The sequence below is a fragment of the Nonomuraea gerenzanensis genome, from assembly GCF_020215645.1.
Classification (GTDB): domain Bacteria; phylum Actinomycetota; class Actinomycetes; order Streptosporangiales; family Streptosporangiaceae; genus Nonomuraea; species Nonomuraea gerenzanensis.
In genome coordinates, this window is sequence record NZ_CP084058.1 from 4,982,049 (window position 1) to 5,208,311 (window position 226,263).

General features: G+C 73.0%; 204 protein-coding genes (1 of these 204 cut by a window edge). 115 read left to right on the forward strand and 89 right to left on the reverse strand.

Annotated elements, in window-relative coordinates:
- Positions 1–123: 123 nt before the first annotated feature.
- Positions 124–1,320, reverse strand: coding sequence for an NAD(P)/FAD-dependent oxidoreductase (locus LCN96_RS23410; protein ID WP_225275012.1), 1,197 nt, complete (start codon positions 1,318–1,320; stop codon positions 124–126).
- Between the two features lie 174 nt (positions 1,321–1,494).
- On the opposite strand from LCN96_RS23410, the gene LCN96_RS23415 reads away from it, so the two are divergent.
- Together LCN96_RS23415 and LCN96_RS23420 are read left to right on the forward strand one after the other, a co-directional pair.
- Positions 1,495–2,427: an RNA polymerase sigma-70 factor gene (locus LCN96_RS23415; RefSeq protein WP_225275013.1), complete on the forward strand. Its 933-nt coding sequence runs from the start codon at positions 1,495–1,497 to the stop codon at positions 2,425–2,427.
- A 73-nt stretch (positions 2,428–2,500) separates the two neighbouring features.
- Positions 2,501–3,724, forward strand: a complete 1,224-nt coding sequence (locus tag LCN96_RS23420; protein WP_225275014.1) for a cytochrome P450 — start codon at positions 2,501–2,503, stop codon at positions 3,722–3,724.
- 80 nt (positions 3,725–3,804) lie between these two features.
- Here LCN96_RS23420 and rpsR read toward each other — a convergent pair whose 3' ends face one another.
- Positions 3,805–4,032, reverse strand: a complete 228-nt coding sequence (gene rpsR, locus LCN96_RS23425) for a 30S ribosomal protein S18 (RefSeq protein ID WP_225275015.1) — start codon at positions 4,030–4,032, stop codon at positions 3,805–3,807.
- The gene (locus LCN96_RS23430) at positions 4,029–5,171 is read right to left on the reverse strand and encodes a CobW family GTP-binding protein (RefSeq protein ID WP_225275016.1); all 1,143 of its coding nucleotides are present in this window, start codon (positions 5,169–5,171) and stop codon (positions 4,029–4,031) included. Before LCN96_RS23430 ends, rpsR begins: the two co-directional genes overlap by 4 nt.
- Before the next feature lie 40 nt (positions 5,172–5,211).
- On the opposite strand from LCN96_RS23430, the gene rpmB reads away from it, so the two are divergent.
- The 9 genes from rpmB to LCN96_RS23475 all read left to right on the forward strand — a co-directional run bounded on the left by rpmB (position 5,212) and on the right by LCN96_RS23475 (position 12,983).
- The gene (rpmB, locus tag LCN96_RS23435) at positions 5,212–5,508 is read left to right on the forward strand and encodes a 50S ribosomal protein L28 (RefSeq protein WP_449867107.1); all 297 of its coding nucleotides are present in this window, start codon (positions 5,212–5,214) and stop codon (positions 5,506–5,508) included.
- Positions 5,508–5,807 (forward strand): 30S ribosomal protein S14, encoded by a 300-nt coding sequence (gene rpsN / locus LCN96_RS23440; protein WP_225275017.1) that lies wholly within the window; start codon positions 5,508–5,510, stop codon positions 5,805–5,807. The genes rpmB and rpsN overlap by 1 nt, the downstream gene beginning before the upstream one ends.
- Before the next feature lie 2 nt (positions 5,808–5,809).
- The gene (rpmF, locus tag LCN96_RS23445) at positions 5,810–5,977 is read left to right on the forward strand and encodes a 50S ribosomal protein L32 (protein ID WP_225275018.1); all 168 of its coding nucleotides are present in this window, start codon (positions 5,810–5,812) and stop codon (positions 5,975–5,977) included.
- 532 nt (positions 5,978–6,509) lie between these two features.
- Complete coding sequence (locus LCN96_RS23450; protein WP_225275019.1) at positions 6,510–7,229, forward strand: tryptophan 2,3-dioxygenase family protein; 720 nt, start codon at positions 6,510–6,512, stop codon at positions 7,227–7,229.
- On the forward strand, positions 7,226–8,356 hold the full coding sequence (locus tag LCN96_RS23455; RefSeq protein ID WP_225275020.1) for an aminotransferase class V-fold PLP-dependent enzyme: 1,131 nt from the start codon (positions 7,226–7,228) through the stop codon (positions 8,354–8,356). Before LCN96_RS23450 ends, LCN96_RS23455 begins: the two co-directional genes overlap by 4 nt.
- Positions 8,331–9,599, forward strand: coding sequence for a tryptophan 2,3-dioxygenase family protein (locus LCN96_RS23460; RefSeq protein WP_225275021.1), 1,269 nt, complete (start codon positions 8,331–8,333; stop codon positions 9,597–9,599). Before LCN96_RS23455 ends, LCN96_RS23460 begins: the two co-directional genes overlap by 26 nt.
- Positions 9,596–11,254, forward strand: coding sequence for an FAD-dependent monooxygenase (locus LCN96_RS23465; RefSeq protein WP_225275022.1), 1,659 nt, complete (start codon positions 9,596–9,598; stop codon positions 11,252–11,254). The genes LCN96_RS23460 and LCN96_RS23465 overlap by 4 nt, the downstream gene beginning before the upstream one ends.
- A gap of 26 nt (positions 11,255–11,280) precedes the next feature.
- Entirely contained in the window at positions 11,281–12,216 is a 936-nt protein-coding gene (locus LCN96_RS23470; protein ID WP_263657506.1) for an aminotransferase class IV, read from the forward strand.
- On the forward strand, positions 12,213–12,983 hold the full coding sequence (locus tag LCN96_RS23475) for a cyclase family protein (protein WP_225275023.1): 771 nt from the start codon (positions 12,213–12,215) through the stop codon (positions 12,981–12,983). The genes LCN96_RS23470 and LCN96_RS23475 overlap by 4 nt, the downstream gene beginning before the upstream one ends.
- Before the next feature lie 2 nt (positions 12,984–12,985).
- Here the strand turns inward: LCN96_RS23475 and LCN96_RS23480 are convergent, their stop codons facing one another.
- On the reverse strand, positions 12,986–13,447 hold the full coding sequence (locus LCN96_RS23480) for a MarR family winged helix-turn-helix transcriptional regulator (RefSeq protein WP_225275024.1): 462 nt from the start codon (positions 13,445–13,447) through the stop codon (positions 12,986–12,988).
- A 106-nt stretch (positions 13,448–13,553) separates the two neighbouring features.
- Here LCN96_RS23480 and LCN96_RS23485 point away from each other — a divergent pair, with 106 nt between their 5' ends.
- Genes LCN96_RS23485 through LCN96_RS23495 form a run of 3 tightly spaced genes read left to right on the forward strand, consistent with a single transcriptional unit; the run spans position 13,554 to position 17,047 of the window.
- Positions 13,554–14,408: an LLM class flavin-dependent oxidoreductase gene (locus LCN96_RS23485; RefSeq protein ID WP_225275025.1), complete on the forward strand. Its 855-nt coding sequence runs from the start codon at positions 13,554–13,556 to the stop codon at positions 14,406–14,408.
- A 25-nt stretch (positions 14,409–14,433) separates the two neighbouring features.
- A complete protein-coding gene (locus LCN96_RS23490) occupies positions 14,434–15,684 on the forward strand; it encodes an MFS transporter (RefSeq protein ID WP_225275026.1) in 1,251 nt (416 codons plus the stop codon).
- Between the two features lie 4 nt (positions 15,685–15,688).
- Complete coding sequence (locus LCN96_RS23495; protein WP_225275027.1) at positions 15,689–17,047, forward strand: ATP-grasp domain-containing protein; 1,359 nt, start codon at positions 15,689–15,691, stop codon at positions 17,045–17,047.
- 12 nt (positions 17,048–17,059) lie between these two features.
- On the opposite strand, the gene LCN96_RS23500 is transcribed toward LCN96_RS23495, so the two are convergent.
- The 3 genes from LCN96_RS23500 to LCN96_RS23510 all read right to left on the reverse strand — a co-directional run bounded on the left by LCN96_RS23500 (position 17,060) and on the right by LCN96_RS23510 (position 20,176).
- A complete protein-coding gene (locus LCN96_RS23500) occupies positions 17,060–17,449 on the reverse strand; it encodes an STAS domain-containing protein (protein ID WP_225275028.1) in 390 nt (129 codons plus the stop codon).
- A 170-nt stretch (positions 17,450–17,619) separates the two neighbouring features.
- Positions 17,620–18,288, reverse strand: a complete 669-nt coding sequence (locus LCN96_RS23505; protein ID WP_225275029.1) for a hypothetical protein — start codon at positions 18,286–18,288, stop codon at positions 17,620–17,622.
- Between the two features lie 112 nt (positions 18,289–18,400).
- Positions 18,401–20,176 carry a hypothetical protein gene (locus LCN96_RS23510; RefSeq protein WP_225275030.1) on the reverse strand — a complete coding sequence of 592 codons (1,776 nt, stop codon included), beginning with the start codon at positions 20,174–20,176 and terminating at the stop codon, positions 18,401–18,403.
- A gap of 324 nt (positions 20,177–20,500) precedes the next feature.
- Here LCN96_RS23510 and LCN96_RS23515 point away from each other — a divergent pair, with 324 nt between their 5' ends.
- Positions 20,501–21,709 carry a PP2C family protein-serine/threonine phosphatase gene (locus LCN96_RS23515; protein ID WP_225275031.1) on the forward strand — a complete coding sequence of 403 codons (1,209 nt, stop codon included), beginning with the start codon at positions 20,501–20,503 and terminating at the stop codon, positions 21,707–21,709.
- Positions 21,710–21,781: 72 nt separating this feature from the next.
- On the opposite strand, the gene LCN96_RS23520 is transcribed toward LCN96_RS23515, so the two are convergent.
- From LCN96_RS23520 to LCN96_RS23535, 4 genes are all read right to left on the reverse strand, one after another.
- The gene (locus LCN96_RS23520) at positions 21,782–23,746 is read right to left on the reverse strand and encodes a S9 family peptidase (protein ID WP_225275032.1); all 1,965 of its coding nucleotides are present in this window, start codon (positions 23,744–23,746) and stop codon (positions 21,782–21,784) included.
- Positions 23,743–25,530, reverse strand: a complete 1,788-nt coding sequence (locus LCN96_RS23525) for an N-acetylglutaminylglutamine amidotransferase (protein WP_225275033.1) — start codon at positions 25,528–25,530, stop codon at positions 23,743–23,745. Before LCN96_RS23525 ends, LCN96_RS23520 begins: the two co-directional genes overlap by 4 nt.
- A gap of 10 nt (positions 25,531–25,540) precedes the next feature.
- On the reverse strand, positions 25,541–26,689 hold the full coding sequence (locus tag LCN96_RS23530) for a carboxylate-amine ligase (RefSeq protein ID WP_225275034.1): 1,149 nt from the start codon (positions 26,687–26,689) through the stop codon (positions 25,541–25,543).
- A 149-nt stretch (positions 26,690–26,838) separates the two neighbouring features.
- Complete coding sequence (locus LCN96_RS23535) at positions 26,839–27,126, reverse strand: HesB/IscA family protein (RefSeq protein WP_225275035.1); 288 nt, start codon at positions 27,124–27,126, stop codon at positions 26,839–26,841.
- Positions 27,127–27,304: 178 nt separating this feature from the next.
- Between LCN96_RS23535 and LCN96_RS23540 the strand changes: the two genes are divergently transcribed.
- The 3 genes from LCN96_RS23540 (at position 27,305) to htpG (ending at position 31,036) form a co-directional block, all read left to right on the forward strand.
- Positions 27,305–28,555 (forward strand): cytochrome P450, encoded by a 1,251-nt coding sequence (locus tag LCN96_RS23540; protein ID WP_225275036.1) that lies wholly within the window; start codon positions 27,305–27,307, stop codon positions 28,553–28,555.
- 123 nt (positions 28,556–28,678) lie between these two features.
- Positions 28,679–29,053 carry an STAS domain-containing protein gene (locus LCN96_RS23545; RefSeq protein ID WP_225275037.1) on the forward strand — a complete coding sequence of 125 codons (375 nt, stop codon included), beginning with the start codon at positions 28,679–28,681 and terminating at the stop codon, positions 29,051–29,053.
- Positions 29,054–29,137: 84 nt separating this feature from the next.
- A complete protein-coding gene (gene htpG, locus LCN96_RS23550; protein WP_225275038.1) occupies positions 29,138–31,036 on the forward strand; it encodes a molecular chaperone HtpG in 1,899 nt (632 codons plus the stop codon).
- Between the two features lie 46 nt (positions 31,037–31,082).
- On the opposite strand, the gene LCN96_RS23555 is transcribed toward htpG, so the two are convergent.
- The 3 genes from LCN96_RS23555 to LCN96_RS23565 all read right to left on the reverse strand — a co-directional run bounded on the left by LCN96_RS23555 (position 31,083) and on the right by LCN96_RS23565 (position 34,678).
- Positions 31,083–31,544: a cold-shock protein gene (locus LCN96_RS23555; RefSeq protein WP_225275039.1), complete on the reverse strand. Its 462-nt coding sequence runs from the start codon at positions 31,542–31,544 to the stop codon at positions 31,083–31,085.
- A gap of 222 nt (positions 31,545–31,766) precedes the next feature.
- On the reverse strand, positions 31,767–33,206 hold the full coding sequence (locus LCN96_RS23560; RefSeq protein WP_225275040.1) for a serine/threonine-protein kinase: 1,440 nt from the start codon (positions 33,204–33,206) through the stop codon (positions 31,767–31,769).
- A 194-nt stretch (positions 33,207–33,400) separates the two neighbouring features.
- Positions 33,401–34,678, reverse strand: a complete 1,278-nt coding sequence (locus LCN96_RS23565; protein WP_225275041.1) for a hypothetical protein — start codon at positions 34,676–34,678, stop codon at positions 33,401–33,403.
- Positions 34,679–34,786: 108 nt separating this feature from the next.
- On the opposite strand from LCN96_RS23565, the gene LCN96_RS23570 reads away from it, so the two are divergent.
- The 7 genes from LCN96_RS23570 (at position 34,787) to LCN96_RS23600 (ending at position 42,689) form a co-directional block, all read left to right on the forward strand.
- Complete coding sequence (locus tag LCN96_RS23570; RefSeq protein WP_225275042.1) at positions 34,787–35,509, forward strand: TetR/AcrR family transcriptional regulator; 723 nt, start codon at positions 34,787–34,789, stop codon at positions 35,507–35,509.
- A 459-nt stretch (positions 35,510–35,968) separates the two neighbouring features.
- Positions 35,969–36,721, forward strand: a complete 753-nt coding sequence (locus LCN96_RS23575) for a GntR family transcriptional regulator (RefSeq protein WP_225275043.1) — start codon at positions 35,969–35,971, stop codon at positions 36,719–36,721.
- Positions 36,712–36,939 (forward strand): 4Fe-4S dicluster domain-containing protein, encoded by a 228-nt coding sequence (locus tag LCN96_RS23580; protein WP_225275044.1) that lies wholly within the window; start codon positions 36,712–36,714, stop codon positions 36,937–36,939. Before LCN96_RS23575 ends, LCN96_RS23580 begins: the two co-directional genes overlap by 10 nt.
- An 11-nt stretch (positions 36,940–36,950) precedes the next feature.
- Positions 36,951–38,336: an ABC transporter substrate-binding protein gene (locus tag LCN96_RS23585; RefSeq protein ID WP_225275045.1), complete on the forward strand. Its 1,386-nt coding sequence runs from the start codon at positions 36,951–36,953 to the stop codon at positions 38,334–38,336.
- The gene (locus LCN96_RS23590) at positions 38,333–39,139 is read left to right on the forward strand and encodes an ABC transporter permease (protein ID WP_225275046.1); all 807 of its coding nucleotides are present in this window, start codon (positions 38,333–38,335) and stop codon (positions 39,137–39,139) included. The genes LCN96_RS23585 and LCN96_RS23590 overlap by 4 nt, the downstream gene beginning before the upstream one ends.
- Positions 39,136–39,870: an ABC transporter ATP-binding protein gene (locus LCN96_RS23595; protein ID WP_225275047.1), complete on the forward strand. Its 735-nt coding sequence runs from the start codon at positions 39,136–39,138 to the stop codon at positions 39,868–39,870. Before LCN96_RS23590 ends, LCN96_RS23595 begins: the two co-directional genes overlap by 4 nt.
- Positions 39,870–42,689, forward strand: coding sequence for a fumarate reductase/succinate dehydrogenase flavoprotein subunit (locus LCN96_RS23600; protein WP_225275048.1), 2,820 nt, complete (start codon positions 39,870–39,872; stop codon positions 42,687–42,689). Before LCN96_RS23595 ends, LCN96_RS23600 begins: the two co-directional genes overlap by 1 nt.
- Before the next feature lie 157 nt (positions 42,690–42,846).
- Here the strand turns inward: LCN96_RS23600 and LCN96_RS23605 are convergent, their stop codons facing one another.
- The 5 genes from LCN96_RS23605 to LCN96_RS56625 all read right to left on the reverse strand — a co-directional run bounded on the left by LCN96_RS23605 (position 42,847) and on the right by LCN96_RS56625 (position 47,549).
- Positions 42,847–44,001: an LLM class flavin-dependent oxidoreductase gene (locus tag LCN96_RS23605; RefSeq protein WP_225275049.1), complete on the reverse strand. Its 1,155-nt coding sequence runs from the start codon at positions 43,999–44,001 to the stop codon at positions 42,847–42,849.
- 229 nt (positions 44,002–44,230) lie between these two features.
- Positions 44,231–44,713 carry a CoA-binding protein gene (locus LCN96_RS23610; protein WP_225275050.1) on the reverse strand — a complete coding sequence of 161 codons (483 nt, stop codon included), beginning with the start codon at positions 44,711–44,713 and terminating at the stop codon, positions 44,231–44,233.
- Positions 44,710–46,032, reverse strand: a complete 1,323-nt coding sequence (locus LCN96_RS23615; protein WP_225275051.1) for an O-acetylhomoserine aminocarboxypropyltransferase/cysteine synthase family protein — start codon at positions 46,030–46,032, stop codon at positions 44,710–44,712. The genes LCN96_RS23610 and LCN96_RS23615 overlap by 4 nt, the downstream gene beginning before the upstream one ends.
- Before the next feature lie 13 nt (positions 46,033–46,045).
- On the reverse strand, positions 46,046–47,251 hold the full coding sequence (gene metX, locus LCN96_RS23620) for a homoserine O-acetyltransferase MetX (protein ID WP_225275052.1): 1,206 nt from the start codon (positions 47,249–47,251) through the stop codon (positions 46,046–46,048).
- A 166-nt stretch (positions 47,252–47,417) separates the two neighbouring features.
- Positions 47,418–47,549: a hypothetical protein gene (locus tag LCN96_RS56625; RefSeq protein ID WP_263657507.1), complete on the reverse strand. Its 132-nt coding sequence runs from the start codon at positions 47,547–47,549 to the stop codon at positions 47,418–47,420.
- Between LCN96_RS56625 and LCN96_RS23625 the strand changes: the two genes are divergently transcribed.
- Both LCN96_RS23625 and LCN96_RS23630 read left to right on the forward strand, forming a co-directional pair.
- The gene (locus tag LCN96_RS23625; RefSeq protein ID WP_225275053.1) at positions 47,538–47,756 is read left to right on the forward strand and encodes a hypothetical protein; all 219 of its coding nucleotides are present in this window, start codon (positions 47,538–47,540) and stop codon (positions 47,754–47,756) included. The two genes, LCN96_RS56625 and LCN96_RS23625, sit on opposite strands and share 12 nt — an antisense overlap.
- Positions 47,757–47,917: 161 nt before the next feature.
- Positions 47,918–49,900 carry an endo-1,3-alpha-glucanase family glycosylhydrolase gene (locus tag LCN96_RS23630; protein WP_225275054.1) on the forward strand — a complete coding sequence of 661 codons (1,983 nt, stop codon included), beginning with the start codon at positions 47,918–47,920 and terminating at the stop codon, positions 49,898–49,900.
- Between the two features lie 286 nt (positions 49,901–50,186).
- Here LCN96_RS23630 and LCN96_RS23635 read toward each other — a convergent pair whose 3' ends face one another.
- The gene (locus LCN96_RS23635; protein WP_225275055.1) at positions 50,187–51,425 is read right to left on the reverse strand and encodes a hypothetical protein; all 1,239 of its coding nucleotides are present in this window, start codon (positions 51,423–51,425) and stop codon (positions 50,187–50,189) included.
- Complete coding sequence (locus LCN96_RS23640; RefSeq protein WP_225275056.1) at positions 51,422–52,522, reverse strand: HesA/MoeB/ThiF family protein; 1,101 nt, start codon at positions 52,520–52,522, stop codon at positions 51,422–51,424. Before LCN96_RS23640 ends, LCN96_RS23635 begins: the two co-directional genes overlap by 4 nt.
- Before the next feature lie 276 nt (positions 52,523–52,798).
- On the opposite strand from LCN96_RS23640, the gene LCN96_RS23645 reads away from it, so the two are divergent.
- Entirely contained in the window at positions 52,799–55,669 is a 2,871-nt protein-coding gene (locus tag LCN96_RS23645; protein ID WP_225275057.1) for an AfsR/SARP family transcriptional regulator, read from the forward strand.
- Positions 55,670–55,678: 9 nt separating this feature from the next.
- Here the strand turns inward: LCN96_RS23645 and LCN96_RS56630 are convergent, their stop codons facing one another.
- Positions 55,679–55,807 carry a hypothetical protein gene (locus LCN96_RS56630; RefSeq protein WP_263657508.1) on the reverse strand — a complete coding sequence of 43 codons (129 nt, stop codon included), beginning with the start codon at positions 55,805–55,807 and terminating at the stop codon, positions 55,679–55,681.
- Positions 55,808–55,841: 34 nt separating this feature from the next.
- Between LCN96_RS56630 and LCN96_RS23650 the strand changes: the two genes are divergently transcribed.
- Positions 55,842–57,926, forward strand: a complete 2,085-nt coding sequence (locus tag LCN96_RS23650) for a translocation/assembly module TamB domain-containing protein (protein WP_225275058.1) — start codon at positions 55,842–55,844, stop codon at positions 57,924–57,926.
- Between the two features lie 22 nt (positions 57,927–57,948).
- On the opposite strand, the gene LCN96_RS23655 is transcribed toward LCN96_RS23650, so the two are convergent.
- Entirely contained in the window at positions 57,949–59,328 is a 1,380-nt protein-coding gene (locus tag LCN96_RS23655; protein WP_225275059.1) for a C40 family peptidase, read from the reverse strand.
- A 155-nt stretch (positions 59,329–59,483) separates the two neighbouring features.
- Between LCN96_RS23655 and LCN96_RS23660 the strand changes: the two genes are divergently transcribed.
- From LCN96_RS23660 to LCN96_RS23670, 3 genes are all read left to right on the forward strand, one after another.
- Positions 59,484–63,143 (forward strand): WD40 repeat domain-containing serine/threonine-protein kinase, encoded by a 3,660-nt coding sequence (locus LCN96_RS23660; protein ID WP_225275060.1) that lies wholly within the window; start codon positions 59,484–59,486, stop codon positions 63,141–63,143.
- A gap of 96 nt (positions 63,144–63,239) precedes the next feature.
- Positions 63,240–63,872, forward strand: coding sequence for a TetR/AcrR family transcriptional regulator (locus tag LCN96_RS23665; RefSeq protein WP_225275061.1), 633 nt, complete (start codon positions 63,240–63,242; stop codon positions 63,870–63,872).
- Positions 63,873–63,874: 2 nt separating this feature from the next.
- Positions 63,875–64,312: an acyl-CoA thioesterase gene (locus tag LCN96_RS23670; protein ID WP_225275062.1), complete on the forward strand. Its 438-nt coding sequence runs from the start codon at positions 63,875–63,877 to the stop codon at positions 64,310–64,312.
- A gap of 19 nt (positions 64,313–64,331) precedes the next feature.
- On the opposite strand, the gene LCN96_RS23675 is transcribed toward LCN96_RS23670, so the two are convergent.
- A complete protein-coding gene (locus LCN96_RS23675; protein WP_225275063.1) occupies positions 64,332–64,721 on the reverse strand; it encodes a hypothetical protein in 390 nt (129 codons plus the stop codon).
- Between the two features lie 427 nt (positions 64,722–65,148).
- On the opposite strand from LCN96_RS23675, the gene LCN96_RS23680 reads away from it, so the two are divergent.
- Positions 65,149–66,012, forward strand: a complete 864-nt coding sequence (locus tag LCN96_RS23680; RefSeq protein WP_225275064.1) for a lytic polysaccharide monooxygenase auxiliary activity family 9 protein — start codon at positions 65,149–65,151, stop codon at positions 66,010–66,012.
- Between the two features lie 43 nt (positions 66,013–66,055).
- Here the strand turns inward: LCN96_RS23680 and LCN96_RS23685 are convergent, their stop codons facing one another.
- From LCN96_RS23685 to LCN96_RS23700, 4 genes are all read right to left on the reverse strand, one after another.
- The gene (locus tag LCN96_RS23685) at positions 66,056–68,122 is read right to left on the reverse strand and encodes a DUF4132 domain-containing protein (RefSeq protein WP_225275065.1); all 2,067 of its coding nucleotides are present in this window, start codon (positions 68,120–68,122) and stop codon (positions 66,056–66,058) included.
- A 1-nt stretch (position 68,123) separates the two neighbouring features.
- Positions 68,124–68,516: a hypothetical protein gene (locus tag LCN96_RS23690; protein WP_225275066.1), complete on the reverse strand. Its 393-nt coding sequence runs from the start codon at positions 68,514–68,516 to the stop codon at positions 68,124–68,126.
- Positions 68,517–68,588: 72 nt separating this feature from the next.
- Complete coding sequence (locus tag LCN96_RS23695) at positions 68,589–69,014, reverse strand: tautomerase family protein (RefSeq protein WP_225275067.1); 426 nt, start codon at positions 69,012–69,014, stop codon at positions 68,589–68,591.
- Between the two features lie 12 nt (positions 69,015–69,026).
- Positions 69,027–69,728, reverse strand: a complete 702-nt coding sequence (locus tag LCN96_RS23700) for an SDR family oxidoreductase (RefSeq protein ID WP_225275068.1) — start codon at positions 69,726–69,728, stop codon at positions 69,027–69,029.
- Positions 69,729–69,793: 65 nt separating this feature from the next.
- Here LCN96_RS23700 and LCN96_RS23705 point away from each other — a divergent pair, with 65 nt between their 5' ends.
- Positions 69,794–70,450 (forward strand): TetR/AcrR family transcriptional regulator, encoded by a 657-nt coding sequence (locus tag LCN96_RS23705; RefSeq protein ID WP_225275069.1) that lies wholly within the window; start codon positions 69,794–69,796, stop codon positions 70,448–70,450.
- 81 nt (positions 70,451–70,531) lie between these two features.
- Entirely contained in the window at positions 70,532–72,580 is a 2,049-nt protein-coding gene (locus LCN96_RS23710) for a SpoIIE family protein phosphatase (protein ID WP_225275070.1), read from the forward strand.
- Between the two features lie 9 nt (positions 72,581–72,589).
- On the opposite strand, the gene LCN96_RS23715 is transcribed toward LCN96_RS23710, so the two are convergent.
- From LCN96_RS23715 to LCN96_RS23735, 5 genes are all read right to left on the reverse strand, one after another.
- Complete coding sequence (locus LCN96_RS23715; RefSeq protein WP_225275071.1) at positions 72,590–73,078, reverse strand: fibronectin type III-like domain-contianing protein; 489 nt, start codon at positions 73,076–73,078, stop codon at positions 72,590–72,592.
- Between the two features lie 201 nt (positions 73,079–73,279).
- Positions 73,280–75,823 carry a glycoside hydrolase family 78 protein gene (locus LCN96_RS23720; protein WP_225275072.1) on the reverse strand — a complete coding sequence of 848 codons (2,544 nt, stop codon included), beginning with the start codon at positions 75,821–75,823 and terminating at the stop codon, positions 73,280–73,282.
- 8 nt (positions 75,824–75,831) lie between these two features.
- The gene (locus LCN96_RS23725) at positions 75,832–76,659 is read right to left on the reverse strand and encodes a carbohydrate ABC transporter permease (protein WP_225275073.1); all 828 of its coding nucleotides are present in this window, start codon (positions 76,657–76,659) and stop codon (positions 75,832–75,834) included.
- Positions 76,656–77,582, reverse strand: coding sequence for a carbohydrate ABC transporter permease (locus LCN96_RS23730; RefSeq protein WP_225275074.1), 927 nt, complete (start codon positions 77,580–77,582; stop codon positions 76,656–76,658). Before LCN96_RS23730 ends, LCN96_RS23725 begins: the two co-directional genes overlap by 4 nt.
- Positions 77,579–78,874 (reverse strand): ABC transporter substrate-binding protein, encoded by a 1,296-nt coding sequence (locus tag LCN96_RS23735; RefSeq protein ID WP_225275075.1) that lies wholly within the window; start codon positions 78,872–78,874, stop codon positions 77,579–77,581. The genes LCN96_RS23730 and LCN96_RS23735 overlap by 4 nt, the downstream gene beginning before the upstream one ends.
- A 251-nt stretch (positions 78,875–79,125) precedes the next feature.
- On the opposite strand from LCN96_RS23735, the gene LCN96_RS23740 reads away from it, so the two are divergent.
- Positions 79,126–80,160, forward strand: a complete 1,035-nt coding sequence (locus LCN96_RS23740; RefSeq protein ID WP_225275076.1) for a LacI family DNA-binding transcriptional regulator — start codon at positions 79,126–79,128, stop codon at positions 80,158–80,160.
- A 60-nt stretch (positions 80,161–80,220) separates the two neighbouring features.
- Here LCN96_RS23740 and LCN96_RS23745 read toward each other — a convergent pair whose 3' ends face one another.
- The 6 genes from LCN96_RS23745 to LCN96_RS23770 all read right to left on the reverse strand — a co-directional run bounded on the left by LCN96_RS23745 (position 80,221) and on the right by LCN96_RS23770 (position 86,117).
- Positions 80,221–81,423: a cytochrome P450 gene (locus LCN96_RS23745; RefSeq protein WP_225275077.1), complete on the reverse strand. Its 1,203-nt coding sequence runs from the start codon at positions 81,421–81,423 to the stop codon at positions 80,221–80,223.
- A gap of 142 nt (positions 81,424–81,565) precedes the next feature.
- Complete coding sequence (locus tag LCN96_RS23750) at positions 81,566–82,270, reverse strand: ABC transporter ATP-binding protein (protein WP_225275078.1); 705 nt, start codon at positions 82,268–82,270, stop codon at positions 81,566–81,568.
- Complete coding sequence (locus LCN96_RS23755; protein WP_225275079.1) at positions 82,270–83,043, reverse strand: ABC transporter ATP-binding protein; 774 nt, start codon at positions 83,041–83,043, stop codon at positions 82,270–82,272. Before LCN96_RS23755 ends, LCN96_RS23750 begins: the two co-directional genes overlap by 1 nt.
- A 40-nt stretch (positions 83,044–83,083) precedes the next feature.
- Positions 83,084–84,109: a branched-chain amino acid ABC transporter permease gene (locus LCN96_RS23760; RefSeq protein ID WP_225275080.1), complete on the reverse strand. Its 1,026-nt coding sequence runs from the start codon at positions 84,107–84,109 to the stop codon at positions 83,084–83,086.
- Positions 84,106–84,978: a branched-chain amino acid ABC transporter permease gene (locus LCN96_RS23765; protein WP_225275081.1), complete on the reverse strand. Its 873-nt coding sequence runs from the start codon at positions 84,976–84,978 to the stop codon at positions 84,106–84,108. The genes LCN96_RS23760 and LCN96_RS23765 overlap by 4 nt, the downstream gene beginning before the upstream one ends.
- Positions 84,978–86,117: an ABC transporter substrate-binding protein gene (locus tag LCN96_RS23770; RefSeq protein WP_225275082.1), complete on the reverse strand. Its 1,140-nt coding sequence runs from the start codon at positions 86,115–86,117 to the stop codon at positions 84,978–84,980. The genes LCN96_RS23765 and LCN96_RS23770 overlap by 1 nt, the downstream gene beginning before the upstream one ends.
- 231 nt (positions 86,118–86,348) lie before the next feature.
- Here LCN96_RS23770 and boxB point away from each other — a divergent pair, with 231 nt between their 5' ends.
- Positions 86,349–87,833 carry a benzoyl-CoA 2,3-epoxidase subunit BoxB gene (gene boxB, locus LCN96_RS23775; RefSeq protein WP_225275083.1) on the forward strand — a complete coding sequence of 495 codons (1,485 nt, stop codon included), beginning with the start codon at positions 86,349–86,351 and terminating at the stop codon, positions 87,831–87,833.
- Here boxB and LCN96_RS23780 read toward each other — a convergent pair.
- Positions 87,830–88,675, reverse strand: a complete 846-nt coding sequence (locus LCN96_RS23780) for a PaaX family transcriptional regulator (protein ID WP_225275084.1) — start codon at positions 88,673–88,675, stop codon at positions 87,830–87,832. The two genes, boxB and LCN96_RS23780, sit on opposite strands and share 4 nt — an antisense overlap.
- 149 nt (positions 88,676–88,824) lie before the next feature.
- On the opposite strand from LCN96_RS23780, the gene boxC reads away from it, so the two are divergent.
- Together boxC and LCN96_RS23790 are read left to right on the forward strand one after the other, a co-directional pair.
- On the forward strand, positions 88,825–90,495 hold the full coding sequence (boxC, locus tag LCN96_RS23785) for a 2,3-epoxybenzoyl-CoA dihydrolase (protein ID WP_225275085.1): 1,671 nt from the start codon (positions 88,825–88,827) through the stop codon (positions 90,493–90,495).
- Positions 90,492–91,352: an amidohydrolase family protein gene (locus tag LCN96_RS23790; protein ID WP_225275086.1), complete on the forward strand. Its 861-nt coding sequence runs from the start codon at positions 90,492–90,494 to the stop codon at positions 91,350–91,352. Before boxC ends, LCN96_RS23790 begins: the two co-directional genes overlap by 4 nt.
- Here the strand turns inward: LCN96_RS23790 and LCN96_RS23795 are convergent.
- The 3 genes from LCN96_RS23795 to LCN96_RS23810 all read right to left on the reverse strand — a co-directional run bounded on the left by LCN96_RS23795 (position 91,345) and on the right by LCN96_RS23810 (position 95,117).
- Positions 91,345–92,538, reverse strand: coding sequence for an MFS transporter (locus LCN96_RS23795; protein WP_225275087.1), 1,194 nt, complete (start codon positions 92,536–92,538; stop codon positions 91,345–91,347). The two genes, LCN96_RS23790 and LCN96_RS23795, sit on opposite strands and share 8 nt — an antisense overlap.
- A 99-nt stretch (positions 92,539–92,637) precedes the next feature.
- Positions 92,638–93,582, reverse strand: coding sequence for a PrsW family intramembrane metalloprotease (locus LCN96_RS23800; RefSeq protein ID WP_225276045.1), 945 nt, complete (start codon positions 93,580–93,582; stop codon positions 92,638–92,640).
- 89 nt (positions 93,583–93,671) lie between these two features.
- Positions 93,672–95,117 (reverse strand): CHASE3 domain-containing protein, encoded by a 1,446-nt coding sequence (locus LCN96_RS23810; protein WP_311132377.1) that lies wholly within the window; start codon positions 95,115–95,117, stop codon positions 93,672–93,674.
- Positions 95,118–95,161: 44 nt separating this feature from the next.
- On the opposite strand from LCN96_RS23810, the gene LCN96_RS23815 reads away from it, so the two are divergent.
- Entirely contained in the window at positions 95,162–95,827 is a 666-nt protein-coding gene (locus tag LCN96_RS23815) for a response regulator (protein WP_225275088.1), read from the forward strand.
- Here the strand turns inward: LCN96_RS23815 and LCN96_RS23820 are convergent.
- Together LCN96_RS23820 and LCN96_RS23825 are read right to left on the reverse strand one after the other, a co-directional pair.
- Complete coding sequence (locus tag LCN96_RS23820; protein WP_225275089.1) at positions 95,793–96,161, reverse strand: response regulator; 369 nt, start codon at positions 96,159–96,161, stop codon at positions 95,793–95,795. The genes LCN96_RS23815 and LCN96_RS23820 overlap by 35 nt on opposite strands.
- Before the next feature lie 72 nt (positions 96,162–96,233).
- Positions 96,234–96,881 carry a DUF1345 domain-containing protein gene (locus LCN96_RS23825; RefSeq protein ID WP_225275090.1) on the reverse strand — a complete coding sequence of 216 codons (648 nt, stop codon included), beginning with the start codon at positions 96,879–96,881 and terminating at the stop codon, positions 96,234–96,236.
- Between the two features lie 142 nt (positions 96,882–97,023).
- On the opposite strand from LCN96_RS23825, the gene LCN96_RS23830 reads away from it, so the two are divergent.
- From LCN96_RS23830 to LCN96_RS23840, 3 genes are all read left to right on the forward strand, one after another.
- The gene (locus LCN96_RS23830; protein WP_225275091.1) at positions 97,024–98,217 is read left to right on the forward strand and encodes a cytochrome P450; all 1,194 of its coding nucleotides are present in this window, start codon (positions 97,024–97,026) and stop codon (positions 98,215–98,217) included.
- Between the two features lie 34 nt (positions 98,218–98,251).
- The gene (locus LCN96_RS23835) at positions 98,252–98,875 is read left to right on the forward strand and encodes a TetR/AcrR family transcriptional regulator (RefSeq protein WP_225275092.1); all 624 of its coding nucleotides are present in this window, start codon (positions 98,252–98,254) and stop codon (positions 98,873–98,875) included.
- A 144-nt stretch (positions 98,876–99,019) separates the two neighbouring features.
- Positions 99,020–100,213 carry an extracellular catalytic domain type 1 short-chain-length polyhydroxyalkanoate depolymerase gene (locus tag LCN96_RS23840; protein ID WP_225275093.1) on the forward strand — a complete coding sequence of 398 codons (1,194 nt, stop codon included), beginning with the start codon at positions 99,020–99,022 and terminating at the stop codon, positions 100,211–100,213.
- Positions 100,214–100,250: 37 nt separating this feature from the next.
- Here the strand turns inward: LCN96_RS23840 and LCN96_RS23845 are convergent, their stop codons facing one another.
- Positions 100,251–100,913: an alpha/beta fold hydrolase gene (locus LCN96_RS23845; RefSeq protein WP_225275094.1), complete on the reverse strand. Its 663-nt coding sequence runs from the start codon at positions 100,911–100,913 to the stop codon at positions 100,251–100,253.
- An 81-nt stretch (positions 100,914–100,994) separates the two neighbouring features.
- On the opposite strand from LCN96_RS23845, the gene LCN96_RS23850 reads away from it, so the two are divergent.
- The 5 genes from LCN96_RS23850 to LCN96_RS23870 all read left to right on the forward strand — a co-directional run bounded on the left by LCN96_RS23850 (position 100,995) and on the right by LCN96_RS23870 (position 104,347).
- Positions 100,995–101,510 carry an RNA polymerase sigma factor gene (locus LCN96_RS23850; RefSeq protein WP_225275095.1) on the forward strand — a complete coding sequence of 172 codons (516 nt, stop codon included), beginning with the start codon at positions 100,995–100,997 and terminating at the stop codon, positions 101,508–101,510.
- Positions 101,507–102,682 carry a TolB family protein gene (locus tag LCN96_RS23855; protein WP_225275096.1) on the forward strand — a complete coding sequence of 392 codons (1,176 nt, stop codon included), beginning with the start codon at positions 101,507–101,509 and terminating at the stop codon, positions 102,680–102,682. Before LCN96_RS23850 ends, LCN96_RS23855 begins: the two co-directional genes overlap by 4 nt.
- A gap of 145 nt (positions 102,683–102,827) precedes the next feature.
- Positions 102,828–103,442 carry a VOC family protein gene (locus tag LCN96_RS23860; protein ID WP_225275097.1) on the forward strand — a complete coding sequence of 205 codons (615 nt, stop codon included), beginning with the start codon at positions 102,828–102,830 and terminating at the stop codon, positions 103,440–103,442.
- A 25-nt stretch (positions 103,443–103,467) separates the two neighbouring features.
- Positions 103,468–103,932: a helix-turn-helix transcriptional regulator gene (locus LCN96_RS23865; protein WP_225275098.1), complete on the forward strand. Its 465-nt coding sequence runs from the start codon at positions 103,468–103,470 to the stop codon at positions 103,930–103,932.
- Between the two features lie 4 nt (positions 103,933–103,936).
- Positions 103,937–104,347: a VOC family protein gene (locus LCN96_RS23870; protein ID WP_225275099.1), complete on the forward strand. Its 411-nt coding sequence runs from the start codon at positions 103,937–103,939 to the stop codon at positions 104,345–104,347.
- A 59-nt stretch (positions 104,348–104,406) separates the two neighbouring features.
- On the opposite strand, the gene LCN96_RS23875 is transcribed toward LCN96_RS23870, so the two are convergent.
- On the reverse strand, positions 104,407–104,760 hold the full coding sequence (locus tag LCN96_RS23875) for a winged helix-turn-helix transcriptional regulator (protein WP_318528359.1): 354 nt from the start codon (positions 104,758–104,760) through the stop codon (positions 104,407–104,409).
- Positions 104,761–104,871: 111 nt separating this feature from the next.
- Here LCN96_RS23875 and LCN96_RS23880 point away from each other — a divergent pair, with 111 nt between their 5' ends.
- A complete protein-coding gene (locus LCN96_RS23880; protein ID WP_225275100.1) occupies positions 104,872–105,756 on the forward strand; it encodes an NAD(P)-dependent oxidoreductase in 885 nt (294 codons plus the stop codon).
- A 180-nt stretch (positions 105,757–105,936) separates the two neighbouring features.
- Here the strand turns inward: LCN96_RS23880 and LCN96_RS23885 are convergent, their stop codons facing one another.
- Positions 105,937–106,776, reverse strand: coding sequence for an oxidoreductase (locus LCN96_RS23885; protein ID WP_225275101.1), 840 nt, complete (start codon positions 106,774–106,776; stop codon positions 105,937–105,939).
- A gap of 102 nt (positions 106,777–106,878) precedes the next feature.
- Here LCN96_RS23885 and LCN96_RS23890 point away from each other — a divergent pair, with 102 nt between their 5' ends.
- Positions 106,879–107,460 (forward strand): TetR family transcriptional regulator, encoded by a 582-nt coding sequence (locus LCN96_RS23890; protein WP_225275102.1) that lies wholly within the window; start codon positions 106,879–106,881, stop codon positions 107,458–107,460.
- Between the two features lie 139 nt (positions 107,461–107,599).
- The gene (locus LCN96_RS23895; protein ID WP_225275103.1) at positions 107,600–108,004 is read left to right on the forward strand and encodes a YybH family protein; all 405 of its coding nucleotides are present in this window, start codon (positions 107,600–107,602) and stop codon (positions 108,002–108,004) included.
- A gap of 117 nt (positions 108,005–108,121) precedes the next feature.
- Here the strand turns inward: LCN96_RS23895 and LCN96_RS23900 are convergent, their stop codons facing one another.
- Positions 108,122–109,588 (reverse strand): MFS transporter, encoded by a 1,467-nt coding sequence (locus LCN96_RS23900; protein ID WP_225275104.1) that lies wholly within the window; start codon positions 109,586–109,588, stop codon positions 108,122–108,124.
- Between the two features lie 65 nt (positions 109,589–109,653).
- Between LCN96_RS23900 and LCN96_RS23905 the strand changes: the two genes are divergently transcribed.
- Entirely contained in the window at positions 109,654–110,664 is a 1,011-nt protein-coding gene (locus LCN96_RS23905) for a helix-turn-helix transcriptional regulator (RefSeq protein WP_263657509.1), read from the forward strand.
- Positions 110,665–110,775: 111 nt separating this feature from the next.
- Positions 110,776–111,636: a helix-turn-helix transcriptional regulator gene (locus tag LCN96_RS23910; protein WP_225275105.1), complete on the forward strand. Its 861-nt coding sequence runs from the start codon at positions 110,776–110,778 to the stop codon at positions 111,634–111,636.
- On the opposite strand, the gene LCN96_RS23915 is transcribed toward LCN96_RS23910, so the two are convergent.
- Both LCN96_RS23915 and LCN96_RS23920 read right to left on the reverse strand, forming a co-directional pair.
- Positions 111,605–112,258, reverse strand: a complete 654-nt coding sequence (locus tag LCN96_RS23915) for a class I SAM-dependent methyltransferase (RefSeq protein WP_225275106.1) — start codon at positions 112,256–112,258, stop codon at positions 111,605–111,607. The genes LCN96_RS23910 and LCN96_RS23915 overlap by 32 nt on opposite strands.
- A gap of 132 nt (positions 112,259–112,390) precedes the next feature.
- Positions 112,391–113,305, reverse strand: a complete 915-nt coding sequence (locus LCN96_RS23920; protein WP_225275107.1) for an NmrA family NAD(P)-binding protein — start codon at positions 113,303–113,305, stop codon at positions 112,391–112,393.
- A gap of 61 nt (positions 113,306–113,366) precedes the next feature.
- Between LCN96_RS23920 and LCN96_RS23925 the strand changes: the two genes are divergently transcribed.
- A complete protein-coding gene (locus LCN96_RS23925; protein ID WP_225275108.1) occupies positions 113,367–113,738 on the forward strand; it encodes a MerR family transcriptional regulator in 372 nt (123 codons plus the stop codon).
- A 35-nt stretch (positions 113,739–113,773) separates the two neighbouring features.
- Here LCN96_RS23925 and LCN96_RS23930 read toward each other — a convergent pair whose 3' ends face one another.
- A complete protein-coding gene (locus LCN96_RS23930) occupies positions 113,774–114,604 on the reverse strand; it encodes a maleylpyruvate isomerase family mycothiol-dependent enzyme (protein WP_225275109.1) in 831 nt (276 codons plus the stop codon).
- Between the two features lie 147 nt (positions 114,605–114,751).
- Between LCN96_RS23930 and LCN96_RS23935 the strand changes: the two genes are divergently transcribed.
- Complete coding sequence (locus tag LCN96_RS23935) at positions 114,752–115,516, forward strand: sulfite exporter TauE/SafE family protein (RefSeq protein WP_397351937.1); 765 nt, start codon at positions 114,752–114,754, stop codon at positions 115,514–115,516.
- On the opposite strand, the gene LCN96_RS23940 is transcribed toward LCN96_RS23935, so the two are convergent.
- From LCN96_RS23940 to LCN96_RS23950, 3 genes are read right to left on the reverse strand one after another with little or no spacing between them, the layout of a single operon-like run.
- Positions 115,513–115,725 carry a hypothetical protein gene (locus LCN96_RS23940; protein ID WP_225275110.1) on the reverse strand — a complete coding sequence of 71 codons (213 nt, stop codon included), beginning with the start codon at positions 115,723–115,725 and terminating at the stop codon, positions 115,513–115,515. The two genes, LCN96_RS23935 and LCN96_RS23940, sit on opposite strands and share 4 nt — an antisense overlap.
- Before the next feature lie 29 nt (positions 115,726–115,754).
- Entirely contained in the window at positions 115,755–116,369 is a 615-nt protein-coding gene (locus LCN96_RS23945) for a LysE family translocator (RefSeq protein WP_225275111.1), read from the reverse strand.
- A gap of 43 nt (positions 116,370–116,412) precedes the next feature.
- Positions 116,413–117,381, reverse strand: coding sequence for a helix-turn-helix transcriptional regulator (locus LCN96_RS23950; RefSeq protein ID WP_225275112.1), 969 nt, complete (start codon positions 117,379–117,381; stop codon positions 116,413–116,415).
- A gap of 44 nt (positions 117,382–117,425) precedes the next feature.
- Between LCN96_RS23950 and LCN96_RS23955 the strand changes: the two genes are divergently transcribed.
- Positions 117,426–118,178, forward strand: coding sequence for a DeoR/GlpR family DNA-binding transcription regulator (locus LCN96_RS23955; protein ID WP_225275113.1), 753 nt, complete (start codon positions 117,426–117,428; stop codon positions 118,176–118,178).
- The gene (locus tag LCN96_RS23960) at positions 118,175–119,317 is read left to right on the forward strand and encodes an MFS transporter (RefSeq protein ID WP_225275114.1); all 1,143 of its coding nucleotides are present in this window, start codon (positions 118,175–118,177) and stop codon (positions 119,315–119,317) included. The genes LCN96_RS23955 and LCN96_RS23960 overlap by 4 nt, the downstream gene beginning before the upstream one ends.
- Positions 119,318–119,322: 5 nt before the next feature.
- Here LCN96_RS23960 and LCN96_RS23965 read toward each other — a convergent pair whose 3' ends face one another.
- From LCN96_RS23965 to LCN96_RS23980, 4 genes are all read right to left on the reverse strand, one after another.
- Positions 119,323–119,682 (reverse strand): hypothetical protein, encoded by a 360-nt coding sequence (locus LCN96_RS23965; RefSeq protein WP_225275115.1) that lies wholly within the window; start codon positions 119,680–119,682, stop codon positions 119,323–119,325.
- Entirely contained in the window at positions 119,679–120,119 is a 441-nt protein-coding gene (locus LCN96_RS23970) for an SRPBCC domain-containing protein (protein ID WP_225275116.1), read from the reverse strand. Before LCN96_RS23970 ends, LCN96_RS23965 begins: the two co-directional genes overlap by 4 nt.
- The gene (locus LCN96_RS23975) at positions 120,116–120,460 is read right to left on the reverse strand and encodes an ArsR/SmtB family transcription factor (RefSeq protein WP_225275117.1); all 345 of its coding nucleotides are present in this window, start codon (positions 120,458–120,460) and stop codon (positions 120,116–120,118) included. The genes LCN96_RS23970 and LCN96_RS23975 overlap by 4 nt, the downstream gene beginning before the upstream one ends.
- A gap of 124 nt (positions 120,461–120,584) precedes the next feature.
- On the reverse strand, positions 120,585–121,463 hold the full coding sequence (locus tag LCN96_RS23980) for an SCO6745 family protein (protein ID WP_225275118.1): 879 nt from the start codon (positions 121,461–121,463) through the stop codon (positions 120,585–120,587).
- 34 nt (positions 121,464–121,497) lie between these two features.
- On the opposite strand from LCN96_RS23980, the gene LCN96_RS23985 reads away from it, so the two are divergent.
- Positions 121,498–122,067 (forward strand): CGNR zinc finger domain-containing protein, encoded by a 570-nt coding sequence (locus tag LCN96_RS23985; protein ID WP_225275119.1) that lies wholly within the window; start codon positions 121,498–121,500, stop codon positions 122,065–122,067.
- A gap of 79 nt (positions 122,068–122,146) precedes the next feature.
- Here LCN96_RS23985 and LCN96_RS23990 read toward each other — a convergent pair whose 3' ends face one another.
- From LCN96_RS23990 to LCN96_RS24000, 3 genes are all read right to left on the reverse strand, one after another.
- The gene (locus LCN96_RS23990) at positions 122,147–123,106 is read right to left on the reverse strand and encodes a hypothetical protein (protein WP_225275120.1); all 960 of its coding nucleotides are present in this window, start codon (positions 123,104–123,106) and stop codon (positions 122,147–122,149) included.
- Between the two features lie 13 nt (positions 123,107–123,119).
- On the reverse strand, positions 123,120–124,280 hold the full coding sequence (locus LCN96_RS23995) for an ROK family transcriptional regulator (protein WP_225275121.1): 1,161 nt from the start codon (positions 124,278–124,280) through the stop codon (positions 123,120–123,122).
- A gap of 100 nt (positions 124,281–124,380) precedes the next feature.
- Positions 124,381–125,571 (reverse strand): aminotransferase class I/II-fold pyridoxal phosphate-dependent enzyme, encoded by a 1,191-nt coding sequence (locus LCN96_RS24000; protein WP_225275122.1) that lies wholly within the window; start codon positions 125,569–125,571, stop codon positions 124,381–124,383.
- A 167-nt stretch (positions 125,572–125,738) separates the two neighbouring features.
- Between LCN96_RS24000 and LCN96_RS24005 the strand changes: the two genes are divergently transcribed.
- From LCN96_RS24005 to LCN96_RS24015, 3 genes are all read left to right on the forward strand, one after another.
- Complete coding sequence (locus tag LCN96_RS24005) at positions 125,739–125,987, forward strand: acyl carrier protein (RefSeq protein ID WP_225275123.1); 249 nt, start codon at positions 125,739–125,741, stop codon at positions 125,985–125,987.
- A 19-nt stretch (positions 125,988–126,006) separates the two neighbouring features.
- On the forward strand, positions 126,007–127,152 hold the full coding sequence (locus tag LCN96_RS24010) for a hypothetical protein (RefSeq protein ID WP_225275124.1): 1,146 nt from the start codon (positions 126,007–126,009) through the stop codon (positions 127,150–127,152).
- 82 nt (positions 127,153–127,234) lie between these two features.
- Complete coding sequence (locus LCN96_RS24015; protein WP_225275125.1) at positions 127,235–128,290, forward strand: NAD-dependent epimerase/dehydratase family protein; 1,056 nt, start codon at positions 127,235–127,237, stop codon at positions 128,288–128,290.
- Here LCN96_RS24015 and LCN96_RS24020 read toward each other — a convergent pair.
- From LCN96_RS24020 to LCN96_RS24030, 3 genes are all read right to left on the reverse strand, one after another.
- Positions 128,241–129,065: a phosphatase PAP2 family protein gene (locus LCN96_RS24020; protein WP_225275126.1), complete on the reverse strand. Its 825-nt coding sequence runs from the start codon at positions 129,063–129,065 to the stop codon at positions 128,241–128,243. The two genes, LCN96_RS24015 and LCN96_RS24020, sit on opposite strands and share 50 nt — an antisense overlap.
- A 160-nt stretch (positions 129,066–129,225) precedes the next feature.
- Positions 129,226–131,205 carry an MMPL family transporter gene (locus LCN96_RS24025; RefSeq protein WP_225275127.1) on the reverse strand — a complete coding sequence of 660 codons (1,980 nt, stop codon included), beginning with the start codon at positions 131,203–131,205 and terminating at the stop codon, positions 129,226–129,228.
- 221 nt (positions 131,206–131,426) lie between these two features.
- Positions 131,427–132,428, reverse strand: a complete 1,002-nt coding sequence (locus LCN96_RS24030) for an endonuclease/exonuclease/phosphatase family protein (RefSeq protein WP_225275128.1) — start codon at positions 132,426–132,428, stop codon at positions 131,427–131,429.
- Between the two features lie 98 nt (positions 132,429–132,526).
- On the opposite strand from LCN96_RS24030, the gene LCN96_RS24035 reads away from it, so the two are divergent.
- Positions 132,527–133,885 (forward strand): FG-GAP repeat domain-containing protein, encoded by a 1,359-nt coding sequence (locus LCN96_RS24035; protein ID WP_225275129.1) that lies wholly within the window; start codon positions 132,527–132,529, stop codon positions 133,883–133,885.
- A 223-nt stretch (positions 133,886–134,108) separates the two neighbouring features.
- On the opposite strand, the gene LCN96_RS24040 is transcribed toward LCN96_RS24035, so the two are convergent.
- Positions 134,109–135,005: a hypothetical protein gene (locus LCN96_RS24040; protein WP_225275130.1), complete on the reverse strand. Its 897-nt coding sequence runs from the start codon at positions 135,003–135,005 to the stop codon at positions 134,109–134,111.
- Between the two features lie 116 nt (positions 135,006–135,121).
- On the opposite strand from LCN96_RS24040, the gene LCN96_RS24045 reads away from it, so the two are divergent.
- Complete coding sequence (locus LCN96_RS24045) at positions 135,122–137,458, forward strand: WD40 repeat domain-containing protein (protein ID WP_225275131.1); 2,337 nt, start codon at positions 135,122–135,124, stop codon at positions 137,456–137,458.
- Between the two features lie 18 nt (positions 137,459–137,476).
- On the opposite strand, the gene LCN96_RS24050 is transcribed toward LCN96_RS24045, so the two are convergent.
- The 3 genes from LCN96_RS24050 to LCN96_RS24060 all read right to left on the reverse strand — a co-directional run bounded on the left by LCN96_RS24050 (position 137,477) and on the right by LCN96_RS24060 (position 141,667).
- A complete protein-coding gene (locus LCN96_RS24050; protein ID WP_225275132.1) occupies positions 137,477–138,598 on the reverse strand; it encodes a cobalamin-independent methionine synthase II family protein in 1,122 nt (373 codons plus the stop codon).
- 70 nt (positions 138,599–138,668) lie between these two features.
- Entirely contained in the window at positions 138,669–140,975 is a 2,307-nt protein-coding gene (locus tag LCN96_RS24055) for an ABC transporter permease (RefSeq protein ID WP_225275133.1), read from the reverse strand.
- Complete coding sequence (locus LCN96_RS24060) at positions 140,972–141,667, reverse strand: ABC transporter ATP-binding protein (RefSeq protein ID WP_225275134.1); 696 nt, start codon at positions 141,665–141,667, stop codon at positions 140,972–140,974. The genes LCN96_RS24055 and LCN96_RS24060 overlap by 4 nt, the downstream gene beginning before the upstream one ends.
- Before the next feature lie 128 nt (positions 141,668–141,795).
- On the opposite strand from LCN96_RS24060, the gene LCN96_RS24065 reads away from it, so the two are divergent.
- The 16 genes from LCN96_RS24065 (at position 141,796) to LCN96_RS24135 (ending at position 159,506) form a co-directional block, all read left to right on the forward strand.
- Positions 141,796–142,620: a sensor histidine kinase gene (locus tag LCN96_RS24065; RefSeq protein WP_225275135.1), complete on the forward strand. Its 825-nt coding sequence runs from the start codon at positions 141,796–141,798 to the stop codon at positions 142,618–142,620.
- Between the two features lie 44 nt (positions 142,621–142,664).
- Complete coding sequence (locus tag LCN96_RS24070; RefSeq protein ID WP_225276048.1) at positions 142,665–143,354, forward strand: response regulator; 690 nt, start codon at positions 142,665–142,667, stop codon at positions 143,352–143,354.
- Between the two features lie 80 nt (positions 143,355–143,434).
- Positions 143,435–146,719, forward strand: a complete 3,285-nt coding sequence (locus tag LCN96_RS24075) for a WD40 repeat domain-containing protein (RefSeq protein ID WP_225275136.1) — start codon at positions 143,435–143,437, stop codon at positions 146,717–146,719.
- Positions 146,720–146,741: 22 nt separating this feature from the next.
- Positions 146,742–147,110 (forward strand): AAA family ATPase, encoded by a 369-nt coding sequence (locus LCN96_RS57435; protein ID WP_397351938.1) that lies wholly within the window; start codon positions 146,742–146,744, stop codon positions 147,108–147,110.
- A gap of 6 nt (positions 147,111–147,116) precedes the next feature.
- A complete protein-coding gene (locus LCN96_RS24080) occupies positions 147,117–147,530 on the forward strand; it encodes a TOBE domain-containing protein (protein WP_225275137.1) in 414 nt (137 codons plus the stop codon).
- An 8-nt stretch (positions 147,531–147,538) separates the two neighbouring features.
- The gene (gene modA, locus LCN96_RS24085) at positions 147,539–148,330 is read left to right on the forward strand and encodes a molybdate ABC transporter substrate-binding protein (RefSeq protein ID WP_225275138.1); all 792 of its coding nucleotides are present in this window, start codon (positions 147,539–147,541) and stop codon (positions 148,328–148,330) included.
- 5 nt (positions 148,331–148,335) lie between these two features.
- Entirely contained in the window at positions 148,336–149,160 is an 825-nt protein-coding gene (locus LCN96_RS24090) for an ABC transporter permease (RefSeq protein ID WP_225275139.1), read from the forward strand.
- Positions 149,161–149,188: 28 nt separating this feature from the next.
- The gene (locus LCN96_RS24095; protein WP_225275140.1) at positions 149,189–150,223 is read left to right on the forward strand and encodes an ABC transporter ATP-binding protein; all 1,035 of its coding nucleotides are present in this window, start codon (positions 149,189–149,191) and stop codon (positions 150,221–150,223) included.
- Positions 150,220–150,486 carry a hypothetical protein gene (locus LCN96_RS24100; RefSeq protein WP_225275141.1) on the forward strand — a complete coding sequence of 89 codons (267 nt, stop codon included), beginning with the start codon at positions 150,220–150,222 and terminating at the stop codon, positions 150,484–150,486. The genes LCN96_RS24095 and LCN96_RS24100 overlap by 4 nt, the downstream gene beginning before the upstream one ends.
- A 97-nt stretch (positions 150,487–150,583) precedes the next feature.
- Positions 150,584–150,949, forward strand: coding sequence for a CU044_2847 family protein (locus LCN96_RS24105; RefSeq protein WP_225275142.1), 366 nt, complete (start codon positions 150,584–150,586; stop codon positions 150,947–150,949).
- Complete coding sequence (locus LCN96_RS24110) at positions 150,934–151,893, forward strand: AAA family ATPase (RefSeq protein WP_225275143.1); 960 nt, start codon at positions 150,934–150,936, stop codon at positions 151,891–151,893. The genes LCN96_RS24105 and LCN96_RS24110 overlap by 16 nt, the downstream gene beginning before the upstream one ends.
- Positions 151,875–153,776 (forward strand): hypothetical protein, encoded by a 1,902-nt coding sequence (locus tag LCN96_RS24115; protein WP_225275144.1) that lies wholly within the window; start codon positions 151,875–151,877, stop codon positions 153,774–153,776. Before LCN96_RS24110 ends, LCN96_RS24115 begins: the two co-directional genes overlap by 19 nt.
- On the forward strand, positions 153,766–154,989 hold the full coding sequence (locus tag LCN96_RS24120; protein WP_225275145.1) for a CHAT domain-containing protein: 1,224 nt from the start codon (positions 153,766–153,768) through the stop codon (positions 154,987–154,989). The genes LCN96_RS24115 and LCN96_RS24120 overlap by 11 nt, the downstream gene beginning before the upstream one ends.
- Positions 154,986–157,484 carry a glycogen debranching protein GlgX gene (glgX, locus tag LCN96_RS24125; RefSeq protein ID WP_225275146.1) on the forward strand — a complete coding sequence of 833 codons (2,499 nt, stop codon included), beginning with the start codon at positions 154,986–154,988 and terminating at the stop codon, positions 157,482–157,484. Before LCN96_RS24120 ends, glgX begins: the two co-directional genes overlap by 4 nt.
- Positions 157,485–157,643: 159 nt before the next feature.
- A complete protein-coding gene (locus tag LCN96_RS24130) occupies positions 157,644–158,903 on the forward strand; it encodes an MFS transporter (RefSeq protein ID WP_225275147.1) in 1,260 nt (419 codons plus the stop codon).
- Between the two features lie 3 nt (positions 158,904–158,906).
- Entirely contained in the window at positions 158,907–159,506 is a 600-nt protein-coding gene (locus LCN96_RS24135) for a VOC family protein (protein WP_225275148.1), read from the forward strand.
- Between the two features lie 66 nt (positions 159,507–159,572).
- Here LCN96_RS24135 and LCN96_RS24140 read toward each other — a convergent pair whose 3' ends face one another.
- The 7 genes from LCN96_RS24140 to LCN96_RS24170 all read right to left on the reverse strand — a co-directional run bounded on the left by LCN96_RS24140 (position 159,573) and on the right by LCN96_RS24170 (position 165,270).
- The gene (locus tag LCN96_RS24140) at positions 159,573–160,766 is read right to left on the reverse strand and encodes a flavin-dependent oxidoreductase (RefSeq protein ID WP_225275149.1); all 1,194 of its coding nucleotides are present in this window, start codon (positions 160,764–160,766) and stop codon (positions 159,573–159,575) included.
- Positions 160,767–160,887: 121 nt separating this feature from the next.
- Positions 160,888–162,252, reverse strand: a complete 1,365-nt coding sequence (locus LCN96_RS24145) for a TrpB-like pyridoxal phosphate-dependent enzyme (RefSeq protein ID WP_225275150.1) — start codon at positions 162,250–162,252, stop codon at positions 160,888–160,890.
- A gap of 8 nt (positions 162,253–162,260) precedes the next feature.
- Positions 162,261–162,932: a transglutaminase-like domain-containing protein gene (locus LCN96_RS24150; protein ID WP_225275151.1), complete on the reverse strand. Its 672-nt coding sequence runs from the start codon at positions 162,930–162,932 to the stop codon at positions 162,261–162,263.
- Positions 162,929–164,110, reverse strand: a complete 1,182-nt coding sequence (locus LCN96_RS24155; protein WP_225275152.1) for an acyl-CoA dehydrogenase family protein — start codon at positions 164,108–164,110, stop codon at positions 162,929–162,931. Before LCN96_RS24155 ends, LCN96_RS24150 begins: the two co-directional genes overlap by 4 nt.
- Before the next feature lie 15 nt (positions 164,111–164,125).
- Positions 164,126–164,500, reverse strand: a complete 375-nt coding sequence (locus LCN96_RS24160) for an ectoine synthase (protein ID WP_225275153.1) — start codon at positions 164,498–164,500, stop codon at positions 164,126–164,128.
- On the reverse strand, positions 164,497–164,766 hold the full coding sequence (locus tag LCN96_RS24165) for an acyl carrier protein (protein WP_225275154.1): 270 nt from the start codon (positions 164,764–164,766) through the stop codon (positions 164,497–164,499). Before LCN96_RS24165 ends, LCN96_RS24160 begins: the two co-directional genes overlap by 4 nt.
- Positions 164,767–164,856: 90 nt before the next feature.
- The gene (locus tag LCN96_RS24170) at positions 164,857–165,270 is read right to left on the reverse strand and encodes a hypothetical protein (protein WP_225275155.1); all 414 of its coding nucleotides are present in this window, start codon (positions 165,268–165,270) and stop codon (positions 164,857–164,859) included.
- Between the two features lie 238 nt (positions 165,271–165,508).
- On the opposite strand from LCN96_RS24170, the gene LCN96_RS24175 reads away from it, so the two are divergent.
- From LCN96_RS24175 to LCN96_RS24185, 3 genes are all read left to right on the forward strand, one after another.
- Complete coding sequence (locus LCN96_RS24175; protein ID WP_225275156.1) at positions 165,509–166,414, forward strand: DMT family transporter; 906 nt, start codon at positions 165,509–165,511, stop codon at positions 166,412–166,414.
- Positions 166,415–166,497: 83 nt separating this feature from the next.
- On the forward strand, positions 166,498–167,964 hold the full coding sequence (locus LCN96_RS24180) for an AMP-binding protein (RefSeq protein WP_225275157.1): 1,467 nt from the start codon (positions 166,498–166,500) through the stop codon (positions 167,962–167,964).
- 58 nt (positions 167,965–168,022) lie between these two features.
- The gene (locus LCN96_RS24185) at positions 168,023–169,336 is read left to right on the forward strand and encodes a cation:proton antiporter (protein ID WP_225275158.1); all 1,314 of its coding nucleotides are present in this window, start codon (positions 168,023–168,025) and stop codon (positions 169,334–169,336) included.
- Positions 169,337–169,896: 560 nt separating this feature from the next.
- Here the strand turns inward: LCN96_RS24185 and LCN96_RS24190 are convergent.
- Positions 169,897–170,202, reverse strand: a complete 306-nt coding sequence (locus LCN96_RS24190; protein ID WP_225275159.1) for a DUF4527 domain-containing protein — start codon at positions 170,200–170,202, stop codon at positions 169,897–169,899.
- Positions 170,203–170,426: 224 nt separating this feature from the next.
- On the opposite strand from LCN96_RS24190, the gene LCN96_RS24195 reads away from it, so the two are divergent.
- From LCN96_RS24195 to LCN96_RS24210, 4 genes are all read left to right on the forward strand, one after another.
- On the forward strand, positions 170,427–171,197 hold the full coding sequence (locus tag LCN96_RS24195; RefSeq protein WP_225275160.1) for an alpha/beta fold hydrolase: 771 nt from the start codon (positions 170,427–170,429) through the stop codon (positions 171,195–171,197).
- Positions 171,198–171,307: 110 nt separating this feature from the next.
- Positions 171,308–172,075: a thioesterase domain-containing protein gene (locus tag LCN96_RS24200; RefSeq protein ID WP_225275161.1), complete on the forward strand. Its 768-nt coding sequence runs from the start codon at positions 171,308–171,310 to the stop codon at positions 172,073–172,075.
- A gap of 72 nt (positions 172,076–172,147) precedes the next feature.
- Positions 172,148–173,203 (forward strand): glucose-1-phosphate thymidylyltransferase, encoded by a 1,056-nt coding sequence (locus tag LCN96_RS24205; protein WP_225275162.1) that lies wholly within the window; start codon positions 172,148–172,150, stop codon positions 173,201–173,203.
- Between the two features lie 25 nt (positions 173,204–173,228).
- A complete protein-coding gene (locus LCN96_RS24210) occupies positions 173,229–174,776 on the forward strand; it encodes an MFS transporter (protein ID WP_225275163.1) in 1,548 nt (515 codons plus the stop codon).
- A gap of 63 nt (positions 174,777–174,839) precedes the next feature.
- Here the strand turns inward: LCN96_RS24210 and LCN96_RS24215 are convergent, their stop codons facing one another.
- On the reverse strand, positions 174,840–176,042 hold the full coding sequence (locus LCN96_RS24215; protein WP_225275164.1) for an acyl-CoA dehydrogenase family protein: 1,203 nt from the start codon (positions 176,040–176,042) through the stop codon (positions 174,840–174,842).
- A gap of 167 nt (positions 176,043–176,209) precedes the next feature.
- Between LCN96_RS24215 and LCN96_RS24220 the strand changes: the two genes are divergently transcribed.
- The 3 genes from LCN96_RS24220 to LCN96_RS24230 all read left to right on the forward strand — a co-directional run bounded on the left by LCN96_RS24220 (position 176,210) and on the right by LCN96_RS24230 (position 179,226).
- Positions 176,210–177,391, forward strand: a complete 1,182-nt coding sequence (locus tag LCN96_RS24220; protein ID WP_225275165.1) for an acyl-CoA dehydrogenase family protein — start codon at positions 176,210–176,212, stop codon at positions 177,389–177,391.
- Positions 177,392–177,455: 64 nt separating this feature from the next.
- Positions 177,456–177,860, forward strand: a complete 405-nt coding sequence (locus LCN96_RS24225) for an SgcJ/EcaC family oxidoreductase (RefSeq protein WP_225275166.1) — start codon at positions 177,456–177,458, stop codon at positions 177,858–177,860.
- A 1-nt stretch (position 177,861) separates the two neighbouring features.
- A complete protein-coding gene (locus tag LCN96_RS24230) occupies positions 177,862–179,226 on the forward strand; it encodes an FAD-dependent oxidoreductase (RefSeq protein ID WP_225276049.1) in 1,365 nt (454 codons plus the stop codon).
- Between the two features lie 58 nt (positions 179,227–179,284).
- On the opposite strand, the gene LCN96_RS24235 is transcribed toward LCN96_RS24230, so the two are convergent.
- Positions 179,285–180,433, reverse strand: coding sequence for an epoxide hydrolase family protein (locus LCN96_RS24235; RefSeq protein ID WP_225275167.1), 1,149 nt, complete (start codon positions 180,431–180,433; stop codon positions 179,285–179,287).
- 14 nt (positions 180,434–180,447) lie between these two features.
- A complete protein-coding gene (locus LCN96_RS24240; RefSeq protein WP_225275168.1) occupies positions 180,448–181,977 on the reverse strand; it encodes a 4-hydroxyphenylacetate 3-hydroxylase family protein in 1,530 nt (509 codons plus the stop codon).
- Positions 181,978–182,209: 232 nt separating this feature from the next.
- Here LCN96_RS24240 and LCN96_RS24245 point away from each other — a divergent pair, with 232 nt between their 5' ends.
- Together LCN96_RS24245 and LCN96_RS24250 are read left to right on the forward strand one after the other, a co-directional pair.
- Positions 182,210–183,202, forward strand: coding sequence for an acetylserotonin O-methyltransferase (locus LCN96_RS24245; RefSeq protein WP_225275169.1), 993 nt, complete (start codon positions 182,210–182,212; stop codon positions 183,200–183,202).
- Complete coding sequence (locus tag LCN96_RS24250; protein ID WP_225275170.1) at positions 183,199–184,578, forward strand: cytochrome P450; 1,380 nt, start codon at positions 183,199–183,201, stop codon at positions 184,576–184,578. Before LCN96_RS24245 ends, LCN96_RS24250 begins: the two co-directional genes overlap by 4 nt.
- Before the next feature lie 146 nt (positions 184,579–184,724).
- On the opposite strand, the gene LCN96_RS24255 is transcribed toward LCN96_RS24250, so the two are convergent.
- Positions 184,725–185,597, reverse strand: coding sequence for an arylamine N-acetyltransferase family protein (locus tag LCN96_RS24255; RefSeq protein WP_225275171.1), 873 nt, complete (start codon positions 185,595–185,597; stop codon positions 184,725–184,727).
- 163 nt (positions 185,598–185,760) lie between these two features.
- On the opposite strand from LCN96_RS24255, the gene LCN96_RS24260 reads away from it, so the two are divergent.
- The 3 genes from LCN96_RS24260 to LCN96_RS24270 are packed head-to-tail and all read left to right on the forward strand — an operon-like array spanning position 185,761 to position 188,817.
- A complete protein-coding gene (locus tag LCN96_RS24260) occupies positions 185,761–186,435 on the forward strand; it encodes an FkbM family methyltransferase (protein WP_225275172.1) in 675 nt (224 codons plus the stop codon).
- Complete coding sequence (locus LCN96_RS24265) at positions 186,435–187,184, forward strand: enoyl-CoA hydratase/isomerase family protein (RefSeq protein WP_225275173.1); 750 nt, start codon at positions 186,435–186,437, stop codon at positions 187,182–187,184. The genes LCN96_RS24260 and LCN96_RS24265 overlap by 1 nt, the downstream gene beginning before the upstream one ends.
- A gap of 7 nt (positions 187,185–187,191) precedes the next feature.
- Positions 187,192–188,817, forward strand: a complete 1,626-nt coding sequence (locus tag LCN96_RS24270) for a CoA-transferase (RefSeq protein WP_225275174.1) — start codon at positions 187,192–187,194, stop codon at positions 188,815–188,817.
- On the opposite strand, the gene LCN96_RS24275 is transcribed toward LCN96_RS24270, so the two are convergent.
- Together LCN96_RS24275 and LCN96_RS24280 are read right to left on the reverse strand one after the other, a co-directional pair.
- On the reverse strand, positions 188,765–190,006 hold the full coding sequence (locus tag LCN96_RS24275; protein WP_225276050.1) for an aminotransferase class V-fold PLP-dependent enzyme: 1,242 nt from the start codon (positions 190,004–190,006) through the stop codon (positions 188,765–188,767). The genes LCN96_RS24270 and LCN96_RS24275 overlap by 53 nt on opposite strands.
- On the reverse strand, positions 190,006–190,791 hold the full coding sequence (locus tag LCN96_RS24280; RefSeq protein WP_225275175.1) for a tryptophan 2,3-dioxygenase: 786 nt from the start codon (positions 190,789–190,791) through the stop codon (positions 190,006–190,008). Before LCN96_RS24280 ends, LCN96_RS24275 begins: the two co-directional genes overlap by 1 nt.
- A gap of 182 nt (positions 190,792–190,973) precedes the next feature.
- Between LCN96_RS24280 and LCN96_RS24285 the strand changes: the two genes are divergently transcribed.
- Positions 190,974–192,260 (forward strand): acyltransferase family protein, encoded by a 1,287-nt coding sequence (locus LCN96_RS24285; protein ID WP_225275176.1) that lies wholly within the window; start codon positions 190,974–190,976, stop codon positions 192,258–192,260.
- A gap of 62 nt (positions 192,261–192,322) precedes the next feature.
- On the opposite strand, the gene LCN96_RS24290 is transcribed toward LCN96_RS24285, so the two are convergent.
- The 4 genes from LCN96_RS24290 to LCN96_RS24305 all read right to left on the reverse strand — a co-directional run bounded on the left by LCN96_RS24290 (position 192,323) and on the right by LCN96_RS24305 (position 196,120).
- The gene (locus LCN96_RS24290; protein ID WP_225275177.1) at positions 192,323–192,799 is read right to left on the reverse strand and encodes a DUF1579 family protein; all 477 of its coding nucleotides are present in this window, start codon (positions 192,797–192,799) and stop codon (positions 192,323–192,325) included.
- 76 nt (positions 192,800–192,875) lie between these two features.
- The gene (locus tag LCN96_RS24295) at positions 192,876–193,283 is read right to left on the reverse strand and encodes a DoxX family protein (RefSeq protein ID WP_225275178.1); all 408 of its coding nucleotides are present in this window, start codon (positions 193,281–193,283) and stop codon (positions 192,876–192,878) included.
- A 17-nt stretch (positions 193,284–193,300) separates the two neighbouring features.
- Positions 193,301–194,776, reverse strand: a complete 1,476-nt coding sequence (locus LCN96_RS24300) for a multicopper oxidase family protein (protein ID WP_225275179.1) — start codon at positions 194,774–194,776, stop codon at positions 193,301–193,303.
- Between the two features lie 66 nt (positions 194,777–194,842).
- Complete coding sequence (locus LCN96_RS24305; protein ID WP_225275180.1) at positions 194,843–196,120, reverse strand: extracellular solute-binding protein; 1,278 nt, start codon at positions 196,118–196,120, stop codon at positions 194,843–194,845.
- 146 nt (positions 196,121–196,266) lie between these two features.
- Here LCN96_RS24305 and LCN96_RS24310 point away from each other — a divergent pair, with 146 nt between their 5' ends.
- Genes LCN96_RS24310 through LCN96_RS24355 form a run of 10 tightly spaced genes read left to right on the forward strand, consistent with a single transcriptional unit; the run spans position 196,267 to position 207,490 of the window.
- Entirely contained in the window at positions 196,267–197,484 is a 1,218-nt protein-coding gene (locus tag LCN96_RS24310) for an NAD(P)/FAD-dependent oxidoreductase (protein ID WP_225275181.1), read from the forward strand.
- 11 nt (positions 197,485–197,495) lie between these two features.
- Entirely contained in the window at positions 197,496–199,268 is a 1,773-nt protein-coding gene (locus tag LCN96_RS24315; protein WP_225275182.1) for a non-ribosomal peptide synthetase, read from the forward strand.
- Position 199,269: 1 nt separating this feature from the next.
- Complete coding sequence (locus LCN96_RS24320) at positions 199,270–199,482, forward strand: MbtH family protein (RefSeq protein WP_225275183.1); 213 nt, start codon at positions 199,270–199,272, stop codon at positions 199,480–199,482.
- Positions 199,483–199,485: 3 nt separating this feature from the next.
- A complete protein-coding gene (hppD, locus tag LCN96_RS24325; protein ID WP_225275184.1) occupies positions 199,486–200,553 on the forward strand; it encodes a 4-hydroxyphenylpyruvate dioxygenase in 1,068 nt (355 codons plus the stop codon).
- Positions 200,550–201,917 (forward strand): condensation domain-containing protein, encoded by a 1,368-nt coding sequence (locus LCN96_RS24330; protein WP_225275185.1) that lies wholly within the window; start codon positions 200,550–200,552, stop codon positions 201,915–201,917. The genes hppD and LCN96_RS24330 overlap by 4 nt, the downstream gene beginning before the upstream one ends.
- A 5-nt stretch (positions 201,918–201,922) precedes the next feature.
- A complete protein-coding gene (locus tag LCN96_RS24335) occupies positions 201,923–203,275 on the forward strand; it encodes a nucleotide disphospho-sugar-binding domain-containing protein (protein ID WP_225275186.1) in 1,353 nt (450 codons plus the stop codon).
- A gap of 33 nt (positions 203,276–203,308) precedes the next feature.
- Positions 203,309–204,292: a dTDP-glucose 4,6-dehydratase gene (gene rfbB / locus LCN96_RS24340; protein WP_225275187.1), complete on the forward strand. Its 984-nt coding sequence runs from the start codon at positions 203,309–203,311 to the stop codon at positions 204,290–204,292.
- Between the two features lie 18 nt (positions 204,293–204,310).
- The gene (locus LCN96_RS24345) at positions 204,311–205,582 is read left to right on the forward strand and encodes a class I SAM-dependent methyltransferase (RefSeq protein ID WP_225275188.1); all 1,272 of its coding nucleotides are present in this window, start codon (positions 204,311–204,313) and stop codon (positions 205,580–205,582) included.
- Positions 205,583–205,595: 13 nt separating this feature from the next.
- Positions 205,596–206,336 carry a class I SAM-dependent methyltransferase gene (locus tag LCN96_RS24350; RefSeq protein WP_225275189.1) on the forward strand — a complete coding sequence of 247 codons (741 nt, stop codon included), beginning with the start codon at positions 205,596–205,598 and terminating at the stop codon, positions 206,334–206,336.
- A complete protein-coding gene (locus LCN96_RS24355; protein ID WP_225275190.1) occupies positions 206,336–207,490 on the forward strand; it encodes an aminotransferase class I/II-fold pyridoxal phosphate-dependent enzyme in 1,155 nt (384 codons plus the stop codon). The genes LCN96_RS24350 and LCN96_RS24355 overlap by 1 nt, the downstream gene beginning before the upstream one ends.
- 3 nt (positions 207,491–207,493) lie before the next feature.
- On the opposite strand, the gene LCN96_RS24360 is transcribed toward LCN96_RS24355, so the two are convergent.
- Together LCN96_RS24360 and LCN96_RS24365 are read right to left on the reverse strand one after the other, a co-directional pair.
- Positions 207,494–210,601, reverse strand: coding sequence for an AfsR/SARP family transcriptional regulator (locus LCN96_RS24360; protein ID WP_225275191.1), 3,108 nt, complete (start codon positions 210,599–210,601; stop codon positions 207,494–207,496).
- A 267-nt stretch (positions 210,602–210,868) separates the two neighbouring features.
- Positions 210,869–211,075 carry a hypothetical protein gene (locus LCN96_RS24365; protein ID WP_225275192.1) on the reverse strand — a complete coding sequence of 69 codons (207 nt, stop codon included), beginning with the start codon at positions 211,073–211,075 and terminating at the stop codon, positions 210,869–210,871.
- Between the two features lie 298 nt (positions 211,076–211,373).
- Between LCN96_RS24365 and LCN96_RS24370 the strand changes: the two genes are divergently transcribed.
- From LCN96_RS24370 to LCN96_RS24415, 10 genes are all read left to right on the forward strand, one after another.
- The gene (locus LCN96_RS24370; protein ID WP_225275193.1) at positions 211,374–211,718 is read left to right on the forward strand and encodes a hydroxyisourate hydrolase; all 345 of its coding nucleotides are present in this window, start codon (positions 211,374–211,376) and stop codon (positions 211,716–211,718) included.
- A gap of 5 nt (positions 211,719–211,723) precedes the next feature.
- Entirely contained in the window at positions 211,724–213,484 is a 1,761-nt protein-coding gene (locus LCN96_RS24375; protein ID WP_225275194.1) for a 2-isopropylmalate synthase, read from the forward strand.
- A gap of 16 nt (positions 213,485–213,500) precedes the next feature.
- On the forward strand, positions 213,501–216,269 hold the full coding sequence (locus LCN96_RS24380; RefSeq protein ID WP_225275195.1) for a helix-turn-helix transcriptional regulator: 2,769 nt from the start codon (positions 213,501–213,503) through the stop codon (positions 216,267–216,269).
- A 56-nt stretch (positions 216,270–216,325) separates the two neighbouring features.
- Positions 216,326–216,532, forward strand: coding sequence for a hypothetical protein (locus LCN96_RS24385; protein ID WP_225275196.1), 207 nt, complete (start codon positions 216,326–216,328; stop codon positions 216,530–216,532).
- Entirely contained in the window at positions 216,526–216,987 is a 462-nt protein-coding gene (locus LCN96_RS24390) for a hypothetical protein (RefSeq protein ID WP_225275197.1), read from the forward strand. The genes LCN96_RS24385 and LCN96_RS24390 overlap by 7 nt, the downstream gene beginning before the upstream one ends.
- Positions 216,988–217,011: 24 nt before the next feature.
- The gene (locus LCN96_RS24395; RefSeq protein WP_225275198.1) at positions 217,012–217,977 is read left to right on the forward strand and encodes a DUF1702 family protein; all 966 of its coding nucleotides are present in this window, start codon (positions 217,012–217,014) and stop codon (positions 217,975–217,977) included.
- Positions 217,978–218,130: 153 nt separating this feature from the next.
- Positions 218,131–219,114, forward strand: a complete 984-nt coding sequence (locus tag LCN96_RS24400; protein WP_225275199.1) for a DUF1702 family protein — start codon at positions 218,131–218,133, stop codon at positions 219,112–219,114.
- Positions 219,111–221,066 (forward strand): CRTAC1 family protein, encoded by a 1,956-nt coding sequence (locus tag LCN96_RS24405; RefSeq protein ID WP_225275200.1) that lies wholly within the window; start codon positions 219,111–219,113, stop codon positions 221,064–221,066. Before LCN96_RS24400 ends, LCN96_RS24405 begins: the two co-directional genes overlap by 4 nt.
- 4 nt (positions 221,067–221,070) lie before the next feature.
- Complete coding sequence (locus LCN96_RS24410; RefSeq protein ID WP_225275201.1) at positions 221,071–222,045, forward strand: enediyne biosynthesis protein; 975 nt, start codon at positions 221,071–221,073, stop codon at positions 222,043–222,045.
- Positions 222,042–226,263, forward strand: partial view of a type I polyketide synthase gene (locus tag LCN96_RS24415; RefSeq protein WP_225275202.1) — the 5' portion only. 1,499 nt of this gene lie beyond the right edge of the window; 4,222 of the gene's 5,721 nt are visible here — the first part of the coding sequence; it begins with the start codon at positions 222,042–222,044; its stop codon lies beyond the right edge, outside the window. Before LCN96_RS24410 ends, LCN96_RS24415 begins: the two co-directional genes overlap by 4 nt.

Genomic DNA, 226,263 nt, shown 5'->3' on the forward strand with positions numbered 1-226,263 from the left:
CGCCCGCCCCGCACCTCGTTCCTCGCCGTCGCGCGGTGCGGACGGGCGGCGGCGCCCCCTGGCCGGTGGCGCAGGGGTGACCCCACCTGAGGCCGCTGCACGCGTGCGCCCGCGCAGCCGCCGCTACACGCGCGCCCGCTCAGCGGTCGCCTGCGGTGCGACGGCCACGCGGCGCCTGCGCGTGGGCAGGCCGTAGGTGGGGTGCGAGGTGGCCCACAGCGCCGTCCGCAGGATGCTCGCCTTGATCGCCACGGCACCCCGGCCGCCCCGGTACGCCGGCTTCGCCCGCCCTTCGCCGTCGACGAGCTGCCAGATCCCGTCCCGCCGCCCCAGGCTGATGTGGTTGTAGGTGTAGGCCAGCTTGGTCCGCGCGACCGGCCGGCCGGTCAGGCGGGCCACGATCGCCTCGATGGCCTGCCGCCCCGTGTAACCGGCCGACGCGCAGGACATCGGCAGCGGCCGGCCGCTGTCGCCGATGGCGTGGACGCTGTCGCCGACGGCGTAGACGTCCGGGTGCGAGACCGAGCGCATGGTGCGGTCGACGACGATCTGGCCGTTCCCGGTGACCTCCAGCCCGCCGGCGGCGGCGACGGGGCTGATCCCGAACCCGGCCGTCCACACGGTCGCGTCGGAGGCCAGGGCGGTGCCGTCGGCGCACAGCACCCGCGCCGCCTCGACGGCTTCGACGCTGGTGTGCTCCAGCACGGTGACGCCCAGCCGGTCGCAGGCCCGGCGCAGGTGTCCGCGCGCGCCGGGGGAGAGCCGGGCGCCCAGCTCGCCGCGGGCGATCAGCGCCACCGACAGGCCGGGGCGGGACTCGGCGAGCTCGGTGGCGGTCTCGATCCCGGTCAGGCCGTCGCCGACGATCACCACGTTCCCCCGCTCGCCCCGCCCGGTCAGGCTGTCCAGGCTGTCCAGGCGCTCGCGCAGGCGCAGCGCCGAGGGCCGGGCGGCGACGTCGAAGGCGTGCTCGGCCGCGCCGGGGACGCGCGTGACGTCGCCGCGGCTGCCGAGCGCGTAGACGAGCGTGTCGTAGCCGAGCTCGCCGTCGGTGAGCGCGACGGCCCGGCGCCCGGGGTCGACGGCGGTGACGCGGGCCACGCGCAGCCGGATCCCCGTGCCCGAGAAGACGTCGGCGAGCGCCGGCGCCGCGAGGTTCCGGCCGGCCGCGAGCTGGTGCAGCCGCATGCGCTGGACGAAGTCCGGCACGGCGTTGACCACGGTGATCCTGGTGTCCTCCGGGGACAGCCGGCGGGCCAGGTTGCCCGCCACGTAGGCCCCGGCGTAGCCGGCGCCGAGAACGACGATGTGGTGTTTCATGTGGTGCTCCCGTGGGTTCGTTGGCTCGGCGTCCTGACGACCATGAGGCGTCGGCGTCCCGGCCTTTGTGACAGCGCGGTCGTGTGCCGTACGCCACAGAGCCCGGAGTGTCACACGGCGGCGGGCGCCGGCGACTTGTGCATGGAGCCGCGGAGCGACAGGCAGGAGCCAGGCATGAACGAGCGCACGGACGCGACCACCGGCACCGGCGGTCCATCGGAGCGCACCACCGAGGCGACGGACAGCTTCCTCGCGCACCGCAACCTGCTGTTCACCGTCGCCTACGAGATGCTCGGCTCGGCGGCGGACGCCGAGGACGTCCTGCAGGAGACCTGGCTGGGGTGGGTCAAGGTCGATCTGGCGCAGGTGTCCGACCGCCGCGCCTACCTGGTGCGGATCGCCACCCGCCGCGCGCTGGACCGGCTGCGCGTCATGAAGCGCCGCAAGGAGGCGTACGTCGGCCCCTGGTTGCCCGAGCCGCTGCTCACCGCGCCGGACGTGGCCGAGGACGCCGAGCTGGCCGAGAGCGTGTCGATGGCGCTGATGATCGTCCTGGAGACCCTGTCGCCGACCGAGCGGGCCGTCTTCGTGCTGCGCGAGGTGTTCGACGTCGGGTACGAGGAGATCGCCGCCGCGGTCGGCAAGAGCCAGGCGACCGTCCGACAGATCGCCCACCGGGCCCGCCGGCACGTCGATGCCCGGCGCCCGCGCGAGTCGGTCTCCCCGGGCCAGGCCAGGGCGGCCCTGGAGTCGTTCCAGCGCGCGCTGGACACCAGGGACCTGCAGGGCCTGCTGGACGTGCTCGCCCCCGAGGTGGTGCTGGTGAGCGACGGCGGCGGCGTCAAGCAGGCCGCGCCGCGGCCGGTCACCGGCGCGGGCAAGGTGGCCCGCATGATCGTGGACGGCCTCGGCAAGGCCGGGGTCGCGCTCACCAGCGAGCCCACGGTCGTCAACGGCAACCCGGCGCTCCTGCTCCGCGTGGACGGCGAGCTCGACGGCGTCATCGCGGCCCGGGTGGAGGGCGACCGCATCACCGGCCTCTACTACGTCCGCAACCCGGGGAAGCTGACCCGCATCGCCTCCGAGACCCCGCTCACGCTGCAGTAGGGCGCCGACCGCGCCGGCCATCGGGCTCCTGCAAGCACCGAACTCCGACATATCCCCTACTGGAGGTCATCTCATGTCGAACAGCGTCACCGGCGAGCTCGCCGACCTGCGGCTGCCGGTCGAGCGGGGCTGCCCGTTCGCTTCACCGGCCGCCTACGAGCGACTGCGCGAGCAGGCGCCGATCAGCGAGATCCGCCTGGCCAGCGGCGGCCGGGCGTGGTGGGTGGCCGGTCATGAGCAGGCCCGCGCCGTCCTCGCCGACCCCCGCTTCTCCTCCGACAAGCGCAAGGACGGCTTCCCGCTCTACAGCCTCGACGCGGCGACCCTCCAGCAGCTTCGCAGCCAGCCGCCGCTGATGCTCGGCATGGACGGCGCCGAACACTCCGCGGCCCGCCGCCCGGTGATCAGCGAGTTCACCGTGAAGCGGCTGGCGGCGCTGCGCCCGCGCGTCCAGGAGATCGTCGACCGGTTCGTCGGCGCCATGCTCGCCGCCGACCGGCGGCCGGTCGACCTGGTGCAGGCGCTGTCCCTGCCGGTGCCCTCCCTGGTGATCTGCGAGCTGCTCGGCGTCCCGTACGCCGACCACGACTTCTTCCAGAGCCGCACCACCAGGATGGTCAGCAGGACCTCGATGGAGGACCGCCGGCGGGCCTTCGGCGAGCTGTACGCCTACATCGACGACCTGGTGACCCGCAAGGAGTCCGCACCGGGCGACGACCTGTTCGGCCGGCAGATCGACCGGCAGCGGCAGGAGGGCGCCGTGGACCACGAGGGCCTGGTGAGCCTGGCCTTCCTGCTGCTGACCGCCGGGCACGAGACCACGGCGAACATGATCTCGCTCGGCGTGGTCGGGCTGCTCACCCATCCGGAGCAGCTGACCCTGGTCAAGGCCGACCCCGGCAGGACGCCCATGGCCGTGGAGGAGCTGCTGCGCTACTTCTCCATCGCCGACGGGGTCACCTCCCGGCTGGCCACCGAGGACGTGGAGCTCGGCGGGGTGCGCATCAGGGCCGGCGAGGGCGTGGTCGTCTCCGGCCTGTCGGCCAACTGGGATCCGGCGGTGTTCGCGAACCCGGGCGAGCTGGACGTCGAGCGCGGCGCCCGCCACCACCTCGCCTTCGGCTTCGGCCCGCACCAGTGCCTCGGCCAGAACCTGGCCAGGATGGAGCTGCGGATCGTCTTCGACACGCTGTTCCGCCGCATCCCGGGCCTGCGGCTCGCCGTGCCGCTGGAGGAGCTGCCGTTCAAGAGCGACGCGGTCATCTACGGGGTGCACGAGCTCCCCGTCACCTGGTGAGCGGGGCCGGTGGCGTGCGGGCCGCGCTGCCGCGAGTGGGCGTGCCGGTGGCGAACGGGCCGCGCTGGTCGGCGGCGCGGTCACGCGCTCGGCCGGGAGGCGTAGGGGAGCAGGGCCATCTCGCGGGCCGTCTTGACGGCCTTGGCGATCCGGCGCTGCTGCTGCACCGTGACGCCGGTGACGCGGCGGCTGCGGATCTTGCCCCGGTCGGAGATGAACTTGCGCAGCAGCGCGATGTCCTTGTAGTCGATGCGGTCGGCGCCCTGCAGCGGGTTGGCCTTCTTGCGCGGCACGCGGCGGTGCTTCACACGTTCTCCTTGACGTTGAGAAGGGGGGCGAACGGGTCGTCGTAGCCGGCCCAGACGTCCGGCCCGGCCGCTTCCTCCTCCGCGGTGAGCAGGCAGGAGTCCAGCAGGGCGTGGAAGCGGGCCGGGTCGAGGTCGGGGCCGGTGAAGACCAGGTGCTGCACGCGGTCGCCGTACGGCCCGGCCCAGTCGAGGGAGGCGGTCAGGCGGCGGGCCGGGGAGACCAGGTCCCAGGCGGCCTCCGGCAGGGCGGCCAGCCACGGCCCGGCGTCCTCGGCCGAGACGAGCCCGGCGACGGCGTCCCAGGCCAGCAGCTGCCCCGGGCGGGTGGCCAGCCAGAACCGGCCGCGCGAGCGGACGGACTCGGTGACCAGCTCGTCCACGGCCTCGAACAGGCGGGCCGGGTGGAGAGGGCGGCGGCTGCGCCAGACGGTGGTGACGATCTCGTCGGTGCGCGCGTCGCAGGGGAGCTGCGCGGTGGCCGGGTCCACGCGGGCGGCCAGCTCCGCCGTGCACACGGCGGCGCCGGTGACCGGGGGGAGTGAGCCGGTGGTGTGCAGCGGGGTGACGGGCGCCAGGTGGGCCAGGACGCGGCGCGACAGCTCCCGATCGTCCTCGTCGCCGCCGTGCAGGACCAGGCCGGTCGGGTATTCGAGCTGCCGGGCCAGCACGTCGGCCAGGTAGCGCTGGTCGCCGCCGGCGGCCGGTTTGCCGATCTCGGCGAGGCGCTCGCCGCGGGTCAGGTCGTCCGGCATGGCCGCGGCGTCCACGGCGGTGAGGACGGCGGTGAGCCGCAACGTCTGCCGCGCCTCCGCGCAGTCGACGGCCTCGGCCACCGATCGCGGCTCGACCGAGTCCCACAGGTCCACGATCAGCAGCGGCGCGCCGGGCGCCAGCCTGACGAGCTGGGGGAGCAGGTCCTCGCGGACGGCGCAGGTGACGCAGCCGTGGGTCAGGCGCACGTCGGCCGTGTCCAGCACGCCGCGGCTGTCGCGCACGCCGCGCCGCACGCGGCCCCGTGTGGCCTCACCGAGGTCGTGGTGGACGGCGAGCGAGCCCGGATGCCTTGCCAGCAACCGGTCGACGGTGGCGGTGCGGGCCGTGGCGTGCAGGCCCGCGACGAGGACGACGGGGGTGGCCAACGAACCTCCAAGTGCAGAAGTGATAATCGTTATCGTTATCATGGCACAGCTCCGCACCTGCGTGTGCGGGCAGTCCGGCCAGCCCTACCGAAAGGACCTGATGTCCGCCCACTGCCAGCTCACCGGCGTCCAGCCGGTCTTCGGCAACCACGTCTCCCACTCCCACCGCCGCACCCGGCGCCGGTGGAGCCCCAACATCCAGCAGCGCCGCTACTGGGTGCCGAGCGAGGGCCGCTTCGTCAAGCTCACGCTCAGCGCCCGCGCGATCAAGACCATCGACAAGATCGGCATCGAGCGGGCCGTCGCACGCATCCGGGCCAGAGGGGAGCGGATCTGATGGCCAAGAAGAGCAAGATCGCTGCCAACGAGCGCCGCAAGGCGGTCGTCGCCCGTTACGCGGAACGGCGGGCCGAGCTGAAGGAGATCGTCCGCACGGGCACGGCGCAGCAGCGCGCGGACGCGGTCCGCGAGCTGGCCCGGCAGCCCCGCGACGCCAGCGCCACCCGCGTGCGCAACCGCGACTCCGTGGACGGCCGCCCGCGCGGGCACCTGACCAGGTTCGGGCTCTCGCGGGTACGGTTCCGCGAGATGGCGCACCGGGGCGAGCTGCCCGGCATCACGAAGGCGAGCTGGTGATCGTGGCCGTACCCAAGAGGAGGACCTCGCGCGGCAACACCCGGCACCGCCGCAGCCAGTGGAAGGCCGCCGCTGCCCACCTGGTGCCGATCACGGTCGACGGGCGGGAGTTGCTCGTCCCCCGCCGTCTCGTGCGGGCCTACCGGCGCGGGCTGATCGTCGCCGGCTGATCATCCAGCAGTGGGGCGGTCGTCGCGGGCCGGCGACCGCCCCTATTGGTCCCCCAGGTGGTGGCCCACCCGGCAAGGCCACTTTCCCCGGCCATTCAGCGCCGATCGAGCCCTTCATGAATCCTGATCGCCCATTCAGTGGAAAGCCGCAGGACGTGCGTTTTTCCGGCCGTGTGACAATGGTCCACTGAGCCGCTGCGGGCGATCATTTCACGGCGGACCGCCACTTGCGGAACTTTCGTCGCACAGGTTTCCAGCGCACTGCCCTGATCTGCGCTTTCCTTTCGTGAACCGTCCCGTTAATGACGTATTCCGCAAAAAAGGGCTTGTGCGGATTCGGATTGCCAAGCATTCTTGTGGCCGAGCAAGGCCGCCGGATCAAGATTTCCTGGGGCGGCGCACTGGGGGTTATAGAACCGACCTTTATGCGGCGCGAGCGCCTGCGTATAGCGATCTTCTCTGCGTTTCCAAGATTTGGCTCCGTGGTGGGCCGAATTTCGGCTGCGCACCATTCCTGGACGAAAGAAGGCCAATGCGGGACTACTCCAAGCAGGTGCTTTCCGGCGAGGGTGACAACGACTACGCGCGCTACATGTGCACCGATGCCCTGCTCTCGCTGCAACGCCACCCCGACGAGGTGGTGCACCGTGACGAACTGCTCTTCCAGATCGTGCACCAATCGACCGAGCTGTGGCTCAAGCTGGCCTGCGCCGAGTTGCGCGAGGCGAGCGAGCTGATCCGCCAGGGCGAGCCGGCGGCCGCCGCCCGGCTGCTGGACCGCTCGTCGTTGTCCATCGAGCTGGTCACCGGCCAGCTGGAGATGATGCGCCACCTGTCCCCGTGGAGCTTCCAGACGATCCGCACCGTGCTCGGCCACGGGTCGGGCGCCGACTCGCCGGGCTGGCGGGGCGTGCAGCGCTGCGGCAGGGAGCTCGGCCGCGCGTTCGCCGCCCTGGCCGAGGAGCGCGGCATCGACGTGGCCGAGCTCTACCGCAGCGCCCCGGACAGCGCCGAGCTGCGCCTGGCCGAGGCCATGATCGAGTGGGACGAGCGGGTCTCGCTGTGGCGGGTGCGGCACTACAAGGTGGCCACCCGCATCATCGGCCACGAGGTCGTCGGCACTCAGGGCACACCGGTGGACGTGCTGGCCAAGCTGATCGCCTACCGCTTCTTCCCCGAGCTGTGGCAGGTCCGTACGGAGCTGACCCGCACCGGCCCGATGGGCGACTACCACCTGGGCGAGTCCGCATGACCCCGGAAGCGTTCCGCGCCCTGTTCCCCGGCCAGCGGCGGCTGCGCCATCTGGCGAGCTGCAGCCTCGGCGCCCGCTCCACCGCCGTGGACGAGGCCATGGCGCGGATGAGCGCCGACATGGCCGAGCACGGCGCGCCGTGGGAGCTGTTCGAGCAGCAGGTGCACGAGGCCCGCGTACGGTTCGCGGCGCTGGTCGGCGCCCGCCCCGACCAGGTCGCGGTCATGCCGAACGCCTCCGTCGGCGCCTACCAGGCGGCCTCCACCATGGACTGGCGGGACCGGCCCCGGCTGATCACCACCGACCGGGAGTTCCCCTCGGTCGCGCACGTGTGGCTGGCCCAGCGCCCCAACGGCGCCGAGGTGGTCTACGCCCGTGACGCGGACGACTACGCCACCCTGATCGACGAGCGCACCCGGCTGGTGTCCGCGCCGCTGGTCGGCTACCAGGACGCGGTGCGGCTGCCGGTCGCCGAGCTGGCCCGCACGGCGCACGACGCGGGCGCGGAGCTGTTCGTGGACGCCTACCAGGCCGTCGGCGTGCAGCCGGTGGACGTGGCGGAGCTGGGCTGCGACTACCTCGTGGCGGGCACGTCGAAGTACCTGCTCGGGCTGCCGGGCCTGGCCTTCCTGTACGCCCGCCACCCCGACCGCACCGACCGCGACCCGCAGCTCACCGGCTGGTTCGGCCGGGTGAACCCGTTCGCCTTCGACCCCAGGACGCTCGACTTCCCCGCAGCGGCCACCCGCTTCCAGACCGGCACGCCCGCGTTCCCTGTCGCCTACGCCGCCAACGCGGGCCTGCGCCTGATCGGCGCCCTCGACCTGGCCCGGGTGCGCGCGCACATCGGCGGGCTGACCGCGCTCGCCGAGGCGAGCCTGATCGAGCAGGGGGAGCGGGTCCGCCACGTGCCCCCCGAGCGGCGCGGCGCCCACGTCGGGCTGCTCACCGGCAGCCCCGCCGGCCTCACCCGCCGCCTGGCCGAACGCGGCCTCGTGGTCAGCCCGCGCGGCGACGTCGTACGGATCTCCTTCCACTACTACAGCGACGCAGAAGACGTGGCCGCCCTGTGCGCGGCCCTCCATGAGCTGGGAGTTGCGAGTGCCCTTCATCAGAGAACGGCCTGAGACCACCGCGGACGCGATCAGCGGCTGGATCGGCGACCCGGACCCCACGTCCTTCCCGTTCGAGCAGGTGCTGAGCGTGTACCACAGCGGCGGCAAGCACTTCGTCCCCGACGAGCTGCTGCGGCGGCTCGCGGACGTGCGCGCGCTGCTGCCCGGCCTGACCCGGCCGTGGCCACACGTCGAGACGCTCGCGTTCTTCCTCGACACGGCGCTGGACAAGGCCGACGGCCGCTACGACTACCGCAGCTACCTGGCGCTGCCGCTGCTGCGGCTGCCCAGCGTGCAGGACCCGGTGGAGCAGGACCTGTTCGCCCGCTCCCGCTGCGACCGGCTGACGGTGCAGCTCGTCACCGACGCGCTCGCGTTCGAGCTGGCCGCGCTCGACGGCGGCACGGACTGGCTGCCGCGCATGCGGCCAGACCCCGACCTGGTGGTCAAGCGCTGCAAGCACGGGCTGCGCGCGATCAGGCCCGCCCTGGAGCGCATGGCGCTGGACGCGGGCCTGGCCGCCGCCACGCCGGTGCAGCAGGCCCGGCAGGTGTGCGAGGCGGTACGCGCGGACATGGCGCTGGACGAGCGGCGGGTGCTGCGGCTGACCATGCTGCCGGTGGACACCATCCACGACGAGCACCTGTTCCTGCGGGTGCTGCAGACGTTCGAGACCACGTTCGCGCTGCTGGCGGTGCAGCTGCGCGGCGCGATGGAGGCGCTGTCGGCGCGGGCGGTGGAGCGGGCGCTGCACTTCCTGGCCGGGTCGGAGGCGGCGCTGCGCGAGTCGGGGCCGCTGTTCTCGATGCTGGCGACCATGCAGGTGGAATCGTTCCGCGCCTTCCGCCAGTTCACCGAGGGCGCCAGCGCCATCCAGTCCCGCAACTACAAGATCGTCGAGTCGCTGTGCCGGGAGCCGGACACCGAGCGCGTCGACTCGCCCGCCTACCAGTCGGTGCCCGAGGTGCGCGACCAGGTGCTGGCCGGGCAGCGCACGCTCGACGACGCCTACCGGGAGGCGACCGGTTCAGGCGACCTCGGCGAGAACGAGGTCGCGCGGCTGGCCGACGGCATGCGCTCCTTCGCCCGCGCGCTGCTGCGCTGGCGCAACACGCACTACCGGCTGGCGGTCCGGATGCTCGGCGAGAAGCCCGGCACCGGCTACACCGCCGGGACGCCGTACCTGAACGCCGTACGGGACATCGAGGTCTTCCGTTCCGTGGACACCGTCGAAGAGATCGTGGAGTGCCGATGACCGAGCCACTGACCGGGCCACTGACCGGGCCACTGACCACCGTCGAAGCGCCGGTCGGCATCGTCGGCGCCGGCCCGATCGGGCTGATCGCCGCGTTGCGGCTGGCGAGCTTCGGCGTGCCCTGCGTCCTGCTGGAGGCGCACCCCGAGCTGATCAAGCAGGGCTCCAAGGCGTGCCTCATCCAGGGCGACGTGCTGGAGATCCTGGACAAGGTGGGCTGCGCCCAGCCCGTCCACGACGAGGGCGTCACCTGGACGATGGCCCGCACGTACGCCCGCAACCGGGAGATCAGGGCCGACCTGTACCCGCGCGGGCTGGCCTTCGGCCCGTTCTGCAACATCTCGCAGCACCGCATCGAGCAGGTGCTGACCGCGGCCGTGGAGGGCTCGCCGCTGTGCGACCTGCGCTGGGGCCACGAGGTCACCGGCCTCGCCCAGGACGCAGAAGGCGTGACCGTCCGCGCCGAGACCGCCTCCGGGCCGGCCGAGCTGCGCTTCTCCTACCTCGTCGCGGCCGACGGCGTCCGCAGCCGGCTGCGTGAGCTGCTCGGCGTGGAGTGGACCGGCTACACCCACCGCGACCGGTTCCTCATCACCGACCTGCGGGCCGAGCTGCCGCTGGCCAAGGAGCGGCACTTCCACTACGACCCCTCCTTCAACCCGGGCCGCCAGCTCGTCATGCACCCGCAGCCCGACGACATCTGGCGGGTGGACTGGCAGCTGCCGCCGGACGCCGACATCGACGCCGAACGGGCCGACGGGCGCTTCGACGAGCGGGTCAGGAAGGTCATCGGCGACGTCCCCTACGAGGTGGACTGGGTCAGCACGTACCGCTTCCACCAGCGCGTGGTGGCGCGGATGCGGGTCGGGCGGGTGCTGCTGGCCGGCGACGCCGCCCACGCCCTGCCCCCGTACGGCTCGCGCGGCATGAACAGCGGCATCCAGGACGCCGACAACCTGGCGTGGAAGCTGGCGTACGTGCTGGCGGGGCGGGCCGGCGCGGAGTTGCTGGAGACCTACCACACCGAGCGGTACGCCGCCGCCAAGGAGAACCTGGCCGTCACCGAGGCCACGATCCGCTTCATGGTGCCGCCCAACCGGCTGCGCCGCTGGACCAGGGCCACGCTGCTGCGCCTGTCGCGCTGGCTCGGGCTGGCCCGGCGGCACGTCAACAGCGGCAGGATGGCGCAGCCGTACACCTACGACGACTCGCCCATCGTGCAGACGGGGCACCCGATGCTCGGCAGCTTCGCCCGCGACGGGCACCTCCGGATGAACGGCGGGCGCACCCGGCTGCGCAGGCTGCTCGGTGCCGAGTTCGTGCTGCTCGTGTTCGCCGCGACCGCCGAGCGGGCCAAGGAGCTGATCGACGCGGCCAGGTCGCGGCCCTGGGTGGTGCCGGCCCGGGTCGTGGCCGTGCTGCCGCTCGACGGCTCCGCGCGCCCGCTGCCCGCCGGCGTGGAGGTGGCCCGCGCCGAGGACGCCGAGGTGGCGCAGGCGTACGGGAGCGTCCAGGGCACCTGGTGGCTCGTCCGCCCGGACGGCCACCTGGCCGCCAGGGGCGCGCGCGGCGAGGAGGTGGCGCCCGCCCTGGGCGCCGCCATCGGCTCGCCCGCCACCCAGACCAGCCCCGTCCAGGAAGGCGTCCGGCTGTGACCCCCCGAACCCCGTCAGGAGCCCCGATGAATTTCCCGCCCGCGTACGCCTGGCAGAACGGCCGCCTCCTCCCGTGGGACCAGTGCGTGGTGCACGCCCGCAGCCAGGGAGCCTTCTGGGGCGCCAACGTCTTCGAGGGCGTGCGCGCCTACGCCTGCGACGACGGCGGGCTGCACGCCTTCCGCCTGGACGACCACCTGGCCCGGCTGCGGCGCTCGATGAAGAGCCTGCACATGCGGATCGCCCACAGCGACGCCGAGCTGGCCGAGGCCTGCTCGGCGGTGCTCGCCGCCAACGCCTTCGGCTGCGACGCGCACCTGTGCGTCGTCGCCTACTTCGACGAGGGCCCGAACTTCGACCCCCTCGCCTACACCGAGAGCACCGGCGCGCACGTCACCGCGATCCGCGCGCCGCGCTCGCCCGGCTTCGAGCACGGCGTGGCCGCCTCGATCTCCTCCTGGCGGCGCATCAGCGACGACTCCATGCCGCCGCGCATCAAGACCGGCGCCAACTACCACAACAGCCGGCTCGCCCAGCACGAGGCGGTGCGTTCGGGGTTCGGCACGACGCTGCTGCTCAACCAGCGCGGCACCGTCTCGGAGGCGCCGGGCTCGTGCGTGGTGATGGTCCGCGACGGCGAGCTGGTCACCCCGCCCGGCACCAGCGGCGTGCTGGAGGGCATCACCGTGGCCACCGTCGCCGAGCTGGCCGGGCGGCACCTCGGGCTGACGCTGCGCCGCCGCGAGATCGACCGCACCGAGCTGTACGCCGCCGACGAGCTGTTCCTCTGCGGCACGCTGGCCGAGCTGCTGCCGGTCACCAGCGTCGACCGGGTGCCGGTGGGCGCGGGGACGCCGGGGCCGCTCACCCGCACGCTGCAGCGGCACTTCGACGACCTGGTCAGGGGCAGGGGCGGGCGCCCTGAGTGGCGTACGGCGGCGCGGAAGGAGGTGGCGGTGTGAGCGGCCTGCTGACGGACCTGGCGGCGGCGCTGGCCTCGGGCGCGGTCGAGGTGATCGACCTGACCGCGCCGCTGTCGGAGACCACGCCGATCATCCAGCTCCCGCCCGAGCGCGGCCAGCCGTGGCCGTTCGACCGCGAGGCGATCAGCACCTACGACGCGGCCGGGCCCACGGTGTACTGGAACAACATCAAGCTGTCCGAGCACACCGGCACGCACTTCGACGCGCCCGTGCACTGGCTGTCGGGCAAGGACCTGCACGACGTCTCCCAGGTGCCCGCGGGCCGGCTGGTCGGCCCCGCCGCGGTGCTCGACGTGCGCGACCGGGTCGCGGCCGACCCGGACTTCCTGCTGGAGCGCGGGCACGTCGAAGCCTGGCAGGCCGAGCACGGGCCGCTGCCGGACGGCGGCTGGCTGCTGTACCGCACCGGCTGGGCCGAGCGCGCGCACGACCCCGCGGCCTTCCTCAACGACAGGCACACGCCGGGCATCTCCATCGACTGCGCCCGCTGGCTGGCCGAGGAGAGCCCGGTGGTGGGCGTGGGCGTGGAGACCGTGGGCACCGACGCGGGCCTGGCGGGGGAGTTCGAGCAGCCGTACCCCTGCCACTGGCACCTGCACGGGGCCGGCAAGTACGGGCTGACCCAGCTGCGCAACCTGGCGGCGCTGCCGCCGACGGGCAGCGTGCTGATCGCCGGGCCGCTGCCGATCGTGGGCGGCTCCGGCAGCCCCACCAGGGTCCTGGCCCTGGTGGAGCGCGCGGGGTGAGGTCAGAGCCGGTTCAGCCGCTCGACGACGGTCCAGGAGATGTCGCCGAAGGCCTTGAGCTCCTCCGGTGTCAGCAGGTCGATGAAGTGCCTGCGGACCGAGGCGACGTGGCCGGGGGCGGCCTCCTGGATCGTGCGCAGCCCCTCGTCGGTCAGCACGATCACCGCGCCGCGCCCGTCGGAGGGGTGCTCCTGGCGGGTGACCAGGCCGCGCTGCTGCATGCGCGTCAGGTGGTGCGACAGGCGGCTCTTGGACCACCTCATGTGCTCGGCCAGCTCCGTCAGCCGCATGCTCGCGCCGGGCGCCTCCGAGAGGTTGGACAGCACGTCGTAGTCGGCCTCCGACAGGCCGGACTCCCGTGCCAGATCTCTGGCGACCTGGCGGTTGAGCAGCAGGAACATGCGCCGGTAGCCGAGCCAGGCGCGAGCCTCGGTCGGGTCGAGCCAGCGTGCGTCGTCCGTCATGCCACCAGTGTAGTTGACACGTCATCAACCTTCTTCCTAAGGTTGTTGTCATGTCAACATCAGTGCGGCGACGCACTCGGACCCCTGGAACCCGGGAAGTGAGCGCATGGAGATCGGCCTGAACATCTCGACCTCGGCCGCGCCGGGCACCGACCCCGTCGCCGACGCCCGCAAGGCGGAGGAGCTGGGCTTCGACTTCGTCTCGGCCTCCGACCATCCGTGCACCACCCACCCGAGCTACGAGACCTGGACGATGTTGTCCTGGATCGCCGCGGCCACCAGCCGGATCAGGATCGCCACGCGCGTGCTCGGCGTGCCGTACCGCAACGTCGCCATGGTCGCCAAGATGAGCGAGACCTTCGACCGCCTGTCGGGCGGGCGGCTCATCCTCGGGCTCGGCGGCGGTTACTCCGACGAGGAGTTCCGCGCGTTCGGCATGCGGGTGCCCAGCGCCAGGGAGAAGGTGGACGGCCTGGCCGAGGCCATCCAGATCACCCGGGGCCTGTGGTCGGAGCCGTCGTTCACGTTCAAGGGCCTGCACCACCACACCGAGGAGGCCCACATCGAGCCCAAGCCCGCCCGGCGCATCCCCATCTGGCTGGGCACGTTCGGCCCGCGCGCGCTGGCCGTCACCGGCCGCCTGGCGGACGGCTGGATCCCCTCCTACAGCTTCGCCGGCCCCGACGAGGTCAAGGTCATGCGCGAGCGCGTGCTGACCGCCGCCCGCGAGGCGGGCCGCGCGCCCGAGGAGATCACCTGCGCCTACAACGTCGCCATCCGCGTGGACGAGCGGGCCAGGCCCGACGCCGGCACCCTCGCCGGTTCGCCCGCCCTGCTCATCGACGCGCTGAAGGGCTTCGGCGACCTCGGCTTCTCCTCCGTCAACCTCATGCCGGTCGGGGACGGGCTCGACGAGCAGGTCGAACGCCTGGCCCGCGAGGTCGTGCCCGCCCTGCGCTGAGCAGCCGTTCCCATCGGGGGTCACCGTGATCACAGCCATCAGGCAGCAGTTACCGCGCCATCCGGCGGCACGCGCCCTGGCCGTGGCGTCGTTCGTGGACTGGATGGGCACCGGGGTGTGGCTCACCACGTCCGTGCTCTTCCTGGTCGAGACCGTCGGCCTCGGCCCGGCCGACATCGGCGTCGGGCTGGGCATCGCCGGCGTGCTCGGCATGCTGGCGGTGATCCCGGTCGCCGACCTGACCCGGCGCTGGCCGGCCGGGCGGGTGGCGGTGCTGCTCCAGGTCGCGCGGGGGCTGGCGTTCCTGTCCTATCTGGCCGTCGTGGACGCGGGGACGTTCTTCGTCGCCGCCGCGCTGGTCGGCGTCACCGACCGGCCGGCCATCACGGTGAACCAGATCGTCGTGGCCCGGGTGATCCCCCAGGAGGAGCGCAACGGCACCATGGCGGCCGCCCACGTGGCGCAGAACCTCGGCATCACGATCGGCGCGCTGCTCGGCACCGTGGCGCTGCTGCGTACCGACCGGGCCGTGTTCGTGGCCGTGGTCGTGGTCAACGCGGTCACGTACCTGCTGGCCGCCTGGCTGCTGGCCAGGACGGTCTGGCGGCGCGACGCCGAGATCGCCGCGCCCGAGCCGGCCCGCGCCGGGACCGTCAGGACCCTGCTGGCGGCGTTGCGGGACTGGCGCTTCACGCTGCTCGCCGCCGGGAACGGGCTGCTGGCGCTGCACGTGCCGCTGCTCACCGTGGCGATCCCGCTGTGGCTGGCCCAGGCCACCGACGTGCCGCCCGCGGCCATGGGAGCGCTGCTGATCGTCAACACCGCGCTCGTCGTGCTGTTCCAGGTGCCGCTGGCCCGTCCCGTCCGGTCGGTGACCGACGGGGTGCGGGCGGCCTGGGTCGGGGCGGCCTTCCTGATCGCCTGCTGCGCGGCGCTGGCGCTCTCGCCGCTGCCTCCCGTCCCCGTCGCGGCCGGGCTGCTCCTGCTCGCCGCCGCGCTGCAGACCATGGGCGAGATCCAGCAGAACGCGGCCGGCTGGGCGCTGTCCTTCAACCGCGCGCCCGCCGACCACCGCCAGTCCACCTACCTCGGGCTCTTCGGCACCGGCCAGACGGCCGTGATCCTGCTCGGCCCCACCCTGCTGACCTTCCTCATCGGCTCGCTCGGCGCTGTCAGCTTCGCCGCCACCGCGGCGCTGTTCCTGGTGGGAGCGCTGTGCGTGACCATCGGGGCGGCCGGCTCCGCCGCCGCGCAACCCTACTCACCCGGACGGTGACACCGTGGCCAGACCCTCGATCCTGTACGTCATCCCCGCCATGGGCGGCCCCGCGCCCGAGTACGCCCTGCCCCGGCTGCACCGCTGCGGCGACGTGCACGCCCTGCTCTCGGCCCCGCCCACCCCGGCCCACGAACGCCACCTGCGCCAGTGGTGCCGGTCGGTACGGGTGCTCGACGCGGACGCCAAGATGCCCGGCGACCTGGTGACCGCCGCCAGGGAGGTGGGGGCCCGCGCGGTCGTGGCGTTCAGCGAGTTCGCCATCGCGGCAGTCGCCGAAGCCTGCCAGGAGCTGGGCCTGCACGGCCCCGGGCCCAACATCACCTTCTCCCGCGACAAGGTCGCCATGCGCCAGGCGTGGCGGGAGCGGGGCCTGCCCGTGCCCGACTTCGTGCCGGTGCGCACACTCGGCGACCTCCAGTACGCCGACGGCGTGCTGCGCCGCCCGTACCTGCTCAAGCCGTCCTGGATGGCGGGCTCGCAGGGGCAGGTGCTCGTCGGGACCGGCACCGACCTGGGGGAGGCGTGGCGGCGGGCCACCGCCGACATCGCCGACACCGACCGGCAGGGCCTGCACGACTTCCTCCCGGCGGGGCGCGGCGCCCGGTTCATCGCCGAGAACCTCATCGAGGCCAGCGCGCCGTCCTGGTACGAGGCGGACGGCTTCGGCGACTACGTCAGCGTCGAAGGGCTCGTCGCCGCCGGCCGCTACCACCCGCTCTGCGTCACCGCCCGGCTGCCGACCATCCCGCCGTTCGTGGAGCTGAGCTTCCACCAGCCCACGGTGATGGCGCCCGAACTGCAGCGGCGCATCGAGGAGCACGTACGGGCCGGGGTGGACTGCCTCGGCCTGGAGTACTCCGCCACGCACACCGAGATCAAACTGCAGCGCGACCAGGGCCTGTGCCTGATCGAGAACAACGCCCGCCTGCCGGGAGCGATGATCCCCCGGCTGATGGAGGAGGCGTTCGGGCTGAACCTGATCGAGCTGCACGTGCGCTCGCTGCTCGGTGAGGACCTCGACCTGCCCGGCCGGATGCTCACCGAGAGCCCGCGCCCGGGCGCGGTGGCCATGCTCATGCTGCTGCCCACCGACTCGCGCGGCCGGCCCTGGCAGTCGCGCCCGGCCTTCCGCCCCGAGCTGGTGGACTGGTCAAGCCTGGTCTCCCCGGGCACCGAGGTCGAGGTCGTGCCCGGCCTCACCCGCCCGTCCGGCTCGCCCATCCCCGACTTCTCGCCCAGCGGCGGGACACGCAACTACCTCGGCACCGTGTTCGTCCGCGCGGCGGACCCGCTGACCCTGCGCGACGACTGCTACCGCATCACGGACGGGTTCGAGGCGGAGCTGCGCCGCCATCCGTGAGGGCGCCCACGCTCACCTGGGTACGGCCCCGTCGCCCGAGCCGGGCGCCTCCGGTGCCGCCAAAACGGCGGCCAGCGCCGTCGCGGTGGTGGGGTGCAGGCGGAACCGCTCGCCCAGCCTGGTGATCTCCACCAGGCGGGCCGGCGCACCCGACAGCGCGGCCAGGTGGACGGCGCCGCCGTGCCGGCGGGCCAGCACGTAGGCGTCCAGCAACACCCGCAGCCCGCTGCTGTCGACGAAGGCGACCCCGGCCATGTCGAAGATCAGCTGGTCGGCCGGTGCCCGGCGCACGTCGTCGATGAAGTGCCGCAGGGCGGGGGCGGTGGCGAGGTCGAGCTCTCCGGCCACCGCGATCACGGTGGCGCCGCGATGATGCTCATGATGCAGACGAAGCGATGGCATCGAACCCCTTGGTCGGAAGAGGCGGCGGAAGGCGTCTGTCGACCGGGACAGTTCCGCAACCGGTTAATCAGGAAGTCTTCCTTACCAGAGGGCCGTTTCGCAGCGATCCTGCGGCAGAACGCGCCCAATTCCGGAAACTCGAAGCCGATGGTGTGTTCAGTGGCACCCGCTCAAGCCTGGCGGGGCTCCAGGGCGAGCGCCTGGCCGAGAGCGAGCGCGTGCTCGGGCGCGGCCAGCACCTCCAGGGCGGCCTGTTGCCGCCGGCCCAGCTCCGCCGCCCGCGCGCGCAGGGCGCGCAGCCGCGCCCGCCTGCGCAGCCGGCTCCGCCACGGGTGCCAGAGCGCCTGAAGGAGGAGCTGGGTGGTCGCCTCCCGGTAGTCGTCGCAGGCGGCGCTGAGCGCGTCGAGGTCCGCCTCGTCCAGGACACCGCCGAGGCAGGAGTCGACGAGGCGCAGGACCTCGCCCTGGAACGCCTGCTTCTCGCCCCCGCCCGCGAAGTCCAGCACCCTGCGTGGCACGCCGGCGGACAACGCGCTCACGACCAGGCCGTCGAGCGCCTCACGCAGCGCGCGTTCGGCGTCCGTGCCGTCGTCGAGCAGCACCGACAGCCCGAGGCTCGCCGGGACGGCCGGCCGCCTGCCCGCCGTGTACCGGGCCCGTCGCCCCTTCCCGGGCGCGAGGTCATGGACGCCGGCCCGTACCGCGGCGACCCGCTGGAGCCGCTGCTGCACCTCGGCGCGCTGGTGGCGCCGCTCGTGGTTGCGCGACAGGTACGTGGTCACCGCGGCACCCACGATGCCGCCGGCGGTGGTGTACGCCAGATCGATCAGCTCAGTCATCGCCGCCGGCCTGAGGCGCGCCGGACGGCCGGTTCCCCCGGCGCCCGCCCGGCGAGTCGGGCACAAGATCCATTCCGGCATTCTGCCTGGAACGCCCGCGTAGTGCCACCGCTCACGACTTCAGCTCAAGCCTCTTCCCCGACGCCCCAGGGAACACGACGACCAGGTGCTGCTCCTCTCCCGCCTCGACCCGCACGTAGACGCGGAGCCGGTAACGGCCCTTGCCGGCGATCGCCAGATTCGGCATCGGGGCGCCCGCGCCCACCTCTCCGCCCTCGCCCATCTCCGGCACGGTGAGCAGGCCGCTGCGGCTGACGATCGGCACCTCGGTGACCTGGATCCACCCGGCCGTGCGTCGCGGCGGCGTGGTGCGGAAGGCCTTCACCGTGAGGCACAGGTTGACGACGTCCTCGACGTGCCCGATGAGCACCGCGCTGCCGCCCACCCCGATCCCGGAGCTGTCGTCGAAGACCTTGCCCATCGCCCGGCTCGCCGCCTTGTCGGCCGCCTCGTCCTTCGGGTCGTGCACCAGGTAACCGGGATCGCCGTCCACGAACAGGAAATATCTGGCCGTGGCCTGGGCGACGCCCTTCGTCCGGGGCCACGGGTCGCGGCACGTGGCGTTCTGCTCGGCGATGTAGGCGGCGTTCGCCGCCTCCGTCTCCGCGGCCGAGCGCAGCAGGTCGGGATGGGTGGCGCCGATGATGTCCGGGCACACGTAGACGAGGTCCCACGGGTCTGCCCCCCAGGCGGGCCGCGGGCTGCCGGCCCGCGTCAGGAGCGCCTGCTGCTCGTCGCGGTCCTTCGCACGGCACAACGCCCGCCCGTACCCGAGGATCGCCTGGTCGGAAAGGCTGTCCGGGAACATCGGCGGGACCCCGCCGTCCCTGCTCCGCGCCCGGCACAGGAACGCGGCGTCGCGGTCGGCGGGTTTCAGGTCGCCGAAGCTCGGGCGGTCGTAGCAGTCCGGCGACCAGCCGGTGTAGGTGAGGTACGCGTTCTGCTCCGGGTGGATCATCGCGATGACCGGCAGGACGGCCGCCGCCCCCACCGCGACGCGCAGCACCCGTCGCCGGGCGGGCGGCAGGTCAGGAGCACGGTGCCCGGCGGACAGCTCGCGGGCGGTCGCCGCGATCCACAAGGTGGTGACGAGCCCCACCGCGTCCATGACGACCAGCAGCGCCAGCTCGCCGCCGGAGACGCTGCCCAACAGCAGGTTGAACGGCACGGCCAGCGCGCAGACGCCCGCCGACGACCAGCCGGCGACCAGCGTGCCGCGGCTCCACCGGCCGTCGCGCCACTGCCCGACGACCGTGACGGCGATCGTCGCCACTCCGCTCAGCATCACGCCCAGCTCGACGACGCCGCCCGGCCCCAGCTCCGGCAGGTCGAGATCGTCCAGCAGCTGGTTGGCGAGCCCGGCCAGCTCGACGGCGAACATCGCCGCGGCGGTCACGCGCAGCACGCGGGACCGCCAGCCGATGACCAGCAGGTAGAGGACGTCGCTCATGGTCCACAGCCCGAGCTGGAACGCCGTGTCCACCACGGCGGGGAGCAACCCGGTCAGGCACCACAGCGCGAGGCTGTACGCCACCGCCAGGTACAGCAGCCGGCGCAGCGCCTTCTCCCGATGGTTCAGCGGGCCCGGCACGGGGGCACGCAGGATCAGCCACAGGAGCGCGGCCTTCACCGGGGCCGCCACGAGCAGCGCGACGGTGGTCGGGGTGTCGAGCGCGTCCGGGGAGTGAAGGCCCGCATAGGTCGGCGGCGACCATTCGACGGCCACCCAGAGCCAGGTGTCGCCGAGCAGCAGGCCCGCGATCGTTCCCGCGAGTACCAGGCTTACCGCGGCGATTCTGATGGTCCGCCATAAATGAGCTGAAGACACGGGACGCGATCTTAGCGTGGCACCCTCCCTATCTGCGGACACCGTTAAATACCGAAAATTCGGTCAAAGGCTGCTAGAGCCATTTTTGTCACCAAAAAGTGCGACGTTCTTTGGGGGTTCCGCCGAGGGCGCCGTCAGGCTCGCCAGCTCGGCGGTGCGCCCGACGAAACCCGGCGGGCCGGCTTCGGCCGCGGCCGGTCGTCCTCCGCCGGACGGGGTACGGCGTACAACAGCCGGCCGCCGCTCTGCTCGACCCGCGAGCGGCCTGACGGGTATGAGCCGAAGATCTATGGTGAGGACAGGCTCTCCGCTGAAAGGGTTTCGATGGCATGTGACGGCGAGCGGATGCTGGGTGGCCTGCTGCGGGTCAACCACCTGTCCGCGATGGAGGAGGTGCCGGGCCTGGTCGCCGAGCACGCCCGGCGCGTCGGCTTCTCGCACACCATGGTCTTCGTCGCCGACCTGCAGCAGCAGTACCTGGTGCCGTTGCCCGGGCAGCGTGACGCGTCCGGTGAGTCGCTGGAGCCGATCCGGATCGACGCCACGGTGGCAGGCCGTGCCTTCCGCGACGTGGAGATCGTGCCCGCCCGCCACGAGAGCGAGGAGGGGCCGCACCGGTTGTGGGTGCCGTTGCTGGACGGCACCGAGCGGGTGGGGGTGCTCGCGGTGAGCGTGCCGCCGGACGCGCCGGCCGCCGAGCTGCTGGCCGGCCAGCTGGCGTCCCTGGTCGCGCTGCTGGTGATCAGCAAGCGCGGGCACAGCGACTCCTACGCCCGGCTGGTGCGCGCCCAGCCGATGACGCTGTCGGCCGAGGTGCTGTGGAACCTGCTTCCGCCAGGGACCTTCGCCAACGACCAGGTGGTGGTCAGCACCGCGCTGGAGCCCGCGTACGAGGTCGGCGGCGACGCCTACGACTTCGCCATCGACGGCGACACGCTGCATGTGTCGATCTTCGACGCGATGGGGCACGACACCTCCGCCGGCCTGACGGCCACCATCGCCATGGGCGCCTGCCGCAACAACCGCCGCCACGGCAAGGACCTCTCCGCGACGACCGAGGCGATCGACGCGGCGATCGCCGAGCAGTTCACCGGGCGCTTCGCCACCGGCATCCTGGCCGACCTGAACCTGCGGACGGGCTGGCTGAGCTGGGTCAACCGGGGCCACCATCCCCCCTTGGTGCTGCGGGACGGCCGGCTGGTCGCGAGCCTGGACAGCGCGCCCGACCCGCCGATGGGGTTCAGGATGGGGGTCTCCACCGGGCAGCTGCGCTACCAGCTGCAGCCGGGGGACCGGCTGCTGTTCTACACCGACGGCGTCATCGAGGCGCAGAGCCCGGAGGGGGAGCTGTTCGGGCTGGAGCGCTTCATCGACTTCATCGTCCGCCGCGAGGCCGACGGCATGTCGGCGCCGGAGACGCTGCGCCGGCTGATCCAGACCATCCTGGAGCACCAGCGGGGGCGGCTGCAGGACGACGCCACCGTGGTGACGGTCGAGTGGCACAGCCGGCGGCACCAGCAGCTGGTCCTGTGACGGTGCGGGCGGCGTCTTCCGGGCGGCCAGTGCGCGGCTCAGCGGGCGGGGCGTCCTCCGGGATCGGACCCATCAGCGGGCGGGGCGCAGGTGATCCGACAGCCAGCCCACCACTTTGGCCACGAAGCTGACCCTGTTGCCGACCTGCCGGATCTCGTGGCCCTCGTCCTCGAAGACGAGATGGTCGCAGGGCAGGCCCAGGGCGGTGGCCGCGCCTATCACCTGCTCCGCCTCGTACAGGGGGACGTTGGTGTCCTGGGCCCCGTGCACCACCAGCAGGGGGCAGGCCAGCCGGTCGAGGGCGCGCAGCGGTGACAGGGCGCGCAGCAGCTCCCGGTCGGTGTCCGGGTGGCCGTACTCGCTGACCGCCGCCGCCGCGATCCACGGCTCGGCGCGGGCGTAGAAGGTGTGGAAGTCGGCGATGCCGCTCACGCTCACGCCGGCACGGAAGAGGCGCGGGTGGGAGACGAGCGTGGCCAGGGTGAGGTAGCCGCCGTACGACCAGCCCATGCAGGCCAGCCGGGACGGGTCGCCGGCGCCCAGGCGCACCAGCTCCGCCGCGCAGTCGGCCACGTCGTCCACCGCGCGGAAGCGCAGCGCGTGGTCGTCGGCCTGCCGGAAGGCGCGCCCGTACCCGCCGGAGCCGCGCACGTTCGGCGCGAACACGCCGATCCCGGCGGCGAGCAGGTTCTGGTAGAGCGGGTTGAAGGTGGGCCGCTCCTGGTCCTCGGGGCCGCCGTGCAGGAACAGCACGAACGGCGCGCGGCCCTGCGCGTGCGGCGGGCGGTAGAGCCAGGCGGCCAGCTCCAGGCCGTCGCGGGCGCGGAAGCGCACCAGCTCGGCGCCCGCCGCCGTGGGCAGCGGGCCCGCCCCGGCGGCGTGCCGGTAGCCGCCGGTGTCCAGGTCGCACAGCAGGACGTGGGACGGCTCGTGCGGATCCTCCGCGGCCAGCGCGGCCAGAGTGCCGTCCCAGCCGATCCGGGCGGAGGTGATCACGTCGGCGGGCGGTGACGGGAGGTGACGGAGCCGCGCGGTCTCCAGGTCCATGACGTCCAGCGCCGATCGGCCCTGCACGTTCCACACCAGCAGCGCGCGGCGGCCGTCCGCGCTGAGCGCGAACCGGTCCAGCTCCGCGTCATGACGTTCGGCCAGGACGACGGCCCCGGCGTCGCGCCCCACCGCCAGCAGCGCGGCCCGGTCGCGGCCGGCGTCCGACACCAGGTAGGCGGTCCTGCCGTCGGGGGAGAGCGCGCCGTCGTCGGTGGATCCCGGCAGGCCCGGCAGCAGCGGACGCTCCCCGCTCGGCAGGTGCGCGCCCAGCGCCTCGGCCGCCAGGTCGGCCACGTACATCCGCCGGCGGCCCCGAGGGCCCCTGCGCAGCAGCATCGTCGTGTGGTCCCGGCTGATGGACGCCGGTCTCAGCAGCGGGCCGGCCGCGATGACCTGGCGCCCGCCGGTGATCGCGTCGATGAGCACGGCCCTGGTCACGCCGTCGGGTGAGGTCTCGGCCACCAGGATCGTCTCGCCCCGGCCCGTCCAGCGGATCAGCGTGGCGGAGCCGCCCTCCGGGGCGGCGAGCAGGCGCAGGTCGCCGCCGTGCGGCTGGACGGTCCACACCTGGGCGTGCTCGCCGCCGCCGGGGGCCACCTGCACGGCCAGATGCCCTCCTGTCGGTGCCCAGCTGACGTCGACTGCCGGTTGCGGGCCGGTGTCCACGGCCCATGGCTCGGTGTCGCCGCCCTGGAGCGGCTGGATCCAGACCCGGGGTGAGCCGTCCCGGTCGCTGACGAACGCGACGGCGGTGTTGCCGGGGGCCAGGGCGGGGGCGAGGCAGCTCCACGCGGTCAGGCTCGCCGCCGCGGGGAGGTGCGACGGCCCGCCGACCAGCCTCGCACCCGCCGGCAGCCGAGGCGAGCCCCCGCCGTGGCCCGTGCCGTCGCCCCCGCCGTCGCCCCCGCCGTGGCCCGCGAGGTGGCCCGCCAGGTAGCCGGCGACCGTGGGAGGGTGTCGCGGGTCACCGGCGGGCCGTGGCGTCACAGTCCGTGGGTCTGGAGCCACAGCTCCAGCAGGCCGAGCTGCCACAGGGTGTTCACGCCGGTCGTAGCCCGATCCCGCTCGGGGTCGGTGAGCAGCCGCGCCACGTACTCCTCGCGGAACAACCCCCGCTCACGCGCGGCCCGGCTGGTCAGCGCCTCACGGACGAGACCGAGCAGCTCCCCGTCCAGATGCCTGACGGCGGGCACCGGGAAGTACCCCTTGGGCCGGTCGATGACCTCGGCGGGCAGCAGCCGCCGGGCGGCGTCCTTGAGCACGCCCTTCCCGCCGTGGGCCAGCTTCAGCTCGGCGGGACAGGCCGCCGCCAGCTCGACCAGCTCGTGGTCGAGGAACGGCGTCCGCGCCTCCAGCCCGTGGGCCATCGACATGTTGTCCACCCGCTTGACCGGATCGTCCACCAGCATGGCCGTCGTCTCCAACCGCAGCACGGCGTCCAGCGCGGTCTCGGCGCCCGGCCTGCTCAGGTGCTCGCGGACGAACTCGCCGCTGGCGTCGCGTGACAGCAGCCGGTCGGGCGCGAGGATCGCGGCCAGCCCCGCGTGGGGCCGGTCGAAGAACGCCCGGGCGTAGACGTCGGCGGCCTGCTCGCGCGGCACGCCGGCCAGCGGCGGGAACCAGCTGTAACCGGCGAACACCTCGTCGGCCCCCTGCCCGGACTGCACGACCTTGACGTGCCGGGCGACCTCCTGCGACAGCAGGTAGAAGGCGACGCAGTCGTGGCTGACCATCGGCTCGCTCATCGCCCGCACCGCGTCCTGCAACCCCTCCAGCAGGCGGGCGTCCGGGACGCGGATGCGGTGGTGGTCGGTGCCGAACCGCCGGGCGATGAGGTCGGAGTAGGCGAACTCGTCGCCCCGCTCGCCGCCGGCCGGCTCGAAGCCGATGCTGAACGTGGCCAGGTCCTCCTGCCCCTGCTCGGCCAGCAGCGCCACGATGAGGCTGGAGTCCAGGCCGCCGGACAGCAGCACGCCCACCGGCACGTCCGCGACCATCCTGCGGCGCACGGCCACGCGCAACGCGTCCAGCACGGCCTCGCGCCACTCCGCGCCGCTCAGGCCGGCATGCTCCGGCAGGGCGCCCCGGGTGTGGGGCGGGTCCCAGTACCGGTGCTCGGTGCCGCTGCCGTCCGCCTCGATCACCCGTACGGTGGCCGCCGGCAGCTTGCGCACCCCAGCGAGGATCGTGCGCTCGCCCGGCACCAGTGAGTGGAAGGTCATGTAGTGGTGCAGCGCCACCGGATCGATGTCGGTGTCCACCTCGCCGCCCGCCAGCAGGGCGGGCAGCGACGAGGCGAAGCGCAGCCGCCTGGAGTCCCCGGCCAGGTACAGCGGCTTGATGCCGAGCCGGTCACGGCCCAGCGTGAGCCGGCCCGTCGCCCGCTCGAAGACGGCGAAGGCGAACATGCCCTTGAAGTGCTCGACGCACGCGGGCCCCCACCGGTGGAAGGCCTTCATCAGCACCTCGGTGTCGGAGGTGGAGCAGAACCGGTAACCCGCTGCGCGCAGCTCCCGCCGCAGCTCGCCGTAGTTGTACAGGCAGCCGTTGAACACCACCGCCAGCCCCAGCTCGGGGTCCACCATCGGCTGGGCCGCCTTCTCCGACAGATCGATGATCTTCAGGCGGCGATGGCCCAGCGCGACCGGCCCCTGCGACCACAGGCCCGAGCCGTCCGGGCCGCGCTCGTGCATCGCCTCCGTCATCCGGCCCACGGCCCCCATGTCGGCCCCGGCGCCGTCGAAACGCATCTCTCCGCTCAACCCGCACATACCGGCCTCCTCAGGATGCGGCGGACCGGTAGGCGGGCGGGTCGTTCGCGGGCCGGTCCCAGTCGCAGTCGCGGGTCTCGGTCAGCAGCAGGTCCACCACGTCGGCCAGCCGCCCGCGCCGGGCGAACGCGCGCCGCTGCCGCTCCGCCGAGCTCCCGCCGGCCAGCGCCTGCTCGGCCAGCCCGGACACGAGGTCCCAGTCGTCCGTCTCCTCCAGTTGCGGACGCAGCCCCTCGACCAGGCGCCGGATCACGTCCGGCGCGGGTCTGGGCACGCCGCTCACCGGGTCGATCAGCTCGCCCTCCAGCCCGGACCGCGCCGCCTGCCAGGTGGCCGCCCGCACCGCCTCCAGATGGACGTCCCGCTCCACCCCTTGGCGCACCGCCTCCAGCTCCCTGGCCACCAGCGCCCGGAATAGCCCGGTGATCAGCACGATGTCCTCGATCCGCGGGCAGGAGTCGCAGATGCGCAGCTCCACCGTCGGCACGTGCTGCGACGGCCGGATGTCGAAGTAGAGCATCCCGGAGTCGGTGATCACCTCCGACCGGATGAGCTCCTCGATCATCTCCTGGTACTCGGCGGCTGACTCGTACCTGGCGATCGGGCCCGCGGTGGGCCAGCGCTGCCACACCAGGCTGCGGTAGCTGGCGTATCCGGTGTCCTCCCCGTCCCAGTACGGCGAGGAGGCCGACAGCGCCAGCAGCGGCGGCAACCACGGCGTCAGCCGGTGCGCCACCGCGACCGCCAGGTCCGGATCGCGCACCTCCGCGTGCACGTGCGTGCCGCAGATCAGCTGCTCCCGCGTCAGTTGCTGGTAGTCGCTGAGCATCTGCTCGTAGCGCGGTTCAGGGGAGACCTTCTGCTCGCCCTTCTCGACCAGCGGAGAGCTGCCCGCCGCGGTGATCCCGAGCCCCAGCTCGTCCGCCTGCCGGATGAGCTGCCCGCGCAGCCCGCACAGGTCGCGCGCCAGCTCCTCCAGCCGCAGGAAGGGCGCGCTGTTGGACTCCACCGTCGAACGTTGCAGCTCCCGCGCGAAACTCTCCGGAGGCAACCCCTCCAGCAACAGGTCGGCTCGCGCGGCCAGGCGGAGGTTGCGCAGGTCGATGACATGGAACTCCTCCTCCACCCCCACCCGAATCGTGTCCTCTACTCCCTCCACGACCATCACCCCCGGCTCATCCGTCTCATGCAGGCTTGCCTACTCCCCCAAAAACGGCCCGATGCACCTGAAAGGCCGAGGTGAGCGACAAGGCGCCGCTGGCGGATCGGCGGCCGGGCCGCCGATCGGGGCCGGGGAAGGAGCCCGATTCAGGTCTGCGGGATGATCCGGAAGGACGGCCGGTCGTCCTCGATCTCGGCGTCGAGGGTCTTGTCGTTCAGGAACGAGGCGGCGGCCGGTTCGAGGTACACCCGTACGCCTTCCGGCTCGAGTATCAGGTCGTCCGGGTGCGGGCCACCCGAGACCGACAGCTCCAGAGAGCTCCCCGAGCCGTTGGTGGAGGAGGCCGCGATGCGCAGCCCCGTGTCGGGCGGGGTCTCCGGTTGGGTGGTCAGATCGCGTATCGCCGCGACGGCGTCGGCGGTCAGCGTGAGCACGGCAGCTCCTCGGGCTTGACGGATGGCGGCCGGCACGGAGTGGTTGTCGCTCACATGCCCGTTCGGAGGCGTGCCCCTGCTGGTCGACCTGATAACCCTAGAAAACGGCAAATGGCGTCAATTCTGGCGTGTTGACGGCCCGGTTTCACCCGGGAGCTCCTGGGCAGGGCCGGAGCCCATGCCGGTATTCGATGAGACGATTTTTCTGCTTCTTGAAGGTTACGGTTGGCTGCCCGGCCTGCGGCGGCGTACGTCAGGCCAGGTCGCGCACACGCGAGTGATGGGCCGGCGGGCGGTGGCGCTGTGCGGGCCGGAGGCCGCGCGGTTCTTCTACGACGAGGACCACGTCCTGCGTGGCCCGGCGATGCCGGAGCCCGTCAAGAGCACGCTGATCGGGCACGGGGCCGTGCACACGCTCGACGGCGCCCGCCACCGGGTGCGCAAGGCGATGTTCACGTCGCTGCTGACGGGGGAGGGCGTGGCGCCGCTGGTGGCGCACACCGAGGCGGCCTGGGACGAGGCGGTCGGCACGTGGGCCGGCCGGGGGCGGGTCGTGCTCTTCGACGAGGCGGCCAAGGTGCTGACCCAGGCGGTGTGCCGGTGGTCGGGCATCCCGCTGGACCCTGACGAGGTGCCCGCTCTGGCGGCCGACCTCACGGCCGCGGTCGACGGGTTCGGCAGCGGCGGGCCGCGGCACTGGCGGGCCCGGCTCGCCCGCGCCCGCCGCGAGGCGTGGCTGGGCGACCTCGTCCGGCGGGTGCGCGACGGCGCCGCCCAGGCGGCGCCCGGCTCGGCCCTGGAGGTGGTGACCCGGCATCGCGACGCCGACGGCGAGCTGCTCGACCCGCGGGTGGCGGCGGTGGAGCTGCTCAACGTGATCCGGCCGACCGTGGCCGTGTGCTGGTTCCTGACGTTCGCCGCGCACGCGCTGCACCGCTGGCCCGAGCACCGTGCCAGGCTCCGGGACGGCGACGCCGCCTTCGCCGAGGCGTTCGCCCAGGAGGTCCGGCGTTTCTACCCGTTCGCGCCCTTCGTCGCGGGCAAGGCGGTCCGCGAGCTGTCCTGGGCGGGCGAACGGATCCCCGAGGGCTGCCTGGTGCTGCTCGACGTCTACGGGCAGAACCACGATCCCGGGCTGTGGGAGCAGCCCTACACCTTCGACCCGAGCCGGTTCCTGGACCGGCAGCCGGGCGAGTACGACCTGATCCCGCAGGGCGGCGGGGATCCGGCCGCCGGGCACCGGTGCCCGGGGGAGGAGATCACGATGGCGTTGCTGCGGGCGCTGTCGGTCCGGCTCGCCGAGCTGGATCACGACGTGCCCGAGCAGGACCTGGCCATCTCCCTGCGGCGCGTCCCGGCACGTCCGGCGAGCGGCTTCCAGATGTCCGTCCCCAGCCGCCTGCTCACCGAGCAGCGGGGGCGTTCCTGAGCGGCCCGCCTCACAACGGGAAGGCGGGAGAGGTGAGAAGGCGGTTGAGACGCCTTGCTCAGGGTACGGGAGGGGACCCGGCGCACCAGAGCGCCGGGCGTGCAACCCGGCTAGGAACCCTTCATGAGACTGGACCTCCAGGTCAGCCTGTCCGCAGGCACCCCACTCGTCTGCGTGAACGGCGAGGTCGATCTGCTCACCGCCGATGATCTGTACGAGTTCCTCGCCACGGTGATCCGGCAGCGCGGGCCCCGGCTGAGCGTGGACCTGCGCCGCGTCATCCTGATGGACTCGCGCGGCGCCGCCGCCGTGCTGCGGGCGCGCAGGCTGGCCCGCTCGCTCGGCGGGAACCTGACGCTGGTCGGGCCCAGCGCCCCGGCGGCACTGGTGCTGCGAGCAGTCCTGCCCGACCAGGACCTGGCCCCACCGGACCGGCCGAAAAGGCACCCAGGGATACGTCCGGATTCGGAGGTTGACCGGCCACAGCGCGTTACCTAGGCTTGCCTCGACCATCGGCCGGGGCGTTTCCCGACAGGGGTTCGGAGCGTCCCGGCACTCGCGCGAGAAACGGCGGGGGAGCCGGTGACGTTAGAGGCGAACACCGAGAAATTCACCTTTCAGGCAGAAGTGGCGCGCATTCTGGACCTGATGGCCCATTCGCTCTACAGCAAAAAAGAAATCTTTCTCCGCGAGCTGATCTCGAACGCCTCCGACGCGATAGACCGGTTGCGGTTCGAACGTTTCTCGCGAGCCGACCTGGCGGAGGACGACGGGGAGCCGCTGCGTATCCGGGTGGCCTACGACAAGGACGCGCGCACGATCACGGTCAGCGACAACGGCGTCGGCATGAGCCGGGCCGAGGTGATCGAGAACATCGGCACCATCGCCAGGTCCGGCACCGCGGAGTTCCTCGAGGCGCTGAGCCGCGAGCAGCGCGGTGACAGCTCCCTCATCGGCCAGTTCGGCGTCGGTTTCTACAGCGCGTTCGTGGTGGCCGAGCGGGTGGAGCTGACCACCCGCCGCGCCGGGCTCGCCGCCGGGGAGGGGGTGCGCTGGGAGTCCGACGGCAAGGGCGAGTACGTCGTGGAGACCGTCGACCGTCCGGACCGGGGCACCACGATCGTGCTGCACCTGCGCGAGGGCGAGGACGACCTGCTCAACGGCTACCGGCTGCGCTCGATCATCCAGAGGTACTCCGACCACATCAGCCTGCCCATCGTGATGGCCGCCGAGGACGAGAGCGCGCAGGCGGAGGAGACCACGGTCAACCAGGCGTCGGCGCTGTGGACCCGGCCCAAGAGCGAGCTGAGCGAGCGCGACTACCACGACTACTACCGGCACGTCAGCCACGACTACACCGACCCGCTCGCCTACCTGCACAGCAAGGTCGAGGGCCGCTACGAGTACACGCTGCTGCTCTACATCCCCTCCCGCGCCCCCTACGACCTGTGGGTCCCGCAGGCCCGCCAGGGGGTGAAGCTGCACGTCCAGCGGGTCTTCATCCTGGAGGACAGCGGGGAGCTGCTGCCGCGCTACCTGCGCTTCGTGCGCGGCGTCATCGACTCCGCCGACCTGCCGCTCAACGTCTCCAGGGAGCTGCTGCAGGGCAGCCGGGCCGTGAGCCACATCTGCTCCAGCGCGGTCAAGAAGGTGCTGAAGCTGCTCAACGACCTGGCGCGGAACGAGCCCGACAAGTACGCCGTGTTCTGGAAGGAGTTCGGCGCCGTACTCAAGGAGGGCATCGCCGACGATCCGCCCAACCGCGAGGAGATCGCCGAGCTGCTCCGCTTCACCAGCACCCGCTCGGCCGGGCAGGAGGCCGACGTCTCGCTGCAGGACTACGTGGACCGGATGAAGGAGGGCCAGGACAAGATCTACTACCTGCTGGCCCCGACCCTGGCCGCCGCCACCGCCAGCCCGCACCTGGAGGCGTTCAGGAAGAAGGGCGTCGAAGTGCTGCTGCTGGGCGAGGCCGTGGACAACTGGCTGGTGACAGGGCTGCTGCAGGAGTTCGGCGGCAAGCGGCTGCAGTCGGTCACCCAGGGCGTCCCCGACTTCGGCGGCCTGGAGGACGAGGCGGAGAAGGAAGCGGCGAGCAAGGCGAGCGCCGAGTACGCCGCGCTGCTCGGCAAGCTCAAGGAGATCCTGGCCGGCACGGCCTACGACGTGCGGATGAGCAGCCGCCTGACCACGTCGCCGGCCTGCATCGTGGCCAACGAGGCCGAGACCGACTTCACCCTCGCCCGGCGGATGCGCGGCTCGGGGCTGCCGAGCCAGCCGGTGCTGGAGCTGAACGCGGAGCACGTGCTGGTCAAGCGGCTGAACGAGCGGCAGGACGACCCGCGCCTGGCCGACTGGGCGCACGTGCTGTTCGGCCAGGCCGTCCTGACGCTGGGTGCGCGCATCGACGATCCGGCCTCGTTCGCCGACCGGCTGAACGGCCTGCTCGTGGCTCTCACGGAGGACGGCACCACCGGCTGAGCAGATGTGGGGCACCTGCGGTCATCGCGGGTGCCCCGCGGCGGGGTCAGCCCTCGACCCAGCCGTACTTCTTCGCGAAGATCAGCAGGCTGCGCCGCAACGACTTGATCTGGGCGCCGGTCAGCTCCGGCGCCTCCTCGATCAGCAGCTCCGTCAGCTCCTGGCCGAACTCCTCGGCCGACAGCACCTCGCAGAGCCCGTCGTCGTCGTCCAGCTCGTGCCTGCTCTGGTGCCCGCTCGGGGAGACGGGCTCGACGTGCCCGTTGGACGGCGGGAGCCCCTCGGCCGCCGACGGGCGCTCGACCTCCCTGATGCGGACCGCGAAGGCCTTCAGGCCCCGGTCGGACTGGATGACCTCGAACTCGACCGGTGTCCCCGGCGTGAGCAGCCTCTTGTCGTCGATCAGATCGTTGGCGTGGACGAAGACGTCCTCGCCGCCGTTGTCGGGGACGATGAACCCGTATCCGCGAACGTCATCGAACCGCAGGACCTTACCTGTCCTGGCCATACCTACCACGCTCCACCAACACCATTCGTCCCCCACCTGGGAGACCGGCCAGTCATGCCTGACCCGCCACGCCGTCACGCCGCGTGCGTCGCTCTGCGACGCCTCCGCGGACCTCGTCCCCCATACTCTCCCATTCCCGGGTGTTCGCCGAACGCGTGCCGAGCCGGTGCAGCGAGTCGTGTCCGCGGCCGTTCCGCTTCGGTGACTGGCCGGGAGCGCGCGTCACTTGCGGCCGTTGGCCTGCCCCTGGCCGGGGTGCCCGGCGGCGTGGCCCGGCGGGAGGTGCCCGGTCCTGCCCCTCGCCTTGCCTCCTGTCCCGCCGCCCGGTTGCGGGGCGGGCGTGGCCGCCGGCTTGGGCGGCGCGTCGAGGCGATCGCGGCTCTCCACCCGCTCTGCCAGGAGCACCCGGGTGGGCGGCGGCGTGGGCGGGTCCGTGAGCGGGGTGGCGGTGACGGAGTGCTGCCGCATCGCCGGTGCTGGGGAGGGGGCGTCGTCCGGCCAGAAACCGGCCACCAGCACGCCTGCGGCCAGCGTGGTGACGACCACCGCGTGCCGCACGTACGGGGGGCGCCGCGCGGTGCACGCCCCGGCGGCGGCCGGCGGGCGGCTCGTGACGGGCGGCAGCTCGCCGGAGCTGGTGACTGGCGGTGGGTCGTCGGAGCTGGTGAGGGGCGGTGGGTCGTCGGAGCTGGTGACGAGTGGCAGGTCGTCGGTGTTCGTGACGGGCGGCAGGTCGTCGGCGTTCGTGGCGGGCGGCTGCTCAAGCGGGGGAACCAGCAGGTCGCCGGTCTCGGGGACGGCCGTCGCCGGCCGCGCGACGAGCCGGTCCAGGAACCGGCGGGCCTCGGCGATCCCCGTACGGCGGTCGGGGTCCTTGTCCAGCAGCCCGGCGATCAGCGGGGCCAGCGAGCCCGCGCGCCGGAACGGAGCCGGGTCGGCGGTCAGCACCGCGCTGATGGTGGCCAGCGCCGTGCCCTGCTCGAACGGGCAACGGCCCTCGACCGCCGTGTAGAGCGTGACCCCCAGCGACCACAGGTCGGACTGCGGGGTCGCCGGCCCGCCGCGCGCCCGCTCAGGGGCGATGTAGGCGGGGGTGCCCACGACGATGCCCGCCTGCGTGAGCCCGACCGGCTGCTCCGTGCTGGTGGCCAGGCCGAAGTCGGTGAGCACGGCATGATGGGCGAGGTCGTGCAGCGCGCTCGGGCCGGCGCTGTCCAGCAGGATGTTGGCGGGCTTGACGTCCCGGTGCACCACGCCGGCGGCATGCGCGACCTGCAACGCCTCCAGCACCTGCAAGCCGATCCCGGCCACCGTCGCCGGCGGCAGCGAGCCGCGCTCGGCCAGCACGTCGGCCAGGGTGGGCGCGGAGACGAGCTGCAGGACGATCCACGGCTGCCCGTCGGCCACCACCACGTCGTAGACGGCGGCGATGTGCGGATGGCTCAGCCGGGCCGCCAGCCGGGCCTCGGTCATGGTGCGGCCCAGCAGCACCTCGCGCTCCGACGGGGGCTGATGCTCCAGCGTCACCTCCTTGACGGCCACCGGCCGATCCAGCAGCTCGTCGTGGCCCTGCCAGACCCGGCCCATGCCGCCCTTGCCCAGCTCGGACTCCAGCCGGTAGCGACCGGCGAGTAACCGGCCCTCGTGACACGCAGCGGACATGGCGCCACCCTTACCCGCTCGACGAACGCTCATGCAACGTGATCGACGGGTCGTGCTAGAACGCTACTTGCGCCACTTGGACCACATTCACCCGCGGATCTCCGACCAGGGGCAACGCGTGATCGGGCCAGGTGGTGGTGATCATCCCGTACCACAGGCCCGCCGCCGCGCTGCTGCGCAGCTCGCCCAGGTGCTCATCCTCGATCCGGCGCGTTGACGGGATGCTGGAAGTTGTTCAGCAGCGTGAACTCATGCACGGAACCATCCGGAACAGGCCCGATCTCCACCGGAGCCGAAGCAGGCTCCAGCCCGACGCGGTAGAGCTTCGCCGTCTCCAGCTCCCCCTCCGCCGCCGAGGCGATGATCAAGGACCGGCGATCCTTGGACAGGGCGACCGAGACGATCGACGACTCCGTCGCCGGCGCGAGCTCCCGCACCACCTTCACCTCCACGTTCTGCACGTACTCGACCTCGTCCCTGGCCAGCTCGGGAGCCACCCGGGCGGTGTAGAAGTCGTTCCCCCCGCCCTGGCAGAGCAGCTCGGAGGTGCCGAGCCAGGCGAGCGGGGTACAGCCGCGCAGCCGGCCGTCGTCGCGCACGACCACCTCCATGCCGAACGGCTTGTGCATCGGCTCGTCGTCGTGGCCGTCGATCGTGCGGCTCAGGAGGTCGAGCTCGGCGCCCGGCACCGACATCAGTCCCTTGGCCACCGTGGTGGGGTCGGCGGCGAACTTGCCAGAGGGGTGGACGACGCCCGGGCACACGACGGCGACCGGCCCGACGACGCGATAGTAGATGTCGTCGCTCTCGTTCTTGATGCAGGCCATGCTGAGCGCGCGCGGGGTCAGCGTGCCGTCCGGGGCGGCCGAGTAGTAGCGCAGGCCGCGGCGGAACCAGAGAGAGCCGTCGGGCGCGAAGCCGGGGCGGTCGTCGGAGAAGGTCTCGGTCACGTACCCCTTCTTGTTCGACCGCGCGGTGAGGTCCGTGAACGCCCCGGTGCCCAGGTCGAGCCAGCCGACGTGTTGATCGGCGTGCTCGTTGGGCCCGTTCACCTGGACGGCGATCCGGCGGCCGTCCGGCGAGACCGGGCTGACGCCGGGGTCGCCTGTCGCGCCGCAGAGGCTCCTGACGACCGCCTTCTCGCCGCCCGCCCGCGCGGCGATCTCGGTCAGGAGGGGTTGCAGCGTGGTGCTGGACAGGCTGGCGGCAGGCGTACGGAAGGCGTCGTCGTACGCCGTGACCCGCCACTCCTCACCAGTCCGCGTGCAGACCACCGGCCCCCGGGCGGCGAGCAGGGCAGGCAGGCTCTTCGCGGCCTCGGCCAGCGCCGCCTTCCTGGGGTCCGGGGTGGGCGTGACGGCTGCGGACGGCGGCGCCGGCGCGGCGAGCGGGCCGAGCGGGGCCGAACAACCGGTGGTGGCGAGCAGGATCGCGACGGCCGTAGCGGCCCGGCCGCCTCTGGGGGTGCCCATCCGAGAACTCCGTTCGATGATGATCCTTAAAAGAGTGAATACCATTAATCATGTGATGGGCATTCACCGCAAGTCGCGGCGACCGGCGGGACCCGCGAAGATGGGCACGTGACAGAGTTGACGCGCCGGGAGCGACTGCGGGCCGAGCTCGAACGCGACGCCAGGGCCGCCGCGCGCAGGATCGCGGCGGAGGAGGGCGTCGAAGGGCTGACCCTCGCCGCGGTCGCCCGTGCCGTCGGGGTGACGCCGCCCGCCCTGTACCGGTACTTCAACGGCAGGGCCGGGCTCGTCCGCGCCGTCTACGACGACGTCACCGGCGAGTTCATGGACACCGTCGCCCGCGCCCTGCACCGCCAGGACCCCGACGACCTCAGCGCCCAGCTGCACGCCGCCACCCGGGCCGTGCTCGACTGGTCCATGGCCAACAAGGTCGAGTTCGACCTGCTCATGGGCGCCGCCTACACCAAGATCGCCGACTCGGAGGAGGGTATCCCGAAGGTCATCGCGCGCGAGCTGGGCGGCTTCTTCGGGGTGCCGTTCGCGCGGCTGTATCGCGAGGGGCGCCTGACCATCAAGGCGGAGGAGGAGATCGATCCCGCCCTGGCGGAGCAACTGCGGACGTACCGCTCACATGTGGGGCTGGACTTCCCGATCGGCGTGGTCCTGCTCATGGTGATCTGCTGGCGGCAGATCTACGGGCTGCTCTGCATGGCCGTGTACGGGCACCAGGAGTTCGCCTTCGACGACCCGATGCCGCTGTTCGAGCACATGATGGACCACCTGCTCGGCATCCTCGGCCTCGAACGCAGCCCCAGCCTGCGCGTGCCCTGACGCGGGCTTCGCACTCCGTTCAGCGGCGGACGACGACGGTACCCTCCAGCACCGGCACGGCCGAGGCGTCGATCACGGCGGTGACCCCGGAGACGCGGGCGAGCTTGTGTCGGCGGTGCTGATGATCACCGTCCCGTCCCGCGCGCGGAGCACGGCGGCGTCGTCGCCGGTCTCCAAACCCACCACGAGCTCCGCCTCGGAGCCGCGCGCGCGGTACCGGCGGAGCACGATGGCGCGCTGCCGGCCGGGTGCTCGCCGTGCTGCCGGGGCAGTGCACGGGCTCTTGCGGACGGTCGCGGCCCGGAGTGGTGCGCGGGTGGCAGATCTTGCTCCCGCCGGCGCGGAACGGCAGCCCGGAGGTGGGACGAGCAGCTCCTGAGGTGGCGCAACCATACCGTTATCCCTGTTTGCCTACCTGATTGATAGGTTATCTCCGTCAACGCAGGTCAGGAGGTGGACATGGGAGACACGGCAGCCGTACGCCGGCGAGCCGACCGGGCGCGGCAGGTGGCCGACCTGCTCCGGCGGCAGATCGTGCACGGGCACTACGCGCGGGGCGCGTTGCCGCCGGAGGCGGTGCTGGCGCGGGAGTTCGGCGCCTCGCGCAACACCGTACGCGAGGCGTTGCGGCTGCTGCGCGAGGAAGGGCTGGTGGAGCGGTGCCCGGGAGTGGGCACCACGGTGGCGGCGGAGAAGTACCCGCACGGCCTGCACCGGCTGCTGGGCCTGGCCGAGACCCTGCACGAGCACGGCCGGGTGACCAACCAGGTCAGGACCATGGCCCTGATCGAGCCGCCGGCCGCCGTCAGCCAGCGGCTCGGGCTCGCGCCCGGCGCGTCGGTCGTCTACCTCGAACGGCTGCGCCGCCTCGACGGCCTGCCGCTCTCGCTGGACCTGACCTATCTGGTCCGTGACGTCGGTGAGCCGCTGTTCGACGCCGACCTGGAGCACAACGACATCTTCGTGCTCCTGGAGGGGATCGCCGGACAGCCCCTCGGCACCGCCGAGCTCACCCTGGAGGCGGTCAACGCCGACCCCCACACCGCCGCCGTGCTCGACGCGCCGCGCGGCGCCGCGCTGCTCATGGTCGAGCGGCTCACCCACCTGGCCGACGGCCGGCCGGTCGACCTGGAGTTCATCCGCTTCAGAGGCGACCGGCTGACCATGCGCGGCCACCTGAACCGCACCGTGGAGGAGGACCGATGGCCCTGATCAACCAGCGGGTCGAGGTACCCGTGACCATCGACGAGGCGCTGTGCATCGACGGCTGCACCCTGTGCGTCGAGGCGTGCCCGCTCGACTCCCTGGCGATCAGCGACGAGACCGGCAAGGCCTACATGTACGTGGACGAGTGCTGGTACTGCGGGCCGTGCGCGGCCCGGTGCCCCGTGGACGCGGTCACCATCGACATCCCCTTCCTGCTGCGATGAAGGAGACCACCATGCGTGTCTTCCTGGCGGCCCTCGCCCTGCTCGCCGCGGCCGGCTGCTCGGTCGCCGGCGCGGCGGGCGGCACGGGCAAGATCAAGGTCGTCATCGGCTACCAGTCCAAGACCATCAACACGGTGACCGCCGGCACGCTGCTGCGCTCGCTCGGCTACCTGGAGCAGCGGCTCGGCGACCGGTACGCCGTCGAGTGGCAGGACTACGACACCGGCGCGCCCATCACCGCCAAGATGGTCGCCGGCAAGATCGACATCGGCTCGATGGGTGACTACCCCCTGCTCATCAACGCCGCCCGCACCCAGGCCATCCCCGCCGCCCGCACGGAGCTGATCTCCATCACCGGCTACAACCTGCGCGGCGGCCTCAACATGGTGGTCGTGCCGCCCGCGTCCAAGGCGCGGACGCTGGCCGACCTGAAGGGGGCCAAGGTCTCCGCCAGCGTGGGCTCGGCCGGGCACGGCACCCTCGTCCAGGCGGTCGAGCGGGCCGGGGTGACCGGGATCGAGGTCGTCAACCACCAGCCCGCCGTCGGCGCCTCACAGCTGGAGTCGGGTGGCGTGCAGGCGTACGCGCAGTTCGTGGCCTGGCCGGGCCTGCTGGTCTTCCAGGACAAGGGCCGCCTGCTCTACGACGGTTCCGCGCTGGACGTGCCGACCTTCCACGGCGTGGTGGTGCGCCGGGCGTACGCCGGGGAGCACCCCGACGTGGTGGACGCCTTCCTCAAGGCCCAGCTCGACGCCACCCGCTACCTGCACGAGCACCCGCTCGCCGCCGCCGAGTCCGTGGCGCGGTCCACCGGCCTGCCCGCCGAGGTCGTCTACCTCTACAACGGGCCCGGCGGCATCTCCACCTTCGACGTCACGCTGAAACCGCAGCTCAAGGCGGCGCACGAGCACGACGTGCCGTACCTCAAGCGCATCGGCACCGACTTCCCCGGGGTGGACGTCTCCGCCTTCGTCAACGACTCCTACCTGCGCAGGGCGTACGGACCTGCGTACGACCAGGACGTGGCCACCACCGCCAACCCCGCCCCGATCACCGGCACCGACCCCGTCTGCGGCGGGCAGGTGAGCGACCCGGGGACGGCCTCGGAGCTGTGGCTCGACGGCGCGGACACCACGCGGCCCGCCGCCACGCCCACCTGCCTGCTGCGCCAGATCGCCGCCGCGGGCCCGGCGGCCGTGCGGGCCGCCTACGTGCCGGACACCGTCACCGGGACCCGCTGGTTCGCCGACCACGCGGTGTGGCTCAGGGAAGGGGCGCGGTTCCTGCCGTTCACCACGCAGGACGGCGCGGACGCCTACCGCGGCGAGCACCCCGAGGCGGAGCCGATCACCTACGAGGCCGCGCTGAAGGCGGCGGCGAAGGGCGGTGACACATGACGGGCACCCCGGCGCCACGCCGCGGCAGCCGGTGGAGCTGGCCCGTCAGGGTCGCCTCCGTCCTGGTGGCGGCCGGGCTGTGGCAGGCGCTCACCGCCGCCGACGCCCGGCTGTGGCTCAGGTTCGACCGGCTCCCCACGCTGGACGAGATCGCCGCCGAGGCCGCCAGGCAGCTCGCGACCCCGGTCTTCGCGCTCGACCTGGCGCAGAGCCTGATCCGGATCCTGTCCGGGTTCGGCCTGGCCACGGTCGCGGGGCTGGCGGCGGGCATCGCGCTCGGCAGGTCCGCCCGCGCCAGGGACGTGCTGCTGCCACTGCTGGAGGCGGCGCGGCCGATCCCGGCGATCGCGCTGGTGCCGGTGGCGATCCTGCTGTTCCCCACCGACGAGCAGGGGATCGTGTTCATCACCTTCGTGGCCGCCTTCTTCCCCATCATGGTCAGCACCCGGCACGCCGTGCGGGCGCTGCCGACGTTGTGGGAGGACGCGGTCAGAACGCTCGGCGGCGGCCGGCTGCACGTGTTGTGGCACGTCGTGCTGCCCGGCATCCTGCCCGGCGTGTTCGGCGGGCTGTCCGTCGGCATGGGCGTGTCGTGGATCTGCGTGATCTCGGCCGAGATGATCTCCGGCGAGTTCGGCGTCGGCTACCGCACCTGGCAGTCGTACACGCTCGTGGACTACCCCGCCGTGATCGTCGGGATGATCACCATCGGCCTGCTGGGCTGGCTCACCTCGGCGGCCGTCGAGCTGGTCGGGCGGCGGGTCACCCGCTGGCTGCCCCGGGCCGAGAGGAGCACGGCATGACCACGCTGGCGCCGCCCGAGCGGGCGCAGACCGGGCTGGGGTTCACGCTGGAGCGGCTGTCCCTGGGCTACGGCGGCCACCTGGTCGCCCACGAGATCGACCTGGCGGTGGTGCCGGGCGAGGTGCTGGTCGTCGTGGGCGCCTCGGGCTCGGGCAAGTCCACGCTGCTGCGCGCGCTGGCCGGGCTGCTCACGCCCGCCGGCGGCACCGTACGGGCCGACGGCGCGCAGATCGCCGGCCCCTCGGCCGAGCGCGCGATGGTCTTCCAGGACGACGGCCTGCTGCCGTGGCGCAGCGTGCGGCGCAACATCGAGCTGCCGCTGCGCATCCGCAAGGTCGGCCGGCGCGAGCGCGCCGAGGCGGCGCGGGCGTGGATCGAGCGGGTCGGGCTGAGCGGTGCGGAGGACAGGCTGCCCCGCGAGCTGTCCGGTGGCATGCGCCAGCGCGTGCAGCTCGCCCGCGCCCTGGTCGCCGCGCCGCGCGCGGTGCTGATGGACGAGCCGTTCGGCGCGCTCGACGCCCAGACCCGCGCCCAGATGCAGCGCGTCCTGCTCGACGTGCTGCGTGACACCAGGGCGACGGTCGTGTTCGTCACCCACGACGTGGACGAGGCGCTGCTGCTCGCCGACCGCGTGGCCGTGCTGGGCGACCGGGGCATCCGCACGCTGATCGACGTGCGCGGGAGCGGCGAGCGGGCCGTGCTGCGCGACAGGATCCTGAAGGAGTTGTGATGGAGATCCCCGCGATCGAGGACCGGCTGCACCTGGAGTGCGAGGTGCTCGTCGTCGGCGGCGGTACCGCCGGCACGATGGCCGCGATCACCGCGGCCGAGCGCGGCGCGAGCGTGCTGCTGCTGGAGAAGGCGCACGTGCGCCACAGCGGCGCGCTGGCCATGGGCATGGACGGCGTCAACAACGCGGTCATCCCCGGCAAGGCCACGCCCGAGGACTACGTCGCCGAGATCACCCGGGCCAACGACGGCGTCGTCAACCAGCGCACCGTCCACCAGACCGCCACCCGCGGCCACGCCATGGTGCAGCGGCTGGAACGCTACGGCGTCAAGTTCGAGAAGGACGAGTACGGCGAGTACGCGGTGCGCCGGGTCCACCGCTCGGGCAGCTACGTGCTGCCCATGCCGGAGGGCAAGGACGTCAAGAAGGTGCTCTACCGGGTGCTGCGCCGGCGCGACCTCCGCGAGAAGGTGCGCATCGAGAACCGGGTCATGCCCGTCAGGGTCCTCACCTCGGGCGGGCGCGCGGTCGGCGTGGCCGGCTTCGACACCCGCTCCGGGCGGTTCGTCACCGTCTCCGCCGGTGCGGTGATCCTGGCCACCGGCGCGTGCGGCCGGCTCGGCCTGCCCGCCAGCGGCTACCTGTACGGCACCTACGAGAACCCGGCCAACGCCGGCGACGGCCACGCCATGGCCTACCACGCCGGGGCCGAGCTCAGCGGCATCGAGTGCTTCCAGATCAACCCGCTGATCAAGGACTACAACGGGCCCGCCTGCGCGTACGTGGCCAACCCGTTCGGCGGCTACCAGGTCAACAACCAGGGGGAGCGGTTCGTCGACTCCGACTACTGGTCGGGCCAGATGATGGCGGAGGTCGCCACCGAGATCGCCTCCGCCCGCGGCCCCATCTACCTCAAGCTCTCCCACCTGCCCGAGGAGTCCATCTCCGCCCTCGAAGGCATCCTGCACACCACCGAGCGCCCCACCCGGGGCACCTTCCACGCCGGGCGCGGGCATGACTACCGCACCCACGACGTGGAGATGCACATCTCCGAGATCGGCCTGTGCGGCGGCCACTCGGCCTCCGGCGTGTGGGTGGACGAGCACGGCGCGACCACCGTGCCCGGCCTGTACGCCGCCGGCGACCTGGCCTGTGTGCCGCACAACTACATGATCGGCGCGTTCGTCTTCGGCGACCTGGCGGGCGCCCACGCCGCCGCCCACGCGGTCGCGCCCGGAGCGTTGCCCGAGGACCAGCTCACCGCCGCCCACGAGCTGGTCTACCGGCCGCTGCGCCACCCCGAGGGGCCGCCCCAGCAGCAGGTGGAGTACAAGCTGCGCCGTTTCGTCAACGACTACATCACCCCGCCCAAGACGGCCGCCAAGCTGGAGATCGCGCTGGAGACGTTCGAGCGCATGCGCGCGGAGATCGCCGGGATGGGTGCCCGCACCCCGCACGAGCTGATGCGCTGCGTGGAGGTCGACTTCATCAGGGACTGCGCCGAGATGGCGGCGCGGGCCTCGCTCACCCGCACCGAGAGCCGCTGGGGTCTCTACCACGAGCGCGCCGACCTGCCCGCCCGCGACGACGCCGCCTGGCTGTTCCACCTGAACCTGCGCAAGCGGGACGACGGCGCGATGGAGTTCGTCAAGCGGCCCGTGGAGCCGTACCTGGTGCCCGTCCCCGAGTTCACGCCCGTCGCCGCCGAGCCGGTCGTGCTCGCCGCGCGTGCGTCGGTGCGGGTGCGGCGGGCCGCCGCCACCCGGGCCGAACGAGTCGTGGTGGGCCGCTCGCCGCGCATCCTGGAGCTGCACCGGCTGGCCGAGGAGCAGCCCACCGCCGGGCGACTGGCCCCCTACCTCGCCGACCCCGACCCCAAGGTGCGGCGGGCCGCCATCGCCACGCTGACCGAGACCGTCCCTGAAGGCGCCGGGCTCGCCCTGACCGCCGCCCTGGGCGACGGCCACGGCACCGTACGGCAAGCCGCCGCCACCGCGCTCAGGGAACTGGTCGAGGTGCTGCCCGCCACCCCCGAGCTGCGCACCGCCCTGGTCGGGCGGCTGGCCGGCGGGGACGCCGTGATCCGGGCGAGCGCCCTGGACGTGCTGCGGGCGCTGCGGCTCGGCGACCGGGAGAGCTTCGCCGAGGGGCTGCGCGACCCCGACCGCCGGGTGCGCATCGAGGCCGTCCGCGGTCTGGTCTCGCTGGACGAGAGCGACCTGGTGGCCACGGCCGCCGCCGACCCGTCCAGGGAGGTGCGGGTGTGGGCGGCCAAGGGCCTGGGCCTCATCGGCAAGCCGGCCCCGGCGCTGGAGACGCTCGCCGCCGACCCCGACCCGCTCGTGCGCGCGGCGGCCCTGGAGGCGTCGGGCGCGACCGGCGCGCCGCTGGCGGAGCAGGCCGTCGCGGCGCTGGGCGACGCCGGCTGGCAGGTACGCGTCGGCGCCGCCCGGTGCCTGGCCGCCTGCGACCCGGCCCGCGCCGCCGTACCGCTCATCCGCACGCTCGGGGACGCCAACCTCGACGTACGCAAGGCGGCCGTGCAGGCGCTGGCCCGCTGGGCGGCCGAACCACAAGTGGCCGCCGCGCTCACCACGGCGCTGTCGGACCCGGACGCCGACGTGCGGGCCTACGCCCGCCAGGCGCTGGAGCCCGCCGGGGACGACATCGAGCTGGACATCCGGCCGGAGGGCGAGATCCGCCCTGCGCGCGGTGCCGTCCCTGGCGTGGGTGCCGCTGCTGGTGCTGTGGCTGGGCATCGCAGGGGCGCCGAAGATCGTCCTGGTGGCGAGGAGCCTGTCCGGGCCCCTCGCCCGTGATCCCGCGTGACGGACGGGGCGTCAGGCTGTCGCCCCCGGTGAAGCGGCCGCCGCGCCGGTGAGTCAGAACGGGCCGTTCAGCGGCGGCTGCGCGCCCGTCGCTGTGCCGGATCGGGCAGCGGCGCGGTGGCGCGGCGCCGCAGCTCCGTCAGCGTGCTCACTGCGCTCCCGCCGTGGCGAACGGGACCGGGGCCGGCCCGGCGGCGGCCGGCTCCGCGGGATGCCGCCACAGGCCGCGCTCGCGCAGGATGGGCAGGACGCCCTCGCCGAACCAGTACGCCTCCTCCAGATGCGGATAGCCGGACAGCACGAACTCGGTGAGCCCGAGGCGGTGGTACTCCTCGATCCGGTCGGCGACCTCGGCGTGGCTGCCGACCAGCGCCGTGCCCGCGCCGCCGCGCACCAGGCCGACGCCCGCCCACAGGTTCGGGTAGATCTCCAGGTCGTCGCGCCTGCCGCCGTGCAGGGCGAGCATGCGCTTCTGCCCTTCGGACTCGCTGCGGCCCAGGCCCGCCTGCACCCGCTCCACGGTCGCCTGGTCGATGCCGTCGAGCAGCCTGCGGGCCTGCGCCCACGCCTGCTCGCTGGTGTCGCGGGTGATGACGTGCAGCCTGATGCCGTGCCTGAGCGTGCGGCCCTCGGTGGCGGCCAGCCCGTCGATCCAGGCGAGCTTCCCGGCCACCGCGTCCGGCGGCTCGCCCCAGGTGAGGTAGGCGTCCACGTGCCGGGCGGCCACCCGGCCGGCGGCGGGGGAGGAGCCGCCGAAGTACACCTCGGGCACCGGGTCGGGCAGCCGGTTGAGGCGGGCGTCCTCGACCTGGAGGTGCTCGCCGGTCAGGCTCACGCTCTCGCCCCGCCACAACGCCCGCACCACGTGCAGGAACTCGTCGGTCCGCGCGTAGCGGGCGTCCTTGTCCAGGAAGTCGCCGTACGCGCGCTGCTCGTGGCTCTCCCCGCCGGTCACCACGTTCAGCAGCAGCCGCCCGCGCGAGTGCCACTGGAAGGTGGCCGCCATCTGCGCGGCCAGCGTGGGGGAGACCAGCCCCGGGCGGAAGGCCACCAGGAACTTCAGCCGCTCGGTGGTGCCGGCCAGCATCGCGGTGGTCAGCCAGGCGTCCTCGCACCACGCGCCGGTGGGCGTCAGCGCGCCGGCGAAGCCCACCTGCTCGGCCGCGTGCACGATCTGGCGCAGGTAGGGCAGGGACGCGGGACGGGCTCCTGAGGCCGCGCCCGCCGGGAGCCCGTGGCCGCCGCCGACGACGTCGCGGCTGTCGCCGTACGTGGGCAGGAACCAGTGGAACGTCAGGGTCATTGTGTCGTCCGTTCTGCGTGTTACGTTCACCGTAATTCATGTAATACAGGTAGGCAATACCTGTTTAAGTGCGGGCCCATCCCGCCGACCACCGCACGGACCTGGCCAGGCTGCTGGAGCACGGCCCGTTCGACGCACGTCCATCCTCGACCACCCGCGACTTCGCCCCCGACGACCTCGTGGCCAGGGGCGGCGACGTTACCGAGCGCGGCGTATCGCAGACCTACGGCTACTGGAGCCCCGCGCGGACCGAGGTGATGCGCCGGGTGTTGAACCCGAGCCAGTGCATCCGGCCCACGTAACGCGCGTGCTCCACCTTGAGACAGCGGTCCATGACCACGCTCACGCCGCCGTCCTCGGCGATCCGCGCGCCCTCCTCGTTGATCACGCCGAACTGGCACCACAGAGCCGTCGCGCCGATCTCCACCGTCTCCCGCGCGATCTCCGGCAGGGCGTCCGGCGCGCGGAAGACGTTGACGAGGTCCACCGGCACGGGCACCTCGCGCAGGCTGGGGTAGCTCCGCTCGCCGAGGATCTCCTGCTCCCTGGGGTTGACCGGGACGATCCGGTAGCCGTGCCGCTTGAGGTAGTAGCCGACGAAGTGGCTGGCCCGCAGCTCGTTGCCGGACAGGCCGACGATGGCGATCGTCCTGGTCGTGTGCAGCACGCGCTGGATGGTCAGCGCGTCCTGGTAGCGGTCGAGTGCGGTCATGCCGTGGTCACCTCTCCGACGCGGGCGAAGGCCTGCTCCAGGTCCCAGATCAGATCCTCGACGGACTCGGTGCCGACCGACAGCCGCACCGTCCCCGGGCTGACGCCCGCCGCCCGCAGCTCCTCGTCGCCGAGCTGGCGGTGCGTGGTGCTGGCGGGGTGGATGACCAGGCTCTTGGCGTCGCCGACGTTGGCCAGGTGCGACCAGAGCGTCAGGCCGCCGATGAACGCCTGCCCGCCGCGCCGGCCGCCTGCGCAGTCGAAGGAGAACACCGCGCCGGCGCCGCGCGGCAGGTACCTGTCCACCAGCGGCCGGTACCGGCTGTCCGGCAGGCCGGGGTAGGTCACGCCGGAGGCCAGGTCGTGCGAGCGGAGGAACGCCGCGACCGCCCGCGCGTTGTCCACGTGCCGGTCCATGCGCAGCGAGAGCGTCTCCAGCCCCTGCAGGAACAGGAAGGCGTTGAACGGCGAGAGCGCCGCCCCGAGGTCGCGCAGCGTCTCGGCGCGCAGCTTCATCAGGTAGCCGTACTCGCCGAACGTCTCGTGGAAGCGCAGCCCGTGGTAGGCCGGCGACGGGTCCGCGACCACCGGGAACCGCCCGTTGGACCAGTCGAACGTGCCCGCCTCCACCACCACGCCGCCGATGCTGGTGCCGTGGCCGCCGATGAACTTGGTCGCCGAGTGGATCACGATGTCGGCGCCCCACTCGATCGGGCGGCAGAGGTACGGCGTGGCGAACGTGTTGTCCACCACCAGCGGCAGCTCGTGCTCATGCGCGATGCCCGCCACGGTCTCGATGTCGAGCACGTTCCCGGCGGGGTTGCCGATCGTCTCGCCGAAGAACGCCTTCGTGTTCGGCTGGACGGCCTTGCGCCAGGCGTCCGGATCGTCCGGATCGACCCACGCCAGCTCCACGCCCATCTTGCGCAGCAGGTGCTTGAGCTGGTTCACCGTGCCGCCGTAGAGCGCCGAGGAGGACACCACGTGGTCGCCCGGCTGCAGCAGCGTGAACAGCGCGGCGGCCTGCGCGGCGATCCCGCTGGCGAACGCGACCGCGCCGGCCCCGCCCTCCAGGTTCGCCACCCGCTCCTCGAACACCGCGACGGTCGGGTTCATGATGCGCGAGTAGGTGTTCCCGTACTCCTGGAGGTTGAAGTACGCCGCCGCGGACTCCGGGTCCTCGAAGACGTAGCTGGTCGTCTGGAAGATCGGCACCGCGCGGGCGCCGGTGTTCGGGTCCGGCCGCTGCCCGGCGTGCAGCTGCCGGGTCTCGAACCCGAACTCGCGGGCCTGTTCCGTACGGGGGAGCTGGTCGGTCACATGAGCCTCTTTCTCAGACGGGCGGGGCCAGGAACCGGCGGATGACGGGCGTCTGCCGCGCCTCTTCCAGCAGGAAGCAGTCGTGGCCGTACGGCGCCTCGATGACCTGCAGCTCGACCGGCTTGCCGAGCGCGCGCAGCGCCTGCTCGACCTCCTGCGACGCCGCCGGCGGGTACAGCCAGTCGGAGCTGAACGCGATCAGCAGCGTACGCGCCGAGACGCCGGCGAGCGCCCGCTCCAGGGATCCGCCGCCGTGCTGCCGGGCGAGGTCGAAGTACGTCAGCGCGCGCGAGGTGTACAGATAGGTGTTGGCGTCGAAGCGCTTGACGAACGAGTCGGCCTGGTGGCGCAGGTAGCTCTCCACCTCGAACTCCGGCTCGCTGATCGTGTAGCGCAGGTCGTCCGCGGCCTGCAGCCGCCGCCCGAACTTGGCCTCCAGCGCGGGCGCCGAGAGGTACGTGACGTGGCCGACCATCCGCCCGATGCCCATCCCGGCGTCGGGCGCGCGGCCGGTGCCGTAGTAGCGCCCGCCCTGCCAGGCCGGATCGCGCAGGATCGACTCACGCGCGATCGCGTTCCAGGCCACCCCCTGCGGGTGCAGCGCGTGCGTGCTGGCGATCGCCACGACGGCGTCCACCTGGCCGGGGAACAGGATCGCCCACTGCAGCGCCTGCATCCCGCCGAGCGAGCCCCCGGCCACCGCCGCGAGCCGCTCGATGCCCAGGACGTCGAGGAACGCGCGCTGCGTGCGCACCATGTCCGCGACCGTGATCACCGGGAAGTCCGGCCCGTACGGCCGGCCCGTCGCCGGGTCGGTCGAGGACGGCCCCGTCGTCCCCCGGCAGCCGCCGAGCAGGTTCGTGGAGACGACGAAGAAGCGGTCGGTGTCGAACGCCTTGCCGGGGCCGATCATCCCGTCCCACCAGCCGAGCCCCTTGCCGCCCGCGCCGTCGCGCTCCTCGGCCCCGAACCCGTCGCGGGTGCTCTCCGGCGGCGGCGTCCTCGCCACGCCCGCCGCGTGCGCGTCGCCGCTGAGCGCGTGGCACACCAGGATCACGTTGTCGCGCCGGGGCGACAGGACGCCGTAGGTCTCGTACGCCACGCGCACCGGGTGCAGCTCCCGGCCGCAGTCGAGGCGTAACGGCTGGGGCAGGTCGAGGTAGCGGGTCTCCACGGTGCCGACACTGCCGGCCGCGAGCGAGGTGGCGGGCTGCGACATGGGCTCATGGTAACCGTCATGGGCGCATTTTCGGTCAGATTCCTACCGGAAATATAGGGTTTTTGCCCGCTGCGTCCAGGCCGGGATCGTCGCGCCCCGCCTCGCGTGAGGCGGATACGAAGAGCTGTCACTCTCCGTCAGCGGCACGGCTCGCGAAGCGGGGCCGTTACGCGAGCCGGTCGTCCTGAGCCCGTACCAGGACGTCCCCGGCCTCCGTGCGGTAGTACAGCACCGATCGCCCGGCCCGGCGGCGGCGCACGAGGCGGGCGTCGAGGAGCACCTTCAGGTGGCGGCCCACCGAGCCCAGGCCCTGCCCGGTCAGCGCCATGAGCTGAGCGGGCACGCGCTCGGGCTGCACTCCTCGGGGACGCTCACCACGCAGGGCGTCGGCGCCGCGCTCGCGGGGACGGTCGCTCAGGTCACCTCGGCGACGACCGCCATGACGGTGATGGCGATGCTGTCCGTGGGCGTCACGCTGGCCCTCGCCCGCGGGTTGCGGCCCTGACCCGGTGCGCCCTTACGTCAGCGCCCGGGTACGGAGCGAGTTTGGTGACGTTCCAAAACGGGATTTCGGTCCATTGGCAGGATGGGAAGGTTGATCTTGCCGCATTCTTGGATCTTGCGGCTCCGCCCCCAGGGAGCCGCGTCGAGAGCAAGAGGAGCTCCATGGTCAACCGATATCGCACGTTACTGGCGGTGGTGACGGCCTCGGTCGCGCTGGTGGCCGTCGCACCCGCACCGGCCTCCGCGGGCGGTCCCGCCGGTTCCGTCCGCGTGGCGGCTGCCGCGCCCGTCACCGTGACGTTCGCCGCCGTCGACGACGTGTTCGTCAGCCAGGCGGAGCCCGCCAAGAGTTTCGCCACCGCGACGTGGCTGAGCGTCTGCGGCTCCGGCTGCGGCGGCTCGGCCACCGGGCAGCGCCTGGCGCTGACCCGGTTCAAGGTCACCGGAATCCCGGAGGACGCCGGGGACGTCAAGGTCACCCTGGACGTCGTCTCCGCCAGGACGACGGACACCACCGTCTCCGCCCGCGAGGTGACCGGCTCCTGGACCGAGGCCGCCACCACCTGGAACACCCGCCCCGCGCTCGGTGACGGCACCGTCGCCTCGCACACCGGGTTCACCACCGGCGCGACGGCCAGGCTGGACGTCTCCGACGCGGTGGAGGGTGACGGCACCTACGCCTTCGCTCTCACCGGGACGTCCGACACCACGACCGTCCTGATGTCCTCCCGCGAGAGCGGCGACCGGGGGCCGAAGCTCACGGTCACCTACACGCCCGGCGCGGGGGAGGAGCAGACCGGCGGGCCGCTGCCGTTCGCCCTGGCGAGCACGGCCGCGCTGCGGGCCTCGGGCAAGAAGGTGTTCGCGCACTACTTCACCCCGTACCCCGTCTCGCTCGACAACGCCGCTCCGGAAAACGATTACTACGCCCGCAACTACCTCAAGCCGGAGGGCGAGAGCGGCAAGCACGCCGCCTACGGCGGGTTGCTGCGCGACCGCCCGGCCACCCGCGCCCCGATCACCGGCGACTACGCGCTGGCCGACCTGAAGACCGAGGTCAAGCAGGCCATCGCGGCCGGCCTCGACGGCTTCACCGTGGACATCCTGTCGGTGACCAGCGCGCACTGGACGCGGGTGCAGAACCTCATCAAGGCCGCCGAGGCCGTCGATCCCGGCTTCAAGATCGTGCTCATGCCGGACGTCAACGGCCTCGCGTCGGTGGACAGCGCCACCCTGGCCACGGCCATCGCCAAGCTGGCCGCGTCGAAGTCGGTCTACCGGCTCGCGGACAACCGCCTGGTCGTCTCCCCGTTCAAGGCGGAGGGCAGGACCGCCGCCTGGTGGGCGGACTGGATGAAGACCATGGAGACCACGCACGGCATCAAGGTCGCCCTGGTGCCCTGCTTCGTGAACTTCGGCAGCAACCGCGACGCGTTCGCCCCGATCAGCTACGGCTTCTCCAACTGGGGCAGCCGCAGCCCCGCGGGCAACGCGAACCTGACCACCAACATCACCACCGCGCACAACCTGGGCAAGATCTGGATGCAGCCGGTGTCGATCCAGGACGAACGCCCCAACCAGGGCATCTTCGACGAGGCAGGCAACACCGAGAACCTGCGGGCCTCATGGAAGGGCGCCATCGACGGCAAGGCCGACTGGGTGCAGCTCACCACCTGGAACGACTACTCGGAGAACACCCAGTTCGCCCCGTCCAGGAACGCCGGGTGGACCTACCTGGACATCAACGCCTACTACCTGACCTGCTACAAGCTCGGCTGCCCGAAGGTCACCAACGACGCGGCCTACCTCACCCACCGCGTGCACCCGGTCGCGGCCACGCCGTCGTACGCGCAGACCAAGCTGATGAAGCTGCGCAGCGGCAGCACCGCGGCCCGCGACACGGTGGAGGTGCTCAGCATGCTCACCGCGGCGGCCAAGGTGTCGGTCACGATCAGCGGCACCACGCAGACCTACGACGCGCCCGCCGGGGTGTCCGCGAAGACCTTCCCGCTCAAGGCGGGCACCGCCTCGGCCACCGTGACCCGGAGCTCGGCCACGGTGGCGAAGGTGACCTCGCCGTACAGCATCACCGCCACGCCGTACGTGCAGGACCTGCACTACCGCGCGGCCTCCAGCGAGCGCTGACGCCGGCGGGCCCCGGGCGCGCCGTCCGCCTCCGGGGCCCGCTGGACGGGCCTGCCGCGATGCCGCGCTCGGCGCGGCCCCGGCGCACGCCATCCCGCCGCCCCCGCCGGGGGGAGGACCTCCTCATCCTCCAGAGCTACTACAGCGGCGACCGGTGACCGGACAGCGCTGGTTCGGCTGCGGCCAGCCTCCCGGCCAGTACGGCATCCTTGGGTCTTCTTCCCGCCCCGCTGAAGCAGGCGAGAGCCGCTCCGTCCGGCGTCAGTCAAGGTGCCGGACGGAGGGCTCAGGCGGAGCTCGTCCTCGCCGTGAGGCGGGCGGCGTACTCCTTGACGGCCAGGACGAGCGCCAGGGCCTCGGGCCCCAGGAGCAGGGTGACGCAGAGCAGGCGGTACCAGAAGTCGATCGTCAGCGGCCCCTCGGCGAGCCCCTCGGCGGCCCAGCTCAGCGTCTGCGCGAAGACCGGCAGCAGCAGGACGCAGAACCAGACGATCACCCCGGCGAAGCCCGCCACCCAGACCCAGCGGAACCACCGGCCCACCCGCAGGTCGGTGTCCGTCGCCTCCGCCAGCTCCGCCTCCTCCGCGGCCGTCAGCCGCCAGAGTGCCCGCTTGAGCATCAGCGACTTCACCTGCCACAGGTTGCGGCAGCCCAGGGCGTTGACCAGCACCGCGTAGAGGTCGGTGCGCAGGAAGACCAGGCTCTGCCAGAGCATCTGCATGACCTTGATGAACACCCAGGCGGCCAGCAGCGACCCGACCAGCTCGGGGGCGTGCCAGACGCCGGTGTCGATCAGCAGCCGCCCGGTGAGCAGCACGGCCAGCAGCACGCAGTCCACGGCCAGGCCCGCCAGCAGGGGGCCGTAGCGCTGCCGGCGGGGGAGCGTCCAGAGCTGGGTGAGGTCCGTCTCGAACACCAGCATCCACAGGCGGCGGTCCACGCCGAAGCGGGTCTGGATGCCCAGGGCCCGCGCGCCCAGCCAGTGGCCGCACTCGTGGCTGGCCGCCGCGAACCACACGAACGGCAGCCAGGCCAGGGCGCTCAGCCCGATGTCGGCGAAGGGGAACGCGTCCACCGCCGGATCGGGGAGCAGGCCGGGCCGGAAGGCGAAGACGGCCAGCGCGTAGAGCAGGCAGGCGGCGTAGCAGGCCCACGCCACCCGGCCGAAGAACGGGCGCACGGTCTCCGGGCGCACGGTGGTCATCCAGCGGCGGGCCTGGATGGGTGCGGTGCGGACGGGCTCGGCCGCGTCGCCGCCGTCGTCATCGGAGGCCAGGAAGCCCAGCTCGCCGAGGGTTTCCACGAAGGAGGGGACGTTGACAGGCTCGCCGGCGAACGCCTCCGCCTCGGCCGCCGCCTCCTCGACGCTCGCGCCGCGCCGGAGCGCGGCGATCACCACCCCGCCCACCGCCGGGATCGTCACGAACGTGCCGCTGGCCGGGTCGCCCACGAGGACCTCGTCGTCGCCCTCCGGCACGACGCTGAGCGGCTTGAGCCTGACCGGAGCGGTGCCGGAGGCGCTCATGCGCGCTCACCGGCCGGCGCCGGGGCCTGGGCGCAGACCCGGCAGTCCGGGTTCCTGGGCAGCGGCTGCCACTCGGGCACCAGCCCGGTGCGCAGGTCCAGGGTGACACGCTGGCCGGCCGCGCGGGGCGGCTCGTACCCGGTCAGGTAACGCTGCGCCTCCAGCGCGAGCAGCGAGCCGACCTGCATCGCCATCGGCCCGGTGAGCGGGTTGCTCAGCTTCATGCTCTCCACGATCCGGTACGCGACCGCGTCCGGGCCGTCGCCGGTCGGCCGGTCGGCGTAGTCGCAGGCCAGGCAGGCGGAGCGGCCGGGGTCCACGGACAGGTACATGAGCTGGCTGCGGTTGGCCCCGCCCAGCACGTACGGGACGCCGTTGCGCACCGCGGCCTCGTTCGCCCAGAGGTTGGCGTGCGGATGGCCGTCGAGTCCGCCCGCCACGAGGTCCACGCCCTGGATGAGGTCGTCGAGGTCCTCGGGCGCCGAGACCCAGCGGTCGGCGGCGTGCACCTTGATGCGCGGGTCGTAGTCGCGGACCCACGCCGCCGCCCGCTCGGCCTTCGACAGGCCGAGGTCGGCGTGATGGTAGAGGAACTGCCGGGCGAAGTTGCGGGACTCCACCCGGTCCTGGTCGACCAGCGTCATCTCGCCGACGCCGAGGCCCGCCAGGCACTGCACCAGGCAGGAGCCGCCGCCGCCGACCCCGAGCACGAGGACGTGGGCCCGGCTGAGCGGCCGGTGGAACCCGGCCCGCCGGCGCTCCAGGCCGGCGTAGGTGCCGTAGAAGCTGAGGTTGGAGAAGTGGCGCTCGTCGGCGTCCGGGTCGCCGAGGGTCCGGCCGTCGGCGTCCTCCACCAGGCCCAGGGAGTCGAGCCCGCTCAGGCCGCCGCCGACGTCCTCCTCCGACAGCGGGATGCCGCGCCGCTGGAGCGAGACGCTCAGCTCGGCCGCGGTCTGCGGGGCCCGGCGCAGCTCGGCCAGGAGCGCGGCCACGTGCCCGTCGGGGTCGTCCAGGGTGATCGCCTCGCGAGCGTCGAAGACCACCAGGAGATCATCGCCGATCGTCTCCCACTCGCATTCCTTCAACGCCACACGCATCGTGCCTCCCGCGCGGTCAAGTACGCATGCCAGGGCCCGCGGGGAGGGGCGTGGCGCCCCTTCCCGCGGGGAGATCGTCAGGCGGTGTCAGCGCCTCACGTGGCGGGGTTCTGAGTAGCCTTGACGGACTCGACCTTCTTGACCTTGATCTCCATGATGTGCCTCCTCATGGGTTGTGTGGCGGTTGATGCCAACTGTGATCAGAGTGCGGCCTGGTACTGAAATAGCGCTGATTTTCTGCTGAACACGCAGTTAGGCTGCCCTCGGTGATCATGTATGTCGATCACCGAGGGAGTCAGCGGCTGGAGGGCTTGGGACGCGGTGACCGTCGAGGGCGTGGAGTTCCGGTTACTGGGGCCGGTGGGGGTGTGGCACGCCGGGCGGCGGCTGGGCCCGGCCACGCCGCAGCAGCGGACCGTTCTGGCGATGTTGCTGCTCGAACCGGGACGGCCCGTGCCCGTGGCCCGGCTGGAGACCGCCCTGTGGGGGAGCGAGCCGCCCGAGTCCGCCAGGAACGCCGTCCAGGGGCACATCTCCCGGCTGCGCCGCCTGCTGACCCCGTTCCCCGAGGTGACGCTGACGACGTCGGCGCGCGGCTACTGCCTGACGGCCGGGCGCGACCGCGTGGACCTGCACCGCTTCCGCGAGCTGGTCCGCGACGCCGCCGGCGCGCCGGATCCGGCGCGCGCCGCCGGCGTGCTGCGCGCGGCCCTGGCGCTCTGGCAGGGCCCGCCGCTGGCGGACGTGGCGGGGCGCTGGCTGCCCGACGTCGTGCTGCCCGGCCTGGAGGAGGAACGGCTGGCGGCCCTGGAACGGCGGGTCGCGCTCGACCTGCGGCAAGGGCGGCACCAGGAGGTCGCCGCCGAGCTGACGCCCCTGGTGGGTGAGAACCCGCTGCGCGAACGGCTGGTCTCCCTGCTGATGACGGCGTTGCTGCGCGGCGACCATCGCACCGAGGCGCTGGCCGTCTTCCGCGGCGTCCGGCGCCGCTTCGCCGAGGAGCTCGGCATCGAGCCTGGCGAGGAGCTGCAACGCCTGCACCAGGCGATCCTGGCCGGCCGCGACGAAGCGCCGCCTCCCACGCCCGCGCCGCCTTCCGCTGGAACGCCCGCCGTGCCGCGCCACCTCCCCCCGGACACCGAGCCCTTCACGGCCCGCGAGGACGAGCTGGCCGCCCTGGACCGGCTGACCGCCCCCGGGCCGGACCGGTCGCCACCCCCGCCGTGCGTCGTCACCGGCACGGGAGGCGTCGGCAAGACCACCCTGGCCGTGCACTGGGCACACCGCGTCCGCGACCGCTTCCCCGACGGCCAGCTCTACGTCAACCTCCAGGGCTACGGGCCCACGCACGCCGCCCGCTCACCGGCCGGGGCGGTACGGCTGTTCCTGGACGCCCTCCAGGTGCCGCCGGAGCTGATCCCCGCCACGCTGGAGGCCCAGGCCGGGCTCTACCGCAGCCTGCTGGCCGGCCGCCGCATGCTCATCCTGCTCGACAACGCCCACGACTCCGACCAGGTACGCCCGCTGCTGCCCAGCGCGCCCGGCTGCCTGGCGCTGATCACCAGCCGGGCCGAGCTGACCGGCCTGGTCGCGGCGGAGGGCGCCCGTACGCTGGCGCTGGGGCTGTTCTCGCCCGCCGAGTCGCGCGAGCTGCTGACGCGCCGGCTCGGCGCGGCCAAGGTGGGCGCCGAGCCGCAGGCGGTGGACGACATCGTGGCCCGGTGCGCGGGGCTGCCGCTGGCCCTGTCCATCGTGGCCGCCCGCGCCCACACCCGCCCGGCGTTCCCGCTGCACGCCCTGATCACGGGGCTCGACGAGGCGGACGGCCCGGACGAGCCGGACGGTCTCGACGTCTTCGACGGCGGCGACACCGGCACGAACCTGCGTACCGTCTTCTCCTGGTCCTACCGCGCACTCAGCCCGGAGGGCGCGCGCCTGTTCCGGCTGCGGGGCCTGCTGCCCGCGCCGGAGCTGTCCGTCGCGGCCGCCGCCAGCCTGGCCGGGATCGACGTGCGGCAGGCCCGCCGCCTGCTGACCGAGCTGACCCGGGCGAACCTGGCGGCGGAGCCCACCCCCGGCCGCTACGGCTGGCACGACCTGCTCCGCGCGTACGCCGAGGAGCTCACGCTCCTGCACGACTCCGCGACCGAACGCCGCGAGGCCCTGCACCGGCTGCTCGACCACTACCTGCACAGCGCCCACCTCGGCGACCGGCTGCTGGACATGCTGCACCGCGTGCCCCTGAACCTGCCCGAGCCGGGGCCCGGCGTGGTCGTGGCCCGCATCACCGACCGCGCGCAGAGCCTGGCCTGGTTCGCCCGCGAGCACCGCACGCTGCCGGCCGCGATCAGGCACGCCGCGCGCGCCGGGCTCGACGCGCACGCCTGGCAGCTCGCCTGCGCCTGCTGGGGCTTCCTGTCGCAGGAGGGCCGCTCGGACGAGCAGGTCGCCATGTACCGGATCGCCCTGGAGTCGGCCCTGCGCCTCGACGACCCCGCCGCGCAGGCGCACGTCCGCGTCGGGCTCGCCCAGGCCCTCATCCGCCTCGGCCAGGACGCGACCAGCGGCTCCCACCTGCGGCAGGCCCGCACCCTGTTCCGCGCCCTCGGCGACCAGGCCGGCCAGGGCGTCTGCCTCACCTACCTCAGCGTCCTGGAGGACCGCCGGGGCCGCTACGCCGAGGGCCTGGCCCTGAGCGAGGAGGCCCTGCGCCTGCACCGCTCGGCCGGCGACCGCGCGGGCGAGGGCCGGGCGCTCAACAACATCGGCTGGTTCCACGCCCGCCTCGGCGCGTACGAGGCGGCCCTGAACCGCTGCGAGCAGGCCCTGCTCATCCACCGCGAGCTGGACGACCGGCCCGGCGAGTCCGCCACCCTCGACAGCATCGGCTACATCCACCACCTGCTCGGCCAGTACGAGGAGGCCATCGCCTACTACCTGCGGGCGCTGTCGTGGCGGGGCGGCAAACGCGCGCTGGGCGCCCGGACGTTGCAGCGGCTGGGCGAGGCCCAGGTGGCGGCGGGCCGGGTGGCGGAAGGCCGGCAGACCCTGGGGCGCGCCCTCGACCTCGTCGCCGAGCTGGCCCCGGGCGACGCCGACGCCCTGCGCGCCAGGATCGACGGGCTCGGCGGGAACGCCACGCCCTGAAGCCCGCGCTCATCCGGAGTTGCCGACGCTGTCCGCCATCGCGTGCAGCCCCATGGCGCGATAGAGCGACCGTGCCGTGGCCCAGTGCTGCTCAGCTTCGTCGTGATCGGCTTTGACGGCATTCACCGCCTCGGCCATTGCCGGGCCGGGCCCGCCGGTCTTCGATGAGGTGGTGGGGATCGAGGCGGATCTGGGCGAGCTGCGCGGAGCGGAACGCGCCCTGCTGACGGCGTTCGTGCACGGCACCTGGCTGGATCTGCGTGCCGGCGACGCCGAGGAGGACGACCCGGCGGGCGGGGAGTCATGGGGCCCGGCGCGGACGGTCAGGGCCGAGGTGATCAGGGCGCTGCTCCTGGGGGCCGCCGAGGCCGAGCCCGGCTGGGCGCCGGCGATCAGGCTGCGCGGCGCGCGCGTCGTCGGGCGGCTCGACCTCATGGGAGCGACCGTGGAACACCCGCTGTCGTGTGAGCACTGCTTCTTCGACAGCGGATTACGCCTGGTAGAGGCCACCACGAAGACGGTCAGGATCGTCGGCAGCCGGCTTCCCGGCTTCAACGGGGCGCGGCTGCGACTGGACGGGATACTCAACTTCTGGCGCAGCGTCGTCTCCGGCGGGATCAGGCTGGACCGGGCCCGCGTGCTCGGTGACGTCTCGCTGCGTGCGGCGGTGGTCGGCCCGCACCCGTCCGGTGTCGCGGTGGCCGCCGACGGGCTCAACGTGGACGGCAGCCTGGAGCTCGACCAGGGCCTGCGCGCGGACGGCCCCGTGGTGCTGCGCGGGTGCCGCGTGACAGGCTCGCTCACCCTGGAGGACGCGAGCCTGCACGGCCTCCCCGGCTCGGGCGTGCCCGATGCGGCCAGCGACTCGTACGCGCTGAACGCCGACAACGCCGTCATCGAGGGACGTCTCATCGCCGACCGGATGCGGGCCGACGGCGGGATCCGCCTGATGAACGCCCGCGTCGGTGCCAGCCTCAGACTGAACGGCGCCCGGCTGGACAGCCGCGACGGCGCGGCGTTGAGCGGTGGCGGGCTGGCGGTGAGCGGCGGCGTGTTCTGCATGGACGGGTTCGCGGCCACCGGCGAGCTCCGCCTGGTCGGCGCCCGGCTGGATGCGAACCTGTGCCTCACCGGCGCGGCCCTGCGCAACCAGCATGGCGCCTGCCTGACACTCGACCGGGCCGCCATCGGCTCCCTCGACGCCTCCGGCGTGACCGTGGCCGCGGGGGCGATCAGCCTCGCCGGCACCACGGTCGGTGGTGGTTTCCTGCTGGACGGCGCCCACCTGGACAACGGCCGCGACCCGTGTCTGCTGGTCGAGAGCTCGGTCTTCGAGGGGCCGCTGCGGCTGCGTCACGTGCGGGCCCGCGGCGAGGTACGCATCCGCAACAGCCGCACCTCCGGCAGGGTTCTGCTCAACGGCGCGACGCTCGACAACCCGGGCGCCGCCGCGCTGCGCTTCACCCGCAACGAGGTCGGCTCGGACGTGGTGTGCGACGGTATGACGGCGCACGGTGAGGTGCGGTTCGTCGACACGCAGATAGCGCTCGACCTGGATCTCGAGGGCGCCCTGCTCAGCAACCCCGGTGGCACCGCGCTCGATGCGCGCGGGCTGCAGGCCGCCGAGCTCGCCCTGCTGCCGGACGGTGACGTCGAGGGCGCCGTCGTCCTCGAACACGTCCGCGTGGGTCTGCTGCGCGACGACCCCGCGCGCCGGCCCCGGACGCTGCGTGTCAACGGGCTGACGTACACCGTTCTGGAGCCGCGGTGTTCCGCGCGTGAGCGCGTCCGCTGGCTGTCCGGCGAGGACTTCCACCCGCAGCCGTACGAGCAGCTCGCCGCCTCCTACGCCGCCGTCGGGCAGCACGACGCAGCCCGCGCCGTCCTGTACGCGAAGGAACGGCGGCAGCAGCGTGACCGGCTCCTGCTCGGCCGGGTGTGGAGCGTCCTGCAGGACGTCACGGTCGGCTTCGGCTACAAGCCGTGGCGGGCGGCCACCTGGCTCGCCGTCCTGCTGGCCATCGGCGGGGCCGTCTACTCGGCCTCGCCCCCGCCACCGCTGAAGCCGGGGGAGTCGCCGCACTACATCCCCGTGGTCTACGCGCTCGACCTGCTGCTGCCCATCGTCGATCTGGGCCAGCAGTCGGCGTTCAACCCGGCGGGAGTGACGCAGTGGCTCTCGTACGGGCTGATCGTGGCCGGCTGGATCCTGGCGACCACCGTCGTCGCCGGAGCGGCCCGCGTCCTCGGCAGGTGAAGGGGTGCCTCTCCTCGGCTCCTCACCGCTGCTGGACCTGTCCTGCCGGAACGGACGGCGGTCCTCCAGCGGGCTGTTCCGCGGACGGGCGCACCGCCGTCAGGTAGCTGCGCCGGTCGATGGCGTCCAGCCGGACGACGGCGCCGGTGCTGGGCGCGTTCACCATCTGCGTGTTGCTGACGGCCAGGCCGACGTGGTCCGGGCCGGGGCGTGAGGTGTCGGTGTCGTAGAAGACCAGGTCACCCGGGCGGACCTCGGCGCGGGACACCTTGCGGCCCTTGTTGACCTGCTCGTAGGTGGTGCCGCCGATGCGGATGCCGGCCTTGCTCCAGGCGTACTCGGTCAGGCCGCTGCAGTCGAAGCCCTTGATGTCCGCGCCGCGGCCGATGCCGTAGCTGGGGCCGGACGGGCCGCCGCCGCCCCAGGAGTACGGGATCCCGCGCTGGGTCAGGGCGGCGTCGACGGCAGCGGCGGCGCCGCCTGAGCCGGTGGCGGCGTCATCGTCGGTGTCGCCGGTGGCGCTCCCCGAGGTGGTGGTGCTGTCATCGGTGGTGGTGCTGCCGTCGGTGGTGGTGCTGTTGTCGGGGGCGCCGCACAGCCGTCCGGTGATGTCGTCGACGATCGCCTCGGCCTGCTCGCGGGCCGTCGCGGCGCTCTCGTCGGCGCTCTCGTCGGCGGCGTCGTCGGCGGCGTCGTCCTTCTGGCGCAGGTCGTCGGCCAGCCCGGAGATGACCGTCTCCCGCGAGATGCCGAGGCCGGCGGCGGTCGTGAGCCTGCGCTGGATGCGGGCCTGCTCCTTGGACGTCAGGTCCAGGGTCTCCAGGTCCGCGTCCGTGGCGGAAGGCGTCCACAAGGCGGAGGCGAGCTGCTTGGCGAGCGGCTCGTGTTCGGCGTACTTGCCGCGCAGGTCCTGCCTGGGACGCTGGACGAGCGCGGCGGCCTTCGTCAGGGGCATGGCCTGCCAGCCGCGTACGCGGACGAGCCGTTCGTAGAAGGAGCGGGCGGCGTGCCTCGGGGTGGTGACCTGCTTGCGGGTGCCCCAGCCGGCCGCCGGCGTCTGCTGGAACAGGCCGAAGGACCTGCCCTCCGCCGAGACGGCGTCGTTGTTCAGCCGGCTCTCCTGGAACGCCGTCGCGAGGGCGATCTCCGCCGCGCGTCGCGGGAGGCCGAGCTCGGCGGCGGTCTCGACGATGACCCTGGCGTGGTCCGTCTGCTGGGCGGACAGGCCGCGCGGGGACGTTCCGCTCCTGGACGCGTACCCGCACAGGGTGCTGTTCGGCCGGTCCGGGTTCATCGAGACCGTGGCGTACGCGGTGCCGCCGGTCATGCCGGCGACCAGGGCCACGCCCGAGACCAGCCCGGCCACCGGCGCGAGGACATTCGAGATGCGGTGCTCCGTCATGCTGTTCCTCCTGGTCCGTGCTGCCACATCGGGCGATGGGAGGCCGGGGCGGCCGTCCGGCCCATCGCCGACGTCGAATGTGGACTGTTCGTCGCTGAGGAGGCCGTGGACGAACGTAGGGCAACAAAGCAGGCGAGAACGGCATCTAATGGCGCATGAACGGGGATCGGCTGGGCCGGTACTGGCTGGCGGGGCAGTTGGGTGCCGGGGGGCAGGGCGTCGTCTACGAGGCCTACGACGAGGCGGCCAACCGGGTCGCGGTGAAGGTGCTGCACGCCTACCTCGCCGGTGACTCGGTGCTGCGGCGGCGTTTCATGCGGGAGGTGTCGGCTGCGCAGCGGGTGGCGTCGTTCTGTACGGCACGCATCGTCGATCACGACCTGGAGGGGGAGCGGCCCTACCTGGTCACGGAGTTCGTGGCGGGGCCGAGCCTGCGCCGGGCGGCCCCGTTCGCGGGGGACGAGCTGCACAGGCTGGCGGTCGGGGTGGCGACGGCGCTGGTGGCCGTCCACCAGGCCGGGGTCGTGCATCGCGACCTCAAGCCGGAGAACGTGTTGCTGGGGCCGGACGGGCCCCGGGTGATCGATTTCGGGATCGCGCGGGCCGCTGGGCTGTCGATGACCTCGACGGGGGAGCTGACGGGCACGCCGATGTACATGGCGCCCGAGGTGTTCTCCGGTGGGCGGGCGGATGCCGCGGCTGATGTGTTCGCTTGGGGTGCGCTGGTGTACTTCGCGGCCACCGGGCGGAACGCGTTCGAGGCGCCGACCACCGTGGCGGTGATCCATCGGCTGCTCACGCACGAGCCCGATCTGACGGTGCTGCAGCCGGGACTGCGGGGGCTGGTGGCCGAGGCGCTGTCCAAGGATCCGGCCCGGCGGCCGTCGGCGCAGGCGCTGCTGACCGGGCTGCTCGGGGGCGCCGCGCAAGATGCGCCGGCGGCCAGGGGAGGGCTGGTGTCCGGAGGGGCGCCGATGATCGAGGGCGCTGCGATGCCTGAAGGTGCGCTGATGGCGGAAGGTGCGCAGGCCGCGGCCTCCGTCCGGCCGCCGGACGCGCTCGCCGGCGAACCGGCGCTCGGGCTGGTGGCCGAGCAGGCGTACGCGGCCCTGCGGGCGCCCGCCCGCGAGCTGGCCAAGCGCTTGCTCCTGCGCCTGGTGGACGTGCGGGACGGTCAGGAGGAGGCGCGCCGGGCCAGGCTGGAGGAGCTGACCGAGGGCGCGGACGGCTCCGCGTACGTGCTCGGCGAGCTGGAAGCGGCCCAGCTCATCACCCGCGAGCGCGACGTGGAAGCCCAGGAACCAGCCGCCGACACGGTGTCGCTGGCCCGCCCCGCCCTGCTCCGCGCCTGGCCCCGGCTCCAGGAGTGGGTCGGCGCCGACAGGGAGGCGCTGGCCCGGCACCGGAGGCTGGGCGAGGCCGCGCGGCACTGGGCCGCGCACGCCAGGAACCCCGACGACCTCCTGCGCGGCACGGCCCTGCGCGAGGCGCTGACCTGGGTGCCCACGCTCCCGTCCCACCTGGCGCTGAACCCGCTGGAGCAGGAGTTCGTCGCGGCGGCCAAGGCCCGGGCCGACGCCAGGCGCAGGCGGACCGGGCTGGTGACGACCGGCGTGGCGGTCCTGCTGGTGACCGCGCTGGTGGCCGGCGTGATCGCCTGGCAGCAGACCAGGGCGGGCCAGGCCAGCACGAGCCGCCTGGCCGACCAGCAGACCCAGGAGCGGGCCAGGCTCGTCGCGCTGCGGGCCGACGCCATGCGCGAGGACGACCCGGCCAAGGCGATGCTGCTCAGCGTGGCCGCGTACCGGATCGCGCCCGTCCCGGAGGCCGAGGCCGCCGTCCTGAGCTCGCTCGCCCGGCCGGAACGGCTGGTCTTCAAGGACCCGAACCTGAACAACACCGGCCGCGCCCTCAGCCAGGACGGATCCGTCCTGGTCAGCGCGGGTGCGGACCAGGTGCACGCCTATGACGTACGCACCGGCGCGCAGACCCGCGCGTTCGGCGGGGTGGGGCAGGGCCCGTTCACGACCGCGCTCAGCCCGGACGGCGACACGCTGGCCCTCGGGTCCGACGGCAGGATCCGGCTGTGGAGCCTGAAGCGCGGCGAGCTGATCGGCGAGGGCAAGATCATGGACGCCACCGGCAGGTACCCCCAGAGCCTGCGCTTCAGCCCCGGCGGCGGCTACCTGGAGGCCACCGCCAACGGGGGCGGGCCGTGGCTGGGCTTCTGGAGCACGCGGACCAGGAAGCCGGTGCCGATCGGGGAGCCGTCCACGTCCGACGTGGAGGTGGCGCCGGGCGACAGGCTCGCCCTGGTGTCCACGACGCGGCGGACCGAGGCGCGCACGCCGCCCGACGGCGCCGCGAGCGCCACCAGGTTGCCCGCCGCGCGCGGCGGCCGGCTCGCCGGTTTCACCCCTGACGGGAAGCGGGTCGCGCTGCTGGAGGACGAGCGCACCAGGCTGTGGAACGTGGCTACCGGCAAGCCCGAGGAGCCGGAGTTCCCGGCGGCCGGTGGGGTGGAGTTCTCGGCCGACGGCAGGTTCGTGCTCACCTACGCGGGGCCGCCCGAGTTCGGCACCCCCCGCGCGCCGTCCGAGGTCACGCTGTCGCGGGTGGCGGACGGCGCCCGCCTGACGAGCTTCACCACCACGGCCGCCATCGCCGAGCGGCCCCGCTTCAGCGCCGACAACCGCAGCCTCACCCTGCTCGACGACGCGGGCCAGGCCACCGTCCACGACCTCACCCGCTACACGGCCCCCGCGCGGGCGGTGCCGGAGGAGTTCGCCGGCCCCCGGCTCAGCGCCGACGGCGGGACGGTGCTCGCGGTCGGCGGACGCCGGATCGCCACCTGGTCGGGGGACGGCTTCACCGAACGGGGCAAGGTGCTCGACCTGGACGCCCTCCGCCTGGTCGGCGGCGAGGAGGACGAGGAGCTGATGGCGGCGCTCAGCCCCGACGGCAGGACCGCCGCCGTGGCCAACAACACCGACCGGGGGATCCCGCTGACCCTGATCGACACGGCGACCGGCCGCAAGCTGGGCTCGATCCCGGACGCCATCGACAACGACTGGGGCCACACGCTGTCCTTCAGCCCGGACGGCCGGCTGCTCGCCCTGTCCGCCACCGCCCCGAACGACTATTTCGGCCAGGGCAGCCTGCTCATCGCCGAGGTCGCCGACCCGCGCAGGGTCACGAGGCTGAGCGGCATCCACGCGGGCGCGCTGTCCTTCAGCCCCGACGGCAGGTACCTGACCACCGGCGACCCCTCGGGCATCGACGTCATCGACCTGACCACCCGCAAGGCGCTGCCCAGGGCGCAGGGCCCGGGGACCATGGCCGGCTCCTGGATGGTCTTCGACCCCACCGGCCGCCGGGCCGTCTCACCGTACGGAAGCAGGGGGGTCGCCCTCTGGGACACCGGGACGTGGCAGCCGGCCGGGCAGGTGTTCAGGATGCCGGGGGACGTGCTGGACGCCGCGTTCTCGCCCGACGGCAGCACGCTGGTGATCAGTCACGACCACCGCGTCACCCTCGTGGACCTGGCCACCGGCCGGCAGCGCGGCGAGCCCAGGACGGCCGCCACCGTCCGGTACGGGCAAGGGCTCGACGACCCCGAGCCGCGCCTGGCCTTCCTGCCCTCCGGCGACCTGCGGGTGGTGGGGCACGACGGCACGTACGAGGATCTGCCGTTGACGGGGGAACGGGCGCTCGCGCGGGTGTGTGCGCGGGCGCAGGGCAGCCTGTCGGCCGAGGACTGGCGCGAGCTGGTCGGCCCTGGCGAGCCGTTCGAGGTCCCGTGCGGCAAGGCGTAGCCACGGGGGTCCTGACGAGCCGTTCGCACCCATGTTCCCGAGCGTGACACCGGGTCACTTTGAAAAACGACCGGTCGTTCGTATAGATTGCGGCGCATGACGAACGACGGCCGGCGGCTGCGCGGGATGCGCAGCCGCGAGGCGATCTTGGAGCAGGCGGTCGGCCTGGCCTCCGTCGAGGGGCTGGACGGGCTCTCCCTGGGACGGCTGGCGACCGCGACCGGCCTGAGCAAGTCCGGGTTCTTCGCCCACTGGGCCGGCAAGGAGCAGTTGCAGCTCGATGCCGTGGGCTGGGCCACCCGCCAGTGGACCGAGCACGTGGTGGCGCCCGCGTTGCGGGCCCCCGCCGGCGTGCGGCGGCTGTTCGCGCTGCACGAGGCGCGCCTGAAGTTCTACAGCGACGGCGTGCTGCCCGGCGGGTGCTTCTTCTTCACCGTGCAGGCCGAGTTCGACGACCGCCCGGGGCCGGTACGCGACCGCGTGGCCCAGGCGGCGGCCGAGTGGCAGGCGTTCATCCAGCGTCAGGTGACGGAGGCGATCACGCTGGGCGAGCTGGCGGAGGGGACCGACCCCGCGCAGCTCGCCTACGAGATCGACGCGCTCGGCGAGATGGTGATCATTCACTCCCGCCTGCACGACGGCGCGCACTCCCTCACCCACGCCCGCCGCGCCGTCCTGCAGCGCCTGCGTGCCCTCTGCCCCGACCCGACCCTGCTCCCGGAGGACTGACCATGGCGGAAGACGGCGTGTACGAGCCGGTCCAGGTGCATTTCGACGACCTCGACGCCATGGGGCTGCTGCACAACTCCCGCTACGCCCTGCTGGTCGAGCGGGCGATCGGCGCCTACTGGCAGCGGCTCGGCTGGTCGGCCGATCCGGGCCGGTCGGCGTTCAAGGACGTGTTGCTGGCCGTGCGCGAGTTCAAGGTGACCTACCACGCGCCGATCATGGAGGCGGGCGAGCCGGTGGTGCACTTCTGGATGGAGCGGATGGGGCGCACCAGCGGCGTCTACGGTTTCCGGGTGCTGTCGGCGGACCGCTCGGTGGTGCACGCCGACGGCTACCGCGTCAACGTCAACCTGGACCCGGCCACCCTGCGCCCCGCGCCGTTCAGCGCCGAGCTGCGCACCGCCGCCGAGCCCCTGCTGCGTGCGCCGCTGCCGTGCTGACGTCCCGCTGCCTCCCGCCTCAGCCCAGCCGGATGCGGCAGACGGCGTTGACCTTCCGCAACCCCTCGGCCCACCTGCCGGCGTCGCTCGCCTCGAGGCCGTCGAACATCACGGCTCGCGCGTCGGCGTGCCTGCCGCGCTGGACGTAGGCCTCGGCCGGCTCGGGCGCCCCCTGGAAATGGGCTCCCGAGACCGAAACCTGCTGCCGTACCAGCTCGACGTGACGGCGGCACTCGGCCTCCTGTCCGCGTGAGGCGGCGAACACCAGTGCCTGCACCGACTCGGCGTCCCTCCCCTGCATGTCGTCGAGCAGCACCAGGGCCGGCCGCTCCGCCGCCAGGTCCGACAGGACGTTGAGCACGCCCAGACCCGTGGTGAGGCGGTCGAGCCCGGTGGGCGCCTCGTCCACGGCCGGCGCCGCCGCAGGGCCACCCGCTGCGGCGGCGCGAGCTCGGCCTTGTCCAGGGGGATCGCGCCGAGCAACCGCGTCAGGGCGGCGAACGGCACATCGCCTTCCGCGCGCACGCCGCCGGCCTGAAGGACGAGCATGCGGCCGGCCGCGGACCGGACGACGTAGGCCAGCATGGCCGTCGATCGCCGCACACTCGGGTGCCCGTCCGAAGAACGCCATGGCCGGAGTCCGTCGGTCTCGTGGAAGTGGGGGAACCGGGCACCTGCCAGGTAACAGCCCATCCCGGGGGCGAGCCGGAACGACGGGGACACCTTCTGCCCCAAACCGCTTGCGGAAGCCGTCCGAAACAGCTAATTCTTAGTAAGGTTTCCTTTTTAATTCTGTCTCAGCCCGTACGAACTCCTCCCACCCCCAGGAGTACGAGATGCGCAAGAGCACGATCGCCGCAGCGGTGGCAGCCTCCGGAGTGCTGGCCCTGCTGCCCGCGTCCGCGGCCAACGCCCACGGCACCATGTCCAACCCGCCCAGCCGGGTCTACGTCTGCAAGAACGAGGGCCCGGAGTCGCCGAAGTCCGCCGCGTGCAAGGCCGCCGTGGCCGCCGGTGGCACGCAGGCGTACTACGACTGGAACGAGGTCTCGCTCCTGGAGGCGGGCGGGCGGCACCGCGAGCTCATCCCCGACGGCAAGCTCTGCAGCGCGGGGCGGGAGAAGTACCGCGGCCTCGACCTGCAGCGCGCCGACTGGCCGGCGACCAAGGTGAGCCCCGGCAGCTTCACGCTGACCTACCACGCCACCGCCCCGCACGCGAACAGCAACTTCGAGTTCTACATCACCCGCGAGGGCTGGAACCCGACCATGCCCCTCAAGTGGTCCGACCTGGTCCACATCAAGACGTTCAACGGGCAGAACCCGACGACGTTCACCAACTGGACCATCAACCTGCCGCAGCGCTCCGGCCGCCACATCCTCTACTCGATCTGGCAGCGCGTGGTCGGCAGCAACGAGGCGTTCTACACCTGCTCGGACGTGGACTTCGGCGGCGGCAACCCCTCCACGCCGACGCCCACCCCAACCCCGACCCCGACCCCGACCCCGACGACGCCGACCCCCACCCCGACGCCGACCCCGACCGTCACCCAGCCCGGCGGCACCTGGCGCGCGGGCACGGCCTACCGCGCGGGCGACCGGGTGACGTACAACGGATCGACCTACGAGTGCACGCAGCCGCACACGGCGCTCACCGGCTGGGAGCCGCCGAACGTGCCCGCCCTGTGGAAGCGGGTCTGACGCGACGACCCCGGCCCGGCGGCGCCGCCGCCGGGCCGCCCGCTCAGCCCCGTAGCTGGCGGGTGATGGAGGGGTCGGTGATGGCGGTGTCGTTCGCCAGCAGGAACGCCTTGCTGAGGATGAGCGCCAGCCGGCCGTCCTCCTCGAACGGGAGGAACGGCGCCGCGTGCGGATCGCGCGCGGACACCACGCACAGGTAGGCGTCGTCGGGCTCCATCAGGACGTTCGCCGACCCCAGATGGATCTTGTACGTGCGCAGGTCGCCCCGCACCACCAGGAACCGGCCGGTGAGCGTGCACCGGCCGGCGATGGCCGTGCGCCCGATCAGCCGGGACAGCGCGTCGCGGCGCACCTCCGCCGACGGCTGGAGCGGCGCCGAGGAGCCCGCCCGCCAGCGGTCCATCAGCCCGTCCGGCCCGTACTCGGGCCACAGCGGGTCGGCCGTGATCGAGGCGACGCCCACGAACAGGTCCACGTCCCGCATGGCCTCGCTGAACACCAGCGGAGGGACCTCCGCCAGCGCCGCCTGCCGCCACGTGCCCTCGGCCGCCCGCTCGAAGCGGACCTGCCCGATCTCCGCGTGGTGATCGTCGTACAGGTGGTGCCCCAGCACCGCCCGCCACCGCCCGCCCGCCATGACCCGGTACGCGGGGCCCTGCGCCTCCCACCGCCCCAGGAACGGGGCCCGCCAGCCGCGCTCGTTGAGCAGCGCGCGCAGCCTGCGGTAGTCGACCACGTGCCCCTCGAACCGGCTGGAGGAGGCCCCGGCCGCCTCCTCGGCGGGCGTGAGCAGGTAGACCTCGCGGAAGGCCTGCTTGAACGGCTGGCGCAGCTCCTTGCCCTGCACCTCCTCCCGCCAGGCGCGCACCTCCTCGACCCGCGCGCGGGCCGGGTGCCAGAGCCGCACCGGCCCGCCGGGCACGTTCATCCCCAGCTCGGCGCGCCAGAGGCCCGGCGAGATCTCGAACTCCCAGATCAGCCGCGAGGCGATCGGATGCTCCGCGAGCTGCCGGTAAGGCGGGGGCGTCGCGCTGGTGTAGGCGGCCTCCAGCGCCCTGGCCAGCGTCGCCTGCCGCTGCGCGGTCCGTTTGGCCAGCTCGCGCAGCCGCTTCACCTCCTCCGGGTGCTCCCGCTTGACGGCCGCGGGGACCGACTTCAGCCTCCTGTCGCCGTGCCACCACGACAGCTCCACCTTGCCGTCGGTCGAGATCACCGCCGTGTGCTCGCCGACGACCTCCCGCACCCGCCCGTCGGGCAGCCTGAACGCCACCTCCAGCCGGTTCGCCAGAGCGGGCTCCATGCGCTTGAACGCCTGATCGAGCCGGACGGGCACCTTGGCGTGCCGGGTGACGCGGCGGGCGGCGCGCAGCGCGGAGATCACCTCGGGCGTCGGGTACTCCTCCGCCGCGCGCGCGATCTCGAACAGCAGCCCCTGGGACGGCAGCGTCCTGGCCTGGGTGGGCGCCACCGCGAGGCCGGGCACCAGCTCGTCCAGCAGCTCGGGCAGCCAGGGCTCGTCGCGCAGCAGCGCCACCCGCACCGCCCGGCCGAGCGCCGTCTTCTCCTCCTCGTCGAACGCCCGGTCCGCCTGGTAGGCCAGCTCGCCCGCGTGGATCGCCACGACGCGGGCCCGCGCCGTCTCCAGCGCCGTACGGGCGAAGCCCGGGTAACCGGGCAGCCCGTCGAGCCACTCGGCCACGCCGGGCCGCGGCTCCCGCGCCGCCTCGGCGAACAGCGCCCGCAGCTCCACGTCCCAGCCGAGCACCAGGTCCAGCTCGGCGACGGCGATCGGCGCCAGCGCCGCCCCGAGCGTGGCGCGCACCTCGGCGTCCATGCCCGCCAGCCCCGCCACCACCGGCAGGTAGCCCGAGGTGTCCACCCCCAGGAACCCGACCAGCTCGCGGGCCGGCTCGACCAGCCGCTGCCTGGCGTGCTCGCTGAGCGCGAACCGCTCCCTGGCCGCGCCGACGCCGGCCCGCACCGGCGTGCCGTCGCCCAGCCCGACCAGCCCGACGCTCAGCCGGGGCGCCTCCGGCCAGTGCGTCGGGTCGTCGGCATCCCCGGTGAGCAGGGAGAACAGGCGCCGCGCGAGCGGGGACAGCTCGCTCACCTCAGCCGCCGACCAGCGGGACGAGCTTGACGAAGGAGACCACGGGATCGGCGATCAGGTCGATCTCGGTGTCGAGGTCCTCGATCTGCCGGTCGCCGACCAGCAGCAGGAACCCGTTGCGGGCGAAGGCGGCCTCGGCGGCGTCGGCCTGCTTCTCCCAGTCCAGCCGGCGCGCGGTCCGCATCCGGTAGCCGTTCAGGTCGGCCTCGGCGTCGGTCGGCTTGACCAGGCCGCGGAAGTGGTGCGAGGGGGAGGCGTTGTGCCGGGCCACCTCCTCGCGCACGCGCAGCCGTACCAGCTCGCGGGCCGAGATCCGCTCGGGCAGACCGGGCAGGGAGAGCTCGTCCAGCGCCCGGCCGGTCGCGCTCTCGTCGCGTAACGTCACTGATGCCATCGATACATCCCGCTTCCGTGAAAGATCAGATGGTGGCATCTATAGCAGCAGCGGACGACAGAACGACCGGCCTCAGCCGTAGGGCACGGGCCGGTTCTCGCGGGCCCAGAGCCGCTCCGCCTCGCTGCCCGTGGCCGGCGGCGCCAGCCCGTCGATCATCCACAGGTCGCGCGGCGTCTCGTCCACGTGGAACTCGCAGTGCAGCCCGCGCTCCTGCGTGTGCCGGGCCAGCAGGCGGCCGAGCGCCCCGGTCATGCGCTCGCGCAGGCCGGGGTCCTCGGCGTGACGGGCGATGTGCTCGATCACGACCCGCACGGTGTCGCCGGACGGCCTGCCGCCGACCAGGAACGACGCAGGCGCCACCTCGTGGAAGAGCGTCACGACGTAGAACCTCGGCAGCCCGAACCGGGCGTAGAAGCCGGTGGCCTCCTCGGCGAACGAGCGCTTCTGCTCGTCGGAGTAGGCGCCCGGGGGATGGTAGACCTGCCACAGCGGCATCCGCTCGCCCCTTCAGCTTCCGATGGACACGGTCAGGCCCTCGACCGGCCCGGCCAGCGCCGCCTTCATCCGCCTGCTGACCTCGTCCACGAGGACCTCGCTGTCGCCGTGCTCGACGCCGTCCAGCACCGCCGCGGCCACCTCGGCGGGGGAGAGCTTCGGGGCGCTGACGGCCGCCACCATGTCGGTGTCGGCGAAGCCGAGGTGCACGCCGACGACCTGCGTGCCCTGCGGCGCGAGCTCGACGCGCAGGGAGTTCGTGATCGACCACAGGGCGGCCTTCGAGGCGCCGTAGGCCGCGGTGCCGGCCCCCCAGGACAGCACCGAGTGCATGTCGACGAGCGCGCCGCCGCCGTTCGCCGCCAGGATCGGGGCGAAGGCGCGGGCCACGCGCAGCGCCCCGAACACGTTGGTGTCGAACGTCGCCACCATGTCGGCCAGATCCCCCGTCAGCAGGGGCGAGGGGAGCAGCACGCCCGCGTTGTTGACGACGATGGTCACGTCGGTGGCCTGGCCGGCGAGGGCCGAGACCGCTTCGGGGTCGGTGACGTCGAGGGGGACGGGCCTGATCCGGGGGTCGTCCGCGGGCACGGGCTCGCGGGCCGTCACGTAGACCCTCGCCGCTCCGCGTGCCAGCAGCGCCTCGGCGATCGCCTTGCCCAGGCCGCGCTGGCCACCCGTCACGAGCGCCACCGCATCGCTGATCGCGACCATGGAGGTCTCCTTCCGCTAGAATAGATTATGAGCATCATCTATAGCACGAAGGAAGGGCCGACGACATGCCCAGAGCATCCAGGGCCGACGCCGAGCGGCATCGCGCGCAGGTGATCGAGGCCGCGGCGAAGCTGGTGCGCGCCCACGGCGCGGGCAACGTGAGCGTCCCTCAGGCGATGGCGGCGGCGGGGCTGACCCACGGCGGCTTCTACCGCCACTTCGCCTCCAAGGACGACCTGATCGCACAGGCGTGTTCCGCCGCGTTCGCCGAACGGGTCAGGGCCCTGGACGACCTCGCCGCTGACGCCGGCGCCGACACCGGCGACGTTGCCGGCGCCGACACCGCCGACACCGCCGACACCGCCGACGCCGGTGACGACGCCGGGACCACCGCCAGGGCCGCCTTCCTGAGCGGCTACCTGTCGGCGTCGCATCGCGACAACGCCGCCCTCGGCTGCCCCGGCGCGTCCCTGGCGGTGGACGCCGCCCGGACGGAGCCCGGCGATCCGCTCCGCCGGGCGTTCACCGACGGCCTGCGGGAGCTGATCGGGGCGATGCGGCAGCTCGACGAGGGCGCGGACGAGGAGACGGTGATCGTCGAGCTGTCGGCCATGGTGGGGGCGCTGATGCTGGCGCGGGCCTGCGCCGGTGACGAGCTGTCGGACGAGATCCTCGGCGTGGTCCGCCGCCACCTGCTGGGCGGGCAGGCGGCCCCCGCCTGACATTCGCCGGGCGCCGGAGCGTTCTCGCAGGCCCGTGACCGGGTAGGGCAACGGTGTTCGTGGCCCTCGGGGGAGGTCACCATGGGTGCTGTTGGCCAGGACGGGGAGAGCGGCCTGGCGTTCGAGACGCTGGACCCGGCGCCGGTAGGGGTGGCGGTGACGCGCGGCCCCGACCACCGGCTCGTCTACACCAACGCCATGTACCGGTCGCAGTTCAGCGACCCCAGCGGCCGGGTGCCACTGGAGGAGGCGTTCGCCGGCTTCGTGCGCCGGCACTACCGCCGGCAGTTCGACCACGTCTACGCCACCGGCGAGCCGGTCGTGACCGCGGCGGAGCCGGAGCCGTCCAGGAAGGGCAGGCGGGGAGACAGGGAGCGGTACTTCACCCGCAGCCTCTCTCGGGTCGTGTTCGGCCCCGGCGACCACGGCGTGCTCGCGGTGGTGACGGAGGTGACCGAGCAGACCACGACCGCGCGCCGGGTGACGGCCCTGGCCGAGGAGCGCCGCCGCATCCTGCGGCGCTACGAGAGCCTGATCCGGGTCAGCGCCGACATCGTCTGGGTGACCAGCCGGGACGGGTACGTCTCCGAGCCGAGCCCGAGCTGGGAGCGCATCACCGGGCAGCCGTGGGAGGCCTACCGCGGCCAGGGCTGGCTGCGCACGGTGCACCCCGACGACCGCCCCGCCACGGTGCGGTCCTGGGCCAGGGCGGTCGGCCGGGCCACCGAGCTGTGGGAGCACGTCTACCGGCTGCGCACCGCCGCGGGCGGCTACCGCCACTTCCAGCTCCGGGCGGTGCCGATCTGCGAGGACGGCGAGGTGGTGGAGTGGGTGGGCTCCTCCATCGACGTCGAGCAGCAGTGGCAGGAGCAACGGCGCCAGCGCCTGCTGGACCGGGCGGCCATCGCCACGGCACAGCTGCGCAGCCTGGAGGAGATGCTCGGCGCGCTGGCCGACGTGATCGTGCCGGAGCTGGGCGACGGCTGCGGGGTCTACCTCGTCACCGACCTCATCGACCAGGGGGACGACTCCACCCCGTACGTCGTCGAGCGGCTGGCCACCGCGGCGCGCTCCGGCCTGGTGCGGCTGCCGCCCTACAGCGAGGAACGGCTCCCGGCGGGCAACGCCTTCGCCACGGTCGTACGGCACCGGCGGCCCCTGCTCAAGACGTTCCCCACCGGCTCGCCGCCGCCGGACCTCGTGCCCAGGGGCACGCGGCCGTGGCTGGAGGCCAACGACGCCAACGGCGTGCTGCTGCTCCCCGTCGTGGTCGACGGGACGGTGCCCGCGGTGGTCTGCGTGGTGACGTGCGGCAGCCGCCCGGCGCTCAGGCGGGCCGACATCAGCCTGCTGAACCGCATGTTCGAGAACGCCCACGACGCGCTGAGCAGGGCCATCCGCTTCCAGCGCGCCCAGCAGATCGCGCTGGCCCTGCAGTACAGCCTGCTCGCCGAGCCGCCCCAGGTGCCCGGCATGCAGATCGTCGCCCGCTACCGGGCCAGCCCGTCGGCGGCGGAGGTGGGCGGCGACTGGTACGACTCCTTCGTGCTGCCCGACGGCGTGCCGGTGCTCGTCATCGGCGACGTGGCCGGCCACGACCTGAACGCCGCCGTGGCGATGAGCCAGCTGCGCAACATGCTGCGTGCCCTGGCCATGGACCGCCGCGAGCCGCCGGGCGAGATCCTCACCCGGCTGAACGTCGCGATGGAGTCGCTGTCGGGCGAGGTCACCGCCACGTGCGTGTACGCCCGGGTGGAGGCGCACGGCGCCGGCCACCGGCTGCACTATGCGACGGCCGGCCACCCGCCGCCGCTGCTCGTCAGCGCGGACGGCCGGGGCCACTTCCTGGACGAGGCGGTCAGCCCGCTGCTCGGCGTGCCCCACCGCGAGGGCCGCCTCTCGCGGGTGCGCGTGCTACCGCCGGGCAGCACGCTCCTGCTCTACACCGACGGCCTCGTCGAGCGCCCCGGCGAGCATCTCGACCAGGGCCTGGAGCGGCTGCGCCGGATGGCGGAGCCGCTCGCTGGCCAGCCCGTGGACAAGTTCTGCGACCAGTTGCTCAGCGGGCTGCCCACCACCGGCCTGGACGACATCGCCGTCATCGCGCTCCGGCTGCCGCCGCAGGGCTGATCCCCCGCGCTACGACAGCCGCACGGCCGCGCTCAGCGGCAGGTCCCGCGAGGACCGGCCGACCTGGACCCGGTACGTGCCCGGCACGGTCGCCCGACGATCGGCCCGGCTGTCCCAGACCGACAGCGGATGGTCGGCGGAGTCCGCGTCGACCTCCACCTCGACCTCCACCCCGACCGTGCGTGCCTGCCCCGGCCTGAGCGTGACCCGCTCGGACCCGGCCAGCCGCTTGCCCGGCTCGGCCGCGCCGCGCCCCGGCAGCGTCACGTAGAGCCGGGCGGTCTCGGTGCCCGCCCGGCTGCCGGTGTTCCTGACGCGGAAGCGCGCGGTGAACCCGTCGCCGTGCCGGTCGAGCCGCAGGCCCTCGTAGGTGTAGTTCACCTGGCGGATGCTGGTCCTGTCGCCGGGCGGGCGTGTGGTGGAGCCGTCGGCGAACACGCCCGGGTACTGCCCGGGCGTGCGGGTCGGCAGGTCGGCCAGGTCCCTGGGGAAGGTCATCGGCACCCGAAGCCGGACATCACGTAACCGTCGAACCCGTCCTTCAGCACCTCCTTCAGCATCGGGTTCTCGCACGCGTGGACGCCGCCCACCGGGTTGTGGGAGCACATGACGCCGCCGGGCGCGAGCTGCCGCCCGGCGTCACCTCGAACGCCAGGTCGTAGACCAGGCGTAACAACCGCATGGGCACTCCTCGGGGGGTCAGACGGAGCAGTGGAAGACGTGCCGTCCGGGGCCGGTCTCGACGGCGGGCTCGCCGGGCAGCTCGACGAGGGCGGTCGTGTTCTGCGGGACACGGACGGTGACCGTCAGCCGGTCCCCGTCGCGCTGCCAGGACACCTCGGCCTCGCCGTACGGGGTGAGGTGGGTGGCGTGGGCGGAGGTGAGGCCGCCGCCGGGCCGGGGGCGGACGGCGATCCTGCGGTAGCCGGGCTCGGCCGGGGCCAGCCCGGCGACCGTGCGGTGCATCCAGTCGGCGACGGCGCCGAGCGCGTAGTGGTTGAACGAGGTCATCTCGCCCGGGTTGACGGAGCCGTCGGGCAACATGCTGTCCCAGCGCTCCCAGATCGTGGTGGCGCCCATCGTCACCGGATACAGCCACGACGGGCACCCGCGCTGGGTCAGCAACCGGTACGCGGTGTCGTACGCACCGACGGAGCACAGCGCGTCGCAGATGAGCGGGGTGCCCACGAAGCCGGTGCCGATGCGGTGGTCGTCGGCGGCGACCAGCTCGACCAGCCGCCGTCCGGCACGCTCGCGCTGCCCGGGCCCGTCCAGCAGATCCACCGTCAGCGCCAGGGCGTAGGCGGTCTGCGTGTCGCAGGTCAGCCGCCCCGACGGGGTGACGAACTCGCGGCGGAAGGCTGCGCGCACGTCCTCGGCCAGGGCGGCGTAGCGGGCGGCGTCGGCCGGGTGGCCGAGCAGCGCGGCCGTGTCGGCCACGACGCGGGCCGACCAGGCGTGGTAGGCGGTGGCGACGAGCGCGTGGTCGGTGCGGGCCTTGCCGGGGTCGTCCGGGGGAGCGGCGGGGTCGAGCCAGTCGCCGAACTGGAAGCCCTGGTCCCACAGGTGGTCCCTGGTCAGCGACGCCACCTGGTCCACCCACGCGGTCATGCTGGCGTACTGGGAGCGCAGCAGGCCGAGGTCGCCGGTGCGCTGGTAGAGCACCCACGGCACCAGCACGGCGGCGTCGCCCCAGGCCGCGGTGGGGGAGACGCCGAACACCAGCGGCACCCACGGCACGTAGTGCGGCACCGTGCCCACCGCCGCCTGCTCGGCGGCCAGGTCGGCCAGCCACGACGACAGGGGGCCCGCGCAGTCGTAGAGGAACGCGGCGGCGGGGGCGAAGACCTGGATGTCGCCGGTCCAGCCGAGCCGCTCGTCGCGCTGCGGGCAGTCGGTGGGCAGATCGACGTAGTTGCCGCGCATGCTCCAGACGACGTTGTCGTGCAGCCGGTTCAGCAGCGGGTCGGAGCACTCGAACGTGCCGATCGGCCGCATGTCGGTGTGGCAGACCACCGCCACCACGTCCGCCGGGTCGCAGCCGTCGATCTGGGCGTAGCGGAAGCCGTGGGTGGTGAAGCGCGGCTCGTAGGTCTCCGGCTCGGCGTCGCCGCGCAGCGTGTACTGGTCGAGCGCGGCGGCGTGGCGCAGCGGGCGGATGGCCAGGGCGCCGTTCTCCAGCACCTCGGCGTGGCGCAGGGTCACGGTGTGCCCGGCCGGGCCCTGGACGCGGATGCGCAGGCGGCCGACGAGGTTCTGGCCGAAGTCGAGGATCGTCTCGCCGTTCGGGCCGGTCAGCACCTGCTTCGGGGGCAGCGTCTGCGTGCGGCGGACGGGCGGGCCGGTCGGGGCGACCAGCAGCGCCGGGTCGTGGGTGAGCGCGTCGGCGGGCGACCAGGCCGAGTCGTCGAAGCCGGGGCTCGACCAGCCGGCCGGGTGCAGGCGGGCGTCGTACTTCTCGCCGTCGTACAGGCTGGCGGAGGTGACGGGGCCGGTGCCGCAGCGCCAGTGCTCGTCGGTGACGACCAGGTCGGTGCTGCCGTCCTCGTAGGTGATCTCCAGCTGGGCGATGAGCGCGGTGCGGTCGCCGTAGATGTCGGTCTTGCCGCCGAGGAAGCCGACCCGGCCGCGGTACCAGCCGTCGGCGAGGGTGGCGCCGATCGTGTTGGCGCCCTGGCTCAGCAGGTCGGTGACGTCGTGGGTGCGGTAGCGCAGGCGGTGGTGGTAGCTGGTCCAGCCGGGGGCGAGCACCTCCTCGCCGATGACCTGGCCGTTCAGCTCGGCCTCGAAGGTGCCGTGCGCGGTGACGTACAGGCGGGCCCGCGCGACGGGGCCGCGCACGGTGAAGTCGCGGCGCAGCAGCAGCGCGGGGCCGTCGGGCACGCCCAGCAGCTCCGGCGACGGCGCGGCGGCCGAGGCCCGCCAGTCGGCCGGGTCCAGCAGGCCGGCCTCCACGTGCGACCACGGGCTCCAGTCGCTGGCCGAGCCGTCGGCGCCGTGCACGCGCACCCGCGCGCCACGCCGCTCACGCGAGCCCAGCGGCGTGCCCGGCCACGGGACGAGCACCGACTCGGCCGACTCGACGACGCCGGTGGTGGTGCCGTCGCCGAGCTCGATCTCGTAGGCGGCCTGGGTCCAGCCGGCGGTGTCGGTGGTGACGGTCCAGGACAGGCGGGGCGCGCTTTCGCCGATGCCGAGCGGCTCGCGGTGGTGCTCGAAGGCGGGCGCGGTGACGTTGAGCAAGATACTCCTTAGCCCTTGACGGCGCCGGCGGTCATGCCGGCGACGATCTTGCGGTTGAAGAAGACGAACAGCACCAGCGGCGGGATCATGATCAGGACGATGTCCATGAACAGCAGGTTCCACTGGGTGTTGTACTGGCTCTGGAAGTTGTAGAGCGTGACCTGCACGGTGGCGTTGTCGTCGCCGGGCAGCAGGTAGAGCGGGTTGACGAAGTCGTTGAAGATGTTGACCGAGCTGACCAGGATGACCGTGATGGTGACCGGCCGCAGCAGCGGGAAGATCACCCGGAAGAACAGCCGCAGGCCGCTGCAGCCGTCGATCTGAGCGGCCTCGTCCAGCTCGCGCGGGATGGCCGCGATGAACGCGCGGAACAGCAACATCGCGAACGACAGGTTGAAGGCGACCTCGGCCAGGATCATCCCGGGCAGCGTCTTGAACAGCCCGAGCGCCTGCAGCAGCCAGATGGTCGGCACCACCGCGGGCGGGATGATCAGCCCCGACAGCACCAGGAAGTCGGCCAGCCTGGCGACCTTGCCGGGGCGGCGCTGCAGGACGAAGGCGGCCATGGCGGCGAAGACGACGAGCAGCGCCACGGAGGCGACGGTGATGATCGTGCTGTTGACGTAGGCACGCAGCAGCACGTAGTCGCGCGCCTCCACGACGGCCACGAGGTTCTCCACCACCGGCCAGCTCGTCGGCCAGGCGAAGTCCAGGTCGATGGCCTGCTTCGGGTCCTTGACCGCGGTCAGCAGCATGAGCGCGAACGGCACCAGGAAGATCGCGGTGGCCAGGACGAACGCGACCGACTCGGCGCCGAACCTCTTCAACGTTCTCATGCGGCCACCTGCCTCTTGCCGAGGTAGTAGTTGAGCGGCACGGCGATGGCCGTGACGACGAGGAAGAGGATCACGTTCCCGGCCGTGGACAGGCCGAAGAAGCCGGCCTGGTACTGCTTGTAGATGATCGAGGCGATGGTGTCGCTGGTGAAGCCGGGGCCGCCGCGGGTCATCGTCCAGATCAGGTCGAAGGAGCGCAGGCCGCCGATGAACGACAGGATGATCACCGAGTAGGTGGCCGGCCAGCTCAGCGGCAGCGTGACGTGCCGGAAGCGGTGCCAGGCGCCGCCCCCGTCCACGGCCACGGCCTGGTAGTACTCCTGCGGGATCGACATGATGCCGGCGATGTAGATCACGGTGGCCAGGCCCACGCCCTTCCACACGTCCACCAGCGCCACCGACAGCAGCGCGGTGGTGGCGTCGCCGAGCCAGTCGCGGCCGTCCACGCCGACCAGCGCCAGCGCCTGGTTGACCAGGCCGGTCTGCGGCTTGAGCAGCATGGCGAAGGTGATGCCGACCGCGACCGTGGAGACCAGCGTCGGGAAGAACACCACCGAGCGCAGGAACCCGCGCAGCCGTAGCTTCGAGGTGAGCAGCACGCCGAGCAGCAGCCCGAGCACGACCTTGAGGCCGGACGTGACGACCGCGTAGACGATGGTGTTCTGGAAGCCGATGCGCAGGTTCTGCTCGGCCAGGAAGTCCTGGAAGTTCTGCAGGCCGACGAACTCGCTGTCGAACAGGGTCCAGCGGGTGAGCGCGAAGTAGAACGCCATCACCGTCGGCACCAGGAAGATCACCAGGAAGACGATCCCGGCCGGCAGGTACAGCGCGTAGGGGTAGGCCGACTTGCGCCTGACGCTCGGACGGGCGTGCCCCGGTGCCGGGCCGGGCCCCGTGCGGGGCCCGGTTTCCTGCTTGGTCACCACCCCGCGAGCCCCAGCTGCTTGGCCTGCTTCTCCACGTCCTTGTCGTACTGGGCGGCCCCCTCGGCGGGCGGCGTCAGCCCGGAGCCGACGGCGACGGTGATCTGCTCCAGCGACGGGCCCTTGACCGGCGAGACGAACTCCAGCGCCGGGGCCGTGCGGCCCTCGTCCACGTACACCTGGAGGTCCTTGGCCACCTGGATGGCGTCCTCGGGCAGTTTGGCGCCCGCGATCCGGTACGGACCGGCGGGCTGGACGACCGCGTTGGTGGCCTCGGCGCCCGCCGGTGAGGCCACGAAGGCCAGGAACTTCTTGGCCGCGTCCAGGTTCTCGGTGGTCCTGGCGATGTAGATGCCGGCCGGCTCCCAGATGGTCGCGCCGTTCTTGGCCGCGTCGGTGCCCGGGATGCCGAAGAAGCCCACGTCGGTGGCCGCCTGCGGCAGGGTGGAGACCAGCGGCGGAAGCTGGGCGCTCAGCATCGGGTAGTGCGCGCCCTTGCCCTCCACCAGCATCTTCATGCCCTGGTCGTTGGTGGCCGAGCCGAAGCCCTCCTGCATGAAGCCCTTGGCGTGCACCTCCGCCAGGTGGTCGAAGCCCGCCTTGGCGGCCGGGGTGGTGGCGAACTTGGCCTGGTTGGCCGTGTACTTCTGGGCGAAGTCCGGCGCGGCGGCCTGCACGTTGTAGTAGTCGCCGAGGACGAAGAGCTGCGAGGTCCAGGTGTCCTTGAACGTGCCGATCACCGGCGCGATGCCGGCCGCCTTGATCTTTTCGTTGTTGGCCATGAAGTTGGCCCAGGTCTTCGGCACCTCCAGCTTGAGCTGCTCGTAGACCTTGCGGTTGTAGAGAATGCCGCCGCCCATGGCGGTGCCGCCCGGCACGCCGTACGCCTTGCCGTCCTGGCTCACCACGGGCAGGAAGTCCTTCTGCACGTTGGCCAGCACCGGGTCGCCGGTCAGGTCGACCAGGGTCTGCGCCGGGTTGAGCGCCTGCAGCAGCGAGCCGGAGTTGTACCAGAACACATCCGACATGTCGCCCGTCGAGAGCCGGGTCTTGATGATGTTGTCGCCCTCGCTGCCTCCTGGCCGCGTCTCGGTCTCGATGGTGATCGTGGGGTTGGCCTTCATGAAGGCCTCCGTGAGCGCCTTGGCGGTGTCCACGGTGGCCTGGCTGTTGTCGATGAGGAACTTCAAGGTGACCGAGCCGTCGGCGGCGGGCTCCGAGCCGGCGCCCGAGCTTGATCCGCACGAGCTCAGGGCCGCCATCGCGAGAACGGCCAGGACCGCTCCCGTCATGCGGTGCGAGGTTTTCACGACGCCCCTCCGGGTTCGTTGAAACGTTTTAAGCGTCCCCCGATGCGAGTTAACGTAGGCGTTACCTAGCGGAGCGTCAAGGGGTCGCTTGGGGAACGCTTTTCGATCGTTACCAATGTCAAGAGGTGGCTTACCGAAGCTTCGACGGGAAGCCTGGGTAACGTTACCCATCGCGTACGATGCGGCTGGCTCGTACAATCGGGCGGACGTCGGGGTCCGAGGAGAGGCGGCAGATGGAGACGCGAGGCCGGCAGGCGAGAGTGACGATCACCGACGTCGCCCGTCACGCCCAGGTGTCCACCACGGCGGTGTCGAAGGTGCTGCGCAACGCCTACGGCGTCAGCGAGGCCATGCGCGAGAAGGTGCAGGCCGCCATCGACGAGCTGGGCTACCGCCCGCACAACGCGGCGCGGGCCATGCGCGGGCGCACGTTCACCATCGGCGTGCAGCTCCCGCACATCAGGAACCCGTTCTTCTCCGACATCGTCGACGGCCTCACCGAGGAGATCTCCGGCAGCGGCTACCAGGCGATCATGGTGCAGAGCGGCGACCTGGACGCCACCGCGGAGCGCCGGGCCATCGACGCGCTGATGGACCGGCAGGTGGACGGCATCCTCTCCGTCGCCCCCGTCGGCTCCAGGCGGCAGCTCGAAGAGGTGGCCAGGAACACGCCCCTGGTGGTGCTCGGCCGCCACGACCGCTCGGCGCTGTACGACTGCGTGCTCGACGACGACGAGCTGGGCGCCCAGCTGGTGGTCGAGCACCTCATCGGGCTCGGGCACCGCCGCATCGCGCACATCACCCAGAAGGACACGGTGCCGGGCCGCTCCGCCGTCCTGTTGCAGGCCATCAGGGCCAGGACGTACGAGCAGGTGATGACCGAGCACGGCCTGGCCGAGCACCTGGCGCTGGCGGCCACCTCCTACACCGAGGAGGGCGGCTACGACGGAGCCCGCGAGTTGCTGGCCCGCGACCCGCGCCCCACCGCCATCTTCGCCGGCGCCGACCAGGCGGCCTTCGGCGTGCTCGCGGCCATCCACGAGGCCGGGCTCACGGTGCCCGGCGACATCTCCGTGGCCGGCTACGACAACGCCCGGATGAGCCGCCTGGCCCACATCTCGCTGACCACCGTCGACCAGGACGGCGCCATCATGGGCAAGACCGCGGGCCGCCTGCTGCTCGAACGCATCGGCGGCCGGACGGCGGCCGTGCGCTTCTCGGTCACGCCCACGCTGGTGGCCCGCCGCTCCACCGCCCCGCCCGGCTGACCTGCCCGGGCATGAGGCGGCGGGTGCGACGGGTGCGACGGAGGCGGCGGGGGCGGCGGCTCACCACCGGACGGGGACCCGCTCCAGCCCGCCGACGATCAGGCCCTCGCGGCGCCGCAGCTCGCCGGCCGGGACCGCCAGCTCCAGCGTGGGCAGCTCGTCGAGCAGCACCTTGAGCACGGTCTGCAGCTCGGTGCGGGCCAGCGACTGGCCGATGCAGGAGTGCGGGCCGGCGCCGAAGGCCACGTGCGGGTTCGGCGAGCGGTCCAGCCGCATCTCGCCGGCCTGCTCGAACTGCCGCTCGTCGCGGTTGGCCGAGGCCATGCTGCAGATCACGGTCGTGCCACCCGGCAGCCTCTCGCCGCCCACCTCCACCTCCTCGCTGAGGTAACGCGGCATGCCGAAGCCCGGGTTGGCGTCGAAGCGCAGCGCCTCCTCCACCGCCGGGCGGATCAGCGCCCGGTCGGCCAGCAGCGCCTCCCACCGGCCGCGGTCGGCCAGCAACATCGACACCATCTTGCCGATCATGTTCGCGGTGGTCTCGTGCCCGGCCACCAGCAACCCCTTGGCCGTGCCCAGCATGAGCTGCTCGGTCAGCCGCCCGTCCAGGCCCTCGACCATCGCCAGCAGCTCGCTGATCAGGTCGTCGCCCGGCGCGGCCTTCTTGCCCTCGACGAGCGCGACGAGGTAGCCGTCGAACTCGGCCTGGGCGGCGTCGATCTCCTCCTGGGCGTACCTGGTCATGCTCAGCATGGTGTCCGACCAGTACGCGAACTTCTCCCGGTCGGAGTCCGGCACCCCGAGCAGGTCGCAGATCGCCCACACCGGCAGCGGGAAGCCCACGGCGCTCACCAGGTCGGCGGGCGCCCCCTCGGCCACCATCCCCTCGACCAGCCGCACCGCCATGGCCTCGATCCTGGGCTGCATCGCCATGACCCGCTTGGCGGTGAACGCCTTGCCGACGAGCTGCCGCCAGGCGCGGTGCTCCTCGCCGCTCATGCTGCTGCCGCCGCTGCCGAACACGCCGCCCGACTCGTTGGCGGTCACCCGGGCGGCGTCCGGCGCGTCGAGCTGCCGGGTGAAGCGCGGGTCGGACAGGACCTGCTTGACGTCGTCGTAGCGGGTGAGCAGCAGCGCCCGGTCGCCGCTGGCCAGCCGGACCGGCGCGATCGGGCAGCCGTCGCGCAGCTCGGCCCACTCGTGGGGCGGTTCGAGCGCGCCGGGGTTGGCGAACGGGTAGTGCGGAGCCTGCTCGACGGTCACGTGACCTCCAGAGGTGTGGGTGCTGCCGATCTAAGTCAATCAGCTTAACGGCGGTGGCGCCGCACCTCTGGAGGCGGTGCGAGAGGCGGTGCGATCGGCGGTGCGATCAGCGGTGCGTGAGGCGGTGCGAGAGGCGGTGCGATCAGCCGACGCCGAGCAGGGCGTGCGCGCGGGCCCGATCGGCCCGGAACTCGGCGACCGGGCTGCGGTGCACGATCCGGCCCTTCTGCATGACCGCCACCTCGTCCGCCAGCCGAAAGGCCAGGTGCAGGTCCTGCTCCACGAGCACGGCCGCGATGCCCTCGCCGCGCAGCCCTTCCAGCACGGCGGCGACCTGCTCCACGACGGCGGGTGCGAGGCCGTCGGACGGCTCGTCCAGCAGCAGCAGGCGCGGGTCGCGCAGCAGCGCCCGGCCGATGGCCAGCATCTGCTGCTCACCGCCGGAGAGCTGGTCGCCGCGGTGGGCGCGGCGTTCGGCCAGCCCGGGCATCAGCTCGTAGACCCGCTCCACCGTCCAGCTCCGTGCCGTGCGCCCGGCCGCCAGGCTCAGGTTCTCCGCCACGGTGAGCGGCGCGAACACGCGGCGGCCCTGCGGCACGATCGCCACGCCGCTGCGGGCGACGGCGTGGGCGGGCGCGCCGGCGAGCTCCCGCCCGCCCACGCGGACGCTGCCCGCGTACGGCTTGAGCAGCCCCATCACGGTGTGCACGAACGTGCTCTTGCCCGCCCCGTTACGGCCGAGCAGCGCCACGACGGCACCGGCGGCCACCACGAGATCGACGCCGTCGAGCACCGTGGTGCCCGCGTAGCCGGCGCGCAGGTCCCGCACGGCGAGCAGGTCGGTCATCAGGAGCCTCCGGTGAACAGGTCGTCGGTCCTGGCCGAGCCGAGGTAGGCGGCCCGCACCGCGTCGTCGGCCCTGATCCGCGCGGGCGTCCCGGAGGCCAGGACGCGGCCCAGGTGCAGCACGGTGACGCGGTCGGCCAGGCGGAACACCACGTCCAGGTCGTGCTCCACGATGAGCAGGGTCAGGCTGTCCGGCAGCCGCTCGACCAGGCCGGCGAAGCGCTCGGTCTCGGCGGCGGACATGCCGGCCGTGGGCTCGTCGAACATGACCAGGGCGGGCTCGGCGGCCAGCACCATCGCCACTTCAAGCTGCCTGCGCTCGCCGTGGGACAGGGCGGCGGCCCGGTCGCCCGCCCGGTCGGCCAGCCCGACGGACTCCAGGTGGCGGCGGGCCTCGGCCTCGGTACGGCGGAAGCGCCAGGCTGCCCTGTCGAGCCGGTGCGCCACCCGGTGCACCCGCTGGACGGCGAGCGCGACGTTGTCCAGCACCGAGCAGTCGAGGAAGACGCTGGAGTGCTGGTAGGTGCGCAGCAGGCCGCGCCGGGCCCGCTCGGGCTCGGGCAGGCCGGTGATGTCGTGCCCGCCGAACAGCACGGCCCCCGACGTGGCGGCCAGCGTCCCCGCCACGGTGGCGAACAACGTCGACTTGCCGGCCCCGTTCGGCCCGATCAGGGCGTGCCGCTCGCCCGGCAGCACCGTCAGATCCACGCCGTCCACGGCCTTGAGCGAGCCGTAGGCGCGGGTCAGGCCGCGCAGCTCCAGCAAGGGCGTCATGGGCGCCGCTCCTTCCGGCGGCGCAGCTCCAGCAGGGGCGTCATGGGCGCCGCTCCTTCCGGCCGCGCAGCTCCAGCAGAGGCGTCATGGGAGCCCGGCGCAGTCCCGCCAGACCCCGGGGGAGCAGGAAGACCACGGCCACGAACACCAGCCCCAGCACCAGCGGGCCGTGCCCGCCGATGGAGGCCGGCAGGTTGTCGCGCACGAGCAGCACCAGGGCCGCGCCCAGGCAGGGGCCCCACAGGCTGCCCCCGCCGCCGATGACCACGCTGAGCAGCGCGAGCGCCGCCACCTCGAAGCCGAGATCCGCGGGCGAGACGAACCGGGCGTGCGCCGCCCACAGCGCCCCGCCCACCCCCGCGACGGCGCCGGCCAGGCAGAACACGCCGTACCTGGCGAGCGCGGGCCGGTAGCCGAGCGCCCGCATGCGCGGCTCGTTGTCGCGGATGCCGCGCAACGTCCTGCCGTACGGCGAGCGCACGACGAGCGCCACCGCCGCGTACACCGCGACCGCCACCACCAGCACCCACCAGTAGACGTACCCGGCGGCCAGCAGGGGCGGGCCGCCGAACAGCGTGATCGCCGGCATGCCGGCCAGGCCGTTGCCGGCGCCGACGGCCGGCCAGGTGTCGGCCACCTGGTGCGCCGTCTCGCCGATCGCGAGCGTCAGCATCAGGAAGACGATGCCGCGCGCCCGGACGGCGACCCAGCCGGTGAGCGCGGCGGTGACCAGCCCGGCGGCCAGCCCGGCCAGCGCCTGCACGGCCGCGTCCGGGGTGAGGTGGATGCCGACCAGGGCCGCGGTGTAGGCGCCGGCCCCGAAGTAGGCGGCCTGCCCGAGTGTGGGCAGCCCGGTGACGCCGGTCAGCAGGTCCACGCTGAGCACCAGCACGGCGAAGGCCAGGATCCGCGTCATGGTGGAGATCGGGTAGGCGCTCAGCACCAGCGGCGCGGCCGTCAGCAGCAGGAGCACCGCCGCGCCCGCCAGCGGCCTGACCGCGCCGCGCCGGGGCGCCGACGGGGGCCGGTCGGCCGCGGCGGCGGGGCTCTCGTGGGCGACCTTCACGCGTGCACCGCCGTCCGCGCGGGCAGCAGGCCCGCCGGGCGCAGCAGCAGCACCAGGCCCATCGCCCCGAAGATGAGGAAGGAGGCGTACTCCGGCAGCAGCGTGGTGCCGAGGGCCTGCACCTGCCCGATCAGCACCGCGCCGAGCAGCGCGCCGCGCACCGAGCCCAGGCCGCCGACGACCACCACGACCAGCGCCAGCAGCAGCACCTTCTCGTCCAGCCCCGGCGCGGCGCCCAGGATGGGCCCGGCCAGCACGCCGCCGACCGCCGCGAGCCCTGCCCCCGCCGCGAACACCCCGGTCAGCACCCTGCCCGTGTTGACGCCCAGCGCCGACACCATGCCCCGGTCGGCGACCGTCGCGCGGATCAGCGAGCCCAGCCGGCTCCGCTCGACCAGCACATGCACGCCCACGGCCAGCAGCACGCCGAAGCCGATCACCAGCAGCCGGTAGAGCGGGTAGGTCTGGCCGAGCACGGTCACGCCGCCCGCCACCGGGGCGGGCGCGGTGATGGAGTGCACGTCGTCGCCGAAGGCCATCGACAGCGCCTCGGCAACGACGAGCGAGACGCCGAGCGTGAGCAGCGCCTGGTCGAGGTGGCGGGGCGTGGCCCGGGACAGGCCCGCCAGGACGGTGCCGAGCACGGCGCCCGCCCCGGCGGCGAGCAGCACCGCCGCCACGAAGGTCAGCGCGCCGCCGCCGTCGGCGACCAGCGCCACCGCGACGTACGCGCCCACCAGGTAGACGGCGCCGTGGGCCAGGTTGAGCACGTCCATCATGCCGAACACCAGCGACAGCCCCAGCGCGATGGCGAACAGCAACGCGCCCATCGCCAGCCCGTTGAGCATGCTCACCAGGTAGGTGGCCATCAGCCCAGCTCGCTGACGACGGCGTTGACCATGGCGCCGCCGCTGGAGCGGACCTCGCGCAGGTAGTACTTCTGCTGGGCGTCCTGGTCGGCGCCGAAGCTCCACTGGCCGCGCGGGCTGTCCACGGTCCCCACCGAGCCGAGCGCCTCGACCAGCTCCTCCCCGGTGCCGCCGGGCGCGCCGGCCAGCGCCTTGTCCAGGACCGTGGCGGCGTCGTAGGCCTGCACGGCGTACACCGTGGGGGCCTCGTCGTAGGCCTTGCGGTAGGCGTCCACGAACTCCTTGTTGCGCGGGGTGTCCAGCTCCGCGGAGTAGTGCAGCGACGTCTTCACCCCGGCGGCGGCCTCCCCCTGGGCGTCGAGCACGCCGCCCTCGGTCAGGAACCCGGTGCCGTACAGCGGGGTGCTCTCGGCCAGCCCGAACTCCTGGTACTGCTTGACGAAGCTGACGGCCTCGGCGCCGGCGTAGAAGGCGTAGACGGCCTTCGCGCCGGAGCCGCGGATCGCCGACAGGAAGGGCTGGAAGTCCTGGGTCTTGCCGAAGGGGGTGTACTTCTCCCCGGCGATCCTGCCGCCCGCCGCCTCGAACGTCCTGCGGAACCCGGCGATCATCTCCCGGCCGGCGGCGTAGTCGGCGGCGATCAGGTAGACGCCGCCCTTGACCTCCTCGGCCACGGCGGGGCCCAGCGGGGCCGAGACCTTGCCGTTGGCGAAGCTGGTGCGCCAGACGTACGCGGACTTGCGGGCGCCGGTGATGTCGTCGGCGCCCGCGTTGGCCACCACCAGCGGCTTCCTCGACTCGTGAAAGAAGTCCCGCAGGCCCAGTGCGGTGGCCGAGTTGACCACCCCGACCACCGCGGTCACCTGGTCCTGCGTCACCAGCTTCTGCGCGGCGGGCACGCCCGTCTGCGGCCCCTCACCCTCGTCGGCGCTGACCACCTCGGCGGTACGGCCACCGAGCTTGCCACCGTGCTGGCCGAGATAGAGCTGGAAGCCGTTGCGCATGTCCTCGCCCAGCGGCGCGTAGACGCCCGACAGGGGCACCAGCAGACCGATCTTCACGGCACCGCCGGTCTGGCCGCCGCCGGCCTGGTCGAGGCTGGAGCCGGCGCAACCGGAGAGCATGAGCGTGGTCGTCATGAGGGCAAGGAAGGCAGCGCTGTTCCGTAAGACGTGCATGGCGACACTCCAGGGGGTGGGCTCGGCGCCCCCGCGCTGAGACGGTGGGCCCAGAATCTACAGACATGTGTTGTGGCGTCAATGCCCCGCCGCACGAAGGTGCCGGGGCTCAACGGTGGACCTCGGGCTACACGGCCAGTATTCGCTACACAACTCTTTTGTGACGCAAAGGCTATGTGGCATGTTGAGGAAGTGGACCTGAGCCCTGAATCCCGTACGGGTGCGGCGCCCGCCCCCGCCGGCCCGCTCAGCCGCGTGGACTACGGCGAGCGCATCCCCAACAACGTCGACCTGGCCGGCGACCGCCGCCTGCAGCGCGCGCTGGAGAGCTGGCAGCCCAAGTTCCTCGACTGGTGGAAGAGCCTCGGCCCGGCGCTGCCCACCAAGGACGTCTACCTGCGCACCGCGGTCGCCGTGGGCCGTGACGGGTGGGCGCACTTCGAGTTCGTCCCGATGCGGGAGTACCGCTGGGGCATCTTCCTGGCCGAGCGCGACCCCGGGCGCACGGTCGGCTTCGGCAAGCACAAGGGCGAGCCCGTCTGGCAGGAGGTGCCCGGCGAGCACCGCGCCGACCTGATGCGGCTGATCGTCATCCAGGGCGACACCGAGCCCGCCAGCGTGGAGCAGCAGCGCGTCCTCGGCCACACCGCGCCCAGCATCTACGACCTGCGCAACCTCTTCCAGGTCAACGTCGAGGAGGGCCGCCACCTGTGGGCGATGGTCTACCTCCTGCACGCCTACTTCGGCAGGCAGGGCCGCGAGGAGGCCGAGCAGCTGCTCAAGCGCAACTCCGGCGACCTCGACGCGCCCCGCATCCTCGGCGCGTTCAACGAGCGGACCACCGACTGGCTGCAGTTCTTCATGTTCACCTACTTCACCGACCGTGACGGCAAGTACCAGCTCGGCACCCTGAAGGAGTCGGCGTTCGACCCGCTGGCGCGCACCTGCCAGTTCATGCTCAAGGAGGAGGCCCACCACATGTTCGTGGGCACCACCGGCGTGCAGCGCACCCTGGAGCGCACGGCCGAGCTGATGGCGCGGCACGGCACCGCCGACATCCTCCCGCACGGCGGGATCCCCCTGGAGATCATCCAGAAGTACCTGAACTTCCAGTTCTCCGTCTCGCTGGACCTGTTCGGCTCCGAGCAGTCCACCAACGCGGGCAACTACTACACCTCGGGGCTGAAGGGCCGCTGGATGGAGGGCCGGCGCAAGGACGACCACGTGCTGCTGGAGGACACCCGCGAGCTGCGCTACGTCGAGAACGGGCGGATCAGGACCAGGACCGTGCCGATGCTCAGCGCGCTCAACCTCGACCTGCGCGACGAGTACGCCGCCGACTGCGCCCACGGCGTGCGCCGCTGGAACCAGGCGCTGCGGGACGCCGGCCTGCCCGAGCGGCTCCACCTGCCGCACGAGGGCTTCAACCGCAAGGTCGGCGTCTACGCCGGGCACCACGTCAGCCCGCACGGCGAGGTCATGGACGAGGCCGGCTGGCGGGCCCGCGCCGACGAGTGGCTGCCCACGGCCGAGGACCGCGAGCAGGTCGCCTCCCTCATGGTGCCGGAGTACGAGTACGGCAGGTTCGCGAGCTGGATCGCCCCGCCGAAGACCGGCATCAACGACCAGCCGGTCGAGTTCGACTACGTGCACCTCGCCGAGGAGGGGCTGCTCTAGTGGCGGGTGCCCGCGTGGCCGGCCATGCGCTCCCACTCGGCCTGGGCCCGCCGGTGCCACCGGTTGTGCAGGTCGTGGAAGACGGCCGCCGCCCGGGGGCCGGGCCAGGCGTGGTCGAGCAGCTCGGCGGGCAGGTCGGGGTCGAGGAAGGGGAAGCGCCGCCATTCCTGGATGAGCAGCACCTGGTTGACGAACGCCTCGCGGTCCGTCAGGACCGGCAGGCCCTCGAAGCGCTCGATGAAGGCCACGTAGCGCTTCTCGACGTCGTCGAGGTCCCAGGCCGCTGTGATGATCTTGCTGGTGTCGCCGATGCCCGCCGACGGCCCCGTCCAGGCGTAGGCGCGGTCGGCGAGGTCCAGCTCGCGGACGACCTCGCGCACCGCGGCCTCCTTGGCGGCGTCGGGCACCACCCACAGGCCCGGCGCGGGGGAGCCGAGGCCGAGCCAGGTGAGCTTGGTGCGCAGCCGGTGCCTGAGCTGCCGCTGGGTCTCGGGCACGCCCGCGGTGAGCACGAGCCAGCGCCCGTCCCACGCGTGCGGGCGGCGCATGAAGCTGTAGATGCGCTCGGCGCCCTCGCGCAGCAGCCGGTCGCCGGCCTCGGTCAGCCGCCAGCGCACCTTGCGGCCGTGCCGCTGCGACTGCAGCAGCCCCTCGGCCGCGGTGCGCGCCAGCGCCTGCCGGGCGGACTTCTCCTCCACGCCCAGGGCCGACAGGGCCTCGATCAGGCTGCCGGTCCACGTCTCGGCGCGGCGCGGCATGACGAACTCACCGAGCACGGTCAGCAGCAGCGACCTGGCGCTGGCGGACGTCCTGTCCTGCGTACGCGGCTCGCTCCCGGTCACCGCCCCCTCCTCCCGCGACGTGCCGTGACGCGCATTCTCTCAGGTCAGGCCCGCCTGCCTGACGCCACGAGCCCCGACATACTACAAATACTTGACGCTACTCGGAAATCACGTCGAACATGATGGTCCCGAACCACTCGGAGCGCGCCTTGACCGCCACCGCCGAACCGCCGCCGCAGGTCCGCTTCGCGACCTCACCGGACCGCTACCGCCACTGGACGCTGGAGGTGGACGGGGCGGTGGCCACCGTCACCCTCCGCGTGGACGAGCACGGCGGCCTCGTGCCCGGCTACGAGCTGAAGCTGAACTCCTACGACCTCGGCGTCGACATCGAGCTGTACGACCTCGTGCAACGCCTGCGCTTCGAGCACCCGGAGGTCGGGGCCGTGGTGCTGACCGGCGGGCTGGACCGCATGTTCTGCGCCGGGGCCAACATCCGCATGCTCGCCCAGTCGTCGCACGCCTGGAAGGTGAACTTCTGCAAGTTCACCAACGAGACCCGCAACGGCATCGAGGACGCCACCGAGCACTCCGGCCAGACCTGGATCGCCGCGCTGAACGGCACCGCCGCAGGCGGCGGCTACGAGCTGGCGCTGGCCTGCGACCAGATCGTCCTGGTCGACGACGGCTCCTCGGCCGTCTCCCTGCCCGAGGTGCCGCTGCTCGGCGTGCTGCCCGGCACCGGCGGCCTGACCCGCGTGGTGGACAAGCGGCACGTGCGCAAGGACCGCGCCGACGTCTTCGCCACCAGGCCGGAGGGCCTGCGCGGCCGTACCGCCGCCGAATGGGGGCTGGTGGACGCCGCCGTGCCGCGCCACGCCTTCGGCCAGGAGGTGGCCGGGCGCGCCGCGGCTGCCGTGGCGGCCTCCTCGCGTCCCGCCGGCGCGCGGGGCGTGCCCCTGACGCCCCTGGCCCGCAAGGACGACGGCGACCACCTCACCTATCCCTACCTGTCGGCCCGCCTCGACCGGGCCGGGCGCCGCGCCGAGATCACCGTGCTGGGCCCGCACGACGCCCCGCCCGCCGACCCCGCCGCCCAGGGCGCCGACTACTGGCCGCTGGCCGTCACCCGCGCCCTGGACGACCTCATCCTGCACCTGCGGACCAACGAGCCCGGCCTCGGCATCTGGGTGCTGCGCACGGCGGGCGACCCCGAGCGGGTGCTGGCCTACGACGCCCAGCTCCACGCGCTGGACGGCTGGTTCGCCGACGAGGTGCGCCACTACTACAAGCGCACGCTCAAGCGGCTCGACGTCACCAGCCGCAGCCTCATCGCCGTCATCGAGCCCGGCACCGCCTTCGCCGGGCTGCTGGCCGAGCTGGCGCTGGCCGCCGACCGGCAGTACATGCTGGAGGGCGTGTACGAGGACCGCGACGACGACGCCGTCCCCGCCACCCTCGTCCTGACCCCGTCCAACGACGGCGACCACCCGATGGGCAACGGCCTGTCCCGCCTGCGCTCCCGCTTCTGGGGCGACGACCCGGGCCTGGACGCCGTACGGGCCCGGCTGGGCGAGCCGCTGGACGCCGCAGCGGCCGCCGGCCTCGGCCTGGTCACCATGGCCCTGGACGACCTCGACTTCGAGGAGGAGTTGCGCATCGCGTTCGAGGAACGCGCCTCGCTCTCGCCCGACGCGCTGACCGGCATGGAGGCCAACCACCGCTTCGCCGGCCCGGAGACCATGGAGACCAAGATCTTCGGCCGCCTCTCCGCCTGGCAGAACTGGATCTTCACCCGGCCGAACGCCGCCGGCCCCGACGGCGCGCTGCGCCGCTACGGCACCGGCCGCAAGGGCGACTACGACCTGGAGCGGGTGTGATCGACGGCCTCGCGCTCATCGACGCGCATGTGCACGTGCCGTTGCTCGGCACCCTCAAACCCGCCTGGCTGCGCTGGGCCCGCGACTTCGGCCCCGAGGGCCTGCTCCAGGACGTCTGGGACGCAGGCGGCAGGCCGCGCCCGGCCCGCCTGGACGAGCTCTTCGCCGCGCAGGGCGTGGACGCCGCCCTGCTGTTCTGCGAGTACAGCCCGAAGACGACCGGCACGCAGCCCTTCGAGGACCTGCTGCCCATCGTCGAGCACAACCCGTCCCGCTTCCGCCCGGTCGCCAACGTCAACCCGCACCTGCACTTCCCCCTCGCCGCCGAGGTCCGGCGCCAGCTCGATCTCGGTGCCGCCGCGCTCAAGCTGCATCCGGTGCACGGCGGCTTCCGCTGCGACGACGCGGCCCTCTACCGGGCCTACCACGTGCTGGAGGAGCGCGGCGTCCCGCTCGTCGTGCACTGCGGCACCAGTACCTTCCCCGGCTCGGCCAACGAGCACGCCGACCCGCGCCTCCTCCTGCCCGTCGTCCGCGACTTCCCCGGACTGAAGATCGTGCTCGCGCACGGCGGGCGCGGCTGGTGGTACGACGCCGCGGCCTTCCTCGTCCTGGCGCACGACACCGTGTGGCTGGAGCTGTCGGGCCTGCCGCCCAAACGGCTGCCCGAGTACTACGCGCGCTTCGACCTCGTCCGCCTCGCCCGCCGCTGGATCTTCGGCACCGACTGGCCGGGCGTGCCCGGCATCGCGGCGAACGCGCGGGCCGTCGCCGGGCTGGTGCCCGGCGAGGTGGCGGCGGCGGTGCTCGCGGGCAACGCCAGGCACGTCTACGCGGGCCTGCCTCCCGCTACTTGACGCCGGAGGGCGAGCCGGCGGCACGGCGGCCGGTGTCCACGGCGGGGGCCAGCACGAAGGCGGCGGCGACGCAGGCGAGCACCACGAGCATGGCCGGGCGCAGGCCCCAGTGGTCGCCGAGGAAGCCGAGCCCCGGCGGGCCGACGAGGAAGGCGACGTAGCCGATCGTGGCCACCAGACTCACGCGGGCGGTCTGCTCGGGCCCGGTCTCCCCGGCCGCCGACAGCGCGACGGGGAAGCCCAGCGACGCGCCGAGCCCCCAGAACAGCACCGCCGCCCCGGCCAGGACGGCGTTGCCGGAGAAGATGACCAGCAGCAGGCCGAGCGCCCCCGAGGCGGCGCTGGCGCGCATGACGGCGGTCCGGCCGAACCGGTCGAGGAAGAAGGTGCCGCAGAACCGGCCGGCGGTCATGGCGGCGGCGAAGCCGGTGTAGACGAGGGAGCCGGAGGTGGCGTCCAGGCCGTGCCCGTCCACCATGAGCAGTGGCAGCCAGTCGTTGGCCGCGCCCTCGGCCAGCGCCATCGCCAGGACGATGGCGCCGATGAGCAGGAGCCGGGTGTCCCTCCAGAGCGCGGGCCGCGGGCTGCCGGGGCCGGGGTGCTCTGCGGTGCCGAGGCCGGTGCCCGCCGGGACGGAGCGGATGGCGTACAGGAGGATCGCGGCGCAGAGCAGGGTGACGGCGGCCAGGTGCCCGTGCACGGGGAAGCCGGCGGCGGTGGCCGCGATGCCCGCGCAGGCGCCGATGACGGTGCCCAGGCTGAAGCAGCCGTGCAGGGCGGGCAGCGTGGTCCTGCCGGTGATGCGCTCGACGTCGGCGCCGTCCACGTTCACGGCGACGTCGCCCGCGCCCATCCCCGCGCCGAACCCGCACAGGCCCGCCACGACCAGCGGCACGGACGACAGGAGGCTGCCGGCGCTGATGACGGCCAGGCTCGCGACGATCAGTGCGGTGCCGAGGCCGATGACGGGCCTGGTGCCGTAGCGGGAGGTGAGCCGCCCCGAGCTGAGGATGCCGAGCATGGAGCCGAGGGACAGGCCGAACAGGATCCAGCCCATCTGGCCGGTCGTGGCCTCCAGGCCGTCGCGCAGGTCCGGGGTGCGGGTGACCCACGAGGACATCGCGATGCCGGGCAGGAGGAAGAACAGGAACAACGCCTGACGGCGCCGGCGGGTGGCGAGGTCCATGTGCGTGAGCGCTCCGGGGATTTCCGATTCATGCAGCTTTATGCATGAAGGCGATCATATAGGTGGAAATATCCGGCGCGAGGGCCGAAGGGGCGCCGCTCACGAGGGGTGGGCCGCGCTCCTCGCGGGGCGGGCGCGACGGACCCACTGCAGCAGGAGCAGGGCCAGGCCGACGAACCCGTCCACCGCCAGCAGCCCCCAGTTGAGCATCGTGAACAGGTGCACCTGCCCCTGGGTGACACCGCGCAGCTGGCCGAGCCGGATGACGTCCATCCACTGGGCCGGGCTGCCGGTCAGCACCAGGGTCAGCCACACCGCGATCGTCTGCGCCGCGTCCCACAGGGCGTGCAGCAGCACCACCACGGCGTACCAGCCGAGGAGCGGCAGCAGCCGGCCGCCGCGGGCGCGCGCGGCGGTCGCGAACAGCACGCCGCCGAGCAGCGCGGTCCACAGCCCGTGCCCGACGGGGGCGAGCACCGCCCGCAACGCCTCGGTCTCGACGAGGTCGAGCAGCGACAGGCCGCCGGAGGTGAACAGCGCGTTGAAGGCGTACCCGGCGCTCTCGAACGCGGCGAAGCCGAAGCCCACGGCCGCGCCGAGCACCATGCCGTCACGGGCGGTGTAGCAGGGCAGGCGGCGGGCCAGCAGCCAGAGCACGGCCAGCTTGACGCCCTCCTCGATCGCGCCGATGGCCAGGTAGCCCCAGCCCGACAGGTGCGTGAGCAGCGCCGACTCCAGGATCGAGGCGCCCAGGACGCCGAGCACGCCGCCGTAGACGAACGCGGCGAAGATGCGCTGGGCGGTGATCACGGCGTCGGCGTGCCGGAAGGCGAAGGCGACGAACGTGACAGGCACCAGGAAGCTGCCGACCAGGATGATCGTCGGGACCAGGTTGGCGTTGCCGGTGACGAACGTGACGACCACGGTCGCCACCCACAGCGCCAGGCCGCCGAGGAAGATGCGGACCCAGCTCGGGCCGGAGCGCGCCGGCTCCGGCTCGCGGAAGTGGCGGACGTCAGGGGGGAAGGTCGCTGGTGACTGCACCGCGGGCTCCTTTCGGGAAGCGGTCGAGGCTTCCTGATCAGGATCTTCCGTACGTGCGGCGCTGTCGTCCCGGCCAGCGGCCAACCCGGCTACCTGCTGGCTGGAATCCCCGGATCCCGGCCAGCCTCCGTCACGGGCAGCCCGGCGTGCAGGGTGGTGCCCTGGCCAGGCGGGCTGTCCACGGTGAACGTGCCGCCGAGCGCCTCGACCCGGTCGGCGAGCCCGAGCAGGCCGGAGCCCGCGCCGGTGGTGGCGCCGCCGGCGCCGTCGTCGGCGATCCGCAGCCGCACCCTGCCGTCCGCCACGTGCGCCCGCACGGTCACGACGGTGGCTTCGGCGTGCTTGGCGGTGTTGGTGAGCGCCTCGGAGACCACGTAGTAGGCGGCCACCTCGACGGCCTCGGGCAGCCGGCCGGGCACGTCCACGTCCAGCTCGACCGGCACCGGGCTGCGGCGGGCCAGGGCCTTCAGCGCCGGGCCGAGCCCGGCCTCGCTGAGGATGGCGGGGTGGATGCCGCGGGAGATCTCGCGCAGCTCGTCCACCGCCTCGCCGAGGGCGTCGGCCAGCCGGTCGAGGGGCTCGGTGAGGCCGGGGCTCCGCGGCAGCGTCGCCTGGGTGGCGCGCACGTCCAGGACGAGGGAGACCAGCCGCTGCTGGATGCCGTCGTGCAGGTCGCGTTCGATCCGGCGGCGGGCCTGGTCGGCGGAGGTGACGATGCGGGAGCGGGAGGCGGCCAGCTCCGCCCGCTGCCGGTCCAGCGTGGCCGTCATGCTGTTGAAACCGCGCTCCAGGACGCCGATCTCGCCGGCCCCGCGCTCGGGGACCCGGGCCCGCAGGTCCCCGTCGGCCAGCCGCCGGGTGGCGCCGGCGAGCCGCCGTACCGGAGCGACGACCACGCGGGCCAGGTAGTGGGAGTAGGCGCCGATCAGCGCGACCGACGCGACCAGCCCGGCCACCCCCACCGCGCCGGCCCGCCACGCCGCGGCGCCGGAGCGGAGCTGCTCGGCCCTGGTCAGCGACAGCCCCGCCGCCACCAGCGTGTCGAACTCCCCGCGCAGCGCGTCCACGCGGCGCGCGCCCTCGGCGGTCCCGGCGTCACGCGCTCCGCCACCGCCGGCGCGCATGGCCCGCACCAGGGGAGCGGAGTAGTCGTCGATGTAGGAGATGCCCGCCGCCGCGATGCGCCGGGCCAGCTCACGCTGGCCGGGGTCGCCCGCCACCAGCCGCTCCAGCTCGCCCGCCTGCCCGGGGAAGGCGGCGACGGCGGCGTCCCACGGCCGCAGGTAGCTCTCCTGGCCGGTCAGGGCGAAGCCGCGCTGACCCGTCTCCATGTCGATGATCAGGCGTTCCAGCCGGTTCGCCATGGCCAGGACCTGCGCCGAGCGCTCCTCGCGGCGCCAGGAGTCACGCAGGTCGGCGATGGAGACCAGCAGGACCGCGAACGCCCCGCCCACGATCAGCGCGAGCACCGCGCCGGCCGTCACCGTACGCAGGGTCAGGCCACGACCGGGCGGCAGTGACCCGCCAACGTTCATGCCCGGAGTGTACCGATCAGGGCGCGGGGCCCGATAATGCCCGCATGGCCGATACGCAGGTGGTTCTCGCCGACGACGACGTGCTGCTGCGCGAGGGGCTGGCCAGCCTGCTCGCGCGCTCCGGCCTGGACGTGGTCGGGCAGGCGGGAGACGCCGAGGAGCTGATGGACCTGGTCCGCGAGCGGCAGCCTGGGCTGGTCATCGTGGACATCCGGATGCCGCCCACCAACACCGTCGAGGGGCTGCGGGCCGCCGCGCAGATCCGCGAGCAGCACCCGGAGGTCGGCATCCTGGTGCTGTCGGTGCACGCCGAGGCCGAGCACGCGATGCGGCTGCTGGCCAGCGGCGCCGGCATCGGCTACCTGCTCAAGAGCCGGGTCACCGACGTGGCGGACTTCGTCGACACGGCCCGGCGCATCGCCAGGGGCGGCTCGGTCGTGGATCCCGCGCTGGTGCAGGAGCTGGTCTCGGCCCGCAGCAGGAACGACCCACTGGACGCGCTGAGCGCCAGGGAGCGGGAGGTGCTGGAGCTGATGGCCGAGGGCCGCTCCAACGCCGGCATCGCCAGGCGGCTGTGGGTGACCGAGGGCACGGTGGAGAAGCACGTGCGCAGCATCCTCACCAAGCTCGGCCTGACCGAGGCCGACGACGACCACCGGCGGGTGCTGGCCGTCCTCACCTATCTGGACGCCCGCCTCCAGGCCCGCTGAGCAGCGCCCGGATGGCCGGCCCCGACAGCCGCGCCTTCGGCAGGAACCCCACGGCCGAGCTGGCCGCGACGAGCTGGCCGAGGTCGTCGGGGTCCCGGGTGGAGATCAGGATGACCGGGACGGTCTCCAGGCGGCGCGCCACCTCGAAGCCGCTCTCCTCGCCCAGCCCGACGTCCACCAGCGCGACGTCGGGCCGCAGCGCCGCGGCCAGCTCCAGCGCCCGGCCGCCGGTCTCGGCCGTGCCGACGACGCGGACGTCCTGCAGCTCCAGCAGCCGGCGCGCGGCCTCCACGAACCGCCGGCTGTCATCGACGATCAGGCAGCGCAACTCCACGGCTCCAGGCTGCCACCCGGACGGGGTGCCCGGCATTCCCGCTAGCTGCAACCTCCGGCCGGCGGCGCGAGCTCATCGGCCCAGCCCGGCGACCAGGTTGATGGTCAGCGCCACGATGACCGTGCCGAACAGGTACGACAGCAGCGCCTGGCGCAGCACCGCCGAACGGAACGCGGAGCTGTTCAGCTCGGTGTCGGAGACCTGGAACGTCATCCCGACGGTGAAGGCCAGGTAGGCGAAGTCGGTGAAGCGCGGCTGGGCGCCGGGGTCGCTGTCGTGGAAGTCGATGCCCCCGGCGCCGTCGGAGTAGTACATCAGCGCGTACCGCAGCGTGAAGATCGTGTGCACCACCGCCCACGAGGCCACCACGCTGGCGACCCCGAGCCCCACGTCGAGCACCGGGCCGGTGCCGGTCTGCACGATCATGTTGCCGACCGCCGCCAGGCTGGCCACGGCGGCGACGACCACGGCCACGTCCGCCCCGGCGCGCGTGGGGTCCTCCCGGTCCACGTCGGCGGCGGTCTGCGGGCCGTCGAGCGAGGCGATCCGCGCCCACGTGACCGTCAGGAACATCACCGCAGCCGCGTCCCAGCCGATCAGCGGCAGGTAGGGCAGCGGTGCGAGCGCCGCGAGCGCCGCCACGGCCACCAGCCCGGTGGCGGCGGCGGCCAGCGCGGCACGCCGTACCGAGGCTCCGAGCAGCTCACACACCCGCGTCATCACCATGGTTGTGCCACTCCGCCGGTGATCTACACCCGCCGCGCCGGGCGGCGATCCTCGGCGGGCACCGCGCGATCCCGGAAATGATGGGCTACTCTCGTTTTTGTCACACGCGGTCAGTCAAGGTCGTCCGGGAGATGACATGAGCGATTCCGTGACGTTGCCCCTGCACATGCGGCGCAACGGTTTTGACCCCGACCCCGAGCTGTCGGCGGTGCGCGACGAGGAGGGCGTGCGCCGGGTGGCCACCCCGTTCGGCGTCGACGCGTGGCTCGTCAGCCGCTTCGCCGACGTGCGGGAGGTGCTCGGCGACGCCACCCGCTTCAGCAACGCCAGGGCCATGCTGTTCCGGCCGGCCGGCGAGGAGTACAGCGAGGAGCAGCGCAGGCGGATGCGGGCGGGCAACCTGCTCGCCTTCGACCCGCCCGAGCACAACCGGCTGCGCCGCATCCTGACTCCGGAGTTCACCATGCGGCGGATGCGCCGCCTGGAGCCGCGCATCCACGAGATCGTCCGCGAGCACCTCGACGCGATGGAGCGGACGGGGCCGCCCGCCGACCTGGTCTCCGCCTTCGCGCTGCCGATCCCCTCCCTGGTCATCTGCGAGCTGCTCGGCGTGCCGTACGCCGACCGTGACGCCTTCCAGCGGCGCACCGGCAAGGTGCTCGACATCTCGCTGCCGTTCGAGGAGCGCGCGGCGGCGAACCTGGAGCAGCGCGCCTACATGGCCGAGCTGGTCGCGGGCGCCCAGGCCGATCCCGGCGACGACATGCTCGGCATGCTGGTCCGCGAGCACGGCGGCGACCTGTCCACCGACGAGCTGGTGGGCATCGCCTCCCTGCTGCTGCTGGCCGGCCACGAGACCACCTCCAACATGCTCGGCCTCGGCACCCTGGCCCTGCTGCGCCACCCCGACCAGCTCGACCTGCTCAGGAAGGAGCCCGAGCGGATCGGCGCCACCGTCGAGGAGCTGCTGCGCTGGCTCAGCATCGTGCACTCCGGCACCAGCAAGGTCACCACCACGGACGTCGAGCTGTCCGGCGTCCGCATCCCGGCCGGCGAGGTCGTGATCTGCGCCCTGCCCGCCGCCAACCGCGACCCTGGCTTCATCGCCGATCCCGAGCGGCTCGACATCACCCGCGGCGACCTCGGCCACGTCGCCTTCGGCCACGGCGTGCACCACTGCCTGGGCGCGCCGCTGGCCAGGATGGAGATGCGCATCGCCTTCCCGGCGCTGTTCGAGCGCTTCCCCGGGTTGCGGGAGACCGGCACCCCGCCGCGGTTCCGCTCCTTCAACGTCGTGTACGGCCTGTCCGCCTTCGAAGTCGCCTGGTAACCCCCCTTTCCGCCCGGCTGCTAGCGTTCACCGTGTGCACGAGCAGCGACAGCGAGCCGATGCGCTGCGCAACGCCGACAGGATCGTCCGGGCCGCGATCGCGATCCTGGGCGAGCGCGGCCCCGAGGTGTCCCTCGAAGAGATCGCCCGGCACGCGGGCATCGGCAGCGCCACCGTCTACCGGCGCTTCGGCGACCGCGACGGCGTGATCAGGGCCGCCTTCGAGACGTACTTCGCCGAGGAGGTGGAGCCGCTGGTGGTGGCCGCCCGCGACGCCGCCGACCCCGGCGAGGCGCTGGCCGGGGTGCTGACGGCGACGGTCGACACGCTGGCCGCCCACCACGGGCTGCTGAAGGCCGCCCGGCAGGCGGGCGCCTCCACGGTGGACATCGCGGCGCGGTTCATGGGGCCGCTCGGCACCGTGCTGGACCGGGCCCAGCGGGCGGGGCAGGTGCGCGCCGACCTGGTCGCCCGTGATCTGGCCGCGATCGTCATCATGGCGCTGGCCACCGCCCACCCCGCCGATCCCGCTCATCAGGATCCCCGCCGCTACCTGGCCCTGCTGCTGTCGAGCCTGCGGCCGTCCGGCGACGAGCTGCCCGCGCCCTCCTCGGCGCGACTCCTGGAACCGAGCCCCAGGCGCTGCCCGCAGGTGTGACGGCCCCCGTCTTGATGGCGTCAGGAGTGACGTGACGGCCGCCCGTGCTGGCGGCGTCAGGAGTGTGGACCCGCACCATGTCGCCGGCGTCCGCCGCCGTCTAACGTGCGCTGCAACACCCCCCAGAAGAGCAGGGAGCCTGCCATGGCCACCACTCTCCTCAGCCGCGCCGTCACCCTCCTCCTGCTGGCCGTCCTGCCGTGGACGGCCCTGTCGGCCCAGCGGCCCGCGCGGGCGGCGTCGCTGGTCCAGGTCACCTCGTTCGGCACCAACCCCGGCAACCTCACCATGCACGCCTACCGGCCCGCCGGGCTGGGCGCCGGCCGCCCGCTGGTCGTCCTGCTGCACGGCTGCACCCAGAACGCGAGCGGCTACTTCGCCTCCTCCGGCTGGCGCAGGTACGCCGACCAGTGGGGCTTCACCCTGGTGCTGGCACAGACCGGCAGCGCCAACAACTCCGCGAGCTGCTTCAACTGGTTCCAGCCCGGCGACACCACGCGCGACCAGGGTGAGGCCGCCTCGATCCGCGGCATGGTCGCCCACGCCGTCTCGGCCTACGGCGCCGACCCCGCGCGCGTGTACGTCAGCGGGCTCTCGGCGGGCGGCGCCATGGCGGCGGTCATGCTCGCCACGTACCCGGACGTCTTCGCGGCCGGGTCGATCGGCGCGGGCCTGGCCTACCGGTGCGCCACCAGCCTGACCCAGGCCTCCGGCTGCCAGTACGGCCCCACCCAGCGGACCCCGCGGCAGTGGGGCGACCTGGTGCGCGCCGCCCACCCCGGCCCGTACCCGAGGGTGGCGATCTGGCAGGGCCAGTCGGACTACACCGTGGTCCCCGCGAACGGCAGGCAGCTGCGCGACCAGTGGACCGACGTGCGCGGCGTGTCCCAGACCCCCACGGCCACGCGCTCCCTCACCGGCGGCACCACCCTGACCGTGTACGGCGCCGACGACGTGCGGCTGTACGAGATCGCCGGCATGGGCCACGGCCTGCCGGTGGACCCGGGCAGCGGGGCCGACCAGTGCGGGTCCACGGCCGCCTACTTCCTGGACACCATCTGCTCGGCCTACCACGACGCCCGCTTCTTCGGCCTGGACGGCGGCGCTTCCCCGACCCCGACGCCGACCCCGACCCCGACGCCCACCCCGACGGTGCCTGGGACGTGCGTGCGGGCGAGCAACTACGCCCACACCACCGCGGGCCGCGCCCACCAGTCCGGCGGCTACACCTACGCCAACGGCTCCAACGACCCGATGGGCCTGTGGAACACCGCCGTCGTGCACGGTCTCCGGCAGACCGGCCCCGACTACTGGGTGCTCGCGGACGGCGAGTGCTGAGCGCCCCGCCCGCTCGCCCGCCGGCGGGAACGCCCGCTCACCCGGCGGCGGGAACCCCGGCCAGGTAGTCGGCCACCTCGCCCGGCCGCGACAACATCACCATGTGGCCGCCGGGCATCTCGTCCGGCACGATGCCGAGCCGCTCCCGCACGTGCCGGCGCGTGAACTCCGGCGGGAAGAACCGGTCGTCGCGGCAGAGCAGGTACCGCGTCGGCACGTCCGGCCAGGCGTCCAGCGGCCACGGCTGGTTGTAGGCCACGTCCATGCTCATCTTCTCGGCGAGCGCCCGGTCGTGGGCCAGCACCCGCTCGGCCAGGTCGCGCGGCACGTCCTGAAGGTAGAGCTCGTACTCGTCCTCGATGCCGGGCGAGGGGTGACCGGTGCGTTCCCACCACTGCGCCGGCGGCTCGCCCGGGGTCGGGATCATGGCGGTCAGCATGACCAGCGCCGCGGCCTCGACCCGGGCGCAGACGAGGGGTCCGACGAAGCCGCCCCAGGAGTGGGCCACCACCACGAGAGGCCGGCGCTCGCCGATCTCCCGGACGACGGCGTCGGCGTAGTCCCAGAGCGTCTCGTTCGGGTCGGACATCGGCAGGGTCACCGCGACCGTGTCGTGCCCCCGGTCGCGCAGCTCCGCCTCGACCAGGTGCCAGTCGAGGCCGCTGCCGCCGCCGCCGTGGATGAGAGCGTAGGTTGTCATGACGATGATGACCGCTTCCGGCGCGAGAACTCATCGGTGCCCGGCAAGCAGCGGATCGGGGACGGCGCGCGTTCCTAGGTCATGAACAGTGAGACAGCCGCTCGCGCGCCGGCGGAGCCGGGGACGGTGCTGGCGGAGCTGTACCGCGAGCACTGGCTCGCCCTGGTCCGCCTGGCCGTGCTGCTCGTCGGCGACCGGGAGAGCGCCGAGGACGTCGTCCAGGACGTCTTCTCCCGGCTGCACGGCAAGCGCCCCGGCGCGCTGAGCCTGGCCTACGTGCGCGTCTGCGTGCTGAACGCCTCCCGCTCGGTGCTGCGCAGGCGCGGCGTGGCCCGGCGGGCCACGCCGCCCGGCCGGGCGGACGAGCCCATGGACTCGGCGGAGACGGCCGCGCTGCTGGGGGAGTCGCGGCAGGAGATGTTGTCCGCGCTGAGCCGGCTGCCCAGGCGGCAGCGCGAGGTCCTCGTGCTGCGTTACTACCTCGACCTGTCCGACGCCGACATCGCGCGGGCGACCCGCGTCAGAGAGAGCACCGTGCGGTCCACCGCCTCCAGGGCCCTGGACCGCCTCCAGCGTGAACTGGGAGGCCAGGCATGACGGGCATCGAGGAACGGCTCAGGGACGCGCTGGCCGCCAAGGCCGGGACGGTGCACGACGACGGCCGGCCGCGTGCCCTGCCCGCACCGCCCCCTCGGCCGGCCTTCGCCCGCCGGTGGGCTCCTGCGGCGGTGGCGGTGGCCATCGTGGTCGTGGTGGCGGCCACCTTCGTGGCCACCCGCTCGGTCTCGCCGCTGCCGGCCGTGCGGCCCACCCCGTACGTCGGCCCCTTCGCGCCGCCGGTCGAGCAGGTGTGGCCGGACGCCGTGCACGAGATCCCGACCACGGCACCGGGGAAGCGGGCGTTCAAGCCCGACGTGTTCGTCTCCGCCCGGGTCGTGGTGGGGCGGGGGCTCACCAGGAACCGGTCGGACGGCATCTGGTCCTACGACCTGGACCGGCGCCGGTTCACCCGGATCGCGACCCTGGTCAACAGGTTCATCACCAACGAGCCGGTGGTCTTCGGCGACGGGTACGTCGCCTGGTCGGCGCTGCGCGACCGCAAGCTGGAGATCTGGGCCGTGCCGGTCACCGGCGGCGTGCCCCGCCGCCTGGCCGCGGTCCCCGCCACGATCACCAGCGACAACGAGATCATCGGGGCGCACGGCCTGGCCGTCGCCGACGGCGCCGTGGTGTGGTCCCCGGAGGAGGGCGGCGTCTACCGGCTCCCGCTGAAGGGCGGCACGCCCACCCTGATCAGCGGGACGCGCGGCTTCTACCTGGTCGAATGGCCCTGGGCCGGCCAGCCGCGCGCCGACCGCGCGGTGGATCACCCCATCCCGCGGCCGATGGAGCACCTCAGGAACGTGCTGACCGGCCAGACCAGGGCCGTCACCCCGCCCGCGGGGCGGACGTCGTGGGCCGCCTGCGGGGTCACGTGGTGCGCCGACAACGTCGAGGCCTGGAAGCGCGACGGCACCGGCCGCCGTGCCCTCCCAGGGCAGGCGGGGGGCGACCTGTACTCGGGCCGCTACGTCCTGCTCCACCAGCGTGACGCCACCGGAGCGGGGGCCGCGGCCGTGCACGACGTCGCGACGGGGCGTACCGGGCTGCTGTTCCGCACCCCGACGCGCCGGGGGGACAAGGCGCCTCCCACCCTGCACCTGCAACAGGGCATGTTCTGGTACCAGACGGGACGCGGCACGCAGGTCCTGATCCGCCTCGTGCGATGAGGCACGGCGTGTCATGGTGACGGCATGGCCGATCGGCAGCCGGGGCGACCCGCGGAGCCTGGCCGCCTCGGCCCGGGGATGGGGCGGCCGTACCGATCAGGAATCGAGAAGCGCAGGTCATGCACCCCCGCGTAGCGTCTTCGCCATGACCTCCATCGACTCCGTCACCCTCGAGGTGGCCGACACCGACGCGGCCCGCAGCTTCTACACCGCCGCCTTCGACCTCGACTCGCACCTGAACCTGCAGCCCTCCGACGCCCCGACGAGCGGCTTCCGCGGTTTCACGCTGTCGCTCACCGTGTCCCAGCCGAGCACCGTCGACAGCCTCGTCGGCACCGCCCTGGAGGCCGGCGCCACGGCGCTGAAGCCGCCCACCAAGTCGCTGTGGGGCTACGGCGGCGTCGTCCGGTCGCCGGACGGGACGATCTGGAACATCGCCACCTCCTCGAAGAAGGAGACCGGCCCCGCCACCCGCGCGTTCGACAGCTTCGTCCTGCTGCTGGGCGTCTCGGACGTGGCCGCGAGCAAGCGGTTCTACCAGGAGCGCGGCCTGACCGTCAGCAAGAGCTTCGGCCGTACCTACGCCGAGTTCGACACCGGGTCGAGCCCCGTCAAGCTGGCCGTCTACCGCCGCCGCGCCCTCGCCAAGTCCGCCGGCGTCCCCGAGGACGGCAGCGGGTCGCACCGGCTCGTCATCAGCGGCGACCTCGGGCCCTGCGTCGACCCGGACGGGTTCGCCTGGGAGACCCCGTCCAACTGATCACACCCCCCGAAAGGAACCACCCATGTGTCACCCCTCCTGGGGCCGGGCGCTCACCACGGCGCACCACCTGAGCGACCTGGCGCGGCTGCGGCGCGTGCGTGACCGCATCGACCGGGAGTACGCGCAGCCGCTGGACGTCGAGGCGCTGGCCCGCGGCGTGCACATGTCGGCCGGTCACCTCAGCCGCGAGTTCCGGCGCGCCTACGGCGAGTCGCCGTACGCGTACCTGATGACGCGCCGCATCGAGCGCGCGATGGCGCTGCTGTGCCGGGCCGACCTCAGCGTCACCGAGGTGTGCTTCGCGGTCGGCTGCTCGTCGCTGGGCACCTTCAGCACCCGCTTCACCGAGCTGGTCGGCGTGCCGCCCAGCGTCTACCGGCGCCAGGCGGCCGGGGCCACCGCGGGCATGCCGTCCTGCGTGGTCAAGCAGGTGACCCGGCCGATCAGACGGCATGCGGCGCGCGCCGCGGAACCGCAGCTAACGTGAGGGCATGGACATCACCATTCACACCGCATCCCTCCCGCACGACAACCCGGACGCGTCCCTGGCGTTCTACCGCGACGCCCTCGGCTTCGAGGTGCGCAGCGACGTCGGCCGCGGCACGATGCGCTGGATCACGGTCGGCCCGCCCGGCCAGCCCGGCACCTCCATCCTCCTGGCGCCGCCGGCCGCCGACCCCGGCATCACCGACGACGAGCGCCGCGTCATCGCCGAGATGATGGCCAAGGGCACCTACGGCTGGATCCTGCTGGCCACCGCCGACCTCGACGGCACGTTCGAGAAGGTGCAGGGTGCCGGGGCCGAGGTCGTCCAGGAGCCGATGGAGCAGCCGTACGGGGTGCGCGACTGCGCCTTCCGCGACCCGGCGGGCAATTTGGTGCGTATCCAGGAGGTGCGCTGAGCCACCCCGCCGGCCGGCCGCCAGCGGGTCGTCCGGGCCGCCCGTCGATCCGCTCCCGTTCAGCCGAGGTCGTCCCACGGGATGGCCTCGATGCGTTCGAGGTGCTCCTCACCCCACTCGCCCAGCGGGGCCATCGCGTTGTTGAGCGAGTGGCCGAACGCGGTGAGCGAGTACTCCACCTTCGGTGGCACCTGGTGATACACCTCGCGGTGCAGCAGGCCGGTGGCCTCCATCTCGCGCAGCTGCGTGATCAGCACCCGCTCGCTGATGCCGGGGACCGCGCGCCGCAGCTCCCCGAACCGCACGGGGCCGTCCTGCAGTGCGAAGAGGATCAGCCCCTTCCACTTGCCTCCCATGACGGCGATGGCGGCGTCGAGCCCGCACGTGAACGTGCGCTTCTTCGTCTCCTCCACCGTCCCATACTGACATTTTCCTCAGTACCCGACAAAATAGTAGGTACTTGAGCATAAGTGCGTACTCCAGCCAGCATGGGCGAAACACCTCCCCCTGACTGGAGTACACATATGACACCGGTAACCGTCATCGGCCTGGGCTCCATGGGCACGGCCCTGGCCACGGCCTTCGTCCGGGCCGGACACCCGACCACCGTCTGGAACCGGACGCCCGCCAAGGCCGAGCCCCTCGTCGCGCTCGGCGCCCGGCAGGCGCGGACCGTCGAGGACGCGGTGACGGCGAGCCCGCTCATCGTCACCTGCCTGACCACCTTCGACGACACCCGGACGGCGCTCGGCCCGGCCGCCGCGGCCCTGCGCGGGCGGGCCCTGGTCACCCTCAACAGCGGCTCACCGGCGGGCGCCCGCGAGACGGCGGCCTGGGCCGCCGGCCTCGGCGCCCGCTTCCTGGCCGGAGCGGTCAAGAACGTGCCCGCGGCCGTGGGGGCGCCGGACACCCTGCTCTACTACAGCGGTGACCAGGACGTCTTCGCGCAGTTCGCGGCGACGCTGAGGGTGCTGGGCGGGGACACCGTCCACCTCGGCACGCAGAGCGACCTCGCCGCCCTGTACGAGATGGCCGTGGGCGCCATGCTGCTGCCCGCCCTCGCCGGTTTCTTCCAGGGCGCCGCCGCCGTTCAGGCGCGCGGGCTGGAGGCGGGCACGATGGTGCGGTTCGCCGGCAAGTGGCTGGACATGATCAAGTCCCTGCTGCCGGTCTACGCCGACGAGATCGACCGCGGCGACTACACCGACGCCGCCTCCTCCGTGAACCTCTTCCTCGCCGGCGTCGCCCACGACGCGGAGCTGGGCGCGGAGACGGGCGTCGACACGGCCTGGCTCGCCCCGCTGCACGACCTGGTGGCGCGGGCGGCGGCGGCGGGCCACGGCGAGCACAGCATCTCGGCGCTCACCGAGGTGCTCAGGCAGCCGGCTGTGACCGCCCTGCCGCGGTGACAGGCGGCCTCACAGACCTCCGCCGTCACGCCGGCTCGTAGGTCCACAGTCGCGACCGTCCGAATCTCGCGTTCATCCAGCATCGACACCTCCAGACCGCTGACATGCGCTCATCGGCCCGGCGAAGGCGGCGCCCGCTCTCACCGGCGTGTCTCACCTCGATGAGGCAACGCGGGCACGCTACTCGCCGGGAGGAAAGTCGGCGGAGCGGCTCACCTCGGCCCACTGCTCGGCCTCCGCGGCGCGGGCCTTGGACGAGCGGTCGGCCATCTCGACCGCCCCGGCCCCGAGCAGCAGCCGCAGCGGCGGCTCGGCGAGCTCCACGACGTCGGCGATGATCTTCGCGGCGCGGTCCGGGTCCCCGGCCCAGGTGTCCACGGTGGACTCGCGGTACCGGTCCATCTCGCCGACCGTCTGGTCGTAGTCGGCGTGGCTGGGCAGCGTCGTCATGGAAGAGCCGCCCCAGTCGGTACGGAAGCCGCCGGGCTCGATGATCGTGACCTTGACGCCCAGCGGCTTGACCTCGGCGTTCAGCACCTCGGAGAAGCCTTCGACGGCGAACTTGGCGCTCTGGTAAGCGCTCATCCCCGGCGACCCGCCCACGCGCCCGCCGATGGAGGAGAACTGCACGAAGTGCCCGGAGCGCTGCTGTCGCAGCACGGGCAGGGCCGCCTTCGTGACGTTGACGACGCCGTACAGGTTCGTCTCCAGCTGGCGGCGGAACTCCTCGTCCGGCATGTCCTCGATGGAGGCGCTGGTGGCGTAGCCGGCGTTGTTGACCACGACGTCGAGCCGACCGAACGTCTCCGTCGCGGCCCGCACGGCGGCGCGCGCGGCCTGCGCGTCGGTGACGTCGAGGGCGAAGGGCCGCACGCGGTCGCCGTAGCGCCCGACGAGGTCGTCGAGCTGCTCGGGACGGCGGGCGGTGGCCAGGACCCGCTGCCCGCGCTCGAGCACCTCGCGGGCCAGGGACAGGCCGAAGCCGCGGGAGCTGCCGGTGATGAGCCAGACCTTGCTCATGGGGAACGCCTCACTTCTACTTCTAACTAAACAGTCAGTTATAAGCATGCGGCGACGTCCGCCCGCTGTCAACTGAACAGTTAGTTGGTTATCCTGGGGCGCATGACCGACGACCCGCGCCCGCCCCGCATCAGAGACGCCGAGGCCACCAGGGCCCGCCTGCTCCAGGCGGCCACGGACGAGTTCGCCGCCCACGGCATCGCCGGCGCCCGCGTGGACCGCATCGGTGCCGCCGCCAAGGTCAACAAGGCGCTCATCTACACCCACTTCGGCAACAAGGAGCAGCTCTTCGACGCGGTCATGGACACGCACGTGGCCCGCGTGCTCGACCAGGTCCCCTTCACCCCCGACGACCTGCCCGGCTACGCCGGCCGCCTCTACGACTTCCTGCTCGCCAACCCCCGCCAGCTCCGCCTGGCCACCTGGCACCGCCTCGAACGTGCCGGCCACGACCCGCAGGGCCTGCGCGCCTCGATGCGCCAGAAGGCGGAGTCCGTCGCCGAGGCGCAGGCGGGCGGGCGGCTCCCCGGCGACTTCTCGCCGCAGGATCTGCTGGTGTTCACGCTGGCCTTGGTCAACGCCTGGATGCCGGTCAGCCCCCTGGTCACCGCCGACACGCCGCAGGACCACGAACGGCACCGCGCCGCCGTGGTCGAGGCCGTACGCCGGCTGACCTCCGGCTGACCTCCGGCTGACCTCCGGCTGACCTCCGGCTGGTCTCCGCCGCCTCACATTCCCGGCGGCTGCGGCGTCGTAGGCGTGAGACCACAAGGGGCCGTCGCCGGGTGAGCCGGCGCGGCCGGACTTCATACGGAGGTTCGCGATGACCGCTGGCTACACCGAGCTCCAGGCGCTCCTGGACAGCCGGGCCGACGCCTGCCAGAAGAAGGACGTCGACCAGCTGATGTCCTGCTACTCGCCCGACGTCGTCTACTACGACGTCGTCCCGCCTCTCCAGTTCACCGGCGCCGACCAGGTCCGGCGCAACTTCGTGCGGTGGTTCGGCGAGTACGACGGCCCGATCGCGCTGGAGACCCACGACCTGTCCATCGCCGCGGACGCGGACGTGGCGTTCGTGCACATGCTGCACCTGGACACCGGGACGCTGAAGGACGGCTCCGAGCGTTCGGTCTGGGTGCGGTCGACGGTCGGCTGCCGGCGCTCGGGCGGCGCGTGGCTGATCACGCACGAGCACATCTCCGTGCCGATCGACGTCCCCAACCTCTGACGGACCGGGCGCGTCCGGCACGGTGGCCGGCCCCGTCCGGGCGCGCCCGTCCGGCAGCTCTACGGAGGAAGGACGGACGGGCTCGCCGACCGGTCAGCCGCTCACGTCACAGGCGCGCTACCCGGCGGGCTCGGCTGCGGTTCTGGGGAGCGCGAGCATCACGAGTGCCGTGACCAGATAGAGCGCGGCGGAGGCGATCAGGACGACGCCCAGCGCGTGACCGTAGCCGGGCAGCCCCGGCGCTGTGCCGGCTGAGCCGGTGACGGTGGTGAAGAAGATCGTGCCCAGAACGGCGATGCCGGCGGCGCCGCCGATCTGGCTGACGGTGGACAGGACCCCGCCCGCCGCGCCCGCGTTGCGTGCGGGGACGCCCGCGAGGACGACGTTGACGAGAACGGGCGCGGCGAGCCCGAGCCCGAGGCCGCCGATGAGCAGGGCGAGGGCGAGGAGCCAGTACCCGGGATCGTCGCCGTCCTTGACGGCGGCCCACAGGACGAGCTGAGCCGCCGCGATGGTGAGCGAGCCGGTGACCAGGAGCGCTCTGCCCGCCTTGGCGGCCAGTGCGACGCCGAGGCCGGAGGTGATGATGGAGCCGAGCGCGTACGGGAGGATCACCAGGCCGGTCTCCCACGCGGTCCGCCCGGTGCCGTTCTGGAGGTAGATCGAGAGGGTGAGGAAGTACGGCCCGATGCCGCCGAAGAAGAGCACCGAGGCGCCCAGGCCGACCGCGAAGGCGCGGATCCTCAGCAGGGCCGGGTCGAAGACGGGCTCCTCGCCGCGTGCGGCGAGGCGACGCTCGTGGGCGAGGAAGAGCGCGAGCACGATGATCCCGGCCGACAAGAGACCATAGCCGGCCCAGGTCCAGCCCCAGGTCTCGGTCTGGATGATCGGCAGGAGCAGGAGAAGAATGCCCGTGGCCGCGAGGAGCGCGCCCGGCAGGTCCAGGCGCGCGGTCGAGGCTGAGCGGGACTCCGGCAGCACCTTCGCCCCCAGGACGAGCGCCAGGATCGAGACCGGCACGTTGATCCAGAAGATCGTGCGCCAGCCCAGGCCGAGCAGGTCGAGGTCGACGAGCAGCCCGCCCAGCAGCGGGCCGGCGACCGAGGCGAGGCCCTGCACCGCGCCGTAGGCGCCGAACGCCCTGGCCCGCTCGGCCGGCGAGAAGGAGGCCCGGATGATCCCGAACACCTGCGGGACCATGATCCCGGCGGTCAGCCCCTGCCCGGCCCGCATGCCGATGAGCATCCCCGGATCGACGGCCAGCGCGCACAGCGCCGAGGTGACCATGAACCCGGCCAGCCCGGCGATGAACAGCCGCTTGCGGCCGTACTGATCGCCGAGCCGGCCACCGGTGATCAGGCCCGCCCCCAGGGCGAGGGTGTAGGCGGCGATGGTCCACTGGATCTGAGCGTCGTCCGCGCCCAGATCGCGGGCTATCGCCGGAGCCGCGACGGTGACGATCGTCGCGTCGAGAAGGTCCATGAAGGAGCCGAAGAGCACCACCAGCAGCGCCATCGTGGCGCTGGGTGCGGGAGCCGGCTCAGTGGTGCGGGTGCCCTTCCGTGGGCTCGGGGAATCGGTCATGGCGGACACCATCGCGGGCCTAGTTGCCACCGAGTGACCGCTTCCGGTGGAAGAATCGGGCCATCATGGCTGCTACCTCCGCGCGGGCGCTCAAACTGCTGTCGATCTTCGGGATCGGCGCGACCCTGACCGCCGAGGAGCTCGCCACCCGGCTCGGAACGTCGGTGCGGACCGTGCGCCGCGACATCGACACGCTCCGGGACCTCGGCTACGAGATCGGGGCCGTCCGCGGCGCGGGCGGGGGATACCGGCTCGGCCGCGCCACCCGCCTGCCGCCGGTCGTCTTCGACGAGGACCAGGCCGTCGCCACGGCCGTCGCGCTCCAGACCGTGCCGGCGGTCCTGTCCGGCATCCGCGAGAACGCGGCCCGCGCACTCGCCACCCTGCACCAGGCGATGCCCGCGCGCAGCCGCTCGCACGCCGAGGCGTTCACCGTCTCCTCGGCACGCAACTACTGGGAGTTCCCCGCGCCACCGATCGACGCCGAGACCGTCCGTGCCGTCGGCAGCGCGATCAACCGGCGGCACCTCGTACGCGTGGACTACGCCGGTGACGGCGAGCCCGTCACGCTCACGCTGGAGCCGCACGACCTCGTGGTCTGGGCCGCACGCTGGTACCTGGTCGCCTTCGACCCGGATGCCGGCCGGTGGCGTGCGATGCGCGTGGACCGCTGCCGACCGCACCCGCCCACGCACGCCTCCTTCGCCCGGCGTGACATCCCGCACGGCGATCCCGTCGCCTTCGTCATGAGCGCGCCCGACCGCGGCGACGCCGCCGCCGACTGGCCGTGCCGCGGCTCAGCCGTCCTCGCGCTGCCCGCCTCCACGGTCGCCAGATTCGCCCCGGGCGGATCGACAGTCGAGTACGACACCGAGACCACGTGCCGGCTCACCCTCGGCGCCTGGTCATGGCCAGGACTGGCAGGGCTGCTCCTCACCTTCGACGCCGACCTCACCGGCATCGAGCCGGCCGAGCTCAGGCAAGCCCTGCACTCCGTGCACACCCGGATCAGCAGGGGCCTCTCCAGCGGGCAACCGGAGGAGCGCCAGGACCGGGCAGCCGCGCCCGGCCCATGACCGGGCCACCTGGCCGAGCCGCATCCGGCCGTGTCTGACGCCGCGGTGGGGGGATCAGCGATCCCTGGCTGCGGGCCGGGAGCACCGGCCGGCGGCGAACATAATGGGCGTATGGATCGAGCAGCACTGGCGGACTTCCTGCGCCGCCGCCGCGAGGCCCTGCGCCCCGAGGACGTCGGGCTGCCCCCGGGCGCCCGCCGCCGGGCCCCCGGCCTGCGGCGGGAGGAGGTGGCCTCCCTCGCCGTGATGTCGGCCGACTACTACACCCGCCTGGAGCAGCAGCGCGGCCCGCAGCCCAGCGTGCAGCTGCTCGCCTCGCTGGCCAGGGCGCTGCGGCTGACCGGCGACGAGCGCGACTACCTCTTCCAGGTCGCCGGGCACAACGCCCCGGCCTCCACGACGGACGCGACGCACGTCGCCCCCGCCCTGCTGCGCGTGCTCGACCGGCTCGACGACACCCCGGCGCTCATCCTGTCCGACCTGGGCGAGACGCTCGTGCAGAACCGGATGGCCCAGGCCCTGTTCGGCGACAGATCCGGATACACCGGGCACGCCCGCACCGAGATCTACCGCTGGTTCACCGACCCGGCCGAGCGGCTGCGCTACCCGGAGGACGACCGCGACCGGCAGAGCCGCGCCCTGGTCGCGAACCTGCGCGCCGCCCACGGGACCAGGGGCCCGCAGTCGCGCGCGGGCGAGCTGGTCCGGGCGCTGCGGAAGGTGAGCGCCGAGTTCGCCGAGCTGTGGGACCGGCACGAGGTGGCCAAGCGCTTCGAGGACCACAAGATCCTCATCCATCCCGAGCTGGGCGGGATCGAGCTGGACTGCCAGGTGCTGTTCACCGAGGACCAGTCACAGGCGCTGCTCGTGCTCACCGCTCCGCCGCGCACCGAGGGCCACGAGAAGCTGCGCCTGCTCGCCGTCCTGGGTCAGCAGCGCTTCACGGAACGGCGGGACGCGGCGAGCCGGTGACGTCCCCGGCCGCCGCCCGCACCCGGGGCCGGCGAGCCACGTACACGACCGCGGGCGGTACGTTGCGCCAGACCGTCGTGCTCGTCACGACCTCCTCGAACGCCGATCGCAGGTCCCCGGCCAGCCGCCTGGCCGGGGCGGCCCAGCGCGTCCAGGTGTAGGCGAACTGCGTGTAGACCCCGGCGGGCGACAGGACCCCGGCCACCGACTCGACCAGCGGCGGCCGGCCGGCGTAGGCGATCCACGGCAGGCCGCTGACCACGACGTCCACCGGCCCGACGCCCAGCCCGGCGAGCAGCCGCGGCAGGTGCACGGCGTCGTCGCAGACCACCTCCACACCGGGGTGGGCGCGCGAGAGCCCGGCGGCGAACCTGTCGTTCAGCTCGACCACGACGTGCCTGCCCCGGCCGCCCAGCCGCCGCTGCAGGGCGGCGGTGAAGGCGCCCGTCCCCGCGCCCAGCTCGACCACCACCGGCTCGCCGCGCTCGGGGACGCCCACCGTCATCTGCGCCGCCAGGCTCGCCGAGCTGGGCAGCACCGCCGCCGTGCGCAGCGGCGACCTGATGAACTCCCGCAGGAACCGGCCGCCGCCGAAGGCCTGGCTCCGCTGGCCGGTCGTCACGCTGCTGCCTCCCGAGGTCCGCTCCGCTGCCGCGCTGGAGATTCTCGCGCCCGACGATGGCGCGCGGATGGCCGGGACATGAATCGTCGGGCCTGGCTCGGCGCCCGTCGTCGAGCCAGGCCCTGGCGTCGATCATCGGGCCCGGCTCAGCGCCTCCCCGGTGTCGAACAGCTCGCGGTGCCGCTGGACGAACGCCCGCAGGGTGGTCGCGGGCCGTCCGGTGACCTGTTCGATGTGGCCGGTGACCGGCGGGTCGGTCAGGGTGCCGTTCCTGGTGCGCTCGAAGACGTTGCGGACGCAGGCCAGATAGACGGGGTCGCCGCCCGCGGCGGTCATGCGCCGGTAGAACTCCTCGGGCTCGGCCGGCTCGTACCGCCACGGCCGCCCGGTCACCTCGCCCAGCAGGGCGGCGACCTCGTGCAGGGACGCGGACTCGGCGGCCAGCTCGTACGCCTGCCCCGCGTGCGCAGCCGGATCGCGCAGCACCGCGGCGGCCACGGCGGCGATGTCGGCGACGTCCACCCAGCTGGGCCGCCCGTCGCCGACCCAGTGCCTCAGCACGCCCGGCTCCGCGACGCCGAGCCCCAGGGTCTGCATGAACGCGGACGGGCGCAGGTGCGTGTGACCGAGCCCGGAACGTTCGAGGTAGGCCTCGACGAGCTGGTGCCAGGCGAAGTGCACGATCGTGGTGTCGGGGGCCGCGTTCACCCCCACGTGCACCACGTGAGCGGCGCCAGCGGCGCGGGCCGCGTCCACGGCGGCCTTGGACTGGGCGAGCATCCTGACGTCGTAGCCGGTGAGCAGGAAGACCCGCTCGGCGCCGTCGAACACCGGCAGGACGGCGCCCAGCCCGCCGGTCTCCGCCTCGTCGAGGTCCAGGTGCCGCACCTCGATCCCGCGTTCGCGCAGCCTGCGGGCGCTCTCGGGGCGGCGGGCGGTGGCGACGAGCCGGATGCGGCCCGCCTGGTGGTCGGGGACGAGTCGGTCGACGAGCGCGGTGCCGATGGCGCCGCCCGCGCCCACGACCAGTACGGAAGTGGGTTCCATGCCGCGAAGGTAAACCGTCACGCCCGCGTGAGGGTCAAGCCGGTTGCCTAGGATCGCACGTATGCGCATCGGTGAGCTGGCGCGGCGGGCCGGGGTGAGCGTCCGGGCACTGCGCTACTACGAGGAGCAGAAGCTGCTGGTCCCCGCGCGGTCCGCGAACGGCTACCGCGACTACGACGAGCAGGCCGTCGCCGTCGTGGGCCGGATCCGCCTGCTGTACGCGGCGGGCCTGGCCAGCGCGGCCGTCGCCGAGCTGCTGCCCGCAGCCTGCGGCGACGCCCGGGGCGTCACGGTGCCGGGGGAGCTGACGGGGGAGCTGGAGCAGGCGCGGGCGCGGCTGGTCGGCGAGATCCGGCAGCGGCAGGCCTCGCTCGACGTGCTCGAACGGCTGCTGGCGAGCGCCTGCTACGCCGACGCCCGCAGTTCCGGCTAGGCGACGACGGCTCACGCCGAAGCCCTGCGATCGGGTCAGGCGACGACGGCCAGCAGGGTCGTCATGGCCGCGGTGAGCTCCGGATCGCCGCTCACCTCGGCCCGCGCCCGCGCCTCCTCGACGCCGATGCCCCTGGACGCCAGCCGCCAGAACGTGTCCTGATCCATCGAGACGGACGCTGCGGGCCGGCCATGAGGCTCGGCCATCCGCCACCGGCCCGCCCGCCACGCCGCGCTCCACCGCCCACCGGCCGGCCCGCGCACCTCCAGGACGACCGCCGTGCCCTCGGGACGGTCGTGCGCCCGCAGGGTGAAGGGCAGGGCCTGGGCGAAGACGGCGAGCACCGGCGCCATCAGCTCGGGCTCCGTCGCCCCAGGCCGGGCAACCGCGTCGCGTACCTGCTGCTGATGGACCCAGAACTCGGTGTACTCGCGGCCGACGTCGAGCCAGCAGGGGCTGACGACGTCGGTGGCCGCCCAGGACACGTTCAGCCCGGCGGGCGCCTCCAGGTCGTGGGCCGCCCAGACCGCGTCGAGCTGCGGCCCCAGGTGCTCCAGCAGCTCGATCTGCAGGCGCGCGCTGAGCTGGCGGCCCGCCCTGACGAACTCCTCGTTGGTACGGGCGAGGTAGGCGGGCAGCGTCTCGTCGTCGGCGAAGACGGCGCCGGAATGCCCGTCGCGGGCACCGGACAGGCGCCGCATGTAGTCGTTGAGCACGTGCGAGACGACGTCGTGCACGTCCCAGCCGGGGCAGACCGTCGCCCTGGACCAGTCGGCCGGCGCCAGGTCGCGCAGCAGGCCGAGCAACGCCTGCCGCTCGCGCGGGAACAGGGGCCTGACATCGATGACCGGGCCGAAGATCGACATGTCCCCGACCTTACCGAAGCCCCGGGGCCTGGGAAAACGAATATCCCGTGCCCCTGCGGCGGCTGAGGACAGGGGGCGGCAAAGCAACTAAAGCCCGACTTATACACTCATGACGGTTTTATCGGGGGAAGTTCGGGGGAGTGGCGCGTGCCGCTGGATCAGATCCTCGTGTTGCTGGTCGCGGCGGCAGGAGCGGGCTGGGTGGACGCCGTCGTGGGCGGCGGCGGGCTGCTGCAACTGCCCGCCATCCTCATGACCGGCATGCCGACGGTCGAGGCGATGGCCACCAACAAGTTCTCCTCGGTGTTCGGCACCACCTCCGCCGCCGTCGCCTACGCCCGTTCCACCAAGGTGGACCGGCAGGTGGCGATCCCCGGAGCGGCGCTGGCCGTGCTCTGCGCAGGGCTGGGCGCGTGGGCGGCGGCGTCCATCTCGGCCGAGGTGCTGCGGCCGGCCGTCATGGTGGTGCTGCTGGCCGTGGCCGCCTTCGTGACGCTGCGGCCGGCGCTGGGCGCCGTGCCCGTGCCGCACCTGCGTACCCGGCCCCGGGTGCTCGCGGCGGTGGCGGCGGCGGGCGTGGTGATCGCCTTCTACGACGGGATCATGGGGCCGGGGACCGGGACGTTCCTCATCATCGCCTTCACCACCATCCTCGGGCTCGACTTCGTCTCCGCCTCCGCCTCGGCGAAGATCATCAACATCGGGACGAACGTCGGCGCGCTCATGGTGTTCGGCGCGCAGGGGCACGTGAACTGGGCGCTCGGGCTCGGCATGGCGGTGTGCAACGTGGCGGGCGCCCAGTTCGGCGCGCGGACGGCGCTGAAGCGGGGCGCCTCCTTCGTGCGCATCGTGCTGCTGTGCGTGGTGATCGCGATGGTCATCAGGCTGGGCTGGCAGCACTTCGCCGGCTAACGGCGGCCGTACTTCTTGTGCGCCGCCTGCTTGCTGACCCCGATGGCGTCGGCGATCTGGGCCCAGGCCAGCCCCGCCACCCGGGCCCGCCGGACCTGGACCGCCTCCAGGCGCTCGATCTCACGGCGCAGCGCGGCCGTGGCGTGCAGTGCCAGCAGCGGATCGTCGTCCTGCGCCTGTCTCATGAGGGTCGCCAGGTCGTCTGTCATGCGTCAAAGGTAATCGAGCCGCGAGGCGCTCAGCGCGACTCCACCACCATCCGCACGCCCAGCCCGACGAGGACCACGCCGGAGATCTGCTCCAGCCGCCGCTTGACGCCCGGCCGGCCCAGCCAGGACTTGGCCCGGTCGACGGCCCAGATGAGCAGCCCGTACCAGAGCAGATCGACCAGCACCCACACGACGGCCAGCGTCACGAGCGTCAGCGGCACGTTCTGCCCGGCGGGCACGAACTGCGGCAGGAACGACATCGCGAACACCGCCGCCTTCGGGTTGGCCAGGCAGGTGCCCACCCCGGCCAGGTACGGCCCGCGCCAGCCGGCGATCACCTGCCCCTCGGGCTCGGGCGGCGCACTCCGGCGGGCCTGCCACAGCGCCTGCGCGCCCATCGCGAGCAGCAGCACCGCGCCGGTCACGCGCATGATGTCGTAGGCCACCTGCGAGGCGACCAGCAGGGCCGACAGGCCGAACGCGGCGGCCAGCCCCCACAGCAGGATGCCGGTCTCGTTGCCGAGCGTGGCGGCCAGCCCGGAGCCCCGGCCGGCGCGCAGGGTCTGGCGCAGGATGATCGCGGTGCTGACGCCGGGCACCATGGCGACCAGGACGCACGCGCCGATGAAAGCGAGAAGATACATGCCGGGATGCTGACAGAACGGCGCCGCGATCTCTCCTGGTTTTTCAGCCGTAGAGCTTGGCGAGCTCGGCGGCCGTCTCGGCCATCAGGGCGCGCAGCTCCGGCGGCTCCAGCACCTCCACGTCGGCGCCCATGCGCAGCAGCAGCCAGCGCGAGTGGTTGATCGACTCGACCGGCAGGGTCAGCGTCACCCACCCCTCGGGGTCGGGCTCTGCGGCGGCCAGCGCGGCCCCCACGACGTCGGCGCCCATGGTGTACGCGAGCAGGTCGCTCCGCCCGGGTGCCAGCTTGATGACCACCTCGGCGGTGTACATCCGCTCGCGGAACTCCTTGGCGTACCGGTGCCAGAACTCGCCCAGGTCGAACCCCTCGGGCGGCGCGAACCGCCCCGGCAGCGTCTCCAGCGTGAGGATCCGCGCCACCCGGTACGTACGCGGCGTCCCGTCCGGCGGCGCCGCGACGAGGTACCAGGAGCCGCCCTTGAGCACCAGCCCGAGGGGGTGGATCACGCGGTCCACCTCCTGCCGGCCCCAGCGCCGGTAGGTCATGTGCAGGGGCCGCTGGTCCCACACCGCCTCGGCGACCTCGCTCAGATGCGGCACGTCGTCGCCCGACCGGTACCAGCCCGGCACGTCCAGCAGGAACCGCTCGCGCATCCGGGAGGCGTGCGAGCGCGGCTCCGGCGGCAGCGCGGCCAGCAGCTTCAGCTCGGCGTTGGCCGCCACCTCGGCCAGCCCCAGCTCGGCCGCCGGCCCCGGCAGCCCGGCCAGGAAGAGCGAGGACGCCTCCTCGGCCGTCAGCCCGTTGAGCCGGGTGCGGTAGCCGTCGAGGAGCTGGTAGCCGCCCGCCGGACCGCGATCGGCGTAGACCGGGACGCCGGCCGCCGACAGGGCCTCGACGTCGCGGTACACGGTGCGTACCGACACCTCCAGCTCGGCCGCGAGCTCGGGGGCGGTCATGCGACCTCGGGTCTGAAGGAGCAGGAGCAGGGAGAGCAGGCGGCTGGCGCGCATAATTCACATTGTATTGCGCACATATGTCATGTTTGTATGAACACATGGAACGTGTGCGAGCCATCATGAACACCTTGCGTACCCACGACAGCGTGTCCGTGGCCGAGCTGGCGGCCGAGCACGGCGTGTCGGAGATGACGATCAGGCGCGACCTGGACGAGCTGGCCCAGCAGGGGGTGGTGCGGCGGGTCAGGGGCGGCGCGCTGTCGCTGCTGCTGCGCGGCGAGGAGCCGCCGTTCGGGGTGCGCGAGCGGGAGGCGGTGGAGGTCAAGCGGCGCATCGGCGAGGAGACGGCCGCGCTGATCGCCGACGGCGAGGCGGTGGTGCTCGACGGCGGCACGACCGCGCTGGAGGTGGCCCGCGCGCTGGCCGACCGCCGGGTGACGGTGCTGCCGCTGGCGCTGCAGCCGGTGATGCTGCTGGCCGCCGCGCCGCGCGTACGCCTGGTGCTGCCCGGCGGCGAGGTGCGCAAGGGCGAGCTGAACGTGATGGGCCCGCTCACCCAGAGCTCGATCGGGGCGCTGCGCTTCGACACGGCGGTGATCGGCTGCTGCGGCCTGTCCGCCGAGCACGGCCTGACCGCGCACGACCTGCCCGAGGTGGCGGTCAAGCAGGCGGCCATCGCCGCCGCCCGCCGCGTGGTCGTGGTGTGCGACTCGGGCAAGTTCGCGCGTACGGCGTTCGGCGCGGTGTGCCCGATCGGGCGGCTGGACGTGGTGGTGACCGACCCCGGCATCCCGCCGGAGGAACGCGACGCGCTGATCGCGGCCGGGGTGACGGTCAAGGAGGCCGGGTGAGCCGCGAGCGGGTGGCCGTCTGCCTGCTGTTCTTCCTGTCGGGCACGGCCATCGGCACGTGGACGGCCCGCATCCCCGCCATCAAGGAGCGGCTGGGCCTCGGCGACGGTCAGCTCAGCCTCGCGCTGCTCGCCGTGGCGGCCGGGGCGGTCATCGGCATGACGGCCGTCGGCCGCCTGGTGGACCGGTACGGCAGCGGCCGGGCCGTGATCCCGGCGGCCCTGGCCCAGGGTGCGGTGCTGGTGCCGCCCGCGTACGCGCCGGACCTGGTCACGCTGTCGGTGACGCTGCTGGTGTTCGGGATCGTGCACGGGATCCTCGACGTGGCCATGAACGCCAACGCCGTCGAGGTGGAGCGGGCCCACGGGCGGCCGATCATGTCGTCGTTCCACGCCGTCTACAGCGTGGGCGGCTTCGCGGGGGCCACGGCCGGCGGGCTGTTCGCGCACGGCGGCCTGTCGGCGGCGGTCACGTTCTGGGCGGTGGGGGCGGTGATCGCGGTGCTGGCCGCGTGGGCGGCGCGCTGGGCGCTGCGGTCCGAGCCCGCGCGGGAGAGCCTCACGCGGGGCGGAGCGGGACGGCCTCGGGGGATCGTGTTCCTGGGGGTGCTGGCCTTCTGCTGCCTGGTGGGCGAGGGGGCCGCGGCCGACTGGAGCTCGGTCTACCTGCGCGAGGACCTCGCGGCCTCGCCGGGCCTCGCCGCCGCCGGGTACGCGGCCTTCTCCCTCATGATGACGGCGGGGCGGCTGGCCGGGGACCGGCTCGCCGCCCGCCTCGGGCCCGTCACGCTGGTGCGCTGGTGCGGGCTCCTGGCTGCGGCGGGGCTCGGCTTGGCGCTGCTGGGCGGGCACCAGGTGGCCGGGGTGGTCGGGTTCGGGTGCTTCGGGGCGGGGCTGTCGTGCATCGTGCCGCAGGTGTTCTCGGCCGCGGGGCATCGGGATCCCGCGTTCGCGGGGCGGGCGTTGGCCCGGGTGGCCTCGATCGGGTATCTGGGGATGTTGTCGGGGCCGGTGTTCATCGGGGGTGTGGCCGAGCTGACCGGGTTGCCGCGTGCGCTGGCCATACCGGCGCTGCTGGCCGCGTTCGTCGCCCTCACGGCCACGGCGCTGCGCGTCCGCGTCAAGGAGACGGCGGGGTAGCCGGATCACTGCCCGCGTGGTTCGTGCGCGGCCGGATCGCCGCCCGGGCGGCCCTCCCGCTCCCGCCTGGCCCGTTCGCGCGCCCGCGCCAGCGCCACCTCCCGGGCCAGCGCCTCCCGGGCGGCCTCGATCTCCTCCTCTGTCGGCCCGGCCGCGGTCTCGGGCTCCGTCGCCCACCGCACCCGCTCCAGCTCCGCCGCCGCATCCCCATCGGCGCGCGTGCCCCGCCAGCTCGCGTCGGGCCGCCACTCACGCCGCCGCCGCGCGGCCTCCTGCTCCCGCTCCCGCATCGCCCGCGCCGCCTGCCGGGACGACAACGCCAGCCACTGCCGGGCCAGCGCCGCCCACTGTTGCGAGCTCGTCATCCGGCCTCCCGACCTTGCGCACCCTGCCACTGCCCGGCGAACCAGCCCAGCGCGATGTTCCACGAATAGCCGCGCCTGATCCGCCCCGCCACGTCAGGGGGCAGCGTGTCCAGACCGCGGTGCTCCAGCACCACCTCGGTGCCGCCCTCGACGGCGCTGAAGGCGACCTCGATCTCCATCTCGCCGTCGTTGAGCAGATCGGCCCAGACCAGGCGGCGCGGCGGCTCCCAGGCCAGGATCCTGCCGGTGTCGACGTGCCCGCCGTCGGACCACAGCTCGCGCAGGTAACCGTCCTCGAACCGGATGCCGACCGCCCGTGCCGGATCGACCCAGCTGTGGCGGCCCCGCACGTACCAGGCGTCGATCTCGTCGGTGAAGACCCGGAACGCGGTGGCCGGGTCGATGGGCACGGTGACGCTGGCTCGTACGGAGCTCACCGGGTGCGCTCCACGTGCTCCTTGAACGAGCCGAGCTGCTCGGCCCAGAACGCCTGCACCTGGTCCAGCCACGACTGCAACGCCGTGAACGGCTGCTGTCGCAGCGTGTAGAGGCGCAGCCGGGCGTCGGCCCCGCCCGCCTCGGCCCGTACGAGGCCGCTCGCACGCAGCACGCGCAGGTGCCTGCTGAGCGCCGGCGCGCTCATCTGGACGGCCTGCGCGAGCTCCCCGGCCGGGCGCGGGCCCTCGCGCAGCAGGTCGATCACCTTGCGGCGGGTCGGGTCGGCGAGCGCCGCCAGGGTGGCGTCGATGTCGTTGACGTCGGTGTCGATGGTTGCCAACTTCCGTCAGGCTGTTAACGCTGTAGGCAACTATTATCCTCGCCGAGCACGACGCGTCCCGCCAGCACGGACGGCCGGCCAGCCGGGCACTCGAACGGACGGCTGGCTGGCACGTGGACGGTGTTCAGTCGGGCGCCTGGACGGTCGTGATGCCGAGCGTGCTGGTCATCGGCAGCAGCCCCGCCTCGAAAACCGCCCCCAGGAACGGCGCGGCCAGCCGCCCCAGCCGCCCCGCCCGCTCCTCCCCGAGCCGCCGCCACGGCTCGAAGGCCAGCTCGTCCGTCATCCGCTCGACCTGATCGCGCAGCGCCCTGCCCCGCTCGGTGGCCCGCCCATCGGCCTCGGCCAGCCCCCGGGCGGCCAGCCGTTCGCGCGCCTCGTCCCACTCCTGCTCGCTCCAGCCGCGCCCGGCGAAGTTCGCGACCGGCGCGGCCCCGATCGCGGCGAACGACACCAGCGCCTCGCACCCGTCCAGCCCGGCCGCGGCCAGCGCCGCCAGGTGGCCGTCGCCGCGGTGCTCGCGCAGCACGGTGGCCGCCTGCCACAACACCAGGTGCGGCTCGTCCGGCCACGGCAGGTCCAGGTTGGCCGCCGCGAACGGCCGTCCCTCCACCGCCACGCTCTCCGCCGCCCGCCTGGCCAGTTCCGCCGCCTCCACCACGTCCGCCCCCGCCACGCGGTCGCCCAGCAGCCCGCGGTACGTCTCGTCCACCGCCTCCAGCCGCGCCCGCAGCACCTCCTCAGGCGAGGCCACCTCCCACACGGCCGGGACGTGCTCGGCGATCATCGCCGGGCTGAAGCTGTAGTAGACGGCCGTGGCCAGCCGCGTGCCGGCGCGCCCGAGCGGGGCCGTGCGGTAGGCGAAGTAGCTGGGCCAGCGGGACTCCACGTCGTAGCCGAGCGCCGCCGCCCGCCCGAACCCCTGCGGCGAGAAGTACAACACGGCGTGGATCGGCTCAAGCTGGTGCCACATGCGGCGGGCAAGCCCGGACGGTGCGCTCACGACAAACCCCTCACTGCCTAGATAAGCTATGCCAGTGACGATAGAGGCATGGCGCATCACTGGTCAATCGCAAATAGACAGTTATGTCGGCAGATGGGCGGAGCTGGCCGTTCTGCTGGTGAACGAGCTGCACGTCACCCAGGCCCGCGGCCGGCCCGTCACGCCGCCGTCCGACCGCCGCGCCGCGCTGGCGGAGGCGTTCGCCCGCCAGGAGTGGACGTCGGCCCGCGCCCTGACGGACGCGGACGCCGACCGCCTGGTGGAGGTGGCCGCCGAGCTGTATCCCGCCTTCGCGGGTGACGTCACCTCGCTCAACCGCGCTCTGGTACGCCACGCCGCCGTCCCCAACCTGCACGGCGAGCCGCCGGTGCTCGCCTTCCACCGCCCCGGCGCCGAGCTGGCGGACGCGTGGGCCGCCGACGCCGCCACCGCGCTGGCCATGGTGATCGGCGTGGGGCAGGGGCGGCGGCTGCGGTCGTGCGAGGCGGAGGGCTGCGAGCTGGTGTTCTTCGACGTCACCAGGAACGCGTCGCGCCGGTTCTGCGGCCTGCCGTGCCAGAACCGGGTCAAGGCCAGCGCCTACCGCGCCCGCCGCCGCACCTGAACGCCACATACGGTCCCATGACACCTGCCGCGCCTCAACCGCACCTGAACGTCACCTGCGGTCCCGTGACCCCATCGCCTCACCGGGCCGGGACCCGCAGCACGCGCAGCTCGTGCGCCCCGTCGGCGCGCGTCATCTCGTAGTACAGCCACCACTGCCCCTCCAGCACCAGCGCGTCCAGGTACCGGACCGAGCCCCCGCGATGCGGCGAGGTCACCCAGGGCCCCTCACCCGACAACCGCCGCCACCCGAACAGATCACCGGAGACCGCCACCCCGCACCGCTCCTCGTAGTTCTCCTCGTGCGAGGCCGACCCGTCGTAGAAGCCCACGTACCCGCCGGGCACGGGCACCACGCTGTTGAGCCGCGCCTGGTACCGATCCCAGCCCCGGCCCACCCCCAGCGCCTCTCCGTGCCAGGTGAACGTGGCCCCGCCGTCCAGGCTGGCAGCCAGCCCCGTGGGGTGCGTGGTGGCGCCGACGTTGTAGATGTCGGCGCTGGCGTGCGCCTCGCCGCCGAGGCCGGGCAGCGCCGCCGCGTAGCTGGCGAACAGGTACGTCACGGGCCCGGCCCGCAGCACGTACGGATCCTTCACTCCCTCGGTCCCGGTCGAGGCCGCCGTCAGCACCGGCCGGGCCGTGGCGACGTCGAACTCCGACGGATGCGCCACCGGGCCCAGCGCGTCGATCCGCCACCGGTTGTCGGCCGGGTCCACGTACGACAGGTAGAGCACGAACCCGCCCCCGTCGGCGGGCGCCAGGCAGAACCGCTCCATGGACGGCGTGCCCAGCTCCTCCTTGTGCACCGACCACACGTCGGTGAAGCTCACGCCGTCGTCGCTGACCGCCACCGCGCAGCGCCACCCGCGCTCGGCCCCGGCGCCACGCGGCCGGCGCCGCCGGTAGGTCAGCCAGAACCGCTCCCCGTCGTGCAGCACGCCAGGGCAGCCCACCCAGTAACCCTCCTCCTCCTTCTCCGGAGCGAGCACCACCGTGCCCGCCAGCGGGTCGAACGCCGGAAGCGGGGCGTAACCGATCATCTTGTCCTCACCTTCACACGTCGTAGAAGAGCCGGTCCAGCGCGACGGCCGCGCTGCCCACCACACCGGCGTCCGGGCCGAGGGTGGCGCGCCGCACCTGCACCGCGTCGCGCAGCACGGGGAACGCCCTGGCCCGCAGCGCCTGCCTGAGCTGGTCGAACACCGGCTCAGGGGCCGTGCGGAAGGCGCCGCCCAGCATGATCAGCGCGGGGTTGAGCAGGTTGACCGCGCTGGCCAGGCCGGTGGCGAGCCGGTCCACCACCTCGTCCAGCACCGCGACAGCGCGCCCGTCGCCGCCCTCGGCGGCGGCGGCCAGGTCGGCGAGCGGGTCCGCGCTGTCCCGGGCCAGCAGGACGCGGGCCTGTTCGGCCAGGTACGGCTCGGCGGCGACGGTCTCCAGGCAGCCGGTCGCGCCGCACGCGCACGGCCTGCCGTGCTCCGCCACCCTCAGGTGCCCCAGCTCGGTGACCCCGTGGGTGCCCGTCCTGAACGGCTGCCCGCCGATCACCAGGCCCGCGCCGACGCCGGTGCGGACGTAGACGTACAGGAGGGGGTCCGCCCCGCCCGTGTCGCCGTAGCGGGCCTCGGCCAGCGCCATCGCCCGTACGTTGTGATCGACCACCGCCGGCACGCCCAGCGCCCGCTCCAGCGGATCGCTGAACGCGACGTCGCGCCAGCCCAGGTTGACCGACAGCACGTTGCGGCGCTGCCCCGGATCCACCGGACCGGGTGCCGCGACCCCGATCCCGAGCAGCCGGTCGCCCGCCTGCTCCGCCAGCACCCCGGCGGCCTCGGCGATGCGCGCCACGACCCGCTCGGGCGGCTCGCCCGCCACGTCGAAACCGAACGAGCGCACGTCACGGGCGCGGGCCTTCAGATCGCACAGCCCGAGCCGCACCGTGCCCGCCCCGACCTGGACACCGATGACCTGACGGGCGTCGGGGCGCAGCCGGATGCCGGTCGAGGGCCGCCCGACGCGGGTGCCGGGGCCGTCCGTGGCGCCCTCGCTCACCAGCCCTTCGTCCAGGAGTTGGGCCACCACCTTGGTCATGGTCGTGGGGGAGAGGCCCAGCCGCCTGGCCAGGCCGGCGCGCGGCTGCGGCCCGTGGTCCCGCAGGGTGCGCAGCACGAGGCGTCTGTGCAGCCTGCGGACGTCCTGCACCGGTGTGGGCATGTCGGCTCCTCTTAATAACTAACGGGTAGAAAGTAATTCGGCGAGCCCGCATCCGTCAACCGGGGGAGGAGCCGGAGCGAACGCGCCCGGCTCCCCCTCATCAGGCGTCGGCCAGCAGGCCCAGCCGCCCCGCCACGGTCGCCACCGCCGCCAGGATCCGGTCCACCTGCCCGCCCGTGTGCGCCGCCGTGACACTCAACCTGATCAGCGCCTCGCCGTCGGGAACGGCCGGCGGCAGCATGACGTTCGCCAGCACGCCCTCCTCCAGCAGCCCGGCCCAGAACCGGCAGCACGTCAGCCGGTCGCCCACCCGCAGCGAGACCGTCGGCGTGCCGCCCGGCGCGATCGCGAACCCGAGCGCCACCAGCCCGGAACGCAGCCGTTCGGCCGTGGCCATCACCACCCGGCGGCGCTCCGGCTCCGTGCGGATGATGTCGAGCGCGGCCAGCGCCGCCGCCGTGCAGGCCGGTGGCAGCGAGGCGGAGAACAGCGCGGACCGTGCGCTGTGCCGCAGGTAGTGGATCACGTGGTACGGCCCCGCGACGGCCCCGCCCAGCGTGCCGAAGCACTTGGAGAACGTCACCGTCTGCACGTCCACGGCCGACTGCAGGCCGTGGTGCTCGGCGGCCCCGCGCCCCCCGGCGCCCAGCAGCCCGGCGTCGTGCGCGCTGTCGAGCACCACCCGCGCCCCGTGCCGCGCCGCCAGCTTGGCGATGCCGGGCAGGTCGCACAGATCGCCCCCGACCGAGAACATGCCCTCCGTCAGCACGATCGCCCCCGCCTCCGGGTCGGCGGCCTCCAGCATGCCGGCGAGCTGCGTCATGTCGTTGTGCCGGTACCGCCGCAGCGTGGCCTGGCCGAGCCGGGCGGCGTCGATCAGCGAGGCGTGGATGCGCCGGTCGGCGAACAGCACGTCACGCGGGCCGAACAACGCGCTCAGCGCGAGATTGGCCTGATAGCCGGTGGAGACCACCATCGCCGCCTCGTGCCCGAGGAAGGCGGCCAGCTCCCGCTCCAGCGTCTCGTGCAGGGCCAGCGTGCCGTTGAGCACCCGCGAGCCGGAGTTGCCCGAGCCCAGCCGCTGCAGCGCCTCCGCGCCGGCCTCCTTCAGCCGGGGATCGTCCGCCAGCGCCAGGTAGTCGTTGGAGCCGGCCATCAGCACCCGCCGGCCGCCCACCACCACCTCTCCGCCCCCAGGGCGCCCCTCCACCGGCAGGTAGTAGGGGTACAGGCCGGTCGCGGCCAGGGTCTCGGCCTCGGGGAGCCGACACTTTCTGAAGGGGTCCGTCACGGTGCGGTACTCACTTTCCGGCTCCGTCCGAAGCATTCCGGCGACTTGCTCCGCATCAGGCGATCGTAGCTGACAGTGGTCGAACGTGATAGTAGAGTAATCGCTGCTGGTGTGGGGCGAGCCGGCGGCCACAGGCCCGACAGTGACAGCCGACAAGGGACGTACGCATGACCGAGGACGAGATCTTCCACCAGCTGCGCGGCCTCTGCGCCGAGATCCTCGCGGTGGATCCGGCGCTCATCACCCCCGACACCGACCTGCGCGAGGAGCTGGAGGCCGACAGCCTCGACATGGCCGAGCTGGCCGTGGCCAGCGGCGACCGGTTCGATCTCCAGGTGGACTTCGACCTCGCCAAGCACGTGCGCACCCTGGCCGACGTGACCACCCTGGTCCGCGCCGGGGTGCGGGCCGGCTGACGCGGGCCTTTCACGCGCCATGCCGGTCACGTTCTCGCCGCCGTGTGCCGCGGAGCCCGTCCGAGGGCGTCGCGGGCTCACGGAGTTCATCGAGCTGCCGTACCGGCTGCACGGTGACGATCCGCACTTCGTGCCGCCGCTGCGCGGCGACTGCCGGTGGCTGCTCGACCGGCGGCGCAACCCGTTCTTCCGCTACGGCGAGGCCGAGCTGTTCACCGTACGCCGTGCGGGGCGGGTCGCCGGGCGGATCGCGGCCGTGCACAATCCCCGGCACAACCAGGCCCATCAGGCCCGTGACGGGTTCTTCGGGCAGTTCGCGTGCGAGGACGACCCCGAGGTGGCGCGCGAGCTGTTCGACGCGGCGGCGCGGTGGCTGCGCGGGCGCGGGCTGGAGACCATGCTCGGGCCGGTCAACTTCACCACGAACGACGAGTGCGGGATGCTGGTCGACGGCTTCGACACGCCGCCGAGCGTGATGATGCCGTACAACCCCGTTCATTGGCCGGCGCTGCTGGAAGCCTGCGGGCTGGTCAAGGTGAAGGACCTGTGGGCGTGGGAGGCGCCGGGGTGGGGGCCGCCCGAGCGGCTGCTGCGCATCGCCCGGCGTGCCGAGCAACGGCACCACCTCGCCGTCCGGCCGCTCGATCCCGCGCGCCTCGACGCCGACCTCGACCGGGTGAAGGTCGTCTTCGACCGGGCCTGGCAGGGCAACTGGGGTTTCACGCCGATGACGGGCGAGGAGTTCGCCACGGCCAAGCACCGGCTGCGCAAGGTCATGGACCCGGGGCTGGTGCAGCTCGCCGAGCTGGCGGGCGAGCCGGTCGCGGTGGCGCTGGTGCTGCCCGACTTCAACCAGGCCCTGTCCGCGGCGGGCGGCCGGCTCAGCCGCTTCGGGCTGCCGATCGGCCGGGTCCGCCTGGCGTTCGCGACGCGGCGCATCGACCGGGTGCGGGGGCTGCTGTTCGGCGTCGTTCCCACGTTGCGGGGGCAGGGCGTGGAGGCTGCGCTGATCGTGCGCACCCACGAGGCGATCGTGGCCGGTGGGTATCGCGGGGGGATGGAGCTGGGGTGGACGCTGGAGGACAACCAGGCCATCAATCGGTATCTGGCGCTGCTCGGGGGCGTCCATGCCAAGACGTACCGGATTTATGGGCGGGAGTTGTGACTGATCGTCGGTCTGAGGCGTGCCGGACCTCCGATGTGACGGTTTCTCACGCCGAGGTGCGGCACGTCCGGGGGTGGTAGCCGTGACGGCCGGGCACTACCTGGTCACCGGTGCCACCGGCTTCATCGGCGGGCGGCTGACCCGCATGATCCTGGCGCGCGGCGGCACCGTGACCGCGCTGGCCCGGCCCTCCCCGCGAGCCAGGGCGCTGCGCGAGCTTGGCGTCCAGGTGGTGACCGGGGATCTCGCCACCGGGCGGGGCGTCGAGGAGGCGCTGCGGGGAGCCGACCGGGTGATCCACCTGGCGGCCACGCTCCGGGCGCGCACCCCTGCCGGGTTCTGGGCGGTCAACCGTGACGGGGTCGCGCGGCTGCTGCGCGCGCTGGCGGCGCAGCGCCGCCCGGGGCGCCTCGTGCTGTGCTCCTCGCTCGCCGCCGGCCCCGCCATCTCCCTGTACGGAGCCAGCAAGCGGGCCGGTGAGCAGGTCGCCAGGGAGTATGCGGGCCGGGTGCCCGCAGTCATCCTGCGGCCGGGCATCGTGTACGGGCCCGGTGAGCAGGCGTTGCTGCCCGCGCTTCTGCCGATGATCCGGCTCGGTGTGGTCGTCAAGGCCGGCTGCGGGCCGCGACGTTACGGCATGATCTACGTGGACGACCTCTGCACGGCCCTGCTCGCCGCCGCCGAACGCGGCCCCGTCCTGCCTCGCATCCCCGAAGCCCCACCGGTAACCCACCCCGCCCCCGTCACCGCAACCCGCTTCGGCGCCGCCCGCCGCGACGCCGCTCGCAGCACCCCAGCCGACACCTGCCCCGACCTCGGCCCCGGCCTCTACCCCATCAGCGACGGCAAGGCCTACGAGTGGGCCGACATCTGCCACGCCCTGGCCCGCGCAGCCGGTTGCCGCGCACCCGTGATGCTGCCCGTGCCGATGCCCGCAGTCCACGCCCTGGCCGCCCTCACCGAAGTGTCCACCCGGGGCGCAGTCCCGGCGCTGAACCGGGACAAGGCCAGGGAGATGGCCCACCACGACTGGACGTGCGTGCCGGACGACGCCGTACGCGAGCTGGGCTTCACCCCCGCGACCACGCTCACCCAGGGCTTCGAGGCCGCGCTCGCCGCGCTGCGAACCGCTCCGTGACGGCGTGCACCAGCAGCGCCACCGCCAGCCCGGCGGCGGCATCGGACAGGTAGTGGTACCAGTCGTACACCACGGCGACCGTCAGCCCCGCCGTCAGCACCCACAACATAGCGCCCACGCTCCTGGGAACGTGCCGGCGCAGGCAGAGCAGGGTGATCCAGGCGCCCGCCACGTGGGTCGAGGGGAAGCACGCGCCGGGCGGGTCGAAGGCGGCCATGATCTCGTTCTGCAGGGCGGTGATCGCGTGCCCTGACGGGCCGTGCGCGGCGAACGACTCGGGCAGCGCGAGCGCGGGGCCGATCAGCGGGATCGCGATGAAGCCCAGGTAGCTCGGCAGGAACACGGCCAGCGCGGCGAACACGTACCGCTCCGCCAGCGCCACGCGGCCCCACGCGTACAGGATCGCCGGGACCAGGAAGCAGCCGTAGAAGGAGAAGTAGCAGAAGGTCAGCACCTCGGTCATCAGCGGGGAGCCGATGGCGGCCGTCAGGGCGGGGTTCGGGGCGAAGCCGAGCAGGGTCGTCTCCCAGGCGTGCAGGTCGCCGTCGAGGTAGCGGCCGTGCACGACGCGGGAGGCGCGGGCGGCGGCACTGTACGCGAGCGGGAGCACCAGGAACGGCCCCGAGAACCGGAGGAACCGCACCACCTTGCTCACGGGCAGGCGCCGCTCCGCCTCCGCCAGGGCGAGCAGGAATACGGCCGCGCCCGCATATCCCGCGAGCAGCTCCGTGGAATCCGCCAGCCGATCCCGGTACCAGACCACCACGAGAGTCATGACCGCGAAATAGCCCAGCATCAACCATTCCGCGGGACGGAATCTCACCCGCCGGCCATATGGGCGCCCGAAAACGCCGGGCGGGAAATGCGCGGCGGAGACGGCGGCCGGCCCGCCCGCGATCCCCGTGCGCGGCTCGCGGGCTCGCTCCGGTGAGAGGTCAGGAAGCGGCACGCGCCGGCCACCAGATCCGCCGGCCCATGTGATGGGCCAGCGCCGGCACGAGGAACGACCGCACGATCACGGTGTCGATGACCACCCCGATCGCCACCAGCAGCCCGAGTTGCACGACCGGCACCAGCGGCAGCACGGTCAGCACGAAGAACGCCGCCGCCAGCACCACCCCGGCCGCGGTGATGACCCCGCCGGTGGCGCGCAGGGCGTGCAGGGTCGCCTCGCGGGTGTCGAGCCGGACGGCCTCCTCGCGGACGCGGGCCATCAGGAAGATGTTGTAGTCGATGCCGAAGGCCATGAGGAAGACGAACGCGTACAGCGCGAACGAGGCGTCCACCACCGGATAGCCCAGGAGCTGCGTGAACAGCGCCGAGCACAGCCCCAGCGTGGCCGCGAACGACAACACCACCGTGCCCATCAGCAGCAGCGGCGCCACCAGTGAGCGCAGCAGCACGACCAGGATCAGCCCGACCACCAGCAGGATCAGCGGCACGACGAGGAGCGCGTCGTCGAGGACCGCGTTCTGCACGTCGAGCAGCTCGGTGGTGAACCCGCCCACCAGCGCGGCGCCGCCCGCCGCGGCGCGCACCGCGCCGCGCAGGTCCTCCACCAGGCGCTGGGCGTCCGGCGTGTTGGGCTCGGCGGCGAGCACCACGTCGAACGTGCGCCACGGGGCGGGCGGCCCCGCGCGCATCGCCACCACGCCCTCCGCCTCGTGCACCACCCGCTCCACGGCGGCGCTCCTGTCGTGCCTGGCCAGCACCACGACGGGCGCGCTGGCCGGGTAGTGGCGGCGCAGCGCGTCGTAGCCGGCCACCGAGTCCGTACGCATGGTGAACAGGGACGACGGCGGGATGCCGGAGGCGTCGAGCGTGGTCAGCCCCATGCAGAGCATGGCCAGCAGCAGGGCCGAGCCCGTCCAGGCGAGGCGGGGGCGCTGGCCGACGAAGCCCGCGACGCCGCGCCAGAGCCCGTCGCGCGCCACCTCGCCGGGGCGCGGCGTGCTCGGCCAGAACGCGCGCCGCCCGCCCAGGAGCATCAGCGCGGGCAGCAGCGTCACCATCACGGCCGTCGTGATGAGGATGCCGACGGCCGCCGCCGCGCCGATGGAGCGCAGCGCGTGCGTGTCGGCCACCACGAGGCAGCCGACACCGCCCGCCACGGTGAGCGCGGAGGCCACGACCGTGCGGATGCCGCCCGACAACGCGTCCTTCAGCGCCGCCGCCGGGTCGGCCGTCGTACGCAGCCGCTCGCGGTAGCGGGCGACGAGCAGCAGCGCGTAGTCGGTGGCCACGCCGAACACCAGCACGGTGAACACCTCGGGCGTGGCCGCCCGCAGCGTCATCAGCCCCGAGCGGGCCAGCGCGTAGATGGCCGCGGCGGAGCACAGGTAGGCCACCACCACGGCCAGCATGGGGATGACCCACAGGACCGGGCTGCGGTAGACGGCCAGCAGCACCAGCAGCACCACGGCCAGGCTCAGCGCCAGGAGCGTGCCGTCGACCCGGCGGAAGGAGTCGACGTAGTCGGCCGCGGCCCCGCCCGCGCCGCTCACATGACTGATCAGCCCCGGCGGGCTGCCCTCGGTGGTGATCTGGCGCAGCCGCTCGACCAGCGGGCTGACGAGCACGCCCGGCTTGCCGGACAGCAGCACCGTCACCTGGAGCGCCCGCCCGTCGGCGCTGGGGACGGGCGCCGAGGCCATGCCGATGACGTGGGGCACGCTCGCGAACTGCCGCAGGTCCTGCCGGGCCGCCCTGATGTCGGCGCGCTGGAGCGGGCCGGGGCGTTCGTAGACGACGAGTGCGGGCACCACCCGGCCGGACTGCTTGGCCAGCAGGTCGAGAACGCGTGCCGACTCGGCGCCCCTGGCCAGCATGGAGCTGCCGCTGGTGACCCGGACGTCGTCCAGCGGACCGCTCACGAGCACGGCCGCGACGGCCACGGCAACCCAGGCGATGACCACTCCGGCTGCGATTTTCCGCGCAACTCCCATACGAAACAAAACCGACAATTCCCGCCCACCTCCGGCCTCGGTGTGAAAGTGCCGGCCGGCACGTAGACGATAAATTCCCAGTCCTGCTTAAACAACTTTTGGCAGGAGTCTTATATTCGCGTCATGAGCGGATCAAACAGGACATCGGCAGATTGGTTTTTACCTCGTAGGGCCCATTCGGGGCTGTTCATTCAGCCCTTCACCCGTAGATCCGCGAAGAGCGCGCGGTGGTCGGAGCCCGGCACGTCGAACACCTGCGTCCGCACCGCCGTGCCGCGCCCGTCCGTCAGCACGTGGTCGATGGTCACCAGCGGCGGCAGCGAACGCCCGTGCGGCCACGTGGGGGTCAGCCCCTGACCGGTGGAGGCCGCCGCGTCCGTGTAGCCGGTGTCCAGCAGCCGGCGGAAGACCGCGTGGTCGAGGGTGGCGTTGAAGTCGCCCGCCAGGACCCTGGGCGCCCCTGAGGACGGCGCGGGCGGCAGGGAGGCGACCCCGGCCTCCCACTCCGGCACCGTCGAGGGCACCGGCGCGACCGGGTGCACGACCACCACCTCCACGGCCGACCCGCCGGGCAGCGCCACCTCGGCCACCGGCATGTGGTGCCCGACCGGCTGGAACAGCCCCGTCCGCTCGGTCATCGGGTAGCGGGAGTACACGCCGCTGCCCTCCGGGCCGCGGAAGTCGGCCCTGCCGAGATGGTACGGCAGCAGCCGCGCCAGCCCGGCCGCCGCCAGCCGGTCCCTGGCCGAGTACGTCAGCTCCTGGATGCTCAGCACGTCCACGTTCAGACTCCGGACCAGCTCCACGATCACCGTCGCGTCGCCGCGCCCGCCGTTGAGGTTCGCTGTCAGCACCCGAAGCGTACGGCCGGCGGCGGCGTCACCACCGTCACCACCGCCGCCGAGCGCCCGAGGAAGCACGCACCAGGCCAGGCAGAGGCACACCGCCAGCATGACCGCGATCGCGGCCCTGCTCCGCAGGAGGGCCGCGATCCCCAGCATCAGCAGCGCGGCGAGGGCGAAGTAGGGCGTGAAGGAGACCATCGGCACGAGGAAGACCCCCGCTTCCAGCCCGCCGAGCCGCACCGCGGTGCCCGCCGCGAACAGCACGGCCAGGCCGACGGCCACCCGCCTGCGCCACACCCCGCGGGGCCGCGCCCGCCGCTCCGTCTTCACAGCCTCTTCCACCAGCACAGCCGTCCACGTTAAGCGGGCTTTCTTAACGCCGGATGAGGATCGGGCCTGCGCGGACATGAGGATCCGGGGCTCCGGCTGCCTTAGGCTTTGCGGCTGTGGCGCGAAAGGCGATGATCTCGGTGGTGGCGGCCCTGGCGCTCGCGGGCTGCGGGGGCGAGCCATCCCCGGGCGGCTGGACCGCGTCATCCGGCTCGGCGTCATCCGGCTCGGCGTCACCCGGCCCAGCGTCCACCTCCCCGCCGACCCCGCCCACTGCTCCGCCGACCGCCCCGACCGCCCCGACCGCCCCGACCGGCTCGGCCGCGCCCTCGAAGAGGAAGGCCGACGACGTCAACGGCGACGGGTACGCCGACCTGGTGGCGGAGTTCGGCCCCGCCGACGGCAGGCGGCTGGGGGTCGTCCCCGGCTCCCCGAAGGGCCTGGTGCCCGCGAAGGGCGTGGTCGTGCCGCCCGCCACGTTCACCTCGTGGCTGATCGGCGGCGGGTTCCGGGCCGACCTCGACGGCGACGGCTTCGGCGACATCCTCGGCTACGGCGCGCCGCCCGACCCCGACCAGGCCCAGGGCCCGCACATCCTGTGGGGCGGCAGGGACGGCGTCGCGGCGACGGCGCGCCCCATCCCCGTACGGCTGCCCGCGAAGAGCGGGGGCCCGGCGAGCTACCGGGCCGTCGCGGGCGACTACGACGGCGACGGCGCCGCCGACCTGGCGATGGCCACCCCGCCCGGCTCCGGCGGGCTCGCCGCGGACCTGACCGTCCTGTACGGCCCCTTCACCCGGCAGGGCGCCCCGGCCCGCAGCACCGTCCAGCCCTCCCCGACCGGCGGGGACTTCTGGCGGATGGTCGCGGACGAGATCGACGGCCGCCGCGCCACGGCCCTGCTCGTCTACGAGGGCGACGACGGCGAGCAGGTCAGCGGCGTGCTCCTGGCCGGCGGCCCCGGCGGCCTCGCCAGGGCGGGCAGGAAGCTCAACCGGGGGATGGCGGCGGCGTTCGGCGACTTCGACGGCGACGGCACCAGGGACGTCGCGGTCGGCGACGACGGGAGCCGCAACAACGAGCCCGGCTACGAGACCGAGCCGCCCACGGTGGACCGTACGCTGACCGTCTACTACGGCGACGGCCGGCAGGCGGCCTTCAAGGGCGGCGCGGGCGGCGCCGTCTCCGGCGACTTCGACGGCGACGGCCGCGACGACCTCGCCTTCGGCGGGGCGGCGGCGTCGCGGCACGTGAGCGCCACCACGCCGAAGGTCTTCCGGGGCGGGCCGGGCGGCCTCGGCGCCGGTACGGTGATCGCCGGGCTGAGCGGGGCCGGGCCGCTGGCGGCGGGCGACTACGACGGTGACGGGGACGACGAACTGGTGTTCACCACGGGCCGGGACGACTCCGCCATCGTGGTGACGGACGGCGCGAAGGTGCTGACCCGCTTCGAGACCGCCGACATGCCGTCGTAGCGGCCGGGCGAAGGCGGGACCGCGGACGTACCTGTCGTAGCGGGCGGGCGCAGACGGGGACCCGCCTGGAGACGCCGACGCGCCTGAGCGCCGCAGCCTGGGCGCCGCAGCCTGGGCGCCGCACCCTGGGCGCCGAAGCTTGAGCGCCGCAGCCTGGGCGACGCGGCCCCTTGAAGCTCCGCAGCCAGCCGTCCGGCCGCATCGAGCGGCCCGGACCGGCCGTTCACTCGTGATCGCGCATCCAGAGCTCGACCAGCTCATCGGTATCGGCGGTCAGAAAGGCGACACTCTTGTCCTGGTGATCGACCCGGATGCCCACCGGCCGCAGATCGGGCACATCCGCCCCGTACAGCGCCTGCGACTCGGGCTGCTCCTCGTACGCGCCCGGCCGCCACCAGTACAGCCGCGGGCTGACCGGCTTGTCCCCGGAGTCGAACAGCCGCTGCGACAGCTCCTGCATCGCCTCCATCGCCGCGAACAGGTGCACATCACCGATCTCGTGCACCAGCAGGTACTCAGGCAGCGGAAACGACACCAGCGCCCCCCGCGGCGCCTGCCCGACGTGCCGGCGCAGCACGTGCACGTGCGCGCCGACGTAGCGATGGGCGCCACCCACGTGCGTCACCGGCACCCCGTGGACGGTCGCCGACTCGGCGTAGTGCGGCTCCTTGTCGATCGAGTGCAGCAGGGCCGCGCCGAAGACGGCCTGCTCCTGCCGGCCGCCGAGGCGGCTCCGGTCGAGCGGCACGATGGAGTCGGGGTAGTCGATCACCACGGTCTCCATCAGCCCGGGGGCCAGCCGCCTGGCCACCAGCGCGCCCGCCATGTCGCCGAGCGCCTCCTCCGGGTAGAGCCGCACCCGCAGGTCGGGCTCGGGCAGCTCGGTCGCGGCGCGCTCGAACGCCCTGACCGCCTGCTCGGCGTAACCGGCCGCGGCCTCGGCCAGCCCGGCGCCGCCGAAGCTGATGGCGTGCTCTCGCCAGGAGCCGATGTCGGCGTTCGCGCTGGAGCCGTCGGCCAGCCTGACGCTGATCGTGGCGGGATCGGGCAGCGTCGCCGCGTAACCCCGGTCCGCGAACGCGCGTACCAGGGCCTGGCCGATGATGTCGGGTTCCATCATGAACGCCGAACCTACCGGTCCTGCCCGACAAGAACGGAACCGAGGCGCCCGCGGGGAGGGTGCGAGGGCCGCCACCGGGCTACCGTGACGGGTGCCCCCGGCGTTCGTGGAGGTCCGTGGTGTTCGAGCGGCTGCGCGCATCGGCCGGGCCCGTCTCGATCGTCGTGGTGCTGGTGGCCGCCGTAGCGGTGCTGGCCGTCATGAACGTACGGGCCGGGGGTGAGCGCGAACGGGCGCTGGCGCAGCGCGACCTCGCCCTCGCCCGCCGGCTCGTCGCGCAGAGCCAGGTGTTCGCCACCACCGACCCGCGCGCCGCCCGCCTGCTCGCCGTGGCGGCGGCCAGGATCGCCCCGCCCACGCCGGAGACGCGCGCCGCCATCCGGGCGGCGGTGACCCGGACGCCGCTCGCGGTGCTGCGCGGCTTTCCCGGCGAGGTGCACTCGGTCGCCTTCAGCCCCGGCGGCGCCACCCTCGCCGCGACCGGCAGGGCCGCGCCGCTGCGCCTGTGGGACGTGGCCACGCTCACCCCCGTGTCCTGGCCGGTGGGGCGGGAGCAGGCCGACGGCATGTCCGTGGCGTACAGCCCGGACGGCGGCCACCTGGCCGTGGCGGGCGCCGACGGCGGCGTCCGCGTCTGGGACACCACCACCCGCCAGGGCTGGACCGGCGCCGGCGGGACGGCCTGGGCCAGGCAGTGGACCGCGTTCAGCCCCGACGGCGCCCTGCTGGCCACGGCCGGCGGGTCCGGCGGCGCGTCCCGGCTGTGGGACGTCGGCACCGGCACGCAGGTCGCGGCCCTGCGCTCGCTGGAAGGCGCTCCCGGGCCCGTCGCGTTCAGCCCCGACGGCACGCTCATCGCGGCCGCCTACCCGGGCGGCCCGATCAGGACGTTCGAGGCCGCGTCCGGCCTGCTGACGGGCGACCCGCTCGAACCGGCCGCGGGCAGCCTCACGCCGGAGCCGCGCGAGGAGGTGGCCGCGCTCGCGTTCAGCCCCGGTGGCGGGCTGCTGGCCGGCACCACGGGCAGCGAGCAGATCCAGCTCTGGGACGTCACCACCCGCCGGCCCGCCGGCCGCCCGCTCACCGGCCACACGGGGCTGATCACCTCGGCCGCCTTCAGCCCCGATGGGCGCGTCCTGGCCACCGCCGGCCAGGACCACACGGTCAGGCTCTGGGACGTGCGCAGCCGCCGGCCCCTGGGCGAGCCGCTGACCGGGCACACCCAGGCGGTCAACGCCGTCGCCTTCAGCCCCGCCGGCGGCCTGCTGGCCAGCGCGGGCGCCGACGCGTCCGTACGGCTGTGGCGGATCCCGCGCGGCACCCGCCACCCGCTCACCCTGCCCGCCGCAGACGGCGGCGGCGTCCCCGCCGACCGGCCGGTGCCCGACCGCTGGTACGACCGCGCCGACACCACCCAGGCGGTGCTCAGCGCCGACGCCGGCCGGCTCGTCGTCCAGCCGTACGACGGCACCGGGCCGGGCTCCGGCAGCCTCTGGTCATGGGACGTGCGCGCGGCCCGCTGGCGTGGCGAGCGGTTGCGCATCCGTCCCGACGACCTCGTGGACGGGGTGGCGGTCAGCAGCGACGGCCGCTCGCTGGCCGCCTCCGGCCGCGACGACGCCGGCCACGGCCTGGCCACCGCCGTCCTCGGCGGCCCGGCGTCCGTGCGTGGCCGTCCCCTGGCCTACAGCCCGGACGGCCGCCTGCTCGCCACCGCCGTCCAGGAGGCCGCGACCGTACCGGACGCCGAGGTCCAGGTGTGGACGCTGCCCGAGGGCAGGGCCACGGGGGAGCCCACGTCCGGGCAGTCGGGCCGCATCACGGCGGCGGCCTTCGACGGCACCGGCGCCGTGCTGGCCGCCGGCGCGTCGGACGGCACGGTGCTGCTGCGGGAGACCTTGACCGGCAGGCGGCGCGGCCTGCTGCCCGCCCACTCCCTGCCCGTCACGACGCTGGCCTTCGCCCCGGGAGCCCCGGGAGCCCAGGGAGCCCCGGGCGGCGTGCTGCTCCTGACGGCGAGCGAGGACGGCACGGCCCGCCTCTGGGACGCCGCCACGGGCCGCCCGCACGGCGCCCCGCTCACCGGCCACACCGGTCACGTCTACGCCGTGGCGTTCGCGCCGGACGGCACGTACCTGGCCACCGCCGGCCAGGACCGCACCGTCCGGCTGTGGGACACCGCCACGGGACAGCCGCTCGGCCCGCCGCTGGCCGGGCACGGCGGTGAGGTGCGCGCCCTGGCGTTCACGGCGGACGGCAGGACGCTGGTCGCGGCGGCGGCCGACCTCGTGCAGGTCGTCGGCGACGCCTACGCCGTCTGGAAGTGGGACACCGCCGCCCTCGCCGCCGACCCGGCCGCCACCGCCTGCGCGCAGGCGGCCCGCCCGCTCACCCGTGAGGAGTGGGCCGCGCACGTGCCGGAACTGCCGTTCCGCGACGTCTGCCGCCGGTGATCCGATCCGGCCGAGCGGTCAGCCCCAGACCATCCGCGCGGTCTCCACCACCAGCTCCAGCTTGCGCCGCTCCTCGTCCACGGTGAGCAGGTTGCCCCTCTCCGTGGAGGCGAAGCCGCACTGGGGGCTGATGGCCAGGTTCTCCATCGGCACGTACTTGGCCGCCTCGTCGATGCGGCGGCGCAGCTCGTCCTGCGACTCCAGGGCGGGCACCTTGGAGGAGACGAGCCCGAGCACCACGGCCGTGCCCTCGGGGACGAAGCGCAGCGGCTCGAAGCCGCCCGCCCGCTCCGAGTCGTACTCCAGCAGGAACCGGTCCACCGGCACCTCGCCGAACAGGCGCTCCGCCACCGGGTCGTAGCCGCCCGTGGCGGACCACGCGCTGCGGTTGTTGCCCCTGCACAGGTGCAGGGCGACCGTGACGCCGGGGTCCAGCTCCTTGGCCGCGCGCACCTGCTGGGCGTCGATGGCGACCGCCGCGTCGAGGAGCGTGCCGACGTCCGGCGCGGCCGGGCCGAGCACGCGGGCGCGGAAGCCCGGGTCGATGACGAAGTCGTAGGCCAGCGAGTCGAGCTGGATCCACCGCACGCCCTGCGCCAGCAGGCCCCTGATCTCCTCGATCCGCAGCGCGACCAGGTCGCGGAGCAGATCGGCCGGCCTCGGGTAGGCGGTGGCGCTCAGGTCGGGCCGCCACAGGAGGTTGCCCATCGACGCGCTCACCATGGTGATCTTGTAGGGGCCGGGCGCGTGGCGGGCCAGGAAGGCGGCCTCGACGGCGGTCATGTTCGCCTTCTGGGAGAGCTTGCCGGTCGCGACGACCATGTCCCAGGTCGTCTCCTCCGGCGGCACCGGCTCGCCGTCGCCGCGCCACCACTCGGTGGACGGCAGGGGGACGGGCGACACGCCGCCCAGCGACTCCAGGATCCCGGCGAGCCAGGTCCTGCGCCGCATCTCCCCGTCGGTGAACACCTCGATCCCGGCCTGGCGCTGCAGCTCGATCGCGGCCAGCGCGGCGTCGTCCTCCAGTCTCGCCAGCTCCTCGGCGCTCAGCTCGCCGCGCTCGCGCGCCTGCCTGGCGCGCAGCAGCTCCGGCGGGCGCAGGAGGCTGCCAACGTGCTCGGCATGGGGTGTCGCGGGCATGGTTCCTCCTCGGCAGTGCGATGGGACTACGATCAGCCTCCACCTCGACGCGACGGCCGTCCAGCCCCGTTCACTCGTGGTGCAGCACCGTCGCGATCGTCAGCCGGGCCGCCGACCTGGCCGGGACGAACGCGCCCAGCACCGCGATCACCACTCCCGCCAGCGTGAGCAGCGCGAGCAGCGGCGCCCGCCACACCTCCACCATGAACGCCGGCAACGCCACCCCGGCCGCGTCGGCCATGGCCGGGACGACGAGGCGGTGCGCGAGCACGCCGACCGGGATGCCGAGCAGCCCGCCGGCCGCGCCGATCGCCGCCATCGACGTCACCATCATGGCCGTGACCTGGCGCGGCGTCATCCCGATGGACTTCAGCACGCCGAGATCGCGCCGCCGCTCCCTGGCGTCGAGCACGACCGTGTTGAACACGCCCAGCGCGGAGACCGTGCCCAGCAGCACGGTGAGCAGGGATGCGAAGCCGACGACGGCCACGGTGGTCTGGTCGGTCGTGGACTTGGCGACCGGGTACAGGCCCGGGTCGGCCGCCTTGACGGCGGCGTTGTAGGCGGCGACGTCGGTGCCGGGAGCGAGGCGGACCTCGTACTGGGTGGGCGGCCGGCTCGGCGAGAGCGCGTCGAGCGTGTGCCAGTCGGCCTGGATGAGGTCGGCCGCGCCGTCCATCGTGGCGCCGACGATCGTCGCCTCCGCCCGCCAGCCGCCCACGCTCAGGGTGAGCCGGTCGCCGACCGCCAGGCGGCGCTTGGCCAGGAACGCCGAGGGCGCCACGATCTCTCCCGGGCCGCGCAGCCAGCGGCCCTCGACGACCGTCTCGCCCAGCGTCGCCGAGTCGTCGCGCAGGAACCTGCCCTGGATCGGCTGCGGATGCCCCGCGAGATGGACGGTGATCCACGCGTCGGCGGTCACGTACACCGTGCCGGGCAGCTCGCGGAGCAGCCGCATGATCCCGGCGTCGCCGCGCGTGGGCGGGGTCTGCTGGTTGCGGGCCTGGCCGACGTGGATCACCGTGTGCACGTGCCCGACGCGCTGAGCGGCCTCGCCGTACGCGACCATCGTCATGGACAGGCCCGCCGCCAGCGTCACCGTGGCAGACCCCAGAACCACGGCCGCCAGCGTGAGTGCCGCGCGGCCCGGCCGCCCGAACGGCAGGCCCAGCCCGAGGCTGACCGGCCGGGGCAGCGGCACGCCCGCGAGCAGCCGCTGCGCCCGCAGCCCCCGGCCCCGCCCGGGAGGGGCGCCCGCGCTGAGGGCCCTGGCGGCCGTCAGCCGGTGCGCGCGCAGCGCGGGCGCCAGCGCGGCCAGCACGGCCACGGACGGCATGCCGGCGAGCGTGGCCGCGTACACCCACGGGCTGACCGAGACGGTGAAGACGCCCGCTCCCACGTCGTCCAGCAGCGGGCGCGCGGCCACGGCCCCCACGGCGGTGCCCAGTGCGGCGCCCGCCACCGCCGGGACCGCCACCATCGCCAGGTAGACGGCGACGACCTGGTTCGGGGTGAAGCCCAGGGCCTTGAGCAGCCCGATGTGCCGCAGGCCCGCCACGACCGCGCCGCTCACCACGTTCACCACGATGAGCACCGCCACCACCAGGCCGAGCACGCCGAAGGCGGTCAGGAAGGGCAGGAACGCGGCGGCGGTGCGGCCCGCGTCGCGCTTGACGACCAGGTAGGACTGCGAGCCCAGCAGCGCCCCGGCGGGCAGGTCCGCCGCGATCGCGGCCGTGCCCGCCCTGACCTGCTCGTCGGTGGCGGCGGCGGCCAGCCGGTAGAGCATCTGCGTCGCGGACGGGCGCAGCGCGGCGGCCTGACCCGGGGTGACCCACGCCTCGGAGCTCCTGCTCACGCTGGTGGCCAGGCCGACCACCGTGAACGGCTGCCCCTCGCGCACGACGAAGCTCACCCCCAGCAGATAGGAGAAGAACCCGTCGGCGGGCCGGTCCAGCACGATCTCGCCAGGGCCCGCGGGCCAGCGGCCGGCCCACAGGTTCACCCGGTCCACCGGGCCGCCGGGGGAGGCGCGGCCGACGACCGTGAGCGGGCCAGGCGGCAGGTGCTCGAACGTGTCCGGGATCGTGACCACGGCCTGCGCGAACGGGCCCGCCGCGGCCTCCACCCCCGGCGGGCGCCGCGCGAGCCGTTCCCGCGCGACCTGGCCCGGATCGTAGGCGGCCACCACGTGCGCGCCCCGCTGCTCCTCGAAGACCCGCTCGAACGGCGCCGACACGCTCTCCAGCAGCCCCAGCGCCACCACGATCGCCACGGTCGAGCAGAACACCACGACCCCGAGCACGAACGTCTGCACCCTGCGCCGCCGCACCGCCGCCCGCGAGGCCCGCCACACGGCCCCGGCACCCGCCCTCACGGCGTGCGCTCCAGGCTGTGCTCGGCGACCACCCGCCCGTCGGCCAGCTCCACCGTGCGGCTGGCGCAGCGGGCTGCCAGGCCGGGGTCGTGCGTGACGATCAGCAGCGTCTGCCCGATCTGGTTGAGGTCGATGAGCAGATCCATCACCTGTTCGCCGGAGCGGCTGTCGAGCGCCCCTGTCGGCTCGTCCGCCAGCAGCAGGGCGGGACGGTTCATCAGGGCCCTGGCCACCGCGACCCGCTGGCGTTCCCCGCCGCTCAGCGCCGCCGGATAGGCGTCGCGGCGCTGCGCGATGCCCAGCTCCTCGAACAGCTCCAGCGCCCGGTCCCTGGCCTGCCGCGCCGGGGTGCCGGTGAGCTGGGCGGCCAGCGCCGCGTTGTCCAGCGCGGGCAGGTCCTCGATGAGGTTGAAGAACTGGAAGATGATGCCGACGCGGTGGCGGCGGAACAGCGCCAGCTCCGTCTCGTCCATCGCCCCCAGGTCCCTGCCGTCGACCTCGACCGTGCCCCGCGTCGGACGGTCCAGGCCGGCGATCAGGTTCAGCAGCGTGGACTTGCCGCAGCCGGACGGTCCCATCACGGCGACCGCGTCCCCCGCGTGGACGCCGAGCGAGGCGCCGTTCAGCGCCCGGGTGGTGCCGTACTCCTTGTGGACGTCGCCGAGCCGCACGACGAGCCGCTGAGTGTTCATGGCAAGAAGCTAGATCGCGGGACGGCGGCGGCGCATCCCGCCGGGGATGTAACCGCGGCGGGCGTCATCCCGTGGATGTAGGGCCGGGGGAGGATGCCGATCGCGGCGCGCCGCGCGAAGATGATCGGGTGTGGGAATGGCTGCTCGCCGCGCTGGCGCTCGCGTGCTGCACGGCCGCGTGGCTGGCGGTGGCCCTCGTGCGGACGCGGCGGCGCTACCTGGCCGTGCTGGCCGACCAGGGGCGGCTGCTCGAACGCGAGCGCGAGCGGGCCGCCGGCGCGGCCGTGGACGCCGAGCGGGCCAGGATCGCGGCCGAGCTGCACGACATCGTCAGCCACAACGTCAGCCTCATGGTGGTGCAGGCCTCGGCCGCCAGGGAGGTGCTGCCCACGATGCCGGGCACGGCCGAGACCGCGCTGCGGGCCGTCGAGGCGGCGGGGCGGGACGCGATGACCGAGCTGCGCCACCTGCTGGGGCTGCTGGCGCCCGCGCCCGACGGTGAGGACTCCCATGGGGGCGAGCTGGCGCCCCAGCCTGGGCTGGGGCAGCTCGGGGCGCTGGCCGATCGGATCGCTTTCGCGGGGCTGCCGGTGGAGGTGCGGATCTCCGGGGAGCCGCGGCCGGTGCCCGCGGGGGTCGAGGTGACCGCGTACCGGATCGTGCAGGAGGCGCTGACGAACGCGCTCAGGCACGGGGAGGGGGCCAAGGCCGAGGTGAGCGTCCGGTACACCGACCAGTACCTGCGGGTGGAGGTGCTGAACAGCGGGCCCAGCGTGCTCACCGGCACCGCCCGCCGGGGCGGTGGGGAGCGGGGGCCGGGCGGAGACGGAGGCGGGCGGGGGCTGCTGGGGCTGCGCGAGCGGGTCGCCGTGTACGGCGGTGACCTCGACGCGCGGCGCCGGCTCGGCGGCGGCTACCGGGTCCGCGCCAAGATCCCGCTGGAGCGGCCGTGAACGCGCCTGCGAACTCGCCCGGCGACCTGCCTGTGCCCGCGCCGATGGACGTGCCGGCGGGTGGCTCGCCCCGGGTGCTGATCGCCGACGACCAGGAGCTCGTCCGCGTCGGCTTCCGCCTCATCCTGACCGCGCGCGGGATCGACGTGGCCGGCGAGGCCGCCGACGGCGAGCAGGCGGTGGCGCGGGCGCGCAGCCTCCGCCCGGACGTGGTGCTGATGGACATCCGCATGCCCGGCATGGACGGCCTGGAGGCGACCCGCCAGGTGCTGGCCCACGACCCGCACTGCCGGGTGATCATGCTGACCACGTTCGACCTCGACCGTTACGTCTACGCCGCACTGACGCTCGGCGCGAGCGGCTTCCTGCTCAAGGACGTCACCCCCGAGCACCTGGCCGCCGCCGTCCGCCTGGTCGGCACCGGCGACGCGCTCCTGGCCCCCTCGATCACCCGCCGTCTCGTCGAACGCTTCGCCGCCGCCGACCGCGTGCCGGGGCCGCCGTCCCAGGCCGCGCACACCGACCTCGCCGCGCTGACCCCGCGCGAGCTGGAGGTGCTGACGCTGATGGGCAAGGGGCTGTCGAACGCCGAGCTGGCGTACGCGCTGACGCTCAGCGAGGCGACCGTGAAGACGCACGTCGCCCGCATCTTCACCAAGCTCGCGCTGCGCGACCGCGCCCAGGCGGTCGTCATCGCCTACGAGACGGGCCTGGTCACGCCCGGCGGGGAGTGACGCCCGGACCCGGGTAACGGGTGGCCGCACTTCACTTGCGGCCTCCGCGAACTTGCCCGCCCGCCCCTTCGTTGATCCACGTGAGCAGGCACGAGAGGGGAGCGTACGTGGCGCAGGCCGGGGCGATCGCGGGCATCGACGGGTGGATCGGGCGAGAGGCGGACGTCGACCGGGTCGTGGCCGCCCTGACCTCGGGCGACGGCGGGCTCGTCGTGGTGGTGCCCGAGCCGGACGGCGTCGAGGGGCTGGGCCTGACCACCGTCGTGGCGGCGGCGCTGCGCCGTCCCGAGGTGGCGGCGCGCTTCCCCGAGGGCATCGGCTGGCTGAACTTCGGCGGCTCCCACTCCGACGAGCAGGCCGCCGAGTTCACCGAGGCGCTGGAGCACCTGCACGGGGAGGACGTGGAGCTGTTCGCCCACCTGGAGCTGGACGACCTGATCGACGCCAGCCACGACGAGGAGGCGGCCGGCGAGCTGCTGCGCGAGCAGATCTTCCAGCCGGGGCCGCGGCTGATGGTGGTGGACGGGCTGCGGCACGCCGGCATGGTGGTGCCGCTGGCGTTGGCGGTGCCCGGCTGCACGTGGCTCGTCACGGCCAGGACGGCGGGCGAGGAGCTGCCGTTCGCGGTCATCGTGGGCGTCGGGCCGTTGAGCGTCGCGCAGAGCACGGCGCTGCTGCGCCGCGACCTGCCCGCGCTGGACGAGGACACGGCCACCCGCCTGGCGGAGCTGACCGGGGGCTGGCCGCTCGCCCTCACCATGGCGCACGGGCTCATCGTCAGCCAGGTCGTCACAGGAGAGCCCGCGACCGAGGCCGCCGCCCGCCTGGCCGACCGGCTACCCGGTCGCGTGGACCTGTGCGTGCCCGGCTCCCGGGCCCGCCTGGCGGGGGCGCTCGTGGACCACTCGCTCGGCTGGCTGCGCACCGTGGACCCGGCCGCCGCCGAACGGTTCCTCCAGCTCGGCCTGTTCGGCCCTGGCGAGGGCATCCCCATCGGCGTGGCCGCTCTGATGTGGAGCTCGGGCGGGGGCGTGACCGGGGGGCGGATCGGCGCGCTCATCGCCCGGCTCGAAGGGCTGCGGCTGCTGCGGCGGCGTACCGATCATCCCGTGCTGGGCCTCGCGGACGCGGTGGGGGAGCGCGTGCGGGAGCTCCTCGGCGCGGACGGGCTCGAACGCGCCCGCCGCGCCCTGATCGAGGCCGACCCCGAGGAGACCCCGGAGGGCTGGGCCGAACTGCCCGGCACCGGGGAGTGGATGATGCGCAACCTCGCCCGGCTGTACGCCGAGGCGGGGGACACGGACGCGCTGCGGGAGCTGGTCCGCGACGGGTCCTTCCTGGGCTCCCGGATCCACCGGTCCGGCGTGGACGCGGCCCTGGACGACCTGGCCAGGGCGGACGACGACACCGCCGCGTCGCTCGCCCGCGTGCTGGCGGGCTCGTCCCACCTGCTGGAAAGCGCTCGCGAGCTGGGCGTCGGCGTGCTGCCCACGCTCGCCGCCCGCCTGCACGCCACCCCCGGCGCGGGCGCGGACCTGCGGCAGTGGCTGGCGGAGCAGGGGTCGCCCTGGCTGGAGCACCGCGGCACGCCGCCCGACCTGCCGCACGAGGCGCTCGTGCGGACGCACCACAGCCGCGCCGAGCGGATGACGGGCCTGGCCATGTCCCCGGACGGCGCCTGGCTGGCCGCCGCCGGGGACCAGGGGCGGGTGTCGCGGTGGAGCCTGGACGGGACGGCGATGCGGGCGCTGCTCGGGCACGAGAGCGAGGTCACCTGCGTGGCCGTCGCGCCGGGCGGGGCGTGGCTGGCCACCGGGAGCTGGGACGGGACCGTGCGGCTGTGGGAGGGGGACGGGCGGCTGCGCGCCGTGCTCGGCGACCTGCCGGAGACGGCCAGGACGATCGCGATCGCGCCGGACGCGAGGTGGGGGGTCGTGGGCGGGGAGGGCTTCCTGTGGTTCTTCGACGCAGACGGCACGGTGCGCGCGACGCCCGAGGAGGCGGAGGAGGACTACGAGGCCGTCGCCGTCGCACCCGACGGGAGCTGGGTCGTCGCGGTCGGCTCTGACGTCACCGAGCTGTGGGACGCGCACGGCCGCCGCACTGCGGTCGTCGAGGCGGTCTGGGAGAAGGACGAGGACGGTGAGGCGGCCGTTGAGAACAACGGCGGGGAGGCCGTGGCCGTCGCGCCCTCAGGGGAGTGGCTGGCGCTGCTCAGCCGGTACGGCACCGTCCGCCTGCTGAACCCCGACGGCACCCCGCGCGCCGAGCTGCACACCGTCTTCAGCCACGGCACCGGCCTGGCCATCGCCCCCGACAGCCGCTGGCTGGCCGTCTCCGACTTCGACGACCACCTCGTCATCCTCGACCCCGACGGAACCGTGCGCGCCCGCCTGCACGGCCACCCGGACACGATCACCGGCCTGGCCATCACCCCGGACGGCCGCCTCCTGGTCTCGGCGAGCCGCGACCACACCGTCCGCGTCTGGGACGTGGCCCTCGCCCTGCGACCCGGCGCCACCGAGGCACCCGCCCGCTACGACCTGCGCGGCATCGCGGTGGCCGGCGACGGCTCCTACCTGGCCACCGTCGGAATGTCCGGCCTGACCCTCTGGCATCCTGACGGGACCGTCCGCGTCCAGGCCACGGAGGACTGGCTGCGGAGCGTGGCCGTGGCCGCCGACGGCGCGTACGTGCTCGGCGTCGACTCCGACGGCGGCCTGCGCCTGCACGACCGGGACGGCACCGTCCGCGCCACCGCGGACGCACCGGGCGCCGGCCCCATGCTGGAGCCGGCGTCGGCGATCGCCCCCGACGGCACCTGGCTGGCCGTCTCCACCGACCACATCGTGCGCATCCTGAGCAGCGACCTCGATGTCATCGCCACCCTGGAGCCCTCCGGCGAGGAGGTGACCGCGCTGGCCATCGCCCCGGACTCGTCCTGGCTCGCGATCGCCACGGACCACGAGATCCGGCGCTGGACCCGCGACGGCCGCCCGCTGGGCCTCCTGGCGGAGACGGACAACGCGGTCGAGGCGCTGGCCGTCGCACCCGGCGGCCGTCACGTGGCGGCGGGCACCATCCGCGGCATGGTGGAGCTGTTCGAGGTGACGGGGACCAGGACGGCCCGCTTCGGCCAGGACGACTGGCTGACGGACCTCGCCTTCTCCCCGGACGGCACCCGCCTGGCCACCGCCGCCCTGCACGGCTGCCTGCGCGTCTGGGACGTCAGCACGTACGCCACGGAATGCGGCATCGTCGTGCACGGCGAGCTGCACGGCTGCGCCTGGCACCCCGACGGCTCGGCGCTGTACGCGGCGGGCGAGGCCGGCCTGTTCGCCTTCACCTACCACCGCGGGACGTGATCCCCGGTCCACGATCGGGGTCGTGGAGCTGTGGGAGCGTTCTGCGACCCTCGAACTCCTCGAACGCCTGCTGAGCGAGAGCGCGCGGGGCGGGCGGGTCGCGGTGGTGGCCGGTGAGGCGGGCATCGGGAAGTCGGTGCTGGTCACGGAGTTCGCGCGGCGGTGCGGGGCGCGGGCGCGGGTGTTGTGGGGCGGCTGGGGGCCGGGGCGGCATCGCCACCGCCATCCGCCGGAGCGCCGACGCCGCCAAGTGAGCCGACGCCCCCAAGTGAGCCGACGCCGCAGGGCCGTGCGGCGTGCTCTCGTGAATGCCAGGTGGAAGCAGCCCGGCAAGCCGCTCCTGCGGCACCATGCCGCCCTTCTCCCTCGAATATGCGACGGGCTACAGTAGGACCTTGTGACCACGTTCCGCATCAGTGAGGCCGCGGCGCTGCTCGGCGTCAGCGCCGACACCGTGCGCCGATGGGTCGACGCGGGCAAGCTCGAAGCCGAGCGCGACGAGCACGGCCACCGGCGGATCGTCGGCGCCGACCTGGCCGCGTTCGCCCGGGCGCAGATCGAGGAGAGCGGCGACGGCGGGCGCACCTCGGCCCGCAACCGGTTCAGGGGCATCGTCACCGAGGTGCTCCGCGACGCGGTGATGGCGCAGGTGGAGATCGCCGCGGGGCCGTTCCGGGTGGTGTCGCTGATGAGCCGGCAGGCCGCCGACGAGCTGGGCCTGGAGGCGGGGGTGGTGGCCGTCGCCGTGATCAAGTCCACCAACGTCGTCGTGGAGATCCCCGGTCACGAGCGCGTGGCCGGGCAGGTGTGAGGAGCCCCTTGGTGTTCAGGCGTCTTTCCCGGCGGGTGATCGCCCTGTCCGTCGCGCTCGCGCTCGCGCTGGCGGGCCTGACCGGCTGCGGCTCCGGCGAGCCCGCGGCGTCCTCGTCAGGTGGGGGTGCCAAGGAGCTGACGGTGTTCGCGGCGGCCTCGCTGACCGGCACGTTCACCGAGCTGGGCAAGGTCTTCGAGAGCGCGCATCCCGGCACCGCAGTGCGGTTCAACTTCGGCTCCAGCGCGACCCTGGCGCAGCAGATCACGCAGGGAGCGCCGGCCGACGTGTTCGCGGCGGCCAGCCCCGCCACGATGAAGCCGGTCACCGACGCGTCGCTGGCCGCCGCGCCGGCCACGTTCGTCCGCAACAAGCTGGAGATCGCGGTGCCGAAGGGCAACCCGGCCCAGGTGGACGAGCTGAAGGACCTGGCCGACACCAGGGTGAAGGTGGCGCTCTGCGCCGAGCAGGTGCCCTGCGGGGCGGCGGCGGTCAAGGCGCTCGGCGCGGCCGGGCTGAAGGTCACCCCCGTCACCCTGGAGCAGGACGTGAAGGCCACGCTGACCAAGGTGGAGCTGGGCGAGGTGGACGCGGCGCTGGTCTACAGGACGGACGTGATCGCCTCCGGCGGCAAGGTGCGGGGCATCCCCTTCCCCGAGGCCGGCCAGGCGGTCAACGACTACCCGATCGCCGCCCTGACCGGGGCGCCCGCCGCTGAGCTGGCGCGGCAGTTCGTGGAGCTGGTGCTGTCGCCGCAGGGCAGGGACGTGCTCACCAAGGCCGGCTTCGAGGCGCCCTGAACGAGATGAGCACTCCCGCGCAGGAACAGGCCCGGCCGCGCCGCGTGGTCTCCGGGCGGTTGCCGTGGATGCTGGTCGTGCCCGCGCTGCTGGGGCTGGTGTTCCTGGTGCTGCCGCTCGCGGGGCTGCTGGTCAGGGCGCCGTGGTCCACGCTGCCGCGCCGGCTGGCCGAGCCGCACGTGCTGGAGGCGCTGCGGCTGTCGCTGGTGACCGCCACCATCGCCACCGCCGCGTGCCTGCTGCTCGGGGTGCCGCTGGCCTGGCTGCTGGCCCGGGTCGAGTTCCCGGGGCGGCGGCTGGTGCGGGCGCTGGTCACGGTGCCGCTGGTGCTGCCGCCCGTGGTCGGCGGCGTGGCGCTGCTGCTCGTGCTCGGGCGGCGCGGGCTCGTCGGGCAGTGGCTGGAGGCCGGCTTCGGGGTCACGCTGCCGTTCACGACGGCGGGGGTGGTCATCGCGGAGGCGTTCGTCGCGATGCCGTTCCTGGTGATCAGCGTGGAGGGCGCGTTGCGCGGCGCGGACCAGCGCTTCGAGGAGGCGGCCGCCACGCTGGGCGCCTCGCGCTGGACCGTGTTCCGGCGGGTGACGCTGCCCATGGTGCTCCCGGGCGTGGTGGCGGGGGCGGTGCTGTGCTGGGCGCGGGCGCTCGGCGAGTTCGGGGCGACGATCACGTTCGCGGGCAACTTCCCCGGCACCACCCGCACCATGCCGCTGGCCGTCTACCTGGCCCTGGAGACCGAGCCGGAGGCGGCGATCGTCCTCAGCCTGGTGCTGCTCGCCGTGTCGGTGCTCATCCTGGCCAGCCTGCGCGACCGGTGGGTGAGCGCATCATGACCTTCGACGCACGGCTGGTGAGCGCGCCATGACCCTCGACGCCCGGCTCGTGGTCACCAGGGCCGCCTTCACCCTCGACGTCACCCTGCGGGTCGCCCCCGGCGAGGTGGTGGCGCTGCTCGGGCCGAACGGCGCGGGCAAGACCACCGCGCTGCGCGCCCTGGCCGGGCTCACCGCCATGTCCGAGGGCGGGCGGATCGTGCTGCGCGGCAGGCCGCTGCACCCGCTGCCCGCCGAGAGCCGGCCCATCGGCATGGTGTTCCAGGACTACCTGCTCTTCCCGCACCTGAGCGTGCTGGACAACGTGGCGTTCGGGCCGCGCTGCCAGGGGGTGTCCAAGGTGGAGTCCCGCCGTCTGGCCGCCGGGCTGCTGGAGCGCGTCGGCCTCGCCGACCGCGCCGCCGCCAGGCCCCGCCAGCTCTCCGGCGGCCAGGCCCAGCGGGTCGCGCTCGCCCGCGCCCTGGCCGTGCGGCCCGAGCTGCTCCTGCTGGACGAGCCGCTGGCGGCCCTCGACGCCCACACCCGGCTGGAGATCCGCTCCCAGCTGCGCCGCCACCTGGCCGACTTCGACGGCGCCACCGTCCTGGTCACCCACGACCCGCTCGACGCCATGGTGCTGGCCGACCGGCTGGTCGTCATCGAGCACGGCGCCGTCGTCCAGCAGGGCGCGCCGGCCGAGGTCGCCCGCCACCCCCGCACCGACTACGTGGCCCGCCTCGTCGGGCTCAACCTGTACCGGGGGGTGGCCGACGGGGCGCGGGTCAAGGTCGGCGAGCTGCTGCTGCACACCTCCGAGCATCTGGAGGGGGCCGCGTTCGCGGCCTTCCCGCCCGCGGCCGTCGCCCTCTACCGCACGCGCCCCGACGGCAGCCCCCGCAACCTGTGGCAGGCTCGCATCGACGGCATCGAACGGCACGGCGACAACGTCCGCGTGCACCTCGACGGCCCCATCACCGTCTTCGCCGACATCACCCCCGCCGCCCTGGCCGACCTCGACCTGACCCCCGGCCAGCGGATCTGGGCGTCGGTCAAGGCCGCAGAGACCCACGCCTACCCCGCATGAACGCCGCCCACGGGTGCAACGCCATCTGCCTCGGCGGGCCGTGCCACGGCCTGCTCACCCACATCGACCAGGACATCGGCGCCCTGACGATCCCCGTGCCGCACCGCCCGGAGACGCGGGCCCGTTACCGGATCACTCGCGAGCGGGTGCGCTACCGCGGGCAGGCGGAGCCGTACGTCGCCCTGCACTGGGCTGACCAGCCCCCCGCCTGCACGACGGCCGTTCCCGGCCGCAGCGTCCCGCCGCCCGCCTCGGGACCTTGAGCAGCCCTGGGCCTCCCCGCCTGCCGGGCGTTCAGGATTGCCAACGCGGCGGTCATCGGTCACCTTCGAACTACCGAGTCGAGAGCGGGGCGGAGCCATGCCGATCATTCGCAGCGATGACGCGTCCATCGGGGAGCCCGGCGAGCTGCGGCCCATCTACGTGGAGGTCGACAGGGTCGTCGAGGCGGACGAGAAACTCATCTGGTCGGAGCGGGAGACCCGCGCCGACCCTGCCAGCAAGGTGGTCACGCTGGCTCGCGACGTCTTCGGTGAAGGGGTCGAGCTGGCCAGGAGCTGCGCGGTCCGGGTCGCCCGGGGGCTGGCGGACCTGTCGGGCGACGTCAGGCCCGACGAGTTCGAGCTGCAGGTGGCCATCAAGCTCGACTCCGAGGTCGGCGCGGTGCTCGCCAAGGCGTCGGCCGGCGCCCAGTTGCAGGTGACCATGCGGTGGCGGGCGAAATGACCGAGCCGGTGCTGCTGCCGTACAGCCTGGTCGTCGGCCAGCGGGAGATCAAGAAGGCGCTGGAGCTGAACTTCGTCGCCCCCGGCATCGGGGGCGTGCTGATCAGCGGCCAGCGCGGAACCGCGAAGTCGACCACCGTCAGAGGCTTCGCGGTGATGATGTACGGCGAGCTGCCCGTCACGCTGCCGATCAACGCGACCGACGACCGCGTGCTGGGCGGCTGGCGGCTGGACGAGCTGATGCGCGGGGAGCCCCACCGGCAGCCCGGCCTGCTGGAGGAGGCGGGCGAGCGTGGCCTGCTCTACATCGACGAGGTCAACCTGCTCGACGATCACGTCGTCAACATCATCCTCGACGTCGCCTCCACCGGCGTGCTGACCGTGCAGCGCGAGGGCATCGACGAGCGCAAGGAGTTGCGGTTCGGCCTGGTGGGGACGATGAACCCGGAGGAGGGCTGGCTGCGGCCGCAGCTGCTGGACCGGTTCGGGCTGATGGTCAAGGTCAGGGCGGAGGAGGACCCCGAGCTGAGACGGGAGATCCTCACGACCGCCCTGGCCATGGACCAGGCGCGTCACGGCGTGGACCCCGGCCTGCTGGCCGACGGGCGGGCCGGGGACGCCGAGCTGCGCGCCGAACTGGAGGCGGCCAGAGCCCGGCTCTACGATGTGGCCGTCTCCAAGGACATCGCACGGCTGTGCGCCGACGTCGCCGCCGCGTTCCAGGCGGCCGGGCACCGCGGGGACGTCGTGCTCGCGCTGGCCGCCCGCGCGCTGGCCGCACGCGAGGGCGCGGTCGGCGTGGGCCCGGCGCATGTGGCGGACGCGGCGCCGATGGCCCTGCGCCACCGCCGCGGGGACAGCGCGCAGGAAGGCGGCACCGGCTGGGGGCAGGAGGAGGAGTCGCGGCTGGCGCAGCTCGTCGTGGAATGGCGCAGGTCACTGTGAGCGGCGTGGCCGGGCCGGGGACGCCGCGCACACTCGCCTGCGCGGCCCTGGAACCCGGTCTGGACGGGGTGCTGCTGTTCGACGCGGCTCCCGCGGCGCTGAGCCTGGCCGCCGGCCTGCTCGCGAAGCTGATGGGCGAGCCGCGCGTCGTCACGCTGGCCGCGTACCAGTCGGAGGACGACCTGTGGACGTCACTGAGACTCCGGACGTCGGGGTTCGAGCCGGGGCCGGGGCCCCTGGTCCAGGGGGAGGGGACGGCGGAACTCCTGGTGGTGGTGCCCGACCTGGCCAGGGTCGGCCTGCCGGGACAGCGCGCGCTGATCACGCTGCTCGACGCGCCGGTGGCCGTGCTCGAACGCCACGGGTACCACCGGGCATGGGCACCGCGGCTGCGCTGCCTGGCGGCCTGCGACACCGCCGAGGTGGGCACGGTGCCGCCGCACCTGCTCGACCGGTTCCCCGTCAGGGCCACCGCGGCGGGACTGACCGGCCGGTCCGACAGCTTGAGCCGGGTGCTCCACGTGTGGGGCACCGCACCGGAGAGCGCTGCCCCGTCAGGGACCGGCGCCGTCCCACAGGAGTGGCTGGACGCGGCGCGCCGCGCCAGGCCGTGGCCCGCGTTCGGCAGCCGGGCGGCGGCCCTGATCGTCGGTATGGTGCCCGCGGACCGGCCCAGACGGATGCTCGCCGCCGCGAGGCTGGCCAGGGGGTATGCCGCTCTGGACGGCGCGGAGCAGGTCGAGGAGCGGCACGTCGAGGAGGCCGCCCGCCTGCTGGGCTTCGGCCGGACCGGCGGCCGGGACACTCCCGCCCCGGCGAGGCCGGACGACGGGACGGCATCCCGGCCGGACGACGAGGGCGCACGCGAGGGCGTGGACCGCCCGCCCGCTCCCGACGCCGGAGCAGACGCCGGAAGAGCCGCCGGAGCGGCAGCCGGCGAGACCGCGGGCACGGCCGCCCAGCCGCTGGCGGTGCAGGCCCCGCAGGCCGCGATCGCCTTCGGCGCCGAGGAGACGCCTCTGCCGCCCGGCACCGGCTATCCCGAGGACGAGGCAGAGCCGCTGCGCGAGATCGCCCCGCTGCGGGCACCGCCTGTGGCGGCCGTCGGCCCCGCCCGCCGGCGAGGGCCGCCCATCGGCCTGGAACCGGCCACCGACCTGGCCGACCTCGCGATGGTGGCCACGCTGCGTGAGGCCGCCAAGTTCCAGCGGGTCCGGCAGGCGAACACCGGGACGACCGGACGGTTCCTCATCAACCCGGCCGACCTGCGCACCCACCGCAGGCAGCAGGAGCCCGAGCATCTGCTCGGCCTCGTGCTCGACCACACCTGCCGCCGCGGCTGGGACTGGACGGTCGCGCTCACCTCGCACCTGCGCTGGGCCTACGTCCACCGAGCCGGCGTGGTCGTCGTGGACGTGGGCGCCGGGGACGCCGCCGCCGAGCTGCGTGCCGAACGGTTCACCGCCAGACGGGTGCTGGACCGGCGCGTGACGGCCTCGCTGTCCAGGCCGCGCGGCCGGGCCACGCCGCTGGCCCACGGGCTGTCGCTGGCACACGCAGGACTGCGGCACGCGATGCAGCACGGCCGTGCCGCCGTGTCGCGGGCCTGGCTGGTGGTGGTCACCGACGCGCTCGGCAACGTCCCACTGGCTGCCGGTCTCCAGGACACCACCGCCGGGAGCTGGTCGGGGGAGGGGGTCACCGACGCCGTCGCGATCGCCAGGGAACTGGCCACCTTGCGACGGCTGCGGATCGTGGTGGCCGCGCCGCCGGACCCGCCGCATCCCGAGCTGGTGCTCGGGCTCGCCGACGCGCTCGGAGCTGGCCTGCTTGGCATCGGGGGAGCAGATGCGGATGTGGCGGAGGCGGGCCATGGCCACTGACATCGTCGCGATCGTCACGGGTGCGGCGGCCGAGGCCGACGAGCCGCGCACGGGGCAGGAGACGGTCGTGCAGAGCGAGCAGGTCCCCGCGGACGTGGTGACCACCGAGCCGCAGGCGCTGCCCGCCTTCACCGTCGACCCCGGCCCGCGCTGGCGGGAGACGACCGCCCTGCTCCAGGTGATCCCCACGAAGAACGGCTTCAAGGTCCGCGGAACCGGCGGTGACGCGCCGCTGCGCGCCGGCGGCCGCCACTACGGCCGTCCCCGGCTGGCCCTGGGCGTCCTGGCCGACGGCCGGCACCCGCTGGGGCTCGGCGTGCTGGACGTGGACGCCGCCATGATCGAGTGGTCGAGGGACCACTACGAGCTCGGACAGTGGATCAACGGGCTGCGCGCCCGCTGGGGCGACGACGAGCTGCAACTGGTCATCTGGGACGACACCGGGTTCGAGATCCCCTGGGAGATGTTGTACCTCGATGCGGATCCGGACGGGGGACCCGCGGAGGGCTGGCTGGGGGCGCTGGTGTGTGTCTCCCGATGGACCACGATCCGCAGGGACGGTCGCCGCCCGTTCAGCGACGAGCCCAAGGAGTGCTCGGGCGAGGTGGCAGTCTACCTCGACCAGGACATGCGTGGCGACTTCGCGGCGCTGAGCCCGTACGCGGACGAGCCCTACGACGACGTCCACGACTTCCTGGACCTGCTGCGGGGGCAGGGCGCCGGCTCCGCCTGTCTGGCCATGGTGTACATGGCCTGCCACGGCACTCTGGGCGACGACTTCTCCCGGTGGCGGCTGGGCGGGCTGCGGTGGCGTGACCTGCAGCGGCCGCCGCTGGCCGCGCTCCGGCGCGCCCCCAGCCTGGTGTTCCTCAACGCCTGCCACTCCGGCAGGCTCGTCGAGGAGGCGCACCTGGGTGACGGGGTGCTGCGCGGCTTCGCCGCGATCTTCCTCAGGGAGGGGGCCGAGGCCGTGATCGGCACCGTGGCCGAGATCGACACGGAGGTCGCCTCGCACGTCGCCGGCGTCATCGTCGAGGAGCTCGCCGCCGGGGGCGGCAAACCGATCGCCGCGGCGCTGCGCGACATGCGCGCCCGTGCGGTCCCCGCAGACCCGCACGACGCCGAGCAACTCGTCGCCTTCGTCTACCGCTGCATGTACGTCTACTACGGCAACCCCCGCACGAGCCTCAGGCTGGAGGCGAGACAGGGATGACGCTGTCGCTGGAGCCGGTGGTCGGCTGGCCGCACGAGGCCACGCCCGGCCGGACGTACCTGATGACCGTGGATCTGCGAACCCCGGCGGACGCCTGGCCGTACGACGAGGAGGAGCTGGAGTTCACCTGCATGCTGGACGCGCGGCCGTTCTTCGCCGCTCGGGCGCTCGACGACCCCGTGCTGGTGCTGCACCGCTTCGGCGGCACCTACCGACCGGTCAGGTACCTGCTGTCCGCCGAGGCGGTGGAGGCGGAGCCGGGCGTGGACGAGGCGATCTGGCTCACCATCACCAATGGCTTCGGGGTGCCGCTGCGGACGCTGGAGCTGCCGTTCACGATGCTGCGCGACGGCGCCGCCGGAGCGTCGCTGGAGGTCTCCGCGCCCGCCGCGCCGCCCCCCGGGCGGCTGCTGAGCACCCCTGCGCCCCTGGGCGCCGTCTACGACGGGACCGGGACCAACTTCGCCGTCTTCTCAGAGCCGGCCGAACGGGTGGAGCTGTGTCTGTTCGACGCCGACGGGAACGAGACCAGGGTGGAGCTGCCCGAGGTGGACGGCTTCGTCTGGCACGGCTACCTGGAGGGCGCCGGCCCGGGCCAGCGGTACGGCTACCGCGTCCACGGACCTCATGACCCCGCGAGCGGTCTGCGGTGCAACCCCGCCAAGCTCCTGCTCGACCCCTACGCGAAGGCGATCGACGGCGGGGTGGCGTGGGACGCCGCGCTGCTCGGCTACGTGCCCGGCGACCCCGGCACGCTCAACAGCACCGACAGCGCGCCCTACATGCCGCGCAGCGTCGTGGTGAACGGCTTCTTCGACTGGGGCGACGACAGGCCGCCCCGCGTCCCGTACGCGCGGACCGTGATGTACGAGGCGCACGTCAAGGGCATGACGGCCACGCATCCGGAGGTGCCGCCCCGGCTGCGGGGCACGTACGCGGGCCTGGCCCACCCCGCCGTCGTCCAGCACCTGGTCGATCTCGGCGTGACGGCGGTGGAGCTGATGCCGGTGCACGAGTTCGTGCACGGGCGCGAGCTCCAAGCACGGGGGCTGCGCGACTACTGGGGCTACAACAGCATCGGCTTCTTCGCCCCGCACCACGAATACTCCTCCTCCGGCTCCCTGGGCGAGCAGGTCCGCGAGTTCAAGACCATGGTGCGCACGCTGCACGAGGCGGGCCTGGAGGTGATACTCGACGTCGACTACACCCACACGGCGGAGGCGAACCACCTCGGTCCGACGCTGTCCTTCAGAGGGCTGGACAACGTCTCCTACTACCGGCTGCTGGACCACGATCGGGCCCATTACGCCGACTACACCGGCAACAGCAACACCCTCAACGTCCGGTCCCCGCACACGCTGCAGCTCATCATGGACTCGCTGCGGTACTGGGTGCTGGAGATGCACGTCGACGGATTCCGCTTCGCCATGGCCGCCGCGCTGGCCAGGGAGTTCTACGACGTGGACAGGCTGTCGGCGTTCTTCGACCTGATCCAGCAGGATCCGGTGATCTCGCAGGTGAAGCTGATCGCCGAGCCATGGGACGTCGGTCCCGGCGGCTACCAGGTGGGCAACTTCCCGCCGCTGTGGACGGAGTGGAACGGCAGGTACCACGACACGGTCAGGGACTTCTGGCGCGGGGAGACGGTGCTCCCCGAGTTCGCCTCCCGGCTCACCGGCTCCTCGGACCTGTACGAGTCCTCCGGCCGCCGGCCTGTCGCCTCGATCAACTTCGTCACCAGTCATGACGGGTTCACGCTGGCCGACCTGGTCTCCTACGACCGCAAGCACAACGAGGCCAACGGCGAGGACAACCGCGACGGCACCGAGGACAACCGCTCCTGGAACTGCGGTGCCGAGGGGCCGACGGACGATCCAGACGTTCTCCGCCTGCGGGCCCGCCAGCAGCGCAACCTGCTGGCCACGACGATCCTGTCCCAGGGAGTGCCGCTGATCCTGTACGGCGACGAGATCGGCCGCACCCAGAACGGCAACAACAACGCCTGGTGCCAGGACAACGAGCTGAGCTGGATGGACTGGATCCGGCCCGACGACGCATTGCTCGGCTTCGCCAGCAGGCTGGTCGCGCTCCGCGCCCGGCATCCGCTCTTCCGCCGCAGCCGCTTCTTCACCGGCCGGCCCGTGGGCGGAAGCACGATGCCCGACCTGGTGTGGTTCAACCAGGAGGGTGAGGAGATGCGGCAGGGGGACTGGGAGTCACGGGGCTTCCGGACGGTCGGCGTCTTCCTCAACGGCGAGGGCGTCACCGAGCCGGGTCCCGACGGAGGACGCGTGGTGGACGACTCCTTCTACCTGGTGTTCAACGCGGAAGCCGCGCCCGTCCCGTACACGCTGCCCGGCCCTGAGTACGGCGACGGCTGGCGCGTCGAGATCGACACCTCGCAGGACGTGCCCTCCACCCCCCTGCCGAGCCGGGCCCGGCTCACGGTGCCCTCGCACACCATGCTCGTCCTGCGTAGCCCGCCCACCGCCTGAACCCGTTGTCCCGGCGGGACAACGAAGCCGCCATGCGATGTCGGATCGGACAATGCTCCGCCAAGGTCGGCGAACCTACCCTTGCCGGTCAATGCATCCCATCACCGACTTCCTGGCAGGCCACCCGTGACCGCTGTCCCCGCGGCTTCTCCGACACAGATGCGCAAGGTCGCAAGCGCGAGCTTCATCGGCACCGCGATCGAGTTCTACGACTACTACATCTACGGCACCGCCGCCGCGCTGGTGCTGAACGAGGCGTTCTTCCCCAGCCTGTCGCCCCTGGCGGGCACCCTGGCGTCGCTGGCGACCTTCGCCATCGGGTTCATCGCCCGGCCCTTCGGCGCGATCCTGTTCGGCCACTTCGGCGACCGCGTCGGCCGCAAGGCGGTCCTGGTGGTGTCGCTGCTGCTCATGGGGCTGTCCACGGCGCTGATCGGGCTGCTGCCCGACTTCTCCACGATCGGCGTGGCGGCGCCGATCCTGCTCGTGCTGCTGCGCATCCTGCAGGGGATCGGGCTGGGCGGCGAGTGGGGCGGTGCGGCGCTGCTGGCCACCGAGTACGCGCCGCGCGAGCGCCGCGGCCTGTTCGCCGCCGCGCCCCAGCTCGGCTCGCCCGTCGGGTACTTCGTGGCGACGGCAGTGTTCTGGGCGCTGTCGTCCTGGCTGCCGGCCGACGCGTTCCAGTCGTGGGGCTGGCGGGTGCCGTTCCTGCTGTCGTTCGTGCTGGTCGCGGTCGGGCTGCGCATCCGGCTGCAGATCGCCGAGACGCCGGCCTTCGCCGCGTTCACCGCCAAGGCGGAGGCGGCCAAGCTGCCGATCGCGCAGGTCGTCCGCCGCCACCCCAAGGAGCTGCTGCTCGGCGCGGGCGCCATCGTGGTGGTGTACGTGATGTTCTACACCGCCGCCACCTACTGCCTGACCTACACCACCAAGACGCTCGGCATCCCGCGGCCGGCGATGCTCGCGCTGACCCTGGTGGCCGTGGTCGTGCTCGGCGTGAGCACGTACCTGGTGGCCAGGCTGTCGGACCGGGTCGGGCGGCGCAAGCTCATCATCGCGGGCGCGGCGTTCGGCGTCGGGTGGGGCTTCCTGCTCTTCCCGCTGCTCGACACCGGGAACTACTTCCTGATCGCGGTCGCGCTCAGCGGCGCCCTGCTGTGCATGGGCATCGTGTACGGGCCGATGGGCGCGTACCTGCCCGAGCTGTTCGCCACGGACGTGCGTTACTCCGGCGCGGGCGTCGCCTACAACCTGGGCGGCGTGCTCGGCGGCGGGGTGGCCCCGCTGCTGGTCGCGCAGATCAGCGAGAGCGCGGGCACCGCCGGGGCGGGCTGGTTCATGAGCGGCATGGCGCTGCTGTCGCTGCTGTGCGTCCTGGCCCTGCCCGAGACGCGCGACCGCGACCTCACTAGGGTTTGACGCATGCTCGATCACCTCGTCTACGCCACGCCGGCCCTCGACGACACCGTCGCCGCGCTGGAGCGGGCGCTCGGCGTACGGCCCGCCGAGGGCGGCAGGCACCTGGGCCTCGGCACCCGCAACTACCTGCTCGGCCTGGGCGGGCCCCGCTACCTGGAGATCGTCGGGCCGGACCCGGAGCAGCCGGATCCGGACGGCCCGCGCTGGTTCATGATCGACGAGCTGGCGGGGCCGCGGCTGGTCAACTGGTGCGTGCGGCCCGCCGACCTGGACGCCACCGTCGCCGAGGCGCGACGGCACGGGCACGATCCGGGGGAGCCGCGGGCCATGTCGCGCCGCACCACGGACGGTGACCTGCTGGAGTGGCGGCTGACGATGCCGTCGCGCGATCCGCTGGTGCCGTTCCTGATCGACTGGGGTACGACCGTGCATCCCGCCGAGCGTGGGCTGCCCGAGGTGGCGCTGCTGTCGCTGACCGGGCGGCATCCGGATCCCGAGCACGCGCGGGACCGGCTGCGCGTGGTCGGGGCGGAGCTGGAGGTCGAGCGTGGCGACGCCCCCGCCCTCGTGGCCCGGCTGGCGGGAGATGTCGTCCTGACCTGACCCCGGTGCGGGCTGACGCGGGCGTTCAGGGCTTGGGCGGGGAGACCGATCGGCTGCGGCGGGCGTTCAGGGCTTGCGCGGGGAGACCGACCAGCTGCGGCGGGCGTTCAGGGTGGCCGGCTCGAACCCGGCGAGCTTCTTGTAACGCAGCGCGATCTCCTCGCGCTCGGCCAGCGGCATGACGTCCTCGATGTCGGCGAAGCCGTCAGGGGCCCGCTCGTGCGTCAGCCGCAGGATCACCTCGGGCCCGTCACCGCGGTTGGCCAGCACCACGTTGCTGGTGACCGGCCGCCGCTGCTCCTCGTAGAACTCCAGGCCGAGCCCGTTGGCCAGCGCGTACGCCAGCACCCGCGCGTCGATCACCGCCTGGGTGCCGCCGTTGGAGCCCGTCGGGTACATCGGGTGCGCCGCGTCGCCCATCAGCGTCACCGTCGCGGTCGACCAGTACGGTAACGGATCCCGGTCGACGAGCGGGTACTCCAGGACCTGGTGCGCGTTCGCGATGAGCGCCTGCACGTCCAGCTCGTCGCAGTGCCAGCCCGCCACGTGGGGCAGCACCTTCTCCACCCCGACGGGCTGGTTCCAGTCGCCTCGGGGCACGCCCTCGACGCGGGCCGTGCGCTGGACGGCCCAGTTGATGAGCTGGGTGCCGTCGTCCTCGGGCGGCGCGATGGGGTAGATGACGAGCTTCTGCGTGCTGTCGCCGACCATGAGCATGGACCTGCCGGTCATGAACGGCGCGGCGTACGTGGTGCCGCGCCACAGCACGTCGCCGCCGGGCAGCGGCTCGCCCTCGCCGGGGAAGAGCGCCTGCCTGACCGAGGAGCGGATGCCGTCGGCGCCGACCAGCAGGTCCGCGTCGTGCTCCAGGGACGTGACGGGGGAGCCGAGCACCACCGCCTGCGGGCCGAGGCGCTCGCGCACGGCCTCCAGCAACATCAGCTGCAGCCGGCCCCGGTGGATCGAGTACTGCGGCCACCGGTAGCCCGCGGCCAGGCCGCGCGGCTCGGACCAGATGCGCTGCCCCCGGGAGGTGAGGAAGGTCAGGTCAGCCGTCGCCACGCCGATCGCGGCCAGGCGGTCGGCCAGCCCCAGCTCGATCAGCTCGCGGATGGCGTGCGGCAGGATGTTGATGCCGACGCCGAGCGGGTGCAGCTCCGCCACCGCCTCGTGGACGGTCACGTCGGTGATGCCGGCGGCGTGCAGGCTCAGGGCGGCGGTCAGACCGGCGATGCCGGCGCCGGCGATGACCACGCGCATGGGCCGCTCCTCGAAGCCGTCTGGCGGTCAATCCGTTCGTAAAGATACTTGAGCGGCACTTGATCGACCAGAGCGGGAAAACGGGGGCCTCCGGCAGGAGACCCCCGTCATGGGCGTTCGTTCACAGGGTGGCGAGTTGCGGGATGCTGTCCAGCCCCTGCTGGAAGACCTCCTCGCCCGGCTCGTCGTCGGGCAGCGTGCCGTTCAGGTACTTCTCGTAGGCGGCCAGGTCGAAGTGCCCGTGCCCGGACAGCGCGATCAGGATCGCCTTCGAGCGCCCCTCCTCACGGCACCGCAGCGCCTCGTCGATGGCCGCCCTGACCGCGTGGCTGGACTCCGGCGCGGGCAGGATGCCCTCCGCGCGGGCGAACAGGATGCCCGCCTCGAAGACGGCGACCTGCCGCAGCGCGACCGCCTCCATCAGCCCGTTCTCCACGGCCCGGCTGATCAGCGGCGAGCTGTCGTGCGCCCGCAGCCCGCCGGCGTGCACCGGCGGCGGCACGAACCGGTGGCCCAGCGTGTGCATCCGCGACAGCGGGGTCAGCCGCGCCGCGTCGGAGTGGTCGTAGGCGATCCGGCCGCGCGTCAGCGTCGGGCAGGCGACCGGCTCGGCGGCGATGAGCCGGATGTCGCGGCCGTTGCGCAGCTTGTCGCGCAGGAACGGGAAGCACATCCCCGCCAGGGTGCTGCCGCCGCCGCACGGGCCGACCACGATGTCCGGGTAGTCCTCGGCGAGCGCCATCTGGGCGATCGCCTCCTGGCCGATGACGGTCTGGTGGGCGCACACGTGGTTCAGCGAGCTGCCGCGGGTGTAGCCCAGCTCGGGGTTGCTCCAGGCCACCTCCATCGCCTCGGACTTGGCGATGCCCAGGCTGCCCGGGTGGTCCGGGTCCTCCGCCAGGATCGCCCGGCCCGCCGCCGTCTCCGGGCTGGGGCTGGCGGAGCAGACGGCGCCGTACGACTCCATCAGCGCCCGCCGGTACGGCTTCTGCCGGAAGCTGACCCCCACCATGAACACCTTGGCGGTCAGCCCGAACATCGCGGCGGCCGAGGCGATCGCGGTGCCCCACTGGCCCGCGCCGGTCTCCGTGACCAGGCCGGTTCGGCCGGCCTGCTTGTTGTAGTACGCCTGCGGCACCGCCGAGTTGGGCTTGAGACTGCCGCTCGGCGCGACGCCCTCGTACTTGTAGTAGATGCGGGCCGGGGTGTCCAGGGCACGTTCCAACCGGCGGGCCCGGTACATCGGGGTCGGGCGCCACTGCCGGTAGATGTCGCGGACCGGGCCGGGGATCTCGAAGTCCGGCTCGGTGCTCAGCTCCTGCTCGATCAGCGGCTCCGCCATCGACCTGGCCAGCTCCGCCCGGCTGACCGGCTCGCCCGTGGCCGGGTCCAGGATGGGCGCCGCCTGCCCGAAGTCCGCGGCGATGTTCAGCCAGGTGTAGGGGATGTCGTCCTCGGACAGGGTGTATTTGACGCGCTCGTTCAAGGTGAACCTCACACGATCGGGATCGGGGCACTCGCCTCGGCTGTCAGCGAGCCCTTCACGGTTTGGTCTTGGCCGTCCAGCAGCCGCGGGTGCTCCGTCCTGAACGCGTCCAGGACCAGCTCGTACGGGAAGTCGCCGAACTCCCCGTGCCATCGCAGGAACTCCATGTGCCGCCGCCCGGACTCGTCGAACGGGTGGTAGACGCTGTCGGCGGTGCCGTCGAACTCCAGCGGCTTGAGCCGGTACAGGCGGCACAGGGTCTTGTTGAACACCGGGGTCGCCTTCACCCAGCGCCCCTCCAGCCCGACCGAGACCAGGCCGTGGAAGCGGAAGACGTCGCCGCCGACCAGCTCCTTGAGCCGCCCGGAGGCCAGGTGGTTGCGGACGTCGGCGAACACCAGCCTGGCCGGGATGCCGAGCGAGCGGGCGGCGGCGGCGTACACGATCGACTTGTGCAGGCAGAAGCCGCTGCCGCGGGAGATGGTCGCGCTGGCCCGCAGCCCGTCGCGGGACATGTCGATGTCGTAGACGTCGTACAGGATGTCGTCGCGGACCGCGTAGTAGAGCCGCACCGCCCGGTCGGTGACGGTCCGCGCGCCGGCGGTGGCGCGGGCGGCGAACTCCCGCACCACGGGATGATCGGCGTCCAGGAACGCGGTGGCGGCCAGATCAGCGGTCATGTCTGTGACTCCTTGAGGCCGAGCATCCGCGCGATGCGGATTCGTTGCATCTGCGTGGTGCCGGAGTAGATGGTGCCGCCGACGGCGTCCCGGAGGTCCTTCTCCAGGCCGGTCTCGGCCAGGTAGCCGCGGCCGCCGAAGATCTGCACCGCCGCCAGCGCGGACCTGACGTTCGCCTCGCTGGTCACCACCTTCGCGATCGCGACGTCGGTGGTGACGTCCCGGCCGCGCACGACCCCCTCGGCCGCGTCGTACAGCCAGCGCCTGGAGTTCTCCACGCCGATCTTCATCTCGACGATCTGGTCGGCGATCATCTGGAAGGAGCCGATGGGACGGCCGAACTGGCGCCGCTGGGTGGCGTGCGCGACACACCGGTCCAGCCGGTGCCGCATCGCGCCGGCCTGGACGATGAACGAGCACAGGATCTCCCACCGCATCACGTGGTCCAGCACGGCGAAGCCGAGGCCGGGCCGGCCCAGCACGTTCGCCGCCGGGATCCGGCAGTTGCGCAGGGACAGCTCGCCGAGCGGGGAGCTGCGCAGCCCCAGCTTCGGCAGGTCCGGGCCGGCCAGCAGGCCCTCGGTGCCGCGCTCGACCAGGAACGCCGTCAGGCCGAACGGGCCCAGGCTCGCGTCGGTCAGCGCGTACACCACGATCAGGTCGGCCACCGGGCCGTTCGTGACGAACACCTTGTCCCCGTCGAGGATCCAGTGGTCGTCGCCGTCGGGCTTGGCGGTCATGCCCATGCCCAGCACGTCGGAGCCGCCGCGCGGGTCGGTGATCGCGTGCGCGGTGATCGTGGACCCGTCGCAGATCCCCGGCAGGTAACGGGCCTTCAGCTCGGGGCCGCCGAAGCGCTGCAGCGGGATCCCGGCGCTGACGAGCTGCGTGCAGATCGAGAAGCACAGGCCCCCGTCGCGGCAGCCCTCGCCGAGCCCCTCCAGGACGTACATGGTGCTGAGCAGGTCGAGGCCGCGGCCGCCCCACTCGGTGTGGAACGGCAGGCGCAGCAGGCCGGAGGCCCGCACCTGCTCCCACTTGCGGATCGGCGACCCGCCGTCGCTGTCAGTGTCGCTGCCGGGGTCGTTGTCGGCGTCGAGATGGCCCTCGGACAGCACCTCGTACCAGGGCGCGAACTCGGCTCTGAGCTCGTGGTGAGCTTGGCTCCACTCGTACATGCGAGATCAGATCCGTCAGTAGCAGGAGAACGCGGCCTCGTCGAGCGCGTGGCGCTCGTCGCCGCGCAGCGCGGGGGAGAAGACGCAGATCAGCCGCAGGTCCTCGCCGGGGGAGGCGATCAGGTGGTGCGGGTCGTTCTGGTCGAGGGCGTACATGGTGCCCGGCTCCAGGACGTGCTGGCGCCCGTCGGAGTCGACCACCGCGCCCGTGCCGCTGATGCAGTAGCAGGCCTCGAGGTGCTTGCGGTACTCCAGGGGGGAGCTGGTGCCGGCCCAGACGGTCGTGTCGGTGAGCGTGTAGCCCATGCCGTCGTCCTCGACCAGGAACCGGTGGCTCAGGCCGTTCCCCCACTCGACCGGCTCCACCTCGGAAAGCTTGCGAATGATCATGAGAGTGTCCGTTCTGCTGGTGCCGGCAGGGCTGACTCGACGAAATCGCGGATGGCGGCCACGGTCCGGAAGTTCTCCGGGACGATGTCGAGCTCGTCGACGGGGATGCCGAACTGGTCCTTCAGCCAGGAAATGAGCCTCAGCAGATCGAGGCTGTTCACCACCCCGTTGCGGAAAAGGTCGTAATCGACCTCGAGCTCGTCGGCGGGAGTATCAGGCAGATACTCCGTGACCACGAATTCTCTGATCACCTCTGTGATGTCCACGAATCGCAGCATCACCTCTGCGCACAGCCGGACGCATCTCTCAGAATGCGCGGTGCCGGACGGTCGCCCGGCACCGCGCGGGTGAAAAGGTCAGGCACGGACCATGGTCGACTGAAAGCCACCTCCCGGCCATTCCCAGGCTCCGGTGTTGGAGCTGCGGTCCTCGTTGAACGTGCCGACGAAACGGGCGGGCGAGCCCGGGTCGCCGTACCAGATGGTCAGGGTGTCGCCGGCCACCTCCCAGGTGTACTTGAGGATCTCGTGCGACTGGCCGAACAGGTGCGACTTCAGGGTGCCGGTCTCCTGGTCGTAGCCGATGTACTCGACGGACCTGCTCACGCCCAGGTCGACGCGCTGGATCAGGTAGAAGCCGCCGTCGAGCCACTCGAACGTGACGGTGCCCTCGTCGGTCTGCTTGCCGTCCTCGTCGAAGTTCGTCACCTTCCAGGTGCCGACGAGAACGTCGAGCTGGCGCATCGCGGGATTCGGGGTTTTGTCGGCCATCGGGTTTTCTCCTCCATTTCACGACCGGGTGTGGCGGGGTCTACGGGCCAGATCGTACACTGCCGCCAGATGGCCGCCAATACGTGCGCAATGTCGATCCTGACCATTCTCGGCAAATAAAGTCAAGCGCTCTGTCCGCCGATAAGTGCGCACGTTGGAAGAAGACCGGGTGCGGCCTTCCGTGTTAATACTCGGAGCAGGAATTCGCCTGGACGGGGAATTCCGGAAGGAGTTGCATATGAGCCGCCGTGGCTGGGTGCTGTTCGCCCTGATATCTGTCATGTGGGGCATTCCCTACCTGCTGATCAAGGTCGCGGTGAGCGAGGTGCCGGTGCCCGTGCTGGTCTTCGCCCGCACCGCCATCGGCGCCGCGCTGCTCCTGCCCCTGGCGCTGCGCGGCGGGCAGCTCGGCCAGGTCCGCCGGCACTGGCGGCCGGTCGCCGCGTTCGCCTTCCTGGAGATCCTCGCGCCCTGGTGGCTGCTGTCGGACGCCGAACGGCAGCTGTCCAGCTCCACCGCCGGGCTGCTGATCGCCGCCGCCCCCATCCTCGGCGTGCTGCTGGCCCGCATGACCGGCGGCGAGGAACGGCTCGGCAGGGCCCGCTGGGCAGGGCTGGCGCTCGGCGTGGTCGGCACCGCCGTGCTCGCCGGGCCGCACCTGGAGGGCGGGGACGCCTGGTCGATCACCGAGGTGCTGCTGACCGTGCTCGCCTACGCGCTGGCCCCGCTGATCGCCGACCGCTACCTGCGCGACGTGCCCACCATCCCGCTCACCGCGGCCTGCCTCGCCTTCGCCGCGCTCGTCTACGCCCCCGCCGCCGCCTGGACCTGGCCGTCCGTCATGCCCAGCGGCGCGGTGCTCGCCGCGCTCCTCGGGCTGGGGGTGCTCTGCACGGGGCTGGCGTTCGTGGTGTACGTGGAGCTCATCAGGGAGGCCGGGCCGTCGCGCGCCCTGGTGTCGACGTACGTGAACCCGGCCGTGGCGATCGCCGCCGGGGTGCTCGTCCTCCAGGAGCCGTTGACCGGGCTGATCGCCGTCTCCTTCGTGCTCATCCTGGCCGGATCCGTGCTGGCGACCCGGGCCGAGGGCGAGCCGCCCTCCTCTGCTGAGCGCCCGGCGGAGCTGGAGGACGTACGGACCTGACGGCAGGAAGCTGCCGATCACCGGCACGTAGCTGACGCCGATCCGCCTGGTTCCCGGGCCGTTCGTCGCCGAAGCTCATGGTCATGACAACCTCTGAACCGCTGCACGGTTTCCTCGCCAGGACCGCCTCCGACCCCGCCGCGCCCGCGCTGCGGACCCGTACAGGGACGGTCAGCTACGGTGAGCTGGCCGCACTCGCCGGGCACGCCCAGGCGGAGCTGACCACCCTGCCGCCCGGCCCGGTCGCGGTGCTCGCCAAGAAGTCGCCGGAGGCGATCGCACTCGTGCTCGGCTGCCTCGCGGCGGGGCGGCCGGTGCTGCTGCCACCGATCGACCTGGGCCCGGTCGCGCTGCGCGAGCTGTGCGAGCGGGCCGGCTGCGCGCAGGTGCTCGCCACCGACGCCGAGCAGGCCGGGGAGCACCCCGACCTGGTCACCAGGATCATCACCAGGGGTGAGACAGGCGGCCCGCCGTTGCCGCAGCCCGCGCCCGTCACCGACGCCCACACCGCCTTCATCCTGACCACCTCCGGCTCCACCGGAACCCCGAAGCTGGTCCCGCTCTCCACCGGCGCGGTCACCCGCTTCACCGGCTGGGCGGGCGACGCCTTCGGTCTGGGCCCCGGCGAGGTGGTGCTCAACTACGCGCCGCTCAACTTCGACCTGTGCCTGCTCGACATCTGGGCCACGCTGCGGCACGGCGGCTGCGTCGCCCTGGTGGACCCCGCGGTGGCCGCCAACCCGCGGCACGTCGGCGACTTCTTCGCCGACTCGCGGGTGACCGTCGTCCAGGGCGTGCCCATGCTGTACCAGCTCCTCGCGGAGGGCGCCTTCCCCGGCGTGCGGCACGTCATCGTGACCGGCGACCACGCGCCCGCGTCCGTACGGGCGACGCTGCCGCGGCGCTTCCCGAACGCCCGCTTCCACAACGTTTACGGCTGCACCGAGACCAACGACAGCTTCTGGTACGAGTTCGACGCCGCCGAGGCCGCCGCCCCCGGCCCGCTGCCGATCGGCGAGCCGCTGCCCGGCGTCGTCGCCGTGTTCGAGCCGGACCGCTCCGCCGACCCGCAGCGCGCCGGTGCCGTCGAGCTCCTGGTCCGCACGCCGTTCCAGACCAGCGGCTACCTGACGCGCGACCCGGGCACGCCGTCCGGCCGGTTCGTCACCGGCGCCGACGGGCACAGCTACTTCCGCACCGGCGACCTGGTCCGCCGCGACCCCGACGGGCGGCTGTTCCTGGTCGGCAGGGACGACTTCCAGCTCAAGGTGCGCGGCGTCCGGGTCAATCCCGAGCAGATCGAGCGGGTCCTGCTGGAGCACGACGACGTCGTCGAGGCCGTCGTCGTACCGGCCGGTGACGGCGCCGAGCTGCGGCTGACCGCCTTCGTCCGCGGGGCGCGCCCGAGCGGCCTGTCGGGGCTGCGCCTGCGCGCGCACTGCGCGACCCGGCTGCCGCGAGCGGCCATCCCGTCCGCCATCCGGCTGGTCGAGCACCCGTTCCCGCGCACGTCCACCGGCAAGGTGGACCGCAAGCGCATCGCCGCCTGACCGGGCGCCGCGATCTCCGCGGCGCCGCCCCTTTTCGATGTTCTGCTGAGGAGAAGACATGGCCCCCGTCGCGCCCATCGGTGCACACCAGTTGATGATCTTTCTGCTCCAGGTCGGCTCGTTGCTGCTCCTGGCGCTCGCCCTGGGGTCGCTGGCGACCCGGTTACGGCTGCCTTCCGTGGTCGGCGAGCTGCTCGCCGGCGTCCTGGTGGGGCCGTCGTTGCTGGCCCATCTCGCGCCGGACGTCCAGCAGTGGCTGTTCCCCGCGCAGGCCGGCCAGTTCCACCTGCTCGACGCGGTCGGGCAGCTCGGCGTGATCCTGCTGGTCGGGCTGACGGGCATGCACCTGGACATGGGGCTGGTCCGCAGGCGCGCGGCGACGGCGGCGGGAGTGAGCGTGGGCGGGCTGGTGGTGCCGCTGGGGCTCGGCGTCGCGGCGGGCTTCCTCATCCCCGGCTCGCTGATCCCGGACGGCGCCGACGGCACGGTATTCGCGCTGTTCCTGGGGGTCGCCATGTGCGTCAGCGCCATCCCCGTGCTGGCCAAGACGCTGATGGACATGAAGCTCATCCACCGCAACGTCGGCCAGCTCTCGCTCACCGCCGGGATGATCGACGACGCCTTCGGCTGGTTCATGCTGTCGATCGTCAGCGCCATGGCCGTGCACGCGGCCTCGGCGGGGACCGTGCTGACGTCCCTGGCCTGCCTCGCCGCGATCGTCGTGTTCGCCCTCACCGTCGGCAGGCCGCTGGTGCGCGGCTCGCTCCGGCTGGCCGCCAGGTCGGAGGGGGCCGGCGCCACGGTGGCCACCACGGTCGTGCTCATCGTGCTGGCCGGCGCCGCGACCCACGCGCTGGGGCTGGAGGCGGTCTTCGGCGCGTTCGTCATGGGCATCCTCATCGGCAGCGCCGGCAAGGTGGACCCCGCGCGGCTGGCGCCGCTGCGCACCGTGGTGCTGGGCGCGCTCGCCCCCGTCTTCTTCGCCACCGCCGGCCTGCGCATGGACCTCACCGCGCTGACCGAGCCGCCCGTGCTGCTGGCCGGGCTCGCGGTCCTGGCCGTCGCCGTCGTGGGCAAGTTCCTCGGCGTGTACGCGGGCGCCAAGCTCAGCAGGCTCAACCGGTGGGAGGCGCTCGCGCTGGGCGCCGGGCTCAACGCGCGCGGTGTCATCGAGGTTGTGGTGGCCATGGTGGGCCTGCGGCTGGGCATCCTGAGCGTCGAGGTCTACACCATGATCATCCTGGTGGCCGTGGTCACCTCGGTCATGGCGCCGCCCATCCTGCGGCTGGCCATGGCCCGGGTGGAGCGGACCGCCGACGAGGAGCTGCGGGAGACGGCGCACCGGGCGTGGGACAAGCAGCCGTCCGCATGACGGTGCAGACGGGTCGCCGGCGCGGGCCGGGACCGGCTCACGTCCCGGCGACGAGACCGGCACCGGCAGCGTGGCGGCACCCGCGGGCGGGTCGAAGCTCTTCCCGGCCAGGACGTACCGCCGTGGCATGAACGTCGCACGGCCGCCGCCGTCACGCGGTGGCCGTCGTCGAGCTCCTGCCAGACGCCGCCGTGCTCCGCCGCAGCTCACCGCTCGGCGTGCTGGCGCCCGGCGCTGACCTACGCGGCTCCCGTAAGTCGTGCGCGAACCGCTGCACGGGGCCGGCCGCCGGGTCCAGCGGCCCTTCCTCCTGCCCATCAGGCGTCCCCTCTGCGCGGCACGATGTTGCCATGCACGGGACGTCGGGCCCGCGCCCGTGATCGGTGCCCGGTTCATCCGCCACGCGAATGCGCACAGCAATTCACCGCCCCGCGAAAATCGCACGCCCCCGGCACAAAAACGAAGACCCCCGCGGCGCCCGCGGGGGTCTTTTTCGTGGTGTTCGTTTTATGTCGCTCCTTTCAGCTCAATGCCCGGCACAATTTCCCACATTCTCCTTCCTAGGCGGACGGCCAGGTGTTGGGGTCGGGGGCGGCGACCGGCACCGGCCAGGTGTTCGGGTCGGGGACGGCGACCGGAGCGGGCCACGTGTTCGCGGCCACCACGCGCGGCCAGGTGTTGGGGTCAGGGGCGGTGGCGGGGACCGGCCAGGTGTTGGGGTCGGCCAGCACCGCGTCGGCACCGCGGTCCGCGACCAGGTCCAGCGCGCCGGCGCCCAGTCCGAAAGCCGAACCGAAAGTGGCGACCGCAGCCGCGATCTTGACAATCTTGCCGGAAATCCGCGGGGTAAGAATGGCGTTCGTCATTTCACTGCCTCTTTCTCAAGTCTGGGTTTTTCTGGGCCGTTCTCGCTTGCACTTCCAACTTTGCGATCCCGGCGCCCGGCAAACCAGATGAAACGGAGTCAGCAAGCTGCAGGCGCGTTGCACCTTCCTGCCACGCGCGGCCATGGAGGGGCGCGGCGGCCGGCCCGACAGTGAGAAGGCAGGCATTGACGTGACCTGACCGCAGATGCTGAATGGAGAGCGCCATGAAGACACAGATCGTCCTCGTGCCCGGTCCGTGGATGGGCGCCTGGTGCTGGGAGACGGTGCTGCAGCGCCTGCGTGGTCACGGCCACGACGCGCTCGCCGTCACGCTGCCCGGGCTCGCCAGCGCCAGGGAGGACGTGTCCCACATCGGGCTGGAGACCCACGTGGAGGCGGTCATGGCGGTCCTGGAGGAGCGGGACCTGCGCGACGTGGTGCTGGCCGGGCACAGTTACTCGGGGCTCGTGGTCGGCCAGGTCGCCGACCGGATGCCGGACCGGGTGGCGCACACGGTGTTCATCGAGGGGTTCCTGCCGCATGACGGCAAGTCGATGTTGCACGCCTTTCCCGAGCGGTTGCGCAGGAGCGAGTTGCGGCAGATCGACGACAACGGGGGCCGCTGGCCGGCGCCCGACGCCGGTGCGGTGGGCGACGGGCAGGGGCTGAGCGCGCGGCAGGCGCATGCGCTGGCCCGGCGTTTCGTGGGCCACCCCGGGCGGACCGTGGCCGACCCCGTGAAGCTGAACCGGCCGCTGGCCGAGCAGCGGGCCACGTACGTCATCTGCTCCCTGGAGCACGTGAACGGCCAGATCGCCCCCGATGTGACGGCCATGCGCGCGGCGCCCGGGTGGGACTTCGAGACCCTGCACACCGGGCACTGGCCGATGATCTCCACGCCCGGACCGCTCGCCGCCCTGCTGGCCAGGATCGCCGACGGCGCCGCCGTGCCCGAGACGGCGGGGGAGCGGGGGCGTACGCGTGAGGGGGCCTGAGCGCCGGGTGGGGGCGCTCGCGGGAGGGCGCCCGGGCGAGCGGTGGCGCTCGCGGGAGGGCGCACGGGCGGAGATGCGTGCGCGGCCCGGCAGCCGCACACTGACCGCTCATGGACACCGATGTGCTGCTGCCGCTGCGGACGACCGGCTCCGGGGTGCCGTTGTTCTGCGTGCATCCGCTGCTGGGGCTCGGCTGGTGCTACACGGGTCTGGTGCCCTACCTGGGGCGGCGTCCCGTCTACTGCCTCCAGGCACGGCGGCGGCCCGTGGGCGACCTGGCCGCGATGGTGGCCGACTACCTCACCCAGGTCCGCGCGGTGTGCCCGGACGGGCCGTACCAGCTCATGGGCTGGTCGGCGGGCGGCAGCATCGCGCACGCGATGGCGTGCGAGCTGCAGCGGCGAGGGGCGCGCGTCGGGTTCCTGGCGCTGCTGGACTCCTTCCCCAGTACGGGTGAGTACGTGCGGCCGGCGGACCCCGAGGGCGACAGGCTGGATCTCGCCCGCACGCTCGCCCAGGACCTGGGCACCCGCCGCGGCCCCGACCCCGGGGACGACACCACGCTTGTCCTGCGGCGCCTGGCCGGGGACAGCGGCCTGAGCGAGCGGTTCCTGACGGAGCTGGTGGACACCGCGCTGCGCACCCGCGCCGCCGTACGGGGGTCGCTGCCCGGCGTCTTCCGCGGCGACGTGCTCCACCTGGAGGCGGCCAGGGAGAGCAGGGGGACGCTCACCCCGCGCGCCTGGGAGCGGCACCTCGACGGCCGCCTGGAGGTGCGCCGCGTCGACTGCCGGCACGTGGACATGATGCGGCCCGGCCCTCTCAGCGTCATCGGCCCGATCCTCGCCGCCGGGCTGGACACGCCGGCACACCGGTGACGGCACGTGACGCCTGTCATCCAGCACGGTCAGAGATGATGCGGGCACCCCCGCGTTGGGATTCTGGCCACCATGAAGGCTCTGGTGCTGTCCGGCGGGTCAGGCACCCGCATGCGCCCCCTGAGCCACTCCATGCCGAAGCAGCTCATCCCGATCGCGAACAAGCCGGTCCTTGAGCACGTGCTGGAGAGCCTGCGCGAGCTGGGCGTGACCGAGATCGGTCTCGTCGTCGGCGACAGGCAGGCGCAGATCGCCGAGGTCGTCGGCGACGGCTCGAGGTTCGGGGCGCGCGTCACCTACATCAGCCAGTCACGGCCGCTGGGGCTGGCCCACTGCGTGAAGCTGGCCCGCGGCTTCCTCGGCGACGACGACTTCGTCATGTATCTCGGGGACTGCGTGCTGGCCGGCGGGATCGGCGCGATCGCCGAGGAGTTCCGCGCGCTGCGGCCCGCCGCGCAGCTCGTGGTGCGCCGCGTGGCCGACCCCCGGCCGTTCGGGGTGGTCGAGGTGGACGCGGCGGGCGCCGTCCTGCGGCTGACGGAGAAGCCGGAGCGGCCCGCCAGCGACCTGGTGATGGTCGGCGTCTACTTCTTCACCGCCGCCGTCCACGAGGCGGTCGAGCGGATCGCGCCGGGACGGCGCGGCGAGCTGGAGATCACCGACGCCCTCCAGTGGATGGTCGACCACCGCCACGAGGTCAGGGCGAGCGTGTACGACGGGTACTGGACCGACGCCGGCCGGGTGGACGACGTCCTCGACTGCAACCGCAGGATGCTGGCCACGCAGGCGCGCGGCATCGCCGGCCACCTGGACGGGGTCAGCGACGTACGCGGGGAGGTGGTCATCGAGCCCGGCGCGCGGATCGTCGCCTCCACGATCGAGGGCCCGGCGATCATCGGCGCGGACACCCTGATCGTGGACAGCCACGTCGGCCCGAACACCTCCATCGGCACGGGCTGCGTGGTGCGCGCCACCCGCATCGCCGACTCCATCGTGCTCCACGGCGCCTCGATCGAGGAGGCCAGCCTGCGCGGCTCGCTCATCGGACGCTTCACCACGGTGGCGCCGGGACAGGCGCACCACCGGCTCGTGGTGGGCGACCACACGCGGATCGAGCTGACGACATGACCGGCAAGAGATGAGGAGTGAGGACGTGACCCACGACGTCGCCCCGCGCGCGGGGCGGAAGGAATGGATGGGGCTGGCGGCGCTGGCCCTGCCCACCATGCTCGTGTCGCTGGACATCAGCGTGCTGTTCCTGGCGTTGCCGCACCTGAGTGTCGACCTGGGCGCGAACGCCACGCAGCAGCTCTGGATCACCGACATCTACGGCTTCATGACCGCGGGCTTCCTGGTCACCATGGGCTCGCTGGGCGACCGCATCGGCAGGCGCAGGCTGCTGCTCGTCGGCGGGGCGGCCTTCGGCCTGGTCTCCCTGGTGGCGGCCATGTCCACCAGCCCCGAGATGCTGATCGTGTGCCGGGCGCTGCTCGGGATCGCCGGCGCGACGCTGCTGCCCTCGACGCTCTCGCTGATCGGCGTGATGTTCCGCGATCCCAAGCAGTTCGGGCAGGCCATGGCCGTGTGGGGGACCGCGTTCATGGTCGGCATCGCGCTCGGCCCCGCCGTCGGCGGCGCGCTGCTCGAACGGTTCTGGTGGGGCTCGGTGTTCGTGATGGGCGTGCCGGTGATGGTGCTGCTGATCGTGGCGCTGCCGCTGCTGCCCGAGTTCCGCGATCCGGGCGGCGGGCGGCTGGACCTGCTCAGCGTCGTGCTGTCGCTGGGCGCGATCCTGCCGCTGATCTACGGGCTCAAGGCCGTGGCGCGGGACGGCTGGGCGGCCGGCCCGCTCGTCGCGATCGCCGGCGGGCTGGTCGTGGGCCTCGTGTTCGTACGCAGGCAGCGGGTGCTGGAGCATCCCCTGTTCGACCTGCGGCTGTTCCGGCACCGGGCCTTCACCGCGGCGGTGGTGATCGGGATGCTCTGCGGCTCGCTGCAGACGGGCACCGGGCTGGAGGTCGCGCTGTTCCTGCAGACGGTCGAAGGGCTGTCGCCGCTGGTCGCCGGGCTGTGGTTGCTGATCCCGTCGCTGGTGCTGATCGTGTCCATCAACCTGACGCCACGGGTGGCGGCCAAGGTGCGCCCGGCGTACGTGCTGGGTGGCGGCATGCTCGTCGCGGTGCTCGGCCAGCTCCTCATCACCCAGGTCGCGGTCGGCGGGGTGATCCTGCTGGTCGTGTTCCTGTCCGTCTGCTACTTCGGGGTCGGGCCCGTGGGCGGGCTCGTCAACCAGGTCGCCATGGCCAGCAGCCCGCCGGAGAAGGCGGGGTCCGCCGCGTCGATGGTGGCCACCGGGGGTGAGTTCGGGGTGGCGCTCGGCATCGCGACGCTGGGGACTCTGGGGACCGCCGTGTACCGGAGCGAGCTGGTGCTGCCGGCCGGGGCGCCCGCTGTGGCCGGTGACAGCATCAACGGTGCTGTCGGGGCGGCGGCCGGGCTGCCCGCCGGGCAGGCGGCGGAGCTGCTCGACGCCGCGCGGGCGGCCTTCACGACGGGGCTGCACGCGGTGGGGGCGGTCAACGCCATCCTGTTCGCCGGGCTCGCGGTGCTGGCGTTCACGCAGCTGCGGCACCTGGCGCCCTTCGCCGGTCATCACCACCCGGAGCCGGAGCAGGAGCAGGAGCCCGCTCTGACGGGGTGAGCAGGACGGCCACACGAAGGGGGCCCGCCCCGCAAGGGCGGACCCCCCTTCGCGCTGGGCGCGTCAGCCGGCGCCGAAGTGGGCCCGGGCCAGCTCCCGGTTGGCCACCGTGGACAGGAAGATGGCAAACCCGGCATGGCTATGCAAGGTGGACATGTCCCGCCAGATCCGCTCGATCCGCTCCCCGTTCCGCACCGCGCTGGAGCCGGCCGTCGGGAAGAGACACCCCTCCACCGCCCGCCAGGCCAGCCGCGCGATCTCCCTGCTGATGGTGGCCAGCCGCAGGTCCCGCTCCCTGGTGAACTCGCCGCCCGCACAGGCTTCCTGCCACTGCCGGATGGCGTCCGACCACGCCGCCTCGGCGGTGGCGAGCAGCCCGGCGGCCTCGCCGTACCAGAACTGGTAGTCCGGATCCTCGGCACGCAGGGAGAACGGCGGGAACACGGTCGTCCTGACCCGCATCAGCTCCTCGTAGGCGTCCAGCGCCCCCTGAGCCATCCCCAGCATGACGGTGGCGCTGTCGAGCAGCATGAAGCTGAGCGGCCCGCCACCGTACTCGGGGTTGCCGTGCAGGGCCAGGCCGGGGGTGCCGCCGGCCACGGAGGTCTGGCTGAGGTGCAGCGGCAGCGTGTAGTGGCCGGGGATGGAGGCGTGGTCGAAGGCGACGCTGTGCGATCCGCTGCCCTTGAGGCCGAGCTGGTTGCCCCAGTCGTCCAGGCGGCGCCAGCGGTCGCGCGGGGCGACGAACAGCATGGGCGCGCCGTCCACCACCACATGACCCATGAAGTGGGTGGCGTAGGGGGCGCCCGAGCAGTAGTTCCAGGTGCCGTCGAGGATCCAGCGGCCGTCCGCGCCGCGCGTCGCGGCGCCGCTGGGCGCCACGGTCGCCGGGCAGACGAAGTCGCCGGTGGCGAACAGCTCGGCCTGCGCCCGCTCGCCGAACAGCGTGGCGACCGCCAGCGCGTGCGCGGTGCCGAGCGAGTACATCCAGCCCGTCGAGGGGCAGCCGCGCGCCAGCGTCATCGACACGCGCAGGAACGTCTCGACGCCGAACTCGTAGCCGCCGAAGCGGCGCGGCACCAGGATGCGGTAGAAACCGGCCCGCGCGAACGCCTCGTGGGTGTCCTGCGCGTAAAAGGTACGCTGCTCCGTCTCGGCCTGGCGCTCGACCAGGGCGGGCACCATGGCCTGCGCGCGCGCGACGATCGTGTCGGGGGTGAGACCGGGCTCGGGCGGAGCTCCGGGGGCATCGGTGACGGCTGTCATGCTGCGCGAACCCTTCGTCTCGGGTTTTTCCCCAGCGTCGCCCCGCGCCGCGCCGCCCCGCATCTCCTGACGTGCCACGCAATCACGCACGCCAGGAGATGCGCACGTCAGCGTCCGGATGGGACGTTCAGGTGGGCAGTTCCTCGACTGACGTCTGGGAGGACATCGTGTTGGTGACCGATGCTCCGGTGCGGGAAGACCTGGTTCACCGCGCCTCGGAGATCGTGCCTGTTCTGCGCGGGCACGCGGCATGGGCTGAGGAGAACCGCAGGCTCCACGAGGAGTCGATAGCAGCAATGGCCGACGCGGGCGTCTTCAGGCTGCGGACGCCGCGCCGCTACGGCGGCCACGAGGCGGACACCAGGACGCTGGTCGAGGTCGCCACCGAGCTGGGCAGGGCGGACGGCTCGACCGGCTGGGTCGCCTCCGTCTACTGGATCCCGACCTGGATGGCCTGCCACTTCCCCGAGGCGGTCCAGGACGAGGTGTTCGCCACGCCGGACGTGCGCATCTGCGGCACGCTCAGCCCGACCGCCATGGCGGCGCGTACGGACGGCGGCATCGTCGTCAACGGCAAGTGGGGGTTCGTCAGCGGCGCGCACCACAGCCACTGGCAGGAGATCGTGGCCGTCATCCTCAGCGACGACGCGCCGCCCGAGCCGATCATGGCGCTGGTCCCGATGTCGGACCTGATCGTGATCGACGACTGGCACACCTCGGGCCTGCGCGGCACCGGCAGCGTGAGCACGGTGGCGCAGGACCTGTTCGTCCCCGCCGAGCGTGTCATGCCGCTCGGCGCGATCCTGGAGGGCGCGCACGCCGACGGCGCCAGCGCCGGCTCGGCGATCTACCGGCCGCCGCTGCTGCCCGTCGCCTCCGCCTCGTCCGTCGGCACCGTGCTCGGCCTGGCCAGGGCCGCCCGCGAGGTCTTCTTCGAGCGGCTGCCCCAGCGGAAGATCACCTACACCGGGTACGAGAGCCAGAGCGCCGCGCCCCTGACCCACCTTCAGGTCGCCGAGTCCACGTTCAAGATCGACCAGGCCGAGTTCCACGCCTGCCGCCTGGCCGCGACCGTGGACGGCAAGGGCGAGCAGAGCGCCACGTGGAGCGTCGAGGAGCGGGTGCGCGCCCGCGCCGACCTGGGCGCCGTGTGCCGGCTCGGCAAGGAGGCGGTGGACATCCTGGCCACCGCGAGCGGCGGCTCGTCCATCTATAGCGACGTGCCGATCCAGCGGATCACGCGCGACGTCCACGCGGTCAACCAGCACGCGCTCATGCACCCGAACACCAACGCCGAGCTGTACGGGCGCATCCTGTGCGGCCTCGAGCCCGACACGCTCTACATCTGAACACGCCAGTGTGCGGCCTCGAGCCCGACACGCTCCACATCTGAACACGCCAGGAGGAGACACCATGACCACCGCACCCGCACACGCCCCCGACCAGGCCGCTGTGGCGGCACTGCCACAGCGCGTGATCGAGGCGTGGGCCGCGCACGACGCCGACGCCTTCGCCGCGGTCTTCACCGAGGACGGGTCGATGATCCTGCCCGGCCAGTACCGCAAGGGCCGCGAGGAGATCCGCGGCTTCATGACCGCCGCCTTCGCCGGCCCCTACAAGGGCACCCGGGTCACCGGCACGCCCATCGACGTGCGCTTCTTCAACGACGACTGCGGCGTGCTGATCACCCAGGGCGGCGTGCTCGCCCCGGGCGAGAGCGAGGTCTCCGCCGAGCGGGCCGTGCGCGCGTCCTGGCTCGTCGTGCGGCAGGACGGGCAGTGGCGGCTGGCCGCCTACCAGAACAGCCCGCGTGACTGAGATGGCCGGCCTCGTCGCGGACCGCGCGGTGGTGCTGGGCGGCGGCATGGCGGGCCTGCTGGCGGCCCGCGTGCTGTCCGAGCACTACGCCGAGGTCCTGGTGATCGACAGGGACACTCTGACGGGGGCGAGCGGCCCGCGCAGGGGCGTCCCGCACGGCTGCCACGCGCACGCCCTGCTCGCCCGCGGCCAGCAGATACTCGACGAGCTGTTCCCCGGCCTGACCAGGCAGCTCGTCGAGGCCGGGGTGCCCGCCGGCGACATGGCCACCCGGCTGCGCTGGTACTTCAACGGCCGCCGGCTGCGGCAGGCGCCCAGCGGCCTGGTCAGCGTGTCGGCCACCCGACCCGTGCTGGAGGAGCAGGTCAGGATCAGGGTGGCGGCCCTGGAGAACGTGCGCTTCCTGGAGCGGACCGACATCCTCGGCCCCACGTCGGCCGGCGCCCGCATCACGGGCGTGCGGGTACGGCACAGCGACGGGCAGGAGGAGCACCTGGCCTCCGACCTGCTCATCGACGCGACCGGCCGGGGTTCGCGCACGCCCGCGTGGCTGCAGGAGCTCGGGTACGAGCGGCCGGACGAGGACCGGGTGAAGATCGGCCTGGCCTACACCACCCGCCACTTCCGGCTGCGGTCGGACCCGTACGGGGACGATCTGTCGATCAACCCGGTGGCCTCCCCGGCCAACCCGCGGGGCGCCTTCTTCCCCAAGCTGCCCGGCGACATGAGCATGCTCTCGCTCACCGGCATACTCGGCGACCACCCGCCGGCCGACTACGACGGCTTCCTGGCGTTCGCCAAGTCCCTGCCCGTGCCGGACATCTACGAGGCGATCCGCGACGCCGAGCCGCTGGACGAGGGGGCCACCTTCACCTTCCCGGCCAGCGTGCGGCGCCGCTACGAGCGGCTGCCCGGCTTCCCCGGCGGGCTGCTGGTGCTCGGCGACGGCGCGTGCAGCTTCAACCCCGTGTACGGCCAGGGCATGACCGTGGCCGCCATGGAGTCCATGATCCTGCGCGACCACCTGAGGCGGGGCGGGGAGCCCCGGTGGCAGGCGTTCTTCAAGGACATCTCGCGCGTCATCGACGTGCCCTGGGACATCTCCGCGGGCGCCGACCTGGCCTTCCCCGGCGTGCGCGGGCCGCGCACGCTGAAGGTGCGGCTCGGCAACGCCTACATGGGACGGCTGCACGCCGCGGCGGCCCGCGACGGCGCGGTCACGGCGGCGTTCATGCGGGTGGCCGGGCTCGTCGATCCGCCGCAGGCGCTCATGCGGCCCGGGCTGATGCTGCGCGTGCTGGCCAACGGCGGCAGGCACACGACGGCGGAGGAGGCGGCGCAGCCGCTGCCGGTGCTGCGGGGCTGACAGGACACACACGAAAGGCGCCGGCGGCTTCCCGCCGCCGGCGCCTTTCCGCATGCCCCTACGTCCTCGAGATCAGCGAGCCGGCGAACGTCCTGACGTCGCCCACCAGCAGCTCCGGCTGCTCCAGCGCGGCGAAGTGCCCGCCACGGTCGAACTCGCTCCAGTGCGTGATGGTCGGGATGTCGCGATCGGCGAGCCTGCGCACGGGGACGAAGATGTCCCGGGGGAACACCGCCACCCCCACGGGCACGGTGATCGGCGGCGGCGTGTGCCCCTCGGCCGCCTGCCGCAGCCCCTCGGCGCCCTCGTAGTAGAACCGGGCCGACGAGCCGGCGGTCGCGGTCAGCCAGTAGATCGACACGTTGGTCAGCATCCGGTCCCTGGCGACCGCGTCCTCGGGCACCTGGCCGGAGTCCGTCCAGTCGCGGAACTTCTCCACGATCCAGGCGAGCTGCCCGACCGGCGAGTCCGTGAGCGCGTACGCGAGCGTCTGCGGCCGGGTCGACTGCAGCTTCATGTAGCCGGACAGCTCCTGGTCGAAGCGGGCCAGCCCGGCCAGCCGCTGCAGGTCCGACGGCGGCAGGCCCGCCAGCTCGGCGGGGTCGCCGGAGGGGAAGGCCATGAGCATGTTGACGTGCGCGCCGATGACGGACTCCGGAGCCAGCCTGGCCAGCTCCAGCGAGATCACCGCGCCGGCGTCGCCGCCCTGCACGAGGTAACGGCCGTAGCCGAGCCGCCGCATCAGCTCCGCCCAGGCCAGCGCCACCCGGTACGGATGCCAGCCGGCCTCCCTGGTGTGACCGGAGAAGCCGAAGCCGGGGATGGACGGGATCACCAGGTGGAAGGCGGGCCCGTCGGCGGGCTCCGTCAGCGGGCCGATCACGTCCAGGAACTCGGCCACCGAGCCGGGCCAGCCGTGGGTCAGCAGCAGCGGGACGGCGTCCGGCCGCGGCGACCTGACGTGCAGGAAGTGCACGGTGGCGCCGTCGATCTCGTCGACGAACTGCGGGTGGCTGTTGAGCTCCGCCTCCGCGGCCCGCCAGTCGAAGTCGTGCCGCCAGTACGTGGCCAGCTCCTTGAGGTACGTCAGCGGCACGCCACGCTCCCAGCCGGTGCCGGGCAGCTCGTCGGGCCAGCGGGTGTCGTCGATCCTGCGGTGCAGGTCACGCAGGTCGGCGTCGGGAATCTCGATGCGAAACGGCCGCATGCTTCCGCCCTTTCTCAGAGGCTTTCTGTCTGTCGTAACCCGGCGAACGAGGACAGGTCGGGCACCGTCCAGCCGTCCAGGTCGTACTCGCTGAGGCACTGCTCGGCGAGCGCCGCGTACTCCTTGAGCCGGCCGGAGGCCATCTGGCCGAACAGCAGCTCGATCCTGGTGTTCTCGTGGTTGCCGGCGTAGTTGCGCTCGTACAGCTCGTGCCGGCCGCCGAACTCCGAGCCGACGGCGTCCCACAGCAGCTTCATCACCTTGACCCGCTCCTCGGCCCCGGACCCGTCCGAGCCCCGCAGGTACTTGTCCAGGTAGGGGCGGATGTCGGGGTTCTTGAAGTCGGCCGCGCCCGAGTTGACGTAGATGAGGCCGCTGGCGACGTCCTGAAGGATGATCTCCCTGATCCGGGGGTAGCCGATCTGGGTGAACCAGCGGTAGGCCATGCCGTACTCGGGGTTCGGCAGCAGCGCGCCGTTCTTCCAGGTCACGGGGTTGCGTGCGGCGGCGTCCGACAGCGACCAGAACAGGTTGCGCCAGGCCAGCACCTCGCCGACCCGGGTCTGCACGCCGCGGAAGTCCTTGGTGCCGGTGATCTCCAGCGCGCGCAGCAGCAGCCCCGCCAGGAACTCCAGCTTGACCGCCAGCCGGGTGCAGCCGTGGAAGGTGAAGCGCTCGATGAAGCCGGAGCTGCCGGTGAAGAGCTGCACCTTGCCCAGGTCGCCGTAGATGAACACGTTCTCCCAGGGGATGAGCACCTGGTCCAGGACGAGGATGCTGTCGTTCTCGTCCAGCCGCGAGGACAGCGGGTAGTCGAAGGGGCTGCCGGTCAGCGCGGCGGCCGCCGTGTAGGAGGGGCGGCAGATCAGCTTCAGCCCGGGCGCGTCCATGGGCACCGTCGCCACCAGGGCGAACTCCCGCTTCTTGACCGGCAGGCCGTAGTGGGCCAGGAAGTTGTAGTGCGTCAGCGCCGAGCCCGTGGCGACCACCTTGGCCCCGCTGACCACCAGCCCGGCGTCGGTCTCGCGCTCGACGTGCACGTACACGTCGCCGACCTGGTCGGGCGGCAGGTTGCGGTCCACCGGCGGGTGCACGATCGCGTGGTTCCAGTACAGGACCCGCTCCTGCGACTCGCGGTACCAGCGGCGGGCGTTGTCGGCGAAGGGCGCGTAGAAGTCCGCGTTGGCGCCCAGCGTGCCGAGGAAGGAGGCCTTGTAGTCGGGGCTGCGGCCCATCCAGCCGTAGCTCATCCTGGCCCAGGTCGCGATGGCCCGCTGGTCGGCCACCAGGTCCTCCACGCTGCGCGGCGTGGTGAAGAAGTGGTGCGTGTAGCCCTCGCCGCCGCTGTCGGTGGGGCAGGTGAGCTGGTCGCGGGTGGCCGGGTCGTGCAGGGCGTCGTACAGCCTGGCCGTCATCCGCACCGGGTTGTGGAAGGCGGGGTGTTCGGTGACGTCCTTGACGCGGTCGCCGTAGAGGTAGATCTCGCGGGTGTCGCGCAGGCTCTCGACGTACTCGCTGCCGGTCATCGGGCGCGTCGCGGGCATCGGCATCTCCCTGCTCCAGGCGGCGGTTTCGCCTCTCCAGCCTGGCATCCGAGGTCGTGGCGGCCATCTCACGTCGTGCGCTGTTGGGCGCTTCGAGCCCGCCGCCTCGCCTTTGGTGGCGGGGGCTGCGCTGTGCGGCGGGGCCTTCCGCTGGGCGGCGGCACCTTGACCAGGACCCTGGCCGGCACTCTGGAAGGTGCAGGGCCGGACGGGCCGGTGTGACGATGGCCGCGTGAGCGAGCATCGGCTGTGGGCGCTGGCCCATCTGGGAACTCCGATGGCCCTCCGGGTCGCCGCGACACTGAGGATCGCCGACCGGCTGGCCAAGGGACCGAGCACCGGCGAAGACCTGGCCGGCGCAGTGGGCGCAGACCCCGGCGCGCTGGAACGACTCATGCGCTACCTGGCTGCCAGAGGCGTCTTCGGCAGAGACCCGTCAGGGGCCTACACCCTGACCCCCTTGGGCGAGGAACTGCGCGAGGACCATCCGGCCGGCATGCGCGCCATGCTCGACCTCGAAGGCTGGGAGGGACGGGCCGAGCTGTCGTTCGCGCACCTCCTGCACAGCGTGCGCACGGGCGAGGCGGCCTTCCCCCACCAGTTCGGCCACTCCTTCTGGGACGACCTGGCCGCCGACCCGGCACGCGCCGCCGCCTTCGACGCCCGCATGGCCGCCGAGATGCCCGCCAGAGCGCCCGCCATCGTGGCCGGCTACGACTGGGGCACGCTCAGCCACCTCGTCGATGTCGGCGGCGGCAACGGCTCCCTGCTCATCGCCCTGCTCACCGCCTTCCCCACCCTCCACGGCACCGTGCTCGACCAGCCCGAGACCGCGCGCACCGCCCAGGCGGCACTGGAGTCGGCCGGCCTGTCCGAACGCGGCCGCGCCGTCGGCGGCAGCTTCTTCGACCCACTGCCGGCCGGCCACGACGGCTACCTGCTGTCGTGGATCCTGCACGACTGGAGCGACGACGACGCCCGCGTCATCCTGGGACGTTGCGCCGAGGCGGTACGGCCAGGCGGGTCGGTGTTCGTGGTCGAGGACTTCGGCGCCGACGGGGAGTCGCCGCGTACAGGGATGGACCTGCGGATGCTCGTCTACTACGGCGGGCGGGAGCGCGGCATCGCCGATCTGCGGCCACTGGCCCATGACGTCGGCCTGGAGGTCGCCTCCGTGCATCCTGCGGCCAACCTGAGGATCGTCCGTCTGGTGGCGTGCTCATGAGCACCCTGGACGAACTGGGCGCCCCCGAGACGAGCGCCACCGGTACGGCGCCCAGAACCAGCACCGCTGGCACGATGGGGACGGCGCCCGGTGAGGCGGTGGCGGCGCTGGTGTCGCCTGCGGGGCGGCGGGATCCGTACCCGCTGTATGAGGCGTTGCGTGCGCACGGTCCCGTGATCCCGGTGCGGTCGGGGCTCACCGTCGTCGTCGGTTACGCCGAGATCTCCCGCGCGCTGCGCGACAACCGGCTCCGTGTCCAGGACGCCGCCAGCTACGACGTCATCTACCCCCGCTGGCGCTCGCACTCGTCGTTGCGCGGCTACACCGACTCCATGCTCTACCGCAACCCGCCCGACCACGCCCGCATGCGCCGCCTGGTCAGCAGCGGCTTCACGCCCGCGCGGGTGGCGGCGATGAGTGAGTCGGTCGAGCGGATGGTGCACCGGCTGCTGGACAGGCTGGCGGACCTCGGCGCGGGTGGGGCTCCGGTGGACTACATCGCCGAGTTCGCCTCCCGGTTGCCGATCGCGGTCATCAGTGCGTTGATCGGTGTCGCGGAGCGGGATCAGCAGTGGTTCCGGGAGATGGCGTCCGACCTGACGATCGCGCTGGAGGGGATCACCAACATCGCCAGGCTCGGTGCGGCGGATCGTGCGATGGATGAGCTGGCCGCCTACTTCGGCGACCTGATCGAGCACCGGCGCCGGCATCCCGCCGACGACATGCTGACAGCACTGGTACGCGCGCATGACGACGGCGGTGCGCAAGGCGACGGCGGTGCGCAAGGCGAGCGGGGTGTGGGGCGCGAGGGTGGTGCCAGGGGCAGTCGCGATGGTGGCGGTGGTGCCAGGCTCAGCCATGACGAGCTCGTCGGGAACCTGATGCTGCTGCTGACCGCCGGCTTCGAGACCACGAGTTTCCTGCTCGGGCACGGGCTCAGGCTGGCCTTCGAGCATCCGGAGCAGGCCGCGCGCCTGCGGGCGGAGCCGGGGCGGAGCACCTCGTACGTCGAGGAGGTCCTGCGTTTCGAGACGCCTGTCCAGGCCACCAGCCGGTGGGCGGAGACGGGCATGGAGTTGCTGGGCACGCCGCTGGAGGGCGGGACGAAGGTGGTGCTCATGCTGGGGGCCGGCAACAGGGATCCGGAGCGCTTTCCCGATCCCACCCGCTTCGACCCCGATCGGCCGGACATCCAGCCGCTCAGCTTCGGGGCCGGGCCGCACTTCTGCCTGGGGGCGCCGTTGTCGCGCATGGAGGCCAGGATCGCGCTGCCGTTGTTGTTGCGCAGGTTCCCCGCGCTGGCCGCCGCTGAGCCGCCGGACCATCGGGATCGCTGGGTTGGGCGAGGGCTGCGACGCTTCCTGATCACCGTCTGAGGGCACGCCACGCGCTTGGGACGTGTCGCTTCTGCGCCATGGCTCAGCGCCTTGGCCGGCGCGCGGTCGATGAGCTTCCTCGCCGGCTCGCCATGCCAGGTGGAACGCCCGCCCCTGGCCACCGGACACCCACCACCACAGCTCCCTCAACTCACCGCCACAGCCCCCTTACGCCGCTGCCAAGCCTCATGCGCCCCCCGCACCTTCTCCCACAACATCTCCCGATCCCTGCCATTCACATCCCCCAGATGCAACCCGAACACCGAGCTGAGCGCCTCGAACCACTCTCCCCGGCTCCCCAGCTCCACCTCACTGACCCCCGCCCCACTGACCCGCCGCAACATGCACCCCACCAACGCATCCGCCCCCGCCCCATCCCGCCGCAACACGACAGCGGCCCGCACCAGCCGGGACTCAGGCGAGGTGCACAGATACGGATGCCACTCCACGAAGTCCACCGCCGAAGCAGGCTCGGTCTCCATGTCCAGCCCCGCGATGGACCCCCGCGGATCGTGATCGAAGCGCCACCCGCCAGGCTCCACGGAGGACGCCGACAGCCGGAACTCGAACGGCCCCTGCCGGTAGCGGCCCTCGCGCAGCGGCAGCGGCTCCAGGAGCCCGTCGCCCAGCCCGATGTCGACCAGCCACGGCTGCCCCTCCATCCTGACGGTCAGGGCCAGGTGCGGGGCGAAGGAGACGCCGCTCGCCGGAGCGCGCCTGCCGGCCTGGACGCCGGCGCGGTGCCAGGTCACGTCGTACCCCAGCGCCGTCAGCAGCGTGGCGAACGCGCCGTTGAGCTGGACGCAGTAGCCGCCGCGCCCGCGCAGGATCCGGTCGATCGACTCGCGCGGGTCCAGGGTGATCCGCCGGCCGAGCTGGACCTCCAGCGTCTCGTACGGCACGCGCTCGACGTGCGCGCGATGCAGGGCGCGCAGCGCGTCGAGGGACGGCTCGCCGGGGTCGCCGATCTCCAGCCGGTCGAGGTAGGTGCTCAGGTCGCGGTCATGGGGTCGCCGCATGGCTCCTCCACTCAGGTCGAGTTCCTCCATCGTGCGCGGGTCGGCAGCCCCGCCGCATCTCGCGGAGTGCTGCCCGTACCGCGCAATACGCAAGATGCGGCGGGCTCCGGGCGTGATCGACGATGACACTGGCCTGAGCCATCCACCGGGAGGAGACGAGCAGATGCGCAACCAGGTAATCGTGCGGGAGCAGGTGACTGCCCGGTGGGAGGAGCACCTGCCCGGCTTGCTCGGCCGGCTGGAGGTGCCGGCCCAGGGCGTGGTGCAGGTGGGTGCGCACCGGGGGCAGGAGGTGGCGGCGTTCACGGCGTGCGGGTTCCGGCGCCTGGTGATGATGGAGCCCAACCTTGACCACCTGTCGGCGCTGCGCGAGCAGTTGCGCGTGCACCACCTGGCCGCCGGGCTGCCCGAGCCCGCCGACGGTCACCTGCCGCGAGTGGTGGTGGCCGCCGCGGCGGGCCAGAGGCGCGGCCGGGCCACGCTGAACATCACCCCCTATGACAAGCAGTCCAGCATGCTGGAGCCGTTGCAGCCGATGGCCGTCGTGCGCCAGGTGAGCGTGCCGGTCGTGCCCGTCAGCGAGGTGCAGCACGGTTGCAACGTGCTGGTGGTGGACGCCCAGGGCGCCGAGCTGGACGTCCTGGCGGGCACCGATCTGGACAGGCTGCGCCTGGCGGTGATCGAGGGCAGCGTGTCGGCCCGCTACAACGGCGGCTCGACGCTGGACAGCATCGCCGCCCACATGACCGCGCACGGCTGGCGTTCTGTGGCCTCGTGGGCGCACGAGCGTCCCGGCGTGGTGGACGTGGCCTGGCTGGCGCCCGAGCCGGCGCGCTGATGAGCCTGCTGCGGGAGGGCGGCGGCGACGGCGTTGCCGTCCTGCGGCTGAACCGGCCGCGGGTGCGCAACGCGCTCGGCGGCGAGCTGGTGGCGACGCTCGGCGCCGCGCTCGCCGAGCTGGACGACGACTCCGGCGTGCGCGTGGCCGTGCTCACGGGCACGCCGCCGGGGTTCTGCGCGGGCTCCGACCTCAAGGAGCTCTCCCGCATGAACGGCGAGGGCAAGGTACGCCACGAGGCCGAGACAGGCCGGCTGGCCAGGCACATCCAGCACCTCGGCATCCCCGTGATCGCCGCGGTGGAGGGCTTCGCCATGGGCGGCGGCTTCCTGCTGGCCACCAGCTGCGACCTCGTCGTCACGGCCGGGGACGCGCGCTGGCACCTGCCCGAGGTCCGGCTCGGCTGGGTGCCGCCGTGGGGTGTGCAGAGCCTGGTCTCCAGGGTCGGGCCCGTGACCGCCAGGCGCCTGGTGTGGGGTGAGCGCCCGCTGACCGGCGGCGAGCTGTACGCGCTGGGCGCCGCCGACGAGCTGACCGTCCCGGGTGACGCGCTGGCCCGCGCCCTGGAGGTGGCGGCCGGGCTGGCCCGGCTGCCGGCGCACGCGGTGACCTCGGCCAAGCGCGCCCTGGCCGACGCCGTCGCCGGGCACGCCGAGACGCTGGACGCGCGTACCGCGTGGATGTTCGGCGCGGACTGCGGCTCCGGCGCCGCGCGGCGGAGCCTGGCCCGATTCCACTCACCGGTGTGAGGCACCCATGAACGGCAAGGCGCGCAACGCGGCGATGACCCCGGCGATGAGCAAGCTGCGCGGCAGGGCGAACGGCAAGGTGTGCGACGCGGCGCAGGCCGTGGCGCTCATCGGCGACGGCCAGGCGGTCGCGAGCACGGGCGTCATCGGCTGGCTCACGCCCGACGCCCTGCTGGCCGCGCTGGCCGAGCGCTACCGGACCGGCGGCACGCCCCGCGACCTCACCTTCTACTTCCCGTGCGCCACCGGCGACGCCGTGGGGATCCGCGGCATGGACCACGTGGCGGTGAAGGGCCTGATGCGCCGGATCGTGTCGGGCTCGTTCATCAACCCCCGCCACCCGGAGACGGGCGCGCGGCCCGCGCTGACCGAGCTGATCCAGAACGACCTCGTCGAGGCCTACACCTGGCCGATGGGCGCCACCATGCACTGGCTGCGCGAGGTGGCCAGGCGCGGCCCCGGCTACCTGACGCGCGTCGGCCTCGGCACGTACGCCGATCCCAGGCACGGCGGCGGCAAGTTCACCCGCCTGGCCACCGACGAGCTGGTCGAGCTGGTCGAGCTGGGCGGCCGGGAGTACCTGTGGTACCCGACGTGGCCGCTGGACGTGGGCCTGATCCGGGCCGGCAGCGCCGACGCGGACGGCAACCTGGCGTTCGAGGACCAGCCGCTGCTGTCGAGCGCGCTGGCGATCGCCATGGCGGTCAAGGCGTGCGGCGGCACCGTGATCGCGCAGGTGTCGCGGCTGACCGGGCCGGGGGAGCGGCCGGCCCGCGAGGTGCGCGTCCCCGGCGCGCTCGTGGACCGGGTCGTCGTGGTCCCCGACGCGCCGACCGGCACCGGCGTGCGCGACGACCCCGGCTACCTGGGGCACGTGCCCGGCGCGGTGGCGCGCGTGCCCCGGCTGCCGGCCGGGCCGGACAAGGTCATCGCGCGCCGCGTGGCGCGGGAGGTGCGCAAGGGAGAGACCTCGATCTTCGGGTTCGGCGCCTCGTCCGACGCCGTGCTCGTCATGGCGGAGGACGGCGCCCTGGACGGGGAGAGCCTGGACGACTACCTGTTCACCACCGAGCACGGCTCGTTCGGCGGCATCGTGATGAGCGGCTGGCAGTTCTCCGCGAACTACTCGCCGCGCGCGCTGCTCGATGGGCCCGCCCAGTTCGACTTCATCGACGGGGGCGGCTGCCCGTTCGCGGCGCTGGCCTTCGCGCAGCTGGACGCGCTCGGCCGGGTGAACGTCAGCCGCTTCGGCGCGGCCAACCCCGGCGCCGGCGGGTTCGTGGACATCGCGCACGGCGCCACCCGCCTGGTCTTCGCCGGCACGATGACCACCGACGGGCTCAGGGCCGACTGTACGGCCGGCCGGCTGCGGATCCTGGAGGAGGGGCGGGTGACCAAGTTCGTGCCGCGCGTGGACCACGTGACCTACCGGCTGGGCGAGGGGGTCGCGGCCGGGCAGAGCGCCCTGGTCGTCACCGAGCGCGCCGTCTTCGACGTCACCGCGGACGGGCTGGTGCTGACCGAGGTCGCCCCGGGCGTGGACGTCGAGCGCGACGTGCTGGCCCACATCGGCTTCCCGGTCAGGCGGGCACCCGGCGTGACGCTGATGGACGCGAGCCTGTTCCGGCCGTAGCCGGGCGCCCGCCGGTCGCGCGCACCAGGTCGCGCAGCTCCTCCGCCAGCAGCTCCACGGCCTGTTCGAGCTGCTCGTCCGACAGGTACGGCGCGGGCCCGAGCCGCAGCCGGTCCCCCCGGCTGTCCGCCTGCACCCCCCGCGCCGCCAGCCCGGCACGCAGCCGCTCCGCGTACGGCGACCGCAGCGCCAGGAACCCGCCGAAGTCCTCGGGCCGCCCCGTCCTGTCCCTGCTGACCAGGTGCTCCGGCACGTCCAGGGCGTCGAAGCGCGCGGCCAGCAGCCCGACCTGCCGCAGCGAGACCCCCCGCAGGAACCGCGGCGTCAGCCCCTGCTCGGCGAAGAAGTCGAAGACCCGCGCGGCCCGGTAGTGGCTGGTCGGATCGTAGGTGGCGCCCGCGAACCGCTGCGCGCCCGCGGGGTAGGCGACGCCGGGAGGCTGCTCGCCGGAAAGCTCACCGAACTCCGCGAACCACCCGGTGATCACCGGCCGCAGCCGGTCGGCGTGGCCGGGCAGGCGCAGGAAACAGTTGCCCTCGCCGAGCTGCAGGTACTTGTACCCGCCGCCCACCACCCACGCCTCCTCGATGCCCGCCGTGCCGAACGGCACCACGCCGAGCGCGTGATAGGCGTCGACCAGCAGCTCCGCCCCGTGCCGCAGGCAGGCGCCGGCCAGCGCGTCCAGCCCCGGCACGATCCTGGCGTCCTCGAACAGCACCGCGGAGACCAGCACCGCCGCCGTCCGGCCGTCCACCGCGGCGGACAGCCGCGCGGCGAGCGTGTCGGCGGGCCGCGCGGGCAGCACGGTCACCTCCACCCCCTCCTCGGCCAGCCTGCCGAGCTGCCTGCGCAGCGTGTGGAACTCGCCGTCGGAGGTGACCAGCCTGGGCCGGCGCCGCAGGTCGAGCGCCGACAGGAAGCGCAGCACCAGGTCGTGGGTGCTGGCGCCGAGGGCCAGCTCGGCGTGCGGGTCGCCGAGGAAGCCGCGCAGCCCGTCCCTGACCCGGTCGGCCACCTTGAACGCGCCCGCCCACTTGTCGTCGGCGTCCCTGGCGGCGTCCAGGAACGCGTCGATCTGACCGGCCAGCGCCACGTCCGGCCAGGCCTGGTGCGAGTGGCCGGTGAGCAGCAGCCGCTCGGAGACGCGGAAGCGGGAGTAGTGCGGCGCCAGCCGCGCGGACTGGTCCATCACATCGCGCTCCTGATCGCCCACAGGTCGGGGAAGCAGGGCGCCAGCGAGCTCCTGAGGTAGCCGCCGCCGCTGGAGCCGGCGGTGCCGGGCCTGGCGCCGATCGTCCGCTCCACCATCTTCAGGTGCCGGTAGCGCCACTCCTGGAAGCTCTCGTCCAGGTCCACCATGCGCTCGCAGAGCTGCGCGGCGCCCGTGTCGTCCTGGTAGACGCGCAGCAGCAGGCTCTGCAGGTCCTCGGAGGGTTCGAGGTGCTCGGTCACGTCCCGGTGCAGCTTGTCCTTCGGCACCTCGTAGCCGCGCAGGTAGAGGTAGGTGAGCAGGGAGTCGTACAGCGACGGCCTGGCCAGCGCGGCCGCGATCCTGTCGCGGGCCGGGCTGCCCTCCGGCTGGCCGTGCAGGACGCGCTCGTCGCGCCGCCCCAGCACCACCTCGATCTCCCTGAACTGCGCCGACTGGAAGCCGCTGCTGGTGCCGAGCTGGCCGCGGAAGGCGGAGAACTGGCCGGGCGTCATCGTCTCCAGCACGTCCATCTGCGCCGCGGCCAGCTTGACGATGCGCAGCAGCCGGTGCAGGGTCCGCATGGCGTGCGCGGTGAACCCGCCCGCCAGCTCCAGCTGCAGCTCCGCCATCTCGTGCAACGTCTGCTTGAACCACAGCTCGTAAACCTGGTGGACGACGATGAACAACGTCTCGTCATGGCTGTCGGAAACCGGCCGCTGCGCCCCGAGAATCTCGTCGAGCGCCAGGTACGAGGAATACGTGAGAACAGTTTTTTCCGTCATGGCTTAAACGATGTGCCCAGCGAAAAGCCGGCACCATGCCGATGAGCAGCAGCTACCTGCGCGGGCCCGGCCGGTTCCTGCCATGTCGGCCGATTCCGCACGCCACGAGATGCGGTGGGCAAGAGCGCGGCGTGACTATGGCGCCAGGTCCCATCAGCGAACGGACTGCGAGGAAGCATGCCATGACATCACCGGAAATCATCAGCAATGGCGGTGGCGGCGGAAAACGCGCGCCACGGCTCGACGGCTTGCGCGGATATCTGGCACTCGGCGTGATCGTCGTGCACGTCGCCTTCGCCGCCGGCGTCATCGGCTTCTACGACAAACCCGCCGACACCATCTGGGCCGTCCTGGTCCAGGGGTTCAACGTGCTGCTGCCGCCCTTCTTCGTGATGTCCGGACTGCTGCTGTACCGGCCGTTCGCCAGGGCGACCATCGTCGGCACGCCCCGCCCGGCCATCAGGGGCTACCTCATCAAGCGCATGCTGCGCATCCTGCCCGCCTACTGGCTGGTGGCCGTCGCGGCGCTGCTGCTGCTCAACGCCAAGAGCGTGGACGGCATCTGGTACGTCCTGAGCCCGCTGCTGCTCATGCACAACTACGTGCCGGGCCCCGAGCTGGGCTACGCGGGCCTCGAACCCACCTGGACCGTCCCCGCCGAGGTCACCTTCTACCTGGCGCTGCCGATCCTGGCCTGGGTGTTCGACCGGTTCGCCAGGAAGGCCGACACCCCGGGCGGCAAGGCCCGCCGCCTGATCGTGCCGCTGGCCGTGTTCGTGCTCGTGGGGCTGGCCTGGACGGTCTACACGCACCTGGAGTTCATGGGGCCGTTCCCGTACGAGTACTTCTGGGTGATCGGCTTCACCGGCTTCCTGGCCATCGGGATGGGGCTGGCGATCCTGTCCGCGTACGCGGAGGCCACCGGCACCACGCCGCGCCTCTACCGCGCGGCGCAGCGCCGCCCGCTGCTGTTCTGGCTCGGCGCGCTGGTCGTGTACGTGATCAACTGCATCAGGCCGTTCGGCAAGCCCGGCATGGCCGACTACGCCACCGTGCCGGAGGCGATGGTGGAGATGGTGCTGTTCCTCATCTTCGCGCTGCTCATCATCGCGCCCGTCGTCGTGCCGAACGTGCGCTCGGCGTTCATCGACGCCGTGCTCACCAACCGGCCGATGCGCTTCTTCGGGCGCATCTCCTACGGTGTCTACCTGTGGCACTTCGTGCTGCAGTACCTGTGGCTGCAGAACGGCAGCGTCTTCGGCGCCGCGCCGCTGCCGATGCCGGCCGTGATGGGCAAGGCCGGGTTCTGGGAGCTGCTCGCGGTGGTGCTCGTCGGCACCGTGATCATCGCCACCATCAGCTACTACCTGGTCGAGCTGCCCGCGATGCGGCTGCGCGAGCGCCTGGTCGCCGGATCCGGGCGGCAGCGGGCCGAGCAGCAGCAGGAAAGGCCCCGCGTTCCCGCCTGACGGCGCGGGCACGCGAACAGGTGGCGGCGGGCTCGGCCCGCCGCCACCTGTTCGCGTCGCGGTCAGCTCACCTTGGTCATCGTGGCCTCGTAGCCGCCGCCCGGCCACGCCCAGCGCCCGGAGATGGTGGCGCCGTCGGCGCTGAAGGTGCCGGTGAAGCCGGCGGGGGAGCCCTCCTCGCCGAACCAGATGCTCAGCTCGCCGTCCTGGAGCTTCCACACGTAGGTGAAGGCGTTGCCCGTGCTGTCGAAGTACCGCGAGCGCAGCGTCCCGCTGTCGGCCTCGTAGCCGATGTACTCCACGCCCTTCATCGTGCCGTGCCCGTGGTCCATCTCGTGCTGCTGGACCAGGAAGAAGCCGCCCTCCATCCACTCGAAGACGAGCCGCCCGCCGAGGGGGTCGCCGGAGTTGAGGTCCTTGCCGGTCATGTCCCAGGTGCCGACGAGTGGTTCGAGCGCGTTGAGCGTGGGGTCGGGGGTGGGGAACTGGTTCTGCGGGTTCTCTGTCACGGTGTCGGTGTCGGTGACGGTCTCGGTCATGTCTCCTCCAGAGAGACTTTCTCGGTCGGACAGGCCGACGCCCGGTACGCCACGTCGCGTACCGGGCGTCACGTGCTCACTTGGCGCCGAAGAACGCCTTGACCCGGGACCAGCGGCCCCAGACGACCAGGCCGGCGATGACGAGCAGGACGGCCTCGATGATCGGCGGGCCGCCGAGGACGAACGCGTTCGTGCCGGCCGCGCAGACCAGCAGCCCGACGAGCCCGAGGGCGGCCACGCCGGACAGGCGCGGGATCAGCAGGCCGATCGCGCCGGCGATCTCGATGACGGCCACGACGTACCTGAACCACTGGCCGGCGCCGATGGCCTCGAACATGCCGACCATCGTGGGATCGCCGATCAGCTTCAGTACGCCGCCCAGCCCGATCTGGTACGCCAGGAGAACCTGGGCGACCCAGAGGGCGATGTTCTTGCCGCGGCCCGTCTTCTGGGGGGTCGCGGTGATCCTTTCTGTGGTGCTCATCCAGTCCTCCTTGAGAACTAATTGACGATCTCCATCTGGCCCATCATTCCGAGGGCGGAGTGCTCCAGCATGTGGCAGTGATAGACGTATCGGCCCAGGTGGGAGCCGATGTCGACCTGTAGGCGAACGGTCTCGCCCGGCTGGATGAGTACGGTGTCCTTCCAGCCCCCCTCGCCCGGCGGCGGCGCCTTGCCGTCCCGGTCCAGGAGCAGGAAGTGCGACAGGTGGGTGTGGAAGTTGTGCGGGACGCCGAAGCCGGAGCCGCCGACGTTCGTGTCGGTGTTGGTGACCTCCCAGATCTCGGTGGTGCCCCGCTTGACCTGCATGTCCACCCTGGCCGGGTCGAACACCTGATCGTTGATCAGCGCCCTGATGTTGACCGGGTCCAGGCTGAGCACGAGCTTGCGGTCGCGTACGGCCACCGGCGCCGGAGCCAGGGGGCGCAGCAGGGCGGGCACCCGGCTGCGGTCGGCGGCCTGCCGTACGACGTCGAAGCGCAGCACGGGGCCGGCCACGTCGTTGACCGTCACGTGGCCGCCCAGCGGCACCTTGGCGAAGTCGACCACGATGTCGGCGCGCTCGCCCGACGACAGCACCAGCCGGTCCACCGGGACGGGCGCGGGCAGCAGACCGACGTCGGTGGCGATCTGCGTCATCTGCGCGCCGTCGAGCGTCAGCTCGAAGACCCGGTGGGTGGAGCTGTTGAGCAGGCGGAAGCGGTACTTGCGCGCGGCGACCTCGAAGTAGGGCTGCGCCTTGCCGTTGGCCAGCAGCGTGGGGCGGTTGTAGGGGTCGGCGGGGTCGAAGATCAGGTTGCCCGCGTCGTCGAGCAGCGCGTCCCGCAGCATGATCGGCACGTCGTAGCCGCCCGACGGCAGGCCGAGCCGCCGCTCCGCCTCGTCGTCGATCAGGTAGAACCCGTGCAGGCCGCGGTAGACGTTCTCGGCCTCCAGGTGGTGCGCGTGGTCGTGGTACCACAGCGTGGCGCCCGGCTGGGCGTTCGGGTACAGGTAGGCCCGGCCCGCGCCCGGCGCGATCACGTCCGTCGGGTAGCCGTCGTGCGCGGCGGCCACCCGCCCGCCGTGCAGGTGCACGTTGGTGTCGTGGCCGAGCTTGTTGTCGAAGGTGATCAGCGTCCTGCGGTTGCGACGCGCGCGGATCGTGGGGCCGCAGAAGGCGCCGCCGTACGTCAGCACGGGGGTGTTCACCCCCGGCAGGAGCTGCGCCGTCGCCTGCTGGACGGACAGCCGGTAGATGTCGGTGTCGCCGGTCTGCACCGACGGGACGCGGGTGGCGGGCACCGGCATCCTGACCGAGAAGGGGGTGACGGCGGGTCCCGACCTGACCGCCGGGACGCGGCCGGCGTGGTCGTGCACGTGCGGGTGGTGCGTGCTCGCGGTCCCGGACGGGGCGAGCTCCGACTGGACGAACGGGGCCAGCGCGGCGCCTCCCGTCAGCCCGCCGAGAACGAGTAAGCGCCGTCGGCTCAACATGGCTGAACTCCTATCGCCAGCTCCGAGCGTGGCATCGCACCCCGGAGCGGTCATCTTCCGTATTGCTCACTTGACGGCCAGCCGCCGCGGCGTGCGGCCGGCGGCGCAGTCGTCGTTGTAGGCGTCGAGCAGGCGCTGCGCCGCGGCCGTCGCCTCGGCCAGCCGCGTGCCCGGGTCGCCGCCGGCCAGCACGCCGGTCATGGCGCCGGTCATGAGGTCCTGGATCCCGGCGAAGTCGCCCAGGATCGCGCCGAGCGCGGCGGGCGAGCCGTCGGCCGCGCGCAGCTGGCCGGTGGCGGCCCGGTGGATCGGGTGCCGCTCGAACCAGCCCTCCCGCTCCAGCAGCTCGACCGAGGCGCCGGTGACCGGCAGGAACCCGGCGCCGCGGTGCCACTCGGCCACGTTGCGCGCGTCCAGCAGGTACTGCAGGAACGCCAGCGCGCCGTCCGCCTTCTCGCGGGGCAGCCCGTCGGTGAGCCAGAACGCCTGGCCGGAGACCAGGTGCCCGGCGCGCGCCGCGCCCTCGTTGTACGGCAGCGGGCCGGCCGCCACCTCGAAGCCCGCCTCGGCGCAGGATCGCGCGATCATCCCGGCGACGACCGAGGAGGCGACGGTGCAGGCCACCCGCTGCTCGGTGAAGGCCCGCAGGGTGCCGCCCCAGTCCTCCGGCGTCCCGGTGTCCAGGTAGCGGCCCCGCCGGTGCAGCCGCTGCCACCAGGTGGCGTAGGCCAGCAGCTCCTCGGAGGCCAGTGTCACCTTCTCGGCCCGCCCCGACCTGCCGTTGTCGTGGTCGGCCAGCAGGCCGCCCTGCCCGGCCACCGCCTGCTGGATCAGCCAGCCGTGGTTGGCCCAGGTCACCGGGCCCGCCTCGGCCAGCTCGCCCCAGGTCCGCGGCATCGTCGTGAAGCCCGCGGCCTCCAGCATGGCGGTGTTGCCGAGCAGCACCGCCGTGGTGGCCGTCATCGGCGCCGCCACCAGTTCGCCGGCGTAGGTGTAGTAGCCGCGTACGGCGGGCTCCAGGTCGCCGAGGACGACCCGCTCGCCGAGGATCTCGCCGCGCCCGGCGACGGCCCGCTCGACGGGTACGAACAGCGGCGCGCCCGACGGCCCCCGCGTGTCCAGGGCCAGCCGGGTCGCGGTGGCGTAGTACTCGGCGAGGTCGGGGGGAGTGCCGCGGGCGGCGGCCCTGGCCACCTCGGCGGGCAGCTCGCGGAAGCCGTACCCGGTGATGTCGATCCGGTAGCCCGGATGGGCGGCCTCGAAACCGGCGGCCAGCTTCTTGATCGGATCCAGGTAGCCCGGCAGCGGATGCTCCGCCAGCCAGACGTTGACGACCGTTGTCATCGCCTCATCATGGACACGGCCCCGCGCCCGCACATCTCGTGACGTGCGCTGTTCCCCCGGGCCACACAGCAATACAGAGGATGAGTGATCGAACAGGGAGATGTGACCCTGGCTCCGAGTCGCATGGCGGCGAATGGAGGAGCACGGTGATCAGTACCCATGACGAGTTCGATGTTGTCGTGATCGGTGGCGGCCCCGGCGGATCGAGCACGGCCGGACTGCTGGCCAAACGTAACCACCGCGTGCTGGTGCTCGAACGCGAGAAGTTCCCCCGTTACCACATCGGCGAGTCGCTGATCACGGGGTCCATGCCCACGCTTGACGAGCTGGGCCTGCGCTCGCGGCTGGACCAGATGGGCTTCGTCAAGAAGTACGGCGGCACGCTGCTGTGGGGCAAGAACCAGGGCACCTGGGACTTCCGTTTCGCCGAGGCCGCCAACTACGAGCACACCTACCAGGTGCGCCGGGCCGACTTCGACGCCGTCCTGCTGGCCAGGGCCAGGGAGCTGGGCGCGACCGTGCTGGAGGAGGCGACGGTCAAGCACTTCCTGTTCGAGGGCGAGCGCATCGCCGGCGTCACGTACACGGTCAAGGGCGACCCCGAGCCGCGCACCGCGCGCTGCCGCCTGCTCGTGGACGCCTCGGGGCAGCAGCACGTGCTGGCCCGCCACTTCGACCTCGTCGAGTACCACGAGGACCTGCGCAACATCGCCGTCTGGTCCTACTTCCAGGGCTGCAAGCGCTACGGCGGCACCAGGGCGGGCGACACGGTCACGGAGAACAGGCCGAACGGCTGGTTCTGGTTCATCCCGCTGCACGACGGCACCGTGAGCGTCGGCTACGTCACGCCGATCGAGGAGTACAAGAAGTCGGGCAAGAGCCTGGAGGAGCTGTTCACCTCCGAGCTGGCCGCCGCCGAGGAGGTCAGGGCGCTGACGGAGGGCGCCACCCGGGCGGCCGCCTTCCGCAGCATCCGCGACTGGTCCTACACCTGCAGCCGCTTCCACGGCCCCGGCTGGGCGCTGGTGGGCGACGCGGCGGCCTTCATCGACCCGCTGCTGTCCACGGGCGTCGGCCTGGCGCTGCGCGGCTCGCGCGGGCTGGCCGGCGCCGTGGACGCCGCCCTGCGCGACCCGTCCTGCGAGGAGCAGGTGCTGGCGCGCTACGAGAAGGAGTACCGCGCCTTCCTGAACTCCCTGCTGGCCTTCGTGCGCTTCTTCTACGACCGCACCCGCCACAAGGAGGAGTACTGGGAGAAGGCGCAGGAGCTGCTCGACCCGCGCAGGCTGCGCCCGCGGAAGATCGACTTCGCGACGATGCTCTCCGGCGTCTCGGGCGTCCACGACATCTTCCACACCGACTGACGGAGCGTCTGATGGTGCCGACATCTGTTCATGGACACGTCGCCGAGCAGGCAGCGCTCACGCCGGACCTGGTCGCCGTCTCCGGCGGCCCCGCCACCCTGACCTACCGGGAGCTCGACGAGCGGGCCAACCGGCTGGCCCACCGCCTGCGCGGCCTCGGCGTGGGGCCGGAGACGCCGGTCGCGGTCCTGATGGAGCGCTCGGCCGAGCTCGTGGTGGCGCTGCTCGCGATCCTCAAGGCGGGCGGCTGCTACCTGCCCGTGCACAGCGCCTACCCGCCCGACCGGCAGCAGTGGATCATCGACTCGTCGGGCGCTCCCGTGCTGCTGGCCGACCGCGCCAAGGCCGGCGCCGGTCTGCCGTCCGCGCCCAGGACCCTCGTCCTGGACGAGCCGGACGAGCGGGCGCGGGCGGACGCCGAGCCGTCCGCCGCGCCGCCCGACGTCACCCTGCCGGGCAACCTGGCCTACGTCATCTACACCTCGGGCTCGACCGGGCGCCCCAAGGGCGTGGCCGTCACCCACGACGACGTGCTCGGCCTGGCGCTGGACCGCTGCTGGGACAGCGGCAACCACCGCCGCGTGCTCATGGTCGCCCCGTACGCCTTCAACGTCTCCACCTACGAGCTGTGGGTGCCGCTGCTGCACGGCGGCCGGATCGTCGTGGCACCGCCCGGCGAGCTGGACCTGGCCGGGCTGAAGGAGCTGGTGACCCGCGAGGAGATCACCGCCCTGCACCTGACGGCCGGGCTGTTCCGCGTCGTGGCGGAGGAGGGCCCCGGCTGGCTGGCCGCCGTGCGCGAGGTGCTCACCGGCGGCGACGTGATCGTCCCGTCGGCGGTCAGGCAGCTGCACGCCGCCTGTCCCGACACGGTGGTCCGCGCCATGTACGGGGCGACGGAGGTCACCCTGTTCTCCACGACCGCCGAGCTGCGCGCCGGCGCCGCGCTGGACACGTGCGTCCCGGTCGGCGGCCCGATGGACGACGTCAGGCTGTACATCCTGGACGACCGGCTCAGCCCCGTCCCCGGCGACCTCGAAGGCGAGCTCTACATCGGCGGCAGGGGCGTCGCCCGCGGGTACTACGACCGGGCCGACCTGACCGCCGAGCGCTTCGTGGCCGACCCGTTCGCCGGCGCCGGCCGCCGCATGTACCGGACCGGCGACCTGGCCAGGCGCAACGGCGACGGGCAGATCGAGTTCATCGGGCGGGCCGGCGACCAGGTCAAGATCCTGGGCTTCCGGGTGGAGCTGGCCGAGGTCGAGGCCGCGGTGGCGAGCTTCCCCGGCCTCGCGCACGCCGCCGTCGTCGCCCGCGAGCTGCGCGAGGGCGAGAAGCGCCTGGTCGCCTACGTGGTGCCGGCCGGTGAGCCGCCCGCCGTGGGCACGCTGCGCGCGCACGTCAAGACCCTGCTGCCCGACTACATGGTGCCCGCGGCGTTCGTCCTGCTGGACGCGCTGCCGCTGACCGCCAACGGCAAGGTGGACCGCGCGGCGCTGCCCGACCCGGAGCCGGACACCGACACCGCCTACCGGGCGCCGCTCAACGCCCGCCAGGAGGTCCTGTGCTCGGTGTTCGCCGACGTGTTCGGCGTCGAGCGGATCGGCATCGACGACAGCATCTTCGACCTCGACGTGCAGTCGCTGCTGGCGATGCGGCTGGTCAACCGCATCTCCACGACGCTGGACGTCGAGCTGACCATCCGCGACCTGTTCGACGCCCCCACCGTGGCCGGTCTGGATGAATGGCTCGAGTCCGCCGTGGCGGGCCAGGGAGGCAGCTGAGATGAGCAACCCCTTCGACGACCAGGCCACCACCTTCCGCGTGCTGGTCAACCACGAGGACCAGCACTGCCTGTGGCCGGCCTTCGCCGACGTGCCCGAGGGCTGGGAGAGCGCCTACGGGCCGGCCGAGCGCGCGGCCTGCGTCGAGTACGTCAACGCGCACTGGACCGACCTGCGGCCCCGCAGCCTCGTCGCCCAGATGGAGGCGGGATAGGCCATGACCAGGGACGATCTGCGCCTCGACCACATCGGCTTCCACGTCGCCGACCTGACGGCGGAGGCGGGCGGGCTGAGCCGCGGCTACGGGCTGCGCCCCTACGCCGAGGCCGCCACGCCGGGCTCCCGCTCGCTGGCCGTGGGCGCCGGCCGGGTCAGGTTCGTGCTCACCCAGCCGGCCGCCGGTGACCATCCCGGCGCCGCCTACCTCGACAGGCACGGCGACGGCGTGGCCGACGTCGCGTTCGGCGTCGCCGACGCCACCGCCGCCTTCCACACCGCGGTCGACCGGGGCGCCGGGCCGGTGTCCCCGCCGCACGCCCGCGACGGCTTCGTCACCGCCACCGTCCAGGGCGTGGGCGACCTGGTCCACACGTTCGTGCAGCGCCCGGAGGGCCTGGACGAGCGGGCCCTGCCCGGCTTCACGCCCATCCCCGAGCCGGCGGGCGGCCTCGACGCCGGCCTGGTCGAGGTGGACCACCTGGCCGTGTGCGTGCCGTCCGGCGACCTGGCCGCCACCGTGGCCTTCTACCGGCACGTCCTGGACTTCCAGCTCATCTTCGCCGAGCGCATCACCGTCGGCGACCAGGCCATGACCACCGAGGTGGTCAAGAACGGGTCGGTGACGCTCACGCTCATCGAGCCCGACGCCGACAAGGAGCCCGGCCACATCGACGAGTTCCTCGCCGCCCACGGCGGCGCGGGCGTGCAGCACCTGGCGATGAGCACGCTCGACATCACCGCGGCCGTGGACACCACCGGCGCCGGGGGAGTGGAGTTCCTGCCCACCCCCGCCACCTACTACGACCTGCTGCCCGGCCGGGTGCGGCCCGCCAAGTACCCGCTGCCCGAGCTGCGGCGGCGCAGCATCCTCGTGGACGAGGACCACGACGGGCAGCTCTACCAGATCTTCGCCCGCTCCGCGCACCCGCGCGGCACCTTCTTCTTCGAACTCATCGAGCGGCTGGGAGCCCGCTCCTTCGGCAGCGGCAACATCGCCGCGCTCTACCAGGCCGTGGAGCTCCAGCGCGCCAACCATCGCGACGCCCGTACGGAGGCGGCAGCATGACCTCTTCCCTGTCAACCCCGGCCCCGCCCACCACGCAGCACCCGCTGTCCTACACCCAGCAGTTCCTGCGGCTGTTCGACCAGGGCGACGGCCAGGGCCCCTTCAGCGCCCGCTACAACATCGTCGTGGGCTGGCGCGTACGCGGCCGGCTCGACGTGGAGACGCTGCGCGAGGCGATCACCGAGGTCGCCGCCAGGCACGACTCGCTCAACGCCACGATCACCCGCGGCGAGGGCGAGTCGCACCAGACCATCCAGCCGCCCTCGCCCGCCCGGCTGCTCGTGGTGGACCTGCCGAAGGCGGCGCCCGAGTACCGCGGCCGCAAGGCCGAGGAGCTGCTGACCGAGATCGAGTCCGGCTCCTACAGCCTCCAGGAGCTGCCGCACCTGCGCGCCGTCCTGGGCCGCTTCGACGAGCAGGACGCGGTGCTCGCGCTGATCGTGCACCACACGGCGGGCGACGGCTGGTCCATGCAGCTGCTCATCCGCGACATCGTCACCTGCTACGCCCGCCGCCGCGGCCACGACGTGCCCGAGCAGCCGGCGCCGCGGCCCTACCACGAGTACGCCGCCTGGCAGCAGGAGAACGCCGAGTCCGCGAACGCGCGGGCCGCGCGCGGCTACTGGCGCGACAAGCTGCGCGGCGCGCGCATGCTGTCGGTCAGGACCGACCACACCAGGTCGGCCGGGCTGGCCAAGGTCTGCCCGGTCTACCGCTTCACGCTCACCAAGGAGCTGTCGGCCGAGGCGCTGGCGTTCGCCAAGCGGGCCCGCAGCTCACCCTTCATGGTGCTGCTGGCCGCCTACAACGTGCTGCTGCAGCGCCTCACCGGCGCCACCGACCTGGTCATCCCGGCCATCACCTCGGGCCGGGCGCAGCCGCAGTTCCAGGAGACCGTCGGGCCGTTCTTCAACTTCCTGCCGCTGCGTACCGACGTCACCGGCTGCGACACCTTCCGCCAGGTGGTCGACAGGACCAGGATCACCTGCGTCGAGGCGTACGCGCAGGAGATCCCGTTCCTGCAGATCGCGGCCGAGTCGCCGGAGCTGATGGCCGAGGCGGCGCTGGACGACAGGGCGCTGTGCGCGCTGCAGGTCTGGCAGTTCGCCGCCGTCATGGAGGGCGAGCGGATCGGCGACCTGGCGGTCGAGGAGGTGCGCGGGCGGCTGTTCTCCCAGCCCAACGGCACCGACATCCCCGACGGCGCGCTGCTCACCTTCGACATCGACCCGTCGGGCGAGATCTACGGCAACTTCGCCTACAACAGCAACCTGTTCACCGAGAGCTCGATCATGTCCATGGTGGCGGAGTTCTCCGGGATCCTCCGGTACGGCGTCGCCGCGCCCGACTCCCCGATGGAGTGATCGCGATGCGCGTGATGTTCACCGTCTTCCCCGCCCCGGCGCACTTCCTGCCCGTCGTCCCCTACGCGTGGGCGCTGCAGGCGGCCGGCCACCAGGTGTGCGTGGCCGCGCCGCCCGGCGTCGCGACGGGCGTGGCCGTGCCCGACTTCCACCGGGCGGTCACCGCCGCGGGGCTGACGGCGGTGTCGTGCGGCGAACCCGAGCGGCTGTCGGTGCACGACCGGGGCTACCCGGGCTTCGCCGAGCTCATCCCCACCATCGAGGAGAGCGAGCGGCTGGTGTCCGCGCTCGGGATCACCCCGGCCGAACGCGCGCCCTGGGACGTCTTCCACCACTTCGCGCTGCTCACCATGCGCAACTACCACCCGCCGGTGCCGCGCCAGGACGTCCTGGCCGTCGTCGACTTCGCCAGGGAGTGGCGGCCCGACCTGGTGCTGTGGGACCCGTGGTTCCCCTGCGGCGCCGTCGCGGCGCGCGCCAGCGGCGCCGCGCACGCCCGCATCCTGCACTCGCCCGACTACACCGCCTGGGCCACCCAGAAGTACGCGGGCAGCGGCGAGCGCAACCCGCTGATCGGCGTGATCGAGCCCCTCGCGGACCGGTACGGGGTGCGCGTGGACGAGGAGCTGCTGCTCGGCCACTGGACCGTGGACCCGTTCCCGGCCGGGATGAGCCTGCCCACCGGCGTCACCCGGCTGCCCGTGAGGTACGTGCCCTACACCGGCGGCGGCCTCATGGAGGACTGGCTGCGCCGGCCCCCGTCCAGGCCCCGGGTCGCGCTGTCGCTCGGCGTGTCGATGCGGGCGTTCTTCAAGGGCGACTGGGGCCGGCTGGCCAAGCTCATGGAGGCGGTCGGCGGCCTGGACGTCGAGGTGATCGCCACTCTGGACGCCAACCAGCTGCTCGACCTGCAAGGGCCGCCGCCGGACAACGTGCGGGTGCTGGAGTACGTACCGCTCGACCAGTTGCTGCCGACCTGCTCGGCGATCATCCACCACGGCTCCATCGGCACGTTCGTGGCGGCCTCCGCCGCCGGCGTGCCGCAGCTCATCTGCGACACCGACGAGCCGAGCCGCATCGTCGGCACCCCCGTCGAGGGCGGCATCGACTGGAACCTGAAGTGCCAGAAGCAGCTCACCGCCGGTCGCACGTCCCGCTACGTGAGCGAGCGCGGGGCGGGCGTCCGGCTGAACCACCAGACGCAGTCCGCCTCGGACATCCGCGAGGAGCTGCGGCGCGTGCTCGGCGAGCCCTCCTTCCACAAGGGCGCGCGGGGCATCCACGAGGACTGGCTGGCCACGCCGAGTCCCACCGACATCGTCGCCGACCTGGAGCGGTTGACCGCCGCCGCCAGGTGACCGGCGACCTATCTTCCCAGAGGAGACGGACAAGTGCGGATCCTGGTCACCGGCGGTGCCGGTTTCATCGGCTCGGAGTTCGTCAGAGCGACGCTGCGCGACGCGCCGGGCACCCGGGTCACCGTCCTGGACAAGCTCACCTACTCCGGCAACCTGGCCAACCTCGACCCCGTAGCCGGCCACCCCGGGCTGCGCTTCGTGCCCGGCGACACCGCCGACCCGCTCGTCGTCGACGAGGTGACGGCGGGCCAGGACGTCATCGTGCACTTCGCCGCCGAGACGCACGTGGACCGGTCGATCATCAGCGCCACCGACTTCGTGCGCACCAACGTGCTCGGCACCCAGACGCTGCTGGAGGCGGCGCTGCGGCACGGCGTCAGCCGCTTCGTGCACGTCTCGACCGACGAGGTGTACGGCTCCATCGCCCGGGGGTCGTGGACCGAGGAGACGCCGCTGGCGCCGAACGTGCCCTACGCGGCCTCCAAGGCGGGCTCGGACCTGCTGGCCCTGGCCTTCCACCGGACGCTCGGCCTGGACGTGGTGGTCACCCGGTGCACCAACAACTACGGCCACTACCAGTTCCCGGAGAAAGTGATCCCGCTGTTCGTGACCAACCTGCTGGAGGGCCGCCCGGTGCCGCTGTACGGCGACGGCGACAACCGGCGCGACTGGCTGCACGTCTCCGACCACTGCAGGGCCATCCGCCTGGTGCTCGAACGCGGGCGCGCGGGCGAGGTCTACCACATCGGCGGCGGCTGCGAGTTGTCCAACCTGGAGCTGACCGCCCTGCTGCTCGACGCGTGCGGCGCGGACTGGGACCTGGTCCAGCACGTGCCCGACCGCCCCGGCCACGACCTGCGCTACTCCCTGGACATCTCCAAGATCCAGCGGGAGCTGGGCTACGCGCCCGCGGTCGCGTTCACCGACGGGCTGGCCGCGACCGTCGAGTGGTACAGGAACAACCGGTCCTGGTGGGAGCCGCTGAAGCACCGCGAGCTCGCGGCCGCCATCCGCTGAAGATCACTAGGAGTAGTCATGCAGGACATCGTCCGACGACTTGACACCTGCCGGGTCTGCGGCGAGGACGACTGGCTGGAGGTCACCTCCTTCGGGCCGGTGCCGCTCGCCAACGGCTTCCTCGACCCCGGCGACCTGCCCGAGCACGAGCCCGCCTACCCCGTGGACGTGATCGTGTGCCGCGGCTGCCGGCTGATGGCCATCAGGCACGTGATCCGGCCCGACGTGCTGTTCCGCCACTACGTGTACGTCACCTCCGAGTCCGACCAGATGATCGGCCACATGCGCCGCATCGTCGGCTGGTGCGAGCGCCGCGCCGGGCTCGCCCCCGGCGACCTGGTGGTGGAGCTCGGCAGCAACGTCGGCCTCCAGCTCGCCATGTTCCAGGAGCGGGGCCAGCGGGTGGTGGGCGTGGACCCGGCCGAGAACCTCGCCCGGATCGCCAACGCCCGCGGCGTCCGGACGCTGCCCGAGTTCTTCGGCGGCGACCAGGGCAGGCGCGTGGCCGCCGAGGAGGGCCAGGCCAAGCTGGTGCTGGGCCGCCAGTGCTTCGCGCACATCGACGACGTGCACAACGTGCTCGACGGGGTGACGGCGGTGCTGGCGCCGGACGGCCTGCTGGCGATCGAGGTGCCGTACCTGGTGGACCTGCTGCAGGAGAACCAGTTCGACACGATCTACCACGAGCACCTGTCGTACTACTCGGTGCACACGCTGGGCCGCCTGTTCGCCGCCCACGGGCTGCGGCTGGTGGACGTCGAGCGCGCCGCCGTGCACGGCGGCTCCGTCGTGGTCTTCGCGGCCAGGCAGAGCTCGGGGCACGAGCCGGCGCCCGTGGTGGCGCGGCTGCACTCGCTGGAGCGGCAGCTCGGCCTGGAGTCCGACGAGGTCTACCTGGAGTTCGGCGTCCGCGCGCACGAGGTGATCGCCCAGGTGCGCGACCTGGTGCGCGGCCTGGCGGCCGAGGGCAAGGTCGTCGCCGGGTACGGCGCGCCGTCCAAGGGCACCACGCTGCTGCAGTTCTGCGGCCTCGGGCCCGCGGAGCTGCGCTTCTGCAGCGACACGACCACCCTCAAGCACGGCAGGCTGCTGCCGGGCACCCGCATCCCGGTGTACTCGCCCGAGCAGGCGCGCGCCGAGCAGCCCGACTACTACCTCCTGCTGGCGTGGAACTACGCCGCGGAGATCCTGTCCAAGGAGGCGGACTTCCTGCGGCGGGGCGGGCGGTTCATCATCCCCATCCCGCAGCCGAGAGTCGTCGCGGCCGAGCCCGCCGCGGCAGTGGCCTGAAGGAGGTCGTCCGATGGAATACGGATCCGATCACGCCGAGTACTACGACCTCATCTTCCGCAGCCGCGGCAAGGACTTCGAGGGCGAGGCGGAGGAGCTGGGCAGGATCGTCCGCGCCCGCGCCCCGCGCGCGGCGTCCCTGCTGGACGTGGCCTGCGGCACGGGCGCGCACATGGAGACGTTCGTCAAGCTCTTCGACCACGTCGAGGGCCTGGAGCTGTCGCCCGACATGCGGACGGTGGCCGCGCAGCGCCTGCCGGGCGTCCCCGTGCACCCGGGCGACATGCGCGACTTCGACCTCGGCCGCGTCTTCGACGCCGTCACCTGCATGGGCAACGCGGTCGGCGAGCTGGGCTCGCCCGAGGAGCTGCGGGCCGCGATCGGCACGATGGCCGCGCACCTGGCCCCCGGCGGGGTGCTGGTCGTCGAGCCGTGGTACTTCCCCGACAACTTCCTGGACGGCCACGTCGGCGGGCACCTGCTCGTCGAGGAGGACCGCGTGGTGTCCAGGATGACGCACTCGCGCCGCGAGGGCGGCAAGAGCCGGCTGGAGGTGCGCTTCAGGATCGCCGACTCCTCGGGGTTCAAGGACTTCTCCGAGGTGCTGCACTCCAGCCTGTTCACCCGCGAGCAGTACACGGCGGCCTTCGAGGCGGCCGGCTGCCGCACCGAGTTCCTGCCCGGCTTCCAGCTCGCCGGCGGCCGCCCGAACAGCCCGGGGCTCTTCGTCGGCATGCTCGACGGGGTGGCGTGATGACGGCCTGGGACACCCTGGTCGTCGGCCGGCCCAACGTGGGCGAGCGCGAGCGGCTGATGCGGCGCCTCGACGGCGTGCTTGACCGGCTCTGGCTGACCAACAACGGCCCGCTGGTGCGCGAGTTCGAGGAACGCATCGCCGCGGTGGCCGGCACCAGGCACGCGGTGGCCACCTGCAACGCCACCACGGGCATCCAGATCGCCGCCAGGGCCGCCGGCATCAGGCCCGGTGACGAGGTCATCGTCCCCTCCTTCACCTGGGTCGCCACGGCGCACGCGCTGGAGTGGATCGGCATCGTCCCGGTCTTCTGCGACGTGGACGAGGCCACCGCCAACGCCGACCCCGAGCACGTCGCGCGGCTCATCGGGCCCAGGACCCGCGGCATCCTGGCCGTGCACGTCTTCGGTCACCCGTGCGACGTCGAGGCGCTGACACGGCTGGCGGACGAGCACGGCCTGGTCCTGCTGTTCGACGCCGCGCACGCGCTGGGCTGCACCTACCGGGGCAGGCCGGTCGGCGGGTTCGGCACGGCGGAGATCTTCAGCTTCCACGCCACCAAGTTCGTCAACAGCGTCGAAGGCGGCGTCATCACCACCGACGACGACGCCTATGCCGCCCGGGTCAGGGCCCTGCGCAACCAGGGCATCGACCCGGGCGGCCGGATCGCGGGCCCCGGCACCGTGGCCAGGATGAACGAGTTCTGCGCCGCCATGGGCCTGACCTCGCTCGACGCCATCGACACGATCGTGGCGGCGAACCGGCGCAACCAGGCGGTCTACGAGGAGCACCTGGCCGGCGTGCCGGGCGTGAGCGTGCGCGGTCAGGCGCCCGGCGAGCGCGCCAACCACCAGTACCTCGTGATCGAGGTGGAGGAGGCGCTGGCCGGGATCTCCCGTGAGACGGTGCTGGAGGACCTGCTCCGCTACGACGTGCACGCCCGGCGTTACTTCTCGCCGATCTGCCACCAGGTCGAGCCGTACCGGTCGGCGCCCGAGCGGCACCTCCCGCTGCCGCTGCCGCGCGCGGAGGCGCTGGCGAGCCGGGTGCTCTCGCTGCCGACCGGCCCCACGGTGGAGCCCGGCGACGTGGCGGCCGTCTGCGCGATCATCAAGGAGTCGGTCGCCCGCGCGGGGCGCCGCCTCGTCGCCTGACCGTCAGGGGGTGGCTTCCGTGATGGGCAGGTTCGGCGAGCCGGCCCGGTGGCTGACCGAGGCCAGGTGTTCGAGCACCAGCTTGCCCGTCCGCTCGTCCACGTGCTCGACCAGCTCCATCACGCGCGTCACCGCCCGGTCCGACGCGTTCGTGTCGCCGATCGACCAGAGCGCGTCGCTCAGCTTGATCAGCGTGCGCGCCTCCAGCAGCGGGATCCGCGTCTGGCGGTACAGCAGCGCGGCCTTGCGCAGGTGCTCCACGCCGTCGCGGGGCCGGTCGGCGGCCACGGCCAGCTCGCCCAGCCCCGCCAGGGCGTGCGCCTCGACCAGCTTGTGACGCGACCGCCTGGCCAGCGTCAGCGCCTTGTCCAGCAGGGTGTCGGCGTCGGCCAGCCGGCCGCGCCGCACGTTGGCGACGCCGAGCCCGTGCAGCGCGTACGCCTCGCCCGTGGTGTCGCCGATCTCCTGCACGATGGTGAGCGACTCCTCGAAGGCCCCGGCCGCCAGGCCGAACTCGTTGGCCTGGAGGTGGATGCGGCCCATGCGGTGCAGCACCTGCGAGACGATGCGCCTGCTGCCGCCGTCGCGCCCGCGCACGAGCGCCTCGGCCAGCAGGATCTTGGCCTCGTCGATGTCGCCGCACTCGGCCCTGATCGCCGCCAGGTTCTGCAGCGTGATCGCCGCTTCGAGCTGGTCGCCGATGTCGGTGAAGATGGCCAGCGCCTGCTCCAGGTGGTGCATCGCCTCGTGCAGCTGGCCGTCGATCCGCTTGAGGAAGGCCAGGTTGCGGGTGGACCTGGCGACCAGGGGCACGTCGCCGATGCGCTCGAAGATGGTCAGGGCCGCCTCGAAGTCGCGCCTGGCGTCGTCGAAGCGCTGCTCGGTCTGGGCCAGCGAGGCGCGCACGATCAGCATCTCCGCCTGCCCGCGCTCGTCGCGGCCCTGCCGGGCGGCGTCCAGCGCGATCTCGTGCGACTCGCGCCAGTCGTCGAGATAGCCGCGCAGCTCGAAGAAGGGCTCGGCGTTGCTGGCCATCCGCCAGCACAGCTCGACCTGGCCCGCCTGGGCGGCCTGCCGGATGCCGGAGACGAGCAGATGGCGCTCGCGCTCGAACCAGGCGATCGGGTTGGAGACCAGCCGGTCCACCAGCGGCTCGGACAGCCAGGCGTCGATCCCGAACCGCTTGCGCGACTGGTCGGAGGCGCCGTACTCGCGGTCGTGGGCGGCCTTCAGCAGGCAGTGCAGCGCGTGCAGCACCCGGGTCAGCGCCGCCGTGCGCTCCGCCGGGTCCTCCTCGGCGGCCAGGCGCTCGCGGGCGTACACCCTGATCAGGTCATGGAAGCGGTACTGCACCCGCGAGGCGCCGCCGGTGCCGATGACCTCCACGAGGTGCGCGTCCGCCAGGTCGTCGAACAGGTCCTGCGCGCTGGTCAGCGGCTCCGCCAGGACGGCCGCGCCGGCCCAGGCGGAGAAGACGGGCGAGTCGAGCAGGGCCAGCCGCCTGAACAGGCAGCGGGCCGGCTCGCTGATGTTCTCGTAGGTCAGCGACAGGCTGGCCCTGATCCCCATGTCGCCGTGGCTCAGCTCGTCGAGCCTGCGTGCCTCGTCCCGCAGGCGGTCCACGAGGTGGTCCACGCCCCAGTGCATCCTGACGGCCAGCCGCGCGCCCGCGATGCGCAGCGCCAGCGGCAGGTAGCAGCAGAGCTCGGCCAGCGCGGCGGCCGACTCGGGCTCCGACAGCACCCGGTCCTCGCCCGCGATGTGCGACAGCAGCTCGACGGCGTGCGAGACGTCGAACTCGTCCACGCTCACCTGCGTCGTGCCGGCCAGGCCGCCGAGCCGGTGCCGGCTGGTCACGATGACCGCCGACGGCGGGTTGCCCGGCATCAGCGGCAGCACCTGGCTTTCGGACTCGGCGTCGTCGAGCACGATCAGCACCTTGCGGTCGGCCAGCAGCATGCGGAACATCTCCGCGCGCTCGACCAGCGTCTCGGGCAGCTCGGGGCCGCGCACGCCGAAGGCGCGCAGGAAGCGGTCGAGCACCTGCATGGGGCTGACCGGCCTGGCCAGGGCGCCGTGCAGGTTGGCGAACAGCTGGCCGTCGGGGAAGTGCTCGGCGATGGCGTGCGCCGCGTGGATCGCGATCGTCGTCTTGCCGATGCCGGGACGGCCCGCGAGGGCGACGATGGGCACGGCGAAGCGCGCGTCGCCGTCCAGCGGCATGGTCAGCCGCCTGCTGATCTTCTCGATCTGGTCGTGCCTGCCGACGAAGTCGGCGATGTCCGCGGGCAGCATGCGCGGCACCGTGGCGATGGGCGTGGCCGCGACGGGCTCGGCGGCCGGCGCCACCGGCGGGGCGGGCGCGGCGAGGCTGTCGTCGGCGCCCAGGATGGCGGCTTCGAGCTGCTGGAGCCGCTCGTTCGGCTCGATGCCCAGCTCGTCGACCATGCTGCGCCTGGCCTCGCGGTAGATCTGGAGCGACTCGGCCTGCCTGCCGGAGCGGTACAGCGCGGTCATGAGCTGGGCGATGAGCCCTTCGCGCAGCGGGTTCTCCTTGACCAGCCGGCTCAGCTCGCCGACCAGCTCCTGGTGGCGGCCCAGGTCCAGCTCCAGCTGCACGCACTCCTCGTTGGCGGTGATGCGCTGCTCGGTGAGCCAGCTCGCCAGCGCCTGCACGTACCTGCTCTCGATGCCGTCGAGCGCGGGGCCCCGCCACAGTGACAGGGCGCCGCGATAATGGCTGATGGCCTCTTCGAACTGTTTCTGCTCGCGCGCCTTACGGGCCCGGGTGACGAGATTGTCGAAGCGGTGCGCGTCGATGGATTCCGTCGGCGCGCGTAAGGTGTAGCCCTGCCGCGTGGTGACGATCATTTCCGCGTGACCGTCTTTGTTGATCAGCCGGCGCAGCGCGGAAATGCAGATCTGCACCTGCGCACGGGCGGTCGCGGGCGGATCGTCGTCGTAGATGGCCTCGACCAGCCGATCAAGGGTGACCGATCGGTTGGCGTTGAGCAGCAGGACGGCGAGGACGATCTGTTGTCGTGCCCCGCCAGGGCCTAGTTGCCGGCCGTTCGCGGATACTTCGAGGGCCCCCAGTACACGAAATTCCACGCATATCTCCTCGAAGAGATTGTCCGCAACGATCGGCGTTCTGACGTGCGTGGTCCAAGAAACTCACAATAAATGTAAGGCCAGTGGTCCAGCGCCCCCCGTTCGGCCGCCCTTCAATGGGGCGGCCGAGGCGATCGGGCAGTAACTGCTCGCAGCGTGACACCATGATTGCCTTGGGCGGACCCTGGTCAGGTTGTGGAGGATCGTACATCGCTGGGCGAGGTGTTACCAGCTACTTGACGGCTCTAGCTTGGAGCCCCGTAACCGTTACTCCCAGGGGCTGTCGGCCAGCTCCCACGGGCTGTCGAGCTCCCACGGGCTGTCGATCTCCCAGGGGCTGTCGAGCTCCCACGGGCTGTCGGCCGCGGTGACGGGCGCGGCGGAGGCGGGGGACGCCAGGCCGGCGACGGAGCCGAGGATCGCGACGATCGAGATGAGAACCAGGGCCGCCAGCTTGCTGATGCGTGCACTCATTTCGACCAACCTCCGTGTCGTTTCTCGCACCGGTTGTGCGTTCGGCGACGACGCTCACAGCAGCCGCAATTCACTTCGCATCGCGTGTCTTTCACGGGGATATCGACCCTGGTCGGAGTGCGGAACTATCGCTTACCGATGGCGTTCCATCGCGCCGCCTTCGGCCCGCTATCGCCCGGCGATAGCGGATCGATAGAACACGAAAGGGCGGGCGATAGCCGAGGTCGGCATGGTGGGTCGGTACACGCGGGCGAGGTGCCCGCGGCCGATCGTTTCTAGCCCTGATGGGTGTGGTGACATGGGAATCTCGGTGGAGGCGCAGGACGCGGTCTACGGCCGCCCCGCCGCCGGCATGGAGGTGCGCCTCGAACGGATGGCCGACACCCAGTGGATGCTCGACGGGAAATCCGAGATCGGCCCCGAGGGTTTCGTTCGGGAATGGCTGACGCTCGATCTGAGCCGCGGTCTCTATCGCGTGGTCTTCTGCGGAGAACGCTATTTCGGGGCCCTCGGGCTCAGCTCCGCCTATCCGGAGATAAGCGTGATGTTCCGCATGCTCGGCGATCAGGACGCGAGCGCGTACAAAATTCAGGTCTGGCTCTCGCCCTATTCCTATTCGACTTACTTCGGCTCGAGGATCTGATCCCCATGAAGGCCTCCCGCTACAGCCCGCCCCCGCGGATCCCGCTCGACGACCGCTCCTGGCCGGACGCCACCCTCGGCGCGCCGCCCCGATGGCTCTCGACCGACCTGCGCGACGGCAACCAGGCGCTGTCCAGGCCCATGTCGCCCGAGCGCAAGCTCGTCATGTTCGACCTCCTCGTGGGCATGGGCTACAAGGAGATCGAGATCGGCTTCCCCACGGCGAGCCGCGACGAGCACGACTTCGTCCGCCTGCTCATCGAGCGCGGGCTCATCCCCGACGACGTGGTGGTCTCGGTGCTGACGCCGGCGCGCGAGGAGCTGATCGAGGCCACCATGGCGAGCCTGCGCGGCGCCGCCAGGGCCACGCTGCACCTCTACAACGCCACCTCGCCGGCCGCCAGGCGTCTGGTGCTGGGCGTGAACCGCCAGGAGTGCAAGGACCTCGCCGTCCACGGCACGCACCTGGTCATGAAATATGCCGACTCACTGCTCGACGACTGCGACCTGCGCTTCCAGTACTCGCCCGAGCACTTCAACGACACCGAGCCGGACTTCTCCCTGGAGGTCTGCGAGGCCGTCATGGACGTCTGGCAGCCCGGCCCCGACCGGCCGATCACGCTGAACTTCCCCACGACGGTCGAGCGCTTCATGCCCAACCTGTTCGCCGACCAGATCGAGTGGATGGACCGCCACCTGAGCCACCGCGCCCACCGCTGCCTGTCGGTGCACCCGCACAACGACAGGGGCACCGGCGTGGCGGCGGCGGAGCTGGCGATGCTGGCGGGCGCGCGGCGCGTCGAGGGCTGCCTGTTCGGCAACGGCGAGCGCGCCGGCAACGTCTGCCTGGTCACGCTGGGGCTGAACCTGGCGGCGCAGGGCGTCGACCCCGGCATCGACTTCGGCGACCTGGACGGCGTGCGCCGCATCGTGGAGGAGTGCACCGGCATCGCCGTCTCGCCCCGCCACCCCTACGGCGGCGACCTGGTCTACACGGCCTTCTCCGGCGGCCACCAGGACGCGATCAAGAAGGGCTTCGACGCCATGGCCGCGCAGGCCGCCGTCGCCGGGCGCGACCGCTCCGAGCTGCCGTGGGCCGTGCCGTACCTGCTGGTGGACCCGCAGGACGTGGGCAGGACCTACGAGGCCGTGGTCCGCGTCACCAGCCAGTCGGGCAAGGGCGGCGCCGCGTACGTGATGAGCTCCCGCTACGGGATGAACCTGCCCAGAGGGCTGCAGGCCGAGCTGGCCCGGCTCGTCCAGTCGCTGGCCGACGCCGGCGGCGGCGAGGTGGCGCCGGAACGCATCATGGAGGCGTTCGCCGACGAGTACGTGGTGCCCGTCGTACCCGGCGTGCCAGGCGTGCCCGGCGTGCCAGGCGTTTCCTCGTTCGAGGCGCCGGGCACGGTAGCCACCCTGCACATCGACGGCGAGCCCGACGGCGCCGACTGGGCGGCCACGATCGCCTCGATCCGGTCGGCGATGGAGCGCCGCGGCCTGGTGACCCGGGTGGTGCGGCTCATGGGCGGGGCGTCGGTGAGGCGGGGCGAGGACATCGCCGTGTACGCCGAGTGCGAGCTGGACGGCGACGCCGTCTGGGGGGTGGGGATCGAGCCCGACGTGTGCGCCGCCGCCCTGGCCGCCGTCGGCTCCGCGATGGCCAGGGCACGGCGGAACGGGCTGCTCCCGGACGGCACGCGCGAGGACGGGCGCCGGGGCGGGCGGCTCGGGCCCGCCAGGCTCAGACGCGTGATGGCGAAACGATAGAGATCGGAATCCGGCCATGGCCTTGATCGAGCGGCAGGAAGAGTTGTCGTGCCTTGAGACGCTCATCGCCGGCGCGGCGCTGGGGGAAGGGAAGATCGCCCTCGTCGGCGGCCCGTCGGCGATGGGCAAGAGCGCGCTGCTCGACGCCCTGGCCGAGCGGGCGATCGACGTGGGGGCCCTGGCGATCACGGCGACCGCGTCCAGGATGGAGCAGGGCCTGCAGCTCGGCGTGCTGCGCCAGCTCATCCAGGACGCGCCGCTCGTCCGGGCGGAGCGCGAGCGCGCCGACCGCCTGCTGGAGGAGGGCCGCAGGAGCGCCACCGAGCGCGCGGGCAGCGAGCTGCTGCTGGAGGAGCAGGTCGTGCACGCGCTGATCACGGTGCTGCTGGAGCAGTCGGAGCGCTACCCGCTGGTCATCCTCGTGGACGACGTGCACCACGCCGACCGGGCCTCGCTCATCTGCCTGGCCTACATGGCCCGCAGGGTCAGGGGCGCCAAGGCCGTGACGGTGTTCGCGCACAACGACGGCTTCCCGCACGACGACCTGCTCGGCGTCGAGGTGCCGCGCCTGCCGCACTGCCGGCGGCTGCGGCTGGCGCCGCTGTCGCGCCGGGGCGTGGCCGCGCTGATGGCGGGCCGCGTGGGCCTGGGCGCGGTGGACCGCTTCATCGACGAGTGGTACGCGCTCAGCGGCGGCAACCCCCTGCTGGCCGGGGCGCTGGCCGAGGACCACCGCAGGTTCCTGCGCACCGCCGACGAGCCGCCGGCCGAGCCGGTCGTCGGCGAGCAGTTCGGCCAGGCCGTGCGCGAGTGCCTGCGGCGCGGCCATCCCCGTACCGCGCAGGTGGCGCAGGGCCTGGCCATCCTCGGCACGCGCGAGGGGCTGGAGGAGCTGCTCGGGCTGCCCGGCCTCGACGTCGGCAGGGAGCTGGACGCGATGGCGGCGATCGGCCTGCTGGACTGCGGCACGTTCCGGCACGAGGCCGTCAGGTCGGCCGTCCTGGCCGGCACCGAGCTCGACCGGCGCCGCGAGCTGTATCGCGGCGCCGCCGAGCTGGCCTACACCCGGGGCCTGCCGCCCTGCGTCGTGGCCGGGCTGCTGCTGCACGCCACCCCGGTCGAGGCGTCCTGGGTGGTGCCCACGCTGGAGGAGGCCGCCATGATCGCGCTGCGCGAGGGCCGGGTCGAGGAGGCCATCTCCTACCTGAAGCTCGCCTGGCGCGAGTGCGCGGACGAGTCCCGCCGCGCCAAGATCATGACGATGCTCGTCCGCGCGCAGTGGCGGCTCAACCCCGCCGCGCCCGCCGGTCACCTGGACCTGCTCACCGAGGCCCTGACCAACGGCAGCCTGCGCGGCAGCGACGCGATCGTGCTGGCCCGCGCGCTGCTGTGGCACGGGCGCTTCGAGGAGGCCCGCGAGGTGCTCGACCGGCTGACGGCGGAGATGGCCGCGGCCGACCACGAGACCCGCGCCGAGCTGCTGGTCACCCAGCTGTGGCTGCGCGCCACCCACCCGCCGCTGGTCGCCCGCACGCGTTACCCGCGCAAGGCGGACGTGCTGGCCGGCATGGTGTCGGGGGCCGTCAGCAGGCGGATGGAGTCGACGCTGGCCCTGGCCGAGGTGGTCACCCGCGGCCCGCGCGAGTCCAGCCTGGCGACCGTCGAGCGCATCCTGGACAACACCCACCTGGATGAGATGTCCATGGACGTGGTGGAGAACTCGCTGCTCGCGCTCACCTACGCCGGCCGCTGCGGGCGCGCTGCCCCGCTGTGCGACCAGTTCAGCGCCGAGGCCTCGGCCCGGCAGGCGCCGAGCAGGCAGGCCAGGCTGGCCGCGATCCGCGCCGAGATCGCGATCAGGCAGGGCGACCTGCCCGCCGCCGAGCGGCACGCCCGCACCGCGCTGGAGACGATCCCGATGAGCAGCTGGGGCGTGGCCATCGGCGGCCCGCTGGCCAGCATGATCAACGCCCTCACGGCGATGGGCCGCCAGGACGCCGTGCGCGAGTACCTCGACCGCCCGGTGCCGAAGGCGATGTTCCAGACCAGGTACGGCCTGCACTACCTGCACGCCAGGGGACGCTACAACCTGGCCGCCGAGAGCTTCACGCTGGCCATCCACGACTTCCTGCGCTGCGGCGACCTGATGACGGCCTGGGGCCTCGACAACCCCTCGATGATCCCGTGGCGGGCCGACGCGGGGGAGGCGTGCCTGCGCGTGGGCCAGGCGGCGGAGGCCATGGGGCTGGTCGAGGCCCACCTGGAGGCCTGCGACCACGCCGCGCACCGCGCCAGGGGCATCGGGCTGCGCCTGCGCGCCGCCGGCGCAGAGCCGCAGCGCCGCCCCGCCCTGCTCAGGCAGGCCACGGAGTACCTGCAACTGGCCGGCGACAAGTACGAGCTGGCCAGGGCCCTGTCCGACCTGGCCGAGGCCTACGACGCGCTGGGCGACAACAGGCGGGCGCTCACCATCGCCGGCCGGGCCCTGGCCGCGGCGGAGGAGTGCCGGGCCGCCCCGATGATCAGCGCGCTGAGCCGGGCGACGGAGGCGGGCGACGTGCCCGCGCCGCTGCCCGGCACCGTGATCGACAAGCTGAGCGGGGCCGAGCGGCGGGTGGCGGCCCTGGCGGCGGCGGGATACGCCAACCACGAGATCGCCGACAAGCTCTACATCACGGTCAGCACGGTCGAGCAGCACCTGACCAAGACCTATCGCAAGCTCAACATCTCCGGCCGCGCCGACCTGCCCCTGATCCAGGAGTTCGGCAACCACCCCCGGGCCTGACGGCAGGGCATGCGGGAAGTTGCCGCCGTCCGCCCGTGCGGGTGATCGTCGATGGTATGGAGCTGACCGTGGTGCGGGGCAGGGCGACCCCCGAGGAACTGGAAGCGATCGCCGCGGCCATCGTCCGGTGCGTGGCGCGCGGGAACGGCGATCGCGGCACGCGGTGGGCCGAGTCAGGCCGGCCGGCGCGCGGGCCGCTGCCTCCGGGCGGCCGCGACGGGTGGCGGCTGAGCGGCTGGGCGGCCGGGCGCGATCTGTGGTGAACACCGCTGGGCGGCCGGGCGGCCGGGGGCGCGGGACGGCGAGGGCCGAAGCACAGCCGGCGGGCTTCGCCGACACCGTCATCGGCGGCACCGTGACCGACATCCTGCTCGGCGAGGGCGCCGGCGAGCGGCCCCTCGCGGGCGTCGGCGTCATCGGCCTGGCCCTGCTCTACCTGGGCCTGGCCGCGATCGGCCCGGTGCCCGCCCCGTTCGCCCGCGCGCCGCGCGCCCGCCCCTTCCCGCTGTTGCGCCACCTGCTCAGGCACGCGGCGGACAGCGCTGGGCGACGTCGTGCTCATGGCGGTGCTGTTCCTCATCGTGGCGCGGTTCGGCGGCGGCCCGCAGCCGGCGCCGCAGGCGACCGCCGCCCCCTGATCGTGGCGGGCGTGTTCACCTTCCTGTACCGGGACCTGCGGCTGCTGGCCGCAGGGAGATCATCCCCCGGTACCCCGTAGCGCCGTGGTCCTAAGGAGACGACCATGTCAACATTGCTCGGCTCGCTGCGCAGGCTCGTCCTGGCCCCCTCCCTGGAGGAGGTGAGCTTCGCCGGGCGCGGCTTCCCCGGCACGCCCACGGCGGCGACGGCCCGCCTGGAGGCGATCCCCCAGGCCGTGGTGTGCGGCTTCGAGTGGGGGATCGACGCGCGTGACCAGGGGGAGGTGGAGCGCAGGCTCGCCCTGGTCGACCCGGAGTTGCGCGGCTTCGCCTACGAGGGCGCGACGATGGCGTTCACCGTACGCGACGTCATGCCGGGCGGAGGCGCGCACCGCACCCGTGACCTGCTGCTCGGCCCCGGGCAGCCGCACATCTTCCTGGCCTACATCGGCATCGGCTTCGCCATGGCCCGGCTGCCCAGGCCGCTGTGGAAGAAGGTGCTGCCCGACCTGGCCGGCACGCCGTACCACCCCACGATGAGCTGGCTGGCCGTCGACGGTTACGGCTTCGACCTGGCCTACTTCCACACCCGGACGTGGGTGCGGGAGCAGCGGGTGCCGGAGCCGTACCCGTGGCTGGGCGAGCCCGGCTACTTCCCGCGCGCCGTGGACCAGGGCATCGGCCGCGCGCTGTGGTTCATCCACGGCGCGCGGACCGGCGAGGTTTCGGCGGCGGTGCGTGCCTTCGCCGCGCACCGGCAGCCCGACCTGTGGAGCGGCGTCGGCCTGGCCGCGACGTTCGCGGGCGGCTGCGACGGCGCGGCGCTGGACGCGCTGTGCGCGGAGGCGGGCGAGCACCGGGCGCACCTGGCGCAGGGATCGGTGTTCGCGGTGAAGGCGCGCCATTACGCGGGATTCCTGCCCGCGCACAGCGAAGCGGCGGGTGCGGTGCTCACCGGCCTTTCCGTGGCCGATACCGTCGCGCTCGCCGACGGCACCGCCGGCGACGATTACGAAATCTGGCGCGGCCGTATCCGCGCGCATTTCTCCACGGAGAAAGCCGGCCGCTGACCGCATTTCGTCCCCTGGCAGGACGGGTGGCTTGACGCTGCGCTGAAACGCCCTCTGAGCTGAGCAAATCCGAAGTTGTCCGATTGTCGGACCGGATGTGCTAATTGGTAGGGGTTTATCTGACCACAAGGTTGGAGGGCGATTTTGGCCAGTGTGTTGCGGTCACTGAGGAAGAGAATTCTGACGCCCCACATCCGGGAGACCACGCTCGAAAGACGCGGTTTCCCGGTGAAGAACGCGGCGGCCAAAGAATTGCTGGAGACCGTCGGCGAGAGCTTTCTCGCCGGCTACGCCCACGCGGTGGAGTCGGGCAGCCTCGCCGAGGCCGAGCAGCGGCTGGAGCAGGTGCCGGCCAGGTTCAAGGGCTTCGCCTACGAGGGCGCGGGCATGGGCTTCGCCGTCCTGGACTGCCTGGCCTTCTCCGACCTGCGCAGGACCCGCCGGTTCCTGAGCGGCGCGGGCGACAGGCACAACTACATGATCTACGTCGGGATCGGGTGGGCCATGGCGCGGCTGCCCCGCTTCCTGTGGCCGTCGAGCCGCCGGCTCGACCCGCTGCTGCTGTGGCTCGTGCACGACGGCTACGGCTTCCACCAGGCCTACTTCCACACCCGGCGCTACGTGCACGAGCAGTACCGGGAGCCACGCTTCTCCTGGCCCGCCGGCTACGAGAGCTACGCGTCCCGGGCCGTGGACCAGGGCATCGGCCGCGCCCTGTGGTTCGTCGGCGGCACGGACGTGGACCGGGTCACCGCCCTGATCGACGGCTTCCCCGCGGCCCGCAGGCCCGACCTGTACGCGGGGACGGGCCTGGCCGCCACCTACGCCGGCGGCGCCCCCGAGTCCGAGCTGCGCGAGCTGCGCAGGCGGGCCGGTGACCACGCGCCCCAGCTCGCCCAGGGCAGCGCCTTCGCCGCCGAGGCCAGGATCCGCGCCGACCTGCTGTGCCCGCACAACGAGCTGGCCGCGCACGTGCTGTGCGGCACGAGCGCGCTGCGGGCGGCCACGCTGTGCCGGGAGACGCGGCCCGGCTCCCAGGAGCTGGCCGCCCAGACGCCCGGCGCCCCGCCCGCGTACGAGACGTGGCGCGCGCGCATCGCCGACAGTCTTCACTCCCTTGGAGGTGTTACCCCGTGACAGTGGTGGCCGCATGGCTGCGCAGGCAGCTCGCGGGCGTGATCGCCCTGATCCTGATGATCGCCGTGTTCCTCGTGGGCCGCCCGACCTTCGCGTCGCAGGCGGACAGGGAGCACCTGTCGGGCGCGTACGGCTTCGCGCCCATGAGCATCGCGATGCCGGGCGGGGCGCCCCAGCAGACGATCCGCAAGGTGAACCAGGCCTACAAGCACATCGACGCGTGGATCTCCTCGGTCGGCGCGGCGATCGCCATGAACGACCTCGACGGCAACGGCCGCGACGACGACCTCGTCATCGTGGACACCCGTACCGACCAGGTGGTCGTCACCCCGGTCCCCGGCCAGGGCACCGCCAGGTACCAGCCGTTCGCGCTGTCACTGGGCGCCCTGCCCGTGAACGAGGCGATGGCGCCCATGGGCGCAGTCCCCGCCGACTACAACCAGGACGGCAGGACGGACCTGCTGGTCTACTGGTGGGGCCGCACGCCGACGCTGCACCTGCAGCGCTCGACCGCGACCACGCTCGACGCGGCGGCCTTCCAGGCGAGCGAGCTGGTGCCCGGCCCCGCGGGCGGCGAGTACCGCGGCGAGCTGTGGAACAGCAACGTGGCCACGGTCGCCGACTTCGACGGCGACGGCCGGCCCGACGTCTTCGTCGGCAACTACTTCCCCGACGGCAGCCCGGTGCTCGACAGCCGCGTCAACGGGGGCGTCGAGATGAACGACTCGCTGTCCAACGCCGTCAACGGCGGCCGCAACTACTTCTTCCGCTGGACGGCGGGCACCTCCGGCGACCGGCCCACCGCGAGCTTCACCAGGCTCGACGACGTGCTGCCCGCCGACCTGTCCACCGGCTGGGAGCTCGGCGCGACCTCGGTCGACCTCGACGGCGACACGCTGCCCGAGCTGATGCTGAACAACGACTTCGGCCACGACCACCTGCTCTACAACACCTCCAGGCCCGGCTCGATCTCCTTCACCCGGGTCCAGGCCACGCGCGGCCCCGGCGTGCCCAAGTCCAAGATCCTCGGCAACGACTCCTTCAAGGGCATGGGCTCCGACGCCGGCGACTTCAACCACGACGGCATCTACGACTTCTTCGTCAGCAACATCACCACGCCGTTCGGCATCCAGGAGAGCAACTTCCAGTTCATCTCCACGGCCAGGAACAAGCAGGACCTGCGGGCCCAGCTCAAGAGCGGCGGCGCCCCCTGGGACGACCTCAGCGCCGAGCTGCGCACCGCCTGGTCGGGCTGGGGCTGGGACCCCAAGATCGAGGACTTCGACAACGACGGCGAGCTGGAGATCGTCCAGGCGACCGGCTTCGTCAAGGGCGACGTCAACCGCTGGCCGCCGCTGCAGGAGCTGGCCGCGGCCAACGACCAGATCACCAGCAACCCCAAGTCCTGGCCCAACGTCACCCAGGGCGGCGACATCGCCGGCAGCCAGCACCTGGCGTTCTTCGCGCCCGACGGCAACGGCCGCTACGCCGACCTGTCCCGGGAGCTCGGGCTGGCCGTGCCGGTGCCCACCCGCGGCATCGCGACCGGTGACGCCAACGGCGACGGCCTGATCGACTTCGCCGTGGCGCGGCAGTTCGACGCGCCGGTCTTCTACCAGAACACCAGCACCTCCAAGGGCGCCTTCCTCGGGCTGCGGCTGACCCACGAGGACCCCGCGGCCGAGCCGGGCACCGGCTCGCCGGTGATCGGCGCGCAGGCCACCGTCACCACCCCGGACGGGCGCGTCCACGTCGGCCGGGTGGACGGCGGCAGCGGCCACTCCGGCAAGCGCGCGCACGCCATCCACCTCGGCCTGGGCCAGAACGTGACAGGCCCGCTCAAAGTGCACCTGACCTGGCGCGACCGCACCGGACAGCCGCGCAGCCAGGACCTCCAGCTCACCCCCGGCTGGCACGCCGTCCAGCTCGGCACGTCCGCGAAGGAGAAGTGACGACATGGCAGACAAGGCGGTCACCACCAAGCCGGGTCACGATCCCAAGGTCATCACCGCGCTGCGCAGGTTCGCCATCTCCATCACGGTGTTCAACATCCTCGGCTACACCTGGTTCGGCTTCGAGCAGCCGTGGACCTGGCCGTTCGTGGCGCTGGCCACCGGCTACACCGTCGAGATCGTGCTGGAGGTCATCGGCGCCCGGTCGGAGGGCAGGGCGCCGCGGTTCCTCGGCAACGGCCCGCGCGGCCTCATGGAGTTCCTCCTGCCCGCGCACATCACCTCGATCGCCCTCAACATGCTGACCTACGTCAACGACCAGGTGCTGGTCATGATGTTCGGCGTCACCGTCGCCGTCGGCGCCAAGTGGGTGCTCAGGGCGCCGGTCCGCGGCCGGCTGCGGCACTTCATGAACCCCTCCAACCTCGGCATCGCGGTGATCCTGCTCGTCTTCCCCTGGGCCAGCATCGCGCCGCCGTACCACTTCACCGAGAACGTCTACAACCCCATCGACTGGATCATCCCCGCGATCATCATCGTCGGCGGCACCATGCTCAACGGCAAGCTGACCAACCGGATGTGGCTGATCGGCGCCTGGGTGGGCGGCTACGCGCTGCAGGCGATCGTACGCGGGCTCGTCATCGACGACATCTCCATCCTGGGCGGCCTGTCGATGATGACCGGGGTGGCGTTCATCCTCTTCACCAACTACATGATCACCGACCCGGGCACCACGCCGTCCAGGCCGCTGTCCCAGGTGGCCTTCGGCGGCGGCGTCGCCCTCGTCTACGGCCTGCTGATGGGCATGAACATCCCCTACGGGATCTTCTTCGCCACGGCGGCCGTCTGCCTGATCCGCGGCGCCTTCCTGTGGTCGCTGCACATCGTGAACCAGGCCAGGACGCTGGACGCCGCCAGGGTGACCGCGGCGGCCGAGCAGGCGGTCGCCGCCTCAGGGAGAGAGGTCGCGAAAGCATGACCAGGATCGCGATAGTCGGCATGGCCTGCCGCTACCCGGACGCCGCCTCCCCGCGCGAGCTGTGGGACAACGCCGTCGCCGGGCGCCGGGCCTTCCGCCGGCTGCCCGACACCCGCATGCGGCTGGAGGACTACTGGGACCCCGATCCGGCCGCGCCCGACACCTTCTACGCCAGGACCGCCGCGGTCATCGAGGGCTACACCTTCGACCGGATGGCGCACCGGATCGCGGGCAGCACGTACCGCTCGACCGACCTGACCCACTGGCTCGCCCTCGACATGGCCGGCCGCGCCCTGGCCGACGCGGGCTTCCCCGAGGGCAGCGGGCTGCCGCGGGCCCGTACAGGCGTCGTCGTCGGCAACACGCTCACCGGCGAGTTCACCCGCGCCAACGTGATGCGGCTGCGCTGGCCGTACGTCCGGCGCACGCTCGCCGCCGCGCTCAAGGAGCAGGGCTGGGACGACGACCGGCTGGCCACCTTCCTGGCCGGCTACGAGGAGGTCTACAAGGACCCGTTCCCGCCCGTGGACGAGGACACCCTGGCCGGCGGGCTGGCCAACACCATCGCCGGGCGCATCTGCAACCACTACGACCTGCACGGCGGCGGCTACATCGTGGACGGGGCCTGCTCCTCCTCGCTGCTGTCGGTGGTCACCTCCGCCAAGGCGCTGACCGACGGCGAGCTGGACGTGGCGATCGCCGGCGGCGTGGACCTGTCCATCGACCCGTTCGAGGTGATCGGCTTCGCCAAGACCGGCGCGCTGGCCAAGGGCGAGTTCCGGCTCTACGACCGGCACTCCAACGGGTTCTGGCCCGGTGAGGGCTGCGGCATCGTGGTGCTGATGCGCGAGGCCGACGCGCTGGCCGCCGGGCACCGCGTCTACGCCACGGTCGCCGGCTGGGGCATCTCCTCCGACGGCAAGGGCGGCATGACGCGGCCCGAGGTCAAGGGGTACCGGCTGGCGCTGGAACGCGCGTACGAGCGGGCCGGGTTCGGCATCGAGACCGTGTCCCTGTTCGAGGGGCACGGCACGGGCACGGCGATCGGCGACGCGACCGAGCTCACCGCGCTGTCGCAGTCGAGGGCCGCCGCCGACCCGGCGGCGCCTCCGGCGGCCGTCGGCTCGATCAAGGGCATGATCGGCCACGCCAAGGCGGCGGCCGGGGTGGCGGGCCTCATCAAGGCCGCCATGGCCGTGCACGAGCAGGTGCTGCCGCCGACCATCGGCTGCGTCGACCCGCACCCGGTGCTCGCCGAGGAGCCCGCCGCGCTGCGCGTGCTGCGCCAGGCCGAGCCGTGGCCCGACGGGCGCCCGCTGCGCGCCGGCGTCACCGCCATGGGGTTCGGCGGCATCAACACCCACGTCGTGCTGGAGGCCGAGGCGCCCAGGCGCAGGATGTCCAGCAGGACCAGGGCGCTGGCCACCGCCCAGCAGGACGCGGAGCTGTTCCTCTTCGACGCGGCCTCCTGGGAGGAGCTGCGCGGCGGCGTGGCCGAGGTGGCCGCGTTCGTGCCCGCCGTGTCGTACGCCCAGCTCGGCGACCTGGCCGGGACGCTGCGCGGCAGGCTGCGCGGCCTGCCGTACCGGGCGGCGGCGGTCGTCGCCTCGCCCGAGGACGCCGAGCGGCAGCTCGGACGGGTGCTGACGGCGCTCGACTCCGGCCAGAGCGAGCTGTTCACCCCGGACGGCAAGGCGTGGCTGCGCCGCGCCTCGGCCAGGCCCCGCGTCGGCTTCCTCTTCCCCGGCCAGGGCTCGGGGCGCGGCACGAGCGGTGGCGCGCTGCGCAGGCGCCTGCCGTGCGTGGACGAGCTCTACCGGACGGCCGGCCTGCCCACCACCGGCGACATGGTGGCCACCTCGGTGGCCCAGCCGCGCATCACCACCGGCTCCATGGCCGGCGTGCGCGCGCTGTCCGCGCTCGGCATCGAGGCGGAGGTCGCGGTCGGGCACAGCCTGGGCGAGCTGTCCGCCCTGTGCTGGGCCGGCGCCATGGACGAGGCCGCGCTGCTGCGCGTCGCGGGCAAGCGGGGCAGGGCCATGGAGCAGCACAGCGACTCCGGCACGATGGCCGGGCTGCGCGCCGGGCCCGAGGCCGCCCGCCGGCTGATCGGTGACCTGCCCGTGGTGATCGCCGGCTACAACTCCGGCGACCAGACCGTCGTGGCGGGCCCCGTGGACGCCATCGACCAGGTCGGGCAGGCCGCCGCCCGCGAGGGCCTGACCTGGACCAGGCTGAACGTCTCGCACGCCTTCCACTCGCCGCTCGTCGCCCCCGCCGCGCAGGCGCTCGGCGACGCCCTGGCAGGCGAGCGGTTCGTGCCGCCGGCCCGCCGGGTCGTCTCCACCGTCACCGGAGCCGAGCTGAACGGCGACACCGACGTCACCGAGCTGCTGCTGCGCCAGATCACCGCGCCCGTCCGGTTCGCCCAGGCCGTGCGGCTCGCCGCCGACGGGCTCGACCTGCTCGTCGAGGTGGGCCCCGGCCGGGTGCTCAGCGGGCTGGCGGAGGAGCTCACCGACGTGCCCGCGGTCGCGCTGGAGACCGACGGCGAGTCGCTGACGGGGCTGCTCGGCGTGGTCGCCGCCGCCCACGTGAGCGGCGTGCCCGTCGAGCACGAGGAGCTGTTCCACGGCCGCCTCGTGCACCCCCTGGAGATCGGCACGGAGTTCTCGTTCTTCGCCAGCCCCGCGGAGTCGGCGCCGAAGCCCTTCGTCAAGGCGGTCGCCAAGCCCGTCACCGTTCCCGGGCAAGCAGCCGCGCAGGAGAGCGCCAAGCGCGACGGCGAGTCCACCACGGACCTGCTGCGCCGCCTGGCCGCCGAACGCGTGGAGCTGCCGCTGGAGCTGGTCACCGCCGACAGCAAGCCGCTGGACGGCCTGCACCTCAGCTCCGTCACCGTCATGCACATCCTCGACCAGGCCACCCAGCATCTCGGCATGCCCGCCGTGCAGCTGCCCAACGTGGCCACGGCCACCCTGGGCGAGCTGGGCGAGGCGCTGGACCGGCTGGCGGCCCAGCCGCGCGACCAGCGGGCCCGCGGCGTCGCGGCGGCGGCCACCTGGGTGCGGCCGTTCACCGTCGACCTGGACGAGCTGCCGGTGCCCCGGCGGGTGGCCAAGGAGCAGCAGGGCCGGTGGGAGGTGTTCGCCCCTTCGGGCTCGGCTCTCGCCCAGCCGCTGAAGCAGGCGCTCGAACAGGAGAAGGTCGGTTCAGGTGTGCTGGTGTGCCTACCGCCGGACTGCGCGGCGGCGGACCTGGAGCAGGCCCTGCTCGGCGCCCAGGCGGCGCTCGCGGCGGGGCCGGGCACCCGGTTCGTCCTGGTCCAGCACGGTAAGGGGGCGGCCGGGCTGGCCAAGACACTCCACCTGGAGGCCCCCGGGGTGCGCACCACCGTCGTGCACGTACCGCCGGCGACCGAGCTGATCGGGCAGGTGGTCGCCGAGGTGGCCGCCACCGGGGACTTCTCCGAGGTGCACCTCGGCGCCGACGGCGTGCGCAGGGTGCCCACCCTGCGCGTGCTGCCCGCCGGTCAGGAACGCGAGGAGCACCCGCTCACGGCGGACGACGTGCTGCTCGTGACCGGCGGCGGCAAGGGCATCACGGCGGAGTGCGCGATCGCCATGGCAGGCGCCGTGGCCGGTGCGGGCTCCGCCAAGCTGCTCCTGCTCGGCCGCTCCGACCCCGCCCAGGACGAGGAGCTGGCCGCCAACCTGCGGCGGATGACCGGCTCCGGCCTGACCGTCCACTACGCCAGGGCCGACGCCGCCGACCCCGACCAGGTACGCCAGGCCGTCGCGGCAGGAGAGCAGGCACTCGGCCCGGTCACCGCGATCCTGCACGGCGCCGGCTACAACGCCCCTGCCGGCATCGCGAGCCTGACCCCGGACGCCTTCGCCCGCACGTTCGCCCCCAAGGTGGACGGCCTGCGCAACGTGCTCGCCGCCGTGGACCCCGGCAGGCTGCGCCTGCTGGTCACCCTGGGCAGCATCATCGGCAGGGCGGGCCTGCAGGGCGAGGCGCACTACGCCACCGCCAACGAGTGGCTGGCCGAGCTCACCACCGAGGTGGGCGCGGCCCACCCGGACACCAGGTGCCTGTGCCTGGAATGGTCGGTGTGGTCCGAGGTCGGCATGGGCGAGCGCCTGTCGGTGGTGGACAAGCTCACCGAGCAGGGCATCACCCCGATCCCCGTCGAGCAAGGCGTGCGGATCATGC

What these genes read in the sequence shown, in the direction of transcription:
- LCN96_RS23410 (WP_225275012.1), bottom strand. Translation starts at nt 1,320, where the DNA reads ATGAAACACCACATCGTCGTTCTCGGCGCCGGCTACGCCGGGGCCTAC.
- LCN96_RS23415 (WP_225275013.1), top strand. Translation starts at nt 1,495, where the DNA reads ATGAACGAGCGCACGGACGCGACCACCGGCACCGGCGGTCCATCGGAG.
- LCN96_RS23420 (WP_225275014.1), top strand. Translation starts at nt 2,501, where the DNA reads ATGTCGAACAGCGTCACCGGCGAGCTCGCCGACCTGCGGCTGCCGGTC.
- rpmB (WP_449867107.1), top strand. Translation starts at nt 5,212, where the DNA reads ATGGCACAGCTCCGCACCTGCGTGTGCGGGCAGTCCGGCCAGCCCTAC.
- rpsN (WP_225275017.1), top strand. Translation starts at nt 5,508, where the DNA reads ATGGCCAAGAAGAGCAAGATCGCTGCCAACGAGCGCCGCAAGGCGGTC.
- LCN96_RS23450 (WP_225275019.1), top strand. Translation starts at nt 6,510, where the DNA reads ATGCGGGACTACTCCAAGCAGGTGCTTTCCGGCGAGGGTGACAACGAC.
- LCN96_RS23455 (WP_225275020.1), top strand. Translation starts at nt 7,226, where the DNA reads ATGACCCCGGAAGCGTTCCGCGCCCTGTTCCCCGGCCAGCGGCGGCTG.
- LCN96_RS23465 (WP_225275022.1), top strand. Translation starts at nt 9,596, where the DNA reads ATGACCGAGCCACTGACCGGGCCACTGACCGGGCCACTGACCACCGTC.
- LCN96_RS23470 (WP_263657506.1), top strand. Translation starts at nt 11,281, where the DNA reads ATGAATTTCCCGCCCGCGTACGCCTGGCAGAACGGCCGCCTCCTCCCG.
- LCN96_RS23480 (WP_225275024.1), bottom strand. Translation starts at nt 13,447, where the DNA reads ATGACGGACGACGCACGCTGGCTCGACCCGACCGAGGCTCGCGCCTGG.
- LCN96_RS23485 (WP_225275025.1), top strand. Translation starts at nt 13,554, where the DNA reads ATGGAGATCGGCCTGAACATCTCGACCTCGGCCGCGCCGGGCACCGAC.
- LCN96_RS23500 (WP_225275028.1), bottom strand. Translation starts at nt 17,449, where the DNA reads ATGCCATCGCTTCGTCTGCATCATGAGCATCATCGCGGCGCCACCGTG.
- LCN96_RS23505 (WP_225275029.1), bottom strand. Translation starts at nt 18,288, where the DNA reads ATGACTGAGCTGATCGATCTGGCGTACACCACCGCCGGCGGCATCGTG.
- LCN96_RS23515 (WP_225275031.1), top strand. Translation starts at nt 20,501, where the DNA reads ATGGCATGTGACGGCGAGCGGATGCTGGGTGGCCTGCTGCGGGTCAAC.
- LCN96_RS23525 (WP_225275033.1), bottom strand. Translation starts at nt 25,530, where the DNA reads ATGTGCGGGTTGAGCGGAGAGATGCGTTTCGACGGCGCCGGGGCCGAC.
- LCN96_RS23540 (WP_225275036.1), top strand. Translation starts at nt 27,305, where the DNA reads ATGCCGGTATTCGATGAGACGATTTTTCTGCTTCTTGAAGGTTACGGT.
- LCN96_RS23545 (WP_225275037.1), top strand. Translation starts at nt 28,679, where the DNA reads ATGAGACTGGACCTCCAGGTCAGCCTGTCCGCAGGCACCCCACTCGTC.
- LCN96_RS23555 (WP_225275039.1), bottom strand. Translation starts at nt 31,544, where the DNA reads ATGGCCAGGACAGGTAAGGTCCTGCGGTTCGATGACGTTCGCGGATAC.
- LCN96_RS23560 (WP_225275040.1), bottom strand. Translation starts at nt 33,206, where the DNA reads ATGTCCGCTGCGTGTCACGAGGGCCGGTTACTCGCCGGTCGCTACCGG.
- LCN96_RS23565 (WP_225275041.1), bottom strand. Translation starts at nt 34,678, where the DNA reads ATGGGCACCCCCAGAGGCGGCCGGGCCGCTACGGCCGTCGCGATCCTG.
- LCN96_RS23575 (WP_225275043.1), top strand. Translation starts at nt 35,969, where the DNA reads ATGGGAGACACGGCAGCCGTACGCCGGCGAGCCGACCGGGCGCGGCAG.
- LCN96_RS23580 (WP_225275044.1), top strand. Translation starts at nt 36,712, where the DNA reads ATGGCCCTGATCAACCAGCGGGTCGAGGTACCCGTGACCATCGACGAG.
- LCN96_RS23585 (WP_225275045.1), top strand. Translation starts at nt 36,951, where the DNA reads ATGCGTGTCTTCCTGGCGGCCCTCGCCCTGCTCGCCGCGGCCGGCTGC.
- LCN96_RS23590 (WP_225275046.1), top strand. Translation starts at nt 38,333, where the DNA reads ATGACGGGCACCCCGGCGCCACGCCGCGGCAGCCGGTGGAGCTGGCCC.
- LCN96_RS23595 (WP_225275047.1), top strand. Translation starts at nt 39,136, where the DNA reads ATGACCACGCTGGCGCCGCCCGAGCGGGCGCAGACCGGGCTGGGGTTC.
- LCN96_RS23600 (WP_225275048.1), top strand. Translation starts at nt 39,870, where the DNA reads ATGGAGATCCCCGCGATCGAGGACCGGCTGCACCTGGAGTGCGAGGTG.
- LCN96_RS23605 (WP_225275049.1), bottom strand. Translation starts at nt 44,001, where the DNA reads ATGACCCTGACGTTCCACTGGTTCCTGCCCACGTACGGCGACAGCCGC.
- LCN96_RS23610 (WP_225275050.1), bottom strand. Translation starts at nt 44,713, where the DNA reads ATGACCGCACTCGACCGCTACCAGGACGCGCTGACCATCCAGCGCGTG.
- metX (WP_225275052.1), bottom strand. Translation starts at nt 47,251, where the DNA reads ATGTCGCAGCCCGCCACCTCGCTCGCGGCCGGCAGTGTCGGCACCGTG.
- LCN96_RS23630 (WP_225275054.1), top strand. Translation starts at nt 47,918, where the DNA reads ATGGTCAACCGATATCGCACGTTACTGGCGGTGGTGACGGCCTCGGTC.
- LCN96_RS23635 (WP_225275055.1), bottom strand. Translation starts at nt 51,425, where the DNA reads ATGAGCGCCTCCGGCACCGCTCCGGTCAGGCTCAAGCCGCTCAGCGTC.
- LCN96_RS23640 (WP_225275056.1), bottom strand. Translation starts at nt 52,522, where the DNA reads ATGCGTGTGGCGTTGAAGGAATGCGAGTGGGAGACGATCGGCGATGAT.
- LCN96_RS23645 (WP_225275057.1), top strand. Translation starts at nt 52,799, where the DNA reads ATGTCGATCACCGAGGGAGTCAGCGGCTGGAGGGCTTGGGACGCGGTG.
- LCN96_RS56630 (WP_263657508.1), bottom strand. Translation starts at nt 55,807, where the DNA reads ATGGCCGAGGCGGTGAATGCCGTCAAAGCCGATCACGACGAAGCTGAG.
- LCN96_RS23655 (WP_225275059.1), bottom strand. Translation starts at nt 59,328, where the DNA reads ATGACGGAGCACCGCATCTCGAATGTCCTCGCGCCGGTGGCCGGGCTG.
- LCN96_RS23660 (WP_225275060.1), top strand. Translation starts at nt 59,484, where the DNA reads ATGAACGGGGATCGGCTGGGCCGGTACTGGCTGGCGGGGCAGTTGGGT.
- LCN96_RS23665 (WP_225275061.1), top strand. Translation starts at nt 63,240, where the DNA reads ATGACGAACGACGGCCGGCGGCTGCGCGGGATGCGCAGCCGCGAGGCG.
- LCN96_RS23670 (WP_225275062.1), top strand. Translation starts at nt 63,875, where the DNA reads ATGGCGGAAGACGGCGTGTACGAGCCGGTCCAGGTGCATTTCGACGAC.
- LCN96_RS23680 (WP_225275064.1), top strand. Translation starts at nt 65,149, where the DNA reads ATGCGCAAGAGCACGATCGCCGCAGCGGTGGCAGCCTCCGGAGTGCTG.
- LCN96_RS23690 (WP_225275066.1), bottom strand. Translation starts at nt 68,516, where the DNA reads ATGGCATCAGTGACGTTACGCGACGAGAGCGCGACCGGCCGGGCGCTG.
- LCN96_RS23695 (WP_225275067.1), bottom strand. Translation starts at nt 69,014, where the DNA reads ATGCCGCTGTGGCAGGTCTACCATCCCCCGGGCGCCTACTCCGACGAG.
- LCN96_RS23700 (WP_225275068.1), bottom strand. Translation starts at nt 69,728, where the DNA reads ATGGTCGCGATCAGCGATGCGGTGGCGCTCGTGACGGGTGGCCAGCGC.
- LCN96_RS23705 (WP_225275069.1), top strand. Translation starts at nt 69,794, where the DNA reads ATGCCCAGAGCATCCAGGGCCGACGCCGAGCGGCATCGCGCGCAGGTG.
- LCN96_RS23710 (WP_225275070.1), top strand. Translation starts at nt 70,532, where the DNA reads ATGGGTGCTGTTGGCCAGGACGGGGAGAGCGGCCTGGCGTTCGAGACG.
- LCN96_RS23715 (WP_225275071.1), bottom strand. Translation starts at nt 73,078, where the DNA reads ATGACCTTCCCCAGGGACCTGGCCGACCTGCCGACCCGCACGCCCGGG.
- LCN96_RS23725 (WP_225275073.1), bottom strand. Translation starts at nt 76,659, where the DNA reads ATGAGAACGTTGAAGAGGTTCGGCGCCGAGTCGGTCGCGTTCGTCCTG.
- LCN96_RS23735 (WP_225275075.1), bottom strand. Translation starts at nt 78,874, where the DNA reads ATGACGGGAGCGGTCCTGGCCGTTCTCGCGATGGCGGCCCTGAGCTCG.
- LCN96_RS23740 (WP_225275076.1), top strand. Translation starts at nt 79,126, where the DNA reads ATGGAGACGCGAGGCCGGCAGGCGAGAGTGACGATCACCGACGTCGCC.
- LCN96_RS23750 (WP_225275078.1), bottom strand. Translation starts at nt 82,270, where the DNA reads ATGACCGACCTGCTCGCCGTGCGGGACCTGCGCGCCGGCTACGCGGGC.
- LCN96_RS23755 (WP_225275079.1), bottom strand. Translation starts at nt 83,043, where the DNA reads ATGACGCCCTTGCTGGAGCTGCGCGGCCTGACCCGCGCCTACGGCTCG.
- LCN96_RS23765 (WP_225275081.1), bottom strand. Translation starts at nt 84,978, where the DNA reads ATGGCCACCTACCTGGTGAGCATGCTCAACGGGCTGGCGATGGGCGCG.
- LCN96_RS23770 (WP_225275082.1), bottom strand. Translation starts at nt 86,117, where the DNA reads ATGACGACCACGCTCATGCTCTCCGGTTGCGCCGGCTCCAGCCTCGAC.
- LCN96_RS23795 (WP_225275087.1), bottom strand. Translation starts at nt 92,538, where the DNA reads ATGGACCTCGCCACCCGCCGGCGCCGTCAGGCGTTGTTCCTGTTCTTC.
- LCN96_RS23810 (WP_311132377.1), bottom strand. Translation starts at nt 95,117, where the DNA reads ATGAACGTTGGCGGGTCACTGCCGCCCGGTCGTGGCCTGACCCTGCGT.
- LCN96_RS23815 (WP_225275088.1), top strand. Translation starts at nt 95,162, where the DNA reads ATGGCCGATACGCAGGTGGTTCTCGCCGACGACGACGTGCTGCTGCGC.
- LCN96_RS23825 (WP_225275090.1), bottom strand. Translation starts at nt 96,881, where the DNA reads ATGACGCGGGTGTGTGAGCTGCTCGGAGCCTCGGTACGGCGTGCCGCG.
- LCN96_RS23830 (WP_225275091.1), top strand. Translation starts at nt 97,024, where the DNA reads ATGAGCGATTCCGTGACGTTGCCCCTGCACATGCGGCGCAACGGTTTT.
- LCN96_RS23840 (WP_225275093.1), top strand. Translation starts at nt 99,020, where the DNA reads ATGGCCACCACTCTCCTCAGCCGCGCCGTCACCCTCCTCCTGCTGGCC.
- LCN96_RS23845 (WP_225275094.1), bottom strand. Translation starts at nt 100,913, where the DNA reads ATGACAACCTACGCTCTCATCCACGGCGGCGGCGGCAGCGGCCTCGAC.
- LCN96_RS23850 (WP_225275095.1), top strand. Translation starts at nt 100,995, where the DNA reads ATGAACAGTGAGACAGCCGCTCGCGCGCCGGCGGAGCCGGGGACGGTG.
- LCN96_RS23855 (WP_225275096.1), top strand. Translation starts at nt 101,507, where the DNA reads ATGACGGGCATCGAGGAACGGCTCAGGGACGCGCTGGCCGCCAAGGCC.
- LCN96_RS23860 (WP_225275097.1), top strand. Translation starts at nt 102,828, where the DNA reads ATGACCTCCATCGACTCCGTCACCCTCGAGGTGGCCGACACCGACGCG.
- LCN96_RS23865 (WP_225275098.1), top strand. Translation starts at nt 103,468, where the DNA reads ATGTGTCACCCCTCCTGGGGCCGGGCGCTCACCACGGCGCACCACCTG.
- LCN96_RS23870 (WP_225275099.1), top strand. Translation starts at nt 103,937, where the DNA reads ATGGACATCACCATTCACACCGCATCCCTCCCGCACGACAACCCGGAC.
- LCN96_RS23880 (WP_225275100.1), top strand. Translation starts at nt 104,872, where the DNA reads ATGACACCGGTAACCGTCATCGGCCTGGGCTCCATGGGCACGGCCCTG.
- LCN96_RS23885 (WP_225275101.1), bottom strand. Translation starts at nt 106,776, where the DNA reads ATGAGCAAGGTCTGGCTCATCACCGGCAGCTCCCGCGGCTTCGGCCTG.
- LCN96_RS23890 (WP_225275102.1), top strand. Translation starts at nt 106,879, where the DNA reads ATGACCGACGACCCGCGCCCGCCCCGCATCAGAGACGCCGAGGCCACC.
- LCN96_RS23895 (WP_225275103.1), top strand. Translation starts at nt 107,600, where the DNA reads ATGACCGCTGGCTACACCGAGCTCCAGGCGCTCCTGGACAGCCGGGCC.
- LCN96_RS23900 (WP_225275104.1), bottom strand. Translation starts at nt 109,588, where the DNA reads ATGACCGATTCCCCGAGCCCACGGAAGGGCACCCGCACCACTGAGCCG.
- LCN96_RS23905 (WP_263657509.1), top strand. Translation starts at nt 109,654, where the DNA reads ATGGCTGCTACCTCCGCGCGGGCGCTCAAACTGCTGTCGATCTTCGGG.
- LCN96_RS23910 (WP_225275105.1), top strand. Translation starts at nt 110,776, where the DNA reads ATGGATCGAGCAGCACTGGCGGACTTCCTGCGCCGCCGCCGCGAGGCC.
- LCN96_RS23920 (WP_225275107.1), bottom strand. Translation starts at nt 113,305, where the DNA reads ATGGAACCCACTTCCGTACTGGTCGTGGGCGCGGGCGGCGCCATCGGC.
- LCN96_RS23925 (WP_225275108.1), top strand. Translation starts at nt 113,367, where the DNA reads ATGCGCATCGGTGAGCTGGCGCGGCGGGCCGGGGTGAGCGTCCGGGCA.
- LCN96_RS23930 (WP_225275109.1), bottom strand. Translation starts at nt 114,604, where the DNA reads ATGTCGATCTTCGGCCCGGTCATCGATGTCAGGCCCCTGTTCCCGCGC.
- LCN96_RS23940 (WP_225275110.1), bottom strand. Translation starts at nt 115,725, where the DNA reads ATGACAGACGACCTGGCGACCCTCATGAGACAGGCGCAGGACGACGAT.
- LCN96_RS23945 (WP_225275111.1), bottom strand. Translation starts at nt 116,369, where the DNA reads ATGTATCTTCTCGCTTTCATCGGCGCGTGCGTCCTGGTCGCCATGGTG.
- LCN96_RS23950 (WP_225275112.1), bottom strand. Translation starts at nt 117,381, where the DNA reads ATGCGCGCCAGCCGCCTGCTCTCCCTGCTCCTGCTCCTTCAGACCCGA.
- LCN96_RS23955 (WP_225275113.1), top strand. Translation starts at nt 117,426, where the DNA reads ATGGAACGTGTGCGAGCCATCATGAACACCTTGCGTACCCACGACAGC.
- LCN96_RS23965 (WP_225275115.1), bottom strand. Translation starts at nt 119,682, where the DNA reads ATGACGAGCTCGCAACAGTGGGCGGCGCTGGCCCGGCAGTGGCTGGCG.
- LCN96_RS23990 (WP_225275120.1), bottom strand. Translation starts at nt 123,106, where the DNA reads ATGATCGGTTACGCCCCGCTTCCGGCGTTCGACCCGCTGGCGGGCACG.
- LCN96_RS23995 (WP_225275121.1), bottom strand. Translation starts at nt 124,280, where the DNA reads ATGCCCACACCGGTGCAGGACGTCCGCAGGCTGCACAGACGCCTCGTG.
- LCN96_RS24005 (WP_225275123.1), top strand. Translation starts at nt 125,739, where the DNA reads ATGACCGAGGACGAGATCTTCCACCAGCTGCGCGGCCTCTGCGCCGAG.
- LCN96_RS24010 (WP_225275124.1), top strand. Translation starts at nt 126,007, where the DNA reads ATGCCGGTCACGTTCTCGCCGCCGTGTGCCGCGGAGCCCGTCCGAGGG.
- LCN96_RS24020 (WP_225275126.1), bottom strand. Translation starts at nt 129,065, where the DNA reads ATGACTCTCGTGGTGGTCTGGTACCGGGATCGGCTGGCGGATTCCACG.
- LCN96_RS24040 (WP_225275130.1), bottom strand. Translation starts at nt 135,005, where the DNA reads ATGATGGAACCCGACATCATCGGCCAGGCCCTGGTACGCGCGTTCGCG.
- LCN96_RS24050 (WP_225275132.1), bottom strand. Translation starts at nt 138,598, where the DNA reads ATGCCCGCGACACCCCATGCCGAGCACGTTGGCAGCCTCCTGCGCCCG.
- LCN96_RS24060 (WP_225275134.1), bottom strand. Translation starts at nt 141,667, where the DNA reads ATGAACACTCAGCGGCTCGTCGTGCGGCTCGGCGACGTCCACAAGGAG.
- LCN96_RS24070 (WP_225276048.1), top strand. Translation starts at nt 142,665, where the DNA reads ATGGACGTGCCGGCGGGTGGCTCGCCCCGGGTGCTGATCGCCGACGAC.
- LCN96_RS24090 (WP_225275139.1), top strand. Translation starts at nt 148,336, where the DNA reads ATGAGCACTCCCGCGCAGGAACAGGCCCGGCCGCGCCGCGTGGTCTCC.
- LCN96_RS24095 (WP_225275140.1), top strand. Translation starts at nt 149,189, where the DNA reads ATGACCCTCGACGCCCGGCTCGTGGTCACCAGGGCCGCCTTCACCCTC.
- LCN96_RS24100 (WP_225275141.1), top strand. Translation starts at nt 150,220, where the DNA reads ATGAACGCCGCCCACGGGTGCAACGCCATCTGCCTCGGCGGGCCGTGC.
- LCN96_RS24105 (WP_225275142.1), top strand. Translation starts at nt 150,584, where the DNA reads ATGCCGATCATTCGCAGCGATGACGCGTCCATCGGGGAGCCCGGCGAG.
- LCN96_RS24115 (WP_225275144.1), top strand. Translation starts at nt 151,875, where the DNA reads ATGGCGCAGGTCACTGTGAGCGGCGTGGCCGGGCCGGGGACGCCGCGC.
- LCN96_RS24120 (WP_225275145.1), top strand. Translation starts at nt 153,766, where the DNA reads ATGGCCACTGACATCGTCGCGATCGTCACGGGTGCGGCGGCCGAGGCC.
- glgX (WP_225275146.1), top strand. Translation starts at nt 154,986, where the DNA reads ATGACGCTGTCGCTGGAGCCGGTGGTCGGCTGGCCGCACGAGGCCACG.
- LCN96_RS24130 (WP_225275147.1), top strand. Translation starts at nt 157,644, where the DNA reads ATGCGCAAGGTCGCAAGCGCGAGCTTCATCGGCACCGCGATCGAGTTC.
- LCN96_RS24135 (WP_225275148.1), top strand. Translation starts at nt 158,907, where the DNA reads ATGCTCGATCACCTCGTCTACGCCACGCCGGCCCTCGACGACACCGTC.
- LCN96_RS24140 (WP_225275149.1), bottom strand. Translation starts at nt 160,766, where the DNA reads ATGCGCGTGGTCATCGCCGGCGCCGGCATCGCCGGTCTGACCGCCGCC.
- LCN96_RS24150 (WP_225275151.1), bottom strand. Translation starts at nt 162,932, where the DNA reads ATGACCGCTGATCTGGCCGCCACCGCGTTCCTGGACGCCGATCATCCC.
- LCN96_RS24155 (WP_225275152.1), bottom strand. Translation starts at nt 164,110, where the DNA reads ATGTACGAGTGGAGCCAAGCTCACCACGAGCTCAGAGCCGAGTTCGCG.
- LCN96_RS24160 (WP_225275153.1), bottom strand. Translation starts at nt 164,500, where the DNA reads ATGATCATTCGCAAGCTTTCCGAGGTGGAGCCGGTCGAGTGGGGGAAC.
- LCN96_RS24170 (WP_225275155.1), bottom strand. Translation starts at nt 165,270, where the DNA reads ATGGCCGACAAAACCCCGAATCCCGCGATGCGCCAGCTCGACGTTCTC.
- LCN96_RS24175 (WP_225275156.1), top strand. Translation starts at nt 165,509, where the DNA reads ATGAGCCGCCGTGGCTGGGTGCTGTTCGCCCTGATATCTGTCATGTGG.
- LCN96_RS24180 (WP_225275157.1), top strand. Translation starts at nt 166,498, where the DNA reads ATGACAACCTCTGAACCGCTGCACGGTTTCCTCGCCAGGACCGCCTCC.
- LCN96_RS24185 (WP_225275158.1), top strand. Translation starts at nt 168,023, where the DNA reads ATGGCCCCCGTCGCGCCCATCGGTGCACACCAGTTGATGATCTTTCTG.
- LCN96_RS24190 (WP_225275159.1), bottom strand. Translation starts at nt 170,202, where the DNA reads ATGACGAACGCCATTCTTACCCCGCGGATTTCCGGCAAGATTGTCAAG.
- LCN96_RS24195 (WP_225275160.1), top strand. Translation starts at nt 170,427, where the DNA reads ATGAAGACACAGATCGTCCTCGTGCCCGGTCCGTGGATGGGCGCCTGG.
- LCN96_RS24200 (WP_225275161.1), top strand. Translation starts at nt 171,308, where the DNA reads ATGGACACCGATGTGCTGCTGCCGCTGCGGACGACCGGCTCCGGGGTG.
- LCN96_RS24205 (WP_225275162.1), top strand. Translation starts at nt 172,148, where the DNA reads ATGAAGGCTCTGGTGCTGTCCGGCGGGTCAGGCACCCGCATGCGCCCC.
- LCN96_RS24215 (WP_225275164.1), bottom strand. Translation starts at nt 176,042, where the DNA reads ATGACAGCCGTCACCGATGCCCCCGGAGCTCCGCCCGAGCCCGGTCTC.
- LCN96_RS24225 (WP_225275166.1), top strand. Translation starts at nt 177,456, where the DNA reads ATGACCACCGCACCCGCACACGCCCCCGACCAGGCCGCTGTGGCGGCA.
- LCN96_RS24230 (WP_225276049.1), top strand. Translation starts at nt 177,862, where the DNA reads ATGGCCGGCCTCGTCGCGGACCGCGCGGTGGTGCTGGGCGGCGGCATG.
- LCN96_RS24235 (WP_225275167.1), bottom strand. Translation starts at nt 180,433, where the DNA reads ATGCGGCCGTTTCGCATCGAGATTCCCGACGCCGACCTGCGTGACCTG.
- LCN96_RS24240 (WP_225275168.1), bottom strand. Translation starts at nt 181,977, where the DNA reads ATGCCCGCGACGCGCCCGATGACCGGCAGCGAGTACGTCGAGAGCCTG.
- LCN96_RS24250 (WP_225275170.1), top strand. Translation starts at nt 183,199, where the DNA reads ATGAGCACCCTGGACGAACTGGGCGCCCCCGAGACGAGCGCCACCGGT.
- LCN96_RS24255 (WP_225275171.1), bottom strand. Translation starts at nt 185,597, where the DNA reads ATGCGGCGACCCCATGACCGCGACCTGAGCACCTACCTCGACCGGCTG.
- LCN96_RS24260 (WP_225275172.1), top strand. Translation starts at nt 185,761, where the DNA reads ATGCGCAACCAGGTAATCGTGCGGGAGCAGGTGACTGCCCGGTGGGAG.
- LCN96_RS24265 (WP_225275173.1), top strand. Translation starts at nt 186,435, where the DNA reads ATGAGCCTGCTGCGGGAGGGCGGCGGCGACGGCGTTGCCGTCCTGCGG.
- LCN96_RS24270 (WP_225275174.1), top strand. Translation starts at nt 187,192, where the DNA reads ATGAACGGCAAGGCGCGCAACGCGGCGATGACCCCGGCGATGAGCAAG.
- LCN96_RS24275 (WP_225276050.1), bottom strand. Translation starts at nt 190,006, where the DNA reads ATGGACCAGTCCGCGCGGCTGGCGCCGCACTACTCCCGCTTCCGCGTC.
- LCN96_RS24280 (WP_225275175.1), bottom strand. Translation starts at nt 190,791, where the DNA reads ATGACGGAAAAAACTGTTCTCACGTATTCCTCGTACCTGGCGCTCGAC.
- LCN96_RS24285 (WP_225275176.1), top strand. Translation starts at nt 190,974, where the DNA reads ATGACATCACCGGAAATCATCAGCAATGGCGGTGGCGGCGGAAAACGC.
- LCN96_RS24290 (WP_225275177.1), bottom strand. Translation starts at nt 192,799, where the DNA reads ATGACCGAGACCGTCACCGACACCGACACCGTGACAGAGAACCCGCAG.
- LCN96_RS24295 (WP_225275178.1), bottom strand. Translation starts at nt 193,283, where the DNA reads ATGAGCACCACAGAAAGGATCACCGCGACCCCCCAGAAGACGGGCCGC.
- LCN96_RS24300 (WP_225275179.1), bottom strand. Translation starts at nt 194,776, where the DNA reads ATGTTGAGCCGACGGCGCTTACTCGTTCTCGGCGGGCTGACGGGAGGC.
- LCN96_RS24305 (WP_225275180.1), bottom strand. Translation starts at nt 196,120, where the DNA reads ATGACAACGGTCGTCAACGTCTGGCTGGCGGAGCATCCGCTGCCGGGC.
- LCN96_RS24315 (WP_225275182.1), top strand. Translation starts at nt 197,496, where the DNA reads ATGGTGCCGACATCTGTTCATGGACACGTCGCCGAGCAGGCAGCGCTC.
- LCN96_RS24320 (WP_225275183.1), top strand. Translation starts at nt 199,270, where the DNA reads ATGAGCAACCCCTTCGACGACCAGGCCACCACCTTCCGCGTGCTGGTC.
- hppD (WP_225275184.1), top strand. Translation starts at nt 199,486, where the DNA reads ATGACCAGGGACGATCTGCGCCTCGACCACATCGGCTTCCACGTCGCC.
- LCN96_RS24330 (WP_225275185.1), top strand. Translation starts at nt 200,550, where the DNA reads ATGACCTCTTCCCTGTCAACCCCGGCCCCGCCCACCACGCAGCACCCG.
- LCN96_RS24335 (WP_225275186.1), top strand. Translation starts at nt 201,923, where the DNA reads ATGCGCGTGATGTTCACCGTCTTCCCCGCCCCGGCGCACTTCCTGCCC.
- LCN96_RS24345 (WP_225275188.1), top strand. Translation starts at nt 204,311, where the DNA reads ATGCAGGACATCGTCCGACGACTTGACACCTGCCGGGTCTGCGGCGAG.
- LCN96_RS24350 (WP_225275189.1), top strand. Translation starts at nt 205,596, where the DNA reads ATGGAATACGGATCCGATCACGCCGAGTACTACGACCTCATCTTCCGC.
- LCN96_RS24355 (WP_225275190.1), top strand. Translation starts at nt 206,336, where the DNA reads ATGACGGCCTGGGACACCCTGGTCGTCGGCCGGCCCAACGTGGGCGAG.
- LCN96_RS24365 (WP_225275192.1), bottom strand. Translation starts at nt 211,075, where the DNA reads ATGAGTGCACGCATCAGCAAGCTGGCGGCCCTGGTTCTCATCTCGATC.
- LCN96_RS24370 (WP_225275193.1), top strand. Translation starts at nt 211,374, where the DNA reads ATGGGAATCTCGGTGGAGGCGCAGGACGCGGTCTACGGCCGCCCCGCC.
- LCN96_RS24375 (WP_225275194.1), top strand. Translation starts at nt 211,724, where the DNA reads ATGAAGGCCTCCCGCTACAGCCCGCCCCCGCGGATCCCGCTCGACGAC.
- LCN96_RS24380 (WP_225275195.1), top strand. Translation starts at nt 213,501, where the DNA reads ATGGCCTTGATCGAGCGGCAGGAAGAGTTGTCGTGCCTTGAGACGCTC.
- LCN96_RS24385 (WP_225275196.1), top strand. Translation starts at nt 216,326, where the DNA reads ATGGAGCTGACCGTGGTGCGGGGCAGGGCGACCCCCGAGGAACTGGAA.
- LCN96_RS24395 (WP_225275198.1), top strand. Translation starts at nt 217,012, where the DNA reads ATGTCAACATTGCTCGGCTCGCTGCGCAGGCTCGTCCTGGCCCCCTCC.
- LCN96_RS24410 (WP_225275201.1), top strand. Translation starts at nt 221,071, where the DNA reads ATGGCAGACAAGGCGGTCACCACCAAGCCGGGTCACGATCCCAAGGTC.